Source organism: Actinomadura alba (assembly GCF_014323705.1).
GTDB classification, from domain to species: domain Bacteria; phylum Actinomycetota; class Actinomycetes; order Streptosporangiales; family Streptosporangiaceae; genus Actinomadura_C; species Actinomadura_C alba.
Genome location: NZ_JABVEC010000008.1, coordinates 1 through 228352 on the forward strand (window position 1 = coordinate 1; position 228352 = coordinate 228352).

Annotated in this window: 209 protein-coding genes, 2 tRNA genes and 4 pseudogenes (1 of these 215 cut by a window edge); 94 read left to right on the forward strand and 121 right to left on the reverse strand. The window is 69.0% G+C overall.

Annotated elements, in window-relative coordinates:
- Positions 1–107 precede the first annotated feature (107 nt).
- From HKK74_RS12560 to HKK74_RS12570, 3 genes are all read right to left on the reverse strand, one after another.
- The gene (locus HKK74_RS12560; protein WP_187243357.1) at positions 108–818 is read right to left on the reverse strand and encodes a type 1 glutamine amidotransferase; all 711 of its coding nucleotides are present in this window, start codon (positions 816–818) and stop codon (positions 108–110) included.
- Positions 808–2040: a Mur ligase family protein gene (locus HKK74_RS12565; protein WP_187243358.1), complete on the reverse strand. Its 1233-nt coding sequence runs from the start codon at positions 2038–2040 to the stop codon at positions 808–810. The genes HKK74_RS12560 and HKK74_RS12565 overlap by 11 nt, the downstream gene beginning before the upstream one ends.
- Before the next feature lie 104 nt (positions 2041–2144).
- Positions 2145–2795: a thermonuclease family protein gene (locus tag HKK74_RS12570; RefSeq protein WP_187243359.1), complete on the reverse strand. Its 651-nt coding sequence runs from the start codon at positions 2793–2795 to the stop codon at positions 2145–2147.
- 394 nt (positions 2796–3189) lie between these two features.
- Between HKK74_RS12570 and HKK74_RS12575 the strand changes: the two genes are divergently transcribed.
- A complete protein-coding gene (locus HKK74_RS12575; protein ID WP_187243360.1) occupies positions 3190–5031 on the forward strand; it encodes a hypothetical protein in 1842 nt (613 codons plus the stop codon).
- Between the two features lie 10 nt (positions 5032–5041).
- On the opposite strand, the gene HKK74_RS12580 is transcribed toward HKK74_RS12575, so the two are convergent.
- The 4 genes from HKK74_RS12580 to HKK74_RS12595 form a co-directional block, all read right to left on the reverse strand.
- Positions 5042–5356: a hypothetical protein gene (locus HKK74_RS12580; RefSeq protein ID WP_187243361.1), complete on the reverse strand. Its 315-nt coding sequence runs from the start codon at positions 5354–5356 to the stop codon at positions 5042–5044.
- Between the two features lie 386 nt (positions 5357–5742).
- Positions 5743–8658, reverse strand: coding sequence for an ATP-binding protein (locus tag HKK74_RS12585; protein ID WP_187243362.1), 2916 nt, complete (start codon positions 8656–8658; stop codon positions 5743–5745).
- A gap of 22 nt (positions 8659–8680) precedes the next feature.
- Complete coding sequence (locus HKK74_RS12590; protein WP_187243363.1) at positions 8681–8836, reverse strand: hypothetical protein; 156 nt, start codon at positions 8834–8836, stop codon at positions 8681–8683.
- A gap of 93 nt (positions 8837–8929) precedes the next feature.
- On the reverse strand, positions 8930–11218 hold the full coding sequence (locus HKK74_RS12595) for a coiled-coil domain-containing protein (RefSeq protein WP_187243364.1): 2289 nt from the start codon (positions 11216–11218) through the stop codon (positions 8930–8932).
- A 529-nt stretch (positions 11219–11747) separates the two neighbouring features.
- Here HKK74_RS12595 and HKK74_RS12600 point away from each other — a divergent pair.
- Positions 11748–12020 carry a hypothetical protein gene (locus tag HKK74_RS12600; protein WP_187243365.1) on the forward strand — a complete coding sequence of 91 codons (273 nt, stop codon included), beginning with the start codon at positions 11748–11750 and terminating at the stop codon, positions 12018–12020.
- Positions 12021–12126: 106 nt separating this feature from the next.
- Here HKK74_RS12600 and HKK74_RS12605 read toward each other — a convergent pair whose 3' ends face one another.
- The 7 genes from HKK74_RS12605 to eccD all read right to left on the reverse strand — a co-directional run bounded on the left by HKK74_RS12605 (position 12127) and on the right by eccD (position 19049).
- Positions 12127–13497, reverse strand: a complete 1371-nt coding sequence (locus HKK74_RS12605) for a S8 family serine peptidase (protein WP_246491504.1) — start codon at positions 13495–13497, stop codon at positions 12127–12129.
- A 93-nt stretch (positions 13498–13590) separates the two neighbouring features.
- Positions 13591–14751, reverse strand: coding sequence for a hypothetical protein (locus HKK74_RS12610; RefSeq protein ID WP_187243366.1), 1161 nt, complete (start codon positions 14749–14751; stop codon positions 13591–13593).
- A 27-nt stretch (positions 14752–14778) separates the two neighbouring features.
- Positions 14779–15195, reverse strand: a complete 417-nt coding sequence (locus HKK74_RS12615) for a hypothetical protein (protein WP_187243367.1) — start codon at positions 15193–15195, stop codon at positions 14779–14781.
- A 152-nt stretch (positions 15196–15347) separates the two neighbouring features.
- Positions 15348–15647 carry a WXG100 family type VII secretion target gene (locus HKK74_RS12620; RefSeq protein ID WP_187243368.1) on the reverse strand — a complete coding sequence of 100 codons (300 nt, stop codon included), beginning with the start codon at positions 15645–15647 and terminating at the stop codon, positions 15348–15350.
- 40 nt (positions 15648–15687) lie between these two features.
- Complete coding sequence (locus HKK74_RS12625) at positions 15688–16008, reverse strand: WXG100 family type VII secretion target (protein ID WP_187243369.1); 321 nt, start codon at positions 16006–16008, stop codon at positions 15688–15690.
- Positions 16009–16238: 230 nt separating this feature from the next.
- Positions 16239–17642, reverse strand: coding sequence for a type VII secretion protein EccB (gene eccB / locus HKK74_RS12630; RefSeq protein ID WP_187243370.1), 1404 nt, complete (start codon positions 17640–17642; stop codon positions 16239–16241).
- A 9-nt stretch (positions 17643–17651) separates the two neighbouring features.
- The gene (eccD, locus tag HKK74_RS12635) at positions 17652–19049 is read right to left on the reverse strand and encodes a type VII secretion integral membrane protein EccD (RefSeq protein WP_187243371.1); all 1398 of its coding nucleotides are present in this window, start codon (positions 19047–19049) and stop codon (positions 17652–17654) included.
- A gap of 128 nt (positions 19050–19177) precedes the next feature.
- On the opposite strand from eccD, the gene eccCa reads away from it, so the two are divergent.
- From eccCa to HKK74_RS12660, 5 genes are all read left to right on the forward strand, one after another.
- A complete protein-coding gene (gene eccCa / locus HKK74_RS12640; protein ID WP_187243372.1) occupies positions 19178–23140 on the forward strand; it encodes a type VII secretion protein EccCa in 3963 nt (1320 codons plus the stop codon).
- Positions 23141–23219: 79 nt separating this feature from the next.
- Positions 23220–24287, forward strand: coding sequence for a type VII secretion target (locus tag HKK74_RS12645; protein WP_187243373.1), 1068 nt, complete (start codon positions 23220–23222; stop codon positions 24285–24287).
- An 18-nt stretch (positions 24288–24305) separates the two neighbouring features.
- Positions 24306–24713, forward strand: a complete 408-nt coding sequence (locus HKK74_RS12650) for a YbaB/EbfC family nucleoid-associated protein (RefSeq protein ID WP_187243374.1) — start codon at positions 24306–24308, stop codon at positions 24711–24713.
- A 104-nt stretch (positions 24714–24817) separates the two neighbouring features.
- Positions 24818–25369 carry a hypothetical protein gene (locus HKK74_RS12655; RefSeq protein WP_187243375.1) on the forward strand — a complete coding sequence of 184 codons (552 nt, stop codon included), beginning with the start codon at positions 24818–24820 and terminating at the stop codon, positions 25367–25369.
- A 137-nt stretch (positions 25370–25506) separates the two neighbouring features.
- Positions 25507–26007: a hypothetical protein gene (locus tag HKK74_RS12660; RefSeq protein ID WP_187243376.1), complete on the forward strand. Its 501-nt coding sequence runs from the start codon at positions 25507–25509 to the stop codon at positions 26005–26007.
- Positions 26008–26064: 57 nt separating this feature from the next.
- On the opposite strand, the gene HKK74_RS12665 is transcribed toward HKK74_RS12660, so the two are convergent.
- The 3 genes from HKK74_RS12665 to HKK74_RS41380 form a co-directional block, all read right to left on the reverse strand.
- Entirely contained in the window at positions 26065–27195 is a 1131-nt protein-coding gene (locus HKK74_RS12665; RefSeq protein ID WP_187243377.1) for a hypothetical protein, read from the reverse strand.
- Complete coding sequence (locus HKK74_RS12670) at positions 27192–28409, reverse strand: S8 family serine peptidase (protein WP_187243378.1); 1218 nt, start codon at positions 28407–28409, stop codon at positions 27192–27194. The genes HKK74_RS12665 and HKK74_RS12670 overlap by 4 nt, the downstream gene beginning before the upstream one ends.
- An 80-nt stretch (positions 28410–28489) precedes the next feature.
- A complete protein-coding gene (locus HKK74_RS41380) occupies positions 28490–29773 on the reverse strand; it encodes a MinD/ParA family ATP-binding protein (protein ID WP_312881445.1) in 1284 nt (427 codons plus the stop codon).
- Positions 29774–30011: 238 nt separating this feature from the next.
- On the opposite strand from HKK74_RS41380, the gene HKK74_RS39815 reads away from it, so the two are divergent.
- On the forward strand, positions 30012–30320 hold the full coding sequence (locus HKK74_RS39815) for a hypothetical protein (RefSeq protein WP_246491543.1): 309 nt from the start codon (positions 30012–30014) through the stop codon (positions 30318–30320).
- Positions 30321–30567: 247 nt separating this feature from the next.
- Here HKK74_RS39815 and HKK74_RS12680 read toward each other — a convergent pair whose 3' ends face one another.
- From HKK74_RS12680 to HKK74_RS12715, 9 genes are all read right to left on the reverse strand, one after another.
- On the reverse strand, positions 30568–30876 hold the full coding sequence (locus HKK74_RS12680) for a DUF1416 domain-containing protein (RefSeq protein WP_187243379.1): 309 nt from the start codon (positions 30874–30876) through the stop codon (positions 30568–30570).
- Positions 30877–30928: 52 nt separating this feature from the next.
- Positions 30929–31768, reverse strand: coding sequence for a sulfurtransferase (locus HKK74_RS12685; RefSeq protein WP_187243380.1), 840 nt, complete (start codon positions 31766–31768; stop codon positions 30929–30931).
- Positions 31765–32202 carry a DUF4395 domain-containing protein gene (locus HKK74_RS12690; protein WP_187243381.1) on the reverse strand — a complete coding sequence of 146 codons (438 nt, stop codon included), beginning with the start codon at positions 32200–32202 and terminating at the stop codon, positions 31765–31767. The genes HKK74_RS12685 and HKK74_RS12690 overlap by 4 nt, the downstream gene beginning before the upstream one ends.
- A 111-nt stretch (positions 32203–32313) precedes the next feature.
- On the reverse strand, positions 32314–32379 hold the full coding sequence (locus HKK74_RS41835) for a putative leader peptide (protein ID WP_376771525.1): 66 nt from the start codon (positions 32377–32379) through the stop codon (positions 32314–32316).
- Positions 32380–32529: 150 nt separating this feature from the next.
- Positions 32530–32949: a TlpA family protein disulfide reductase gene (locus HKK74_RS12695; RefSeq protein WP_187243382.1), complete on the reverse strand. Its 420-nt coding sequence runs from the start codon at positions 32947–32949 to the stop codon at positions 32530–32532.
- Positions 32950–32979: 30 nt separating this feature from the next.
- Positions 32980–33684 (reverse strand): anti-sigma factor, encoded by a 705-nt coding sequence (locus tag HKK74_RS12700; RefSeq protein ID WP_187243383.1) that lies wholly within the window; start codon positions 33682–33684, stop codon positions 32980–32982.
- Complete coding sequence (locus tag HKK74_RS12705; protein WP_187243384.1) at positions 33681–34205, reverse strand: sigma-70 family RNA polymerase sigma factor; 525 nt, start codon at positions 34203–34205, stop codon at positions 33681–33683. The genes HKK74_RS12700 and HKK74_RS12705 overlap by 4 nt, the downstream gene beginning before the upstream one ends.
- Before the next feature lie 119 nt (positions 34206–34324).
- On the reverse strand, positions 34325–35026 hold the full coding sequence (locus HKK74_RS12710) for an LmeA family phospholipid-binding protein (RefSeq protein WP_187243385.1): 702 nt from the start codon (positions 35024–35026) through the stop codon (positions 34325–34327).
- A 134-nt stretch (positions 35027–35160) separates the two neighbouring features.
- Complete coding sequence (locus HKK74_RS12715) at positions 35161–35415, reverse strand: MoaD/ThiS family protein (RefSeq protein WP_187243555.1); 255 nt, start codon at positions 35413–35415, stop codon at positions 35161–35163.
- A 148-nt stretch (positions 35416–35563) separates the two neighbouring features.
- On the opposite strand from HKK74_RS12715, the gene HKK74_RS12720 reads away from it, so the two are divergent.
- From HKK74_RS12720 to pstB, 6 genes are all read left to right on the forward strand, one after another.
- On the forward strand, positions 35564–36277 hold the full coding sequence (locus tag HKK74_RS12720; protein WP_187243386.1) for a winged helix-turn-helix transcriptional regulator: 714 nt from the start codon (positions 35564–35566) through the stop codon (positions 36275–36277).
- Positions 36278–36337: 60 nt separating this feature from the next.
- Complete coding sequence (gene mshD / locus HKK74_RS12725; RefSeq protein WP_187243556.1) at positions 36338–37273, forward strand: mycothiol synthase; 936 nt, start codon at positions 36338–36340, stop codon at positions 37271–37273.
- Between the two features lie 145 nt (positions 37274–37418).
- Positions 37419–38528: a phosphate ABC transporter substrate-binding protein PstS gene (pstS, locus tag HKK74_RS12730; RefSeq protein WP_187243387.1), complete on the forward strand. Its 1110-nt coding sequence runs from the start codon at positions 37419–37421 to the stop codon at positions 38526–38528.
- Positions 38529–38598: 70 nt separating this feature from the next.
- On the forward strand, positions 38599–39585 hold the full coding sequence (pstC, locus tag HKK74_RS12735) for a phosphate ABC transporter permease subunit PstC (RefSeq protein ID WP_187243388.1): 987 nt from the start codon (positions 38599–38601) through the stop codon (positions 39583–39585).
- A 52-nt stretch (positions 39586–39637) separates the two neighbouring features.
- Entirely contained in the window at positions 39638–40537 is a 900-nt protein-coding gene (gene pstA, locus HKK74_RS12740) for a phosphate ABC transporter permease PstA (protein ID WP_187243389.1), read from the forward strand.
- Positions 40538–40586: 49 nt separating this feature from the next.
- Entirely contained in the window at positions 40587–41363 is a 777-nt protein-coding gene (pstB, locus tag HKK74_RS12745; protein WP_187243390.1) for a phosphate ABC transporter ATP-binding protein PstB, read from the forward strand.
- Between the two features lie 124 nt (positions 41364–41487).
- Here the strand turns inward: pstB and HKK74_RS12750 are convergent, their stop codons facing one another.
- Entirely contained in the window at positions 41488–42453 is a 966-nt protein-coding gene (locus HKK74_RS12750; RefSeq protein WP_281397757.1) for an inorganic phosphate transporter, read from the reverse strand.
- Positions 42454–42629: 176 nt separating this feature from the next.
- Complete coding sequence (locus HKK74_RS12755) at positions 42630–43247, reverse strand: DUF47 domain-containing protein (RefSeq protein ID WP_187243558.1); 618 nt, start codon at positions 43245–43247, stop codon at positions 42630–42632.
- Positions 43248–43570: 323 nt separating this feature from the next.
- Between HKK74_RS12755 and HKK74_RS12760 the strand changes: the two genes are divergently transcribed.
- Positions 43571–43768 (forward strand): heavy-metal-associated domain-containing protein, encoded by a 198-nt coding sequence (locus HKK74_RS12760; RefSeq protein ID WP_187243559.1) that lies wholly within the window; start codon positions 43571–43573, stop codon positions 43766–43768.
- Positions 43769–43856: 88 nt separating this feature from the next.
- Here the strand turns inward: HKK74_RS12760 and HKK74_RS12765 are convergent, their stop codons facing one another.
- The 3 genes from HKK74_RS12765 to HKK74_RS12775 all read right to left on the reverse strand — a co-directional run bounded on the left by HKK74_RS12765 (position 43857) and on the right by HKK74_RS12775 (position 49056).
- A complete protein-coding gene (locus HKK74_RS12765; protein ID WP_187243391.1) occupies positions 43857–44033 on the reverse strand; it encodes a hypothetical protein in 177 nt (58 codons plus the stop codon).
- A gap of 141 nt (positions 44034–44174) precedes the next feature.
- Positions 44175–48452 carry an AAA family ATPase gene (locus HKK74_RS41385; RefSeq protein WP_187243392.1) on the reverse strand — a complete coding sequence of 1426 codons (4278 nt, stop codon included), beginning with the start codon at positions 48450–48452 and terminating at the stop codon, positions 44175–44177.
- 70 nt (positions 48453–48522) lie between these two features.
- On the reverse strand, positions 48523–49056 hold the full coding sequence (locus tag HKK74_RS12775; RefSeq protein WP_187243393.1) for a gamma carbonic anhydrase family protein: 534 nt from the start codon (positions 49054–49056) through the stop codon (positions 48523–48525).
- Between the two features lie 178 nt (positions 49057–49234).
- Between HKK74_RS12775 and HKK74_RS12780 the strand changes: the two genes are divergently transcribed.
- Complete coding sequence (locus tag HKK74_RS12780) at positions 49235–50434, forward strand: DivIVA domain-containing protein (protein WP_187243394.1); 1200 nt, start codon at positions 49235–49237, stop codon at positions 50432–50434.
- 138 nt (positions 50435–50572) lie between these two features.
- Complete coding sequence (gene def, locus HKK74_RS12785) at positions 50573–51115, forward strand: peptide deformylase (RefSeq protein WP_187243395.1); 543 nt, start codon at positions 50573–50575, stop codon at positions 51113–51115.
- On the opposite strand, the gene arfB is transcribed toward def, so the two are convergent.
- A complete protein-coding gene (arfB, locus tag HKK74_RS12790; RefSeq protein WP_187243396.1) occupies positions 51109–51537 on the reverse strand; it encodes an alternative ribosome rescue aminoacyl-tRNA hydrolase ArfB in 429 nt (142 codons plus the stop codon). The genes def and arfB overlap by 7 nt on opposite strands.
- A 108-nt stretch (positions 51538–51645) precedes the next feature.
- Positions 51646–52605: a cation diffusion facilitator family transporter gene (locus tag HKK74_RS12795; protein WP_312881447.1), complete on the reverse strand. Its 960-nt coding sequence runs from the start codon at positions 52603–52605 to the stop codon at positions 51646–51648.
- Between HKK74_RS12795 and HKK74_RS39825 the strand changes: the two genes are divergently transcribed.
- On the forward strand, positions 52597–52779 hold the full coding sequence (locus HKK74_RS39825) for a hypothetical protein (protein ID WP_246491505.1): 183 nt from the start codon (positions 52597–52599) through the stop codon (positions 52777–52779). The two genes, HKK74_RS12795 and HKK74_RS39825, sit on opposite strands and share 9 nt — an antisense overlap.
- A gap of 194 nt (positions 52780–52973) precedes the next feature.
- Positions 52974–53801, forward strand: a complete 828-nt coding sequence (locus tag HKK74_RS12800) for an oxygenase MpaB family protein (RefSeq protein ID WP_187243398.1) — start codon at positions 52974–52976, stop codon at positions 53799–53801.
- A gap of 23 nt (positions 53802–53824) precedes the next feature.
- Here the strand turns inward: HKK74_RS12800 and HKK74_RS41390 are convergent, their stop codons facing one another.
- From HKK74_RS41390 to HKK74_RS12840, 8 genes are all read right to left on the reverse strand, one after another.
- Positions 53825–54637, reverse strand: a complete 813-nt coding sequence (locus tag HKK74_RS41390) for a S1C family serine protease (protein WP_312881448.1) — start codon at positions 54635–54637, stop codon at positions 53825–53827.
- A gap of 674 nt (positions 54638–55311) precedes the next feature.
- Positions 55312–56940: a sensor histidine kinase gene (locus HKK74_RS12810; protein WP_246491507.1), complete on the reverse strand. Its 1629-nt coding sequence runs from the start codon at positions 56938–56940 to the stop codon at positions 55312–55314.
- 8 nt (positions 56941–56948) lie between these two features.
- Positions 56949–57671, reverse strand: coding sequence for a response regulator transcription factor (locus HKK74_RS12815; RefSeq protein ID WP_187243561.1), 723 nt, complete (start codon positions 57669–57671; stop codon positions 56949–56951).
- A gap of 382 nt (positions 57672–58053) precedes the next feature.
- On the reverse strand, positions 58054–58818 hold the full coding sequence (locus HKK74_RS12820; protein ID WP_187243400.1) for a crotonase/enoyl-CoA hydratase family protein: 765 nt from the start codon (positions 58816–58818) through the stop codon (positions 58054–58056).
- Positions 58819–58828: 10 nt separating this feature from the next.
- Positions 58829–59602 carry an SDR family oxidoreductase gene (locus HKK74_RS12825; RefSeq protein ID WP_187243401.1) on the reverse strand — a complete coding sequence of 258 codons (774 nt, stop codon included), beginning with the start codon at positions 59600–59602 and terminating at the stop codon, positions 58829–58831.
- Positions 59603–59711: 109 nt separating this feature from the next.
- Positions 59712–60443, reverse strand: a complete 732-nt coding sequence (locus HKK74_RS12830; protein WP_187243402.1) for a metallophosphoesterase family protein — start codon at positions 60441–60443, stop codon at positions 59712–59714.
- Positions 60440–60688, reverse strand: a complete 249-nt coding sequence (locus HKK74_RS12835) for a BON domain-containing protein (RefSeq protein WP_187243403.1) — start codon at positions 60686–60688, stop codon at positions 60440–60442. Before HKK74_RS12835 ends, HKK74_RS12830 begins: the two co-directional genes overlap by 4 nt.
- Positions 60681–61229, reverse strand: a complete 549-nt coding sequence (locus tag HKK74_RS12840) for a nucleotidyltransferase family protein (protein WP_187243404.1) — start codon at positions 61227–61229, stop codon at positions 60681–60683. The genes HKK74_RS12835 and HKK74_RS12840 overlap by 8 nt, the downstream gene beginning before the upstream one ends.
- 191 nt (positions 61230–61420) lie before the next feature.
- Between HKK74_RS12840 and HKK74_RS12845 the strand changes: the two genes are divergently transcribed.
- The 3 genes from HKK74_RS12845 (at position 61421) to HKK74_RS12855 (ending at position 63789) form a co-directional block, all read left to right on the forward strand.
- Positions 61421–61714 carry a YiaA/YiaB family inner membrane protein gene (locus HKK74_RS12845; RefSeq protein WP_187243405.1) on the forward strand — a complete coding sequence of 98 codons (294 nt, stop codon included), beginning with the start codon at positions 61421–61423 and terminating at the stop codon, positions 61712–61714.
- A gap of 147 nt (positions 61715–61861) precedes the next feature.
- Positions 61862–63193 carry a sensor histidine kinase gene (locus tag HKK74_RS12850; protein WP_187243406.1) on the forward strand — a complete coding sequence of 444 codons (1332 nt, stop codon included), beginning with the start codon at positions 61862–61864 and terminating at the stop codon, positions 63191–63193.
- Positions 63145–63789: a LuxR C-terminal-related transcriptional regulator gene (locus tag HKK74_RS12855; protein WP_187243407.1), complete on the forward strand. Its 645-nt coding sequence runs from the start codon at positions 63145–63147 to the stop codon at positions 63787–63789. Before HKK74_RS12850 ends, HKK74_RS12855 begins: the two co-directional genes overlap by 49 nt.
- A 3-nt stretch (positions 63790–63792) precedes the next feature.
- Here HKK74_RS12855 and HKK74_RS12860 read toward each other — a convergent pair whose 3' ends face one another.
- The gene (locus HKK74_RS12860; protein ID WP_312881451.1) at positions 63793–65145 is read right to left on the reverse strand and encodes a DUF2786 domain-containing protein; all 1353 of its coding nucleotides are present in this window, start codon (positions 65143–65145) and stop codon (positions 63793–63795) included.
- A 185-nt stretch (positions 65146–65330) separates the two neighbouring features.
- On the opposite strand from HKK74_RS12860, the gene HKK74_RS12865 reads away from it, so the two are divergent.
- A complete protein-coding gene (locus tag HKK74_RS12865) occupies positions 65331–65864 on the forward strand; it encodes a hypothetical protein (protein ID WP_187243409.1) in 534 nt (177 codons plus the stop codon).
- Positions 65865–65969: 105 nt separating this feature from the next.
- On the opposite strand, the gene HKK74_RS12870 is transcribed toward HKK74_RS12865, so the two are convergent.
- Positions 65970–66893 (reverse strand): tetratricopeptide repeat protein, encoded by a 924-nt coding sequence (locus tag HKK74_RS12870; protein WP_187243410.1) that lies wholly within the window; start codon positions 66891–66893, stop codon positions 65970–65972.
- 110 nt (positions 66894–67003) lie between these two features.
- On the opposite strand from HKK74_RS12870, the gene HKK74_RS41840 reads away from it, so the two are divergent.
- The gene (locus HKK74_RS41840) at positions 67004–67336 is read left to right on the forward strand and encodes a winged helix-turn-helix domain-containing protein (protein WP_187243411.1); all 333 of its coding nucleotides are present in this window, start codon (positions 67004–67006) and stop codon (positions 67334–67336) included.
- 167 nt (positions 67337–67503) lie between these two features.
- Positions 67504–69153, forward strand: coding sequence for an HNH endonuclease signature motif containing protein (locus tag HKK74_RS12880; protein WP_187243412.1), 1650 nt, complete (start codon positions 67504–67506; stop codon positions 69151–69153).
- A gap of 175 nt (positions 69154–69328) precedes the next feature.
- On the opposite strand, the gene HKK74_RS12885 is transcribed toward HKK74_RS12880, so the two are convergent.
- Positions 69329–69607: a hypothetical protein gene (locus HKK74_RS12885; RefSeq protein ID WP_187243413.1), complete on the reverse strand. Its 279-nt coding sequence runs from the start codon at positions 69605–69607 to the stop codon at positions 69329–69331.
- Positions 69604–70056, reverse strand: coding sequence for an ATP-binding protein (locus tag HKK74_RS12890; protein WP_246491508.1), 453 nt, complete (start codon positions 70054–70056; stop codon positions 69604–69606). The genes HKK74_RS12885 and HKK74_RS12890 overlap by 4 nt, the downstream gene beginning before the upstream one ends.
- 150 nt (positions 70057–70206) lie before the next feature.
- On the opposite strand from HKK74_RS12890, the gene HKK74_RS12895 reads away from it, so the two are divergent.
- The 3 genes and pseudogenes from HKK74_RS12895 to HKK74_RS41845 form a co-directional block, all read left to right on the forward strand.
- Positions 70207–71061, forward strand: a complete 855-nt coding sequence (locus HKK74_RS12895) for a helix-turn-helix domain-containing protein (protein WP_187243414.1) — start codon at positions 70207–70209, stop codon at positions 71059–71061.
- 18 nt (positions 71062–71079) lie between these two features.
- Entirely contained in the window at positions 71080–71277 is a 198-nt protein-coding gene (locus HKK74_RS12900; RefSeq protein WP_187243415.1) for a DUF397 domain-containing protein, read from the forward strand.
- A gap of 710 nt (positions 71278–71987) precedes the next feature.
- Positions 71988–72152: pseudogene (locus tag HKK74_RS41845) on the forward strand (helix-turn-helix domain-containing protein); the annotation flags it as partial.
- A gap of 35 nt (positions 72153–72187) precedes the next feature.
- Here HKK74_RS41845 and HKK74_RS39835 read toward each other — a convergent pair.
- The 3 genes from HKK74_RS39835 to HKK74_RS12920 form a co-directional block, all read right to left on the reverse strand.
- Positions 72188–72922, reverse strand: a complete 735-nt coding sequence (locus tag HKK74_RS39835; RefSeq protein ID WP_187243416.1) for a PP2C family protein-serine/threonine phosphatase — start codon at positions 72920–72922, stop codon at positions 72188–72190.
- A gap of 469 nt (positions 72923–73391) precedes the next feature.
- Positions 73392–74297, reverse strand: a complete 906-nt coding sequence (locus HKK74_RS12915) for an SDR family NAD(P)-dependent oxidoreductase (protein ID WP_222722209.1) — start codon at positions 74295–74297, stop codon at positions 73392–73394.
- 23 nt (positions 74298–74320) lie between these two features.
- Positions 74321–76528: an MMPL family transporter gene (locus HKK74_RS12920; protein WP_187243417.1), complete on the reverse strand. Its 2208-nt coding sequence runs from the start codon at positions 76526–76528 to the stop codon at positions 74321–74323.
- A 104-nt stretch (positions 76529–76632) separates the two neighbouring features.
- On the opposite strand from HKK74_RS12920, the gene HKK74_RS12925 reads away from it, so the two are divergent.
- Complete coding sequence (locus HKK74_RS12925; RefSeq protein ID WP_187243418.1) at positions 76633–77205, forward strand: TetR/AcrR family transcriptional regulator; 573 nt, start codon at positions 76633–76635, stop codon at positions 77203–77205.
- Between the two features lie 191 nt (positions 77206–77396).
- Here HKK74_RS12925 and HKK74_RS12930 read toward each other — a convergent pair whose 3' ends face one another.
- On the reverse strand, positions 77397–79715 hold the full coding sequence (locus HKK74_RS12930) for an N-acetylmuramoyl-L-alanine amidase (RefSeq protein WP_187243419.1): 2319 nt from the start codon (positions 79713–79715) through the stop codon (positions 77397–77399).
- Positions 79716–80038: 323 nt separating this feature from the next.
- Here HKK74_RS12930 and HKK74_RS12935 point away from each other — a divergent pair, with 323 nt between their 5' ends.
- From HKK74_RS12935 to HKK74_RS12945, 3 genes are all read left to right on the forward strand, one after another.
- Complete coding sequence (locus HKK74_RS12935; protein ID WP_222722211.1) at positions 80039–80635, forward strand: RNA polymerase sigma factor; 597 nt, start codon at positions 80039–80041, stop codon at positions 80633–80635.
- Positions 80636–81466: 831 nt separating this feature from the next.
- On the forward strand, positions 81467–82489 hold the full coding sequence (locus HKK74_RS12940) for a DUF8094 domain-containing protein (RefSeq protein WP_187243421.1): 1023 nt from the start codon (positions 81467–81469) through the stop codon (positions 82487–82489).
- 91 nt (positions 82490–82580) lie between these two features.
- Entirely contained in the window at positions 82581–83147 is a 567-nt protein-coding gene (locus HKK74_RS12945) for a GNAT family N-acetyltransferase (protein WP_187243422.1), read from the forward strand.
- A gap of 157 nt (positions 83148–83304) precedes the next feature.
- Here the strand turns inward: HKK74_RS12945 and HKK74_RS12950 are convergent, their stop codons facing one another.
- Positions 83305–84174: a universal stress protein gene (locus HKK74_RS12950; RefSeq protein ID WP_187243423.1), complete on the reverse strand. Its 870-nt coding sequence runs from the start codon at positions 84172–84174 to the stop codon at positions 83305–83307.
- Between the two features lie 213 nt (positions 84175–84387).
- Between HKK74_RS12950 and HKK74_RS12955 the strand changes: the two genes are divergently transcribed.
- Both HKK74_RS12955 and HKK74_RS12960 read left to right on the forward strand, forming a co-directional pair.
- Positions 84388–85209 carry a P-loop nucleotide/nucleoside kinase family protein gene (locus HKK74_RS12955; protein WP_187243424.1) on the forward strand — a complete coding sequence of 274 codons (822 nt, stop codon included), beginning with the start codon at positions 84388–84390 and terminating at the stop codon, positions 85207–85209.
- Positions 85210–85537: 328 nt separating this feature from the next.
- Entirely contained in the window at positions 85538–87286 is a 1749-nt protein-coding gene (locus HKK74_RS12960; protein ID WP_187243425.1) for a hypothetical protein, read from the forward strand.
- A 21-nt stretch (positions 87287–87307) separates the two neighbouring features.
- Here the strand turns inward: HKK74_RS12960 and HKK74_RS12965 are convergent, their stop codons facing one another.
- Positions 87308–87448, reverse strand: a complete 141-nt coding sequence (locus HKK74_RS12965) for a hypothetical protein (protein WP_187243426.1) — start codon at positions 87446–87448, stop codon at positions 87308–87310.
- 200 nt (positions 87449–87648) lie between these two features.
- On the opposite strand from HKK74_RS12965, the gene HKK74_RS12970 reads away from it, so the two are divergent.
- Complete coding sequence (locus HKK74_RS12970; RefSeq protein ID WP_187243427.1) at positions 87649–87906, forward strand: GlsB/YeaQ/YmgE family stress response membrane protein; 258 nt, start codon at positions 87649–87651, stop codon at positions 87904–87906.
- Between the two features lie 114 nt (positions 87907–88020).
- Here HKK74_RS12970 and crcB read toward each other — a convergent pair whose 3' ends face one another.
- Positions 88021–88383, reverse strand: coding sequence for a fluoride efflux transporter CrcB (crcB, locus tag HKK74_RS12975; RefSeq protein ID WP_187243428.1), 363 nt, complete (start codon positions 88381–88383; stop codon positions 88021–88023).
- Positions 88380–88865 (reverse strand): fluoride efflux transporter FluC, encoded by a 486-nt coding sequence (locus HKK74_RS12980; protein WP_312881454.1) that lies wholly within the window; start codon positions 88863–88865, stop codon positions 88380–88382. The genes crcB and HKK74_RS12980 overlap by 4 nt, the downstream gene beginning before the upstream one ends.
- A gap of 302 nt (positions 88866–89167) precedes the next feature.
- Here HKK74_RS12980 and HKK74_RS12985 point away from each other — a divergent pair, with 302 nt between their 5' ends.
- From HKK74_RS12985 to HKK74_RS13000, 4 genes are all read left to right on the forward strand, one after another.
- The gene (locus tag HKK74_RS12985; protein ID WP_187243430.1) at positions 89168–91615 is read left to right on the forward strand and encodes a M14 family metallopeptidase; all 2448 of its coding nucleotides are present in this window, start codon (positions 89168–89170) and stop codon (positions 91613–91615) included.
- 186 nt (positions 91616–91801) lie between these two features.
- Positions 91802–92326, forward strand: coding sequence for a PadR family transcriptional regulator (locus tag HKK74_RS12990; RefSeq protein WP_187243431.1), 525 nt, complete (start codon positions 91802–91804; stop codon positions 92324–92326).
- Positions 92323–93045, forward strand: a complete 723-nt coding sequence (locus tag HKK74_RS12995; RefSeq protein WP_187243432.1) for an ABC transporter ATP-binding protein — start codon at positions 92323–92325, stop codon at positions 93043–93045. Before HKK74_RS12990 ends, HKK74_RS12995 begins: the two co-directional genes overlap by 4 nt.
- A complete protein-coding gene (locus HKK74_RS13000; RefSeq protein WP_187243433.1) occupies positions 93042–95312 on the forward strand; it encodes an FtsX-like permease family protein in 2271 nt (756 codons plus the stop codon). The genes HKK74_RS12995 and HKK74_RS13000 overlap by 4 nt, the downstream gene beginning before the upstream one ends.
- A gap of 15 nt (positions 95313–95327) precedes the next feature.
- Here HKK74_RS13000 and HKK74_RS13005 read toward each other — a convergent pair whose 3' ends face one another.
- Positions 95328–96161, reverse strand: coding sequence for a DUF1963 domain-containing protein (locus HKK74_RS13005; RefSeq protein WP_187243434.1), 834 nt, complete (start codon positions 96159–96161; stop codon positions 95328–95330).
- Between the two features lie 136 nt (positions 96162–96297).
- Here HKK74_RS13005 and HKK74_RS13010 point away from each other — a divergent pair, with 136 nt between their 5' ends.
- Entirely contained in the window at positions 96298–97047 is a 750-nt protein-coding gene (locus HKK74_RS13010) for a response regulator transcription factor (RefSeq protein ID WP_187243435.1), read from the forward strand.
- Entirely contained in the window at positions 97044–98453 is a 1410-nt protein-coding gene (locus HKK74_RS13015) for a sensor histidine kinase (RefSeq protein WP_312881456.1), read from the forward strand. Before HKK74_RS13010 ends, HKK74_RS13015 begins: the two co-directional genes overlap by 4 nt.
- A 573-nt stretch (positions 98454–99026) precedes the next feature.
- On the opposite strand, the gene HKK74_RS13020 is transcribed toward HKK74_RS13015, so the two are convergent.
- From HKK74_RS13020 to HKK74_RS13030, 3 genes are all read right to left on the reverse strand, one after another.
- On the reverse strand, positions 99027–100331 hold the full coding sequence (locus tag HKK74_RS13020) for an ABC transporter permease (RefSeq protein WP_187243436.1): 1305 nt from the start codon (positions 100329–100331) through the stop codon (positions 99027–99029).
- Positions 100332–100395: 64 nt separating this feature from the next.
- On the reverse strand, positions 100396–101145 hold the full coding sequence (locus tag HKK74_RS13025) for an ABC transporter ATP-binding protein (protein ID WP_187243437.1): 750 nt from the start codon (positions 101143–101145) through the stop codon (positions 100396–100398).
- Positions 101142–102356, reverse strand: a complete 1215-nt coding sequence (locus HKK74_RS13030) for an efflux RND transporter periplasmic adaptor subunit (RefSeq protein WP_187243438.1) — start codon at positions 102354–102356, stop codon at positions 101142–101144. Before HKK74_RS13030 ends, HKK74_RS13025 begins: the two co-directional genes overlap by 4 nt.
- 277 nt (positions 102357–102633) lie before the next feature.
- Here HKK74_RS13030 and HKK74_RS13035 point away from each other — a divergent pair, with 277 nt between their 5' ends.
- Entirely contained in the window at positions 102634–103842 is a 1209-nt protein-coding gene (locus HKK74_RS13035; protein ID WP_312881457.1) for a bifunctional glycosyltransferase family 2/GtrA family protein, read from the forward strand.
- Positions 103839–105989, forward strand: coding sequence for an ArnT family glycosyltransferase (locus HKK74_RS13040; protein ID WP_222722212.1), 2151 nt, complete (start codon positions 103839–103841; stop codon positions 105987–105989). The genes HKK74_RS13035 and HKK74_RS13040 overlap by 4 nt, the downstream gene beginning before the upstream one ends.
- 19 nt (positions 105990–106008) lie before the next feature.
- Here HKK74_RS13040 and HKK74_RS13045 read toward each other — a convergent pair whose 3' ends face one another.
- The gene (locus HKK74_RS13045) at positions 106009–106890 is read right to left on the reverse strand and encodes an NAD(P)-dependent oxidoreductase (protein ID WP_187243440.1); all 882 of its coding nucleotides are present in this window, start codon (positions 106888–106890) and stop codon (positions 106009–106011) included.
- 469 nt (positions 106891–107359) lie between these two features.
- Here HKK74_RS13045 and HKK74_RS13050 point away from each other — a divergent pair, with 469 nt between their 5' ends.
- Together HKK74_RS13050 and HKK74_RS13055 are read left to right on the forward strand one after the other, a co-directional pair.
- Positions 107360–108505: a ferredoxin reductase gene (locus tag HKK74_RS13050; RefSeq protein WP_312881459.1), complete on the forward strand. Its 1146-nt coding sequence runs from the start codon at positions 107360–107362 to the stop codon at positions 108503–108505.
- A gap of 13 nt (positions 108506–108518) precedes the next feature.
- A complete protein-coding gene (locus HKK74_RS13055) occupies positions 108519–109634 on the forward strand; it encodes a fatty acid desaturase family protein (RefSeq protein ID WP_187243442.1) in 1116 nt (371 codons plus the stop codon).
- Between the two features lie 75 nt (positions 109635–109709).
- On the opposite strand, the gene HKK74_RS13060 is transcribed toward HKK74_RS13055, so the two are convergent.
- Positions 109710–110108: an STAS domain-containing protein gene (locus HKK74_RS13060; protein WP_187243443.1), complete on the reverse strand. Its 399-nt coding sequence runs from the start codon at positions 110106–110108 to the stop codon at positions 109710–109712.
- A 666-nt stretch (positions 110109–110774) separates the two neighbouring features.
- The gene (locus tag HKK74_RS13065) at positions 110775–112247 is read right to left on the reverse strand and encodes a YibE/F family protein (protein ID WP_187243444.1); all 1473 of its coding nucleotides are present in this window, start codon (positions 112245–112247) and stop codon (positions 110775–110777) included.
- Positions 112248–112619: 372 nt separating this feature from the next.
- Between HKK74_RS13065 and HKK74_RS13070 the strand changes: the two genes are divergently transcribed.
- Entirely contained in the window at positions 112620–114080 is a 1461-nt protein-coding gene (locus HKK74_RS13070) for an FG-GAP-like repeat-containing protein (RefSeq protein ID WP_187243445.1), read from the forward strand.
- Positions 114081–114203: 123 nt separating this feature from the next.
- On the forward strand, positions 114204–115013 hold the full coding sequence (locus tag HKK74_RS13075; protein ID WP_187243446.1) for a TIGR03619 family F420-dependent LLM class oxidoreductase: 810 nt from the start codon (positions 114204–114206) through the stop codon (positions 115011–115013).
- Between the two features lie 23 nt (positions 115014–115036).
- Here HKK74_RS13075 and HKK74_RS13080 read toward each other — a convergent pair whose 3' ends face one another.
- The 7 genes from HKK74_RS13080 to HKK74_RS13110 form a co-directional block, all read right to left on the reverse strand.
- Positions 115037–115477, reverse strand: coding sequence for a hypothetical protein (locus tag HKK74_RS13080; RefSeq protein ID WP_187243447.1), 441 nt, complete (start codon positions 115475–115477; stop codon positions 115037–115039).
- Positions 115478–115587: 110 nt separating this feature from the next.
- Entirely contained in the window at positions 115588–116286 is a 699-nt protein-coding gene (locus HKK74_RS13085) for an aminoglycoside phosphotransferase/kinase family protein (protein WP_187243448.1), read from the reverse strand.
- Between the two features lie 85 nt (positions 116287–116371).
- Entirely contained in the window at positions 116372–117859 is a 1488-nt protein-coding gene (locus HKK74_RS13090) for an MFS transporter (RefSeq protein ID WP_246491509.1), read from the reverse strand.
- A gap of 29 nt (positions 117860–117888) precedes the next feature.
- Positions 117889–118251 (reverse strand): VOC family protein, encoded by a 363-nt coding sequence (locus HKK74_RS13095; RefSeq protein WP_187243449.1) that lies wholly within the window; start codon positions 118249–118251, stop codon positions 117889–117891.
- Positions 118252–118396: 145 nt separating this feature from the next.
- Positions 118397–119200 (reverse strand): ABC transporter permease, encoded by an 804-nt coding sequence (locus tag HKK74_RS13100; protein ID WP_187243450.1) that lies wholly within the window; start codon positions 119198–119200, stop codon positions 118397–118399.
- Complete coding sequence (locus tag HKK74_RS41395; protein ID WP_187243451.1) at positions 119197–120129, reverse strand: ABC transporter permease; 933 nt, start codon at positions 120127–120129, stop codon at positions 119197–119199. Before HKK74_RS41395 ends, HKK74_RS13100 begins: the two co-directional genes overlap by 4 nt.
- Before the next feature lie 4 nt (positions 120130–120133).
- The gene (locus tag HKK74_RS13110) at positions 120134–121732 is read right to left on the reverse strand and encodes an ABC transporter substrate-binding protein (RefSeq protein WP_187243452.1); all 1599 of its coding nucleotides are present in this window, start codon (positions 121730–121732) and stop codon (positions 120134–120136) included.
- Between the two features lie 323 nt (positions 121733–122055).
- Between HKK74_RS13110 and HKK74_RS13115 the strand changes: the two genes are divergently transcribed.
- Entirely contained in the window at positions 122056–122358 is a 303-nt protein-coding gene (locus HKK74_RS13115; RefSeq protein ID WP_187243453.1) for a hypothetical protein, read from the forward strand.
- A gap of 302 nt (positions 122359–122660) precedes the next feature.
- Positions 122661–124106: a sensor histidine kinase gene (locus HKK74_RS13120; RefSeq protein ID WP_187243454.1), complete on the forward strand. Its 1446-nt coding sequence runs from the start codon at positions 122661–122663 to the stop codon at positions 124104–124106.
- A gap of 119 nt (positions 124107–124225) precedes the next feature.
- Here HKK74_RS13120 and HKK74_RS13125 read toward each other — a convergent pair whose 3' ends face one another.
- The 7 genes from HKK74_RS13125 to dnaK form a co-directional block, all read right to left on the reverse strand.
- The gene (locus tag HKK74_RS13125; RefSeq protein ID WP_187243455.1) at positions 124226–125347 is read right to left on the reverse strand and encodes an LLM class flavin-dependent oxidoreductase; all 1122 of its coding nucleotides are present in this window, start codon (positions 125345–125347) and stop codon (positions 124226–124228) included.
- Between the two features lie 30 nt (positions 125348–125377).
- Positions 125378–126574 carry an LLM class flavin-dependent oxidoreductase gene (locus HKK74_RS13130; RefSeq protein ID WP_187243456.1) on the reverse strand — a complete coding sequence of 399 codons (1197 nt, stop codon included), beginning with the start codon at positions 126572–126574 and terminating at the stop codon, positions 125378–125380.
- Complete coding sequence (locus tag HKK74_RS13135; protein WP_187243457.1) at positions 126571–127941, reverse strand: NtaA/DmoA family FMN-dependent monooxygenase; 1371 nt, start codon at positions 127939–127941, stop codon at positions 126571–126573. The genes HKK74_RS13130 and HKK74_RS13135 overlap by 4 nt, the downstream gene beginning before the upstream one ends.
- Before the next feature lie 106 nt (positions 127942–128047).
- Positions 128048–130681, reverse strand: coding sequence for an ATP-dependent chaperone ClpB (gene clpB, locus HKK74_RS13140; protein WP_187243458.1), 2634 nt, complete (start codon positions 130679–130681; stop codon positions 128048–128050).
- Complete coding sequence (locus HKK74_RS13145) at positions 130672–131010, reverse strand: chaperone modulator CbpM (protein WP_187243459.1); 339 nt, start codon at positions 131008–131010, stop codon at positions 130672–130674. Before HKK74_RS13145 ends, clpB begins: the two co-directional genes overlap by 10 nt.
- The gene (locus HKK74_RS13150; RefSeq protein WP_187243460.1) at positions 131007–131999 is read right to left on the reverse strand and encodes a DnaJ C-terminal domain-containing protein; all 993 of its coding nucleotides are present in this window, start codon (positions 131997–131999) and stop codon (positions 131007–131009) included. The genes HKK74_RS13145 and HKK74_RS13150 overlap by 4 nt, the downstream gene beginning before the upstream one ends.
- 140 nt (positions 132000–132139) lie before the next feature.
- Positions 132140–134059 carry a molecular chaperone DnaK gene (gene dnaK / locus HKK74_RS13155; protein WP_187243461.1) on the reverse strand — a complete coding sequence of 640 codons (1920 nt, stop codon included), beginning with the start codon at positions 134057–134059 and terminating at the stop codon, positions 132140–132142.
- Positions 134060–134248: 189 nt separating this feature from the next.
- Between dnaK and HKK74_RS13160 the strand changes: the two genes are divergently transcribed.
- The gene (locus tag HKK74_RS13160; protein WP_187243462.1) at positions 134249–134800 is read left to right on the forward strand and encodes a nucleotide exchange factor GrpE; all 552 of its coding nucleotides are present in this window, start codon (positions 134249–134251) and stop codon (positions 134798–134800) included.
- 88 nt (positions 134801–134888) lie between these two features.
- Here HKK74_RS13160 and HKK74_RS13165 read toward each other — a convergent pair whose 3' ends face one another.
- Entirely contained in the window at positions 134889–136904 is a 2016-nt protein-coding gene (locus HKK74_RS13165; protein ID WP_187243463.1) for an erythromycin esterase family protein, read from the reverse strand.
- Between the two features lie 860 nt (positions 136905–137764).
- Between HKK74_RS13165 and HKK74_RS13170 the strand changes: the two genes are divergently transcribed.
- The 3 genes from HKK74_RS13170 (at position 137765) to HKK74_RS13180 (ending at position 140886) form a co-directional block, all read left to right on the forward strand.
- On the forward strand, positions 137765–138895 hold the full coding sequence (locus HKK74_RS13170) for a glutathione-independent formaldehyde dehydrogenase (RefSeq protein WP_187243464.1): 1131 nt from the start codon (positions 137765–137767) through the stop codon (positions 138893–138895).
- An 82-nt stretch (positions 138896–138977) separates the two neighbouring features.
- Positions 138978–139931, forward strand: a complete 954-nt coding sequence (locus HKK74_RS13175) for a S1C family serine protease (protein WP_187243465.1) — start codon at positions 138978–138980, stop codon at positions 139929–139931.
- Positions 139932–139989: 58 nt separating this feature from the next.
- Entirely contained in the window at positions 139990–140886 is an 897-nt protein-coding gene (locus HKK74_RS13180; protein ID WP_187243466.1) for a phosphotransferase family protein, read from the forward strand.
- Positions 140887–140894: 8 nt separating this feature from the next.
- Here HKK74_RS13180 and HKK74_RS13185 read toward each other — a convergent pair whose 3' ends face one another.
- Together HKK74_RS13185 and HKK74_RS13190 are read right to left on the reverse strand one after the other, a co-directional pair.
- Positions 140895–141113: a heavy-metal-associated domain-containing protein gene (locus tag HKK74_RS13185; RefSeq protein ID WP_187243467.1), complete on the reverse strand. Its 219-nt coding sequence runs from the start codon at positions 141111–141113 to the stop codon at positions 140895–140897.
- Between the two features lie 87 nt (positions 141114–141200).
- Complete coding sequence (locus HKK74_RS13190) at positions 141201–141644, reverse strand: STAS domain-containing protein (RefSeq protein ID WP_187243468.1); 444 nt, start codon at positions 141642–141644, stop codon at positions 141201–141203.
- 219 nt (positions 141645–141863) lie between these two features.
- Between HKK74_RS13190 and HKK74_RS13195 the strand changes: the two genes are divergently transcribed.
- The 4 genes from HKK74_RS13195 (at position 141864) to HKK74_RS13210 (ending at position 145029) form a co-directional block, all read left to right on the forward strand.
- On the forward strand, positions 141864–143102 hold the full coding sequence (locus HKK74_RS13195; protein WP_281397755.1) for an MFS transporter: 1239 nt from the start codon (positions 141864–141866) through the stop codon (positions 143100–143102).
- Positions 143103–143266: 164 nt separating this feature from the next.
- Entirely contained in the window at positions 143267–143830 is a 564-nt protein-coding gene (locus tag HKK74_RS13200) for an MFS transporter (protein ID WP_187243470.1), read from the forward strand.
- 60 nt (positions 143831–143890) lie between these two features.
- Positions 143891–144526, forward strand: coding sequence for an SCO family protein (locus HKK74_RS13205; RefSeq protein WP_187243471.1), 636 nt, complete (start codon positions 143891–143893; stop codon positions 144524–144526).
- Positions 144523–145029: a copper chaperone PCu(A)C gene (locus HKK74_RS13210; protein WP_187243472.1), complete on the forward strand. Its 507-nt coding sequence runs from the start codon at positions 144523–144525 to the stop codon at positions 145027–145029. The genes HKK74_RS13205 and HKK74_RS13210 overlap by 4 nt, the downstream gene beginning before the upstream one ends.
- Here the strand turns inward: HKK74_RS13210 and HKK74_RS13215 are convergent.
- The 5 genes from HKK74_RS13215 to HKK74_RS13235 form a co-directional block, all read right to left on the reverse strand.
- Positions 144983–146275 (reverse strand): MFS transporter, encoded by a 1293-nt coding sequence (locus tag HKK74_RS13215; RefSeq protein WP_187243567.1) that lies wholly within the window; start codon positions 146273–146275, stop codon positions 144983–144985. The two genes, HKK74_RS13210 and HKK74_RS13215, sit on opposite strands and share 47 nt — an antisense overlap.
- Before the next feature lie 49 nt (positions 146276–146324).
- Positions 146325–147326 carry an ABC transporter substrate-binding protein gene (locus HKK74_RS13220; protein ID WP_187243473.1) on the reverse strand — a complete coding sequence of 334 codons (1002 nt, stop codon included), beginning with the start codon at positions 147324–147326 and terminating at the stop codon, positions 146325–146327.
- A gap of 2 nt (positions 147327–147328) precedes the next feature.
- Positions 147329–148129, reverse strand: coding sequence for an ABC transporter ATP-binding protein (locus tag HKK74_RS13225; protein ID WP_187243474.1), 801 nt, complete (start codon positions 148127–148129; stop codon positions 147329–147331).
- Positions 148130–149389, reverse strand: coding sequence for a FecCD family ABC transporter permease (locus HKK74_RS13230; protein ID WP_376771524.1), 1260 nt, complete (start codon positions 149387–149389; stop codon positions 148130–148132). It abuts the gene before it with no gap.
- A gap of 221 nt (positions 149390–149610) precedes the next feature.
- Complete coding sequence (locus HKK74_RS13235) at positions 149611–150117, reverse strand: hypothetical protein (RefSeq protein WP_187243475.1); 507 nt, start codon at positions 150115–150117, stop codon at positions 149611–149613.
- Between the two features lie 235 nt (positions 150118–150352).
- Between HKK74_RS13235 and HKK74_RS13240 the strand changes: the two genes are divergently transcribed.
- Together HKK74_RS13240 and HKK74_RS13245 are read left to right on the forward strand one after the other, a co-directional pair.
- Positions 150353–150751: an ArsR/SmtB family transcription factor gene (locus HKK74_RS13240; RefSeq protein WP_187243476.1), complete on the forward strand. Its 399-nt coding sequence runs from the start codon at positions 150353–150355 to the stop codon at positions 150749–150751.
- Positions 150748–151491 carry a cation efflux transmembrane domain-containing protein gene (locus HKK74_RS13245; RefSeq protein WP_187243477.1) on the forward strand — a complete coding sequence of 248 codons (744 nt, stop codon included), beginning with the start codon at positions 150748–150750 and terminating at the stop codon, positions 151489–151491. Before HKK74_RS13240 ends, HKK74_RS13245 begins: the two co-directional genes overlap by 4 nt.
- A gap of 95 nt (positions 151492–151586) precedes the next feature.
- On the opposite strand, the gene HKK74_RS13250 is transcribed toward HKK74_RS13245, so the two are convergent.
- The gene (locus HKK74_RS13250) at positions 151587–152312 is read right to left on the reverse strand and encodes an oxygenase MpaB family protein (protein ID WP_187243478.1); all 726 of its coding nucleotides are present in this window, start codon (positions 152310–152312) and stop codon (positions 151587–151589) included.
- 298 nt (positions 152313–152610) lie between these two features.
- Here HKK74_RS13250 and HKK74_RS13255 point away from each other — a divergent pair, with 298 nt between their 5' ends.
- Entirely contained in the window at positions 152611–154125 is a 1515-nt protein-coding gene (locus HKK74_RS13255) for a DUF2201 family putative metallopeptidase (RefSeq protein WP_312881464.1), read from the forward strand.
- Complete coding sequence (locus tag HKK74_RS13260; protein ID WP_187243479.1) at positions 154122–156065, forward strand: ATP-binding protein; 1944 nt, start codon at positions 154122–154124, stop codon at positions 156063–156065. The genes HKK74_RS13255 and HKK74_RS13260 overlap by 4 nt, the downstream gene beginning before the upstream one ends.
- On the opposite strand, the gene HKK74_RS13265 is transcribed toward HKK74_RS13260, so the two are convergent.
- On the reverse strand, positions 156062–158032 hold the full coding sequence (locus HKK74_RS13265) for a hypothetical protein (protein WP_187243480.1): 1971 nt from the start codon (positions 158030–158032) through the stop codon (positions 156062–156064). The two genes, HKK74_RS13260 and HKK74_RS13265, sit on opposite strands and share 4 nt — an antisense overlap.
- Complete coding sequence (locus HKK74_RS13270) at positions 158029–158970, reverse strand: TIGR02996 domain-containing protein (protein WP_187243481.1); 942 nt, start codon at positions 158968–158970, stop codon at positions 158029–158031. The genes HKK74_RS13265 and HKK74_RS13270 overlap by 4 nt, the downstream gene beginning before the upstream one ends.
- 280 nt (positions 158971–159250) lie before the next feature.
- Here HKK74_RS13270 and HKK74_RS13275 point away from each other — a divergent pair, with 280 nt between their 5' ends.
- Both HKK74_RS13275 and HKK74_RS13280 read left to right on the forward strand, forming a co-directional pair.
- A complete protein-coding gene (locus HKK74_RS13275; RefSeq protein WP_187243482.1) occupies positions 159251–159793 on the forward strand; it encodes a hypothetical protein in 543 nt (180 codons plus the stop codon).
- Between the two features lie 196 nt (positions 159794–159989).
- The gene (locus HKK74_RS13280; protein WP_187243483.1) at positions 159990–161654 is read left to right on the forward strand and encodes a hypothetical protein; all 1665 of its coding nucleotides are present in this window, start codon (positions 159990–159992) and stop codon (positions 161652–161654) included.
- Positions 161655–161761: 107 nt separating this feature from the next.
- Here the strand turns inward: HKK74_RS13280 and HKK74_RS13285 are convergent, their stop codons facing one another.
- Positions 161762–163033: a DUF4132 domain-containing protein gene (locus tag HKK74_RS13285; protein WP_187243484.1), complete on the reverse strand. Its 1272-nt coding sequence runs from the start codon at positions 163031–163033 to the stop codon at positions 161762–161764.
- 164 nt (positions 163034–163197) lie between these two features.
- Between HKK74_RS13285 and HKK74_RS13290 the strand changes: the two genes are divergently transcribed.
- The 5 genes from HKK74_RS13290 (at position 163198) to HKK74_RS13310 (ending at position 170745) form a co-directional block, all read left to right on the forward strand.
- The gene (locus tag HKK74_RS13290) at positions 163198–164400 is read left to right on the forward strand and encodes a serine/threonine-protein kinase (protein WP_187243485.1); all 1203 of its coding nucleotides are present in this window, start codon (positions 163198–163200) and stop codon (positions 164398–164400) included.
- Between the two features lie 468 nt (positions 164401–164868).
- A complete protein-coding gene (locus tag HKK74_RS13295; RefSeq protein WP_187243486.1) occupies positions 164869–166320 on the forward strand; it encodes a glycosyltransferase family 2 protein in 1452 nt (483 codons plus the stop codon).
- A gap of 141 nt (positions 166321–166461) precedes the next feature.
- Positions 166462–167553 (forward strand): glycoside hydrolase family 113, encoded by a 1092-nt coding sequence (locus tag HKK74_RS13300; RefSeq protein WP_222722213.1) that lies wholly within the window; start codon positions 166462–166464, stop codon positions 167551–167553.
- Entirely contained in the window at positions 167546–168631 is a 1086-nt protein-coding gene (gene manB / locus HKK74_RS13305; protein WP_187243488.1) for a mannose-1-phosphate guanylyltransferase, read from the forward strand. The genes HKK74_RS13300 and manB overlap by 8 nt, the downstream gene beginning before the upstream one ends.
- A 272-nt stretch (positions 168632–168903) precedes the next feature.
- Positions 168904–170745: an acyltransferase family protein gene (locus HKK74_RS13310; RefSeq protein WP_222722214.1), complete on the forward strand. Its 1842-nt coding sequence runs from the start codon at positions 168904–168906 to the stop codon at positions 170743–170745.
- A 57-nt stretch (positions 170746–170802) separates the two neighbouring features.
- On the opposite strand, the gene HKK74_RS13315 is transcribed toward HKK74_RS13310, so the two are convergent.
- Both HKK74_RS13315 and HKK74_RS13320 read right to left on the reverse strand, forming a co-directional pair.
- Entirely contained in the window at positions 170803–172092 is a 1290-nt protein-coding gene (locus tag HKK74_RS13315) for a sensor histidine kinase (RefSeq protein WP_312881465.1), read from the reverse strand.
- A complete protein-coding gene (locus HKK74_RS13320; RefSeq protein ID WP_187243490.1) occupies positions 172089–172745 on the reverse strand; it encodes a response regulator transcription factor in 657 nt (218 codons plus the stop codon). Before HKK74_RS13320 ends, HKK74_RS13315 begins: the two co-directional genes overlap by 4 nt.
- Positions 172746–172980: 235 nt before the next feature.
- On the opposite strand from HKK74_RS13320, the gene HKK74_RS13325 reads away from it, so the two are divergent.
- From HKK74_RS13325 to HKK74_RS13340, 4 genes are all read left to right on the forward strand, one after another.
- Positions 172981–173526: a hypothetical protein gene (locus HKK74_RS13325; protein ID WP_187243491.1), complete on the forward strand. Its 546-nt coding sequence runs from the start codon at positions 172981–172983 to the stop codon at positions 173524–173526.
- Positions 173523–174671, forward strand: a complete 1149-nt coding sequence (locus HKK74_RS13330) for a peptidoglycan-binding protein (RefSeq protein ID WP_187243492.1) — start codon at positions 173523–173525, stop codon at positions 174669–174671. Before HKK74_RS13325 ends, HKK74_RS13330 begins: the two co-directional genes overlap by 4 nt.
- A complete protein-coding gene (locus HKK74_RS13335) occupies positions 174668–175360 on the forward strand; it encodes an ABC transporter ATP-binding protein (protein WP_187243493.1) in 693 nt (230 codons plus the stop codon). The genes HKK74_RS13330 and HKK74_RS13335 overlap by 4 nt, the downstream gene beginning before the upstream one ends.
- 107 nt (positions 175361–175467) lie before the next feature.
- Positions 175468–176643, forward strand: a complete 1176-nt coding sequence (locus HKK74_RS13340) for an ABC transporter permease (RefSeq protein ID WP_187243571.1) — start codon at positions 175468–175470, stop codon at positions 176641–176643.
- A gap of 28 nt (positions 176644–176671) precedes the next feature.
- Here HKK74_RS13340 and HKK74_RS13345 read toward each other — a convergent pair whose 3' ends face one another.
- From HKK74_RS13345 to HKK74_RS13355, 3 genes are all read right to left on the reverse strand, one after another.
- Positions 176672–177160, reverse strand: a complete 489-nt coding sequence (locus HKK74_RS13345) for a cupin domain-containing protein (protein WP_187243494.1) — start codon at positions 177158–177160, stop codon at positions 176672–176674.
- A 249-nt stretch (positions 177161–177409) separates the two neighbouring features.
- The gene (locus HKK74_RS13350) at positions 177410–177568 is read right to left on the reverse strand and encodes a hypothetical protein (RefSeq protein WP_187243495.1); all 159 of its coding nucleotides are present in this window, start codon (positions 177566–177568) and stop codon (positions 177410–177412) included.
- A gap of 112 nt (positions 177569–177680) precedes the next feature.
- Positions 177681–179261 (reverse strand): immunity 49 family protein, encoded by a 1581-nt coding sequence (locus tag HKK74_RS13355; RefSeq protein ID WP_187243496.1) that lies wholly within the window; start codon positions 179259–179261, stop codon positions 177681–177683.
- Positions 179262–179277: 16 nt separating this feature from the next.
- On the opposite strand from HKK74_RS13355, the gene HKK74_RS13360 reads away from it, so the two are divergent.
- Positions 179278–179643 (forward strand): HIT family protein, encoded by a 366-nt coding sequence (locus tag HKK74_RS13360; protein WP_187243497.1) that lies wholly within the window; start codon positions 179278–179280, stop codon positions 179641–179643.
- A gap of 77 nt (positions 179644–179720) precedes the next feature.
- On the opposite strand, the gene HKK74_RS13365 is transcribed toward HKK74_RS13360, so the two are convergent.
- Entirely contained in the window at positions 179721–180362 is a 642-nt protein-coding gene (locus tag HKK74_RS13365; RefSeq protein WP_187243498.1) for a dihydrofolate reductase family protein, read from the reverse strand.
- A gap of 329 nt (positions 180363–180691) precedes the next feature.
- On the opposite strand from HKK74_RS13365, the gene HKK74_RS13370 reads away from it, so the two are divergent.
- Together HKK74_RS13370 and HKK74_RS13375 are read left to right on the forward strand one after the other, a co-directional pair.
- Positions 180692–181024 carry a hypothetical protein gene (locus HKK74_RS13370; protein ID WP_187243499.1) on the forward strand — a complete coding sequence of 111 codons (333 nt, stop codon included), beginning with the start codon at positions 180692–180694 and terminating at the stop codon, positions 181022–181024.
- On the forward strand, positions 181014–181595 hold the full coding sequence (locus HKK74_RS13375) for a carboxymuconolactone decarboxylase family protein (protein ID WP_187243500.1): 582 nt from the start codon (positions 181014–181016) through the stop codon (positions 181593–181595). The genes HKK74_RS13370 and HKK74_RS13375 overlap by 11 nt, the downstream gene beginning before the upstream one ends.
- Before the next feature lie 22 nt (positions 181596–181617).
- Here HKK74_RS13375 and HKK74_RS13380 read toward each other — a convergent pair whose 3' ends face one another.
- From HKK74_RS13380 to HKK74_RS13400, 5 genes are all read right to left on the reverse strand, one after another.
- Positions 181618–183543, reverse strand: coding sequence for an ABC transporter ATP-binding protein (locus HKK74_RS13380; RefSeq protein ID WP_187243501.1), 1926 nt, complete (start codon positions 183541–183543; stop codon positions 181618–181620).
- Positions 183544–184557 (reverse strand): MvdC/MvdD family ATP grasp protein, encoded by a 1014-nt coding sequence (locus HKK74_RS13385; RefSeq protein WP_187243502.1) that lies wholly within the window; start codon positions 184555–184557, stop codon positions 183544–183546.
- 3 nt (positions 184558–184560) lie between these two features.
- The gene (locus HKK74_RS13390; RefSeq protein WP_187243503.1) at positions 184561–184866 is read right to left on the reverse strand and encodes a hypothetical protein; all 306 of its coding nucleotides are present in this window, start codon (positions 184864–184866) and stop codon (positions 184561–184563) included.
- A gap of 28 nt (positions 184867–184894) precedes the next feature.
- On the reverse strand, positions 184895–185200 hold the full coding sequence (locus tag HKK74_RS13395) for a hypothetical protein (protein ID WP_187243504.1): 306 nt from the start codon (positions 185198–185200) through the stop codon (positions 184895–184897).
- A 67-nt stretch (positions 185201–185267) separates the two neighbouring features.
- On the reverse strand, positions 185268–185513 hold the full coding sequence (locus HKK74_RS13400) for a hypothetical protein (RefSeq protein ID WP_187243505.1): 246 nt from the start codon (positions 185511–185513) through the stop codon (positions 185268–185270).
- Between the two features lie 231 nt (positions 185514–185744).
- On the opposite strand from HKK74_RS13400, the gene HKK74_RS13405 reads away from it, so the two are divergent.
- Complete coding sequence (locus HKK74_RS13405; protein WP_187243506.1) at positions 185745–186623, forward strand: metallophosphoesterase family protein; 879 nt, start codon at positions 185745–185747, stop codon at positions 186621–186623.
- 34 nt (positions 186624–186657) lie between these two features.
- Positions 186658–187038, forward strand: coding sequence for a protein-tyrosine phosphatase family protein (locus HKK74_RS41850; RefSeq protein WP_187243507.1), 381 nt, complete (start codon positions 186658–186660; stop codon positions 187036–187038).
- 62 nt (positions 187039–187100) lie between these two features.
- On the opposite strand, the pseudogene HKK74_RS41855 reads toward HKK74_RS41850, so the two are convergent.
- Positions 187101–187418: pseudogene (locus HKK74_RS41855) on the reverse strand (Mu transposase domain-containing protein); the annotation flags it as partial.
- A gap of 98 nt (positions 187419–187516) precedes the next feature.
- On the opposite strand from HKK74_RS41855, the pseudogene HKK74_RS41860 reads away from it, so the two are divergent.
- Positions 187517–187648, forward strand: a pseudogene (locus tag HKK74_RS41860) (transposase); the annotation flags it as partial.
- Positions 187649–188067: 419 nt separating this feature from the next.
- Here HKK74_RS41860 and HKK74_RS13420 read toward each other — a convergent pair.
- Positions 188068–189468: an NAD(P)/FAD-dependent oxidoreductase gene (locus tag HKK74_RS13420; RefSeq protein WP_222722216.1), complete on the reverse strand. Its 1401-nt coding sequence runs from the start codon at positions 189466–189468 to the stop codon at positions 188068–188070.
- A 750-nt stretch (positions 189469–190218) separates the two neighbouring features.
- Positions 190219–190401: a hypothetical protein gene (locus HKK74_RS13425; RefSeq protein ID WP_187243508.1), complete on the reverse strand. Its 183-nt coding sequence runs from the start codon at positions 190399–190401 to the stop codon at positions 190219–190221.
- Between the two features lie 180 nt (positions 190402–190581).
- Here HKK74_RS13425 and HKK74_RS13430 point away from each other — a divergent pair, with 180 nt between their 5' ends.
- Complete coding sequence (locus HKK74_RS13430; protein ID WP_187243509.1) at positions 190582–191571, forward strand: GntR family transcriptional regulator; 990 nt, start codon at positions 190582–190584, stop codon at positions 191569–191571.
- 1170 nt (positions 191572–192741) lie between these two features.
- Here HKK74_RS13430 and HKK74_RS13435 read toward each other — a convergent pair.
- From HKK74_RS13435 to HKK74_RS13450, 4 genes are all read right to left on the reverse strand, one after another.
- On the reverse strand, positions 192742–193842 hold the full coding sequence (locus HKK74_RS13435; protein WP_246491535.1) for a serine hydrolase domain-containing protein: 1101 nt from the start codon (positions 193840–193842) through the stop codon (positions 192742–192744).
- Between the two features lie 44 nt (positions 193843–193886).
- A complete protein-coding gene (locus HKK74_RS13440) occupies positions 193887–194120 on the reverse strand; it encodes a serine hydrolase domain-containing protein (RefSeq protein WP_187243511.1) in 234 nt (77 codons plus the stop codon).
- The gene (locus tag HKK74_RS13445) at positions 194117–194329 is read right to left on the reverse strand and encodes a hypothetical protein (RefSeq protein ID WP_187243512.1); all 213 of its coding nucleotides are present in this window, start codon (positions 194327–194329) and stop codon (positions 194117–194119) included. The genes HKK74_RS13440 and HKK74_RS13445 overlap by 4 nt, the downstream gene beginning before the upstream one ends.
- A gap of 234 nt (positions 194330–194563) precedes the next feature.
- Complete coding sequence (locus tag HKK74_RS13450; protein WP_187243513.1) at positions 194564–195694, reverse strand: serine hydrolase domain-containing protein; 1131 nt, start codon at positions 195692–195694, stop codon at positions 194564–194566.
- 157 nt (positions 195695–195851) lie between these two features.
- Here HKK74_RS13450 and HKK74_RS13455 point away from each other — a divergent pair, with 157 nt between their 5' ends.
- Positions 195852–196016, forward strand: coding sequence for a hypothetical protein (locus HKK74_RS13455; RefSeq protein ID WP_222722217.1), 165 nt, complete (start codon positions 195852–195854; stop codon positions 196014–196016).
- Positions 196017–196375: 359 nt separating this feature from the next.
- On the opposite strand, the gene HKK74_RS13460 is transcribed toward HKK74_RS13455, so the two are convergent.
- Both HKK74_RS13460 and HKK74_RS13465 read right to left on the reverse strand, forming a co-directional pair.
- A tRNA-Lys gene (locus tag HKK74_RS13460) sits at positions 196376–196451 on the reverse strand.
- Between the two features lie 286 nt (positions 196452–196737).
- On the reverse strand, positions 196738–197697 hold the full coding sequence (locus HKK74_RS13465) for a zinc-binding dehydrogenase (RefSeq protein ID WP_187243514.1): 960 nt from the start codon (positions 197695–197697) through the stop codon (positions 196738–196740).
- Between the two features lie 203 nt (positions 197698–197900).
- On the opposite strand from HKK74_RS13465, the gene HKK74_RS13470 reads away from it, so the two are divergent.
- From HKK74_RS13470 to HKK74_RS13480, 3 genes are all read left to right on the forward strand, one after another.
- Positions 197901–198458 carry a GNAT family N-acetyltransferase gene (locus HKK74_RS13470; protein ID WP_187243515.1) on the forward strand — a complete coding sequence of 186 codons (558 nt, stop codon included), beginning with the start codon at positions 197901–197903 and terminating at the stop codon, positions 198456–198458.
- 149 nt (positions 198459–198607) lie between these two features.
- Positions 198608–199219 carry an HD domain-containing protein gene (locus tag HKK74_RS13475; protein ID WP_187243516.1) on the forward strand — a complete coding sequence of 204 codons (612 nt, stop codon included), beginning with the start codon at positions 198608–198610 and terminating at the stop codon, positions 199217–199219.
- Between the two features lie 98 nt (positions 199220–199317).
- A complete protein-coding gene (locus HKK74_RS13480) occupies positions 199318–200019 on the forward strand; it encodes a dienelactone hydrolase family protein (RefSeq protein WP_187243517.1) in 702 nt (233 codons plus the stop codon).
- Positions 200020–200091: 72 nt separating this feature from the next.
- Here HKK74_RS13480 and HKK74_RS13485 read toward each other — a convergent pair whose 3' ends face one another.
- Positions 200092–200490 carry an RNA polymerase sigma factor gene (locus HKK74_RS13485; RefSeq protein WP_187243518.1) on the reverse strand — a complete coding sequence of 133 codons (399 nt, stop codon included), beginning with the start codon at positions 200488–200490 and terminating at the stop codon, positions 200092–200094.
- Positions 200491–200640: 150 nt separating this feature from the next.
- On the opposite strand from HKK74_RS13485, the gene HKK74_RS13490 reads away from it, so the two are divergent.
- From HKK74_RS13490 to HKK74_RS13500, 3 genes are all read left to right on the forward strand, one after another.
- Positions 200641–200871: a helix-turn-helix domain-containing protein gene (locus HKK74_RS13490; protein WP_187243519.1), complete on the forward strand. Its 231-nt coding sequence runs from the start codon at positions 200641–200643 to the stop codon at positions 200869–200871.
- A 3-nt stretch (positions 200872–200874) separates the two neighbouring features.
- Positions 200875–201432 carry a Clp protease N-terminal domain-containing protein gene (locus HKK74_RS41865; protein WP_187243520.1) on the forward strand — a complete coding sequence of 186 codons (558 nt, stop codon included), beginning with the start codon at positions 200875–200877 and terminating at the stop codon, positions 201430–201432.
- A 67-nt stretch (positions 201433–201499) separates the two neighbouring features.
- On the forward strand, positions 201500–202312 hold the full coding sequence (locus tag HKK74_RS13500; protein ID WP_187243521.1) for an aminoglycoside 3'-phosphotransferase: 813 nt from the start codon (positions 201500–201502) through the stop codon (positions 202310–202312).
- A gap of 90 nt (positions 202313–202402) precedes the next feature.
- Here HKK74_RS13500 and HKK74_RS13505 read toward each other — a convergent pair whose 3' ends face one another.
- From HKK74_RS13505 to HKK74_RS13520, 4 genes are all read right to left on the reverse strand, one after another.
- The gene (locus HKK74_RS13505) at positions 202403–203515 is read right to left on the reverse strand and encodes an SMI1/KNR4 family protein (protein WP_187243522.1); all 1113 of its coding nucleotides are present in this window, start codon (positions 203513–203515) and stop codon (positions 202403–202405) included.
- Between the two features lie 226 nt (positions 203516–203741).
- Positions 203742–204824 carry an NAD(P)H-dependent flavin oxidoreductase gene (locus HKK74_RS13510; protein WP_187243523.1) on the reverse strand — a complete coding sequence of 361 codons (1083 nt, stop codon included), beginning with the start codon at positions 204822–204824 and terminating at the stop codon, positions 203742–203744.
- Between the two features lie 853 nt (positions 204825–205677).
- A complete protein-coding gene (locus HKK74_RS13515) occupies positions 205678–205869 on the reverse strand; it encodes a DUF397 domain-containing protein (RefSeq protein ID WP_187243524.1) in 192 nt (63 codons plus the stop codon).
- On the reverse strand, positions 205866–206684 hold the full coding sequence (locus HKK74_RS13520; protein ID WP_187243525.1) for a helix-turn-helix domain-containing protein: 819 nt from the start codon (positions 206682–206684) through the stop codon (positions 205866–205868). Before HKK74_RS13520 ends, HKK74_RS13515 begins: the two co-directional genes overlap by 4 nt.
- A 127-nt stretch (positions 206685–206811) precedes the next feature.
- On the opposite strand from HKK74_RS13520, the gene HKK74_RS13525 reads away from it, so the two are divergent.
- Positions 206812–207210 carry an ATP-binding protein gene (locus HKK74_RS13525; protein ID WP_187243526.1) on the forward strand — a complete coding sequence of 133 codons (399 nt, stop codon included), beginning with the start codon at positions 206812–206814 and terminating at the stop codon, positions 207208–207210.
- A gap of 155 nt (positions 207211–207365) precedes the next feature.
- Here the strand turns inward: HKK74_RS13525 and HKK74_RS13530 are convergent, their stop codons facing one another.
- From HKK74_RS13530 to HKK74_RS13540, 3 genes are all read right to left on the reverse strand, one after another.
- Positions 207366–208517, reverse strand: coding sequence for an acyl-CoA dehydrogenase family protein (locus tag HKK74_RS13530; protein ID WP_187243527.1), 1152 nt, complete (start codon positions 208515–208517; stop codon positions 207366–207368).
- A gap of 199 nt (positions 208518–208716) precedes the next feature.
- A complete protein-coding gene (locus tag HKK74_RS13535) occupies positions 208717–210000 on the reverse strand; it encodes an MFS transporter (RefSeq protein WP_187243528.1) in 1284 nt (427 codons plus the stop codon).
- 114 nt (positions 210001–210114) lie between these two features.
- Positions 210115–210456 (reverse strand): metallopeptidase family protein, encoded by a 342-nt coding sequence (locus HKK74_RS13540; protein ID WP_312881466.1) that lies wholly within the window; start codon positions 210454–210456, stop codon positions 210115–210117.
- A gap of 10 nt (positions 210457–210466) precedes the next feature.
- Here HKK74_RS13540 and HKK74_RS13545 point away from each other — a divergent pair, with 10 nt between their 5' ends.
- Both HKK74_RS13545 and HKK74_RS13550 read left to right on the forward strand, forming a co-directional pair.
- A complete protein-coding gene (locus tag HKK74_RS13545; protein WP_312881467.1) occupies positions 210467–212152 on the forward strand; it encodes a metallophosphoesterase family protein in 1686 nt (561 codons plus the stop codon).
- 89 nt (positions 212153–212241) lie between these two features.
- Positions 212242–212314, forward strand: a tRNA-Glu gene (locus HKK74_RS13550).
- 53 nt (positions 212315–212367) lie between these two features.
- On the opposite strand, the gene HKK74_RS13555 is transcribed toward HKK74_RS13550, so the two are convergent.
- Both HKK74_RS13555 and HKK74_RS13560 read right to left on the reverse strand, forming a co-directional pair.
- Complete coding sequence (locus HKK74_RS13555) at positions 212368–212526, reverse strand: hypothetical protein (RefSeq protein ID WP_187243576.1); 159 nt, start codon at positions 212524–212526, stop codon at positions 212368–212370.
- Between the two features lie 268 nt (positions 212527–212794).
- Positions 212795–213334: a hypothetical protein gene (locus HKK74_RS13560; RefSeq protein WP_187243531.1), complete on the reverse strand. Its 540-nt coding sequence runs from the start codon at positions 213332–213334 to the stop codon at positions 212795–212797.
- A gap of 81 nt (positions 213335–213415) precedes the next feature.
- On the opposite strand from HKK74_RS13560, the gene HKK74_RS13565 reads away from it, so the two are divergent.
- Together HKK74_RS13565 and HKK74_RS13570 are read left to right on the forward strand one after the other, a co-directional pair.
- Positions 213416–213682 carry a hypothetical protein gene (locus HKK74_RS13565; protein WP_187243532.1) on the forward strand — a complete coding sequence of 89 codons (267 nt, stop codon included), beginning with the start codon at positions 213416–213418 and terminating at the stop codon, positions 213680–213682.
- A 205-nt stretch (positions 213683–213887) separates the two neighbouring features.
- The gene (locus tag HKK74_RS13570) at positions 213888–214754 is read left to right on the forward strand and encodes a hypothetical protein (RefSeq protein ID WP_187243533.1); all 867 of its coding nucleotides are present in this window, start codon (positions 213888–213890) and stop codon (positions 214752–214754) included.
- A 141-nt stretch (positions 214755–214895) separates the two neighbouring features.
- Here the strand turns inward: HKK74_RS13570 and HKK74_RS39850 are convergent.
- Positions 214896–215080, reverse strand: a pseudogene (locus HKK74_RS39850) (haloacid dehalogenase type II); the annotation flags it as partial.
- Between HKK74_RS39850 and HKK74_RS13575 the strand changes: the two are divergent.
- Together HKK74_RS13575 and HKK74_RS13580 are read left to right on the forward strand one after the other, a co-directional pair.
- Complete coding sequence (locus tag HKK74_RS13575) at positions 215042–215269, forward strand: hypothetical protein (protein WP_187243534.1); 228 nt, start codon at positions 215042–215044, stop codon at positions 215267–215269. The pseudogene HKK74_RS39850 and the gene HKK74_RS13575 sit on opposite strands and share 39 nt — an antisense overlap.
- Before the next feature lie 1073 nt (positions 215270–216342).
- On the forward strand, positions 216343–218538 hold the full coding sequence (locus HKK74_RS13580) for a PKD domain-containing protein (protein ID WP_187243535.1): 2196 nt from the start codon (positions 216343–216345) through the stop codon (positions 218536–218538).
- A 166-nt stretch (positions 218539–218704) separates the two neighbouring features.
- Here the strand turns inward: HKK74_RS13580 and HKK74_RS13585 are convergent, their stop codons facing one another.
- A complete protein-coding gene (locus HKK74_RS13585) occupies positions 218705–219595 on the reverse strand; it encodes an NAD(P)-dependent oxidoreductase (protein WP_187243536.1) in 891 nt (296 codons plus the stop codon).
- Positions 219588–220484, reverse strand: a complete 897-nt coding sequence (locus HKK74_RS13590) for an NAD(P)-dependent oxidoreductase (RefSeq protein ID WP_187243537.1) — start codon at positions 220482–220484, stop codon at positions 219588–219590. Before HKK74_RS13590 ends, HKK74_RS13585 begins: the two co-directional genes overlap by 8 nt.
- Before the next feature lie 153 nt (positions 220485–220637).
- Here HKK74_RS13590 and HKK74_RS13595 point away from each other — a divergent pair, with 153 nt between their 5' ends.
- The gene (locus tag HKK74_RS13595) at positions 220638–223832 is read left to right on the forward strand and encodes an AfsR/SARP family transcriptional regulator (RefSeq protein ID WP_187243538.1); all 3195 of its coding nucleotides are present in this window, start codon (positions 220638–220640) and stop codon (positions 223830–223832) included.
- 42 nt (positions 223833–223874) lie between these two features.
- Here HKK74_RS13595 and HKK74_RS13600 read toward each other — a convergent pair whose 3' ends face one another.
- Both HKK74_RS13600 and HKK74_RS13605 read right to left on the reverse strand, forming a co-directional pair.
- Entirely contained in the window at positions 223875–226859 is a 2985-nt protein-coding gene (locus tag HKK74_RS13600) for a WD40 repeat domain-containing protein (RefSeq protein ID WP_187243539.1), read from the reverse strand.
- A gap of 252 nt (positions 226860–227111) precedes the next feature.
- Positions 227112–228352, reverse strand: partial view of a discoidin domain-containing protein gene (locus HKK74_RS13605; RefSeq protein ID WP_222722219.1) — the end only. 3097 nt of this gene lie beyond the right edge of the window; the window shows 1241 of its 4338 coding nt (coding positions 3098–4338); its start codon lies off the right edge, out of view; it ends in the stop codon at positions 227112–227114.

Genomic DNA, 228352 nt, shown 5'->3' on the forward strand with positions numbered 1-228352 from the left:
CCCCGCGAACAACTGCATGATCACGACAGTAGGGGGCCGACGACGGGAAGGACGCCTCTACCTAGAAGACGCACTCCCGCGAACTACTGCGTGATCACGAGTCTGGGTCAGGTGAGCACGGAGTTGAGGCGTTCTTCGCGGAGCCGGCCGGCCCAGGAGTCGTCGATCGGCTGGAGCTCCTGACCGACCGCCCACCACAGCAGCAGGTCGGCCAGGGCCGGGTTGCGCACCAGCGCCGGACCGTGCATGTACGTGCCCACGGTGTGATCCCGGTAGGCGCCCTCGTAGCCGTCGCCGTTGCCGACGCCCACGACCGTCTTGGCCAGCGGCCTGACGCTGGGACCCAGGTGCGTGACGCCCTGATGGTTCTCGAAGCCGGTGATCTTGGGTATGCCGAGCGCGGAGTCGACCTCGCCCACGATCTCGCCCACCGCCCGGCGCTCGCCGCGCCCGCTGCGGATGTCGAGCAGCCCGATGCCCTCGACCGGCTGTCCTTCCTCGCCGCCGAACTCCGTGCCCAGCAGCTGGTAGCCCGCGCATACGGCGAAGATGACCGAGCCGTACTGCGCGGCGCGCGCCAGCCCGCCGTCGGCGCGCAGCCGCTGGGCGGCGAGGATCTGCGGCCGGTCCTCACCGCCGCCGAGCAGATAGATGTCACCGTCCACCGGGACGGCCTCGTCCGAGCGCACGTTCACGGTCTGCGTGGGGATGCCGCGCAGCGCGGCCCGGCGCTCGAGGACGATGCAGTTGCCCTGGTCGCCGTAGGTGCTGAGCAGGTCCGGGTAGATCCAGACGATCTTGATGCGGTCAGAGCGCACGGCCGTACCTCGTTCGGATGTCCTGGAAGGCGGTGTAGTTGGCGATCACATCGAGCCTGCCGGGGGGCACCGCCATCACGGCCTGTTCGATGTCGTCGATGACGACGAAGTCGACGGCGGCGGCCTCGAGGCGAGCCGCGAGGTCGAGGCGGCGCTCTCCGGTCGCCCAGACCGGGCGGCCGCGCAAGACCCGGTAGTCGACGTCCCACAGCCACGAGGTGTCGCGGCCGTCCGGGCCCTGCGCGTTGATCGACAACGCCACCGGCCCCGGTGCGGGCTCCAGCACGTCGAACGACTCCAGCCAGCCGGCGGGGTTCTTCGAGAGCAGCAGCCGGATCTGGCGGCCCTGGTACTCAACTGTGGTGTAGCGACCGGCGACCGACTTCACCTGGCCGAGGAGCGGCATCGCCGCATCGGGCTGGATGCCGAACTGTGCGACCACCGCAAGTGCCATCGCCCCGTTGGACCGGTTCGCCCGGCCCGGGAGCTGCAGCGACAGATCGTACGTCCGGCCGCCCGGAGCGGTGACCCGGCCGCCGTGCAGGATCCAGTCGGGCTTGGGCCTGGCGAACGGGCACTCACGGCAGGCCCACGCCGCACCGTCACGGTCGAGCGGCCCGCCGCACTCGGGGCAGCACCAGGAGTCATCACGCCAGTGCTGGCCGGCGGCCACCCACGTGACGCTCTTGGCGGTCGACGCTCCCCAGGTGACCAGCGGGTCGTCGCAGTTGGCCACGACATGAGTGTCGACACCCTCGAGGGCCTTGCGCCACTTGCCCGCGAGCTGCCAGATCTCGCCCGCGCGGTCCATCTGGTCGCGGCTCAGGTTCATCAGCAGAACGACGTTGGCGCCGGTCTCCCGGAGCACCATCGGAACGTATTTCTCGTCACATTCGAGCACGCCGTACCTCGCGCCCGGCGCGGCCGCCAACGCGGAAACGTGCCCGGTCGGCATGTTGGCGCCGAACGCGTTGGTCGCCACCTCGCCGAGCCCGCTCATCGCCGAGGCGATCAGCCGGGTCGTCGTCGTCTTGCCGTTGGTGGCGCTGACGAGGACGAGATTGCGGTCGCGGGCCAGGCGGGTGAGCAGCTCAGGGTCGAGGGCGAGCCCGATCCGCCCGCCGATCACCGAACCGTCGCCACGCCCGGCCAGCCGCGACATTCGTGAAGCCGTACGACCAAGCGCAACCGCGAGTTGCGCGCGCAGCGGAAGATCGCTCATGTGCTCCCGATCTTTGTCTGGATGCCGTCTGAGGGGTGGCACTCAGATACGGCGATAGGCCGACTCTAGTCGCTGGCCGTGCCGCTTCGCGGCAATGGCGGCAATCATCCGAATGCTCCGGCGCAGGCGAACGGACGGTCCGCCGGCGCGCGCCGGGCCGCCGCCTCCGCGGCCCGGAAGACGCCGGCGAAGCGATCGTTCGGCGGGATCACCAGCGCCCGGGCATGGCCACCACGGATCAACGCCGCGTTGACGAACGTACGGCGGGCGGTCCAGACGTAGAGCAGGCTGCGGCCGTACCGGTCGTGCCGCTCATGGTCGGCGATGACATAGAGCACCGCGCCCGGACGAACCAGGCGGGACAGCGCGCTGCGCGCCGCGCGCCCCGCGCAGCCCGGCCCGTCCGGCGCGACCGGTGGCCCGGCGCGGGGAAGCTCGGGCGCGTCGACGCCGAGCAGGCGTACGGAGATCGACCGGCCACCGACCCGAACGACCAGCGTGTCGCCGTCCACCACCCGCACCGCGCGTACTCGTACGGCGTCCGCGGATGGCGCGATCCTTGATCCACGGGTCGCGTCACCGCGTTGAAGCGGTACGCTGCGCCCGTGCGCACGGGCGTCCCGCCCGGCTTGAGCATCGGGTGCCGGCTCATCCGCCGTGCGCAGCGCCACCCATAAGAGGGCCACCGGTACCAGCGCCACGAACACGAGGGCGACGAGTACAAGGAGCGCCTTGACCCGCAACCGACCACTCACCCGCGTACCCTCGCACGGAGCACCGACAGTCCCAGGTGAGCCCGCCGACGCGTCGGTTCGCTGGGCGCGCGGGGTCCGCGACAATGCCAGGATCGGACAGCGAAGAGATTTGCCGGACAATCTGAACAGCAACCCCAAAACACACGCGACGCAGTAGTTTGTCAGGAAAAGCGGCGACAAGGCGAGGTCTGAGAACATGCAGTGCCCGACGTGCGGTAAGAACACGCCTGGGACGCTGAGCAGATGCGTTCGTTGCGATGCCCCGGTCACTCAGCGGCCCGCGGATGCTCCGGCACAGGAGCAGCCGACGCAGGCAGGCCCGTCTTCTGACGGCGCGCCGCCCGCGGGGCCGGCGCAGTCCGAGCCGTCCGGTGAGGCATGGCACCCGGCACCGTTGACCGAAACGGCCCACGGCGGGCCGGGCGGCCCGGCGGGCACCGGCGGGAGCGGCCCGCAGCCGTGGACGTCGGATTCCGCCGCGATCGACCGGTGGGCCTCGGAGTCTCCGCTGACCGGCGGTTCGCAGCCCTGGACTCCGTCCACGGAGGCGCAGCCGACGCCCTCGGGCACCCCGGCGCACGGCTCGCCCGAGCCGTGGCCGCAGCCTCCGGGTCCGGGACCGGCCTCGGGGAACGCGCCCGGCGCTTCTCCCGAACGGCAATGGTCACCGTCCCAGGAACCGGCCCCGGCGAACGCGCCCGCCGCCGAGGCATGGTCGCCCGGCGGGCCGAGCACGCAGTCGTGGACCCCTCAGTTCGAGTCGGCTCCCGCTCCCGCACCCAATGGCACCGGGCCGTGGGCCACGGCCGAGCCGCTGCCCGAGCCCCTCTCCGGTCAGGTGTCGTCCGCGTCGGCCGGCGGTCCACCGGCCATGGAGGCCGACCCGTGGTACTCGACGCCACCGCCTTCGGCGACGCGCCCCTCCGCGGACAACGGAGCCCACGGCACCCCGCAGGCGTGGGGGCCCGAACCCGAGCCGACGCCGTCCTGGTCCCAGAGCCCCGAGCCCTCGCCGTCCTGGTCCCAGAACCCCGAACCCTCTCCGTCCTGGGCGTCGGAGCCCGACGCGACACAGGCATGGTCCGTCCAGCAACCGGCCCAGCAGCCGACCGCGCAGCAACCACCGGCCGAGCCGTCGGATGCCACACAGGCCTGGTCCTCGCAGTACCCCGCCGGACAAGGCCCGCCGGCGCAGTCCCCGCAGTCCCCGGCGGCACAGTCGCCGGCGGCACAGTCCTGGACGCCGGACGCCAACGCCACGCAGGCATGGAGCGCCCAGCCGGCGCCGGACGGCCCCGGCTCTTGGTCCGGTGCCGGGGATCAGCAGGGGACGGGTCCGACCGAGTCCATCGTCCCGGACTCGTGGTTCGCCGGCCCCCGGGAGGCCCCGCCGCCACCCGAGGCCCCTGAACGCTGGACGCCGCAGCCCGAGCCGATGAACCAGGATCCGTGGGGCCATCAGCCCGAGCCGATGAACCAGGATCCGTGGGGCCGGCAGCCCCAGGCCGACGGAGCGCCGGCGTGGGGAGCGCAGACGCCCGGCGGCATGGCTCCCATGCCACATCACGACACGGCGATGCTCGCCCCGGGCTACCCACCGCACGACGGGCCCGGTCATCCCCAGGAGGGGCATCGAGATCGGGCGAGCAGGCCGCTCATCTTCGCGGTGGCCGGCCTCGTGGCGGTGGCCCTGGTCGCGGTGGCCTTCGTGATGTGGCCGAGCGGCGACAAGGACCCCGAGGGGCAGCGCACTCCGGCGGCCGTGCAGTCGACCGCGAAGGCCGCCGACCCGGCCGCCCGGCAACAGGCCACGGCGGTCAACTCGCTGCTGAACCAGAGTGCGGTGAGCCGGGGCGAACTCGGGCGCGCTCTCGCATCGGCGAAGAGGTGCAAAGGGCTTCCGGCGGCCATCGGCGGCATGCAGCGCGTCGCGCAACAGCGGCAGCAGCAGGTCGCCCGAGCACAGGCGCTGAAGGTCAACGCCCTGGCCAACGGCACCCAGTTGCGCGCCCACCTGGCCAAGTCGATTCAGCTGTCACTCGATGTCGACCGCGCCTACCTCGGCTGGGCCCAGCGCGCCCAGGGCTGCAAGGGCAGGCCCAAGGCGGACGCCAACTACCAGCGCGGCGGCCAGCTCTCGAACCAGGCCACCATCTCCAAGCAGCGCTTCGCCGCGCTGTGGTCACCGGTGGCGAAGGAGCAGCGCCTGCGCCCGCGCACGGCCAACCAGTTCTGAGCACCGCGGGTCAGGCGCGCAGATGGACGCCGAGCTGTCGTACGGCCTCGGCCAGCACGCCGACCGCGGTGACGCGCGACGCGAGCCGCCTCAGCGCGTCCGCGAGCCGCCCGTCATCGCGGTCGCGCTGGCCGGCCTCCTCGCGGATGTCCGCGAGATCCCGTCGTGCCTTCACCGGTTCCGCGAGCGAACCCGCATGCCGGCCGAGCAGCCGCTCGAGCCGGTCCAGCGCGTCGACGACCTCGGGAGAGGTTCCACCGAGGCGTGCCATCCGGCCTGGAACACCGGCTTCCACTATGTTCAGCCCTGGGCTTTCGCCTGCCATGGCGGCGCCTCCAACGGAACAGGAAACGTCACATCAAAATTGATCGATGAAGGTCGACAGAGAGCCGCGAAGACGATTGCCGGGCGGCCCGAAGACGCACGAAAGGAAAGCCGCCGGATGAGGCGGAACATTCTCACAGCCCGCCGTCTCGATCCGCGGACACGGCCCGCAGAGACGGCTGGACCGCAGGTGAGAGCTGTGAGACCTCGTCATCGAATCCCCCTGGGGATACCGAATCTCATACCGAAGCGCCTGTCTTCCCCAAATCATACGCCCGGCTGAAGTGCCGTATCGGAGAACTCTTGCTAAGGCTTCGAGCCGCTCGAGGTAAACAGCCGTCCATAATCCGGCGGGCAGCGAAGCCGGTAACACGGGAATGAGATTGTTCATGTTTCGGAAAACTGCGGTGCCTCGTCGGAATCGACGAAGCGTGCGGGCCAGCTGAGCACGGGTTCGAGCCACGAGCCGACCCGCATCGTCTCGGCGACATGGATCAGTTGCTCGTCGACGTCCAGCCCGATCGCCACCACCGCCACGTCCGCCGCGAATCCCTCGTGGTCGTCGTCACCGGCGATGGCCGTCCGGGCGAGCGGCCGATTGTGCTCCAGTTCGGGCGAGAGCGGGTGCCGCCGAAGCGCCCACAGCCGGTGGCCGAGCTTCGCGTCCGGCTGTTGCTTCATGCCGGGCAGCGCGTAGTCCATCGGCGGTGCCAGGGCGTGCTTGTCGGGGGCGCTGCCGCCGTACGGGAAGAGGCGGTCCATCTCGTGGAGCCACCGCACCTGCGGAATGACCCAGGTGCCGCCGGGCAGGGAACCCGCCAGGCCGTACGTTCCACCGAGCATCTGCTGACCGACCGAGGCGACGGTCGCGATGAGGTCCTCGGGCCGGTAGGCGACCCGCAACGCCCGCGCCCGCCGGGTCACACACCGCTCCAGCACGGTGGCGAGCACGCATTCGCGGAGCCGCGGGGTCAGCCGGGACCACCCGCGGCCGAGTTCGGACGGCACGGCCGGCAGCGGGCGGTTGACCACGTGCGCCAGCACCAGGACGTCGGCCCACACCCTCAGCCAGGCCCACTCGTACGCCCCGGCAAGCAGGTCGGCCTCCCGCAGCTCGTACAGCGTGCAGGCCCGTCCGGACCGGCACTCGCAGCCGCAGGCGGCGGAGCGGCGGCCGTCGATGGGCGGCGGCGGGCCGGTCCTCGTCTGCTCTCGCCCCTCTCCGAGCGGGATGAGAACGCGGAGCGGGCGGTCCATCCCGTCCGCGAACACCGCCGCGACACCGGGTCGCAGTGACACGACCTCGCGGGACTGGTCTTCGTCGAGGTTCATCGCCGCCCCGACCTGATGGCGGTCGTCGAACGCGGGGAGCCGATGCACGACCTTGAGGGCGGTGTTCTTGATGACGTCCGGTACGAGCTTGGCCGGGATCTGCTCGGCGACGACGATGCCCTCGCCGTACGCCCGGATCTCGGCGAGCATCCCGGCGAACAGCTCGACGGCGTGCGCGCTCGCCCGCTCCGACCCCCGGTTGCGCAACAGGCGGTGCGCCTCCTCGATGACGATGACGTGCCGCAGACCTCCGGGCGGCTTCACCGCGCCCTCGCGCTTGGCCCGCATCCGCAGATGCTCGACGATCCGGATGATCAGCGTGCCCATGAGGAACGCCTTGTCCTCGTCGTTGGCGACGTCCTCGATGGCGAGAACGACGTTGTCGCGAAGCAGTCCGCCGATGTCGGCGGCGTGACCGCCCTCGAAGAACCGGCCGGCTGAGCCGATGCGCAGCGACCGCAGCCGTACGTCCACGAAGCCCTTCATGTCGGCCATCAGCTCCCGGCCGTAGCCGACGTCGTCGACCACCTGCAACGCGGCGTACTGGAGCTGCTCCAGCGTGGGCACCGAGGGTTCGACGAGCGACCCGGGCACACCCGCGCCGGTGACGACGTCCCAGCCGTTGGCCTCGTAGACGCGCTGGAGCGCCTGGGACATGATCTGCGGAAACGGCTCCTCGGCGTCGAACGCGGCCTGGAAGAGGGCTCGGACCATGTCGATGTGCGCCTGGACCGGGTAGCCGGGCTCGGGGGCGAGCGGGTTCACCGAGACCGGAACGGCACTCGGGTCGGACGGGTTGATCACTGTGACCGGCGCGCCGAGATCCTCGATGCGGCCCGCCATCGCGGCGTACTCCGACTTCGCCGGCTCGATCGCGAGCCAGGGGATACCCGCGCGTGTCAGCTGTTCGAGCAGGTGGCGTACGGTCTGGGACTTGCCCGCGCCGGTGGCGCCGGTCACGAACACGTGCCGGTTGATGGTGGATCGGGGCACCGTGAACGTGCCGACCTGGCGGTCCTGCCCATCGAGGATGGTGCCGAGGGAGATCTGCGCGGAGGAGTCTCCTGCGGTCTCGGAGGTGACGTCGAAGTAGCCGGCCTCGAGCACCCGTAGCCCGGGTACCTCCAGTCGCGGCAGCCCGGCGAGGGCCGCGAGGGCGCCGGCCGTGGCCACGAACGGAAACTGGAACTCGTTCTCGGCCAGCGCGGACCTCTGCTGGGCGGTCGCCGGCAGCGCGACCGGGCTCAGCAGCTCGTCGAAGCGCAGGGAACCCTGACCCGACCGCAGCCGGTACGGATGGTGACTCACCTCCATGGAGCCGACGAGCACCGGAGCGATCTGTCCCAGCTCTGTCTCGCTGGCGGCCCCCGCGAGGACGCGCACGTTCCACAGCCCCGCCTCCCGGAAGGCGTCGAGCTCGGCGAGCCGCTGATCGGTGCGCTCGGTGACGAGCCGCCCCTGCTCCTCTTCCCTTCGCCGCTGCATCTGCAGGTCGTACTGCAGATCGTGGATCTCTTCATCGATCATGCGCTCGTCGCAGGGATCGGCGACCACGAACCAGCCGAACGGCCGCCCCATCAGGCTGACGAGCGTCGACTCGAACAGGCCGGGCCGGTCGCGATCGCCGCGATGCTGGACGAGGCGGGGCGCGAGCCTGCCCGGGCAGCGCGTCCACACCATGTGCTCGGCCTGGTGCAGCCACTCGTCTCCGATCGCCACACCACGCGCGCCGTTCGGGAAGAGCAGTCCCTGCTGCTCGGTGTCGCCCGGTGCGGGCGGACCCGCGTTGGTGATGAGCTCGAGCGGCGCGCCGCCGCCCCTCGACAGCCAGCCGACGACGAACGGGCGTCCCTGCTGCGCCGCGGACAGCGCCGCGGGAAGCACTGTGACGAAGTCCCACTCGGCGGAGGAGATCCGCTCGGGGGCGGGAATCGCCTGGATGCGGTACCACGGCCCGGCAAGCGCGGTCACGGAGGCTCCTTCCGGTCCGCGGTCACGGGACCGCGGGGCCGACTGTGTCGAGCCCGGCGTTCTCGGTACCGCGCTCACCGCAGCATCCTGACGCCTCGTTGGGCGCCCACGCCAGCGAGCGGTACGACTTGGCCGGTGCGGTCCAGCCCGCCGCCTTGGATGCGGTGGCCGGGTACATGTGGACGGGTGTCCCTGTACGGGATCTCAGTGGCGCCCGGAGTGGGGTCACGTCGCGCGAACGGCCGGGGCGGCGGCGAGATCAGCGGCGGGATCAGCGCTTCCCGCGGCGGAAGTCGAGGCGTTCCGGCGGCGGGCCGAGGTTCGGCGAAGGCTCGCCAGGAGTGCCGTCGACCTGCCCCTCATCCGGCCGGCCGGGGGCGGCCGCGTGCCTCCCGTTCGACGGCAACGGCGGAGCCGATCCCGGTGCCCGTGGCGTACCGCCGCGTGGCGCGGCGTGGCGGGCACGCGAACCGGACGGTCGAGAGGTCCCGGTCCGGGTCTCCCCGGCGTCCGACCGCTCGCGCCCCGTCGCCGGCTCGCCGGAGTCCTCGGCGTCCGTGACCCCCGCGGCGTCCGTGACCTCCGCGGCGTCCGTGACCTCGGCGGCCTCCGCGACCTCCGCCGGCCGCAGTGCCCCGGCCTCGGCCTGCTCGCGCAGGTACTCCTCGTACTCCACCCGGTGCGCGGTGGGCAGGGTCATGATCCCGGGGTTGGCGTCGACGAGCATGACCCGCCGCCCGTTCGCGGTGGCATGCGTGAACACCATCGCCGTGGGCGGCAGTTCCTGCATCTGGTGCTGCTCGATCAGCAGCTCGCGAGATCGCAGTCGTCCGTCCGGGTCCGCGGACGTCTCCGGACCGGCCGCCGCGTGCGCGCCCTCGGCCCCGGTCGTGCCCGTGACGCTACGTCCCCAGGGTGTGGAGGCGTTGATGCCGTGCACGAGCGCCTCGTCGTCCTCCGCCGGTTCCGGCAGCGGCGACCACGCCGGGTCGGTGAGCGCGTCGGTGTCACGGGTACGGGCATAGGCGACCGTGCTGGCGTACGGGCCGCCCTTGAACCCGGCGACCACCTCGCCGGCCGCGTCGGTGACCTCGGCGACCAGCAGGCGCCGCTCGGAACCGATGTGCTCGGCGGCGACGCGGGCATCGTCGGAGTTGCCCAGCCGCATGAAGCCGACCGCGGCGTGACCGCGGCCGAGACGCTCCCGTACATGCGCGGGAATGGAACGGTACATCAGTACCAGGCCGGTACCCGTGGTCTCGCAGGCATCGATGAGGCGGTCGAGGACGTCACCCCGGAGCTTCTCCGCTCCGCACAGGAACAGAGTGTGGTCCCAACCGTGGCCCGCCGGCGACTCGCGCAGCGCATGGGTGATGGCGGTCGCGACATAGGTGCCGAGAACGCGGTTGGTCAGGACGCCCGCGCGACGGTCCATCGACACCACGTGCAGGCGGGACGGCGGCAGACGTACGGGCTCGGTGCCGAGCACCTCGAGCTTGCGCAGCTGGGACTCCAGGGTCCAGGCGCGCTCGATCACGACCTGGTCGGCGGCGCCGCGACCGAACATCGTGGTGATCCGGGCGAGCTGGGCCTCGGTGATGAGCCCGAGCCGCAGATCGTCACGCGGGTCGCCGACCTGGGCGAGCGCCCGGAGCGCCGCCGTGAGCTGCCGGATCGAGGCGGTGCCGCCGAAGACCACCAGGATGCGTTCGAGTATCGCGTTGTCGAACGACAGGTCACGGGTGCTGCTCTGCTCCTCGCTGGCGCTGACCACCAGGGAGAGCACATCGGCCATCGCCTCGGGGCCGAGATCCTTGGTCAGGTCGAGGCGCGGCAGGTCGGCGGGCAGCACCCACACCAGCGGATCGTCGCCGCGGTCGCCGGCCAGGCGCAGCAGGTCGTGCGCCACCGCCCCCTCGGACAGGTCGAGCACGGTGACCTGGGCGCCGGCGGCGAGCCTCGCGGCACCCATCATCGTCACGGCGGCCGACCAGCCCGCGAGCGTCCCGCCGACCACGTCGACGCGATCGGCTCCCGGCGGCACGCTGACCGGGTACCACTCCTGCTGGTTCTCGTAGGCCTTCCGGCGCCGGTCCCACTCGCGATAGGCGCGCGCGTGCTCCTCGTGGGCGGCGTTGAGCTCGCGCTGGCGGGTCTCGCGCTGGCGCTCCAGCCTGGCCCGCTCCTCGCTCACGCGCGACCGCAGCGCCTTCTCGCTCTGGTAGACCCCGTACCCGGTGATGAGGACGATAACGGCGCAGGCGAGCAGGCCCACTCCGGCGAACGCCCAGTGCAGCAGGCCGGAAAGCCAGGCCAGGATGAAGATCAGGGCACCGATGCCCGCACCGGCGGCCGTGATCTTGAGGTGCCGGTTGAGCAGGTTCTCACCGTGTCGCTGCGTGGCCAGCCAGGTCTGGCTGATCCGCTCGGCCTCAGGTGGCTGCGGACGGCGCGGTGGCGGTCCGGGATCCGGGTGCACCTGCGCGTAGTGCCAGCCGACGTAGACGCGGTCCGCTTGCGTTAAACGCGTCGTCGCTGACCCGCTCGTCACGTCGGTCACGTTCAGGCCTCTGGGCAGTCGGAATCGTCCACGTACAGCCTAAGAAGGTTTCGTAGTATTCGTATGCACTTCACCGTAATCAATGCGTATACCTGACTAAGCGTAGCAATCCACGCAAGGTGGTCACTACGCGAACCTGAGCGAGGATTCGTTCGCGGCCCCACCGCGCGGCCGGCCTGATTTACCCGAGGCCCATTCTTTGCGGCGCGGCCCTAATGGCCGAAAACCACTAATCGGACACAACAGGGGCGGCGAGACCTCCGCCATCGCCATCGGGCAGAGGCGACGTGCCGGAACCCTCAGCGGCTCGCGGGACCGCCTGTCCGTCTCGGAAGCTCCAGCCCGGTCGCCGCGCCTCACACGGTCCCATCCCGTTCGACCACTGGGAAGCGCCGCCGGGTTCCCGCGACGGCCCGCAAGCACCCCTTCCGACACATGACCCCACAGGGTGATGAACTATGCACTACCTGTAACTAAAAGTCGGCACTCTGAAGAGAGCATCATCACCACGTCGCAGAGGAGAGCGCCGATGTCGATCGACACGCACACGAACCGGGAGACCCAGTCACTTGACGCGCTGGCGGTGCAGCTCAACGCGTTGGTCGGCGTGCACGCCGAGGTCTCCGTCCGCGACGGAGCGGCTCCGTTCCTCAAAGCGACCAACAGCACGACACCTCTGCTCACCGAACAGATCACCGTCACCGGCGAGCACTACCGATGGTCGTGGGGTGAACCGGTCGGCCCGGTGTCCGACCCGATGGCAGCGGCGGCCCAAGTCGTGAAAGTCATCCGCGACCGATAGCGCACCCAGATCGGGGCGCGGCGTCACGGCATTGGCGCGTGGGACGCCGCGCCCCTGAGGAAGCCGTCTACGACGTGGACACGGCCTTCCCTGGAGCCATCCGACACTATGGTCGGCGGTCAGGCGCATCCCATTGGTCGGGTGAGCCCGGGTTCGGCTGCTGCCGTGGGGGTGGCGCGCCTTGGGGCGGCGCACCCTCACGCGGGATGAACTGCGGGTGAGCCGCCGGTGGCGGTACGGGAGCCTGCCCGGGTGGTGGCGAGCGCACGCCCTCGTGCGGCGGTGGGTACGGACCTCCGGACGGCGGATATGGCCCGGGGTGTGGAAATCCGGCGGGGGCCGGGCGGCGACGGCTGCGGGTGGTGAAGAAGACGATGAGGGCGATGATGACCGCCGCCGGAATCAGCAGAATGGCCAAAGATCGCCAAGCGGTCGGGATACTGCTGTTGGACTTCGACCCCTCGGCGGCGCTCTCCTTCTTGTCACCGGCCCACTTGTCATAACCGGCGAAGACGGGGTTCGGCGAGTTCTTGGGCACCTTTTCGGTGAGCGCGCGATAGGGTCGGATCAGCCCGTATCCGGTCTGGTTGTCCTTGCCGGGCGCGCCCACATCACGGGCCGAGGCGATGATGCGCTGCACCACCTCACGAGCCGACATCTTCGGGAACTCCGACCGCACCAACGCCACCGCGGCCGAGGTCAGTGCCGTCGACGAGCTCGTGCCTCCCGAACTCGTGTGGAACTTCCCATCCATGAGAACGCTGCCGACTTCGGCGCCTGGAGCCGCGACCGTGACATAGGGCTGCCGCTGCGTCTGGGCCCAGGGTCTGAACTTATAGTCGACGGCCCCCACCGCGAGCACCCCCAGACAGTTCGCGGGGTACATCGACGCGTTCGTGGTCGCGCCATCGTTGCCCGCCCCCGCGACGACTACAGCGTCCCGTTCGAGCGCATATCCCACAGCGTCCTGCACGTCAGTGGGGCATGCACCGGGCTTTGCCTGCGAAAGGCTGATGACCTTGGCTTTATGGTCAGCCGCATACCGGATCGCCGATGCGGCTCCTACTAGACCCTTCGTCACAATGGGCAGAATCTTCACGCGCGGTGCCACACCGACGAAACCCGTACCCGTCCCCTGTGCGGCGATCAGTGACGCCATTCCAGTGCCGTGCCCCGGATACTCGGCATCATCCAGGTCGTTGCGGCCGTCGCCGCCTCCACCGGTGGCATTGGTGCCGGGCAGAACCACACCTGAAAGTTCCGGGATGCTGGCCTGAACTCCGGTATCGAGGACCGCGACCGTGACCCCCTGGCCTTGAGTGATCGGCCAGAGCCGGTCCTGGACCCCCCACGTCGTGAACCACCACTGCTGTTCGAGCGGCCTCGGGTAAGCCGATGCCCAGCCAGGCGATGACGTCGCCATCACCATGAGCACGGCCAGGGCCGCCCCGACCGGCGCTCGACTTCGCAATCGCATCGACATACCTCACCTATCCGTACTCAAAGTGATGCAGGTCTGGGCGCGATGGTACCCAGACCCGCATGCTCTCGGCCGATGAAACCGGCCGGTTCAGCCGATCACCGGTGGTGCCGCGTCGTCGTCAGCACCCCACACGTCCTCATCCTCGGTGAGCCAGGTCGTGCGCTCGCGCTCTTCGCCGTCACCACCTTGGCCGCCTCCGGCACCCATGGGCATTCCACCCATTCCCATGCCGCCCGCTCCGAGGCCGTTCTTGCCCAGTGCCCCCATGCCGGGGCCACCGAATGCACCAGGGCCGGCTCCCCCTGCTCCGACACCGCCACCCGGCAGTCCGCCGCCGGCACCGAGACCTCCGCCGACGCCACCGGGGCCGAGACCACCACCCCCGGGCATTCCGCCGCTGAGACCACCGCCGCCTGCGCCGCCGCCGACCCCGGCCAGGTCAGAGCCGCCACCACCGGGATAGCCACCACCACCGGGACCGTTCGGCAGGTCGCCGCCACCAGGACCGTTCGGCAGGTCGCCGCCGCCGGGACCCTTCGGGAAGTCGCCGCCGCCGGGACCCTTCGGGAAGTCGCCACCGCCGGGACCCTTCGGCAGGTCGCCACCGCCGGGACCCTTCGGCAGGTCGCCACCACCAGGACCGCCGGGCGGCTTGCCGGGCCCGCCGGGAGGCCTCTCACCCGGGCCGTAGGGACTGATATTGGTGTTGGGCATATCAGCCTGAATGCTCGCGGGGAAATTGCTGTTCGACTGGGCCGTCTGGCTCTGCAGCCGTTCCATCAATTCCCCGGCCTGCTGGTTTCTAGCGCCCAGTCCAGTGGCACCACCCAGCGCCATCCAGTCCGAGCTCCACCACGGGTCGTCCCTGACGTTGTCCTTCCAGCTCTGCTGCATTTGCGAGTGACTTGTCAGAGCATTGCCCGTGCGCTGGCTCTCCGTGTAGATCTCTTTGGCCTGCTCGTAGGCCTTCTGCATCTGGGTCATCGCCGCGACGGCATCTTTGCCGCCCCAATGCTCGGCCAGCCTCCTCGACTGGTCATAAATTAGCTCGACGGTATCTTCCATACGCTTGGACACAGCGGTGTACGCGGCACCTGCCTTCTGCACCGGCTCAGGTTGCATCCCATTGATGATCTGCTTGAGAGCGTCGTACTGATTCTCCCAGACCTTCAGGGAGTTCCAGCCACCGATGCCCGAACCATCGGTGTTTATATCTTCCGACCTGATGTCGCGGTTCTCTCGAGTCATCGTCTCCAGTCCTCTCCCGCGCGATGCCTAGGCGTACTGCGCACCTGAACTCGGCGGCCCGCCATTGCCCGCATTCCGCGCGGCATCGGTGTTGGCCCGCTCCGCTTCCCCGTGAGTAGAAGCCGAGCGATCAATGGCATTGATGAGACCCTCGTAGGCAGTGATGAATTCACCGTAGACCCTGGTGATCTGGTTATAGGCGTTCTTCGTGGTCTGAGAGAGACCTTGCGCCGCAGGGTAGTTACCGAGGTGTTCTTTTTCGACCCGCCCCTGGTCATCTGACTGCAGATCGTTCAAGGTGCCCGGCTTCCACGATTTGAGATCCTGCAGATCTTTCTCCAGCTCACCGTGGACGCTTCTGAGTATCCTGCGGTCGACCTGGATTTCCTGACCGGCCGAAGGCAGTTCTCTCGGAAACGTCCTAGGCTCGTTAGTCGGTGCCATGGCTCGATGCCTCCGTCGCTGTCACCATAATCATCCGTCATCTGGCTGGAGACCGAGCAGGCGCTCTGCGGTCTCACCTGTTGAAAAACATCACCGGGCCGGCGGGCCCTTTTGCTCCGCCGGACCCGGTGACCATGGTCTTGGTTCGACCGTCAGCCGCCCCAGATGCCCGTGTTGGCCTTCTCTGCCGCCTGGTAGTTGGCGCTGGAGTCGCCGATCGCGACACCGAGCTGCTGCACGATGTTCTGCATGTCCGCCGCGGACTTGTCCCACTTGGCCTTCGCCTGCCAGTAGAACTCCTGAGCGCCACCCTCCCAGCGGGAGAGGTTGCCCTTCAGCTTGCCCTCGAGGTCGGTGAGCTCGTCGCGCAGCGCGCGGGCGGCCATCGAGAAGTTCGCCTCGCCCGCGGTCAGGGCGCCGAAATTGGCCCTGGTGTAGTCGTCACCGCTCATCGTCTAATGTCCTCCGTCGTCGCGTCGATCAGGGGGTGGCTCAGGTCGTGCCGTTAAGCAGGGCCTGGACCTTGTTGACGGCCTCGTCCGCCAGCTGTTCCTTGGCCTCGTACGTGATCTTGGTGTCGGCGAGCTTCTGGTGCATCTCCTCGAGCTGCCGGAGCACGACCTTGAACTCCTCGTCGAACCTGCGGAACACCTTCTCGAAGGCCATCGACGCGTTGCCTTCCCAGCCGCGCCGCATCTCGCTCTTGTGACCTTCGAGCTGGATCTGCAAGCCCTTGATCACGCCCGCGGACGCATCGATGTCCTGAGCGGCCTTGGCCATTGCTTGCCTATCGACAGCGGACTGTTCTGACATCCGTCACCTCCCGTGACTACTGACTGATACGACCCTACGTTTGATCAGGGGAAAGGCGCGGGTCCGCCGCCGTGAGCCCCCGCTCCGCGACCACCACCTCACCATGCGTCCTCGTGACCCCTTAGGCGCAGACAAGATCGCTCTTCGCAAAGTCCTTTTTACTCTACGAGGTCAATAGAGATGTTGTCCATCTCTACCGGCTCTTTCGATATAAGTCCGACGTTCAACTGTCACCCGCCGTTCCCTGTGGCGGAGGCATTTGTTTGGAGTTGCTGGCCGGCGGCCTGGGCGTCGAGCGTCGGGCCCAGCGGGATGAGTCCCAAAACCTCGGCCGGCACGTTCGCGGCGTTCCCCGGTATCGCGTAGCCGAGCTTGGTCGCCTCCTCGGCCGACTTGAAAGCGAACCTGCGCCCCTCGGCCACCAGGAAGTACGTGCTGACCGCCGACGCCTTCCCCTCGCTGGGCACCAGGCCGGCCACCGCGGCACCGCCCGGCGGGAAGACGAACTGGTCGGCCCCGGTGGGAGCGACGCTCTGCGGTGGCGCGGGAAGCGTGCCGCCGATCCGCAACCGGCCTCCCGTGTTGCCGGACGCGTCCTCGTAGGCGGCGCACAACGGGCTCGTGTCGGTGTACGGGACGATCGACGGTGCCCGCGGTGGCAGCTCAGGGCTCGCGAGATTCCTGCTCGATGGGTTGGCGTTCGCCTTCGCCGAATCAGTGCGAATGGGGGTGATGTTCCCACCGCCGTACGCCTTCACGGTGTCCGGATCCGCGCGGAGCAGCTGCATCTGCAGTTCGCTGATCCTGGCCAGGCCGTCCTCGAGCAGGACGTACGCCGCACCGTTCTCGGTGGTGAAGATCTGACCGATTCTGGCCTGGCCGTTCGGGCCCTGCACGGCCTCTCCGCGCCTGGCAATCGGCGGCACCGCGTAGGCGGGGCCTTCCGGCAGCGCGTTGAGCCACTTGGCGGCGACCACGGGCTTGTTCTGCGTCATCGACGCGACGGCATAGTCGGGCACCTTGAACCGCTTGTTCTGCCACAACAGCCAGGCCTGGTTGTCCGCCATCACGACGGCCCCCTGCCCGTCACCGAGCGGCTGACCGCCGACCGATCGCCCGGCGACAAGCGTCACCACCGGGGTACTACCCGACACGCCCATCTCCACCGTGCGCACGCATACCGACCACGGGGTCTTTACCAGCCTCTTGGCGTCGGGCAGCGTGTCCGGGGCCCCGGAGATGCCGATCAGCGGTCCTCGCTCGAACTTGGTGAGCGAGTTGCGCGACACGGTGCGCCGGCTCTTCGCGTCGGCGCCGGCCAGCAGGCGCGCGGACACGTAGTTGGCCACCGGGCAGAGCTTTCCGTTCTCACACCAGACGTACCTGGCCCCGGTCTCCTTCTCGACGATGAGCATCCCGGCCTTCTGCAGCCCCGTGGCTCCACCGGGTCGCAGGATGCCCAGGATGCCGAAGACCGCCGCGATCAGCACGCCGACCATCACCCCGGAGAAGGTGGCGACGGCCAGCCGGCGCAGCGGCTGTTCCGGATGGTCCGGTTCGCCCATCATCAGGGCCTGCGAGGCCCGCTGGTTCATCAGCCGGTGGGCCTGCAGCAGGTCTTTTCGGGTCTGCATCTTCGGCCCCTAGCCACCCAGTCCGCGTACGTACGAGAACAGCCCGACCTCGCCGAGCGCCATGGGCACCAGGCTCAGCACCACGAGCAGGTCGATGATGTCGGCGGCCCGCGCCCAGAACGGTGACGGCCGGTTGTCGGGCAGCCAGAGGCTCACGCCCACCACGATGGCGGCCACGGCGAGCAGAGGTGCGAGCACCGCCATGAGGACGACGTTCTGAGATGCGCCGATCGAGCTCGCCACCGCCAGCACGCCGAGCCCCGCGATGCCCGGCACCATGAGCGCCAGCCGCTGGGCCCGGCCCCGGAAGATCCGCGACCGCAGCAGGAGGGCGACCGCGACCGTCGCGCTCATCGTGGGGCCGAGCCAGCCGTCCGAGAACGCCAGCGGCACCTGGGCGATGAAGCCCACCATGCCGAGCCCAAGGACGATGCCGGTCACGAACCGAGCGGCATGCGCCGTGCGGCGCAGCACCTGCTGACCGTCGACCATCATCGTGTCGCGCCGCAGGTCCTCGGCGCTCTCGGGTACGGGGGGCAGTGTCACCCGGGCGAGGCGGAACGCGATCGTCGGGGTCAGTGGCATCAGTGCGCTCGTGACCGTGACGGTCACCGCGGCGACTCCGGACGCCGAGACCCCATCGAAGATCACTGCCACCCCGGCGCCGATGGCGCCCATCAACGCGGCGAAGACCCCTCCGAGGAAGACCGGCAGGCCGTCGGAGATCCCGACGGCGGCGATCGTGGCGACCAGCACGACCACGGCGAATCCGGACAGTGCGTGGACGGCGCCCAACTCGGTGAGAGAAGTGTCTCGTGCGGGCGCCAGCAGTCCGGCGAGGAATGCGTGCGGTAGCGCGCAGAAGCCGAGCACCACACCGGCCTGGGTGTCTCCGGACGCGCGGGATATCCCGATGGCGGCGATCAGCGCGAGGAGGCTCAGTACGCCGGCGGCGACGGCCGGCAGGATCCACGAGGGCCCGGACAGCAACACGACCACGGCCGCGATCGCTGCGGCGGCGCCGGCCACGCCCAGTCCGTAGTTGCGCGTCCACTCGACCCGCCAGCGGTCCGGCCGGTCGTTGACGCCGGTCGCCACCACATCGGCGACATCGTCGAAGGACAGCTCCGGCAACTGCGCCATGGTCGGCCGGAGGTAGAGCATCTCGCCATCGCGCAGATTGGCCTGCGACGGCGTGACGCCTCCGTCGAATGGCGCCTCGTCGAGGCGCTGCAGCACCCACCCCCCGTGGGCGAGCCCAGCGTCGGCGAGGTTGTCGCCGGAGTAGTGCAGGATCGCCGGCCACAACTGGGCGAAGGGCACGTGGGCGGGGAGGGAGATGTCCACCCGTCGTTTCGGTCCAACGACCGTGACCCGGCACAACTCTGCCCCAGAAGTCGGGCTCACGTCACTCCTCACTAGGTTTGCTCAAGGCCTCGGGTTTCCCCCACGCGGTGGAAACCGTTACAACATAGACGTGCAGTCCATAGGATGACCATCTGGTTCATTGGATCGACCCGAAAGGGAGCCCGGCGGTGAGCACCGTTCTCGTTCGGCGCAAGGAGCGCAGAAAACCGCCTGAGCTGCCCCGCGGGGAGATCCTGCTGGAGTCCCCGCCGGAGCTGCCCGAAGTCGTGTCCGACGGCTTCCGGAACGTGATGACGTTCCTGCCGATGGCCGCCGGGGCCGGCGCGATGGTGTTCATGTTCATGAACCCGAACGCCAGCACCATGCAGATGGTCGCCGGCGGCATGTTCGCGGTATCGATGCTCGGCACGATGTTCAGCCAGGTCGGCCAGCGCGGCGGTGAGCGCAAGGTCAAGCTCAACGGCGCCCGGCGCGACTACCTGCGCTACCTCGGCCAGGTGCGCGCGAGGGTGCGCAAGGCCGCGAAGGCGCAGCGCGAGTCGCTGGAGTGGAACAACCCCAATCCGGCCAACCTGTGGTCCATCGTCATGAGCGCCCGGATCTGGGAGCGCCGCGCCAGCGACCCCGACTTCACGAACGTACGGATCGGCACCGGTTCACAGCGGCTCGCCGTACAACTCATCGCACCCGAGACCAAGCCGGTCGAGGATCTCGAGCCGATGACGGCCGGAGCGCTGCGCCGTTTCATGCGCAGTCACTCCACCGTGCCCGCGCTGCCGGTGGCCATCTCCCTGAAGTCGTTCGCGCGGGTGTACCCCGCCGGTGAGCCCGAGGCCGTGTACGGCATGGTGCGGGCGATGATCATGCAGATCGCCAGTTTCCACTCCCCCGACGACGTACGGATCACCGTCTGCGCTTCGCGGGAGCGGATGGCGTGGTGGCAGTGGGTGAAATGGCTGCCGCACGCGCTGCACCCCACGGAGCACGACGCCGCCGGGCAGGTCCGACTGCTGGCCCAGACCCTGTCGGAGCTCGAGGCCCTGCTCGGCGAAGAGATCAAGGACCGGCCCCGGTTCTCTCCGGGACTGTCCGCCGAGGACCTGCCGTACCACGTGGTGATCATGGACGGCGGCGCCGCGTCGTACGACTCCCAGATCGCCGGCGACGGCATCGAAGGCGTCTGCGTCATCGACCTGAACGGAACCGTGGCGCCCACGAGCGACGCCACGACGCTGCGGCTCCAGGTCGCCGCCGACAAGATCCAGATGCTCAAGCGGGACCGTACCGGCAAGGACGTGGCTACGCCGATCGGCAAGCCCGACCACGTCTCCATGGCACACGTGGAGTCGCTGGCCCGCCAGCTCGCACCCCTGCGGTCGAGCGCGGCGAGCACGACTGATGAAGAGGACGTCCTCTCGGGCACTATGACGCTCACGTCCCTGCTCGGTGTCGAGGACGTCTTCAACATCGACCCGGCCAAGGTGTGGCGTCAACGTGCACAGCGCAACCGCCTTCGGGTGCCGATCGGCATGGACGCCTCCGGCCGGCCGATCGACCTCGACATCAAGGAGTCCGCGCAGGGCGGCATGGGCCCGCACGGCCTGTGCATCGGAGCGACCGGATCCGGTAAGTCCGAGTTGCTGCGCACGCTGGTGCTCGGCCTGGCGATGACCCACTCGCCCGAGGTCCTCAACTTCGTACTCGTCGACTTCAAGGGCGGCGCCACCTTCCTCGGGATGGAGGGGCTGCGGCACGTTTCGGCGATCATCACGAACCTCGAGGACGAGCTGCCGCTGGTCGACCGTATGTACGACGCCCTGCACGGCGAGATGGTGCGCCGCCAGGAGTTCCTGCGGTCGTCCGGAAACTACGCCTCGCTGCGCGACTACGAGAAGGCGCGCATGGAGGGTGCGCCGCTGCAGCCGATGCCGACCCTGTTCCTCGTGCTCGACGAGTTCTCCGAGCTGCTGTCGGCCAAGCCCGAGTTCGCCGAGCTGTTCGTGATGATCGGCCGGTTGGGCCGGTCGCTCGGCGTGCACATCCTGCTCGCGTCGCAGCGCCTGGAAGAGGGCAAGCTGCGTGGCCTCGACACGCACCTGTCGTACCGAATCGGTCTGCGGACCTTCTCGGCGATGGAGTCCAGGACCGTGCTGGGCGTGCCGGACGCGTACGAGCTGCCGTCCGCTCCCGGCCACGGCTACATGAAGTTCGGCACCGAGGCGATGACCCGGTTCCGGGCCGGGTACGTCTCCGGCCCGGTCGAGGACGAGGCCCAGCCCGAGCAGCAGTCGGCGCAGATCGTGCAGCAGGTCGTGCCGTACGTGCCCGACTTCATCCGCCCGCACGTCATCGAACAGGCCGAGCAGGAGCAGCCGCAGGAGCAGCGCAGCTCGGAGTCGCTGTTCGACGTCGTCGTACGCCAGCTGGCCGGGCACGGGCCGACGCCGCACCAGATCTGGCTGCCGCCACTGGACGAGCCGCCCACGCTGAACGAGCTCCTGCCCCAGCTCTCGGTGAGCCCGCAGCATGGGTTGACCGCGGTCGGCTGGGAAGGGCGCGGGCGCTTGCACGCCATGGTCGGGATCGTGGACAAGCCGTTCGAGCAGCGGCGTGACCCGTACTGGCTGGATCTGTCCGGCGGCGCCGGGCACATCGGCATCGTCGGCGGCCCGCAGACCGGCAAGTCCACCATGCTGCGCACGCTGATCGCCTCGCTGGCGCTGCTGCACACGCCGGCCGAGGTGCAGTTCTACTGCCTCGACTTCGGTGGTGGCACGCTCTCCGCGATGTCCGACCTGCCGCACATCGGCGGCGTTGGTACCCGGCTCGACGCCGACCGGGTGCGCCGTACGGTCGCCGAGGTCTCGGTACTGCTGGAGCAGCGCGAGCGGGTGTTCACCGAGCGCGGCATCGACTCCATGGCCACCTACCGGCGGATGCGCGCCAACGGCGAGTTCGCCGGCGACGGGTACGGCGACGTGTTCCTGGTCGTGGACAACTGGCTGACGCTCCGCCAGGACTACGAGAACCTGGAGGGCACCATCACCCAGCTCGCCGCGCGCGGTCTGGGTTACGGCATCCACGTCGTGGCGTCGTCCAACAAGTGGTCCGAGATGCGCGCCAACGTCCGCGACCTGCTCGGCACCAAGCTGGAGCTGCGGCTCGGTGACGCCTATGAGTCCGAGGTCAACCGCAAGCTCGCACAGAACGTGCCCGAAGACCGGCCCGGCCGGGGCATCACGCGGGAGGGACTGCACTTCCTGACCGCGCTTCCCCGGATCGACGGTGAGAACTCGGCGCAGTCGATCTCCGATGGCGTGGGCAAGCTGGTGCACGCCCTGCGGGAGTCGTGGCGGGGACCGGTCGCACCCAAGGTGCGCATGCTGCCCGACCTGCTCCCGCTGAGCGCGCTCCCGCCAGCGGCGCAGACCGGCGCCCGGATCCCCATCGGCATCGACGAGTCGACGCTGTCCCCGGTGCTCCTCGACTTCACCACCGACCCACACTTCCTCGTGATCGGCGACACCGAATGCGGGAAGTCGAACCTGCTCAAGATGATCACCAACGGCATCATCGAGCGGAACACCCCCGACCAGGCACGCATCATCTTCCTCGACTACCGCCGCTCACTCTTGGACGTCGCCAACACCCCGCATCAGATCGGCTTCGCCGCCTCGTCCGCCGCCGCGCAGTCTCTGATCAAGGACATCCACGGCGCGATGGTCAGCCGGCTCCCACCGGCCGACCTCACCCCGGACCAGCTGCGGTCGAGGTCGTGGTGGACCGGGGCGGACCTGTACCTGATCATCGATGACTACGAGATGGTGGCGACGTCGGACAACCCGCTGCGCCAGATCGCCGAGTTGCTGCCGCAGGCCCGTGACATCGGCCTGCACGTCATCGTCTCCCGCGCCATGGGCGGCGCCAGCCGGGCCATGTTCGACCCCGTGATCCAGCGGATCAAGGAGATGGCCTCACCCGGCCTGATCATGTCCGGCAACAAGGACGAAGGCGTGCTGCTCGGCAACGTCAAGGCGCACGCACTGGCCCCGGGCCGCGGTTACTACGTCGAGCGCCGCAGCGGCACCCGCCTCATCCAGACCGCCTACGGCCAGACCTCTGAAACCTGACCTCAGATGCGATCTTGAAAGCTGGAATACCGCCGGCAATCTACTGACTGACCCGCCACCTAACACGGGAGTGATCCGCATGGCCCCAAACTTCACTGTCAAGCCTGCACACATGCGCTCAGCGGCAAAAGAGATGCGTGAAAACATCGCTCCTGCATACAAGCTCGGTGGCGAAAACATCACTAATGGCGGCAAGATCGATTCCCCGGGATTCGGCATTGCACTGAGCATGCTGTTCCTCCCCGCATATATACAGAAGCTCGACTTCCTCTCCAAGGACATGAGCGGCGCTCATGATGTCGTGAAGGAGATAGCCCAGCGCCTGGAAGCTGCCGCGACACAGTACGAGAAGGCAGAAAATCTCAACGTCTCAGGATTTCAAGGGACGCCGAATAGCCAGGCTAGCCTGTCGTCGGCAGGAGGCCAGGCGCTTGGGTCAAGTGGACTGCTCGAGGTGGCCGGCGCCGGCGGTGCGATGATAGGCACAGGAGTAATCCAGGCTGCATTCACGGCGATGGGAGCCGCAGGCGCCTTGTCCCCGGCATTCATCCCAGCAGTCATCGCAGCGGCACTGGCCATTCCCAACATCGAAGACATCCATAAAGCGGCGTCGAATCTGTCCCTGACCGGGGCGAGCATGGGATCGAAGCTGAATCCGGCGTACGAGAAGGCCGTTACCACCGCGACGATCGGTTGGGAGGGAGAAGGGAGGTCCGCTTATATAACGCTTAACCAAACGGTTAAGGGGCATATGGACCAAATCGGCAAGTACGTCGAGGCCTTGGGGGGAGGGCTCCGCACCCTCGAAGTCGCGCTGGCTGGATTCTGGCTCGCGATCTCAGCTTTCATCTTTCCCTACTTGACCTGGCTGATCGCCATGAGGATCGCGCAGGCGTTCCCTCTGACCGCCCCCGCTATCGAACCAATAATCGCTGCGGCAAGTACCGCAATTGCATCGGGCGTAACGACCATGATCGCAGGTATCATCGCTGTGGGAGGAGCGGTCGTCACCCTTGTAACAGCCCTGATGAAGGACGCCCTTGATCTCACCGCCATCCCCGATTCCGGCGCGGAGGGAACTCCGGACATGACAGAGTTCAAGGTAGGCCTGAATTTCAGCGTTCCCTCAGGTAATCTGGTCGACTGACGTCACGAAAGGTACCTTATGTCATTCGATGTACAACGCGCCATCGAGCAGATGAGCGAGCAGGCGAGCAAGCTCTCCACGGACCTGCAAAATCTCAGCGCCAAGGGTTCAGACGATCGAAAGTATGTCACTGTCACCTGTGGCATGGGTGGCCGTCTCATTGATATCGAGTTCGATCCGATGGCACGCCGTCTGGACACGCATGATCTTCGCGAGAGCATTCTTATTGCGTCCGAGCGCGCGACAACCGCCGTGCAAGAACAATTCGCCAACGAGACCAGTAAGCTGGCCGGACTGGCCAACGGTCTGGATTCAGAAGCCATTCAGGAAGCGCAGAAACAGGTATCCAAGTTCCAGAAGCTCATCGAAGAGCAGATGTCCGAGGTCGCGAAGATTAGATCATCAATTCCCCGAACCAGGCAATGACATACACAGAGTTGCGCTCGCGCCGTCTTTTGTGGCGCCTGTGTGCAACGATACTCCCGCGCACCGCGGCCCAGTACCAGTGGACGTGGAATTTTCCTCTGTTCATGACGGGCACGGTCGTGTTCGCTATCGCGGTCGTTTCAATCGGTAACCTTCTGGTCAGCTTCTGGACGGGAATATTTCTAGGGGTCGTCAGTATTTTCGCGATCCCCATTATTCGTCTTTGCATCACGGGATGCAGCATCAACTGGTGGGCCAGTGGCGCCGGGCATCCGGTGTTGGTGGTCCAAGACGGATGGATCTTCGGACGTCTCCGCCCAGTGTGGTCTGACGCCGCGAAGACGGTTAACGTCAACGACACCGATTGGTGGGATTTCAAAATCCGTGCCGATACCGTGACCGGCGTACGACTCCTGCACTCTGATCAGCCGCCTAAGGCGCATAAACTTGCGCTTGATCTGCCAGCTGACGTGCGATCCTCTATCCGCGACTCACTGATGGAATGCGGAATGGAGAAGTACGTCGAGCACATAGAAGAGCTGTGGGACACGCCGGCGATGTGGATGATCGGCGGCATGCAACCCATCCGCCGCAGATCGTCTGGGATACAAAAGATGCTGGCCGCACTCCAGGAGGCCGGCGCACCGACTTCCTGAGTTCAACTACGCCACTCCCCAAGCCCGGCTGTTTCCACCAACTGCCGGGCTTCCTCTATGTGTGATGAGTAACCGCCGCGTGGCCACTATGGCGGCACCTGCGATCCCGATCACCGCGAAAAGAAACCGGATGGAACTTGAGTAATCCAGAACTTGAATCAGTGCGGCTGGGGCGTTCAGCAGGTTTCGGGCGGCCTATCGTTCGTGCGCTGATCACGGCGACGTGTGCGGGCCTCCTCTTCGCCGGGCTGGGCGTGCTGGCCTTTGCCGAAGGCGCCGAAGGACTACTCGCCGCCGTGGGTTGGGTTCTTGTCACCTGTGGGCTGGGTTCTACTGTGATCGGCGGTCTTTTGCTGCTCATGTCGCGCAGAGAAGGCGGGCCCTCCGTACTCAGCGCCGACGGCATCGCAGCACCGGGGGGTATGAAGGACCAAGCCATTGGATGGCGCGATGTTGAACGCTGCGAGATTCGACTCGGCTCCGGGGGTGCCAGGTTGCTGGCCGCATGGGTGACGCCCGGAAGGACCAAGGAACCGAAGCAGATATGGCTGGGAGACGCCAGAGCCACTGGTGTCCCCGAGGAAGTTCTTCTCAGGCAGATCGATCAGTGGATTCGACAATCGGCTCGCAGACCATGAGCACCTGAGGGTGACCACGGTCTGCGCGCTGGAGGGTCGCATCATGCGCGCCCCATGTCAGAGGTCCAGCATGAGCTCCTGGACGATGATGAAGGCCACGACGAGCCTCCTCGCCTGCTCATCACAGCCCGCACCGAAGCGGATGGTCCAGGGCTCGTCCACAGCCTGGATCCGGCTGAGGGCCGCCTTGTGCACACCCTGTGGATTCACGACCTCGTAGTCGCTCTCGAAGGCCTCCGTGCTCGTGATCTCCGCAAGGGCCGATCCCGCTCCGTCCGTGACCGTGTACGTGGGGCGGGCCACTCCACGTGATCGCTCGATGGTGCCCACGGGCGCGCCGTCGGGCAGTGTGACCTCGATGTCGAAGTGCACGGCACCGCTCGATTTCTCCACGCTGAACAGCGGCTCACCGCCAGGCCCGGCAACGTCGAAGCGATGACGCGTCACTTCCGGATTGTGCGACAGAGCGCGGCTGATCCCCCGCACGGCAGGGACGTACGGTTCACCCACGGTCGCGAGCATCCGGCCATCCGCCGCGATCACCCGGTCCCGGTGGAATTCCAGCGATGTCCCCCCGAACAGCCCGCTCATCGGTTCCGTCGGAGAAGGCTCGAGTGCCTCCCGAGCAGGTGGATGTGCGCCTAGCTTCGACCCTGGGAGCACGGTCAGGAGACAGACGGCGAGCATCCGGTAGGTCTCGGAGATCTGGCCATTGAACCGCACCTGGTGAGGGCCGCCGCCCGGCTTGCGGTCCGCGGTCGCCGTCCGGGTACCGGCGCCATCGTCGAACGCGTGGGTGAGCTTCTTGGGGATATCGCCGTAGCGCACCTTCGTCGCGAAGGCCCCTTCGCCGAGGACCTCCCCACCCGCTGCCGTGAAGACGTACTTGACGCCCTTGGGCCCCGTGCGGAGGGCGGTGACGGTGCCGACATCATCGCCGACCTCGGTCCTGACGGTCAGGCGGAAGTTCGCCATGCCGAGGCCGCCCTCGTCGACCCGGCACAGGATCTCTCCGGCCTGGCCGAGGAGGTCGAAGGACCGTGCCCGGTGACGCCACAAGAACCAGCGAAACCATCCCCGGAAGAAGAGGACACGGGGCCGCCGAACGACGGCCACGACCTTTCCGCGTTCGTCCGTCACCACGTCCTTGCCCACGATCAGCGGTGACGTGGCGAGCGGAGCGCTCATCTCGGAGTCGGCTCCGTGGACCTGGCGGCTCCATTCCTGCGGCGGCTCATGGGGACGACCGCGCCGGCGACTCCGACCGCTATGGCGACGATGAGCGCTCCACCCGCCATGGAGAGGGCGAGGCCCCGGCCGAAGTGATCGACCTCCTGGGGCCGGTCAATGGAGACCTGTCGGACGGCCGGCTGCGCCGGCACTCCCCCGGTCGCCCCGGTTCCGCCGGTTCCCAGTACGGCGGTGACCGCGCGCAGGGGGTTCACCAGGCCGGCTCCGGTGCCCTTCACCGTGCCGCCGTCGGCGGTCCGCTCGATGCGGTCCTTGACCTGCGCGGCGGTGAGTTTCGGGTGGTAGGCCCGCACCAGCGCCGCGGTGCCCGCGACGTACGGCGCGGCGAAACTGGTTCCGCTCTCGTTGAAGTAGGCGCCCCTCGGCCAGGTGCTGATGATGTCCTTGCCCGGGCCCGTGATGGTCACGTGCGTCTCGCTGTTGGTGAAGTCCGCAAGGGTGCCGTCCGGGTTGGTCCCGCCCACGGACATCACACCGTCATAGTTGGCGGGATAGGCCTTTTGCGCCGTCTGGTTCTTGTCCTCGAGGTTGCCCGCGGCCGCGATGATCAGCACGTCCTTGCGCTGGGCGTACTCGACGGCCGCCTTCAAATCCTCAAAATTCGGGCTCTGCGAAGACAGGTTGATGATCTTCGCGCCCAGGTCGGTCGCGCGCCTGATGCCGTTCGCGACGAAGCGGGGGTCGTCGCCTCGACCGGTCACCGCCGTCTTGATGGAGATGATCGTGGCCTCGGGTGCCACGCCCACGAACGCGATGTTGTTCCTGCGCAGGTCCTCAGCCGCGATGATGCCGGCCACTCGCGTGCCATGGCCAAGGCAGTCCTGTGGCGTTCCGCTGTTGGTGGCGTCATAGGCCTTCACGCGGCCGCGCAACTGCGGGTGAGAGCCGTCGACGCCGCTGTCGAGCACGGCCACCTTGACGCCTCGGCCACGGGTCCGATTCCACGCGTCGATGAAGTTCAGTTTCTCCTGCGGCCATGGCGGTGTCGTCATCTCGCTCGCCGGGCTGCCCGTCTGCTGCAGCGCGCACGGCGCCGCCGCGAACCGCTGGGCTTGAGGCTGCGCCACCTGACCGGCCATCGCCGGTGGTGCCGAGCCGAGCGAGGCGAGCGCCAGGCTTCCCCCGATCGCCAACAGGCGTACTCCGCGCATCCACGTCTCCCGAACTGTGGTCCCGTCGCACGACTTTAGAGGATCCGCATGCCTATGGCAGCGAATGTCTTCTCACCGCATCATCCGATCGATGACCGGGCAAGGATTTCGGCGGCGATTCTGGTGGCGGCAACGCGACTTCCCTCGCTGATCCGCCTCATGTCGATGGCGGCGCCGGTGGCGAGTTGCCTGTCATAGGGCACGTGCACGACCGGCATACCGCCCGCGCTCAGCATCTGACGGGCGCGCTCCAGGTCGGAGTCGACGTGCGGCGAGTGCGTCACCAACGCGATGACCGTACGGGGCAGCAGCCCGCCGTACCCATTGCCGACCATCCATTCCAGGGTGCTCCTCGTGCTGAGCGCCCCGTCGGCGGTCCCCTGCGCCACGATGATCTGCCCGTGGACGCCGGTGAGGATGCCCCGCTGCAGCTCCCCGAGCCCGGCGCCGCAGTCGATGACGGCCGCGGAGAAGTACCGGGTCAGGTTGCCGATGCCGGCGCGGAAGGTGTCCAGTTCGAGGTCCGTGGACACCCGGCCCGCCGTGGTGGCGGGCAGCACCCACAGGGTCTCCGCCGCCCGACCGAGGTACGGACCCGCCTCCTCGAACGAGTTGAGCCGGACCCGGGCCAGGTCGTGCAGCGACCGTTCCGTACGCGCTCTCAGGCGCAGGGGGAGCGACCCGAGGCCGGAGTCGGCGTCGACCGCGAGCACCCGATCGCCGCGGTACTCGGCGATCAGCGCGGCGGTCAGCGCGGACACCGTGGTCTTGCCTGCACCACCGCGGATGCTCGTCACCGCGATCTGGCGGCAGGACGGGAGCGGCCGGCGGATCCAGTTGACCAGCTCGGCGAGCTGCCGTACGTCATGCGCCGCGGAGGCACCGACGGCCTTGCGCACCCCCTGGCCCATCCTGCGCATGAGCGGGTCGCCGTGCACGTTCTTGCGTACGAAGTCGTTCGTGTCGGGCGCCGCCTGCGGTGGCGCGTCGGCCGGCGGGTGCGGGTACGGAGCGGCAGGCGGGGCACCGGCCCCCTGCGCGGCGGGGTCCGCAGGATGCGGTGCCGCGGGATCCGCCGCTTGCGGTGCTCCTCCGTACTGTGCGGCCCCGTACTGTGCCGCGCCGTACGGTGCCGCTCCATACTGCGCCGCCCCATACTGCGGTGCCGGCTGATCAGACGACGGCTGAGAGCTCGGAGCCGTCTCGCTCGCCGCAGAGGACTCCGGAGACTGCGGCGATGACGGCGCGCCCCCGCCGGATCCGATGACCGAGCTGAACAGAGAGGCGTCCAGCTCGGAGGTCAGGAAGTTCCGATCCAACGCCTGCTGCGCCTGGGGCGGCTCAGCGGACGGCCAGCTCGACACGACCGGAGGCTCGGCCGGCTCCGGGGTGGGCGGGACCGGCGGCCGCTCGGCGGGCCCCTGTGGTTGCGGCCCGGTCGCGCCTCCGACAGACCATGGCGGCGCTTCGGGCTGTACGGACGGCGGCGGGGCGGGGTGGGCCGCCGCCTGGCCCAGATCGATGGGCGAGGGGTTCGGTACCGGCGTCGGCGCCGGAAAGGCGGGCGAGGGGTCCGGTCCCGGGGCCGGCGGTGGAGGAAAGGTGGGCGAGGGGTTCGTCACCTGTGCAGGCGAGGGAGTCGGTGCCGGCACAGGCGTCGGGGCCGGAGCCGGGGTCGGGATCGGAGCCGGGGTCGGGGCCGGGAAGGCGGGCGAGGGGGCATCGAACCCGGCCGCGGGGGCCTCGAACTGGGCCGGCGATACCGGTGAGGGAACGGCGGGTGCCGGCATCGCGGCCGCCTGCGGCGTGACCGGGCCGGCGGCGGGCGAGCCTGAAGCGGGTGAGCTGGGGGTCACCAACCCGGCACGGGCGACGCCGAGATCGCTCAGCACGGCGTGTTGCCAGTTGTAACCCGACATCATCCCCCTCCCACGAACCGCACGGCGGTACGGACGCTACGGTATCCAAGCCCCGGCATCTTGACGATCGCCGGGAACGCCGGAACCGATCCTCTGCGGCGCCGATCCGCGGCGCCCGCGCAGGACCGCCGGCCGACGAACGCACGGCCCCGCCACGCTCACGGCGAACGGGCCGGAACGCGGACGGGCCCTGACACCCGCTGCGGGTGGTCAGGGCCCGTCGTGCGATCGATGTGACGTCAGATGGCCACCTCGACGGCGGCCACCTCTCCGATCGCCGCTGTGATCGAGGAGTCGATGCTCACACCGCCGGGGGCGAGTACGCGGATGGTCCAGTCACCGGGAGCGGCGAAGAACCGGAAGATCCCCTCATCACTGGTGACGACCTCGCCGGTGAACTCGCCGGTCGAGTCCAGCAGACGTGCGTAGGCACCGGCCACCGGGACGTCGCCGCGAACGACCGTGCCCTGGATGACCGCCTCTCTCGCCAGATCGACCGTCGCCGGTAGATGCGCCGTCTGGGCGGGCGCTGCGCAGCCCTGGGTCATTGTTCTCTCCTTCTCCGCCGGGCGGCGGGTCTGTCCGCCGAGCCGACAGGTGTTACTTGGCTTCGCCGAGCTCGATGGGGACGCCGATCAGTGAGCCGTACTCGGTCCACGATCCGTCGTAGTTCTTCACGTCCGACAGGCCGAGCAGCTGGCTCAGCGCGAACCACGTGTGGGATGAGCGCTCACCGATCCGGCAGTAGGCGATGGTGGCCTTGCTCAGATCGACGCCGGCCTCGCCGTAGATCTCGCGAAGCTCCTCGTCGGACTTGAAGGTGCCGTCGTCGTTGGCCGCCTTGGACCACGGAATGCTGCGCGCGGTCGGGATGTGACCGCCTCGCTGTGCCTGCTCCTGCGGCAGGTGCGCCGGGGCGAGCAGTTTGCCGCTGAACTCGTCGGGCGAGCGCACGTCGACGAGGTTCTTGGTGCCGATCGCGTCGACGACCTCGTCGCGGAAGGCGCGGATGGCCAGGTCCTGCGGCTTGGCCTTGTAGTCGGTCGCGGGCCTCGACGGGACATCCTTGACCAGCTCGCGGGAGTCGAGCTCCCACTTCTTGCGGCCGCCGTCGAGAAGCTTCACGTTCTGGTGCCCGTACAACTTGAAATACCAGTACGCGTAGGCGGCGAACCAGTTGTTGTTGCCGCCGTAGAGGATCACCAGGTCGTCGTTGGCGATGCCCTTGCCGGAGAGCAGCTGCTCGAAACCGGTCTGGTCGACGAAGTCACGGCGGACGGGATCCTGCAGCTCCGTCTTCCAGTCGATCTTCACAGCGCCACGGATGTGGCCCTTGTCGTAGGCGCTTACGTCCTCATCGACCTCGACGAGGACCAGCCCCGGGTCGTCGAGATGGGTCTCAGCCCAATCGGCGTCCACGAGGACGTCGGAGCGACTCATGCGGGAACCTCCCTGTTGGAGCGTTTACTTGGAAAAACGCGGCGGATCAGCAGATACATCTCACAGCCGAGGCAGAACCCGAACGCCGCGTTCAGGAACGCCGCCCCCAGCGCGAGGGCGGTGGCGCCGGCGCCGAGCCACTCGAGTCCCAGCGCGTATCCCGCCACGCCCACGAGCGCGAAGGCGAGCCCCACGCCCTGGGCGAACCTGGGCGGAGCCTCGGCCTCGAGTTCCCGCGGTGGACCGATCCTGGGCCGTACGAGGGCCTTGTAGATCAGCCCGTACGGCGCGTGGCGCAGCCCCAGTACGGCTCCGACCGCGAACACCACGGCTTGGACGGCCAGCACCACCCAGCTGCCGGTCACCAGGACCGCGATCAGCACCACGGTGGTGAGAGCCGCACTGAATCGCTGTCCACGTGGGTCGACCTGCATGGGATCGCTCCTGAGGAAGATCGCTCCTAAAGTGAGCGGAGTGCGTGCGAGCTGTGGAGGCCGGGCCGGGAGAGAAACTCCTCGGGCGGCTCGACGAGCGGGCTCGATGCCTCAGACAGTGCGACAGAGCGAGGTCGCCACGCGGCAGAAATCGACCGCGCGGCGCTTCGTGAGCATCTGCTCTGTCCAGTGACGCACGGACCCGATGCTAGGTCCGTTTTCGTCCACTGTCACTTCTGTCTCGTGTTCCGAGATAGTGACGGTCTCGTTCACGCGGGCATTTCACCGCTTTCGGGTACCCGAGCCGGCACCCGATCGGGCGTCGGCTCAGGACCGGATCGCCTCTCCGAGCGCCGCGATGACCTCGGCCTTGCGGGGCTGCCCGGAGGCGCGCTGGACCACTCGGCCGGCCGCGTCGAGGACGAGGGAGGTCGGGGTGCGCACGACGTTGAGCCGCCGCACGAGATCGAGCCTGCTCTCAGCGTCGATCTCGATGTGGGTCACCCCGTCGACCATCCCGGCGACTTCGCCGAGTACGCGCCTGGTGGCCCGGCAGGGGGCACAGAACGCCGACGAGAACTGCACCAGGGTCGCCCGCGGCCCGAGCGGGGCGCCGAGATCGGCGGCGTCCAGTTCCACGGCATCCCCAGACGATGGTGGGCGGAGCGCACCGTCACGGCGCCGCCGGATCAGTCCGAACGCCGTGGCCACCACGAGGACCGCTGCCGCGACCAGTGCTCCCGTCATCGCCGTTCACAGTACCTCCTCACGCCGGGGTCACTGCGGCGGGGAGATCGTGAGCAGCATGCGGCCGTCGAGGGTCCGGATCTCGAAGCCCTTCAGCTGATCCCGCGTGATCATCGTTGAGCCGTAGAAGGTCGCGTAGCCCGAGTAGACGACCTGCCAGCCCCCGGCGATGTCCCGCCGGCCGTCCTTGCCCACCGCCATGATCTGGCACCGCGTGCCGGGCGGCGCGCCGTTCAACCGGATCGCCACCGCTGTGCCCCACGCCTTGCCGTCGATGCCGACCTGGGCCGACACGTGAGTCCGCGGATCCGTCGCGCTGACCTGCTCGGCGGCGACCGGAGGAGCCGAGGGCACCCCCGTGGGGGGCCGCACCTCGGCGCCGCCACTCCAGGCCAGCCCGCCGAGCACACCGATGACCAGGATGATCGCGGCGGCCGCGGCCTGCGGCGCCCAGCGCCGGATCCGGCCGTGCCGCCGCCCCGCGGCGGCCGCGATCAGCGCCTCGAGCGGCGGCTCCGGAGGCGCCGCCACCTGCGTGATCTGCGCTTCGTCGACCCGGCCGAGCAGTGCGGGCAGCGAGGCGAGGCCGGCCAGCTCGTCACGGCAGAAGGGGCAGGTGGTCAGGTGCGCCTCGACCACGCTGCGCTCCGCCGGATCGATCGCGCCCAGGACATAGACGCCGAGCGAGGTCCGTACCTCATCGCAACCGGGCGCCCGCCCCCACTCAGACCTCATGGCGCCAACCCCCGCTCCTCCAATGCGAGCTTCAGAGCACGCAGCGCGTAATAGGTCCGGGACTTCACGGTGCCCGGTGGGATGCCGAGCACCTTCGCCGTATCGGCCACCGAGCGACCGTGATAGTACGTCTCGACGATCACCGCGCGGTGCGACGGGCTCAGGTCGGCGAGCGCCTCCGCGACCGTCCAGGATTCGAGCGCCCGGTCGATGTCGTCCGAACCGGGCAGCGCGGCGAGCGTCGCCTGGCCGTCGTCGATCGGCAGGTGCCGTCCGCCCCTGGCGACCCGCGCCCGGTGCGCGTCCACCACGAGATTGCGCACCACGGTGAACAGCCACGGCCGTACCGGACGCTTGGCGAGCGCCTCGGGGTGCCGCCAGGCGCGCAGGAGCGTCTCCTGTACGACGTCCTCCGCCTGCTGGTGATCGCCGCCGGTCAGTCTCAGCGCATAGCCGAGGAGCGGCCCGCCGTGCTCGGCGTAAAGCGCGCGGAGTAGACGCTCGTCCGGGGATGTTCCCACGCTTGTGACACGTACACGGAGACGGTCTGGTTCACAAGGGGACCCACCGTGATCTGGACGGCCCGGGCCGATCGGCAGACCGACCGCAGGCGCGCGGCTGCCCGCCGACGGCTCGCCGGCTAGGACTTGGAGAGGTTCTCGAGCTTGACGTCGTCGACCGTGGCCGCGACTCGCAGACCCTGCGGGGTCACCTCGATGTCACTGAGCCGTGCCCCCATGGGGAGCAGATTCCGGGACGGGATGACGAACGTGTACCGCTCCCGCAGGGTCGCCAGCGGTATCCGCGCGCTGCCGCTGCTGACCGACTGCGGGGTCACCGCGATGCCCTGGGGGGTCGCCTTGATCGAGGCGACCAGGTCGCCGGACACCCGGACTCCGAGGAACGACCCGGCGACCCGAGCCTGCAGGTTGGACCCGCTCGCCGAGATGTCCCGCACGTCCCGGGGGGCGTACTTCTGTACGACCGAATAGGGCACGAGCGCCGAGGCCGTCGCGTTCCGTACGGCGATCTGGGAGCTGTTGCCGTTGACCACGTCGGCGAGCGGCGCCTGGACGCCGGTCAGCCGCAATGAGGCGTCGTTCACCGTGACGTTCTGCTCGGTCCAGTTTCCGAGGGTGACGTCGATCCGGTCGTACTCGCCACCGATGGCCTGGGTGAGGAACGGGAAGCCGTGGATGTCGACCTTCGGTCTGGCGTCGAGCCGGTACTGCGTGGCCACCTGCTTGGCGATCTCGTCCTCTGCCATGCGGACGCCCAGGCGATCGGCGACGATGACACCGCCGATCAGCAGCAGGAGGATCACGACCAGTACCTTGCGCATGTCACTCCTCATGCGGGAACAATCCGTCAGCGGCCCACCCTAGCGACGCCACCGACCGATCGAGTCACGCCGTGGATCGAGATTCACGCCGGTCGTCATACCAGTGAATGACCTCGCCAGATGAGCGGACGATCTCAGCCGCCCGCGAAGGGCGGCAGAACCTCCACGGTGCCGCCTTCGGGCAGCGCGACGCCCTCGTGGGCACGGGTGCCGACGGGATCGCCGTCGATCAGGAACGAACTCAGGGCGACCACCCGGCCGAAGTCCGCTCCGCGCCGCTCCCCGGCGGCTCGCAGCGCCTCGGCGAGCGTCGGCGCGTCGTACGGCTCCTCGCTCGTCCCCGCCGCTTCGCGGGCGGCCGCCCAGTACCTGATCGTGCCCTTGGCCATAGGCACAGGATCTCATTACGGCATCCGTAATGATCCGGACGTACCCGGCCATTGTGTGTACGGATCCCTCGGATATCCTCGTCACGAGGGATCCGGGCGATGAGGCCCCCGGGTCCTTGACGTCTTTTAGGGCTAGGAGGCGGGGCCCGTGAGTAGTCTGCTCCTACTCACCAACGCGTTGGAGCCCTCTGACGAGGTGCTTCCCGCACTGGGATTGTTGCTCCATTCGGTTCGAGTCGCGCCGGCGGAGGGGTCGGCGCTGATAGACGCACCCCCGGCGGACGTGGTCCTCGTCGACGCTCGTCGCGACCTCGTCCACGCCAAGGGGTTGTGCCGGTTGCTCCGGACGACCGGCCTGGACTGTCCGCTGCTCGCGATCGTGACGGAGGGCGGCCTCGCCGCTCTCAGCCCCGAATGGGGTCTGGACGACGTGCTCCTTCAGTCGGCCGGTCCCGCCGAGGTCGAGGCCAGGCTGCGGCTCGCCGTCGGCAGGGTGTCGGTCGGCGAGGCCGACGATGTGCCGGGAGAGATCCGCAGCGGAGACCTGACCATCGATGAGGCGACCTACACGGCGCGGCTGCGCGGGCGGGTCCTCGACCTCACCTTCAAGGAGTTCGAGCTGCTGAAGTACCTGGCGCAGCACCCTGGCCGGGTCTTCACGCGTGCCCAGCTCCTGCAAGAGGTGTGGGGATACGACTACTTCGGCGGCACTCGGACCGTCGACGTGCACGTACGGCGGCTGCGGGCCAAGCTCGGCGCGGAGTACGAGTCCTTGATCGGCACCGTGCGCAACGTCGGCTACCGGTTCGTGCCCGATCACCGTCCCCGGGAGTCCGAGGAAATGGTGCCCAGCCGCGCCTGATTTTGGAACGCTGCACCGGCCGACGGCTCGGGTGGGGGCTCGAATACGCTGGCGGGCGTGATGGAGTCGAACGCGAAGCCGGTCGTGATCGTACGGGAGAGGCCGTCGGCCGGTGAGATCGACGCCGCGAACGCGCTGATCGACGCGGCCACGGCGGCGGACGGCGTACGGCCGCTGTCCGACCAGTCGATGCTCCATCTGCGCCACGGAGGCGACGGGCGTGCGCTCAGCGTGCTGCTCTACGACTCCGAGGGCGCGCTGGCCGGTTACGGTCACCTCGAGCCGGGCGCGGAGCCGAGCGGTGAACTGGTGGTGCATCCGGCGCACCGCGGCCGGGGACACGGCCGCGAGCTCGCACTGGCGATGCTCGAGGCCGCGAAAGGGTCGCTGCGGGTGTGGGCGCACAGTGAGTCGCCCGCCGCGGCGGCGCTCGCCCGTTCGCTCGGCTTCGAGCGCGTCCGCGCCCTGTGGAAGATGCGACGTCCGCTCGCCGACCCGCTCCCCGAGCCCGTCGTGCCGGACGGCGTCCGGATCCGTACGTTCGCCGTCGGACACGACGAGGCCGCGTGGCTCGAGCTCAACCGGAGGGCGTTCGCGGACCATCCCGAGCAGGGCTCGCTCACGATGGACGATCTCGCCCGCAGGGAAGACGAGCCGTGGTTCGATCCGGCCGGGTTCTTCCTCGCCGAACGCGATGGCGCGCTCACCGGATTCCACTGGACCAAGGTGCACGACACCGGCACCGGTGAGGTCTACGTGCTCGGCGTCGCACCCGACGCCCAGGGCACCGGGCTCGGCCGGGCGCTCACCCTCGTCGGGCTCCGCCATCTGCGCTCGGCGGGGCTGTCCCACGTGATGCTGTACGTCGACGAGGCCAACCGGGGCGCCGTCCGCCTGTACGAATCATTGGGTTTCGACCGCTTTGACGTGGACGTCATGTACGGGCGCTCGGCTCGTTCACCTGATGGCAATCACAAGTCGGCGCATTCTTCGTAGCACTGACCTGGCCAGTTCATTCGCCGTTCATCTAGATCAGTCCGGATGGTCACCTCTCCTCCTTAACGTCACCTTCGACGGTGGCCCCACACCCTCGCTTTGACCAGGGGGATCACCGGCCCACCAACCAGGAGGAGAATCCCCCGTGAAGAACGGCAACCGGCTCGCCGCCCTCGGCGGCGTGGTCGTGGCGGGTGCACTCGCACTCTCCGCATGCGGGTCCGACGACAACGCAGGCTCGTCGACCAGCTCGGCTCCCGCCGCCGGCAGCATCGCCGACTGCGCCACCGGCACGGTGAACGCCGCCGGCTCGAGCGCGCAGAAGAACGCCATCAGCGAGTGGACGAAGGCATACAGCCAGGCCTGCTCCGGCGCCAACCTGAACTACAACCCGAGCGGTTCGGGCGCGGGCATCCAGGCGTTCACCCAGAACCAGGTCGCGTTCGCCGGCTCGGACTCTGCGCTCAAGCCCGAGGAAGTGGGCCCGGCCAAGGAGCGCTGCCAGGGCAACAACGCGCTCAACCTGCCGATGGTCGTCGGCCCGGTCGCGATCGTCTACAACGTGAACGGCGTGGACGACCTGAGCCTGTCGCCCAAGACGCTCGCGGGCATCTTCTCCGGCAAGATCACCAAGTGGAACGCTCCGGAGATCGCCAAGGAGAACTCGGGCGCCGAGCTGCCGGCCACCGCGATCAAGACGGTGCACCGCAGCGACGAGTCGGGCACCACCGACAACTTCACCAAGTTCCTCAAGGCGACCGCCGAGGACGTGTGGACGTACGAGCCCGACAAGAAGTGGAACGCCCCGGGCGGCCAGGGCGCGCCGAAGTCCGACGGCGTCACCACGGTCGTGAAGCAGTCCGACGGCGCGATCAGCTACGTCGAGCTGTCGTACGCGACCAACGCCAGCCTCAAGACCGCCAAGGTGGCCAACGGCTCCGGTGAGTTCGTCGCGCTGTCCCCCGAGAGCGCCTCCAAGGCCCTCGACGGCGCCGAGGTCGTCGGTACCGGCAACGACCTCGCGATGAAGATCGACTACGCCACCAAGACCGCGGGTGCCTACCCGATCGTCCTGGTGACCTACGAGATCGCCTGTGAGAAGGGGCTTCCCGCCGACCAGGCGAAGTTCGTGAAGTCCTTCCTCAACTACACCGCGAGCGACGCCGGCCAGAAGGTGCTGACCGACCTCGGCTACGCCCCGCTGCCGGCCGCGGTGGTGACCAAGGTTCGCAGCTCGGTCCAGGCCCTGTCCTGACCAGGAACGCCCTCAGCCCCGCCGCCGGTGATCCGGCGGCGGGGCAACCCTGGGTTTCGGAGGTAAACGCGTGACCAGCCAAACCGAGATCGGCGAGAAGGGCACTGCGGCGGCCGAGACCCGCCGGGCCGCCCGCGCCGCGAGCACCGGCCGGGCAGGGGACCGGGTGTTCGCCATCGCCACCCGAGGATCCGGCATCCTCGTGCTGGTGATCATGGCGGCGATCGCCGTCTTCCTCATCTGGAAGGCGCTTCCGGCACTGCGGTCCGACGAGGCCAACTTCGTCACATCGCAGGAGTGGAGCCCGGACTCGACACCGGCGCGGTTCGGCATCGCCCAACTGGCGTTCGGAACCGTGATCTCGTCGTTCCTCGCCCTGCTCATGGCCACGCCGGTGGCGATCGCGATCGCGCTGTTCATCTCGTTCTACGCACCTCGCAGGATCGCGGGCGGGCTCAGCTTCGTCATCGACCTGCTCGCCGCGGTGCCGAGCATCATCTACGGCCTCTGGGGCCTGCAGTTCTTCGTCACGAAGATGGACGACGTCGCGGTCTTCCTGAACGACAACGCGTCGTGGATCCCGCTCTTCGGAGGCGACAGCGTCGGTGGCCGGTCGATCCTCACGGCCTCGGTCGTCCTGGCGATCATGATCCTGCCGATCATCTCCTCGATCTCCCGCGAGGTCTTCCAGCAGGTGCCCCAGGCCAACATCGAGGCCGCTCTCGCTCTGGGCGCCACCCGCTGGGAAGTGATCCGGATGGCGGTGCTGCCGTTCGGCCGCTCCGGCATGGTGAGCGCCGCGATGCTCGGCCTCGGCCGGGCCCTCGGCGAGACCATCGCGGTCGCCATGGTGCTGTCCACGGCCTCCGGGATCACGCTGCACATCCTCAAGGAGGGCGGCAACACCTTCGCCGCCAACATCGCCAACACCTTCGCCGAGGCCGGCGCCAACGGCCGTGGCGCCCTCATCGCCTCCGGTCTCGTGCTGTTCATCATCACGCTGATCGTCAACATGGCGGCGCGGGCGATCGTGGCCCGGCGCAAGGAGTTCGTGTGATGAGCGAGCGGAGCGAAGAGCACGTCGCCACCATCGAGCAGGAGTTCGTCTGATGTCCCTAGCGAAGCACGGCTCCGCGCCGACGAGCCTGACCTCCGTGTCAATGGGCCGCAAGGTCAAGGATCGGCTCGTCCAGGTGCTGGTCTATCTGGCCTTCGCCCTCGCCGTCATCCCACTGGTCTCGGTGCTGTGGATGGTGATCAAGAACGGGATCGGCCGGTTCGACCTCGACTTCTTCTCGTTCTCGCAGAACGGCATCGGCCCCCGTGACGCCGGCGGCGGCGCCTACCACGCCATCATCGGCACCCTTGAGCAGGTGCTGCTGACCAGCGTCATGGCCGTGCCGCTCGGCATCCTCACGGCCGTCTACCTGGTGGAGTACGGGCAGGACCGCAGGCTGGCCCGCACCATCAGCTTCTTCGTCGACGTCATGACCGGCATCCCCTCGATCGTGGCCGGCCTGTTCATCCTCGCCTTCTGGCTGCTGCTGCTCGGCTTCAGCTTCTCCGGCTTCGCGGGAGCACTGGCGCTGGCGATCCTCATGCTGCCCACCGTCGTACGGTCGGCCGAGGAGATGCTCAAGCTCGTGCCCAACGAATTGCGCGAGGCGTCGTTCGCACTGGGCGTTCCCCGCTGGCGGACCGTCTGCTTCGTGGTGCTCCCGACGGCGCTCAGCGGCATCGTCAGCGGTGTCATGCTGGCCGTGGCCCGGGTCATGGGCGAGACCGCGCCGCTGCTGCTGCTGGTGTTCGTGACCAGCTCGATCAACATGAACCCGTTCAGCGGTCCGCAGATGGCGCTGCCGGTGTTCATCTGGGATCAGGCGGGCCAGCCCAATGACACGGCGATCGCGCGGGCCTGGACGGCCGCACTCACCCTGATCCTCATCATCATGGCGCTCAACCTGACGGCACGACTGATCGCGCGGCTGCGCAGGCCCGCCTCCCGTTGACCGACAGCGCGCTGAACAGCAAAGCCCCCCGATAGGAGTAACCAGCCCCATGGCCAAGCGGATCGAAGTCTCCGGCCTCCACGCCTACTACGGCCAGGTCCACGCCATCGAGGACATCTCAATGTCCGTTGAGCCGCGTTCGGTCACCGCCTTCATCGGCCCCTCCGGCTGCGGCAAGTCCACGTTCCTGCGCACGCTCAACCGCATGCACGAGGTCATCCCCGCCGCCCGGGTCGAGGGCAAGGTGCTCCTCGACAGCGAGGACCTGTACGGCTCGGAGGTCGACCCGGTGGCGGTGCGGCGCGTCGTGGGCATGGTCTTCCAGCGGCCGAACCCGTTCCCGACCATGTCCATCTACGACAACGTCGCCGCGGGGCTCAAGCTGAACGGCATGCGCGGCAAGAGCAGGCTCGACGAGGTCGTCGAGCGGTCGCTGCGCGGCGCGAACCTGTGGAACGAGGTCAAGGACCGGCTGAACCGGCCCGGTGCGGGCCTGTCGGGCGGGCAACAGCAGCGGCTGTGCATCGCTCGGGCGATCGCCGTCGAGCCGCAGGTGCTGCTGATGGACGAGCCATGCTCGGCGCTCGACCCGATCTCGACGCTGGCGATCGAAGACCTGATCGCCAAGCTCAAAGAGCACTACACCATCGTGATCGTCACGCACAACATGCAGCAGGCCGCCCGGGTCAGCGACCGGACCGCGTTCTTCAACATCGCCGGAACCGGCCAGCCCGGCCGCCTCATCGAGGTCGACGACACCAGCAAGATCTTCACCAACCCGGTGGAGAAGGCCACCGAGGACTACATCACCGGCCGCTTCGGCTGACGATGCGCCGGGCGACCCCGCGACCCCGCAACCCTGCGGCCCTGCCGCCCCGTCAGGGCGGCAGGGTGTGCTGTGTTCACGGCCCGAAACGCCGCCTGCACCGGCCGTGCGCCGGGCCCGGCCGTCAGGCTCCGAAGAAGTGAACGACGCCGTACGCGATGGCCGCCATCAGGCCCGCCATGGGGATCGTGAACACCCAGGCCATCACGATCCCACGGGCCACCCCCCAGCGGACGGCCGACAGCCGCTTCGTCGCCCCGACACCCATGATCGCCGAGGTGATCGTGTGCGTCGTGGAGATGGGAGCCTGCCAGATGAAGGCGGTCGAGTAGAGCACTCCCGAGGCCGTCAGCTCGGCGGCGAAGCCCTTCGGCGGATCGAGCTCGATGACCTTGCGGCCGAGCGTCCGCATGATCCGCCAGCCACCGGCGTAGGTGCCCGCCGACAGCGCCCCCGCGCAGACCAGCACGACCCACAGCGGCACACCGTCGCCTTCGGCGTGGTGACCGGTGGTGAGGAGCGCCAAGACGATGATGCCCATCGTCTTCTGGGCGTCCTGCAGTCCGTGCCCGAGCGCCATGGAGGCCGCGGAGAGCGACTGCGCGATGCGGAACCGGCGGCTCATCCGGCCCGGGTGGGACTTCCGGAAGATCCAGAGGATCGCCACCATCACCAGGTAGGCGGCGGCGAATCCGACCAGCGGTGAGACCACCATCGGGATGGCGACCTTGTCGACGACCTTGTCCCAGTTCACCGTGGAGGCCGAGGCCAGCCCGGCACCGACCGCCCCGCCGATCAGGGCGTGTGACGACGAGGACGGCAGGCCGTAATACCAGGTGATGAGGTTCCAGGTGATCGCTCCGAGTACGCCGGCCCCCACCACCGTCAGCCCGTGCAGGCCCGTCGGCGGTGTGATGACCTCACTGACGGTCTTGGCCACCTCGGTGCCGAGCAGGGCACCGAGCAGGTTCATCAGCGCCGCCATGATCAGCGCGACGCGGGGGGTGAGCGCACGGGTCGAGACCGACGTGGCTATCGCGTTGGCGGCGTCGTGGAACCCGTTGGTGTAGTCGAAGATCAGGGCGATCATGACGACCGCTATGAGCACCGCCGTCTCGGTACCGATCTCGCGGCCGAGGAGCCAGATGCTCACCAGCATCGCGAGGCCGACCGGCCCCCCGATCATCCCGAGGCGCCGGGCGAGGGAGGGCTGCGCCGGTGGCGGCGTCTCCTCGCGAACCTGCGGATCTCGCTGTTGAACGGTGCTCATGATTCCTTGACCGCGATGGTCTCAACGGTGTTGGCGACATGCTCGAAGGCGTCAGCGGCCTCTTCGAGCCGGTCGATCACTTCCTTGAGTTTCATCACGGTCAGGGCGTCGTACTCGCCGCTGAACAGGTGCGCCAAGAGCTTTCGGTAGACCTGGTCGCCCTGGTTCTCGAGCCGGTTGATCTCGATCCAGTACTCGTTGAGCTCCTTCATGGAGCGCAGCCTCGGCATCGCCTCGGCGGTCAGCTCCGCAGCACGCTCGAGCACATCGACCATCTTGATGATGTCCTTGGGAAACGTCTCGATCTTGTAGAGGACGACGAGGTCGGCCGCCTCCTCCATCTCGTCCATCACGTCGTCGAGCATCGACGCGAGGTTGTAGATGTCCTCCCGATCGAATGGCGTGATGAAGGTTTCGTTCAAACGACGCATGATGGCGTGAGTGCATTCGTCGCCCGCGTGTTCGCAGGCGCGCATCTTCTCCGCGACGGCCTCGCGGTCAGCGCCCTCGCTGATGAGTTCCACGAGCAATCTGGCCGCGGTGACCAGGTTGTTCGCCGAGTCCGCGAACATGCCGTAGAAGCTGTCCTCACGTGGTGTGAGACGCAAGCGCACGTCGTACTCCTGAGGTGCGGGAATGGTCCGCAGAGGATCGTAGGCGCTGTCAGACGTAAAGAACACCTTCACGTCGGCGTCGCCAGGACGTCCGTATCTTCTCACTCTATGGTCGCCCAGCAGCGCAGCGCCCACGCCATCAGGGGTGGGACGCCTCCGGCGGGCCCGCCCACCGGCCCGCCGCGCGTCGCCGAAGGCCCGCCGCGGCGCGGCCGGCAGTGCCTCCTCCCGCGGAACGGGCCATCCTCCGATGGGCGTCCGCCGGCGGGATAGGCTCGGGCGCACACCCGAGTTCGTACAGGAGAAGGCGCCCGTTGAGTGAGATGACATTCACAGTGCCGGCGATCAACTGTGCCCACTGCGTCGACGCCATCAGCGGTGAGGTCGGCCAGATCACCGGCGTGCGCGAGGTGGTCGTGGACGTCGATGCCAAACTGGTCACGGTGCGTGGCGACGGCCTGGACGACGCGGTGCTGCGGGCCGCCATCGACGAGGCCGGCTACGACGCGGAACCCGCCTGAAGGGGACGCTCCACGGAGGGGACCACGGCGGTGACGGGGAGGGGTACGGGGAGCGACTCGCACGTCGCCCCCCGCGGGCAACATCCTGCTAGGGCGTCAACTCGCGACGACTGGCTGCGGGACGCACCCCGAGGACCGAGTCGATCTCGGCGGTGGTCAGCGGCCGTTCGGCCTTCGCCACCGCGCTCAGGATCTCGGAGTAGAGCTCGATCTCGTCCAGCGCAACACGGTCGTGGACGCGCAGATCAAGATACTGCTGACGCACCGCGTCCACCTCCGTTCGTTCCCCACACCACTGATGAGATTACGCGTCACCCATCACGTGGCGCATGGCCCAAGAGGACCATTCCGTGGCCACTCTCCGAGGGGGTCTTCCCCGTCAGGAGAACCATATGCCTACGGAGAGTCACAGATATGGATCTTGATGGAGGCTGCCGAGCATGTGCTCCATCGTCGAGTCTGGGAGATCATGCGCCGTGAGCCGCGCGACGGTCGCGGCGTCGACGTTGACGCCGGCCAGCCGAGCGCCCTGCCGAGCCACGGTCTGTTCGAACAGGGCACGGACCGTACGGGCGTTCTCGAAGTCGTCCCGCTCGCGCATCCGCTGCAGCCGGGCGAGGAGTTCCACCCGCAGTTCCTCGTCGAGCATGTACAGATCTCGCTCGGCCTGCCGCTGGAAGAGCTGGACGAGCTGCCGGTCGGTCAGCGCCTCGAACTCCACGATGGTGCCGAACTCGACCCGCAGCCCTGGGTTGGCGGTGAGGAACGCGTCCATCTCGTCGGCGCGGCTGGTGCAGACGACCATGAACTTGTCGCGTCGCTCCTCCATGTACCGCAGGAGCTCGGCCACCACCCCCGGTGAACGGTCCAGCGAGTGGGCCTGCTGGATGAGCAGCACCCCGCCCATCGCCTGCTCGACCATGGCCGCCACCCTGGTCTCGGTGTCGACCGCGTCACGGCCGGCCAGGTGCACCGGCCGGCAGGCGACGATGTGCCCCGAATCCAGCAGGCCCAGCGCCGCGTAGACCCCGCCGAGCAGCCCCGCCACCGTCGCCTTCCCGGTGCCCGGCGCACCCAGGAAGATCAGGTGGCGGCTGGCGTTCCCGGACGGCAGGCCGTGGTGTGCCCGGTCGGCGGCCAGCCTCGCCTCGGCGACCAGGCTTTCGACGGTCTGTTTGACGTCGTTCAGGCCGGTCAACTCGTCGAGCCTGCTCAGGAAGGTGTCGACATCGCCCGGCGGCCGCAGGGCCGGCTCGATGGCCTCGGCCACCCCGGTGAAGTCCTCGGGGACCAGCGCCAGCCGATCCCGCGTGGCTCCGGCCCGGGTGACATGCCGCTGGCACGCCTGGTCGAGGTAGGTCTCCACCAGCCGCGCGTTCACCAGTTCCCCGGGCCCGCGCAGCCGCTCCAGGTCGGCGCCGACGACCTCCATCGCCTCGGCCCCGACCGTGACCCGCCGCTCGTCGGCCAGTACGTGCAGCAGCGTCAGCCGGCCGTCGAGCCGGGTGAGGTCGGGCAGCCGGAAGACACGGAAGGCCTCCACGAGCTCCGGGTGGTCGCGGGCCAGCCGCTGGTAGGCGCGCGGGGCACAGGTGGCGATCAGGGTGGTCCGGCTGAGCCGGTCCACCCGTACCCTGCGGACGGCCGCGATCGTCTCGGCCGGGTCCACGGCCTCCGCGATCGCCGCGTCGAACTCCTCGAACAGAAGCGCCGGGCCGCCCGGCTCGAGCACCACCTCGATCCGCTCCGGCGGGGCACCGCGCACGTCGTCGGCGTTGGCCGTACGGATGGCGCCGTCGCCGACCCCGGCGTCGGCCAGCGTGAGCGCGATCAGCCTGGCCAGCCGGCGTTGCCCCGTGTGCGGCGAGCCGACGAGGAGCACGCTGGGCGCGGACGCCACGGTCGACTCCGGATCGTTGAGCGCCCTGGCGGTGAGTCGCAGCTCCTCGAGGAGGACGGCCGCGTCCTCGTCACCGCAGACGAACGAGACGCCGAATCGCTCGATGACCGGTCGAGCCGTCTCGTCCGGCGGCGGGGCGATCTCATGGACGGGTTGCGCGGGTGCGGGCGTGTCCTCCAGGAACTCGAAGCTACCGATCATGGTCTCGGACATGATCCGTGTCCCTGGGGGCGGCGGCCTGACCGCCGGGGCCTCGTCCGGCACCGCCCGTACCTGCTCCTGCCGGTCGGGTGACGTCTCCTCCGGCCCGCCGAACACGCGCGTGCGCGGCGGCGCCCCGCCGCCGCCCGGCTGCGGCGGACCTTCGGCCGGGTGGCGGGCGACCGGATGGTCGAGCCGGGTCGCCTCGGGATCGGACCCCTCCGCATCCGGGCCGTACGGTTCGCCGGCGCCCGGGCCGGGGCCCGCGTACGGCCGCACCGGCGCGCCGTCCCCCGGGCCGTTCGGAGCACCGCCCGCACCGTCCCCGGGGGTGTACGCAGCACCGCCCCGGCCGGGCTCGGACCGAGAAGGTCCGTACGGTGGCGGGGATCCGGACTCGGCGGGCTCGTACCGGGCACCCGGGCCGGGCTCGTGCTGCGCGCCGGGGCCGGGCGGGTACCCGGGCGCACCCGGCGGGTCATGGTGCTCACCGGCGGCCTCGGGAGCATGGGGCGGCGACCACGCGTCGTCATGGTGCGGGCCCGGGAATGGGCTCCGGTGCGCCCCGGGACCGGGAGCGGCCGGCATCCCGAAAGCAGCGGGTCCCTCCGGATCGCCGGCCGGCCACTGCGGGCCCGCGCCCTCACCGAACGGTCGGCCGCCCGATCCGGGCCAGGCGGGCGCCGGCTCGCCGCCGGGGACACCGGGCGGCGGGGGCGGCCGCCCCGGACCCGGCCGCCGTGACTGCTCGGCCTGGTGGGGGGCGTCGTCGGCGGGGCCCTGCGCGGGCGGCTGAACATAGGGCAGTCCGGGCGCGCCGGGCAGATCGGGTGCGCCGAAGGGGCCGGCGGCCGGCGGAGTGCCGGACGGGCTCTGCCAGGGCGGGCCGGACGGGTTCTGCCAGGGCGGGTCCTGGTGGCCGGCGGCCGGCGGAGTGCCGGACGGGTTCTGCCAGGGCGGGTCCTGGTGCTGGGACTGGTGCTGGACCTGGTCCTGGGCCGAGGGCGTCCATGGCTGAGCCCAGGGCCCGCCGGGGGGTTGCACGCCCGGCTGCTGACCGGGCTGCGGAGGAGAGGCGCCGAGGCCCGCGTCCGGCGGGCCATGCTGCGGACGGTCCTGCTGGGCCGCACCGCCTGGAAGCCCCGGCGCCCCGTGCGCGAACCCCCCGCGCGCGGAGCCGGGCCCCGGCGTGCCGGATTCCTTCGCGACGGACGTGGCACGCTCGACCCCGATGAGCCCGGCGAGGATCGCGGTGGGCACCGGAAAGCCGCGCGGCCGCGCCGGGATCCCGTCGGCGAGCCGGCACCACGCGAGGTCCACGCCGTACATCGCGGCCAGGAGGATCTCGCTGCCGTCTCCGCCGCCGCCGCGCAGCAACTCCGGCAGTGCGGCGTCGGCCGGCCACAGCCGCCGGAGCGGATGACCGTTCTGGCTGAGCACCGCCTGGACGGTGTAGCGGATCTCGGGGTCCAGCCACGGGATGACCTTGTCGACCACGTTCTGCCGCACCACCGCGAGATCGGCGGCGATGAGGGCGGCGGCGACCAGGCGCGGCTCCATGTAGGCGGGTTCGGCCGAGTCGCCGGTGACCTGGGCGATCGCGTTCGCGAGCGTGTAGTAGGAGTGCCGGAAGTGGTCCCCCGGGGAGCTCTCCATCCGCAGCGCGGGCGCCAGATGGGGCGGGCAGCGGGTCAGCCACTGCTGGACGAGGGCCTGGTCTCCGTAGGGCAGCGCGCCGTAGTCGACGGTCGGGTTGTTCAGGGTCGAGCCGAGGATGGCCAGGAGGGCGTCCGCGCGGGCGCGGAAGCGTACGTCCTCGCGCAGCGTGCTGGCGATCGCCCACATCGTACGGAGGACCACGACGGCGGCGTCCACCCGGTCGGCGCGCAGCCGCTCGGAGTAGAGCCCGACCAGAGCCTCGAGCGGCGGCGGGGTCAGCCAGCGCGGGCCGTCGACCGTGGGCAGCGGCTTGGCTCGATAGGGCGACCAGAGGCCGAGCATCTGGTCGTCGAGCCGCGAGTCGAACACCGGCGCGGCCGCGCACCACAGCATGACGCCCCAGGCGAGGGCGACGGTGCTGGGCACTGACGTGGAGTACATCTTCCACCAGTGCGGGTAGTCCGCGGGCGGCAGCGCCGCGGCGGACTCGACGGTGGCCCGGATGCGGGCGGTGAGCTCGGCCGAGAGGTCGTGGCCGACGAAGGGCAGCGGTGTGGGGGCGTCGTAGCCGAAGTCGGGCCCGGCCGGCACCACGTGCGGCGGCAGGCCCGGGATCTGGCCGGGCTGGGCGGGGCGTCCGGACATGCGCGTGGCGATGGCCTGGGGCGGCGGGCAGAGGTACCACTGGCCGTCCGACGGGTGCCAGCGGTACCACCGGGCCCAGGCGCCGAACAGCCATGACGTGCCGTCGGGCAGCACGAGAACGCGCCCCGCGATCGCATGCTGACGCTGCTGCGGAGGTGCCGACGACCACCAGCCGGCGGTCACCATCGCATGTGTGTCGCGCTCCGCCGCCGTGAATGGATCCTGAGCCATCGGGGGGCTCTGCGGCGGCGCGCCGACGTAGCCCGGTCCCCACACCACGCCGTCATCGTAGTTGTCGGGCGGGTGGATCTCACGCCGGTCACGTGGCGGAAGGTACCGTGAAGCGGCATCAGTCCTGGTAGGACCGCCATTGTGCGGATCGGTGCCGCCGCGCCTTGTCCACATAACCGTCCGGCGTGTGCGCGAGCACGGCGCGGTCCGCGTCGTTCAGCTCGCGGACGACCTTCCCCGGGACGCCGGCCACGAGAACACCCGGCGGGATCCGCTTGCCCGGCCCGACCAAGGCACCCGCGGCGATCAGCGAGCCCGCGCCCACGTGGGCGCCGCCGAGCACGATGGCCCCGATGCCGATGAGCGAACCGGTCTCGACGTGCGCGCCGTGCACCATGGCCTTGTGCCCGAGGCTCACGCGGTCTTCGAGGATCGCCGGCTGGCCCGGATCGGAGTGCAGGCAGCAGAGATCCTGGATGTTGCACTCCTCGCCGACCACGATGACCTCGTCGTCACCGCGCAGCACGGATCCGTACCAGACGTTGGCCGCCCGGCCGAGCGTCACCTTGCCGACCACCACGGCGCCCGGCGCGATCCACGCGTCGGGGTGCACCACCGGCTCGTCGGGCCCGAGGGAACCCAGATAAGTCATGACCTTGATCGTACGGACCCGTTCGAGTGCGGGGCGATGGGCGGCATTTCGTTCCATTACGTGACTTGCCACGTCGCATGAGTAACGAAATCAGTGCCGGACCAGGCGTTCCGGTTGCGCGAATGGGGTGGATCGGACGAGAGTCGACTCTGACGTCCCTCCCAACCCCCTTAGGCTCATGAGCAACGAAACAGAGATCCTTCCGAACCTGCTCCGCGACGAGCAGTTCGAGATCGTGATGCGCGGCTACAACCGCCGTCAGGTCGAAGAGTTCATCGCCCGCAGCCAGAACCAGATCCGCGACCTCGAGACCCGGCTCGCCCGGGCGCTGGACGACGTCGAACGGACCCGCCGCGAGATGGCCGAGGTCCGCGAAGCGCGCAAACCCACCGGTGACGATCTGAGCGATCGCCTCCGGCAGATCATCAACCTCGCCGAGGACGAGGCCAGGGACAAGCTGGCCCAGGCCGAGGACACGGGTACCCAGATCCGCAAGGAGGCCGAGGCCGCGTCCAAGCGGATCATCGATGATGCCCGCGGCCACGCCGACAAGGACATGTCCGCGGCGCAGGACAAGGCCAACCAGATCCTGGGCGCCGCCAAGAAGGAATCCGAGAACGTTCTCTCCCAGGCCAAGCAAGAGGCCGAGCACACCGTGTCCAGTGCCCGGCTGGAGGCGGAGCGCACGCTCACGGCGGCCGAGCGCCGCTCCAGCGTGATCAACGAGGGCGCCACCCAGCGGCTCAACCAGCTGACGAGGAACCACTCGCAGGCGCTGCAGCGGCTGACCGAGATCAGCACGACCCTCAACACGCTGCTGAAGGCCGAAGACGCGGCGGGGCCACTCGAGAAGATGGTCGAGGACGCGGCTCGGCAGGCCCCGCGCAAGCAGGCGGCGGCTCCGATCGGCAAGCACGGCGCGGCTCCGGGGCCCAAGCACTCGCAGCCGGCGGCGCCCGCCCGGAAGACGCCCGCGCACCCGCCGGCGTCCGCCGGCGAACCGGCGGCACCCGCCCCGCGGCACAGCGCACCGCTGGCACCGACCCAGAGCAAGCCGCCGGTGCCGTCCACGCCGTCGGCACCGGCGAAGCCCTCGGTCCCGGCCACGTCAACCGGGGCACCAGGTGCACCGGGTGCACCGGCGCCGTCGGCTCCGTCCGGCGCTCCGGCCTCGCCGAGCACGGCCGAACCGTCCAACGCGCCCCGGCACGCCGCCCCTCCGGCACCGTCCACGCCGCCCGACATCTCCGGACCCGGCGGGCCCGGCGGACCCGCCGCACCGCCCATGCCGTCCGCCGAGCCGAAGACGCCCCACGCCGGCCCGGCCGGCCCGCCACAGGCTCCGCCCGCCGCCAAGCCGGCCGACGACACCGACTGAGCAGCGCTTCGGGCCGTACGCGCATCGACACGACGCCCCCACCTGAGTCCGCTCGGGAGGGGGCGTCGCGCGTTTCGGCATTGTGCGTTTCGGCGGCTTGATTCCGCATCCGGCACCCGCAGCCTTTAATGTCGGCGCATGGACACGCCGGGAAAGGGACGCGGGACCGTACGGCCGATCCGGATTCTCGGCGACCCGGTGCTGCGAACCGAATGCGACACCGTACGCTCGTTCGACGCCGACCTGGAACGCCTGATCGACGACATGTTCGTCTCGATGCACGCCGCCGAGGGAGTCGGCCTGGCCGCGAACCAGATCGGTGTCTCGCTGCGGGTGTTCGTGTACGACTGCGAGGACGACAAGGGCCGCCGCCACGTCGGGCACGTCGTCAACCCGGTGCTTGTGGCCGAGGAGGGTGAGACGCTCACCGCCGAGGAGGGCTGCCTGTCCGTGCCGGGGCTGCACTTTCCCACGCCGCGTGCGGCCCGTGCCGTCGTCGAGGGCGTCGACCGGACCGGCGAGCCGATCCGCGTCGAGGGCACCGGCTATTTCGCCCGCTGCCTTCTGCACGAGACCTACCACCTGAGCGGGAAGGTCTACCTCGACTTCCTGTCCGGCGACACGCGGCGCGAGGCTCTTCGCACGATTCGCTCGGCGGACTGGAGCCAGGTGGATCAGTAGTCGTGGCGGCGTGAGCGCAAGCGTTTGATCTCGGACCGGCGGTGCTTGCTCTCGAGCCGCCGCTCGCGCATCCCCCGGCTCGGCTTGGTCGGGCGGCGCTGCTTCGGCGGTGGCGCGGTCGCCTCGGTGAGCAGCGCGGCGAGCCGTATCTGCGCCGCCTCACGGTTGCGCAGCTGGGACCGGTGCTCCTCGGCGCGGATGGTGATGACGCCGTTGACGAGCCGGCCGGACAGCCTGGCCAGGGCACGCTGCTTGAGCGGGTCCGGGATCGACGGCGACCCGGCCAGATCGAAGGAGAGCTCCGCCGCCGTGGAACTGGTGTTGACGTGCTGCCCGCCCGGCCCCGACGACCTGGAGAAACGCCAGCCGAACTCGGTCGCCGGGATCACGACCGAGCCGCGCAGATGAATTGAGCCGGGCATTCCACCATTATCGCAACAGATTGTGGATCATGTCCTCCGAATTTCCGCGCGCACGTCCCCCGGCCGCCGAATGGCCCGGTGTGACGGCGGGCCGGTCCGCGGCGGGGCCTATCGATGGTGGGCGAGATCGGCATGGTGGTCGACGCCATGGCCGGTCTGCGGGTCGGCGTGCACCAGCGCGCCCGACAGCCGGGGGACGGCGTGGATGAGAGCGTGCTCGGCCTCGACAGCGACCCGGTGCGCCGCCACGATCGTGGAGTCGGGCCGGACTACGATCTCGCACTCCACGCGGAGCCGATGGCCGATCCACCGGATGCGCACGTCGCCCACGCCGAGCACGCCGTCGACGCCGCGCAGGACCTCCTCGGCCTGGTCGACCAGCCCCGGATCGACCGCGTCCATCAGGCGCCGGTACACCTCCCGGGCCGCCTGGCGCAGGACCATGACGATGACGACGGTGATGAGCAGGCCCACGACCGGGTCGGCCCAGTCGAGGCCGAGCGCCACCCCGGCCGCGCCCGCCAGCACGGCCAGCGAGGTGAATCCGTCGGTGCGGGCGTGCAGCCCGTCCGCCACCAGCGCGGCGGAGCCGATCCTGCGGCCCACCCGGATGCGATAGCGGGCGACCAGCTCGTTGCCGACGAAGCCCACCAGCGCCGCCGCGGCCACCGCCGTCAGGTGCGAGACCTCCTGCGGGTGCAGCAACCGGTGGATCGCCGAGTAGGCGGCCGCGACGCACGAGACCGCGATCGCGATCACGATCACCACTCCGGCCAGATCCTCGGCCCGCCCGTACCCGTAGGTGTAGCGGCGGTTCGGCGGGCGTCGGCCCAGCACGAACGCGATGGCCAGCGGTACGGAGGTCAGCGCGTCCGCGGCGTTGTGCAGGGTGTCGCCGAGCAGCGCCACCGATCCCGAGATCGCCACCACGACGGCCTGAACGACGGCGGTGGCCCCGAGCCCGGCCAGCGAGATCCACAGCGCCCGCATCCCGTCCGCGTCCGCCGACAGTGCCGCGTCGACCTTGTCCGCCGGGTCGTGCGAATGCGGGCGCAGCCCATGACGCACCCGCTGCCAGACCGTCGCGGCCCCGGCCGCGCGGCTGTGATCGTACTGGTCATCGTGCCCGTGTTCGTGCCCGTGTTCGTGCCCGTGAGCATGCCCATGAGCACGGCCGGGCCCGTGCTCATGACCGTGACCGTGCCCATGACCGCTCGTGTGCCGATGACCGTGACCGGGTGAACCGGGATCCAGCTGCGCACCGTCCATAACGCTCAGAATGAAACAGAATTCGCGCTGCAGCACCTCGACAACAACATGCCCTGAGCAGCTGCGAGGCCATCGCACGTGCGGGATCCTCGAAGGGCGGTCGGATCGGCTATGTGCCCACGGACACTACACTGGTAAACAAGCAAGTACTTACTTACACTGACCGCATGGGCAAAGGGATCTTTCAGCACGACGACCCGATCCACATGATCGCTCGCGAGGGCATCCTCATCGCCACCGGGGGCGCGGCATCGCTGCTGCAGACGGCGCACCCCGGAGTCGCCCAGGGCGTGTACGACCACAGTTACACGGCGCGGTACCCGTTGCGCCGGCTGGAGAACACGATGGGCTGGGTCTACGCCGTGGCGTGCGGAACCAGAGAGGAGGCCGAGCAGGTCAGCGCCATGGTCCGGCGGTTGCACGAAAGGGTGACCGGCCCCGGCTACCGGGCGACCGATCCCGAGTTGCAGGTCTGGGTCGCCGCGACGCTCTTCGCCGTGAGCGCGCAGGCCTACGAACTCGTCTTCCGGCACCGTTTCAGCGCGGCCGAACTCGAGGTCCACTACCAGCAGAGCAAGATCTTCGCGACGATCCTCGGCTGCCCGCCGGAGGCGTTGCCCGAGAGCTATCCAGACTTCCGGAAGTACTACGCCGAAATGCTCGGAACACTGCGGATCAGCGATGCCTCCAGGGCGATCGCGGAACAGGTCCTGCACCCCGCTCTGCCGAAAGCGTTCGAGCCCGGGCTCATGGCGATCCGGCTCATCACCGCCGGGCTGATGCCGGAACCGATCCGCGCGCAGTACGGGTGGACGTGGAACGCCGCACGGCAGGCGCGGTTCCGGCTGCTCATGGGCGTTCTCTCGTTCGTCTACCCGCGGCTGCCCCTCCGGATACGCACGCTGCCGCGCGACGTCTACCTCCACCGGACCCGCCGCATGCTCGCGAAGGCGCACCCTCCCCGCCGTAGGGTCTCCGTTCCCACCACCTCCTGAGCGGGTGAGGGTGGGGCGCCTCGTCAGGCCGAGCCGGTGCCGCCCGAGTCCTTGATGATGGCGTCGGCGGCCTTCTTCGCCGAGTTGATCGGGATGGCGAAGCCCACGCCGATGTTGCCCGAGCCCGCTCCGGTCGTCACGATGGCGGTGTTGATCCCGATCACCTGACCGGAGGCGTTCACGAGGGCGCCCCCGGAGTTGCCGGGGTTGATGGCGGCGTCGGTCTGGATGGCGTTCGGGATCGTGGCACTCTGCTGCTGGTCAGAACCCTGAGGGTCGAACGGGAAACCCCGCGGCTGCTGGCCACCGCTGTCGCCCTCGGTGATCGTACGACCGAGTGCGCTCACGATGCCGGATGTCACCGAACCGTCCAGGCCCAGCGGGCTGCCGAGCGCCAGCACCGAGTCGCCGACCGCCAGGCCACCGCTGTCGCCGAGCGTGGCAGGCTTCAGCCCCGATACCCCGGTGGCCTTGATGACCGCGATGTCGGTCGAGGGATCCTTGCCCAGGATCGTCGCGGGGGCCGACTTGCCGGCACTGAACTTCACCACCACCTGACTCGCTCCGTCGACGACGTGCGCGTTGGTGAGGATCACACCGTCGGATCGCAGGATCACCCCGGACCCGCCGGAGTCGCCCCTGGCCGAGCGTGCCGTGATGGAGACCACGGAGGGCTGAACGGCAGCAGCGATCTTGGCCACCGAGCCGGCCGACGCGCTCGACGCCCCACTCGCCACGGTGGGGCTGGCGAGCACCGGGTCCTGCCCGGTGAGCGCCACGGCGCCCACCGCGCCGGCGGCTCCGGCGCCGAGTGCGAGTGCCACCACTGCGCTCACCGCGAGTACCCTGCCGCGCCGCGTCCACTGCGCCCACGGTCCGGCCGGGCGCGAGGATCCCGGTGCGGTGCCGGGGACGCCGGAGAGCACCGGGCCGTACGGATACGCCGCGCCCGGCGCCGGCCCGTGCCCGGGCACCGGCCCGTACGCGGGCGGACCGCCGTGTCCGGGTGCACCGCCAGGTACGAACGCATCGCCGGGTCCGGGCGCACCGCCAGGTACGAACGCACCGCCAGGTACGAACGCATCGCCGGGTCCGGGCGTACCGCCGGGTCCGGGTGCACCGCCAGGTCCGGGTGCACCGCCGGGTACGAACGCATCGCCGGGTCCAGGTGCACCGCCAGGTACGAACGCACCGCCGGGTCCGGGCGCACCCCCGTACTCGGGCACGGGCACGGGCTCGCGCGCAGGCTCGGACTCGGGAGCCGAGCCGGATGTGAACGCAGCTTCGGACGCGGACACAGCTTCGGAGGCGAACGCCGCTTCGGGCGCGGACGCCGGCCGGGGGTCCGGTACGGGTGTGTGCGGCTGGATGTCGCCGTGCGGGAGGTCGGGAGTGGGTCCGGGGTCTTTCGCGTCCATGTCGATCCCTTCGTCGTCGCTTGAGATCCAGCGTCGTTCGGGGACCTGCACCGCCTCTGCAGCCTGGCTGAGAGTTTCCTGAATGCCGTCGGTCAGTCCGGGGCCAGCGGAAGGACGATGCGGAAGATCGCGCCCTCACCGGGCGCCGTCTCCAGCTCGATCAGGCCGCCATGCGCGCGGACCAGGGCCGCCACGATGGCCAGGCCGAGCCCGGTGCCGCCGTCTCCGCCGCGTGCCTGATCGGCCCGGTAGAACCGTTCGAAAACCCGCTCCGCCTGGTCGGTCGGCAGCCCCGGCCCCTCGTCGGCCACCTCACAGACGACCGCCCGAGGCGGCGCCTGCACGGGAGAACCGCCCGGCGCCGCGGAGACCGCCGCCGCGCCCGGGTTCGCCGCCGCCCAGGAATGGGGGTGCCGGGCCCACAGGCGGCCCTCCTCGCCGGGCTCGGCCGTTCTGAGCCGTACCTCGACGGGTGTGCCGGGCGGCGTGTGGGTGAGCGCGTTGGCCAGCAGGTTGCCGAGCACCTGGCGCAGCCGCGGCTCGTCGCCGAGGACCTGATAGGCGGCTCCCCCGCGTACCTCGAGTTCGAGAGGGCGGCCGGGGTCGAGTACCCGGGCCTCGCCGACGGCGTCGGCCGCCACCGCAAGCAGATCGACGGGCCGCCGGTCCAGCGGGCGCTCGAGGTCGAGCCGGGCGAGCAGCAGGAGATCGGAGACGAGCAGCCCCATCCGGGCCGCGGTGTCCTCGATGCGGCCGATCAGCCGGTCGAGCGCCTCGGGCGAGCGCGCGCCGCCCTGGCGGTAGAGCTCGGCGAATCCGCGGATGGCCGTGAGCGGCGTGCGCAGCTCATGGCCGGCGTCGGCGACGAACCTGCGCATCCGCTCCTCGGATCGCCGGGCGGTCGCCTCCGAGTCGGCGCGCGCCCGGAACGCCATCTCGATCTGGGCGAGCATGCTGTTGAGCGCCCGGCCGAGCCGGCCCACCTCGGTGCCCGGCGGATGCTCGGGCACCCTCCTCGCGAGCTGTCCGGACGCGATGGCCTGGGCGGTCTTCTCGATCTCGACGAGCGGGCGCATGCTGGTCGTCACGACCCAGATGCCGACGCCCGCCAGCACCAGGACGACGACCGCGCTGACGACGATGTCGAGACTGATCAGGCGGCCGATCGTACGGTCGATCTCGTCCATGCTCAGCGCGAGGATGAGGGTGCCGCCGTCTGGCAACCTGGTCACCAGCGCCCGCCAGCCGTGGACGGTGAAGGGATCGCCCGCGCGCGACGCGACGTCGGCGGGCAGCCTGGGTCCGCTCCGACCGTCCTGGGCCGCGGTGTCGGAGGTGATCTCGCCCTGGGCGTTCATGATCTGGGCGACGAACCCGGTCGGCACCCGCAGGTAGAGGGTGCCGTCCGGGGTCCGCGGCCCATCGCCGCGCACGACCTGTCCGGCCAGCTGGCTCTGGGCCGCCCGCAGTTGCCCGTCCGCCCGGTCGACGAGATAGCCGCGCATGACCGACACGCCCGCGACGCTCATGACGGTGAGCGCGAGCAGGAGGAGCAGGAGCAGCGCGGCGATGAGCTTCACGCGCAGCGGCATGCGGGCGAGCAGATCCCTGCGGGCCGTGTGCACGCCGGTGTTCGCGCCGGGGCCCATGCCCGTGCTCACGGCGGGGCCCATGCCCGTGTTCGCGCCGGGGCTGATACCGGTGTTCACGCCGGTGTTCATTCCGGTGCTCATGACGGGGGAAGCCGCAGCACGTAGCCCACACCGCGCAGAGTGTGGATGAGCCTGGGCTCGGAGTTGTCCACCTTGCGGCGCAGCGCCGACACGTAGGACTCGACGATGCCGGCGTCGCCCCGGAAGTCGTAGTTCCACACGTGGTCGAGGATCTGGGCCTTGGACACCACGCGACCGGAGTTGGCCATGAAGTAGCGCAGCAGCTTGAACTCGGTGGGCGACAGCTGGACCGGCCGGCCGGCCCGCCACACCTCGTGGCTGTCCTCGTCGAGCTCGATGTCGGCGAACGCCATCCGCGCCGAGGCCTCGACCCCGGTCTCCTGCGCCCGGCGCAGCACCGCCCGGATCCGGGCGATGACCTCTTCCAGGCTGAACGGCTTGGTGACGTAGTCGTCCCCGCCGATGGTCAGGCCGTGCACCCGGTCCTCGACCGAGTCGCGCGCGGTGAGGAAGAGCACGGGCGTGCGGGTGCCGCCGGATCGCAGGCGGCGCGCGACATCGAAGCCGTCCATGTCGGGCAGCATCACGTCGAGCACGATCAGGTCCGGCCGGTGCCGCTGCGCGGCCCGTACCCCTTCGCCGCCGTCGTCCGCGGTCATCACCTCGAAACCGGCGAAGCGAAGGCTCGCCGCGAGCAGTTCGCGGATGTTCGGCTCGTCCTCGACGACCAGGAGCCGGGCCTCCGGGTCCCGGCCATCCGGTGGCCGGCCGCCGGGCATGGTGCCCTCAGCCAATGGAGTCTCCCGTCCGTCCGCGGTCGCCGTGATGCGATCGTGCGGTGCCTGATGGCACGCCGCCTCCAGCATGCGGCATGAACCTGAGTGCCACCTGAACGCCGGCTGAGCGCCGGCCCAGAGGCCCCGAGGCCCCGAACGAAGGGGACGTGTCCGCCAAGTCGGGCCGCTTCCGGATCGGCAACGCGGATCGAAGCGTGTTCGGTGTCGGCATACGCACCACCGGGTCGGCTTGAAGTGGTGCGTCTGCCGACACCGAAGGCTGCGTACCCACGCCCACCATCGTGATCATGCAGTTGTTCACCGGCGGTGGACGGGCCCGCGCTGATGACGCGCGAACAACTACATGATCACGGGGAGGAGAGGACTACTCGCCCTTCCAGACGGGCTTGCGCTTCTCGGCGAACGCCGTCGCACCCTCGATCGCGTCCTTGGACGTGAACACCGGGTTGATGATGTCGCCCTGCTTCGCGAAGGCCTCGTCGCGCGACCAGTCGGCCGACTCGACGACGACCCGCTTGGTCGCGGCGAGGGCCAGCGGGGCGTTCTCGGCGAGCCGGGCGGCCAGCGCCCTCGCCTCGGCGAGTGCCTCACCGGGCTCGGTGACCCGGTTGACCAGGCCGAGCTCGGCCATCCGGGTCGCCGGGTAGTGGTCCCCGGTCAGGGTGATCTCCATCGCGATGTGGAAGGGGATCCGCTGCGGCAGCCGCAGCAGGCCGCCCGCGCCCGCGACCAGCCCGCGCTTGACCTCCGGGAGCCCGAACTTGGCGTCCGAAGAGGCGACGATCATGTCGCAGGACAACGCGATCTCACAGCCGCCTGCGAGCGCGTAGCCCTCGACCGCCGCGATCACCGGCTTGGCCGGGGGCTTCTCGACGATGCCGCCGAAGCCGCGGCCACCCGCCAGCGGATTCTCACCGGTCATGAACCCCTTGAGGTCCATGCCCGCGCAGAACGTGCCGCCGGCCCCGGTGATCACGATGACCGAGACGTCCTTGCGCTCGTCCAGCTCGTCGAGCGCTGACGCGACGCCCTGGGCGACGGCGCCGTTCACGGCGTTCCTGGCCTTCGGCCGGTTGATGGTGACGACGGCGACCCCGCCGTCCACTTCGACAAGGACTTCGTCGGACATGTTCAGCGCCTCACTTGGGCTGGAAGCGGATACCGCCGTCGAACCGGATGGTCTCACCGTTCATGTAGTCGTTCTCGATCAGCGCGCGCACCAGGTGGGCGAACTCGGAGGCCTGGCCCATGCGCTTGGGGAAGGGCACGGGCGCGGACAACTTCGCCTTGAAGGCGTCCGCGGCCTCGCCCTCACCGTAGATCGGGGTGTCGATGATGCCGGGGCAGATCGTGTTGACCCGTACGCCGATCGCGGCGAGGTCGCGCGCGGCGGGCAGGGTCATGCCGACGATGCCGCCCTTGGAGGCCGAGTAGGCGACCTGGCCCGTCTGACCTTCGAGGGCGGCCACGGACGCGGTGTTGACGACGACGCCGCGCAGGCCGTCAGCGTCCGCCGGCTCGGTCTTGGCGATCGCGGCGGCACCGATGCGCATGAGGTTGAAGGTGCCGATCAGGTTGACCTGGATGACCTTCTGGAAGCTCGCCAGGTCGTGGGGGGAGCCGTCCCGGCCCACGGTCCGCGACGCCCAGCCGATGCCGGCGCTGTTCACGATGACCCGCAGCGGGGCACCGGTGTCGACGGCGGCCTGGACCGCCGCCTCGACCTGGGTCTCGTCCGAGACGTCGGTCTTGACGAACACGCCGCCGACCTCGTCGGCGAGGGCCATGCCCTTGTCCTCGTTCAGATCGGCGACGACCACCTTGACGCCGGCCGCGGCGAGATCGCGGACGGTGGCCTCACCGAGGCCGCTCGCACCGCCGGATACGACGGCGGAGACTCCGTTCAGGTCCATTAGCAGCACCTTACTCGACAGAACCGAATGTGGTTCGGCTTATGCTATCCAGCCGTCACCTTACGGGGAACGGCGGCCCGGCCTGGCGGCACGGGCCCCTGGACCCCGGTCAGCGCCGCCCGCTCGCCTCGGACAGGCGGTAGACGGCGTAGGCCTGCTGGATCACCGGCAGTGCCACGTTGCGGACGCGCACTCCGCCCGGCGTGACACCTTTCTCGGTTCCCTTGTGCGCGTGACCGTGAACCGCGAGAGCGACGTCGGACTCGTCGATCGCCTCCGCCAGCAGGTAACTGCCGAGGAAGGGATAGATCTCCGGAGGCTCCCCGGCGAGCGTGTCCTTCACCGGTGAGTAGTGGGTGAGGCTGATGCGGACGTCGGCGTCGTCGAGCGACCTGAGCGAGTGGCGCAGCCGCGCGGCGAACGACTTGGTGTAGCCGACGAACGCCTTCATCTCGGGTTCGCCGAAGTCACTGGCGCAGCGGCCGGCGAAGCCGCCCCCGAAGCCCTTTCCCCCGGCCACGCCGACCCGGGTGCCGTCACAGTGCACGACCGTGCCGTTGCCCTCGAGCACCGTCACGCCCGCGTCGCGCAGGACCTCCGCGATCTCCAGCTCGGCGCCGGAGTGGTAGTCGTGGTTGCCGAGCACGGTGACCACCGGTACGCCGATGTCCCGCAGCTCGTCGGCGGCGATGCGTCCCTCGGCGACGGTGCCGTGCCTGGTCAGATCCCCCGCGACGAGGAGCAGGTCGGCCCGGTCGGCGATGCCGGTCAGGTGTTTCCGGTAGTGGCCTCGTACGTCCGATCCCACGTGGAGGTCCCCGACCGCGGCGACGCTGATCATGAGAGCGTCTCCTCTCCCTCCGGCTCGAGCACCGCGACCACGTGCACCTCGTTGCGGATCCGCCGGCCCGTGGCTATGTCACGCGCGATGGCCTCGACACGCTGCCGCTGCTGCGGGGTGGCGACCTCGCCGCGCAGATAGACGAGGTCGCCACGGATGTCGACGCGGATGCCCAGCTCATCGGCTTCGTCGGCCAGGCGGTCGTGGATGTGCGCCGCCAGGTACTGCGGTACGTCCTCACTCATCGGAGTCTCCTCTCCGCGTTTCGATGACGCCGAGCCGCCTCAGCAGCTCGATCAGGGCATAGGCGTACGGGGAGTGCGTCGTCTCCTTGGCGACCCGCGGCCAGTCGACCTGCTCGCGCAATGCCCGCAGCACCGGCAGGAAGTCGCTGAAATCACAGGTCGTCTCCGTGTACGCGAGCATCCGCATGATCACGAGATCGGTGGCCGTGAGCACCGGCATCGTGATCGCCGACACGGTGAGGGGCTCGGCGCGGCTCAGCAGGTCGATGTCGACGGGCCGGTCGGCGGGGCTGTAGATGAGATCGACGAGCCGGCCGTCGTCGTAGATCTTCTCCAGCCAGTCCTCCGGGCACTTCCGGTGCTCCATACCGATGGCCGTGAGCGCCGCGAGCGCCCCTGTGACGTCCTCCTCACGGAGCACGAAGTCGACGTCGTGCGTGGGTTCGGCGGCCCCCCGGGCGTACGCCGCGTACCCCCCGGCCAGGGCGAAGTCGATCCCGGCCTCCTTCAGCACGCTCGCGGCCCGTCTGAGCGTGACCATGAGTTCCGACACTTGCGGCGTCGACGACACAAGGCACTATTTCCCCCCGGTTCCCATACCATTCCGACTCCCCCGGGTTCCCACCGTTCCGGCCCGGCGCCGGGCCGGCTCGGGTGCTCAGCATGTGCGACCCAGGCGGATTGAGTACGCGTGCTCATGTACGGCCTGACCACGCGGCCGAAGATGGCGCCATGAGCACCCCCCAGCACCACACGAACACCACCACCGCCTTCTTCTTCCAGGCGGCCATCTCATTCGCCGTCTCGACGGTGGCGCTCGGGCTGGGCATCGCCTACCTGAGCGCCGACCCGTGGATGCGCGGCTTCCTCGCCCTGGGCACTCTGTACGTGATCACTTCGACGTTCACGCTGGCGAAATGTGTCCGGGACCGGCAGGAGGAGACCGAGGTCGTCAGCCGGGTCGACAAGGCCCGGCTCGACAAGCTGCTGGCCGAACACGATCCGTTCAAGGTCGACAACCTCTGACGGCCGGCACCGCGGGCCGGAATGCCACCACCGCCCGGCAGGGGGCCCGGGCGGTGGTAGACCTATCTCCACTGACGCGAATGCCGCCATCGCCCACAATGGGACGGACGGCGACCGCCACGGGGCCGGGAGAGGAGGCGATCCACCGTGACCGACGCGGATCTGCGAACGCCATCGCTCCGGCTCCCCGCCGGAAGCGGGCCCTGGCTGCGCTCGAGGCTCCGGCCGTCCTATCGCGGGCTGCTCATCGCCTTCTCGTCTCAGCTGCTCGCCATTCCACTGTTCGTCGTCGGCGTGCTGTCCATCGCCTACATGGGGCTCGGTATCGGAATCGCTGCGGTACCGCTCGTGATGAGCGGCGTCCGCGCCTACGCCGAGCTCCAACGGCGGTGCGCACGGGAGTGGTCGGGCGTCGACATTCCGTCCCCCTACCGGCCCCAGCCGGAATTCGCACGCGACCTGATCGGTCTCTGGCGGCGCTGCCGGTGGCTGCTCACCGACCCCGCGACGTGGCGCGACCTGCTCTGGCTGCTCCTCAATGCCCCGGTGGGCCTGGCCTTGGGGCTCCTGCCCGCCGGCCTGCTCGTGTACGCCCTCGAGGGCGTGCTCGTGGCACCGTGGCTCGGGCATGTCACCTGGTACGGCTATGGGGCGATCTGGCCGATCGACGGCCTGCTCGACTCGGTCCTGGTGATCGTTCAGGGTGCCATCCTCCTGCCGCTCGGGCTGGCCGCCGGCCCGTGGATCATCAAGGGCCACGCGCTGTTCACCCGGTGGCTGCTGGGCCCCACCCGGAAGGCGCAACTCGCCGTGCGGGTGCACCGCCTGACCGAGACCCGTTCCGACGCGGTCGACGCCTCGGCCGCCGAACTGCGCCGCATCGAACGCGACCTGCACGACGGCGCCCAGGCCCGCCTCGCCGCTCTCGGCATGAGCCTCGGCATGGCCGAGGACCTCCTCAAGACCGACCCCGAGGCGGCCCAGCAACTGCTCTTCGAGGCCCGTAAGGCCAGCGGCCAGGCCCTCGCCGAACTCCGCGACCTGGTCCGTGGCATCCATCCGCCCGTACTGGTCGAACGCGGTCTCGACGGTGCCGTCCGCGCCCTCGCCCTCAGCCTGCCGGTCCCGGTCGACGTCACCATCGAGCTGCCCGGCCGCCCACAGGCACCGGTGGAGTCGGCCGCCTACTTCGCCATCGCGGAGGCACTGGCCAATGTGGTCAAGCACAGCGAGGCGGCGCGGGCATTGGTACAGCTGCACCACGCCAAGGGCAGGCTGGTCATGCTGGTCGGCGACGACGGCATCGGTGGTGCCGACCCGGGCGGCGGCAGCGGCCTGCGCGGAATCGAGCGGCGGCTCGGCGCGTTCGATGGCACGATCGCAGTGACCAGTCCGCCCGGCGGACCTACAGCCGTCACCATGGAGCTTCCTTGCGAGTTGTCATCGCCGAAGATCTGGCCCTCCTCAGAGACGGGCTGATCCGGCTACTGACCGCCTATGAGTTCGAGGTCGTCGAGGCGGTCGACAACGGGCCGTCGCTGCTGCGGGCGCTGACCACCCACAAGCCCGATGTCGCCGTCGTGGACGTACGGCTTCCGCCGACATTCACCGACGAGGGGCTGCAGGCCGCGCTCGAGGCGCGCAAGCGGGTGCCGGGTCTGCCGGTGCTCGTCCTGTCACAGCACGTCGAACAGCTCTACGCCCGCGAACTGCTCTCCGACTCCCGCGGTGGCGTCGGCTATCTCCTCAAGGACCGGGTGATGGACGTCGGCCAGTTCGTCGAGGCGGTGCGCAGGGTGGCCGGCGGCGGCACCGCCCTGGACCCCGACGTCGTGTCCCAGTTGCTGGCCAGGCACGCCAGAGAGGAACCCCTCCAAGCGCTCACCCCCCGCGAGCGCGAGGTGCTCGGGCTGATGGCCGAGGGCCGCTCGAACGCCGCGATCGCGGGCAAGCTCTTCATCACCGAGAAGGCCATCAGCAAGCACACCAACAACATCTTCGGCAAGCTCGGCCTGCCACCGTCCGAGGACGACAACCGGCGGGTACTCGCCGTCATCGCCTATCTCAACGCCTGACCGTCACCGGCCCGCGTCGCCGGTCCCGGTGACCTCGTCACGTTCGTGCAGCTGGGCCAGGTCGGCCGCCGCCCGCCCGTGCAGCCACCCGTCACGGTCGCCGGCCGTGGTCACCGCCGAGCGGCCCAGCCTCGGGAACATCCTGCCGACGGCCTGATCGACCGCCTCCTCGCGCGCGGCGAGCGCCGGCAGCAGGTCCGTGCCCGGCGATTCCGCCGCCGCCTCGCGCTCGGCCGCCTCGGTGACCTCGCCCAGCCGCTCCCCGATCCGTTGGGCGTACGCGACCAGGAACGAACGGCGGAACGACCGGGTGCGGGGTCGTCCTCCGTCTCCTCGACGCGGCCCGGCGGCGACCATCGCGGCGGTCGCCTGCACCAGCAGTGAGGTGAACAGCAGCTCCACCGCGTCCAGGTCGGCGGGGAAGCCGAGCACCGTGCAGAAGCCGAGCCCGCGGTGCCACACCACCCGGCACCGGTTCGCCCGGGCGACGGCGTCGAGCAGCATCGTCTTCGGCGACTCGTAGGGGTCGTCCACGCCGACCCTGCGGCCGGCCGGCTCGTCGCCGCGGGCCCCGGCCCTGGCCCCGGCGGCCAGAAGCGCGTCGTCGATGCGGTGCCGGGCCATCAACTGCTGAGCCCGAGCCGACAGCGCCTCGGCCTCCTCGGGGAACTCGGTGGACTCCGCCTTGGCGAGCAGTGCCCGCACCCGGGCGAGCGTACGCTCGTCGTCCACCGCCCGCGCGGGGACGCCCGCCTCCGCACCGCCGGTCCCGGCCTCACCCGGCGGCGGGCACAGCCGAGGCAGCTCCGGCAGCGTGGCGAGCACGGCCAGCACGTCGAGCGCGGTGGCGATCGCCGCAGGGCGGTCGAGACCCCCGCGAGCGGGCCGCTCAGCCGGTTCGGCGTCGCCTCGGCCGGGCCACGTCCGTGCGCCGAGGGCGGCGAGTTGCGCCCGCCACCGCTCGTCGACGGCCGCCGCGGAGTAGCGGCGCATCTCCGCGGCGATCATGTCGGTGGCCATTCGCGCATGCCGGGCGCCATGCCGGCGGCGGACGATCCGTACGACGTCGGCGGGCTGCCAGCCGAGCCGCCAGGCGGCGGTGACCGCCAAGGTCTCACGGTGGGCCAGCGCATGATCGACCACCCTGGACCAGTCGGGTTCACCGGGCCGGTCCGACAGCTCCGCCGCACACCGTGCGAAGGCCGCGGGGTCGCCTCGCAGCCGGGCGCTGAGTGCTCCGGACAGCAGTCGGTCGGCCGCGGCCTGCGCCGTGCGCCCGGGCCCACCGGACGCCCGGCGATGCCGCCACCGCCCGCCCGTCCGCTCCGAGCCTCGCCGCCCGGCGCTGTCGTCCACGGTCCCCCACCCGAATCCCGGCGTGCTGATGGGGCCGCATACTGCCACAGGCGCGTTCGTCCGAGAGTGCGCCATCACGGTGCACTCATGAGATGGCGACCTGCGAATAGCGGTTTCACATGGCTTCGTCGTGATAGCCGCTATTCACCACAATCGGCGCTCAATGCCGCATACGCTGATCCATTGTGAGCAGTCAGGACCAGATAGCGACGTACCCGGTGTGGCAACGCGAAGTCCCGGCCGCCCGACCGGCCCGCCGCCGCGAGCCGCCCTCCCCGAAGCGAGCTCTCTATGCGCGTCTGGAGGAGCTCCGCTTCCGCAGTGGGGTCACCATGCTGGTCACCACGGCGGGTGTGCTGGCGCTCGTCGTCGGCGGGGTCGGGATCGCGCTGCACGACGGGGCCGGCGGGAGCGCTCAGGGACCGCGCATGGTGGGGGCCTCGACCGGTTCGTCACCGACCGCGTCTCCCCCGGCGCCATCGGCCTCGGCCGACCCGACCCGCGGCGAACGGGTCCCTCCGCTGGTGCCCGTGACGCCCGGGAAGGTCGCGCCTCCGCCGCGGTCGGTGGACGACCCGGCGACCCGGCCCGCGCCTCGGACGACCGAGCGGCCGGTACGGCGGGAGCGCCCCGAGTGGAGGCAGGGGCCGCACCAGCGCGACCGTGACCGGTCCGACCGGCGACGGTGGCGCGACCGGCCATGGTGGCGTCATCGGTGACACGACGGTCCGTCCGTCCGTCACGTCCGGCGGCGGGCCGGTCCGAACACCGGATCGGCCCGCGCCGACCGAGGAAAGAACGCCCTTCAACCCCGGGTACTGCAGCTACTCGCTGCCGCCGTGGAAACAGGTATGGCCGCCGATCCGGAGTGGGCGCCCCGGCGGAAGTGGCGACTCCAGCGGCTCGTGTACCGGGATGCCTGACCAGTCGATGCGCGATGGCTCGTCATCCGGCTCTTGTTGTATTCGAGCGTTCAGGTCGTACTCGGCGATGTGCCGCCCGGGTCGATGGATCTGCAGGACCAGTTCCGCGTCCTCATCGTCCAAATCGTCCTGTGTCAAATACGCGCTTAGCCTCTTATCGACGTGAGCACGCGCATCAGCGACAGACCTGAACAGCAGAGACTCGCTGTCCCAATCGTTATTGGAAATCCAGAAACAGCCGCGCAGCAGGGCGAACCCATGACGTCCGCAGCTCATCTCGTTCGGCGACGGCCGGCCGCTGGGCGCCGCGTCAAGGTACTCCAGACTGGACTGGGCACAACCGTCCCAAGGATCCCTGCGCATCGCCTCCTCGTATGCCGCGACGGCACCGTCGCGGTCACCCGACCAGGTGAGCGCATGTCCCAGGTACAACGGCACGAGGGGATCTTCGGGGTCGGCGTTCAGAGCCGCTCGCGCCGCCTGGACGGCCTGCTCCGCGAGCGGACGGCTCACACATTCCTCGTCATGCTCTTCCATCCCGTTAAGCAATGTGCCGTCGTCGTCATCGAAATCGCAATTCACGTTGAACAAAACGGCATGCCGCAGGGAAAACGTCGCGGCCATCGAGCGCAGGATGGCAATTGTGGCGGCGGCCTCCGCGTCGCCAGGAACCGCCTCTTCCTCGGCCTCATCGCAGAATTGCCGTGCAGTGGCCAGCAGCTCGGCATTCTCCCGCTCGCCGTCAAAATGCCTGAGCAAGAACTCACACTTGGCGAGTAGGTGACTCGCGCGTACCAACCCGGCGTCCAGATCTCGTTCAGCCATGAGGCGGCAGCCTACAGCCAGCGGTAAGAGCGCATTGGCCTCCAAGGGCCCGGGACGGGTCAGTGCCGGCTGACCGAGGCGCAACCGGAGGCGCTGAAAGACGAACTGGAATGGGGCCCGGCCACGCACGGCTGGACGACCAGCGCTGGACCCTGGCCCGGATCGCCGCGGTGATCAAAGAGCGGTTCGGGGTGGAGTACACGCTGCGCGGCACGTCCCTATCTGCAGCACCGGATCGACCGGTCGCCGCAGGTCCCCGCCATCGCGCGCCGTCGATCAAACGCCACCTCAAACGCACGCAGTACAGGCCCGGCCTCCTCGCTGCCACCGGCCTGCACCTGAACCGCCGCAACGTCAGGCTTTCAACCTCTGTAGCGGCCGGAGAACGGCCCCGGAGTCGTCTCGGCCAGCGGCATCGCAGAGCTCCAACGCCGTTTTCTTGAGAGAATTCCCATATAGCCGATTCCGATGTTTGGCGATCAAGAATGCAGCCCAATAAGAATGGCGTTCTGTTCGCTTATCACGGTTACATCTCGACCACATGTTCGCTACCATGTTCGAAGACTTGCTTTTGCCTATCGGGGATTGCGCGGGAGGGAGGTGTCTTCGGGTGGTCGGTGTCGAGGTCGATGAGTTGCCGGGCATTTCGGGGACGCTTCCCGGCCCGCGATTGGCCGGTGAGCTCGCCGAGCTACCGCTGGGCGGGTTGGATGAGCACGGTGTGGTGGAGGCGATGCGGGCGGCTCGTCGGTTGACCTCGTGGGCGGAGTCGTTGGAGCTCGCGGCGATCGCGGAGCTGGACCGGCGTCGTCAGGCCCAGGCGGATCGGTGCGGGGCATGGACGACGGTGGAGATGAGCCGGGCGCTGTGCGATGAGATCTCCGCTGCGCTGACGTTGTCGGGCACCGCCGCGGCGATTCAGCTGGGACTGGCGAGCATGCTGGAAGGTCCGCTGCTGGAAACCGGCCGGGCCCTTGCGGAAGGCCGCATCGACAGCAGGAAAGCGCGGGTGATCTGTGACGGTGTCCTCGGGATTGATCACGACATCGCCCGTAAGGTTGAGGCTCTGGTGTTGCCCGACGCGCTGCGGCTGACCGCCCGGCAGCTGGCGGTACGGGTCCGTAAAGCGGTCAAAGACGCCGACCCGGAGGCTTATGAGCGGCGTCGTAAGGCGACTGAGAAGGGCCGCCGGGTGGAGTTGTACGACAACCCCGACGGCACCGCCGATCTGACCGCCCGTGATCTGCCCGCCGAGGACGCCGACGCCGCCTACAACTACGTCAACGCACTCGCGAACGCGCTCAAGGCCGACGGAGACGAACGGCCCATCGACGCCATCCGCGCCGACGTCCTCCTGGAACTGCTGCGGGGCAGACACCCCGCAGACCTCTTCCCCACAGCCGCCGACCCCCAGCAGGGTCCACCCCCGCCTGCGGAAGCTACCCCCGCACCCGGGGACTCCGCACCCGAACCCAAGCCGGAACCCGAGGAGACCGCACCCGCAGACCCCGAGCCCGAGGACTCCGCACCCGGGGACTCCGCACCTGCGGACTCCGAACCCGGGGACACTGCACCCGGGGACTCCGGCACCTCGGCAGCCGCCCCGCAGGGAGCCGAGACCGAAGCGGCCGGGGAGCCGGCAGCCACGGCGGCTGAGACCGTCGCGTCTCAGCGGGCCATCGGCCGTCCCGGCCGCCCCGGCCGCACACGACGGACCGGTTCCGGGCGGCCCAGCGAAACCGACAACGACACCGGACGCGAAGAAGCCACCGGGCGCGAGGAGGCCGCCGCGATCGCCCGGGCGGCCCGCGACCAGCTGACCGACCTGCTCGGCCAGATCCGCCACCAGAACGGGCCCGGGGAGAGGCGGTTGCTGATCACCGAAGCCGCCCACCGCATCAAGGACGCGCTCTCCCCGCTCAAGATCCGCTGGTGCGCCCTGGCCGTCGACACAGGCGGCGACCCCGTCCACGGGCACGACGGCTACCGGCCACCTGCCGGAATGCGCCGCCTCATCCAAACCAGAGACGGCACCTGCACCTTCCCCACCTGCAACCGCCGCGCCACACAATGTGATCTGGATCATACGATTCCGTATCACAAAGGCGGGCCGACCTGCCCCTGCAACCTCGCCGCACTGTGTCGCGCCCACCATTTGTTGAAACAACATCCCGACTGGACCTTGATCCAGCTGTGGCCCGGTGTTCTGCTGTGGATCTCACCCACCGGCCACTGGTACCTCACCGACCCCAGCCCCTGACCGGCCACCGGGAACCAACCGCGAAATGCGGCAGGCTCACCAATGCGCACCCGGCCACCGCTCCCCGGTGGCCGGCTCGGGAGATGGCACCTTTGGGAGGGCACGGCGGTGCGGTGTTGGGGGTAGTGGGTCGCGATTGCGAACCGCCACCGCACCGCCGTGCCGGTCTGTGGGCTCACAGCCGAGACGCTGCACGGCCCTGGGCGATGACGAGTGCCGTGACCTCCGGGCGATCAGCCGACTGGAGGATGTACCGGCCATCCGCGAACCAGTGGAAGGTGCCTCGACGGCACCAGACGGTCAGCTCCACGGTCACCGAGAGGACCGAGATGCCACCGTCATGAGCCACGTACAGATGCCGGAACCCGTGGCCGCGCAGCGCCGTGGCCAGCCGATGGATCGCCTCACGAGGGCACGGCGGTACGGCGTCCAGCGGAAGGTGCCACGCGATCATGACGGCCGCCGGTGGAAGACCGCGGTGACCGTACGGCTCCGCTCAGTGCCGCACCAGCCCCACCACGTCGCAAGCGCGTCGGCGGTGAGCAGCCCGAAGCCGTGCTCAGCGAACCCGCCGTACCCGATTCGAGGCTCAGCCGGACCGCCCTGATCTGTCACGGCCAGCGCGACGCCGCACCTCCAGCGGCGCAGTTCCAGGACATACGCGCCGCCTACCGCACCACTACGCGTGTGCGTGAGGGCGTTGGCCACCAGTTCGCCGGCGACCTGCACCACGTCATCGACGTCTGCGAAGTCCGCGAGCAGGAACCGCACGAACGCACGGGCGTCGTGCGCCTGCTCCCGCACCCCGCGGAACGCCCTCCGCCACACCATCGGTGGCCGACGGCCGCGGACCGGACCGTCGAATATCGCCCCGGTCACGTCGATGACCTGGTTCGATGCCATGCCGAGCCCCTCTCTCGCCATGCGAACCGGCATGACGTAACGAGAGCGACCCACTACCCGCTGTACACATTGCACTACACGCAGGCACAATGGCAATCCACTCTTTGGTGATTTACCAAGATTCTTTGGCCGCCCAGCAGGAGAAGCCCCATGCCCCCCGGTTACAGCCCGACCCTGCGCAACCGCCGACTGCGCGCGCTATTGCGTCACCTCCGCGAACAACGTGGGATGACACTCGAACAGGCCGCCCGCCAAGTGGACTGGACAGGCGCAAAGCTCAGCCGGATCGAGACCGGCCAGCGGGGCGCGCACCCTAACGACGTGCGCGCGCTCACCGACGTGTACGAAGTGACCGGCGAGGAACGCGAGGCCCTGATCAGACTGGCGCGCGAGGCGCGGCAGCGCGGCTGGTGGCAGCCCTATGGAAGCGCATTGCCCTCCGGGTTCGAGACCTATGTCGGCCTGGAGTCCGAAGCATCCGGCATCTCCGCATACGCGCCAGAGCTGATTCCAGGGCTCATGCAGACCGAGGATTATGCCCGGGCCCAGATGAGAGCAGCTCCAGTTCCAGATTCCGACGAGGAGATCGACAAGCGCATCGCAGTACGCATAACCCGACAGGCGCGCCTTACCTCCGCGACGCCGCCTGAGCTCTGGGTCATCCTTAACGAAGCAGTGCTCCACCGACAAGTCGGCGGACCGGCCACACTACGCGCCCAGCATGAACGCATCATCGATCTGGCACAACAACCTACGATCACAGTCCAGATCCTGCCGTTCTCCTCAGGGGCACACCCGGCCACGCACGGAGCGTTCGTATCCTTGGGCTTCCCACAGCCCGAAGACGTGGACGTCGTGTACGTGGAGTACCTGACAGGACGTGCTTTCCTGGAAGCACCGGATGAGATCGCCCGCTATACGCTGGTCTTGAACCATCTGCGGGCGAGTGCGTTGAGTCCCGACGATTCACTCACCCTCATCCGGACACTGGCGCGCAAGCTCTAATGCAGGAGGAGAGCGGTCATGACATCCCTTGACCTGGCTGGCGCACAATGGCGAAAGAGCAGCTCCAGCGGCCATGACGGCGGAGAGTGTGTGGAACTGACCACCGTTGAAAAACTCATCGGTGTCCGTGATTCAAAGAACCCCACCGGGCCGATCTTGTTCTTTGAGCCCCAGGTGTGGGCGAGTTTTGTCGAACAGGTCAAGTCCAGCGGCTGACATCGGCCACCAGGCCGTACCGGCCAATGCCTGAGGATCACGGCGACCAACCCCCGTCCTTCGTCAAGGGCACAGAATGACCCGCCCGCGCCTCTTCCATGTACATGGCCAACAGGTTGCGGTTCTTACATGCCTCCGGCGGGGCTCCGGCTCCGGATGGCCGAAAAGCCCGCCGCCGCAAGGCCTGTCAGGGGTGAAGGTGGAAGTCTGGTGGAACGTATGCGCTATCTGCGCCCCCACTTGAGGAGCGTCCGGGTGACGGCGGGCACGTCCTCAGGACGCGCTCTAAGCAGCGCTACAAGGCCGAGCACGAACCAACCAGCGCAGAGCAAGACAACAAGGACAACAGACACGACAGACCGCCCTTCGAGACCGGTACCTGTCGCTGGCCCGATTCATGTTGCAGGAGCACCCATTGTGTGTGCGACTGCAACACCTGCAATGCGTTGTGCGCCGAGGCAGGAGCACGACACAAAACAGACGCCAGCTACAGCATTGAGCTTAGGGTTACACGCGCCGCAGCATGCGTCAATCGATCGCACGAAACAATTGCGGAACGGACGGCTCCGTTCGTGCTGTCGGTGTGAGGCCTCGGGACATGCTTAACCGTTCGTTCTCAGGCCACGGTTAACCGCCGCACGGCATGATTCCCGCCCGAAGCAGCGGTGGTGACGGGGTCCTCGGGGGCGGGTTTGGACCAGCAGGCGCTGGTGGAGTACCGGTATCGGGCGGTGCAGGAAGTCCTGAGCGGTTCACCGATCGGGGAGGTCGCGACCCGGTGCGGGACCTCACGGCAGTCGGTGCATACCTGGCGGGCGCGGTTCCAGCAGGGAGGTCTGCCGAACCTGGCCGACCGTTCGCGTCGGTCGAGGTCCAGCCGACTAGTCCGCTGGGAATGCCAGGCGCGTCTTCAGGTGCCCGGGAGCAATGCCCCGGCGGCGACCAGTGTCGGTGGGCCGAGCACGGGGGCGTCCGTGACGTCGGCGACGACACAGGTGATGTCCTCCTCGTGCCCGTTCCACCGGGCGAGATCGAGCAGGCGCGAGACCGCCGCGGCTGGATCGGGCTCGGTCAGGAGTACCTCGTAACGCTGCATGACGTCCGAATGAAAGGACAGCGCTTCGCAGCACAGCAGATAGCGGTCGCCGGGCCTGGCGTCGCGCGACATGATGTACGGCTTGTTGCCGGTGTCCGCGTTGAGCAGGGGACCGGTCGGCCGCACCATGCGCGGATCCATGCCGAGGACGCACGGCGGCCCTTCGTCCATGGTGATCTGGGAGAGCTCCGAGTCGCGCAGCATGTACGCCTGCGTGATCCCGAAGTCGACCAGGGCCAACCTGTCGCCCGCGCAGACCAGAGCGGTGAAGGCCGTCCCCATCCCCGCGAGTTCCCGGCGGCGACCGCACAACGCCCGTATCCGGTCCCGCGCCTGCTCCACCGCCTCCCGCACACTGGGGACGAGGGCGTCCGGCGGCATCTCGGTGTCACAGGCCCGGAGGGCGTCGATGACGAATGCCGCGGCGATCTCGCCGCCCACGCCCTCGCCGTCGGCGATCGCGAGCAGCCGCGCACCGGCATAGCCGGCGTCCTGGTTGATGCGGCGGCCTCTTCCGGTGTGCGAACCCGCGGCCGAGATGAACGTCATGTTGCGTATGACGCGCCGACCGTCATCAGAGATCAGGCCGGATCCGGCCCGGCCCTGCGTACGGCCCGGCGGCCGGCGACGCCGCGTGGATTCAGGGGGTACAGCCGCAGGTTCGGCGGTCGGCGGAGCCGGCCGGCCGGAGTCGCGGAGGTGTGGCGTCGGCCCTGGCACGGTCCTCGTCGGTGAGGACGGTCGCGGGTATCGGTATGACCGCTTCGAGGCCCGGTGTCGTGACCCCGCTGAAATCTCCCCACGGCCCGATCGACTCGCGCATCGCTCCCCCGTTCCGTGCCGGTGCCGTGTCCGCCCCCGGGCCGGCGCAGCGAGCATAGAGGAGACCGCGCGCTCCTTTCTCCTATGTGACGATTCGGCTCTCCTACGTGACGATTCGGCTGCCGTTCCATGACTCGCCTATGGCACCGGAGCGGGCGTCGACACTCCACCGGTCAGGGGATCGACCTTCCACCGGTCACAGGTAGGCCTCCACGAGGGCGTGCGAGCGCTCCCAGAGCGCCAGAGCGAGTTCCCGGTCGTCGGCCTGCGGATTGACCTTCGCGCCCCTGGTGAAACCGTCGTAGTAGGCGCCGTTTGCGCCCTCGATCTCGGGTGTGGTGGCGAGCCAGACCAGGGGCTCGGCGCCGCCCTCGTCGTTCAGCTGAAGCATGCGCAGTGGCGTGCGATTGATGACACGTACGGTCGGAGAACCGTCAGCGAAACGGGTCGGCGCACCCATGCGACGGATCGGCGCCCTCGTACCGCGCGGAGCGGGCTTGGGATGGAAGCAGACGGCATCGATGCCGGTCCCTTCGGTACGGCGGGCGAGCTCACGGGTGAACAGGACGTTCATCAGCTTGCTGGTGGCATAAGCGATCCAGCCGCCGCCGTAACGGCGCTTCTCCCATTCGAGGTCGTCCATGCGCAGCCTGCCGAACCGGTTGCCGAGGCTCGAGGTGGTGACGATCCGGACCCGGGCGTCTCGCGCGCTCGCCCGTAGCCTCGGCAACAGCAGCGTGGTGAGCAGGAAGGGCGCCAGGTGGTTGGCCTGGAAGGTCAGTTCGTGTCCGTCGGCGGTGACCTGGCGGGCGGCGACCAGTCCCCCGGCGTTGTTGGCCAGTACGTCGATGCGCGGGCAGCGTTCGAGCAGCGCGGCGGCCAGGTCTTTCACGTGTTCGAGGTGGGCGAAATCGGCGACCAACGGCTCGGTGCCGAGTTGCGCGGCCACGCGAGCGGTGCGTTCGGGTGAGCGCCCCACGGGCACCACGTCGGCACCGAGGTCGGCGAACCGCCGCGCGGCCACGGCTCCGATGCCCGAACTCGCACCCGTGATCACGACGGTCCGGCCGGTCATATCGGTCAGGACGTTCGGTTCTGTCATCGCGTACTCCTCTCGTACGGGCACTACACGGCCGCGGGTCGTGGCTCCTGCCGCTCCACGTCGTCCTCGACCGGCTCTTCGAGCGCACGGCCTTCCACGTCGATGTCGGGCAGTGCCCGGTCGAGCCAGCGGGGCAGCCACCACGCGCGGTGCCCCAGCAGGGTCAGCGCGGCGGGCACGATGGTCATCCGGACCACGAACGCGTCGAACAGGGTGGCGCCGGCCAGGGCGAAGCCGATGGACTTGACCAGCAGGTCCGGGGACAGGATGAAGCCGGAGAAGACCGCGGCCATGATGATCGCGGCGGCGGTGACCACCCGGGCGCTGTGGCCGAACCCGGTCACGATGGCGTTCGTCGGTTCGGCCCCGCGCACGTACGCCTCGCGCATCCGGGTGACGAGGAAGATCTGGTAGTCCATGGCCAGGCCGAACACGACGCCGATCAGGAAGATCGGCAGGGCACTGAGGATGGGCGCGGTCTGTGTCACGCCGAACAGGCCGGCCAGCCAGCCCCACTGGAAGACCGCGACCACCGCCCCGAACGTGGCGGCGATGCTGAGCAGGAAGCCGAGGGTCGCCTTGACCGGGATGAGCACGGACCGGAAGACGAGTGCCAGCAGGATGATGGCCAAGCCGACGACCAGGGCGAGGTAGGGCACCATCGCCTCGGCGAGCTTCTCGGACATGTCGATGTTCAGCGCCGTCAGGCCGGTCACGGCGACGCCCGCGCCGGTCGTGGCGCGCAGGCCGGCGCCTTGGTCGCGAATGTCGGCGACCAGGTCCGCGGTTTGCCGGCTGCTGGGTGCCCCGCGCGGCACCACGGTGAGGAGCGCGGTGTCGCCGGCCGGGTTGACGGCGGGCGGGGTGACCGCGGCGACCCCGGGGAGCCCCGAGACGGTGGCGGAGACCTGCCGGACGGCGCCTTGCGGGTCGCCGCTGCCGGCGGTGTCGACGACGAGGATGAGCGGGCCGTTGAAACCGGGGCCGAACCCCTCCGCGAGCAGGTCGTACGCCTTGCGCTGGGTCGAGTCCGGAGGGGCGATGCCGTCGTCCGGAAGGCCGAGGCGCAGACCCAGGGCGGGAACCGCGATGACCATCAGGCCGATCGCGGCCGCGGCGAGGGTGATGACCGGATGGCGGGTCACGAGCCGGGCCCACCGGCTCGGCCGAACCGGCGCGGCGCCACGGTCCTCCGGCACCTGGCCACGCGTGTCGGCGCGGCGCCTGCCGAGGACGCGCCCGCCCGCGAAGCCGATCAGCGCGGGCAGCAGGGTAAGCGCGATCAGTACCGCGACGATCACTGTGGCCGCGGCGGCCAGGCCGGCCTGTGTCAGGAAGGGGATGCCCACGACCCACAGGCCGGACAGGACGATGACGACGGTGAGCCCGGCGAAGACGACGGCCGACCCCGCAGTCCCGACGGCACGCCCGGCCGCCTCCCGCGCGTCGGGTGTACGGCTGAACTCGTACCGGTAGCGGATGAGGATGAACAGCGAGTAGTCGATCGCCACCGCGAGTCCGATCATGATCGCGAGGGTGACGATGGACGCGCTGAGGTCGACGAACCCGGTGGCCGCGATGATGCCGGTCAGGCTGACGGCGATTCCGAGCAGAGCCGTCAGCAGCGGCAGCCCGGCGGCGATCAATGAGCCGAAGGTGATCACTAGTACGACGGCGGCGACGCCGACACCGATGACCTCCTGCAGCCTCTGTTCGGAGGACGCCTCGATCGCGTCGCCACCGATCTCCACCGTCAGGCCCGCGTCGCGACCTGCACCTGCCGCCCGGGTCAGCCCGTCGCGGGCCTCTTCGCCCAGGTCGGCGGCCGCCACCCGGAAGGTGACCTGCGCGTAGCCGACCGTACCGGCCGGGTTGATCGCCCGAGCGGTGAAGGGGTCGGCCACACCGGCGACGTCGGGTACGGTCCGCAGCCCGGCGACGGCCTGCTCGATACCGGCCCTGAGCTCGGCCTCGGTCAGCCGCCGCCCGTCCGGTGCGGCGAACACCACCCTCGCGGTCGCGCCGTCGGCCGCGGCCTGCGGGAAGCGATCGTCGAGCATGTCGATCGCGCGCTGGGCCTCGGTGCCCGGCACCGACAGGCCGTTGGCGGTCGGCCCGGAGAGCGTCGCGGCGGCGACACCGGACACCACGAGCAGGCCCAGCCACAGAGCGGTCACCAACCGCCGGCGTCGATGGGCGAACCGGCCGAGCCGGTAGAGGTACTGGGCCACGAGCGAACTCCATCCTCGAACATGCCGACACCTGTGCGAGACACAATGTCTCATCACAGATTCACTGTGTCAACTAATGGCACGATGATGTAAAGTCGCTGGTGATGAGCAGGAGCGCAGCCCTCCGCGACCACGTGGCCGCCGGAATCCTCGACATCGCGGCCTCGGTCTTGGCCGAGCGCGGCGAGCAGGCGAACATGACCGAGATCGCCGAGGCGGCCGGCGTATCGCGGGCCACCCTGTACCGCTACTTCCCGAACCGCGAGGCGCTGCTGCGGGCGCTCCAGGAGACCGCGATCACAGACCTCACGGCACGCATCGCCGACGCCCGGCTCGACACGGTGCCGGCGGATGAGGCGATCGCCCGGTTGACCCGCGCGGTGATCGCCGCGACCAGCAAGTACCGCGCGCTGGCCCTGTTCGGCAAAACCCGCGAAGTCTCAGCGCGCTTCGATCACAACATCATCGAGCCGGCCCGCGCGGTGTTCCACCGTGGCGAGATCGAGGAAACGTTCCGGACCGACCTGCCGAACCAGACCCTGATCGAGCTCTATTTCGGTCTCGTGGAGGGCGCCGTGTCCCGGGTCATCCAGGGGCGACTGGGCGTCGAGCAGGCGAGCGCCGCCATCACAACGATCTTCCTCACCGGCGCGCTCCGCGACCCGGCACGTCGCTGACGGTCATCGGCCACCGCCCGTTGCTCGGGCGGTGGAGCGAGACCGCGTATCTGCCGCCTCCTCGTGCGGAGCGAGGATCCGACTCCGGAGCGGCCCCACCGCGTGGGTGGGGCCGCTCCTTATGGAGGCCGGGGACTGGGGCCGGGGTCCCCGGCGTGGGGCCGATTCAATGACGCCGATTCAGGTGTCGCCTATTTGACGTAGGCGATGCCGTCGGTGATGACGTTGGGGCGTCCAGAGGTCCCCGCTACGACGATCTTGATGGTGTGCTTGCCGCTGGTGCTCCAGTTCTTGGTCCAGATGATCTGGCGGTAGGCCGAGGAAGCGGCCCGGCTGTCGATGAAGGCGGTCTTGACACCGTCGACGTACACGTAGAAGGCACCGGTGTTGGTCGCTCGCTTGATGATGAGACCGGCTGAGCGGCCGGTGAAGGTGTAACTGGCGGTGGCACCCTTGCCGGAGGCGTAGTACGCCCTGCTGCCGAGGTAGTAGCTGTAGGTCGTCGTCTTCCAGGTGCCGGTGCGTACCGAACTGGACTCGTGGAGGATTGCGGTCGTTCGGGTCGCCGCCGAGCTCGCGGTGTTCCCGGCCGCGTCGGCCGCGGTCAGCGACCATGCCATGGAGGTGTTCATCTTGGCGTAGGCCGACCACGAGGTCGTCGTCGGCGTGAAGGTCGCCGCGGAGGGCGAGGTGGCCTTGACCGTCTGCAGCAGCCGGTTGTCGGTGGCCTTCCAGCCGAGCCGGACCGGTGTCGAGCCCCCTGTGCTGACCGAGCCGGTACGAATCGTGAGACCGGCCGGAGTGGTGAAGACCGGCGCTGTCGCGTCGGCGACCACCGGGTATGCGGGCGATGACACCGTGGTGCCCTTGATGTTGGTTGCGCGCAGCACGATGCTGTGGGAACCCGCGGCCAGGGTCACCTTCGCCGTGGTCGCCGTTCCGGTCGGCCTGGCGACGACCGTGCCGTCGACGACCACCTCGTAGCCGGACACGGCGGCCGGCTTCCAGCTGAGGGTCACCGTTCCCTTGGTGTAGTAGGTGGTGCCCACCTTGGTCGAGCCGCTGATCCCGGTGACGGCGACGGACGTGGCGGGGGTGGCCCACTGCTTGGCCTCGGTGCGGACGGTGCCGAGCTTGTCGTAGATCATTCTGCCGGGGCATACGGTGGCGAAGCCGTCGCGGTGCCCGGAGACGGTGTTGAAGGTGACCGCGGTGCCGGCCTTGAATTTGCCGTTGTCGATGGGGGTGGTCATCACGACCTTGCCGGTCGGGTCCCCGCCATGCAGGCCGAGCTTCCACGCGGCGACCTTGGCGACCGCGCTCAAGATCGCCTGCGTGGGTGCGAGGCCCACAGCTCCCGGTTTCGCAAGCTCCGCCGTACTGCTGTAGTCGCCGAGGACGGCCACCCCGGAGGAACCGGTGTTGAAGCCATAGGTCTGCGCGCCGATCACCGGCTTGTCGGCGCCTCCGGCACGGCCTTCGAAGATGGTGCCGCACTTGTCGACCAGGAAGTTGTAGCCGATGTCATTCCACCAGAGGCCTACTTCTTTGCCGTCTTTATCTAGGTAACCCACGTGGTAGAGCATGATCGACCGGATGATCTCGGCAGATTCACTACAGGTGTAGTCGTTCGTCTCTGCCGTGTGGTGGACGAACACCACCTTGGCCGACGGGGCGTACTCGGGGGGGTTCTTCACCAGGGTCTCGTCCGCGCCCCACTGGGCGCGGCTGACGATGGCCGGGCGCGGCGCCGTGCTGGTGGGAGCGGTCGCGGTGGGCGAGGCGCTCGGCGACGCGGATGCAGAGGGTGATGCCGGCGGCTCCGCGCTCGGCGAGGCGGACTGCGTCGGCGAGGCCGAGTCGGTGGGCGCCGGGCTGGTCGTTTCCGTCGCCGTCGCGCTCGCCGACGGGTCCGGAGGGGTCGGGTCGGTGGTGCTGACCGCTCCGGCCAGCGTCATCTGATCCGGCTGGTCTCCGGCTGCCTGCGGCGCCGGCTCGCGCCGCTCACCGCCGGGATCGACCAACTCGACGCGCAATCCCTGGGGAAGGGCGCCGCTCTTTCCGGCCACGCGGACCTGGACCCCGTTCGATGGGCCCACCCACAGCGGTTCCGAGCCGCCGCGCATCGGGCGGTCGGCGTGCGCACCAGGATCAGGGGCGGCGTCGTTGTTGGCCCCGATGGGCCGCCACGGCGACCATCTGCCGGCAGCCGCACTACGCGTACGGACCTGGACCGACCCGTCGAGGTCCGCACGGGCGTTGTCCCAGGTGACCCCGAGCAGACTGAACGGCTTCGTACGCGTGGGAGAGAGGCCCATGACCGGACGCTGCGCCGCCGTGTCCGACTCCGTGCTCGACATGGTGCGCAGCGCGAGCGTGTTCACCTGACCGGGACTGCGCCGCGACTCGGGCGAGGCCCCCGGAGAGCCGCCGTCGACGAGCACGTAGACCGCGGCACCGGCCAAGACCAGCCCGGCGGTGGACAGCGCGACCAGCACACGCCGTTTCATGACTCTCCGATCAACTGATGCGGCGCGGTACGACCGTGCCCGCCGAAGCCGGCCCTCCCGGGTGGACGGAGAGGGCGTGTTGCGAAAACAACTCCGAGTACTCCAGCGTCACGGCACTCGGTTTTGTCACATTAGCGGCAATCGTCACGTTGGGCACCGTTGGAATCTTCGGTCACGACTCCCCACGATTCCCACGATCGTCGAGTAACGTCACCATGCGCATCGGTCGTAGTAACGATCACGGTTGGAATGCTGGAGCCATGGGAGGGGATCGCACATGATCGAGCCCATCCCGGCTCACCGGCGCCCGGTGGGTGATCGTGTTGTCTGAGCGACGCGACGCCGAACTCGACGCCGTCCTGCGCGCGGCGCTGAACGGCGACGAGCACGCCTTCCGGATCGTGTTCCGCGATCTCAATCCGCGACTCATCCACTACCTGCGCGCATTGGTGGGCGCCGACGCCGAGGACGTGGCCGCGGAGGCGTGGAGTTCGATCGCGAGAGACCATCGATCGTTTCGAGGGGACTACGACAAGTTCCGCGGCTGGGCATCCGCCATTGCGAGGAATCGCGCGATCGACTTCCTGCGTCATCGACGGCGCCGCTCCGAGGTGCCCGCACCCGTCGAGGACATGATCGCTCTGGCCGGTCACGACCGTGAAGCCCAGGAGGCGCTCGACCGGGTCGTCACGGGTGACGCCGTGGAAATGATCACGGCGTTGCCGCGTCCCATGGCCGAGGCCGTGCTCCTGCGCGTGGCCATGGGCATGGACTCGAAGCAGGCGGGACGAGTGCTCGGCAAGAGCCCTGGAGCGGTCCGCACCGCGGCCTATCGCGGCCTTCGTGAGCTGGCCGAACGCCTGAAGGCCGAATCGGATACGGCAGAGGCGGAGCGGCCCTCGGTGAAGGAGAAGAGATGAGCGTCCGCCGCCGTAAGACGGATCGCCCTGAGATCGATCGCCGCGAGGCCGAGCGACTGCTCCGCGACGCCGCGTCCGGATCCGTGACCGATCCCGACCCGCTCGTACGCCTGCTCGCCACCGCGGCGGTTCCCCCGCCCGAGGGTGGGCCCTCGACCGGTGAAGAGAACGCCCTGGCCGCGTTCCGGACGGCACGCCGGACGCCGGCGGGCGCGATGGATCCGGTCAAGCCCGGACTCGCGCGGCTGCTCACCGTCAAGGGCGCCGCCGCCGTCTTCATGGCCACCACCATCGGCGGGGTGGCGCTGGCCGCCGGCACCGGACACCTACCGGACCGGCGACCGCATTCCCACCGTTCCCCGGTCACACCGGGTGAGACGCGGCCGGCCGGCACGCCGTCGAAGAGCACCGGCCCCACCACGGCGGCCACGCGACCCGCCCCGCCGCCGAGGCCGGTCGGTCTGTGCCGCGCGTACGAACTGAGCAGGCGCGGCGGCGAACGCGGCAAGGCGCTGAACGGCCCGGCGCTCGCCACCCTGACGAGGGCGGCGGGAGGCGAGAACAAGGTCGTCGGCTACTGCGCGAGACTGCTGCGGACCAAGCGTGGCGAAGGACCCGACGCGACACCGAAAGGCCAGGTCAGCAGGTCCCCGGCGAAACCGGATCCCCAGAAAGGGCGCTCCACCGGCAGGCCGGCGCACTCTCAGCATGACGATGCGGCGCCCGCCGGCTCAGCCCTGAGCGCAGACGCACTTGACAGCGTCCATAAGGTCGGCGATGCGAAGGGCCGGTCGTCTGACCAGGCCTTGTTCATCACGCTGAGGATTCATCTTGCGCAACTCGACCTGGCGCGTCGCGATACTGCTCGCCGCGCTGACGCCGGCCGCCGCCTGCGGCATCATCGAGGACCGCCGCCCCACGGCGGCCCGCTCCACTCCGCCACCTCCCCCACCGACTCCGGCGGTGACGCAGGCCGAGGCGAAGCGGGCGCTCGCCCTGTACGCGGCCCGCGTGAACAACGCGAACCGGCGGCTCTCCCCCAAGCTTGCCGCCCTCGCGGCGACCGGCTCGACCCTGCAGTTGCAGACCTCGAAGTACAAGATCTTCAAGGCGAACCGGTTGACGATCTCTCCGTACAAGTACGGCTCGGCGCTGGTCGCCGCACCGAAGTTCAGCGAGCACCCCCGGTGGTTCTTCGCCGCGCTCACCGACCGAGGGGGCAGTAAGCCGCTCAGGGACATCATCGTCCTCACGCAGGATCAGCCGGGTGCGCCGTGGCGAGCCGCCTACACTCCGCTGACGACGTCCCCCGCCACCGGCCCGCTCGCGGCGGGTGTGGACGTCGCCGACTTTCCCGACGTCGCTCCGCAGGACGACGCCTCACTGGTCCTGCCGCCGGCCCGGCTCTCGGGCGCTCTGGCCGATGTGCTGAACCGCGGGCCGCGCAGCGTCGACTACCGCTCACTCACCCTCGCGCCCTGGATCAAGACGAAGTACCGGAACCTCCGCGAGGACAAGACGGCCTTCCAGAGCAACGGCTGGACCGGCACCGCCGCCTACTCGAGTACGACGATGCCCACGTACGCCGTCCGCACCACATCGGGGGGCGCGCTCGTCTGGTCGGCCGTCGAGTTGAAGGAGACCTTCCGCCACACCCGCAGGGGTAACGGCATCACCTGGGAGCACAGTGAGTGGGGCGATCTGCTGCGGCCCTTCACCGGCGTTTCCACGGTGCAGAAGTCCCTCAACACCTTGGAGCGTGTCGAGGTTCTCGCCTATGTGCCGCCCAAGGGCAAGGGACGGATCCGATTTCTGGCGAACCGCTGGGCGCCCATCTCGATCCAGGGCCGCTGAGGCACGCGTCCGCCGAATCCCCACGAGTGCGCATCGGTGGTCACCCGGAACTGAATGCGATCGTGAAATGGCGTGTCGGTAGGCTGCCGGCATGCGCGGAGGCCGGGCTGCATCAACGCAGTCGATCCAGATCACGATATTGCCCACCAGCGCGGACACCGACCTGAACCTGCTGGACCGGATCACCGAGCTGGTCAACGAGGTCTACGCGGTGGCCGAGGCCGGATTGTGGGCGGACGGAGCCGCACGTACGACGGTGGACGAGGTCGCCGACCTGATCCGGGCCGGACAGATCGCGGTGGCCCGCCTGGACGGCCGGATCGTCGGCTGTGTGCGCGTTCAGCGCCTTGACCGGGACAAGGGCGAATTCGGAATGCTCGCCGCCGACCCCGGCCACCGCGGTGTCGGTATCGGCCGGGAACTGGTCCACTTCGCCGAGGAAAGGAGCCGGAAAGACGGGCTCATCACCATGCAACTCGAACTGCTGGTACCCCGGAATTGGACCCATCCGTCGAAAGAATTCCTGGCCGGCTGGTACAGCCGTATCGGTTATCGGCTGGTGCGCACCGGAACAATCGACGAAACCTATCCGGCGTTGGCTCCGCTGCTGGCGACGCCTTGCGACTTCACGATTTACCATAAAGACCTGAATGGCTGAACGCTGCCACATCGGGATGTCACGCGGGACGACCGGGCGGTGACCGGGGACGGCGCGCGTGCCGACGCATGAGGTACGCCAGGACGGCCGCGCCTGCGATCAGCGGGAGAGCCGGTGAGCCAGGTGGGCATCAGGCAGCGCGATACAGACAGGCCTTTCATGTCCGTGGCCGCACGACCGCCACGGGGCAGTGCGCGTGGTGGACGACTCCGTGCGCCACTGAACCGAGGTGTACGAGGCCGAGACGGGAGCGGCCGTGGGAACCGATCACAAGCAGGTCGGCGTGTTCGGAGGCGTCGACGAGAGCGGATGCGGGATGGCCGCGTACCGCTTTCTCGATGACCTCGACGTCCAGATATCGTTTGCGCCATGGTTCGAGTGTCTTTGTGAGGCTCCGCTGCGCGCTGCGTTCGATCGCCGTTTCATCGATCACGTAGTCGCCTGCGACCAGCGGTGTGGGTAAGTCCCACGCATAGACGATCGTCAGCCGGCCGGACCGTGTGCCGGCCGCGTCGAAAGCGTATTCCAGCGTCTCGACGGATACCTCGGGCAGATCGACGCCGACGGTGACGTCGCCGCCGGCCGCCGTATGGTCACCACGTACGATGACCACGGGTCCATGAGCGTGTCCGGCGACCCGCAGGCCCGTGGAGCCCAGCAGCAGGCTGGTGAATCCGCCCAGCCCCCGGTGGCCGAGCACGATCTCGAACGCGCGCCTGGACTGGTCACACAGCCCCGCCCCGCTCCCCTTCTCGATGAGCTCTGTCGTCACCTCTACCTCCGGCCGGCGTTCATGGGCCACGGTTTTGGCCTGCGCAAGGATCCTTAACCCCGCCTCGGTGAGGGACTCGCGCATCCCCGGCGGTGTGCCCAGTGGAGTGTCGAATACCCACTGTTCAATGGCGTGGACGATGCGCAATGGGCGCCGGCGACGGGCGGCGTCGTCCGCAGCCCACGCGACCGCCCGTTCGGCAGGCGCCGACCCGTCCGTGCCGACGACGATGGGAGCCGCGCTCGGATCTGACATGCTCTTCCTCCTTGTGTGACGTCGGCAGAGCCACTAGCGAAGGCCGATGCCATGGACCCGAGGTCGGTCATAGGACGAGCCTGGCCCGGAGGTTTCGGGCTGTCTGCTGGGCAAGGTCACCGGAAGACGGGACTTTCGGCCCGTATCCGGCTGCCATCGGACCCGATGCGCCGGCCCTCTGCGTTGCCGTGCGCACCGCCGCCGACGCGCTGTATGGACGAGCAGGCGGCCAGCGTCGCCGAGACGCACGCCGGGCTGGTCTTCTTCGTCGGAGACCGGGCGTACAAGCTGAAAAAGCCGGTGAACCTCGGCTTCCTCGACTTCTCCACCAGGGAGCGGTACTACGTCGCCTACCGGGCGTTCGTCCGCGTGAAAGTGGCCTGTCTGCGCTGGGAGCAGGGCGACACCGCGGCGGCGACCGAGGCCGGCCGGTACGCGGAGATCGCGCTGCGGCACCTCAACGCCGGCGCGGTGAGCCTCGTCCTCGTCGGTGGCCTGCCCGGTACCGGCAAGAGCGCGCTGAGCGAGGCTCTCGGCGACCGCCTTGGGTTCACGGTCCTGAGCAGCGACCGGGTGCGCAAGGAGCTCGCCGAGTTGCCCCCCGGCGTCGCCGCCGCCGCCCCCTACAGCACCGGAATCTACGACGACTCCTGGACCAAGCGGACCTACGCCGAGCTGCTCCGCCGCACCGAGCGGCTGCTGTCCTACGGCGAATCAGTGATCATCGACGCGTCGTGGACATCCGCCCGCTATCGGGCGGACGCTGCCAGGATCGCCGCCCACTCCGATCTGGTCTCTCTGATCTGCCGGACTCCCCTGGCTCACGAACGGCTGCGCACCCGCACGAGGGGCGTCTCCGACGCCGACCCGATGATCGCCGCCCGCATGGCCGAGGACGCCGATCCATGGCCGGACGCCATCGGAATCGACACCACCGGCCCGATCGATGACACGATCGAGCACGCCCTCAGCGCCGTCCGGCCGCACGGCGCCGACCACCCCTGGCGACGCAACCCACGGCTCTCCCCGGACTGAACGCACACCTCCCGCACCGGCCACCGCCTCTGGGAGTGCACGGCTATCTGGCGAATGCTCGGCGAGCCTGGCCGGAGGCGCGGCGACCGGAAGCGGCCTGCCGGCCGAAAGCGGTCACCGCTGAGATACGAATGGTCACCGAGCCGAGCCATTTCGCCGGGCCGGGAAATTAGCATGAGTCACCGGGGCTCCCAAAGGACTGATCGAGTATGCGGCTTGTGCACGGTGCTGGAACCGGGACCGTACCCCCCATCGTCGACAGTGCCCGCGCCGCCGCCACCGGGCGGGTCCGGCGGGCGACGCCGCGACCGGCCGACCGGCCACGCGGATGACCTCGGTGGTGTGGGGGCCGCGCTCCTCCACCAAACGCGACTCGTTCTGGCTGCTACCGCCGGTGCTGATCGGTGACCCGGTGCGGGTCCGCGCCTTCGACCGGATACCCGACCGCGGCTGGATCGACCCCGCGAGAGGCGTACCGCTGACCGTCGCCAACTTCCGGGACCGGGCCGAGGCGACCTTCGTACTGCCCAGCCCACCGCCCGCTGCCGTCGCCGTCGACATCGACCTGCGGCTGGAGGTCGACTCCGTTCGTGGCAGCGGCCTGCGGCTACGGCAGCTGTTCACGGTCGGTGCCACGGGGAGCCTGATGCCCTCCAGGTACGTCCGCCGCGACGTCACGGTCACCGTCGCACCCAACGCGGGCGTCACGATCGCCGACCGCCCGCCGGTGGAACTCGTCGGCAGGCACCCGCTGCTGACCGCGACCACGAACGAGATCCGGGTCGACGCGGAGTTCCTCGACGTCACCGAGCTGTGGTGGGAGTTGCGAGCCCGGCACCGTACCTCACCGCCGGCTCGACCTCGCGGTGACTGGTACGTCCACCCCGCGCTCGGCGGCCGGCCCGAGAGGTTGCGGATCCTCGCCGCCACGACGCCGGGCAAGGGGCCGATGCTCTGGATGACCTGGGCGTCGCGCGAGGCGGTGGCACCGGCCCAGAAGATCCAGCCGTTGATCTTTCTCATCGCGCCGGCGTGGCTGAACGGGGGCCTGGGGTTCAAACAGCAGTTGAGCGCGTCCGGGCTCACGGCCGCGGCCGCCGGCGGCGCACCGCTGCTCGCGGTCGGGCGCTTTCTGCTGTCGTCGGTGCCGTCGGCCCGGCTCGACGCGGTGCGCAAGGCGGCGCCGAGGCTCTCAGAGCAGGAACTGTGGCAGCTGGCGACGGACGTACTGCGCGCCACCGTGCCCGGCATGCCGGGCATGGCCAAGGGTGCCCTGTGGCCCGAGAAACTGCTCGAGACCGCCGCCGGCGGGGGTGCGACGGCACGGGCGGTGCTGCCCCTGCTGTCGGACATCGGGCACCGTCCGGCGGGGCACGAGGCCGCCGCCGACGACAGCGGCAAGCCGCTCCTGCTGGTGTATCCGGTCGGCGTCGACCCGTCGGAACCGTACGTGTCGGTCCAGCAGGCCGGGCTGGCCGAACGCATGAGCTCCCTGGTGGGCACCCTGTTCGGCGCGGGTGCTGTGGCGAGCGCGGCCACCGCCGCACCGGTCGCCGACGAGCTGATCCTGGCCGGCCACAGCAGCGGCAACATCGCCATGTGGGCGTCGCTGAGCAACAACGGGGCCGACATCGTCAAGTGCGTGGCGTTCGACGCCGCCGCCGAGGCGGTGCCCGAGTCGCACACCACCGAGATCGGAACCGGGGTGGCGCGGCGCAAGGGACGACCGGTCACCCTGGTCCTGGTGACGTCGCCGAACAGCTTCGGCTCCCAGAAGACGCTCACGGACCGGATGACCACGGTGGGGGCCGCGATGCGCGCCAACCCGGCCGCAAAGCTCGTCATGCTGCCCGCGAGACAGGACCAGGCGGAGTTCTGGGACCCGACGAAGGTCCGGCCCACCACGGCCCCGACGAAGAATCCGTTGCTGCGGTCGATGCTCGCGGGGTGGTCCGACGCCGAGGTCACCGGCGCGGCGCGCCAGCGCGGCTGGGGCTTCCTCTTCTTTCACGAGTTCGCGGCGTACGGCGGGCAGTCGCCCACCAGGACGTTCTTCCGGGAGGCACTCGACCTGTGAGGCCGGGGGCGGCGGCCGGGGTCAGGCCGCCGCGAAGCTCTCTTCGAACCAGCTGATGGTCCGGAGCAGGCCGTCCTGGCAGCTCACGCGAGGCCGCCAGCCGAGCAGACGGTCGGCGAGGGAGCCGTCCGCCCGGCGGAGGTCCGCGGGCACGAGTGTCATTTGCCTCGACAACTTCCTCACCGGCACTCCGGCAAACCTCGCCCATTCCCCTACCGGGTCATTCAGGGCATCCCTGGCAAGAGGTAATGGTCACACAGACGTACGTCACCGCTCGTCTGGTTTGTCGCCCCAATCGGCGGGCAAGCCGTTGCCAGCGGCCACAGAGCCCTCATCGGTAAGGAAACGAGAAGGGGAATATCGTGATCGGATTCATCGTCGCCGGCCTGATCATCGGGATTCTGGCGCGCCTGATCAAACCCGGCCGCCAGCACCTCGGGATCATCGCCACGCTGCTGCTGGGACTGGTGGGCTCGATCATCGGTGGGAGCATCGCGAGCATGCTGGGCACCGGCGACATCTTCGAGCTGAACGTGCTCGGCTTCATCGTCTCGGTGATCGCGGCGATCCTTCTGATCGGCGTTGCCGAAGGGCTCGCGGGCACGCGCGCCAAGCGATGACCTCGACCTGACGAAACGGGAGTCGCCGGCGATCTCGCCGCCTCGGGGTTCCGCGAACTCGCCGACTCCCTCGGATGCCGAACCGCATGATCGAGCCGACCGTACGGTCGCCGGTCACGTGGTGATGGCCTGAGCCAGCACCATGCCGCCGTAGGCGGCGCCGAGGCCACCGATGACGCTGCCCACGGCATTGAGCGCCGCGTGCAGGCGGGCATCGTCCTCGGCCAGCCGGAGCGTCTCGTAGCCGAAAGTGGAGTAGGTGGTGAGCGCCCCGCAGAATCCGGTACCGGCGAGCGCGATCATCCCGTCGCCGGCCGGCAACGCGATCAGGAAGCCCAGCAGCGCCGATCCGGTGACGTTGACGGTGAAGGTGCCCCAGGGGAACACGGAGTCGTGGCGGGCCTGCACCATCCGGTCGGCGAGGTATCGCAACGGAGCGCCCACGGCCGCGCCGAGGACGACGAGCAGGACGGTCACCGGGGCCGCTCCTCACGATGGCGCAGAAACCGGCGGGCCAGGTTGACGCCGGCGTACACCGCGAGCAGCGCGCCCCCCAGAGTGGCCGCCAGGTACGCCAGGCCGGTGGCGGGGGTGCCCCAGGCGATGGCCTGCTGGGTGTCGACGATGTAGGCCGAAAACGTGGTGAACCCGCCCAGTACCCCGACGCCCAGGAATGGCCGCACCAGCCGGTGCACCCGCCCCGCTTCGTTGATCGCCACCATGAGCACGCCGATGAGCAGGCACCCGGCCACGTTGATGACGAACGTCGCCCACGGGAATCCCCCGAGACGATGCGGGAAGGCCACCGTGAGCCCGTACCGGGCGAGGGTCCCGGCGACGCCACCGGCCGAGATGGCCGCCAGCACCGCCCACGGCGCGCGCCGAAGCTCGAAGCGCTGCTCGGGAACATGGAGATCCACGTCGGGATCTATCGGGTGACGAGTGATGTCATCGGACACGGGCTCTCCTACCGGCATGACGAAGTACCTGGTAGGGACCGTTGACGGAGCACGGCTCCGTGGGCATCCCCGCGATGGTGATCCGCACCGGCGGGGGCGGCGGGCCCCACCGCCGCGGCCCCGGGGTGCGGAGCCTCGATCCATGCTACTTCGGCCGCTCGGCGGTATTGCAGCGCGGCGGCAGCCGAAAAGCCTTGACTTTCACCTTGCGCGGAGACTACAAATTTCCACGTTTGCGCGATATCGGGGGGTATCTGGCGGTATGCGCCGGGGCGTCGCGCCCGCATGGCGAAAGGACCCTCATGAGGCTCACCCGCAAACCGGCCTGGCCGAAAGGGAGGGCGACCTGGCTCGCCCTTCCGCTGGCGCTGGTTCTGACCCCCGCGATGCTCGCCTCCAGCAGCGTGGCATCGCAGTCGAGCAATGTTCCGGCGGAGCGCCGGTCCACGTACGAGCAGAACGGCGTGGCGCTGATGCGGGTGATCGTGCCCGACCAGGCCGGGATCGACCGGTTGGAGCAGCTCGGGGTCGACCTGGCCGAGTACAGCCGGCCGGCCGACGGCGGCGTGGAGGTGCACGCCATCCTGAGCCCGCAGGAGTCCAAGGACCTGCGAGACAAGGGCGTCGACGTTCGTGACGCCATCGCCGACCAGACCGACGTGACGCAACTGCGGCAGGAGCGGAGCCAGAAGCTCAGCACGCTGGCGCAGCAGGCGCAGGGGGCCGACACGCTGACCCCGATGCGGGCCGAGTGGTTCACCAGCCTGCCCGACGACCAGAAGTTCCTCAGCGTCGAGGTGAAGACCAGCGACACCGCGGCGACCAACATCCTCACCGCCACGTGGGACAGCGGGCCGGGCACCGCACCCGGGTCGGGCGGAACCGCGACGATGTCACGGTTTACCGACGCGGGACAGTACATGTACCACCGGTTCAACACGCCGCTGCCGCTGACCTCGGCACCGAGCAAGCTCGAGATCACCAGCACCAGCGGCGGATCGATCACCGTCCCGGTGACCAAGTGGCTGGGCGAGCCGCGCAAGAAGCCGAGCCCCCACTACGTGTCCGACTTCGTCGACCACTACATGGACCCGACGGAGCTGTACCAGCGGATCGGGTCGCTGGCCAAGCAGTTCCCCAAGCTCACCCAACTGGTCGACCTGCCGAACAAGACCAACGGCTACCGGCGCGCCGCGCAGGCGCAGTTCGGCACCGCTGCGACGAGCACCCTGTACGTGAGCTCGAAGGCGTACGGCTCCGAGGGCGGCAATGGCATCTCGGTCGCGCTGACCGACCCCGGCACCGCCGGCGCGCCGCTCACCGTCGAGGTCAGCGGCAAGGCGGTCGTGGTCAAGCTGGCCACGAACTCCTCCGGAGCGGTCACGAGCACGGCCGCGCAGGTCGTGAGCGCGCTCAACGGGAACGCGGGAGCGGCCGGGCTGCTCAGCGCGAGCACGTACCGAGGCGACGCCGGTGCTGGCGTGGTCGCCGCGGCACCCGCGACCGCGCTGACCGACAGCCTCCAGGCCCCGGCGACCGTGGCGCGGCAGCCCTTCACGATGCAGGCGCTGCGCATCGGAAAGAATCGCGACGGCTCGAAGCCCGGCGTCTTCCTCTACTGCCAAGAGCACGCCCGCGAGTGGGTCACCCCGCTGACCTGCGTGGAGACCGCCGAGCGCCTGCTGCGCAACTACTCCCGTGATGCGACCACCCGCAAGCTCGTGGACGGCCTGGACATCTTCGTGCTGCCATCGGTCAACCCCGACGGCGGGCACTACAGCATGTACGACTTCAACATGCAGCGCAGGAACATGACCAACCACTGCGGCCCGGCCGACGCCGACCCCGCCCGCCGCAACTCGTGGGGCGTCGACCTGAACCGCAACTTCTCGGTGGGCTCGGCGTTCGACGGCTACACCGGGGCCTCCACGACCAACTGCCGCAGCGACACGTTCGCCGGCCCGAGCGAGCTCTCGGAGCCGGAGGCCAAGAACGAGGTCTGGATCACGCAGAAGTACCCCAACATCAAGTTCGCGATGAACACGCACTCCTACGGCGGCTACTTCATGTGGCCTCCGGGAGCGTACAAGTCCGCCGGCCGGGAGCTCCTGCCCTACGCCGACCTGGGCACCGAGACGTACTTCTGGGCCGCTTCCGACCACATCCTCAACGAGGTGCAGAAGTGGCGCGGCACGGCGATCTGGCCGGGGCGCACCGGCCCGGTGACCGACGTCCTCTACTCGGCGGCGGGCAACAGCGCGGATGAGCACTGGTACAGCCGCGGCATCATCGGCTGGGACTTCGAGGTCGGCGCGGACATCTACGACCCGGCGACCAAGCGGTTCAACGCCGTCGGTTTCCAGCCCGGCTTCGCCGAAGGTCACCAGGAGGCCATGGAGTTCGCCAACGGCCAGATCGGGATCCTCGAGGTCGCGCTGGCGTACTCCCAGGACAAGAAGACGCCGAAGTCCGAGCTGTCCGTCACCGCCCGGGACGCCGGCGCCACCAAGTTCACCATCACCGTGAACGAGCCGGCGACGGTCTACTACACCCTCGACGGCAGCCGGCCGACGCTGAGGTCGCCCAAGCTCAAGATGGCCGGGATGCGTGAGGGATCGGAGACGATCACCGTCGACCGTACGACCGAGGTGAAGTGGTTCTCGGTCGACATCGCGGGCAACGTCGAGAGCCGTTACAAGCCCGACGGCAGGGACAACGACTACCGCCGGGAGATCGTGCAAGTGCGCTGACGTAGTACGAGGTCCACATCGGTGGCCGCCGGTCCTCTCGGGCCGGCGGCCATCGCGCGTTCCGGCGCGCTCATGGCGCCCGAGAACGAGAACCGCGCCGGTTGGATATCGAGCCGACCAGGCGGTACGTCAACTAGATACTGAGTGTATAGACGCGAAGTATACGTTCAATGTAGGGTCTCGCCCATGAGTGTTCCCCTTACCCTGCTGGGCCTGCTCGAACGAGAGCCGAGCCATGGCTATGACCTCAAACGTGACTACGACGCCTTCTTCGGCCGCGGCAAGCCCCTCCCGTTCGGCCAGGTCTACGCCACCCTCGGCCGACTTGCCCGCGACGGAAAGGTGGTGGTGGGCGAGTCGGAGACCGGCGCGGGGCCCGAGCGCAAGCGCTACGTCATCACCGAGCAAGGGGCCACCGAGTTCGAGGCCTGGCTCGCCGAGCCGGTCGAAGCCCAACCGCACCTGCAGACGACACTGTTCGCCAAGGTGGTGCTGGCGCTGATGCTGGGGCGCGACGCGGAGCGCTACCTCGACGCCCAGCGTGCCGCGCATCTGCGGCGGATGCGCGAGCTGACCGAGATCAAGCGGACGGGTGGACTGGTCGACGCGCTCCTCGCCGACCACGGCCTGTTCCACCTCGAGTCGGATCTGCGGTGGATCGACCTGACCGCGGCCCGGCTCGACGCCCTGGCCGAGGCGGTGCGGTCATGAGCGGGCCGAACGTCCCCGCCGAAGCCGGTCCCCCGACCTCGCTGATCGAGGCACGTGACGTCGCCTTGTCCTTCGGTCGGACGCCCGCGCTCCGGGGGGCCCGCCTGTCGGTGGCCGCCGGCGAGATCCTGGCCATTATGGGCCCGAGCGGCTCCGGCAAGTCGACTCTGCTGCACTGCCTGGCCGGGATTCTGACACCGGACGCGGGCGAGATCTGGTTCGACGGCCGCCGGGTCGACACGATGGGCGAGACGGAACGCAGCACCCTGCGCCGGGACCGGTTCGGGTTCGTCTTCCAGTTCGGCCAGCTCGTCCCCGAGTTGACCGCCGAAGAGAACGTCGCGCTGCCGCTGCTGCTCGGCGGCAGCCGCCGTGCGGCGGCACTGAAGGAAGCCCGTACGTGGTTCGAGCGGCTCGGTCTGGACGGGCTGGAGGAGCGCCGGTCCGGAGAGCTGTCCGGGGGGCAGGCACAGCGGATCGCGCTCGCCCGCGGCCTGGTCGCGCACCCGGAGATCCTTTTTGCGGACGAGCCGACCGGGTCGCTCGACTCGCTCGCCGGAGAGCAGGTCATGGATCTGCTGGTCGCCGCCGCGCGCGAGCAAGGAACCACCGTCATCGTGGTCACCCATGAGCCCCGGGTGGCCGCCTACGCCGACCGCGAGGTCATCGTGCGCGACGGCAAGGTCAGCTCGTTCTCGGACGCCGGGGTGGGCGCGTGATCGACTTCGGCCTTCGCCTCACCCTGCGAGGCGGGAGGGAGGCGGCCGTCCGCCTCGTCGTCACCGCGGCCGCCGTGGCGCTGGGAGTCGGCCTGCTCCTGGTCACTCTGGCGGGCATCAACGGGGTCAACACGCAGAACGCCCGTTACGCATGGCTCAACTCGGGCGTTCCCGAGGCCATGGCGGCCGGTGCCGAGGCGTCGCCGGATCCGCTGTGGGGGACGCTCAGCGCCGACGTCCATGACGGTGCGAGGATCACCCGCGTCGACGTCGCCGCCACCGGACCCCGATCACCGGTTCCGCCGGGGATCCCGCGGCTGCCGGGCCCAGGACAGTACTATGCCTCGCCGGCTTTCGGCGCGCTGCTCCGGTCCGCGCCGGCCGCCGAACTCGGCGACCGCTACCCCGGCAGCCAGATCGGCACGATCGGCGCGCAGGCGCTCCCGGCCCCGGACTCTCTGATCATCATCGTCGGCCACTCCGCCGATGAGCTGTCGCGCGCACCCGGCGCGGCCCGGATCGCCGGCATCGCGACCAAGACGCCCGGCGAGTGTGCCCAGTGCCAAGTCGGCATCAACGCGAACGGCATGACCCTCGTCCTGTCCGTCACATCGGCCGCGCTGCTCTTCCCCGTGCTCATCTTCATCGGCACCGCGACACGGCTCGCCGCGGCTCGCCGAGAGCAGCGCTTCGCCGCCATGCGCCTGGTCGGTGCGACGCCCCGGCAGGTCTCGGTGGTCTCGGCCGTCGAGTCGACCGTGGCCGCCCTGGCGGGTACCGCCGTCGGGTTCGGCCTGTTCTTCCTGCTCCGGGTGCCGCTGGCGGCGGTCCCCTTCACCGGTGAGCGCTTCTACCCGAGCGACCTGTCGCTCGGACCGGTCGAGGTCCTGCTCGTCGCCATCGGCGTCCCGCTCGCGGCGGCCGTCGCGGCCCGGATCGCGCTGCGACGCGTGCGCATCTCCCCGCTCGGCGTGAGCCGGCGCGTCACTCCGCGTGCGCCCCGGGCCTACCGGCTGATCCCGCTCGTCGCCGGCATCGGCGAGCTCACCTATTTCGTCGGCAGGAGACCCGACACCACCAACGGCCAGACCTTGGCGTACCTCACCGGAATCCTCCTGATGATGGCGGGCCTGATCATCGCCGGACCGTGGCTGACCATGGTGGGCGCCCGGGCCATGGCCCGGCGTAGCAACCGTGCCGCGACGCTCATCGCCGCGCGGCGGCTGTCGGACGATCCGAAAGCCGGCTTCCGCGCCATCAGCGGGCTCGTCCTCGCCCTCTTCGTGACCAGTACGGCCATCGGGGTGATGACCACGTTCGTCGCCGAACGCGGTGTCTCGAGTGACAGTACGGTGGCCAGGACCACACTGGTGGCCGACTTCTCCCAGGGCTGGGCCGATGTCCCGGGTGTGCCCAAGGCCTCGATCGCCTCGATCCCGGACTCCGCCCTTGTCCGGCTACGCTCGATCGAAGGGGTCCGCAGTGTCACGGAGGTCCACACGAATCCGCTCGGCACGACGTTCTCGCTCGGCGGCCCCCGGCCGGTCGTGGCCGGGCTGGTGTCGTGCCGGCAGTTCGCGGGGTTGTCGGGTATCGGCCGCTGCGCCGACGGGGCCGAGGTGGCGTCGATCCCGCCGAGCTTCGTTTCCGGCTTGAGGGTCAATCCCTCCTGGAGCACCGCGACCTGGCCCGCTGCGGCCATCTCTGCCGAACGGCTCCAGAGCCTGCCGGTCCAGGAGATCGTCGTGGGCACGGACGGGTCGAAGTCGACGATCGAGCAGGTGCGAACCGCTCTCACGGTCGCCTTTCCCGGTCAGGAACCGCCCGTCACCGCCGCTGAGGGGCATGCGAGCTCGGATACCGAGAGGTTGTTCGACGCGTACCGGCAACTGGTCAACGTCGTGATCCTCGTCAGCCTGTTCATCGCCGGCTGCAGCCTGGCGGTGAGCGTGGTCGCCAGCCTGAACGACCGCAAGCGTCCCTTCAGCCTGTTGCGATTGACCGGCACTCACCTCGGCATGATGCGCCGCATCGTCGCCCTGGAGAGCGCGGCCCCGCTGCTCGTCAACGCCGTGGTGGCGATGGCGGCCGGGTTCCTCGCGGCCCAGCTCTTCCTGGAGTCACAGCTGGACTACTCACTTCGAGCACCGGGAGCCGAGTACTACATCACGGTGTTCGCCGGGCTCGCCGTCTCGCTCGGGGTCATCGTCTCCACCCTCCCGCTACTTAATCGGATCACCGGGCCCGAAACCGCCAGAAACGAATGACCGGAGGGGCCGCCGTTAGACGCCGTCGAAGTAGGTCCACGCCCCGCTCAGGTCACCGTCCCGGAGCGCCGTCACCGGGATCATGAAATGCAGCCACCCGCCCTCACTCCAGTTCCACAGCTCGTTGCTCGAAAGCTGGAGCAGGTGCCGGGACTCGGCCCGCTCCCCTTTCGCCGGCGACGGCCCGTTGGACAGCATGTTCGGCCAGCCGAAGGCCTGACCGGCCAGGAGCGTTCCCTCGATCGCGGAGTGCTCCTGCCAGACCGACCCGAACCGGTCCTGGATGAGCATGTTCGGGACATCCTCGTAGAGGGTGCCCGCGTGGTCGGGGCCGGGGTCGAGACGGCTGATGACGTCGTCCCAGGGATCCGGGAGGGTGACCATCGGTTCGGCGTACATCGGCACCGAGTCGAAGACCGCGGCCCCGGCCGGTGCCGGCACTTCGACGGCGCGCGCCGGGGCCGCCGCGAGCACTCCGCACAGGCGAGGGTCGTCGAGGTCGACCCTTCCGAAGACCTCCCAGGCGTCACCTGCCTCCGGATAGAGAAAGAAGAGGTTCAGCAGGCCGACCCCGCCGTGCGGCTCTTCGCCGAGCCACGGGCCGAGCGCCTCCATGTCGAGGACGGCGAACAGGCTCAGCGGAACGCCTTCGCACTCCGGCCACGCGGTGCCCGGCTCGAGCAGGGCGGGGCCGCCGAACCGGGAGCGGCCCGCAGCGGACTCTCCCTCGCCCACGGCGTCGACCATGAAGCCCGGCTTCGCCAGCACGGCGAGCTGGGACCCCACGTGCTCGCCCAGATGCTCGACACAGAGTTCCCGTACCACTGCGAGTTCCGCTTGATAGTCCATACGCCTCATCCCAGCATGACCGCGACCGTCGGTGGCGGTGAGAACCCGATCAACGGCTCGTTAGATTTCGATTAGATACCGACGTTTCCGCAGCTCAACGACCATCTCACGACGATCGCCCCATTAGCTTGGGTTCATGGAGACGCCGAAGACGGGCGGGCCGGCCGACGCGGAGCGGTCGGCCCGGGTGCTGGTGGTCGATGACGAGCCGGCGGTACGGGAGGCCCTGACCAGCAGTCTGGTCTTCGAGGGTTACGAGGTCGTGACGGCCGGCGACGGGGAGTCCGCGCTGGAGCGGGTCGAGGCCGACCGGCCGGACGTCGTCGTCCTCGATGTCCTGATGCCCAGAGTGGACGGGCTCACCGCCTGCCGCCGGCTTCGCGCACAGGGGTCGACCGTGCCCGTGCTGATGCTCACCGCCCGCGACATGGTGGGCGACCGCGTCACGGGGCTGGACGCGGGGGCCGACGACTATCTGGTCAAGCCGTTCGAGCTGGACGAGCTGCTGGCCCGCATGCGGGCGCTGCTGCGGCGCAGCGCGCTCACGGCGGGCCCCTCCGCCGACCCGGTCGAGGGGCAGGTGCTGGACTTCGCTGATCTGCGGATGAACACGCTCACCCGGGAGGTCACCCGGGCCGGCCGACCGGTCGGGCTCACCCGCACCGAGTACACCCTGTTGGAGATGCTGCTGCTGCACCCGCGGCAGGTGCTGACCAGGGAGCAGATCCTCGAGACCGTGTGGGGCTTCACGTTCGAGCCCGCCTCCAACTCCCTCGACGTGTACGTCATGTACCTGCGCCGGAAGACCGAGGCGGGCGGGCTGCCCCGGCTGATCCAGACCGTACGCGGCATCGGCTACGTCCTCCGCGAGGCGGCCGGACCGTGATCCGGCGGCTGACGCTACGGAGCCGGCTGACCATACTGACCGCCACGGCCGTCGCCGTCGCCGTCGCGGCCTGCGCCGGCGCCAGCTGGCTGCTCACCCGCAACGAGCTCTACCGGCAGATCGACCGGTCGCTGACCGAGATCCCGTTCGGGCGCCGCGAGCCGGCCGGATCCCCGCCCCGCCCGGACGGGAGCCTGCAGAACACTCTGCGGAACTGCAGTTCGGAACCGGCGGACCCCGTCCTGAGCCCGTTGCGCTTCACCGCGCAGGTGATCAAGCCGGATGGTACGTCCTGTGTCATGCCGGGCTCACCGCACGCGCTCGTCATCACCGACCACGACCGCGAGGTCGCGCGCGGCCTGCATGACGACGTGTTCCGCGACGGGGCCACGACCGACGGCATCCCCATGCGGGTGCTGACGCGCCCGATGCCGGACGGCACCACGGTCTCCATCGCGCTTCCGTTGAAGGAGGTCCAGAGATCACTCCGGAACCTCGCCCTCCTGCTCATCCCCGTCTCGTTGTTCGGGGTGCTCGGCGCCGCGTCGGCGGGGCTGCTCATCGCCAGGGCGGCGTTGCGGCCGGTGGACGAGTTGACAGGGGTGGTCGTGCACATCGCCCGTACCGAGGATCTCGACACCGTCATCCCGGTCTCCGGCAACGACGAGATCGCGCGGCTCGGCGGCTCGTTCAACACGATGACCCGGGCCCTCGCCGCCTCGCGGGACCGGCAGCGGGCGCTCATCGCCGACGCCGGCCACGAACTGCGCACACCGCTGACCAGCCTGCGCACCAACATCGATCTGCTGCTGCGCAGCGAGTCGACCGGCCGCGACCTGCCCGCCGAGACCAAGCACCGGCTACTGGTGAGCGTGAAGGCACAGCTCCATGAACTGTCCAGCCTGGTCGGCGATCTGCTCGAGCTCGCCCGGCCGGACCGCGGTGAGAGGGCGACCGAGGTCGTCGCCCTGCACCACGTGGTGGACCGTGCGGTCGGACGGGCCCGCCTGCGCGGTCTCGGCCTGCGCCTCGACGCCGCGGTGGAGCCATGGCACGTACACGGCGACGCGGGACAACTCGAGCGCGCCGTGATGAACCTGCTCGACAACGCGGTGAAGTTCAGCCCGCTAGGCGGCACCGTGGACGTGCGCCTGCGCGGGGGCGAGCTGACTGTACGAGATCAGGGTCCAGGCATCCCGGCCGAGGATCTGCCGCACGTCTTCGACCGGTTCTGGCGGTCACCGTCCGCACGCAGCCTGCCGGGTTCGGGGCTCGGACTGTCCATCGTCGCCCTCGTGGTCCGCGAAAGCGGGGGGAATGTCTCACTGGGGCCGGCCCCGGGCGGAGGCACCCTCGCCCGCGTACGGCTGCCCGGCGTGAGCGACGAAGTCCTCGCCTCCTCCTGACCGGTACGTCGGAGTCGCGTTCCCGCATCGAGTCGGATGCCCGACATGCATCGGGGGCCTGAGGCGTCTTCCACCCCAAGCCCCCGAACCGTCAAGTCCCCAAGCCCGTCAAGTCCCCGGCCCCGTCAACTCGCCGGGAATCACTGGCCGCCGCCGCCTCCACCGGCCGGGCCGCCCTGTGGCCTGAGCGAGGCGCACGCCTGGACCGCCTGGCGCTGTCCGTCCGACATCGACGGCCGGTCACTCGGCCGACCGCTCGGCCGACCGCTCGGCCGGCCGGAGGGCCGAGCGGTCGGCGTCCGTCCTTGACCGCCCGGACCGCCCGGACCGCCGGCCCGCGGCGTGACCCCGTGTTCCTGCAAGCACTGCTGGAAGGCATCGTTCGAGCCGCCACCTCCTTCATTGGATGCCCCGGTGGGGGCGACGCCGCCACCCGTACCGCTGTCGCCGCTCCCGCCTCCGCACGCGGCGGTGAACAGCAAGGCACCGGCGATGGCCATCGCACCGAGCAGGCGAGTCGATTTCGCCATGGCACTCATCACTTCTCCCTCAATGACATGGGGCATGGCTCGCTCATTCATGCCGGAGCGCCTCGATGGGACGCAGCTTGGCGGCACGGTTGGCGGGATAGCTGCCGAAGAACAGCCCGATCGCCACGGACACACCCAGTGCGAGCACGATCGACGACGGCACGATCACCGGCTTGACCCCGACGATGTTGAACATCGTGCCGATCAGTCCGGCCGCCACACCGAGGATGCCGCCGATCAGGCTCAGCATGGTCGCCTCGGCGACGAACTGACCGAGGATCGCCCCCTTGGGCGCGCCGATGGCCTTACGGATGCCGATCTCCCGGGTCCGTTCGGTGACCGTCACCAGCATGATGTTGGTGATGCCGATACCGCCCACCAGCAGGCTGATCGCCGCGACCGCGCCGAGCAGCACCGTGAAGGTCCGGTTCGACTCACTGACCGCCGACTGAATGCTGGCCTGGTTCATCACCTGGAAATCCGGTGCGGCCGAGCCGGTGATGTCGTGCCGCTGCCCGAGGACCCGGGTCACCTCGCTCTGCGCGGCGTCGACCACTTCGGAGGTCTTGGCCTCGACCACGATCTGATCCAGTCCGCCGTACCCGGTCAGCGTCTCCTGTACGGCGGAGAGCGGCGCGATCGCGATGCTGTCCGCATCCTGGAAACTGCTGGAGTCGGAGCCCGATTCCGTCAGCACCCCCGCGACGGTGAACTTGATGCCCCCGACACTGATCTGCCTGCCCACCGCGTCCACCCGGCCGAAGAGGGCGTCGGCGACGCTGCTGCCGATCACCAGCGTCTTGCGCCCTTCGGTCACGTCGTCGGTGGTGAACCGCGAACCACTCGCCACCACCTTGTTGGCGGCCTCGAAGTAGGTCGGGTACGTGCCGATGAACTGGTTGATCGTGGTGCTGCTCCCCGCGTACGTCGCCGTCGCGGCCTGAGACCTCGCCACCGGTGAAGCGCTCTTCACCGAGGGAGTGTTCGTGGGGTCGACCAGGGCCTTGGCGTCGGCGACCGTGAGGTCGTGCGCCTGGGTGCGCGGACCGGTGCCGGTGGACTGTTGCTGCCCACCGGCCGCCCGCCCGCCGAAGCCGCCACCACCGCCGCCGAAGCCGCCGAAGCCGCCGGCTCCGCCGCCGCCCGTGGTCGATTTGGTGATGGTCAGCGAGTTCGCGCCGAGCCGCTGGATGCTCTGTTGGATTTGCAGCGACGAACCGTTGCCGACGGCGACCAGCAAGATCACCGCGCCGACGCCGATCAGGATGCCGAGCGTCGTGAGGCCACTGCGCATCTTGTTCGCCGACAACCCGCGCAGGGCGAACCGCAGGATCTCTACTGCGCCCATGGCCGCCTCCTCGGTCCGGGCACCGTGCCGATTACCTTGATGGTCACCGTGCGTTCTCTCGCGCTCATCGGCCCGCTCCGTTCCCGGCCGCCGACAAGAGGCCGGGCGGCGGTCCTTCGACCGGGGCCTGCCGCCGGTCTTCGATGATCTGGCCGTCGACCAGCCTGATCACCCGCTTGGCATGGGCGGCCACTTCGTCCTCGTGGGTGATGATCACGATGGTGCGGCCGGCCATGGTGAGCCGGTCCAGGATGTTCAGCACGTCATGGGTCGACTTGGTGTCCAGGTTTCCGGTGGGCTCGTCGGCGAGCAGCAAGGCGGGGGCCGTGACCAGTGCGCGGGCGACCGCGACGCGCTGCTGCTGCCCGCCCGACAACTCGTTCGGCTCATGGCCGACCCGGTCGGCCAGCCCGACCTCCCCCAGCGCGGCCAGCGCGCGCTGCCGCCGCTCGGCTCTCTTCACTCCGCCGTAGGCAAGGGGCAGTTCCACATTGGTCAGCGCGCTCATTCGCGGGATCAGGTTGAACGACTGGAAGATGAAGCCGATCTTGCGGTTCCGCAGGGTCGCCAGGCTGCTCTCCTCCAGCGCGCCCACGTCGGTTCCGTCCAGGAGATACTGTCCGCTGCTGGGCACGTCCAGGCAGCCCACGATGTTCATCAGAGTCGACTTGCCCGAGCCGGACGCACCCATGATCGCCACATGGTCGCCCCGCTGGACTGTGAGCGTGACCCCTCGCAGGGCATGTACGGCCGTGTCACCATCGCCGTACACCTTGGCCACGGAGCGGATGTCCAGGACCGGTGCCGCGGTCATGGACGCCCTCCGCCGCCGGGGCCGCCACCGCCGAAGCCGCCGCCGCCCATGCCGCCGCCACCGGGCCGCGCCCCGCCACCACCGCCGGGAGCGCCACCGCCAGGTCCGCCGGGAGCGCCACCTCCGGGAGCCGTTCCGGTACCGCCGGTCGTGATGACCACCGTGTCGCCTTCGTTCAGCCCCGACTCGATCTCAGTGCCGGTGTCGCCCTTCACGCCGACCTGCACCGTCTTGACGACCTGCTTGCCGTTCTGCAGCACCGTGACGGTGCTCTGCCCGCCAGCGGTGCGCACTGCGGCCGTCGGTACGTACAGGACGTCGGTGGCTCTGGCGACGGCCACCTCGACGCTCGACGTCTGACCGAGCCGAAGCCCTGAGGGCTTCGTGGTGAGCGCGATGGTCACGTTGTACTGGACGACGTTGTTGGAGGTGGTCGGGGAGGTGTCGATCGCGGTGACCTTGCCGGTCGCGGTCACGCCGGTCAACGCGTCGAAGGAGACGTTCGCCTCCTGGCCGACCTTGAGCTTCGTCGTGTCGGACTCCGTGAAGGCTCCCTTCACCTGGAGCCTGGAGAGATCCGCCAGTTCGACGAAGCCGGTGCCGGCCCCGGTGGACGACGTATCGGACGAGGTGGACGATGAGGAGCCGCCCGTTCCACCTGAGGTGCCTGACGAACTCGTGCTCGATGAAGATCCACCGCCCGATCCACTGGAGGAACCGCCCGTGGTTCCGTTGACGGCGGTGACCGTGCCTGCGAACGGCGCCCTCAACACGGTGCCGTTGAGAGTCCGTACCGCCTTGTCGTAGGAGTTCTTGGCGTTGACATAGCTCGCGTACCCCTGGGCGGTCGAGGTGTTGTCGTCCGCGGCGTTCAGGCTCGCCAGCGCGGCCGACACGTCCTGTTCCGCCGCTGTCCGATCCAGCCTCGCGAGCACCTTTCCCTTCGTTACCTTGTCGCCGGCCTTGACGTAGAGATGGGTCACGGTTCCGGAGGCTTCGAAGTTGAGCGACTGTTTCTTGGAGCTTTCGACCGATCCGGACGCCGAGATCGACTGCTCCACCGTGCCCTGCATGACCTTCACGGTGCGCGTGGTGGCTCCCGTCGCGTCGCCGTCATCGGCCAGAGATACATAGGCGATGCCCACACCACCTGCCAACAGCACCACAAGAGCGCCGTTGAGCAGCAGCGTTCTGCGTTTGAGGGATTTCATGGCACCGAAGACTGGCGTCCCGTGCTTGGGCAATCGTGATGACCTGATGAAGGTTCCGTGAGATCCGCAGGCGACCAGCGGCCGGCCGCGGATCTCATCTGACTCTTAGGCGCGGATAACCGGGTTCCCACGATGCGTTGTGAACGTGGCGACCATGAACCGATCGTCACCATCCACATACGCCGACGGACCTCGAGGAGACCGTGAGCCGGACCATCTCCGGCATGGCGAGCCTGGGACCGTCGTCGGCGAGTGCCGGCGAAAGCTCGTCGAGGTCGTGATTCCCGTTCACAACGAGGAGCGTGTCCTCGCCGAGAGCGTCCGCCGGTTGCAGGCCTACCTGACCTCGACGTTTCCCTACGAGTTCCGCATCACGATCGCGGACAACGCCAGTACCGACCGTACGTGGGAGATCGCCGGCGACCTGGCGGAGACGCTGCCGGAGGTCCGAGCGGTGCACCTCGCCGAGAAGGGCCGCGGACGGGCGCTGCGCCATGTCTGGAGCGCCAGTGACGCTGACGTGGTCGCCTACATGGACGTCGACCTTTCCACGGATCTACTCGCATTCCTGCCGTTGGTCGCCCCATTGATCTCCGGACACAGCGATCTGGCGATCGGCACCCGGCTGTCGCGCGGTTCCACGGTGGCACGCGGGCCGAAGCGAGAGATCATCTCCCGTGCCTACAACCTGTTGCTGCGCACGACCCTGGCGGCGAGATTCTCCGACGCCCAGTGCGGATTCAAGGCGGCGCGCACCGTCATCGTGCAGCCGCTGCTGCCCGCGGTGAAGGACGAGTCGTGGTTCTTCGACACGGAGCTCCTGCTGCTGGCCGAGAGCAACGGGCTGCGCATCCACGAGATACCGGTGGACTGGGTCGACGACCCCGACAGCCGCGTCGACGTGCTGCGCACCGCACTTGACGACCTGCGCGGCATGTGGAGAGTGGGCGTGAGCATGCTGAAAGGCGGGAACGCGGCGCCGGTGCGTCCGCGATCCGCCGGCGCCAAGCCGGACCCGCCGCTCCCTGGGCTGAAGCGGCAGTTGCCGGTCTTCGCCGTCATCGGTGTGGTGAGCACCCTCGCCCAACTCACCCTCTACCTGGTGTTGCGCATGATGCTGGCGCCACCGCTCGTCGCCAACGCCCTCTCGCTGCTCATCACCGCGGTCGCCAACACCGCCGCCAATCGCCGGTTCACCTTTGGGGTCACCGGATCCGCCGGCGTACTACGACATCAGATCGAGGGCGGGATCGCGTTCCTCATCGGCTTGACGCTCAGCAGCGGCGGTCTCGTTCTGCTGCGTGTCCTCGCCCCCGACGCGTCCCACGCCGTCGAACTCAGCACCCTGATCGCCGCCAACGGACTGGCGACGCTGGTCCGTTTCCTGCTGCTGCGCGCTTGGGTGTTCCACCCACGGCGGGTACGGCCCGCGGGCACACCACCAGCCGCCCCTCGCAACGACCTGCTCCGGGAGCACACCAATTGATCACGGACACGGTTTCCCCGGCCCCGACCACCGACCGGCCGAAGGCCCGGTCCGGCGAGAGCCCGCACCATGGGCTTCTCCGGCGGGCCGTCCTGGGCCGTCCAGAAGACCCCCGCTGGGCCCGCCCGGTGCTGTGGGGCATCCTCGTGCTGGCCACCGCCCTCTACACCTGGAACCTGTCGGCCGGCGGAAACGCGAACTCCTACTACGCCGCCGCCGTCCTGTCGGCCACCAAGAGCTGGAAGGCGTTCTTCTTCGGATCCCTCGACGCCGGGTCGTTCATCACCATCGACAAACCGCCGATGGCCCTGTGGCTGATGGCCCTCTCCGGGCGGATTCTCGGGTTCGGTCCCTGGAGCATGCTGCTGCCGCAGGCCGCTGCCGGTGTCGCCGCCGTCGGTGTGCTCTACACCGCCGTACGGCGCCACCACGGGCATCTGTCCGCGACGATCTCGGCGTTGGTCATGGCGCTCAGCCCCATCACGGTGGCCATCAACCGCGACAACAACCCCGACCCGCTTCTCGTGCTGTTCTTGGTGCTCGCCGCATGGGCATGCCTGACCGCCATCCGGACCGGAGCCCTCCTGCCCCTGCTGGGCTCGGCGGTCGCGATCGGGTGCGCCTTCAACACCAAGATGCTGCAGGCCTACCTGGTGCTGCCCGTGTTCGCGCTCGGCTACCTGCTGTTCGCGCCTCCATCGTTCGCGCGGCGGTTCGCGCGACTGCTGCTCGCCGGAGCGGTCCTGGCCGTGTCCAGCTTCTGGTGGATGATCGTTGTCGACCTGATCCCTGCCGCAAGCCGGCCCTACGTCGGCGGGAGCCGAGACGGCACGGTATGGGACCTCGTCGTCGGCTACAACGGTCTCGGCCGCGTCTTCGGCGGTGAGGGTCCCACGTTCGATGGCGGCGGAGGCGGAGGTGCCTCCTTCGGAGGCGTGCCCGGAGCCGGGCGGCTGTTCAACGAGATCGTCGGCGGGCAGATCTCCTGGCTGCTGCCCTTCGCCGTGATCGCGCTGATCGCCGGTGTCGCGCTGCGCGGCCGCGCTCCCCGCACCGACGCCGTACGCGCGTCGCTGGCGCTGTGGGGCGGATGGCTCGCCGTGCACTACGCGGTCTTCAGCTTCGCACAGGGCACTTTCCACCCGTACTACGTGACGGCCATGTCGCCCGCCATCGCCGCGCTGGCCGGAGCGGGCGAGGTCATGCTCTTCGACGCCCACCGCCGGGTCGGCCGCCGGGCAGGGCGCCTGCCGCTCGCGCTGTCCTTCGCCCTGCCGTTCGGTCTCGCCGTGACAGGTGCGTGGTCCTTCGTGCTGCTGCGCCGTACGCCGTCGTGGAATCCGTGGCTCGGTCCGGTGGTCGTTGCGGTGACCAGCGTCGCCGTCGTGACGCTGATCGTCGCTCGTCTGGCGCCCCGGCTCCGTACCCGGGCCGCCGTCGTCGGTGTGAGCCTGGGCCTGGCCGCGGTGCTGGCCGGTCCGGGCGCGTACGCGGTGGCCGCCGCGCACAGCCGGGTCAACGGCGTCAACCCGCTAGCGGCCCCGGCCACCGGCGGCGGCCTCGGCGGACCGGGGGGCGGCCGGATGCCAGGATCGGGTGCGGCGGGCGCGGTTCGGCCGGGCGGATGGCAGGGCGGTGGCCCCCCCGAAGGCCGTCCACCGGGAGACGCGCCCCGTGGCGTGGGGATGCCGGGCGGGGGGCCGGCCGGCGGAGGGATGCGCGGCGGGCCTCCCGGGGAGACGGTCGACGCCGGTCTCATCTCGTACCTGCGGAAGAACGAGGGGAACGCCACGTGGCTGGTTGCGGTGAGCAGTGCCCAGTCCGCGAGCTCGATCATCCTCGAGACCGGGCGTCCGGTCATCGCCATGGGCGGCTTCACCGGTAGTGACCCCGCCATGACCGTCGAGAAACTACGCGGGTACGTGACAGCCGGCAAGCTCCGCTATGTCATGACCGGCGATCGGCGGCTCGGGAGGGGAGGCGACACCACGCTGACCACGTGGATAGAGGACAACTGCAAGGTCGTGCAGGCCTCCGAGTACGGCGGCAACGCCGGTGCCGCCTCCAGTGCCACGTCCGGGTCCACGTCCACCTTCCCGGACTCGGGACGAGGTCCCGGCCGGCAACAGCTCTACGACTGCGCGTGAATTGCCGGCCGATGGGAGGTCATGCCGACGGAGTCCTGATCGCCTCGATGACGCTCGCGAAACTGTCACTGCCGTGACCTGCGGCGATCGCTCGTTCAGTCAGAGCCTTGAGGAAGTTCGGCAGGTCCACACCGATGCCCTGAGCCCGGCTGGCATTGATGAGATGATCCATCGCCGCCGCGTTGATCTCGAGCGTCTCCTCGTCTCCCGGGTAGTGTCCGTCGTCGACTTGGCGCGCGTAGTCGGCCATGATCCCGGCCACGGCGGCGAGCCACTGAGCCGCGATCGGCGCGAACGCCATCGCCTTGACATCTTCGGTTCCGACCAGAGCGGCGCCGTGAAGGAAGCTACTCCATGTCGACCACGCCAGACCGCCCAGTGCCGCGTCGAAGAGCGAGGCCAGACCAGGATCGGTACCGACGTGTGTGGCTCCGCCCAAGAGCGAGAGCGTCGGCTCGTGGGCCTCGAAGACAACCGGCGACCCGCTGTAGAGGAGCATGGTCTCGAGTTGGCCGATATGACGGGGGTTGGCCATGATCGCCCCGTCGAGATAGTCCGCGCCGTGCTCTGCCGCCCACACCGCCGTCTCACGGGCCTCCTCCGGTGTGCCAGAGGTCAGGTTGACGATGGCCTTGCCGGAGAGGTCGTCGTCCAGTGAGCTGAGCAGTTTGCGCACGATCTCATTGACCGACACGCAGACGACCACCAGCGTGCTCGCCGAGACCGCGTCGGAGACCGTGGCCGCGTGGGTCGCACCGCGTGCGACGAGGTCGCCGGCCTTGCTCGCCGTACGGTTCCAGACGGTCGTCGGGTGACCGTTCTCCAGGAAGGCGCCGGCCAATGCCGTTCCCATCGGGCCCAAGCCGACGACCGACACGGTGCGGCGATCGTCGCCGGCCATCACAGCCGCACTCCATCGGTCTGCGGTCGGCCGGCGATGCCGATGACCGTTGAGATGGAATCGGTGGTGTCAATGCCGGCCGACAAGGCACCGAGATCGGTGACGCGGCGGGAACAGCGCTCGTGCAATTCGTACTCCGGTTCAGTTGGTCTTGTTTCCACTGGTCTTGCGACCGGATTGATTCTTGTGCACTGCTGACTCTGCCGGAAGACGGCACTTCAAAGTCATTCGGTATCTCCACGGTAACCATGCGCCCATGGTGGCGGTAACGCCTGCGGACTCCCGTCACTCAGAGCCCTTCATCCTCCTTTAATTTCCCCTTGAACAGATCTCTTCGTCGGGTATGTCGAGGCAAATGCGACGGTCACCGGTACCGGCGAGAGCGGTGTGGCGCTGCCGCCCACCGCCTCGGTCCCCGGATCCCGCACGATGCAGCATGTCACCCTCTCACCAGGGGTATCACCAGCCCGTGAACGCTCTGGGGGCCGTGCACGGACCGGCCGTGATGCGGCGGCTCGCGGGTGCCGCCCGGTGGCTCACCACGCCGTTGTTCCCGGACGATTACCTGAGTCTGGTGAACCCATTGTGGTCCGAAGCGGAGCTGTGCGGCCGGATCGAAGCCGTACGTCCCGAAACGGCGGACGCGGTGACAGTGGTCATCCGTCCCGGCGTCGGCTGGAAGCCGCACAGAGCGGGTCAGTGGGTGGGGATCGGCGTCGACATCGCCGGAGTGCGGCACTGGCGCACCTATTCGCTGTCGTCACCGCCCGGTCGCCCGGACGGGCGCGTCACGATCACCGTCAAGACGGTTCCGAACGGGCTCGTCTCCCGCCATCTCGCCCGGCGGACCACGCCCGGGACGGTCGTCGCACTCACCGGGCCGGCGGGCGAGTTCGTTCTCCCCGAGCCGCCACCGGCGCGCCTTCTCTTCTTGACCGCCGGCAGCGGCATCACGCCCGTGCGAGCCATGCTGTACGACCTCCTGACCGGGCCGCGCGCACACCAGGGCACCGCAGGTCGGAAGAACATCCGGCACTCGCCCGCCCACGGGACAGAACACCCCGGGTCACCCGATGTGGTGCTGGTCCATTCGGCGCCCACACCGGAACAAATGATCTTCGGTGCGGAACTCCGGCACCTGGCAGCCCGGTTTCCCAACCTGAGCCTTCATCAGCGGCATACCCGAATCGAGGGACGGCTGAGACCGGCCGATCTGACCGCCATCTGCCCTGACTGGGCCGAACGCCCGGCATGGGTCTGCGGTCCACGCGGACTGCTCCAGGAGGCCGCCGAACACTGGCCGGCCGATCGGCTGCACATCGAACATTTTCGCGCGGCGGCGCAGATGCGTGTCGGCGAGGGCGGGCGGGTCCGGTTCACCAGGAGTGGCCGGCAGATCGATGCCGACGAGAACACGTCCCTGCTAGCGGCCGGCGAGGACGCCGGTGTGCTCATGCCCAGTGGGTGCCGCATGGGCATCTGCCACGGCTGCGTGGTCCCGCTCGTCTCGGGCCGGGTTCGTGACCTACGCAGCGGCCAGGCTCACGGCGAGCCCGGCGATCTTATTCAGACCTGCGTTTCGGCGGCCGCCGGCCCTGTCGAGATCGAGCTGTGAGGGGAGTACGACCATGTCAACTGCGGCCTCTGCCCGTCTGGTCGACGCTGAGGAGTTCGGCCGTGAGCTGGACAGGATCCGCGACGAGGTGATCGCGAGCCTCGGGGAGGATGATGCCCGATATATCCGGAACCTCATCGCGACGCAGCGAAAGCTGGAGATCGGCGGCCGCGTCCTGCTCTCGGCATCATGGCTTCCGCCCGCATGGGCGGCCGGGACCGCGGCGCTGGCCATCGCGAAGATCCTGGAGAACATGGAGATCGGGCACAACGTCCTGCACGGGCAGTGGGACTGGATGCGCGATCCGAAGATCCACTCGACCACGTGGGAGTGGGACACGGCATCCCCCGCCGAGCAGTGGAAGCACTCCCACAACGTGATCCACCACACCTGGACCAACGTGCTCGGCAAGGACCGCGACATCGGTTACTCCGCGATGCGGGTCAGCCCGGAGCAGCGGTGGTATCCGGTCCATCTCTTCCAGCCGTTCTACAACGTGCTGCTGGCCCTGTTCTTCGAGTACGGCATCGCCATCTACGACCTGGAACTCGAGCGCATCCCGAGCGGAGAGAAGGATCTCCGCGAGGCCCTCACCCAACTGCGCACCGTCGCCGGCAAGATACGACGTCAGGTCATCAAGGACTACGTGGCGTTTCCGCTGATGGCAGGTCCCCTCTTCCTGCCCGTACTGCTCGGCAACCTCAGCGCGAACCTGACCCGCAACGTGTGGGCGCACGCCATCATCTTCTGCGGCCATTTCCCCGACGGCGCCGAGATGTTCACCGAGGACCGTGTCGACGGTGAGACCCGCGGGGAGTGGTACGTCCGCCAGTTGCTCGGCTCGTGCAATATCGACGGAGGCCGGCTCCTGCACCTCATGAGCGGCAATCTCAGCCATCAGATCGAACACCATCTGTTCCCTGATCTGCCGAGTAACCGGTACGGCGAGATCGCTCCGCGGGTCCGGGCCCTCTGCGAGCGATTCGGGCTTCCCTACAGCTCCGGCTCGCTCGCCCGGCAGACCGGTTCGGTGTGGAAACGCGTCCTGCGGCTCGCCCTGCCGGGCCCCGCGCGACATGCTGCGGAGAAGGCCGCTCCGCCGGTCAGCGGCCTTCAGAGCATCGGCTGAGGCCACCGGCGGCGTCTCGTCGTATCGATGCCGTTGCCGCTTCGGCGCTCTCGGCCGAGCCCGGCTCTCCGGCGCTCAGGCCAGGGTGCGCATGCGGCGGGCGCTGATGGCGGCGATGAGCGTGGCGTGGATGACCAGGCTCCGGTCGAGACCGGTGATTCGCAGGATCCGCCGGACCTGAGGTCCTGGGGCGGCCAGGCACATGGGGACGTGAAGGCGCCGGGCGCGACGTTGCACACCGATCAGCACGGCCAGTCCCGAGGCGTCGAGGAACGTCACCCCGGTGAGGTCGATGATGATCCGTCCGTGCCGCTCGGCCGTCGCGTCCAAGGCGAGGTTGAGGCGTTCCCGCAGAGCGGGCACCTCAGTGATGTCGATCTCTCCATGGAGTTCGACGATCTTCTGCTCGGCATGGGTGGGCGGCCTGGGATCGACTGCGCGGGCGGGAGGGTCGGCGGTCAGGCTGAGGTTCATGGTGAATCTCCGATTCTTCGGAAGGCGCGGCCGGCCGTGCTGTGACCCTGATGGGACTGAGCGATCGAGGGGCGGCCGCACGGCCGCGGGAGCTCACCGCGTCCGTGGCGTACGAGACGGCGTCAGCGTGGTTCGGGGACCGCGCAGCGCAACGCGGGATCAAGCGGAAGTCGCAACGGGTGGACCGGCCGTGCGAACCGGAAAGGCTTCGAATGATGGAGGTCGTCCGGCGTCATGCGCCGTGCCCGTCCCGGCCCGTGACAGCGACCGTATAGTGGATCACCGGGGATGACGTCGACTCTGCCATCAACGCTCGGGATGTCTCCGATACCTGCAACCTACCTCACGAGCGCACGATCGCAGTGCGCCACTCGCCGATCACGGACGGATACCGAACCCGCAGTGCGCCCGGTGGGGCGGGTGACCATGACACCCGTTGGATAGGAGCATCGAGCGGGGGTAGTGGCGTCGCATGAAGGTTCTATTGATCATTTTGGTCATTCTCATCGTGCTCTTCGTCATGTTCCGTATCACCGGTTCGTCCGGAGATCGACGCCGTTGGTATCGGCGCGGTGGCGGCACCGGCCTATGACCGCTGGACCCCGTCCGGCGGCCACAGGGGTGACCCACGGCGGACCGGCGCTGGTCGCGTGGGGCCGGCGAGGATCACGTGAACGGATCGGCGGGCGGGTGCGGCCAGCGCTGCGGTGGCCACCCGGGCTCCTCGGACCGAGGGGACGGCTGCCGATGGGGCTGCGGGGCCGCCGTGGCCGGGTCTTCGCCCGCCTCGGCACGGCGCGCCCGGTGCGAGGGCGCGGGTGGGCGACCGTGCCGTGGCGCCGCGCGCTTCCCCGGTTCAGCGGCGATCGCAGGTTCGGCGGCGAGGGTGCCGGACTCGGGGCCGGATGAGCCGCGTCGAGTGCGGGCCAGGGCGGAGAGCGCGGTGGTGATGGGGACGGCGGCGATGAGGCCCAGCGTGCCGGCGACACTGCGCACGATCTCCTGAGCGATGATCGGGCCGGTCACCACTTCGCTGAGCGGTTGCCGGCCGATGCTGAACAGCAGCAGCAGCGGAAGGGCCGCTCCGGCGTAGGCCAGGATGATGGTGTTGATGACCGAGGCGATGTGGGCGCGGCCTACCCGGGTGGCGGCGCGGTACAGCTGTCCGAAGCGGTAGGACGGGTTGGCGTGCGCGAGTTCGGCGACGGTGACCGACTGGGTGACGGTGACGTCGTCCAGCACTCCCAGTGAGCCGATGATGATGCTGGCCAGCAGTAGCCCCTGGAGGTTGATCTGGTGGCTGAGGCTCAGGTTGAGGGCGCTGTCGTCGGTGTTGCCGCTCAGGTGGGTCAGCCCGATGGCGGCCCAGGCCAGCAGCCCGGTCAGGCTGAGGCTGGCCAGGGTGCCGATGACGGCGATCGAGGTCGCCACGGTGAAGCCGTGGGTGAAGTAGAGGACCGCGAGCATGATCGTCGCGGCACAGACGATCGCGGCCGGCAGTGGTGGCTCGCCGGCCAGGATCGCCGGGATGAGGAATTTCAGCAGCAGTACGAAGGTGACCGCGAGACCGATCAGCGCGGTCACCCCTCTCCATCGACCGAAGGCGATGACGGCCAGCACGAACGCGGCGGCGATCAGCCACAGCGGGCTGGACCGGTTGTGATCGGACAACTGGTAGGAGTTGCCGTCGGGGCCGGTGCCGGAGCCGCCGTCGGGGGCGGCGGGCGTGCGGAGCAGGATCACCTTGTCGTCGACGGCGAACGTCTGGGTACCGGGACCGCTGGGCAGGACGGACGTGACGACCTGACCCGCGCCACCGCCGGAGGTCAGCCGGACCCGGGCATCGCCGCACTTCTGCGGATCGGTTCGCGGCGGTGCGCCGCCCGGCCCTTGCGCCGCGGCCGGTTCGCCCGGCCAGGCCGGCTGCTGGGGGCACGGCTTCAAATCGATACCGACGACGATGCCGTTGACCCTGGTCATCTCCGCCGCCGGTGCGGCGGCGGGCTCGGGCGCTTGCGGCCACATCCAGATCAGCCCGGCCAGCGTCGCCACCGCCAACGGCACGATGACGGCCAGCACCGCCCGCACCGTGCCCGGTGAACTTCGCACGGCCACGTGATGCCCATGGTCAGCACCCATGACCTGCCCCCTTCCGCATCGGTCGCGGCACGCGACGGGTCAGGGCGGCAGGCCGGGCGACCGGCGGCGAGGTAGACGGCACCGCTGCAGTATCCCCGTTCAGCGCGGTGCGAGAGACCGATCCACGCAGAGACCGGTCGATGACTGGGCGGAGGACCACGCCGTACCTCCCCACGTCACGAGGACAGCAGTCGAACCGCAGCGGCGCGCAGCATGACGGCAGAGATCCGGCAGCACAATCCAAGATTCTTCGTACGTCCATCTCGCGGATATGGACGTACGGGTTCAACGGCACGATCTCGCAGAGGGAAGAGGATGAGCAGGATCTCGAAGAGTTCCGGTGCGGCAGGGGCAGCGCGGCGACGACCGTTGATGCGGGGGGTAACGGCGATCGCGGTGCTCACCGGAGTCATGACGGCGGCACCTGCGCAGGCGGCCGGCGCGGCGAAACCCGGCGACTTCAACGGCGACGGCAGGGTCGATCTCACCGTCGGCGCGCCGGCCGCCGCGGTGAGTGGCGCGGACACCGGCGGCGTGGCGGTACTGAACGGCCTCCGCCCCCCGGGCACGTTGATCACGCAGGACACCGACGGCATCCCCGACACCGCCGAGAGCTACGACTACTTCGGCTGGGAGCTTGCGAGCGGGGACTTCGACGCGGACGGCTTCGCCGACCTGGCCGTGGGCACCCCCGATGAGGCCATCGACGGCGACGGCGACGGGAACGAGGAGGTCGGGGCCGGCTCCGTGACCATCGTGTACGGCTCGCCGTCCGGCCTTGTCCCCCAGCGCAGTCAGTTGTTCACGCAAGCGTCCCCTGGCGTGCCCGGTGATCCAGGGTGGAACGAGCGATTCGGCAACTCGCTCGTGACGGGGGACTTCAACGGTGATGGCAGGGCCGACCTCGCCGTCGGGTCGCCCAATGACCAGGACGGCCGTCAGTGGAGCGGATCGGTCACGATCCTGTTCGGTGGAGCGCAAGGGCTGTCCGGCACAGACGCGCAGCTCCTGGCCAATGAGGAGGACCCTTACGCGTACGACTACGGCATGCGGCTCGCGGCGGGCGACGTCGATGGCGACGGCACGACCGACCTCGCGCAGGTCGTCCGTACGAGTGCCGACGCGCGACTCGTCGGCTACCGGGGAGGCGGCGCCGGGCTCGACACGGCCGCACCGGTCCGTAAGGACCTGCCGGGTTTCTCGACGATGTTCGGCTCCATCGCGATGGGCGACCTGAACGGTGACGGCAGGGCGGATGTCGCCGTGGGCGACCCCGAATACTCGTCGGAATCCGGTGGCAAGGTAGCCGTGCTGTTGAGCCAGGGAGGCGCCTTCGCCGACCCGGCCCTCATCACCCAGGGCAGCCCGGGTGTGCCCGACACCAACGAGGCCGATGACCGTTTCGGGTGGTCGCTCGCCATGGGCGACGTCGACCGGGACGGCAGAGCGGATCTCGCCGTCGGCGCTCCCGGAGAGGACATCGATCCGGACACGGCGATCGCCGCGGGCGCGGTGACCGTGCTGCACGGCTCGGCCGCGGGCGTCGGCACCCGTCAAGCCACGTGGATCAACCAGGACACCCCCGGCATCCCCGACGAGGCGGAGACCGCCGACCTCTTCGGGCGCACCGTGCTGCTGGCCGATCACACCGGCGACGGCAGGGCCGACCTGGTCATCGGCGTCCCGGAGGAGACGATCGATGGGTTCACCTCGACCGGGCTGGTCACCGTACTCGACGGTGCCCGCACGACTCGGGCGTCCGCTCACGACCTGCGCCAGGCAGGGGTCGCCGATCCGACCTTCGCGAGGTTCGGCTCCTCGCTGCTCCGCTGACACGAGTCGGGCGTACGTCACGGTTCTGACTGAACCGGTGACGTACGCCCTCGTCGGCAGCTGCCGAGCTCGATGGCCCTAGCGGTTGACTCTCACATCGATGGCAGGGCTTACGGTTGCGGCATGGAGCTGCATGTCGTTCTGCCGGCCGAGTCACCCGCCATGGATCCGAGCCGCCTCACCGAGTTCGCCCGGCGCGCGGAGGACCTCGGTTACGAAGCAGTCTGGCTGCCGGACCACCCGTTGCCGCCGGAGGACTTCGGCCCGACATACGGCGGTGTGCACGATCCGCTGGTCGCGTTGTCCTACCTCGCCGCGGCCACCGACCGGATCCGGCTCGGCACGTCCGTGCTGATCCTGCCGCTGCGCGATCCGTTCGTGGTGGCCAAACAGGCCGCGACCCTCGATCGCCTCTCCGGCGGGCGCTTCACTCTCGGCGTCGGGATCGGCTGGGAGCGCCGCGAGTTCACCGCCCTGGGAGCCGACTTCGCCGCCCGCGCCGCGCGTACCGACGAGGCCATCCGGCTGATGCGGCACCTGTGGGAGACCGGGCGCGGGCCCTTCGACGGCGCGCACTACCGATTCAGTACCGGCGTGTTCGAGCCCCGGCCGGTGCACGTGCCCATCCTGGTCGGCGGAATGAGCGAGGCCGCCCTCGCACGCGCCGCCGAACTGGCCGACATCTGGCAGAGCGTGCCGACCACCCCCGAACATTTCACCGAGCTGGCCGCCACGCTACGGCGACTGGCCTCCCGCCCGATCGGCACGGGAGCCCGTGCCATGTGGAAGCGGGAATGGGAGAAGGACCCGGGACTCATGGCGGCGGAGCTCGCGGAATGGGAGGCCGCGGGCGCCGACCACCTCGCCGTGTGGTTCGGCGAACATGAGGAGACCGTCCACCGCATGACCGCGCTCGCGGCCGCGCGGGGCTGACCATCCTGAGGACTAGGCGGCCGTCACGCCTCCGGACGGACGGCTGCCGCGTCGTCACTCATCGCGGTGAATACGGTCAGGGTCGAAGCCACGGCCTCAATGTCCATCGGCCCGATCAGCCGAATCCAGGCCAGCTCGGGCAGCCCGTCATGACGCCGGACGCTGACGAGCCCTTCAGGCCACGGATGCGGACTTGCCGGGGCGTGAATCACCGAGACCTCATCGACGAAACAGCCCGAGGATTCGGGTGGTTTGCCGATCGACAGGTGATGGACGCCGGATAGCGAGATGGTGACGTCGGGCCACTCGGGGCCCTGCCTGAGCCCGATCTCCAACGCATCGTGGCCGTCAACGATGTCAAACGAGATCCGGTCGATGAAGTATCCCTCACACGACGCCAATATCTTGGCGGCGTTGCGACACACATTCTCGAAACGAGGGAGTCCGCTCGATTCCCTGGCCATGCCGCCGTCCCATCGGTGCTGGGTGATCTGTGATGCTGGCCAAGGGCATCGGTACCGGGTGGAACGGGTGGTGTGTCAGGAGGGTTCGGTCCGGCCTCGGTCGAGCAGGGCTACTCACGGCTCACCCCGCCAGAGCCCTGCGGGTGACGACGGGGCTCGTGGCCGCTCCTGGTGACCTCTTCGACACGCCGGTCGAACTCCTCCAACCGCTCGCGGATGCCGGATGCGTGGTCTGCGACCAGGGCTCTGGCGGGCTCGGCGAACGGCCCACCCCGCCAGGGCCGGTCCAGCTCCTCAAGGGCCTTCAGCAGCGGAACCCGTGTCGAAAGGTCCGGTTGGAGAACAGGGGTCGAGGCGGGAGATCTGCTGTGATGCAACTCGGCGAGCATGTCCACGACCAGGCCACGCTCGTGCGGCGTCAGCGTCTGACCGAAGTTCCCTGAGGTGGCGTCCACGAACGGGAAGACGCTCACGGCGTGCCGGCCGTCCACCCGGCGGAGTGTCTCCCCGTCGGCGGTGCGCAGCGGCGCCACGACGAAGTCGAGCGCCTCCTGATCGCGCAATGCCCACGCGGTGTCCATGGCCCGGTGCAGACCGGTGAAGGCGGCCTCCGGCCCGTCTCCGCAGTGACCCTTGTGCGCCAGGTCGGCGACGGTGACGAACGAATTCCGGCCACGGGAATCCACTGCGGTCCAATGATGATCGCCGAATCCCACCGGGGCGTACGCCAGAGAAACGGCCTCGATTCCCCACTCGTACAAGGAACGCCGCAATTCGGCTTCGTCGAAGTTCTCCGGTCGATCCCGCATACCGGTCAGGTTTCCATGGAGCCGCCGTTCTCTGCACGCGCTGCGGCGCCGATCTCAGTCATCCGCCTCTCGGCCACACCGTCGTTCAGCGGGTCTCCTCGACGATCTCGGCCGTCGGGTCCCGCAGTTCCGGGTTGACGCGCTCGAACAGCGTCATGATGAGCACTCCCCCGAGGATCATCAGCGCGGCCCCGATGCGGAAGGCCAGCACGTAGCCCGACGTCACCGCCACCTCGGCCGGCACGCCACGCTCCATCTCGTCATCGGCGTACCGGAGTGCCAGGGTCACGAGGACGGCGAGGCCGAGCGCGCCGCCGACCTGCTGCATGGTGGTCTGCACGCCCGATGCCAAGCCGGAGTCCTGGACGGTGACCCCGTGCAGCGCGGCCGTGGTCGCGGCCGGCATGGTGGCGCCGGCGAACACCCCGAACACGATCATTCCCGGCAGGATGCCGCCGACGTAGGAGGTGTCGGTGTCGACCATGCTCGTCAGCAGGAGGCCCACGCCGGCGCCGATGAAGCCGGCGGCGGTCACCGCTCTGACGCCGAGGCGCGGAGTCAACGCGGTGCCGATCCCGATGCCGGCCCCGATCCCGAACGCTAGGGGCAGGTACGCCAGCCCGGTCTGGAGCGTGGAGTAGCGCAACACGTGCTGCTCGAACAAGGTCAGCATGAAGGTGTACGAGATGAACGCCGCCATGAAGAACAGGGAGGCGACGTTGATGACCGACCTGGTCCGGTTGGCGAAGAACTCCAGCGGAACGAGCGGGTTCTTCGCACGACGCTCGACGACGAGCATCGCCAGGAGCAGGCAGACTCCGGCAAGGAGCGGAAGCAGCACCGTCGCGGACCCCCACGGATGCTCGGCGGCCTGCAGCAGCCCGTAGACGATGGCGATGAGACCGGCGGTCGAGGTGATCGCACCGGTGACATCGAGCCGGTGGTCCTCCTCCCGCACCATCCGGCTCTCGCCGACCATGCGCGGGAGGAGCAGAAAGACCACCAAGGCGACCGGCACGTTGATGAAGAAGATCCAGCGCCAGGACGTCAGATCGGTCAGGACACCGGAGATGACATAGCCCAGGGTCCCGCCGACCGCCACGAGCCCGCCCCAGATTCCGAGGGCCTTCGTCCGTTCCTTCGGGTCGGTGAACAGCAGGGCGATCAGGCCCAGCGACGCGGGCGCGGCGATCGCCTCGGCGGCGCCCTGACCGAACCGGCCCGCGACCATCATCCACGGGGCGACGGCGGCACCGCACACGACCGAGGACACCGCGAAGACGACCACACCGGTCAGCAACAGACGCCTGCGGCCGAAGACATCGGCCAACCGCCCGCCGAGGAGCAACAACCCTCCGGCCGTCAGCACGTAGCCGTTCACGACCCAGGTCAGGCCGGACTCCGAGAAGTCGAGGCCCTCCTGGATCAGCGGAAGTGCCACGTTCACGATGGTCATGTCCAGCAAGATCATGAACGACAGTCCGGAGAGCAGTGCGAGCGCCCACCATCGCCGTGGATCCGCCGGTGGAACGTCGGCGCTCTCCGAGGCCGTGCTCGAGTCGACCGTGGTCATGCTCGTCTCCTTGTGATCGATCTCGTACGTCAGGGGCTCAGCAGGCCGACGGGGTTGCCGTCAGGGTCGGTGAACACGGCCATCCGCCCCATGCCGGGCAGGGTCTGCGGCTCCAGGGTCCGGCTGCCGCCGAGCTCCTCGGCGCGCGCGAGCGCAGTGTCGACGTCGTCGACCTGGAAGTAGACGACGATCCCGGTGTAGGGGCTGCCGGGACCGGCCTGGCCGATCCCGCCCGCCGGCCGGTCGCCGTCCGCGCCCACCAGCGCGTAGGTCTCATCCAGTACGTTCACCGGCCAGCCGAACATCTCCTGGTAGAAGCGTCGCGCTCGGGGGGCGTCCGGAGAGGAGATGTCGAACCACGCGGGCGTATGTGGGTGTCCGGTCGATGTCATGGGAGTCCTCCTTGCAGGGGCGGTCGTGCCCGATCGAAGGAGAGACTCCGGCCGTGGGCCGGAATCATCGCTCGTGAGCGAAGTTTCTTCGCGGCCCGCTGACAGCCGACCGCCGGACCGCCGGCCGCGCACGTATCGGCGGCTGCTACGGACCTGACGCCGGGTCGCGGAGGCCATCGGTGACGAGCATGACGCTCAGGCCGGCCAGCGCGATCGCGATCGCCGGCACGACGACGAGCCGCGGCGAGGCGAGCAGGAGAGGGGTCGCTTCGCTGATCATGCCGCCCCAGTCGACGTGCGGCGGGGGGAGGCCGATGCCGAGGAAGCTCAGCGACGTGGCCGCGGTGAGTGATCTGGCGAAGTCGCCGGCGGCCACCGTGCAGGCCGGCCCGAGGACGTGCGGCGCGATGTCGTACCGCAGCAGTTGCGGGATCGAGGCGCCCATGGTCCGGCTGGCGAGCACGTAGTCGGTCATGGCGGTCCGGCGTACGACGGTGCGTACGACCGACGCGCAGCTCACCCAGCCCAGCGGCACCAACGCGATGAACAGCGTGGTGTATCCGGGCGGCAGGACGCCGGAGACGGCCAGTGCGAGGGTGAGCCCCGGCAACGCCAGTGCCATGGTCGAGGTCTGGCGCAGGATCCGGTCCGGCCAGCCGCCCGCCAGGCCCGCCACGGCACCGGTGACGGTCCCGATCACAGTGGTGGCGGCGGTGACGGCGAGCGCGAACAGCAGTGACGTACGTCCTGCGGCGGCCGTGCGCGTGAGCAGGTCGCGGCCGAGCTGGTCGGTTCCCAGCCAGTGACCCGGCCCCGGCGGCAGCAGCGCGTTCACCGGATCGGGCCGATAGGGATCGTGCGGGGAGACCAGCGGCAGGGCGAAACAGCCCAGCACGACGACTGTGAGCAGCGCCCCTCCGGCCGTCAACCCCGCCGTCGGGCGGGTCATCGGCTCTTGTCCCGCAGGCGCGGATCCACCAGGGCGACGCACACATCGGCCAGCACCAGGACGAGCAGGGTGGCCATCGCGGCGAAGAGCACGTACCCCTGCACCATCGGGATGTCACGCTGGCGGACCGCGGTGACCGCGAGCTGACCCACGCCGGGCCAGTTGAACAGGGTCTCGACGACGACCGCACCGCCCACCAGCTCGATGAGCGCCACCCCGGCGGCGCTGATCGCTCCGGGCGCCGCGGCGGGCAGAGCGTGCAAGACGATCGCCCGCCGGACCGTCAGACCCTTGGCACGGGCGAGCGCCATGAACGGGCTGCCGTCGACGGCCGCGAGCTCTGACCTCAGCAGCCGCATGAGCGGAGCCGCGGTGGCGACGCCGAGCGTGAGACCGGGCAGGATCACCCCGTCGGCCGTGGCGTCGCCGCCGGTGGGAAGGATCCGCAGTTCGACCGCCAATACGCTGACCAGCAGGATGCCGACGACGTAGGGCGGGACGGCCGCGATCGCCGACGTGAGGGCACGGGTGATCCGGCCGAGGGCGGTGTGCGGCCGGATCTGCGCGCGCACCGCCATCGGCACCGCGAGCGCGACCGCGATGAGGAATCCCGCGCCCGCCAAGCGGAGCGTGGCCGGCACCCGCGAAAGAATCTGAGCGGCCACCGGAGTTCCGTCGGCGTAGGACCGCCCGAAATCACCACGCAGCACGCCGTGGAGCCAGCCGAGGTACTGCACGGCCGCGGGCCGGTCGAGCCCGAGTTCGGCGCGCAGCGCGGCGACGCTCGCCTGAGTGGGCTGGATGCCGCCCCGGCGGAGGAGCTCCTCCGCCGGGTCACCCGGCGCCAGCGAGGTGAGTGAGAACGTCAGTACCGACACCACGAGCAGCGCGAAGGCCGCGCCGAGCGCCCGCGAGACGGCGAAGGTCACCTTCTCAGCTCGCCGGTGCGATCTTGGCCAAGTCCACCAGATAGCAGGCGTCCTGGGTCAAGCCGGTGAGGGCGTTGCTCGCCACCACCGGGTTGTCCTGATAGGCCACCGGAATCATCGGACGGTCGGTGGCCAGCAACCGCTGCACCTTCCGATACAGGTCGCGTCGTTCCGTCGTGTCGGTGCTGACGGCGGCCCGGTCGATGAGCCGGTCGAACTCCTCGCTGTCGTAACCGAGCCCACGCTGACGATTCCACTCGGCGTCCGAGCGCAGGAACCGCCGGAACAGGTAGTCGGCGTCGCCGTTCGGGACGCTGTAGGCGCTGAGGAAGATGTCGTAGTCGCCGGACTCCATCGTCGTCTTGGTCGCCTCGACGGCACTCACCCTGGCCGGCAGGCCGGCCTGGTCCAGGGCCGACCTCAGCACCTCGGCGATGTCGGTGTAGGGAAACTGGCCGGCCTCGGCCGAGGAGATCAGGATCGTGATCGGCCGGCTGGGGCGACCCACCTCGGAGACGAGCCGGCGGGCCCGTTCCGGGTCGTACGGGGTGCGTACGTTCGGGTCGGCCAGGTCACCGAAGACCGGTGACAGGAACGATGCTCCCGGCGTGGCCGTGCCCGCCAGAAGCCTCTTCGCGATCATCGTGCGGTCGATCGTGAGATCGACCGCCTCACGCAGCCTCGGGTCGGCGAAGGGTCCTCGAGAGGAGTTGAAGGTCAGATAGTGGGTGAGCACCGACGGAGTGCGCGTGACTCGAAAGCGCCTGTCGGCGGCGACCGCGCCGACCTGCCCGGTGAGCAGGGCCCCCTTGTCGATGAGGGCGTCGACCTCACCCGCCCGCAACGCCGCCACCCGGGCGTTGGCGTCGGGGATCGTCCTGACCACCACCTTCCCCAGCGCGGGCCGCTTCCCCCAGTAGTGGGGGTTCGCGATGAGCTCGACGCGTTGTCCCTTGGACGAGGAGACCAGCATGTACGGGCCGGTGCCCACCGGCTTTCCGGCGAAGCGGCCCGCTGCGTCGAACGCCGACGGCGCCTGGATCATGCTGAAGAAGTTCGCGAGCCGGGCCGGCAGGTCGGCCACCGGATCGGCGAGCTCGAACACCACCGCACCACCGTCGGCGCGTACCTCTTTCAACCTTCCGTAGGCGGACTCCATACCGGCGTCGAGGCTGAAGAACGGTGACTGCTTCGGCGCGATCCGCCGGAACCGTTCGATGTTCACGACCACCGCCTCGGCCGTCAGGGGGCTGCCGTCGCTGAACCGCACACCACCACGCAGCTGGAAGGTCCACACCCGGCCATCGGCCGACCGCTTCCAGGTGGTGGCGAGGGCGGGTGATGGTTTCAGCTCGGCGTCCAGCGTGACCAGTGGCTCCCAGACCTGCAGCGCCTGGTGGGTGAAGTACGGGTCATCCGGGCCGGCGAACAGGTCACGCGGCGCGGCGAGCGTCAGCTGCCCGCTCCGGGCCTGCGCAGAGTCCCCGGACCCGCCGGCACAGGCCGACAGCAAGCCGATCAGGCCTGCGACCAGCGGGATCGCACATCGTCTCCACCATGGGGTTCCGCTTCGGCCGGCGCTCGCGAATGACGACACAGACATCCCTCCCGAACGGTACACATGCGATCATCCCGCATCATCACCCCGAACGAAAACGATTGTCAATGTCAGAGCTCGGCCCACCGGGCGGCCCGGCGGAGTGATCCTCGCACCGCGTCCCGGTCACCCCTGCACGATCCGCGCCGGCCACCGAGAGGAGCCATGATCATGGTGCGGCGGGTGCAAATCCACGTCAAGATCGGCAATCAACCGATCAACTGAGTTGATTTCCTCGCTCAATCGATCTCGGATGTAGGTAAGTGATGCGGTCGGCTTTCCGCGGCCTAATCACCGGAATTCACCGTTATCTGCATTAAGGAATATTTATGGCCTTCCCGAAAGCGATCTCAGTTGCCCTTTCGACCGCGGCCCTGGCGGGATTCACCGCACTCGCGGCCGGCGCGGCGACTCCTGCGAACGCACAGACCACAGCAGCCTCATCGTGGCGATCCGGCACCGTCCTGCACTGCGACTGGCGTTTCGGCAACTGCCAGCAATGGGGCGCCTGGCAGCAGCCCGTGCAGCCATGGCAGCAGCCCGTGCAGGTCTGGCAACCGGTGCAGCGGCCCTGGTTCCACCACCATCACCACGGGTTCCACCACCATCACTATGGCCCCTGGGGCCGGTGACCACGCCCTCGACAGAGGCTCTCGGCCGCGCCGGGCCTACACACCGTTGACGTCACGGTGAGTGCCTGGGCCGCACGAACGGACAACTGCGAGATCATGGACTCCAGCCCGTGATCTCGCAGTTGTCCACGGCGGACGGCCCGGGCATAGGGGTTACCCCCCAACGGAAAAGTAGGGGTAACGTGAATTTTAATGACGTCCAGTTACGCGTGGTCATCATCGGTTCCGTCGCCGCAGGACGTTCCACTGCGGGATCCCACCGATTGCCGGGATGACCGCGCCGGGAGGGTTGGCATGTAGCCATGCCCGCATCCGCGCCGCGTACCCGGTTGCGTCCGCGGTTACGGTCCCTGCGGGGCCGGGTCACGGTTCTGGTGACGCTGTTGGCCACTGTGCTGTTCATACCCGCGGGAGTGGCCGCCGGTCTGCTCGCCCGCCACGCCCTGGTCAATGCCGCGTGGCGGCAGGTCCGGCAAGAGGCCGCCGTCGCAGCGGCGGACGTCCGCCGCGGAGAACTGGCGCGTGCGGTGATACCCCGGGTCAGCGGAGTCGACCTGATCCAGGTGGTCGGCCCCGGCCGGGTCGTGCTCGCGTCTTCGGCGGCCGCGCGTGGCCTCCCACCGTTGGCCGGGACCATGCCCACATCGCAGGACACCGTACGGGACGTGCAGGCCTGCGCCGCCCCACCGGCCGGGTGCATGCGCATCTCGGCGGTCAGGGTGCGGCCGACACCCGATTCACCCGTGGTGTACGCGGGCCGCCGTGTCCCCGGTCGGCTGTCCACCGGAATCTTCGACACGTTGTTCGCCGTGCAGGTCGTCGCATTGATCGGCTTGGCCGCCTGGGGGGCGTGGAAGGTCACCGGCCGGATGCTGCGACCGGTGGAGGCCATCCGGGCCGAACTCGCCGCCATCAACGTCAACGACCTCTCCACCCGGGTGCCCGAGCCCGCCGGGCAGAACGAGATCGCGCAGCTCGCCCGCACCATCAACGCGACGCTCAACCGGCTGGAGCAGGCCAAGGGCGGCATGGAGCGCATGCTCGATCAGCAACGGCGGTTCGCCTCCGACGCCTCACACGAGCTGCGCAACCCCATCGCCGGGCTGCGCCTCCTGCTGGAGGACACCCAGCTCGACCTCGAACGGAACGATCTGCCCGCCACGCTCGACCGGGCGCTGGAGGACATCGACCGGCTCCAAGCGATCACCACCGACCTGCTCCTGCTGGCACAGCTCCAGGCCGACCCGCCGACATCGGTACAGCGGATCGACCTGGCCCGGTTCGTCCGCACGGAGGTCTCCCGGCGAACCGATCGGCACCCCGTACAGCTCGACCTGCAACCCGGAGTAACGGTCGACGCCGTCCCCACCCACATCGGCAGGATCCTGGCCAACCTCCTCGACAACGCCCAGCGCCATGCCGAAACGACCGTGCGGGTCAACGTGCGGGCCAGCGGGCACGAGCAGCGGAACTCCGCCGAACTGGCCGTCAGCGACGACGGAACGGGAATCCCCGAAGCCGACCGCGAACGGGTCTTCGAGCGGTTCACCCGTCTGCGAGCCGCCAGACAACGCGACCCCCAGGGCACCGGGCTCGGGCTGGCCATCGCCCGTACCATCGCCCAAGCCCACAAGGGCACCCTGCACGTCGCAGACTCGCCCATCGGAGGAGCCTGCTTCATCCTGCGCCTGCCCAGCGCGCCGCAAAGCGCCGACGAGTGCAGTAACGACAGGGACGAGGCGCACTGAGGCGGCCTCGCCACGATCAGGCGGCTCCCCCATCAGGTTCAATGATCGATCAGCCGGATTTGGACCTGCCGTGCACCTGCGTGGCTACGATGAGCGCGGCCTTCGAGGTTCGCCGATGCTCACGCGCGGTTCCATTCCCCCGCCAGCAGCTCGTAGGAGCGAACGCGGTGAGCATGGTCGTGAGTGATCGTGGTGACCAGCAGTTCGTCGGCGCCAGTCACGCGCTGCAGCACCCGCAGCCCTTCCACGACGGTCTGTGGAGAGCCCACGAACTGCGTGTCGACACGGTCGGCGACCAACGCCCAGCCCTCATCACTCCATGCGTGGGCGGCGGCCTCTTCGGGCGCCGGGAACGGGATCGCCCTGAGACCGGATCGGATGCTGTGCACCCACAGCGGGTACGGGGCGGCCAGTTCGCGCGCATCGTCGTCACTGGGGGCGACGACCACGTCGGCCGAGACGACGACATAGGGCTCGTCCAGCACCCCCGAGGGTTTGAAGGCCGCACGGTAGGCGTCCACCGCTTCCAGAACGTTGGACGGGGCGACGTGGTAGTTCGCGGCGAACGGCAGCCCGCGTTCCCCGGCCACCCGGGCGCTCTCGCCGCCGCTGCTACCGAGGATCCACAGCTGGAGGTCGGCGCCCTCGCCGGGCGTCACATGGGCCCTGTGCCCGTCCGGAGAACGATAGGAGCCATCGAGCAGAGCGGAGATCTCCGCCACCTGTTCGGCGAAGTCCGGTGACTCGGCCCCCGGCTGCTGCAGCAGCTCGCCGAAGAGCGCGATCACCGGGCTCCCCGCCAACCTGCCGACGTCGAAGGGCTTGGGGATGAGCAAGCCGTCCACCACGGTGGCCTCGCGCTCCGGCGGCGCGGCCGCGCCGCGGGCGAACTCGGCGCGCCGCTGCCCGGAACGGCCGAGGCCGAGATCGATCCTGCCGGGGTACAGGGCATCGATGGTGCCGAACTGCTCGACGATCGCCAGCGGGGTCCAGTGCCCGGTCTGCACCGCGCCCGAGCCGACCCGGATCCGGCTGGTCGCGCGGGCCACCAGGGCGATCAGGATCTGCGGCGCGGCGCTGGCGACGCCGGGAGCGAGATGGTGCTCGGCGAGCCAGTAGCGGTGATAACCGAACTCCTCGGCCCGCCAGGCCAGGTCGAGGGTGTTGTGCAGCGCCTGGCGTGTTGTGCCGCCGGCGGGGATGGGTGCGAGATCGAGTACGGAGAGGGGGATCGCGGTCATGGCCGCCTTCCGGTCGATGCGGTGAAGATGTCATGACGTCGCCGGGTAGCGGCCGGCGGGCCGGGGCAGCCCGAGCAGGCCGCGCAACGTCACCGCCTCGTACTCCCTGCGGAAGGCCCCGCGGTCCTGTAGCTCGGGCACCAGGCCGTGGGTGATGCCGGTCAGGTCATAGGGGAGCACGCCGGGGCGCAGCCGGAAGCCGTCGAGACCGGATGCCCGCCAGTCCAGTAACAGGTCGGCCAGCTCGCCCGCGGTGCCGGTGAAGATCTCGGCGTCGGAGGTCAGTTCGGCACCGTCCAGCTGATCCAGCATCTCCTTACGCTCGGCGGCCACACTGGCCGTCTCGTCGAGGAGGACGACGAGGTCGGCGAAGATCTTGAGCGGCTCCCCCACCCGGCCGACCGCCGCCTCGGCATTCCGAACCCGGCCGACGATCATCGCGGTCTCGGTGCGGGAGCGCGGGGTCACATAGACGACATCGGCGCCGCGTGCCGCGAACTCGTACGGCTCGACATCGTGCGCCAGGGCGGTGATCAGCGGCTGCCCTTGCGGCGGGCGCGGCGTGATCGACGGCCCGCGCACGTTGAAGTGAGGGCCCTCGAAGTCGATGTAGTGCAGCTTGTCCCGGTCGATGAACCGGCCGGTCGAGACGTCCCGGATCTCGGCGTCGTCCTCCCAGCTGTCCCACAGTCGCCGGACGACCTCGACCGCATCGGCGGCCTCGCCGAAGAGCTCGCTGACGAACGCCTTCGCCGCCGGCGTGCCGATGTCCTCCCGGCTCAGCACCGGGAAAGTGCGGCGGCCGAAATGCGCGGCGTCGGCGGCGCGGCTGGAGATCTGCGGCCGCCAGCCGGCCCGTCCCCGGCTCACGTAGTCGAGGGAGGCGATGCCGATGGCGACGTGGAACGGTTCGGTATGTGTGGTGCTCGTGGTGGGAATCAGGCCGATACGCGAGGTCAGCGGGGCGAGCCGGGCGGCCAGCAGCACCGCGTCGAGTCGCCCGCGGACCTGGTCGACCCGGTCATCGGGGCCGTCGAACCGGGAGGACTGCGGGCCCAGCGCGTCCTCGAAGGTGACGAAGTCCAACCGGCCACGTTCGGCCTCGGTGACCAGCCCGGCCCAGTATCCGGCGGCGAAGAGGCGGGACGGCTGAGCGGCTGGATCGCACCACGCCGCCGGATGCCAGCCGGCGCCGTCCAGCGCCGCGGCGAGATGGATGTGGATCATGACGCCACCTCGCCGGCGCGGGGCATGGCCGCTGGGCCAGGGTGTGGGGCATCGAGACCGAGGTGGGCGCGGAGCGTCGAGCCGGCGTAGTCGCTGCGGAACACTCCCTTCTCCTGGAGCAGCGGCACCACGTGGTCCACCAGGTCGTCGAGCCCCCCGGGTGTCAGGTGCGGCACGAAGACAAAGCCGTCCGCCGCGTCGCTCTGCACGAATTCATCGATCTGGTCGGCCACCGTCCGAGCTGTGCCGACGAAGGTCTGCCGGCCGGTGACCTCGATGACCAGCTCGCGGATACTGAGCCCACGCTCTTCCGCCTGCGCCCGCCACTTCCGGGCGATGGCGCCGCGATCACCGCGGAACTGTGCCCGGCCCTTGGAGACTCCCTCGCCGAGGTCGGGCTCGATGTCGGGCAGGGGACCGTTCGGGTCATATGCGGAAAGGTCCCGCCCCCAGATCCCCTCAACATAAGTGATCGCGGTCTGGGGACTGACCTGCGCACGGCGGATCTCGACTGCGCGCTCCGCGGCCTCCTCTTCGGTGTCGCCCAAGACGTAGGTCACAGCAGGGAGGATCTTCAAGTCCTCCGGGCGGCGGCCGTACTTGGCCAGCCGGCCCTTGACGTCCTTGTAGAAGGCCCGGCCGTCCTCAAGCCGGCTGTGGCGGCTGAAGATGACGTCGGCGTCCGAAGCCGCGAACTCGCGGCCCTCCGCCGAGTCCCCGGCCTGGATGATCACCGGGTGACCCTGCGGACCACGCGGTGTGTTGAACCGTCCGGAGACGTCGAAGTGGCGGCCCTCATGGTGGAACTCACCGGCACCACGCCGTACGAACCGGCCGGTGACCGGATCGGCGGGAATGTCGTCGGCCGACCATGAGTCCCACAGCAGGCGCGCCACCTGGAGGAACTCGGCGGCGCGGGTGTAGCGGTCGGCCTCGTCAAGGAAGCCACCGCGTCGGAAGTTCTCGCCGGTGAACGCGTCATAGCTGGTCACCACGTTCCATGCGGCCCGGCCACCACTGAGATGGTCGAGCGTCGCCAACCGCCTGGCGACCTCGTAGGGCTCGTTGAAGGTGGAGTTGACCGTCGCGGCAAGCCCAAGGTGGGTGGTGACCCCCGCGAGGGCGGACAGCACGGTGAGCGACTCGGGCCGGCCGACCACGTCGAGATCGTGGATACCTCCCTTGAGCTCCCGCAGCCGAAGCCCTTCGGCGAGGAACAGGAAATCGAACCGGCCGCGTTCGGCCGTCTGCGCAAGGCTGACGAACGAGCCGAAATCGATCTGGCTCCCCGAGCGGGGATCCGACCACACGGTCGTGTTGTTGACACCGGGGAAATGCGCCGCGAGGTGCACCTGCTTGACGGGCATCAGGCGTGCTCCTTCAACTGCGCCGAAGCGAGGGCCACCAGCGAGAGGGCATGTCGACTTTCATAGTAGGAAAAATAGGTTTCATGTCAATGACTCTGACATTTCACTAGGCGGCCCGTACCCTGCGGGTCCGGTTGTCGAAGGTGACCCGCGGCTCGCCCTGTTCGACACCGATGTGGATCACCGCGTCGTCCTTGACCTCCCCGGACAGCAGGGCGCGCGCCACCCGCGTCTCGATCTCGCGGGCGATGTAGCGGCGCAGCGGGCGGGCACCGTAGACGGGATCGAAGCCCGCCTGTGCGATGAGCTTCCGCGCCTCCTGGGTCACCTCCAGGGTGATGCGGCGGTCGGCGAGCCGCGCCCGCAGGTCCCCGAACATCAGCTCGACGATCTGCTCGATCTCCGGCTGGGTCAGCGGCCGGAACATGACGGTCTCGTCGACGCGGTTGAGGAATTCCGGCCGGAAGCGCGACCGCAGTTCCGCCATGACCTGGTCGCGTGCCGACGGCTCGATCCGCCCGTCGCGCTGGACTCCTTCGAGGAGGTACTGCGAGCCGATGTTCGACGTCATGATGATCACGGTGTTGCGGAAGTCGACCGTACGGCCCTGCGCGTCGGTGAGACGTCCGTCGTCCAGGACCTGGAGCAGGGTGTTGAACACGTCGGTGTGCGCCTTCTCGATCTCGTCGAAGAGCACCACGGAGTACGGCTTGCGGCGCACCGCCTCGGTCAGCTGACCGCCCTCCTCGTAGCCGATATAGCCGGGCGGAGCGCCCACCAGCCGGCTGACGGTGTGCCGTTCCTGGTACTCGCTCATGTCGAGGCGGACCATGTTCTCCTCGGTGTCGAACAGCGCCTCGGCCAGCGACTTGGCCAGTTCGGTCTTGCCGACTCCGGTGGGCCCGAGGAAGATGAACGACCCGATCGGGCGCCGGGGGTTCTTGATGCCGGCCCGCGCCCTGATGATCGCGTCGGTCACGAGCCGTACGGCCTCGTCCTGTCCGATCACACGCTCGTGGAGCACTTCGTCGAGGCGCAGCAGCTTCTCCCGTTCGCCCTCCTTGAGGCGGCTGACCGGGATGCCGGTCCAGCGCGACACGATGGTGGATATCTCGTCTTCGGTGACGACTTCGCGCAGGAGCCGGTGGCCGCCCTGCTTGGCGGCGAGTCGCTCCTCCTCGGCCTTCAGCCGGCGCTCCAGGTCGGGGAGCCTGCCGTGCCTCAGCTCGGCCGCGCGGTTCAGGTCGTACTCCCGTTCGGCCCGTTCGGCCTCCTGGCGCAGTTGCTCGATCTCCTTGCGCAGCGCCTGGACCTGGCTGAGCGCGTGCCGCTCGGCCTCCCACTGGGCCCGCATGGCGTCGGCCTCGGCGCGCAGGTCGGCGAGCTCGGCGCGCAGTTCCTCGAGCCGCCGTCTGCTCGCCTCGTCGCTCTCCTTGGCGAGCGCCGCCTCCTCGATCTCCAGGCGGCGTACCCGCCGGGTCAGCTCGTCGAGCTCGGCGGGCATCGAGTCGATCTCGGTACGGAGCATCGCGCACGCCTCGTCGACGAGGTCGATCGCCTTGTCCGGCAGGAAGCGGTCGGAGATGTAGCGGTGGCTCAGCACGACCGCGGCCACGATGGCGCTGTCCTGGATCTTCACGCCGTGGAAGACCTCCAGGCGTTCCCGCAGCCCGCGCAGGATCGAGATGGCGTCCTCGACCGACGGCTCGTCGACCAGCACCGGCTGGAACCGCCGCTCGAGCGCGGCGTCCTTCTCGATGTGCTTGCGGTACTCCTGGACCGTCGTCGCGCCGATCAGGTGCAGCTCACCGCGGGCCAGCATCGGCTTCAGCATGTTGGAGGCGTCCATGGCCCCCTCGGTGGCGCCCGCGCCCACCACGGTGTGCACCTCGTCGACGAACAGCAGGATCCGGCCCTCGGAGGCGAGCACCTCGGTCAGCACCGCCTTGAGCCGCTCCTCGAACTCGCCGCGGTACTTCGCACCCGCGATGAGCGAGCCCATGTCCAGGCTGAAGATGGTCTTGTCCTTCAGTCCCTCGGGCACGTCCCCCCGGGCGATGCGCTGCGCAAGTCCCTCGGCGATGGCGGTCTTGCCCACGCCGGGATCACCGGTCAGCACCGGGTTGTTCTTGGTCCTGCGGGACAGGATCTGGACGACCCGGCGGATCTCGGCGTCGCGGCCGATGACGGGGTCGAGCCGGCCCGCCTCCGCTTCGGCGACCAGGTCGCGCCCGTACTTCTCCAGGGCCTCGTAGGTCACCTCCGGCATCGCCGAGGTCACCCGCTGGCTGCCGCGGACGGAGGTGAGCGCCCCGAGGAACCGGTCGCGGGTCAGCCCGTGCTCTTGCAGCAGGCGGCCCGCCGGGGTCTGCGGCCCCTCGTCCAAGAGCGCGATGAGGAGGTGTTCGACGGAGACGTAGTCGTCCCTGAGCCGCTTGGCCTCGCTCTCCGCGGCCTCCAGCAGCCGCGAGAGCCGCTGGGTCACCCGGATCTGCCCGGGTTCGACGCCGGGTCCGCTCACGCGTGGCCGCTTGGACAGCTGCTTCTCGAGTTCGTCGCGGAGCCGGTCCACGTCCGCTCCGGCGGCGGCCAGCAGTCGAGGTACCAGGCCGGCTTCCTGGTCCAGCAGCGCCATCAGCAAGTGTTCCCCGTCGACCTCGGTGTGCCCGAGGCGAAGGGCCTTGGTCTGCGCGTCGTGCAGGGCCTCCTGCGATTTCTGTGTCAACCGGTTCAGGTCCACGGTGAGCCTCCCGTGCGTCGAGAGCGGCGCCGCAGTGCCGCCTCAAGGTCGGCGATGCGGTCGAGCAGGTCGCACACGAGCCCGACGGCGGCGTAGTTGAGGGAGAATCCGGCACGCAACCGTTCGATCCGGGCAACCTCGGCCAGTTGCTCCGGGGCGAACCACAGTTGTCCGGCGGCGTCCCGGTCCGGCTCCAGCAGGCCGAGCGCCACCAGGCGCCGCACCAGATCGGGATGGAGCCCGGCCAGGTCGGCGAACGACTCCAGGTCCAGGCGCGGCGGCCCGACGAGCGAGTATCTGCGGGTCTTCGTCTTCGCCGGCGCTCTCATGGTCGCTGCCTCGGGTCGAAGTCGGAGGTGGCGGCGAGCTCCTCGAACAGGCGTCGCTCGTCTGGAGTCGGTTTCGGAGGCACCATGATCTTGACTTCGGCGTACAGATCGCCCGGGGTACCGCGCGGGTTCGGCAGGCCACGGCCGCGCAGCCGCAGGCGCCGTCCGCTCGTTGTGCCCGGCGGGACCTTCACCTTGGCCTCGCCTCCGGGGGTGTCGAGAGGAACGGTGGCGCCGAGCGCGGCCTCCCATGGCGTCACCGGCAGATCGACGTGGATGTTCCGCCCGTCCAGCCGGTATCTCGGGTGGGGGGCGATCCGCACGATGAGGTAGAGGTCGCCGGCGGGGGCGCCGTCGCTGCCGTGGCCGCCCTGACCGGCGAGCCGGATCCGCTGGCCGTCGGTGACGCCGGCCGGGATGTTGACGCCGAGGGTCCGGCGTCCCCCCAGCCCCTCGATGGTGATCCTGCGCTTCCCGCCGCGATAGGCCTCCTCGACGCCCAGCTCGATCTCGACCTCCTGGTCGGCGCCGGGGACCGGGCCCCATCCGCGTCCGGCCCGGCCGCCGAAGATGCCGCCGAGCAGTTCCTCGAGATCGATGTCCTCGCCCAGTCCGGCACCGAACCCGGCGGCTTCGGCTCCGCGCCACCTGCCGCCGCGGCCGGCCCCGGCTCCGGCGGCTCCGGCGGCTCCGGCGCCCGCGCGGGCCCGGCGACGGCCGGCACCGGCGCGCGCCCAGGTCTCCGGGTCCACGTCCTGCGGCACCTGCCGGAAGTCCGGCCCGAACGCGTCATACCGGCGGCGGGTCTCGGGATCGGACAGGACCGAGTAGGCCTCGGAGACGTCCTTGAAGCGGTCCTCGGCCGAAGGATCCTTGTTGACGTCCGGGTGATACTCGCGGGCGAGCTTGCGGTAGGCCCGCTGGATCTCCTCCTGGCTCGCGTTCCTGGACACGCCAAGAGTCCCGTAGAGGTCGTCGCCGGCAGGCATCAGTCCATCCTCATCGCCAACGTGACCGGTGCCGGGCGGGGCCGGGCGGAGCCGTGCCCGTGCGCCTCGGCGCAGCCGCGACGGAAACCGAGACCGCGGCCGGCGCCGGGTACGCGAAGAGGTACGTCGGCCATGCCGCATCAGTCCGTGGTGAAGTCGGCGTCGATGACGTCGTCGGTACCGGCCTGGGCGGGTCCCTGGGGACCGGCTCCGGGACCGGCTCCCGGCGGCGGCTGTTCGGGACCGGGAGTGGGGCCTTGCCGGCCCTGCCTCGCGGCCATGAGCGCGTGGTGCACCTGCTGGAGTTCGCCGGTGAGAGAGCGGATGCGGTCGAGCGGCGCCTCTTCCTTGACGGCCTGCCTGGCGTCGGCGATCAGCATGTCGGCGCGGGCCTTCTCATGGACGGGCGCTTGGCCCCCGAACTCGGCCAGGGCGCGTTCAACCTGGTAGGCGACCGTGTCGAGCTCGTTCCGGGCATCGATGACCTGGCGGTGGCGAGTGTCCTCGGTGCGGTGCTGCTCGGCGTCGTTGATCATCCGCTGGATTTCGCCCTGGTCGAGGTTGCTGCTCTCGCTGATGGTGATGTGCTGTTCGCGACCGGTCTGCTGATCCTTGGCCGTGACGTTGAGGATGCCGTTGGCGTCGATGTCGTACGTGACCTCGATCTGCGGCGTCCCACGAGGGGCCGGCGGGATCTCGTCGAGGCGGAAGCGGGCGAGTGTACGGTTGTCGGCGGCGCGCTCGCGTTCGCCCTGCAACACGACGACGTCGACGGCCGGCTGGTCGTCCTCGGCGGTGGAGAAGATCTCGGTGCGCCGCGCGGGGATGGTCGTGTTGCGTTCGATGACCTTGGTGGTGACGCCACCGAGGGTCTCGATGCCCAGCGACAGCGGCGTGACGTCCAGCAGGAGGACGTCCTTGATCTCGCCCTTGAGGACGGCCGACTGGATGGCGGCGCCGAGAGCGACGACCTCGTCGGGGTTGACGCTCATGTTGGGGTCCTTGCCGCCGGTGAGGCGCCGGACGAGACTCTGGACGGCGGGCATGCGGGTGGCGCCGCCGACGAGGATGACCTCGTCGATGTCGTCGGCGGTCACCTTGGCGTCGGCCATGGCCTGCTGCACCGGGCCCATGGTGCGTTCGAGCAGGTCGGCGGTGAGCTGCTCGAAGGTGGCGCGGCGCAGAGTGGTGTTGAGGTGCTTCGGGCCGCCGGCGTCGGCGGTGATGAACGGCAGGCTGATCTGCGTCTGGGTCACGCTGGAGAGCTCTACCTTGGCCTTCTCGGCCGCTTCGAACAGCCGTTGCAGGGCCTGCGGGTCCTGGCGGAGGTCGATGCCGGTGTCGCGCTTGAACTCCTCGGCGAGATGGTCGACGATGCGCCGGTCGAAGTCGTTGCCGCCGAGGTGGGTGTCGCCGCTGGTGGCCCGGACCTCGACGATGCCCTCGCCGACGGTGAGGATCGACACGTCGAAGGTGCCGCCCCCGAGGTCGTAGACGAGCACGGCCTCGTTCTCGCGCTTGTCGAGGCCGTAGGCGAGAGCGGCGGCGGTGGGCTCGTTGATGATGCGCAGCACCTCGAGGCCCGCGATGCGCCCGGCGTCCTTGGTGGCATGGCGCTGCGCGTCGTTGAAGTAGGCGGGGACGGTGATGACCGCTTCGTTGACCTTCTCCCCGAGCTGCCTGCCGGCGTCGTCGGCGAGCTTGCGCAGGATCTGCGCGGCGATCTCCTCGGGTGCGTAGAGCTTGCCGTCGATGTCGAACCGGACCGCCCCCTCGGGGCCGGGCACCACGTCGTAGGTCACCGTTTGAACCTCGGATTCGACCTCTTCGTAGCGGCGGCCGATGAACCGTTTGACCGCTGAGATCGTCCGCTTGGGATTCAGGATGGCCTGCCGCTTGGCCAACTGCCCGACGAGACGTTCCCCGGTGTCGGTGAACGCCACCACCGACGGCGTCGTCCGCTGCCCCTCCGCGTTCGGAATGACCTCGGGCTGACCGTTCTCGACCGTCGCGATCACCGAGTTGGTCGTGCCCAGATCGATTCCCACTGCCTTCGCCATCACGATCCCCCGAGCGCGAGTCGAAATCTCATCTCAACTCCATGCTCGGAGGCAGAGGGTGAGAGCGAATCACCCTTTTCGGGCGACACGCGGCAGGGTGGACACCAGGTGGGCGGGGTGCGAACGTGGGAGGGGGCCTTCGAAAACGACGACGTCATCGACGCCGATTTTCACCACGGACTGATGAGTATGAGCGATCAGGATGCGAGGCCGTCCGACTCAGCGGCCACCTCGCCACAGCGGGAACAGAACGCTCCACCCACGGCCGAGGACGAGGACACGGGTGTCGGGCAGGAGTCCGATCTGCAGGCGCGGATCGCGGAACTCGAGGACCTGCGCCTACGGGCGCTCGCCGACCTCGACAACTTCCGTAAACGCGTCGACAGAACGATGGCGCGTGTGGTGGCCGAAGAACGCGCCCAGGGCGCCTCGGAGTGGCTGCCGGTGCTCGACAACCTCGACCGCGCACTCTCGCATGCCGATCCCGATACCGATGATCCCCTCATCCAGGGCATCCGGGCCGTCCGCGATCAGGCCGTCGCCGTTCTCGCCCGGCTGGGCTTCCCTCGCCAGGACCGGGTGGGGGTGCCGTTCGATCCGGTTCATCACGAGGCGGTGAGCACCGTCAACGACCCCGGCAACCCAGAGGGAACGGTGGTCGAGATCGTCCGCCCCGGTTACGGCGACGACCACCGCCAGCTTCGCCCCGCGTCGGTCGTGGTGGCGACCAGGGACGACTGACTTCAGCGAGGCCGGCCGGCCCCGCAGACGAGCCGCGCGGCCGCCCCGGACGCGATGTCCATGTCTCCACCTCCAAGCCTGCGACGGGCTAAACGGCGAAGGGGTAGGTCTCGGGGGCCTCGCCGCGCTCCCACCTGGCGGTCCGCTCGAGGGGTTCGAGGGCTCGTGTCTCGTCGAGGTAGATCACGGCGTCGAACTCGTCGCCCGTACGGGCGTGCAGGTAGTGGCTCTGCCGCTCGGTCTCCGGCCGGTAGACGACTCCAATGGCCCGCTCGAGCCGCGCCGCGCGCAGCGCCTCGGCCGCCGGCGGGGCCAGGTCGAACCACAGGAGGAACTCCTTGCTGCCCACCTGATGGAGCAGCGCTTCCACGCTGTTCGGCAGAGCCGGCCGGACCACCCTGCGATCCGCGGGAGCGTCCCAGTCGTCGGCCGCGGTCACCGTGCCGGTGTAGGTGGTGAGGCCGATGAGGCGGCAGTTCCCGGGGTACCGTTCGCGGACGAGTTGCCCGACGTTGAACTGGCCCATCGCCCCGAACTCGGTCGCCCGCGCGTCGCCGAGGTGGGAGTTGTGCGCCCACACCACGATCTTCGCCGGCTCGCCCCGCAGCCGTCCAAGATGGGCGGCGAGTGCTTCCAGGGTGTCGACCATGTGGGAGTCCCGCATGTTCCAGGACGTCACCCTCCCGCCGAACATCGTCCGGTAGTACCGTTCCGCGGCCTGCACCGTGATGGCGTTCCGCTCCGCGTAGAACAGCTCGTCCTCGGCGAGGATCCCATCCCGTCTCGCATACTCCGGCGCGCGCCGCTGCAGGTCGACCAGTTGGGCGACCACCTCCCGCTCACGCGACTCGCCCGCACCGAACGCCGCCGCGAACGCGTACGACTGACCATCGTCGCCGCCGCCGACATGGTCGAAGCAGGAGTACCGCTCCCGGGCACGTGCCGCGGCCTCGGGGTCGACCCGCTCCAGGTAGGAGACCACCTCCTGCGCGGACCGCCGCAGGCCGTACAGGTCCAACCCGTAGAACCCCGCCTTCCGCGGCTCGTCGCCGACGCGGTCGTTGCGCTCGCGCAGCCAACCGACGAAGTCGAGCACGACACTGTTGCGCCACATCCAGGCCGGGAAGCGCTCGAAGCCGCGCAACGCCTCCTCGGCGGTCACGTCGTCGCTTCGACCGCGAACGTAGCGGTTGACCCGGTAGGCGTCCGGCCAGTCGGCGTCTACGGCCACGCCGCAGAAACCCCGCCTCTCGATCAGCCGCCGCGTCATCTCCGCCCGCGCCGCGTAGAACTCGTGAGTGCCGTGCGACGCCTCGCCGATCAGCACCATCCGCGCGTCTCCGACCAGGCCGAAAAGGGTCTCCTCAGGGGGAACGCCCTCGTCCACGAACGCCGCCGACATCCGGATGACCGCCACCTCCGACGACGGGCCCGCCTTGCCCGCCCCGCCGGTCGGCGCCCTCGCCGCCGCACGGAGCAGATCACGGACCTCCTCATCGGTGGTCTGCGTGAAGTCCCAGTACGACGCGCCGACGGCGAAGAACGGCGACGGGGTCATGGCGCACACCACTTCGTCGACCTCGAGCTCGAGCTCGGCACAGGTCGAACTCGGTGCGGCCGGGACCGCGACCACGATGCGAGCCGGTTCCAGCCGCCGTTGCGCCAGGACGGCGGCTCGCATGCTCGATCCGGTGGCCAGACCGTCGTCGACCAAGATGACCGTCTTGCCGGACACTTCGGGCATGGGGCGGCCCTCGCGGTAGGCCTCCTCCCGGCGCATCAGCTCACGGCTCTCCCGCTCGGCCACCTCGCGGATGGTCTCCGAGGAGATGTCCAAGCCTGCGACGACGTCCTCATTGAGCACGAGGACCCCACCACTGGCGATCGCACCCATGGCGAGCTCTTCACGCCCGGGGACTCCGAGTTTGCGCGCCAGGAACACGTCGAGCGGGGCGTCCAGGGCGGCTGCCACCTCATAGGCCACCGGTATCCCGCCGCGCGGCAACCCCAGTACCACGACGTCATCACGGTCGCGGTAATGCTCCAGGAGACCGGCCAGCCCCCGCCCCGCGTCACGGCGATCCCGAAAAACACGCTCTGACATGCTGTTCACCGCCGACCCTTCTAGAAGGAACATGCATCACATCAGCTGATCGAGCATGCCGTGCAGGTGAGCCGCCGCGACCTCGATGCCGGAGTAGTTCCGCTGTGCGGCGCGTACCTCCGCGGCGATGACGCCGCACCGGTGCACGTTCTCTAAATCCCCATAGGGAAACTTGTATCTGGACTTGCTGTCGATGGCGGTTAACGCAAGGCACCCACGCCGACCTTTAAAAAAGGAATCTACGACCCGCTTTGAACGGCGATTGCCGGTCCGACGTGGATCATGTCCGCAGCCCGACGGCGGACTGGAATGTCACTGGTAGGCCGCACAGGCCAGAAGCCCGTGGGTGCGATCGCTTCCCCTGCCTTTCCAGTTTTCCGGGTCAAGCCTACCCCTCTCCAGGTCGGAGCATCACCCCAGGCCGGCCGCCTTTCATCAGGTGTCGGCGCGCCTGACCGAGTGGCCCAAGCCGCGCCCGTACCGGCCGAAGGTGCCCTTGCCGGCGTGCCACCGTGCCGTCGGACGCTCTCCTCGTCGTCCACCGCCATCTGCCGGATGCCCGGTCAGCCTGCCTGGGAGGTTTCGCGAGGTGCTGTGGTGGGCAGGGCGGCTGCCGAGGGCACTCGTCACTCGTAAGGTCGGCCCTTCGGGGCGGGTGGCCTGGCGAATTCAACGCAACAGGCACGGCCTGGTGGCAGGCGCGGCGCAGTGCCCGCGGCACCGTACGCCGTCCGCCGCGACGGTGTTCGAGCCGAGACGGCGAATCAGAGAACTGAGGTTCCCGGCCTCCCTCGATGTCCCGTGATCATGATCATCTGGGACCCGATCCACCACCGTGCTCCGGCACCGAGGAGGACATGATGAAGGCCGTTGTGTACCACGGACCTCGCGACGTGAGAGTGGATCAGGTGCCTGATCCCAGCATCGAAGCGCCGTCCGACGCCATCGTCAGAATCACGACCACCAATATCTGCGGTTCCGACCTGCACATGTACGAGGGACGGACCAACATGGAGCCGGGCCGGGTGCTGGGGCACGAGAATCTCGGCGAGATCATCGAGACGGGCGACGCGGTCGAGCGTGTGCGCATCGGTGATCGGGTCTGTATGCCTTTCAACATCGGGTGTGGTTACTGCAAGAACTGTGAATGCGGCCGCACCGCGTACTGCCTCACGCACAACCCCGACGGTTTTGGCGCCGCCTACGGGTTCGCCGGCATGGGCCCCTACAACGGCGGACAGGCCGAGTACCTGCGCGTGCCGCACGCCGACTTCAACTGCCTGAGGCTTCCAGAGGGCCGGCAGAAGGAGACCGACTACGTGATGTGCGCGGACATCTTCCCCACCGGCTACCACGCCACCCAGCTCGCCGGCCTGGAGCCCGGTGAATCCGTCGTGATCTACGGCGCCGGACCCGTCGGCCTCATGGCCGCGTACTCAGCGGTCATCAAGGGCGCGGACAAGGTCATGGTCGTCGACCGGCACCCGGACCGGCTCCGGCTGGCCGAGGAGATCGGCGCCATCCCGATCGACGACGCCAAGGCCCCACCCGTCGAGCAGGTCCTCGACATCACCAAGGGCAGGGGCGCCGACCGAGGCTGCGAATGCGTGGGGTATCAGGCACATGACCCCGAAGGCACCGAACACCCCAACATGACCCTGAACAGTCTCGTGCGCTCGGTGCGTTCGACCGGCGTGTTCGGGGTGGTGGGCATCTTCATGCCGGAGGACCCCGGCGCACCCGACGATCTCTCCAAGCACGGCCAGATCGTGTTCGACTACGGCCTGTTCTGGGCCAAGGGGCAGGGCATGGGAACCGGCCAGTGCAACGTCAAGGCCTACAACCGCCACCTACGTGATCTGATCGCCGACGACAAGGCCCGGCCTTCGTTCGTGGTGTCCCACGAGCTGCCGCTCGACGAGGCCCCAGAGGGCTACCGGCATTTCGACGCACGCGATGAAGGGTGGACGAAGGTGGTCCTGCATCCCTGAGGTCCAGGCGCTCATCCGGGCCAGGGAAGACATCTTCAAGTTCGGGCGTTGCCATGTAATCCTGTAATCGGCAGGAGGTGCCATGGTCCCCGAGCCAATCGATTCCCAAGAGCCCCTCGACGCCTACTCGACAGTCGTCTCCACCGTCGCCCGTGAGCTGACCCCACGGGTGGCCGCCGTTCGCATCAGACACCGTGGCCGTGAGGGATCGGGCTCGGCGGTGGCCTTCACCGGCGACGGCTACCTGCTCACCAACGCTCACGTTGTGGGCGGCGCCCGCAGCGGGCAGGTCACCTTCGCCGACGGGACCGCCACTTCGTTCACCGTGGTCGGATCCGATCGGCTGTCGGACCTCGCGCTCGTGCGGGCCGATGGGACCACGCTCGAGCCCGCCACGCTCGGCGACAGCGACACGCTCGTGGTCGGCCAACTCGTCGTCGCGGTCGGCAACCCCCTCGGACTGGCGGGCTCGGTGACGGCCGGCGTGGTCAGCGCCCTCGGCCGGTCCCTGCCCACCCGCGACGGCGACGCCGTACAAATCATCGAGGACATCATCCAGACCGACGCGGCGCTCAATCCCGGCAACTCCGGTGGTGCGCTCGCCGACTCCCGTGGGCGGGTGATCGGCATCAACACCGCGGTGGCGGGAGTGGGACTCGGCTTGGCCGTGCCCATCAACACGACGACGCTCCGCATCATCGGGGCGCTCATGCGCGACGGCCGGGTACGGAGGGCCTACCTGGGGCTGGTCACCAATCCGGTGCCGGTCCCGGCCGGGCTTCGCGAACGGACCGGCCAAGACCAAGCGCTGCGAGTGGCCGAGGTCATGCAGGGCAGCCCCGCCGAACGCGCCGGGGTGCGCCGCGGCGATCTGGTGCTCACCGCGGCGGGCCGGCCGGTGACGGTGGCGCAGAGCCTGCAACGCCTGATGTTCGCAGAGGCGATCGGCAGACCCCTGCAGATCACCGTGCTGCGCAACGGTGCGATGGTCGACGTGATCGCGGAGCCGACAGAGCTCAGCAACCAGGCACGGTGACCTGGCGGCCGCCCGGTCCTATCGCCATTCGCCCTTTCGCGGAGGATAGGGTCCCGCCATGGAGGGTCGTCACGTACGCGGTATCGAGGAACAGGTGCGGGATGCCGTACGCACCGGCGTGCCGGACCTGCGGGTCGGTTCCGTCGCGCACATCGGTGAAGGCGTGGACAATCTCGCCTACGAGGTCAACGGCGAGCTGGTCGTCCGGTTCAGCAAAGAGCCCGACCCTGTACGCAGGGCCGAGCTGATCAGTGCCGAGGCCGAGCTGCTCGCCGCCATTGCGAAGATCTCGACGCTGCCCGTCCCGGAGCCGGTGTTCACCGATCCCGAGCGAGGCTGCTGGGCCTATCCCAAGCTCCCGGGCGTACCGCTGCTGGACCTGCCGCCCGCGCAGCGGCTCGTCCACGGACCGGCGGTCGCCGCCGCGCTCGGTTCCTTGCTGGCCGCTCTGCACGCGGTCCCGATCGAAGAGATGGCGCGGTTCGTCGGGCCGGACGAGGTACCGCCGGCCGAGTGGCGAGACGAGGCCGCCGAGAACTACGCGGCCGTCTTCAGCGAGATCCCGGCCGTACGGCGCACGCACGTGGAGGCGTTTCTCGCCGCCCCACCGCCGCCTGGGGCGGGCGCACTGGTGTTCTCCCACAACGACCTGGGAATCGAGCACGTCCTCGTCGCCCCGGCCACCGGGGCGATCACGGGCGTCATCGACTGGAGCGACGCCGCGCTGGTCGATCCCGCCTACGACTTCGGCCTCATCCACCGCGATCTCGGCCCGGCCGCCCTGGCCGCCGCCCTCAGCGGCTACCCGGTCGGCGACCCTGCGGCGCTTCGCGAGCGCGCGGTCTTCTACGCGCGGTGCACCCTCCTGGAGGACTTCGGCTACGGCCTCCAGACGGGTCTGACCGCCTACACCGCCAAGAGCCTGATGGCGCTGGAGTGGTTGTTCTCCGCATAGCGGGCCTATCACGCCTTCACTTCGTAACCGGCCTCTTCCACGGCGTCCCTCACCAGGGCGTCGTCGACGGGGGCGTCACCGATGACTGTCACCCGGCCGCTGGCCAGGTCCGCGTCCACGCCGGTCACCCCGGTGACCTGCCCGACCTCCCGCTTGACCGAGTCGACGCAGTGCGAGCAGGTCATCCCGGCGACGGTGTAAGTGGCGGTGTAGGTGGCGGAACTCATGATCTGCACTCCTCGCTATTACCCTGGGGGGGTATCGAATATCGCCAATCCTGCCACGCCACCACATAGGACGGCAACCCCTACCCCCTACCCGTTTAATCTCTCGTCGCGCGCATGGCGTACTGCGGCGTCGGGCGTTTTCTCATCAGGTGTCGCGGTGTCCGGGGACGGCTGGATCGGGAGGATGCGATCCAGGCCGGTGAGTTGAAGGAGCCTGGCCACCGGTGGGCTGGGCGCGGCAAGGCGGAGTGGAATGTCACGCAGTGTGGCGCGGCGTTGTGTGCCGATCAGTACGGCCAGCCCGCACGCGTCGCAGAACGACACCCCGGACAGGTCGACGACAAGCCGGCCTGTGCAGTGCTCGCACGTGCGGTAAAGGCCTTCTCGTAGCGCGGGTGCGGTGGCGATGTCGATGACGCCGCTCACCTTGACGACTGTGCAGGCATCCTGCGGTACGACCGACAGGCTCGCCTGTGCGTGATCCCAGCCGATGACCTGTTCGGCGGTGCCGTCGCCTTCCTTGAAGGTCATCACATACCCCCTGACCGGTTTTCGCCCTGTGCCCAGCCTCGCACCTCAAGCCCCCCAACCGTTCAGCAGGTAGGGGGAACTGGACGAGAGGTACCCGGTCCACGGGTGAGTGCGAGGGCGCCCCCGCCATCGACACCGACAATTTTTTGGTCAAGACCTTTCGAGTTGTCGGCGTGAGGAGCAACGTACGATTCGGGCGTCACTGGGAGGCACCACGAAATGCCAGTTGCGCACCGACTCTTCCTGGGTGGGCAATCGGCGTCTCTTCTCGGCGATGGTTTCGCGGTGCTGGCCGTGCCCCTGCTGGTTCTGCGTCTGACCCATGATCCGCTCGCCGCCGGGCTCGCGGCCGCACTGCGGGGGGTCGGGTACCTGCTGGTCGGGCTGCCGACGGGGCCGATCGTCGATCGGCTGAATCCCTGGACGGTGCTGGTCGCGATGGACGTGGTCCGCGCCGGCGTCTTCGTCGCGTTGTCCGTGCTGGCCTGGCTTGGGACGGTCCGGCTGTGGGTCATTCTCGCTCTGGCGTTTCTGGCCGGAGCGGCGACGGTCTTCTTCGATGCCGCGCTCGCCGTTGCGGTCAAGGATCTGTTCCGGAACGAGGGCCTGTTACGGGCCAACTCCGTGCTCGAGACGGCGGCCCAGACGTCCCTGGTGATCGGGCCCGTCATTGTTGGAATGCTCGCCGCCACTCTGGGGATCGCGAGCGCATTGCTGATCAACGCGGCGACCTTCGTCGTCTCGCTGTTGTCGCTGTCAGCGGTTACCCGCCGCGGCGACATGGTGCGGCCACACCGGCCGACCCGTCGTGGCGGCATGATCGGAGGACTCGGTACGGACTTCATGGAAGGACTGCGGTATCTCATCGCTTTCCGGCCGCTCTTGGTCCTCACCGTCATCCAGACCATGCTCAATCTGTGCCTGGCGGCCGACACTCTGATCATTTTCTTCGCCCGCGTCACCTTGGACCTGCCAATGCCACAGGTCAGCGCGGTGGTCGCCGGCGGTGGCATCGGCGGAATCGCAGGGGCGGTCATGGCGACCTGGCTCGCCGCCCGGATCCGGGCACTGCCGCTCATAGCGCTGGGCATCGCGGTCGCCGCCGTATCGCTGCTGGCCATGGGGGTCAGTACGTCGTGGTGGTCACTGCTGGTGGCCAATGGCGTGCAGGTCTGGGCTGTGATCGTGGTCAGTATCGTCAACCGAAGCACCCGCCAGGCCTGGGTTCCCCGCGACCTGCTCGGACGCGTCACCACCACGGGCCGGGCACTGTTCATCACGGCCACCCCGATCGGAACCGTCATCGCCGGAGCCACCACCAGGACGTTCGGCAACGACCCGCGCCCGGCATTCCTCGGAGCCGGCGCACTGATCGCCGTCATCATCGGTGTCGGATGGCTCGCCGCACTTCGCCGCTACGACGCAAGCGATACCCGGCCACAGAAGTCGATCACTTGAAGCGTCTTCTCGAGCTTTCCGCCGCCGGGTCGTGCCGCCGGCGCGGCAGTGCTGGAATCGATCTTGCGGAGGGCACCGCCTTGGCCTGATGGCAACCCCGATCGGGTGGCCTGGTGCAACGTGGCAGGATTGGCGTCATCGCCGTCTCCGCCCATCCCATCCTGATGCCCGCTCGGCCGGTCTTCCGGCTCGCGCGGGCGGTGGTCTTCGCCACGGTCTGCGTGGTCTTGGCCGCCGTCGGCCACATGGCCGCGGGACGGCCGGTGGCGCCAGGTTCGGCCGGGGTAGGTCTGGCGATCGTCGCGGGCGTCACTGTGCTGCTGGCGGGTCAGGAGCGCTCGTTCCCCACCATCGTGGGCGGCCTGCTGGGCGGTCAGTTCGTTCTGCACGCCCTGTTCGCGCAGGCCGGGGGTGGCGGACACCACCATGCCCCGGAGGTCTTGACCCATCCGGGCGGCGGGCGTCCGGCCATGACGCTCGCTCACGTGAGTGCCGCGTTGCTGACCGCGTGGTGGCTGCGCCGCGGCGAGGCCGTCCTGTGGACGCTGGCCCGCCGCATCGCAGCGGCCGTCGTCCGTCCGCTGGCCCTGCCCGGGGCACCGCACCCGGCGTCGCCCCGTCTGTCGGTGCCTCCTGAGGACCCACCGCTTCGCCGGCTGCTCGCTCCGCTGCGGCACGTCGTCATCCTCCGTGGCCCGCCCGCCGAGCTCTCCGCCCCGTACATCTAGCGTCCCTCTCCGCTGAGGAGAGGTGCGTTTCCCTGTCCTCGCTCCTGTGGAGAGTTCTGTATGCGTATGCCTTCACGGCTCGCCTGGTTCGGCATGGCGGTGGTGCTGTTCGGCACCGCGGCCTGTTCCGGCGAGCGGATGCCCAGAGCGGCATCGCCCACCCCGGTCTATTCGGCCACTCGGCTCCCGCCCTCGTTTCAGCTGCCCGACACCCGCCTGACCGCGATGGACGGCCGTCCCTACGACCTGCGCAAGCGCACGGCCGGCATGATCAGCATTCTGTTCTTCGGCTTCACACATTGCCCCGACATCTGCCCGACGACGATGGCCGACGTCTCCGGGGCGATGAAGCTGCTCACTCCCGCCGAGCGCGCCAAGGTGCGGGTGGTGTTCATCAGCGCGGATCCGGCGCGCGACACCCCCAAGGCGCTGAAGACCTTTCTCGGCAACTTCGACGCCTCGTTCGTCGGGCTCACCGGGCCGCTCAAGGCGGTCCACAAGGCGGCCGCGGACGTCAAGGTCTCGCTCAGCAGTCCTCCGGCTGATCCGACGGGCGACTACGTCGTCTCGCACGGCAGCCAGTTGCTCACCTTCGGGCCGGACGGCGGCGGCCGGCTGCTGTTCTCCTACGGTGCCGGCGCCGGGCCCATCGCCCGTGACCTGAAGACCCTCATCCAGAAGGAACACCTCGCGTGAACGGCCTCAAGCTCGGTGCCTTCGCACTCCTCTCGGCTCTCACCATGGCCGGTTTCACCGGTTGCTCGGATGACTCCCCCTCCACCGCCAAGACCGCCGTACGGTCTCCGGCCCCTGCCGGGCCGGGAGCCCGGACCGGCGTGTCGGTGACCGGCGCCGAGATCCGGGTACCGACCACCCCCGACGTGACGGCCGGCTATCTCACGATCACCAACACCGGCCCCGCGGACACGCTGACCGGGGTGTCGACCTCCGCAGCGGCCGTGGTCGAGATGCACCGCATGGTGATGAACGGCAACTCCATGACCATGAAGGCCATGGAGAACGTCGAGGTGCCCGCCAACAGCACGGTGAGGTTCGCCAAGGGCGAGATGCATCTCATGCTGATGAAGCCCAAGGCCCTCAAAGTCGGCCAGGAGGCAGGGCTCACCCTGCACTTCACCACCGCGGGCGACATCACCGTACCCGCCAAGATCGTCCCCGTGACGGGCGCGGCCCCATGACCTTGGGGGGCACGGCCTCGGCCGGCCGGCGATCGCGGAGGATCCCGACCAGCAGCGGCGGCAGGAGCGCGCACTGGGCGGCCACCGCGATCCAGAAGAGGGCTGCGTGTCCGGACTGCTCGCCCACCCGGTATCCCTGGCCTCCGACGATGCCGCTGATGAAGGCCCCGATCCCGGCCGCGAGCCGTTGCCGGCCGAACACCACGGCGGGTGGGCGCGGCGATCGGCCGAGCGCTTCGAGGTCGTTCTTGAGGAAGAGCACGATCTCGCCGAGGCTGATCAGCAGGGCTCCGGCCAAGATCGCGGGCCGGTTGCCGATGGCCAAGACCGCCATGCCTGCGCCCATCGCCGTGAATCCGAACCGCATCGCGCGGGAGTAGCGGAGCCCGGCGATCCAGTCCGACAGGACCGGCTGCATGAAGACAACGACGAGTGCGTAGATCGTGAGGACGAATCCGTAGTAGGCCGCCGAGGTCCGCGGTATGGCGTAGACCGCGAGGTAGTGCTGGAAGAACATGAACACGTACACGCTCAGCACGGTGACCGCGAACGGCAGGGCCGCGGCCCCAGCCGGCATCCGCTTCCGGCGGGGGGCCGGCGCGGCGCCGGCGTTGTCCTCGGGCCGGTCCGGGGCCTCGGCGGGGAGGATGGCGTGTCCGATGGTGACCGCCGCGAACAGCGCGGTGACCGCCGCGAACAAGCCCATGGAGGCGTTCAGGACGAAGGGGGCCGCCGCGAGAGGGCCCAGCGCGATCCCCGCGTTCAGCGCGGAGGTACTCGCCGACAGCAGCATCGGCCGCTGTGTCTCAGCGGTCCGGTGCACCAGGTAGGCCTTGTTGGCGGGCAGGTAGAGGGCCGCGCCGCAGGAGACCAGGAACAGGGCGATGACCGCGGCCACCGGCCAGCGCAGGCCGGGCAGGAAGGCCGCGAAGCCCACGGTGCGGATCATCAGGGCCACCAGCATGGTGCGCTGCAGCCCGATCCGCTCGGCGACGGCCGCGCCCACCACCCCGCCGGAGAACTGCACCAGCGAGGCGACCGCGAGCACCACACCGACGGTGCCGAGTCCCATGCCGAGCCGTTCGTGCAAGAGCACCGACATGAAGGGCAGCACCGCGAAGCTGCCCAGCGGGATGAGAAACGAGCTGACCAGCAGAAACCGTTGTGGACCGGTCAGCGCTCCAAGGCCGGACCGCAGCCGGCCCGCGCGCAGCGGCACGAGCCGGCCGAGAATCCGCCGGGACATCATCGCCTGCTGCCGGCCGAGACGACCGGCCGCCCGATGCCCACCCGGGTCATCGTCCGATCGACCGCAGGTACTTCCCGAGCGTCTCGGCGGCCTTGATGTTGCGGGGTCCGCTGACGGCGTCTCCGTAGGACAACACGAGGTAGTGCTCATTCTTGATCGCCGGGGCGGACTTCAGCTGCGGCAGGGACTCCAGGTAGGAGATCTTGTCCTTGACGGGCTGGTCGGCGTAGTCGATGATCACGATGACTTCGGGCTTGGCCTTGACCACGGGCTCCCATCCCACCGAGGTCCAGCCCTTGTCGAGGTCGCCGAAGACATTGGTCCCGCCGGCGACCGCGATGATGTCGGTGGGCGAGGCGTGCCGACCGGCGGTGTAGGGCTGGTCGGTACCGGAGTCGTACACGAAGACCTTGGCGGGGTCGCCCTGCGCGGGCCAGGTCTTCTTGACCGCGGCGACGCGGTTCTTGAGGTCGGTGATGACCTGCTCGGCCCGCGCCTGGACGCCGAAGATCTTGCCGAGGTTGTCCAGGTCGGTGTACAGGGCCTCCAGTGGAGGCACGTCGACGCTCTTGTCACCCTTTTCGAAGCAGGTTTCGGTCTGCAGGTAGCTGGAGACGCCGATCTGGCGGAGCAGGGCGGGTGTGATGCCGCGTTCTTCGCTGAAGCCGAAGTTCCATCCGGCCAGGACCCAGTCGGCCTTGGCCGCGATGACGATCTCTCGGGTGATCCGTTCGGTGCCGAGCCGCCGCACCTTGGTGTAGTCGTCTCGCCAGGGCGAGCCGGCGATGGAGGGGTCAGCCAGTTTGTTCATGACGTAGCCGCGCATCCGGGGGGCAAGTCCGAGGGAGAACATCTTCTCGGCGCCGCTGACGTCATAGGCCACCGGTCGCTGCGGGGTGGTGTAGGTGACGTCGGTGCCGCAGTTGGTGATGGTGACCGAGGCGGGCGCCTTGGCCGAGGGCTCCACCGAAGCGCCACAACCGATGGTCAACAGCCCGGTGGCCAGGACGCCGGCGACCAGGCGAGGTGAACGCGAGAAAGCGGCCATGGTCATGTTCCTTTCGAGGGGGTGATCGGGGTGAGGGTCGGGTCGAGGTGGAAGAGCAGCTGGGGCGCTCCGGTGTGCGGATGGTCGACGATCGTGACGTCGACGCCGAAGACGCGGCGGACGAGTTCGGGAGTGAGCACCTCGGCCGGCGTGCCGTCGGCGACCAGCGAGCCGGCGCTCAGTACCGCGATGCGGTTGCACACCGCGGCGGCCAGGTTGAGGTCGTGCAGTGCGACCAGCACGGTGAGTTGCGATCCGCGAAGGTAGGACAGCAGTTCGATCTGGTGGCGCACGTCCAGGTGGTTGGTGGGTTCGTCGAAGACCAGGACGCGGGGTTGCTGGACCAGGGCCCGGGCGATCAGGACCCGCTGGCGTTCCCCTCCGGACAGGGTCAGCACGCTGCGGTCGGCGAGGTGATCGATGTCCAGCCGACGCATCGCCTCCCTGCACAGGTCCTGTTCACGGCCGTTCAGGGGACGGTTGCCCCGAATGTGGGGGGCGCGGCCCAGTGCCACCAGTTCCTCGACGGTGAAGTCGAGGTCGGTATGGCTGTCCTGGGTCAGTGCCGCGATGACCTGGGCGCTGTCGCGCAGCTTGAGCGAAGCCAGGTCGGTGCCGTCGAACAGCACCGCGCCCGAGGTCGGGCACAGTGCCCGGTAGACGCACCGCAGTGCGGTCGACTTGCCGCTTCCGTTCGGGCCGACCAGCCCGACGACCTGTCCGGTCTCCACCTCCAGCCGCAACCGGTCGATGAGCGTACGGCCGGCGATCTCGACCGAGACATCCCGCAAGGACAACACCATTTACCGGCCTCCGAACAGGTATCCGCGGCGGCGCATCAGTGTGATGAACACCGGGACTCCGACCAGTGCCGTGATCACGCCCAGTGGCAGCTCCTCAGGCGGCACCAGGGTCCGCGCGAGCACGTCGACCCACACCAGAAAGCACGCCCCGGCCAGCGGGGCGATGACGAACACCCGGCGGTGAGTGGATCCGACCAGGATTCTGAGCATGTGCGGGAGGATGAGCCCGACGAAGGGGATCGCACCGCTGACGGCGACGATCAATCCGGTGGCGACGGCGGTGAGCAGGAACAGCCTGCGGCGCAGCGCCTGGGCGTCCACTCCGAGGCTGGCGGCGGTCTCATCGCCCATCGACAGCACGTCCAGGGCACGGCTGCTGCGCAACAGCACCACGATCGACACGACCACCGATACGGTCACCAGCGGCAGCGACTGCCACGACGCACCCCCGAGGCTGCCCAGCAACCAGAACAGCACCGTGCGGGCGGCTTGGGCGTTCGGCGACAGGAACACCAGCATGCTCATCACCGCCTGGAATCCGTACGTCAACGCCACCCCGGTCAAGAGCAGACGCAGCGGAGTGAGCCCGAGTGGCCCGCGCGCCGCGAGGTACACCAGCACCGTGGCGCCGAGCGCTCCCGCGAACGCCGCGGCCGAGATCGCGTACACGCCCAATCCGGCGAAGACCCCGAAGACGACGACGGCGGCGGCGCCCACCGACGCTCCTGAGGAGATACCGAGGACGAACGGGTCCGCGAGCGCGTTGCGCACCAGCGCCTGGATCGCGACTCCCACGACGCTGAGTCCCGCGCCGACGACCGCGGCCAGCAGCACCCGCGGCGTGCGCACATGCCAGACGATGGAGTATCCGGTGACGTCCTCCGCCTGGATGCTGCCGCCGGTGAGCGCGGCGATCAGGAAATGGACGACGTCTCCGGGCGGCACGACAGTGGGCCCCAAGGCGATCCCGGCCAACACCGAGAGCAGCAATGCCACGGACAGCGATACGACCGTCGTGGTCATCCGGCCACGGCCCCGCCGGCCGCCGCGAGCACCGTCCGGACTGGAGGCGGTGACCGGAGTGGAGCGGGCGGTATCAGGAAGTTCCCGGGTCACGGAGCGGTCCCCGCGGCGGCGGCCCAGGTACCGCAGACGATCGGCCGGCTCTTTGTTCTCTGCCGGGTTCTCACCCGGCTTGCGGTCGGAGGGGCGGATCTGGTCGGCATGCGAACTCCATCGGGTCTGATCCCGGCCGGGCATGGTGGCGTGAGTCGTGCCGTGCGTCACGGCATACGGGGCCGGGAATGGCCGAGCGTGGGGGGAAGGGCATCGGCGTGCGATCGGACGCATGATCAGCAGCCCGGCAGCACCTATGGGCGCGTCACGACAGCGAGCAGCCGTGAACCACCGGGATGAGGTCCGTCAGACCCGCATCACACGCCCATCGCGCGGGTCTCTCCGAGCACCTCGAACAGGCCGTCTCAGGCCGTGAGGCACTTCTTCGAGAGAGGAAGCCGCGCGGGCGGCCCGCGCCTGACCATGATGTGCCGCAGGACGCGGGAGTGCGGGGAGGGCGGCCGGCGCCATACCGGCGTCGACCACGTCAAAGTGCGTACCGGCTCCGGCGCCGGCCAGAGCAAGGGGCGCAGGACCCAGCCCGCCAGGCGGCGGACGAGGCCGCACAACCCGGCCTCGCCACACTCGAGCCACCACGCCGTCACGAGCCCGGCCACCGCGTGCATCAGCAGCATCGACAGGCCGGGGAAACCCCCGTGCCCGTCCATCGCGGACACCTGCCCGCCAGTGGCCACGTGAAGAAGAGGCTCCATCGCGGGCATCGGGGACAGCCACGACAGCAGCACATGCAAGACGACCTGGCAGACGCCCACGGCGGGCAAGATCGTCGCCACCGTGTGCTCACGCCCGGTCAGCGCCAGGGCGATCAGGAAGATCGCTACGAAGGCGACCAGCAGGGCCGGCCGATGCACTGACCCGCCTCCCCAGGCGTGCCCGGCAGCGCCCAGTACGCTGCACGCCGCGGAGAATCCCGCCGCGCGCACCCAGCGCACCGCCGATGACAGGCCCATAGCAGGTGAATCTTCCCAACGGCCGCACGTCTGAGGCAAGAGAGGTCCCTGTCCATTCACCAGGGTCCTTGTGCAGCCCGTGCGGCAGCTGGGCGAATACCCTTGACGGATCACATGATTGTCATATCATCGCGATATGGCGATTGATTCTGAGTGTGGATTGACTTCCCTGGATGGGCTGGCACCGGCGGCTGCGCTGTTCCACTCGTTGGCCGACCCGGTACGGCTCTCGATCGTGCAGCGGCTGGCGTGTGGCGAGGCCCGGGTGGTCGACCTGACCCGTGAGCTTGATCTGGCGCAGTCCACGGTCTCCAAGCACCTGGGCTGCCTGCGCGGTTGCAAGCTGGTGGACTACCGCGCCGAGGGCCGCCAGTCGTTCTATTTCATCGCCGCCCCCGAACTGCTGGACCTACTGCGCTCGGCCGAGCATCTGCTGACCGCCACCGACCGCGCGGTCGCGCTGTGCCCGACCTACGGCATCGGCTCCCCGGACGAGCAGACCACGCAGCGGGTAACCGGAACGGTGGCATCGTGACCACCACGCTGACCCTGGGGCCCTCGCCCGGCCGCCGGGCCGTGCTGGCCCGGCGGGTGCGGTGGCTGGTGGCCGCCACCATCACCTACAACCTCAGCGAGGCCGTCGTGGCGATCACCGCTGGGACGATCGCCTCATCGGGGGCGCTGGTTGCCTTCGGGCTGGACTCGGTGATCGAGGTGGCCTCGGCCGCCGCGATCGCCTGGCAGTTCTCCGCCCGCGACCCCACCGTCGTCGAGCAACGCGAGAAGCGGGCGCTGCGGATCATCGCGGTGTCGTTCTTCGCCCTGGCCGCCTACGTCACCGCCGACTCGGTGCGCACACTGCTCGGCTCCGGCGATGCAGAGCACTCCACTCCCGGGCTGGTCCTGGCCGCCCTGTCCCTGGCGATCATGCCCGCATTGTCGTACGCCCAGCGCCGCACGGGGCGGGAACTGAGGTCGGCCAGCGCGGTCGCCGACTCCAAACAGACACTGCTGTGCACCTACCTGTCAGCCGTGCTGCTGGTCGGCCTGGCGGTCAACAGCCTGCTCGGATGGGCATGGGCCGACCCGATCGCCGCACTGATCATCGCCGCTGTCGCCGTCAAGGAAGGCCGCGAAGCCTGGCTCGGGAACGCCTGCTGCGCCCTGCCCGCCGCAGCCGATGACACGGCCGGTGACGCGACCGCCCAGCGTGCCGACACAACAGAGAAATCGGCGTGCACATCGTGCGGGCCCGGCTGCGCCTGCTGCTCCTGACCGCGCGGCCCGGACCTCACTCCGCCCGCTCAACCTCCCCAGCCGTCAAGAAGAACGCCACGGCCGTCCGCATCGAAGAGCTCTCGTGGCCGCCCTCAGGAGCCACCCCGCCGGGAGCGTGCCCGAATCCGAAGCGCGTAAGTCACCAGAGCGCGAACCGGCGCGGGCGGGCAGCGTACTTCCAGGGCCGTGCGCAGTGGCTGGTCCAGCAGCGAAGCGGCCACCGCCGGAGCGAGCGCAGCCAAGGGGCCGGGCAGCCGGGCAGCCAGCAGGCCCCTGCTGGCAGCCTCCCAGAGCGCGCGACCCGCCTCGCTGGGCGCGAAGCAACGGCTCTCGAAGCCGCGCATCCAGCTTTCCACGTCGACCAGGTGACCGCCCGGGGGGTCGGGCAGGCCGAGGGCATCCGACAGGCCCAGATGGAAGGTGTACGCCGCGTCCCGTTCCTCACCCGTGACCGCCCGGTATCCGTGGCCGTCGATGAACCGCAGCGGGCACACAGTGAAACAGGCCAGGACATACTGCATCAGTTCAGGCGTGATTCCGGGCCGGTCGTGAACCCGGCGAAGCCCGTCGACGATCCTCCGCCCGCCGGCACTGTCCAGCCCTTGTCCGATCAGGGTGAACATGGCCGCCCCCGTCGCCTTGGCCCGACCGCGCGGCTCGGTGGTCATCCGGCCGGTGCCGTGCAGCACTCGGGCGATGTCCGGAATGCCGAAGGTCCGGACGAAGCCCAGGGTGAGCCCGACTCGGGACTCCTCCGGCATCGTCTCCAGGACGAGCCGTGCGTAGGCGCGGTAGGCGCCGTGCATCCCTGTGGTCATCCGGTCGCGGTGACGACGGTCAGCGCCTCGCCGGTCACAGGCGCATACAAATTGCGGACCCGAAACTCGATTGAGTAGCTCTTCCCAGATCTCGCCAACACTTTCCCTTTTGGACGACCCCGATCTCAGTGGAGTCACTGTCCGGAAGCTTCGGGGCACCTCGGACATGCCGTAGCGCAGGTAACAGCGCACCCCAATGATGATTGCCTCGGCGTATTTTGTCGCATCGGCCCGCTATCGTGCCTGCGGTCGGTACGGGACGGGTTACGACGGGGGCGCACCACATGCGGAAAGCGACGTGACAGACGAACTCGCCCCGATCAAGGGAAATCCCCGCCTGTCGGACCTGCGTCGTCTGCTGGCGGAGGAGCCGGCCGACCCGGAGGTGGTGGAGCAGGCCCGGCGACGCAAGGAGTCCGCACTGCTGGACTTCGGGGTCGGGCAGAGCGTGGTGGCGTCCTGGTTGTACGCCAAGTGCCACCACCACATTCCGACCATCGCGATCCCCACCGCCGCGGTGGTGGCCACCGGCGACGGCAGCTGCGCCCTGCTCTACAACCCGTACTTCTTCATGGAGCTGGACTTCGACGGGGTCAAGTTCGTGCTGTTCCACGAGGCCCGGCACCTGATGCACCGGCACCTCTACGTGGACGAGGATCTGCGTACCGACCCGGCGTTCACACTGGCCGCCGAGGTGGCCATCAACCACGTCGCCCTGCGCCGGCTGAAACAGTCCGGCCTGCCCACGATTCCGGTACGCGCTCGGTCCGACGACGGGGACGCCGATCCGACTGGCGGCGGTGGAAAGAGCAACGGGGCGCGAGAGCCGGTCGGCGTCGACCCGGGGCTGATCTACCAGGCGTACCGGGAAGATCTGCGGCGGCAGGGCCTGTCCCCGCTGCCGTACGACGAGTTCAGTTACACCGACCTCACGGTGTACGGCGAGTTGCGCCGGATGAAGGCGCTCAACGAGCCCGTTCCCGCGTACTGCATCCACCTGCAAGGTGACCCGGGCGATGATGACCGGGATGGCAACCGGAGCAACACGGCCGGTCGGTCGGGCGTCCCGATGGACGCCGAGACCGTGGAGCAGCTGGGTGGCGAGGTACTGCGCGAGGTGATGCAGGCCGCGCTGCGGGGGAATCCGGCGGCGCGCGGCGAGCTGCTCGACCTGGCCGACCGTACGGCCGACGGCGGGGAACGGCTGGACCGGCTGTGGGGCGGCCTGGGCCTGAACAAGCTGCGCGGCACCACCCCGAGAACCCGCCGGGTCGACTGGTGGCAGCGGTGGTTGACCGACGTGCTCGCCTCGAAGCTGGACGAGAGCGACCGGCTGATCTACCCGAAGAAGCACGGCGCGATAATGCTGGCGCTGGGCCACGACCCGATGCTGACCCGACGCGGACCGGAGCGGACGAAGGTGGTGCTCATCGCGCTCGACACGTCGGGATCGATGCCCGACTCCGTGGTCGACTGGCTGACCACCCTGGTCGGGCAGACCGACGGGGTGGAGAGCCACTGGCTCGGCTTCGACGGCGTCGTGGTGCCGTTCGTACCCGGGGAACGGGTGCTGGGCGGAGGCGGCACCAATTTCCAGAACGTCGTCGACTACGCCGAGGGCAGGCTCGAGGTGAACGGCAAGCGGTTCGAGGTGGAACCCGACGCGATCATCATGGCGACCGACGGGTACGCGCCCCACGTCACCCCCGCCGACCCCGACCGATGGATCTGGCTGATCACCGACAACGGCGATGACTGGCCGGAACGGCATCACCCCCCGATGGCCTGCCACCGGGTCACGCCCGAACGATGACCGAGGAGAAGAATTCAGTGGTGGCCGCTGCGGAACCGTCCCAGGTGGACCGAGAGACCACGCCGAGGGAAGGCCGATCCGGTCGAGGCGGGAAGCCGGTCGTGGGGCGGCAGTGGAAAGCCACCGCCACCTATCCGGACCCGCCGGAGAACGGCCCTACGGCGAAGCTCGAGAAGTTCATCGACGCGATGATCGCCACCGGCCAGACCGGGCAGATCTTCGGCGAGCACGGCATCGGCAAGACGTCCACGTTCGTGTCGTATGTGCCGAAGCGGTTTCCCGGCACCACGCTGGTGGTCATCCCCGCGGCCAACCTCACCCCGGACGACCTGCTGGTCAACGCCCCGGTACGCGACGATCGCAGCGGAGAGCTGGTGCTCCGCCAGCTCGTCATGCGGCAACTCGTCCCGGGCAAGCCGTTCGTCCTGCTCATCGACGACTCGTTGCAGGCCGGCAACACCGTGCAGTCGCAGCTCATGCAGATCGCCTGCAACTGGACCCTGGGCGAGTACGACCTGCGCGAGCTGGGCTGCGTCGGGGTGTTCCTCACCGACAACGAGTCGCTGGCCGAGACCAGCGTACGCCGGTCCGACCTGGCGATTCTGGATCGGATGGTCACCCTCCGGCTGACCGCGAACGACACCGCGTGGCGACTGGCGTTGGCCGAGCGGTATCCCGACTGGGATCTGCGTGAGGTGTTCCGGCAGTGGGCCTCCCTCAGCCCACCCCTGCGCTACCTCCTCTCGCCGCGCACGCTGCAGCACGTACTCGACTGCGCCCGCGCCGGGTTGCCGCCGGTCTGGGGACTGCCGTTGCAGAACGGCCGGCGGCTGGCGCTGATCGAGGAGCGGAAGGACGGTAAGCCGGGCCGGGACCGCACCACCGAAGTGCTCGACGGCATCGCCGCGGCGGTCGGGGCGAGCAACCCGGCCACCGTGGCCGACCCGGTCCGGCGCATCCTCCGGGCCGCGATGACCCACCGCTGGGCGGTCCTGCTGCAGGGGCCGCCAGGGTGCGGCAAGACGGAGATCACCAAGCAGATCGCCCGGGAGGAGACAGGCCGCGAACCTGTCTATTTCTCGCTGCCGGTGACCAACGTCGAGGACCTGTGCGTGCCAGTGCCCAGCCCGGACGGGTCGCTGGACGCCATGCTCGCCCGGTCGCTGCTCGACCCGGAGCCCAAGGTGCTGATCTGGGACGAGTACAACCGGCCGAAGGACAAGGCGACCTTCGCCAAGCTGATGGAGATCACCCAGGAGTGGACCCTCGCCGGACGCCCGATCCCGGGCCTGCGGGCGCAGGTGGCGTTGCAGAACCCGCCGTACCACCTGGGCCGCAAGTTGCTGGTCGCAAGCAACAACGTGGCCCAGGCCAGCCGGTTCACGGTCAGCTACGAGGTACACCCGGAGGACATCCCGGCCAACGAGTGGCTGATCTCGACGTACGGCGAGACGGCCGAGACGGTCCTGGAGTGGTGGAAGAACGACATCGACGACGAGGGCCGGGACTGGATCACCAAGCGCACCCTGGAGCGGCTGATCAAGCTGCACCAGGCGGACATGCCGTTGGAGTCGGGCCTGATCTACCTCGGCGACGGCGAGTACGCCCCGGTGCCGCTGTCCGGGCTGGAGGCCCGGCTGGCCGACCGGCCGAGCATCGGCCTGGTCGAGATCGCCAGGAACTGCTCGAGCTGGGAAGCCCGACTGTCGACCGCGGCCGAAACGACCGAGGAGGGCACCAACGACACCGACCTGGTCCACCAGGTGTTCTCCAACGCCGAGGTGTCCCAGCTGGAAAAGCATCTCGACGTGGTGGCCCGGCTGCTGCCGTACCTGCCGCCGAAGCTGCGGGCCACCTACCTGGTCGGGCAGACTCGGGAACGGCAACGCTTCTGGGTGGCCGCCCTGGCCCGGATGGCCGAACTGTCCACGCTCGGCTAAACAGGGGCCGGGGCGGTGGCGTCCTCGTCCTCGTCCTCGTCCTCGTCCTCGTCCTCTTCATCGTCGCATTCGCAATCGCATTCGCAGTCGCCGTCGCACACGCAGTCGTCCTCGTCGCAGTCGCAATCGCAGTCACAACCGCAATCGCAGACGTAGTCCTCCCAGTGCTCGTCGATGTCGTCCAGGTCGAACGGGAGGATCATCGGGACGGACACGGTGGACCGCTCGTGGTTCACCATCCAGGAGTTGCGGAAGAAGTCGAACTTCAGGTGGTAGCAGCCGGCGGACTCGGCGAACAGGATCGGCGGGACGAGGAAGTGCGCGACGTCGACGGTGGCCGCGGTGGCGACGTAGTTCTCGGCCGGGGGAAACGGGGGGCCACCCTGGCAGGAGGCGAAGTTCACCGGCGTCAGTGACTCCTTGCCGAGAACGTGGATGCGGTTGCCCTCAATGACGAACTTGTCCGGATCAAGAAGTACGTCCTCGCCGAGCATCAGGATCGGCGCAGGCAAGACGTCCGCCTTCGCGGAGTCCTGGGCGCGCGTGTAGTGCTCGATGATGTCGGCGTTGCGCGTGGTGTCGAAATTGGGGCCGAGTATGCCCCCGTCGCAGATCCCACAAGCACAGTCGGGCAGCTCACCGCTGTTGGGCTGCTCCGGCTCGGGGAAGAGCATGGATTTGTCGAACGGCGGGACGGCCGACCCGCCGCGCTTGTCCTGAAGGAAGGCGGGGATCCAGGCGGTGTCGTCGGCCTCGATCACCTCCGACTCACACAGGGCGCGGAAGGCGGTGTCGCCGAGCTTGCAGTTGAAGTAGTCCAGAAGCGTGATGGCGGCGCACTCGGCCGGCGTGAGTTCGTCGCTCTTGGCGAACCAGAAGTCATAGCCGTTCGCGACGAAATGCACGCCGTGGAACCGCTTGTGGACGAAAGGCTCGCGGGCGGCACCAGGGGCGAGGCCGTTCCAGTGCGCGGCGGCGACCTGGTTGAAGTAGGCGTCGGCGTGACGGGCGAGCTCGGGGGCGAAGACGCTCTCGCCGGTCAGGTAGCACGCCTTGCTGAACAGCGCGCCGATCTCGGGATCGTGCGTGACCTCTGGATCGGTGAAGACGAGTTCGGTGCGCAGGAAGACCTTGCGGCCGTCAAGGTAGGGCGCGCCCTCGTGCTCGTACCGCTGATCGAAGATCACACAGGTGAAGGGCCCGATCTTCTCGAGTGCGGCGCCTCCGACAAGGTCGAGGGCGGGCTCGGCCGAGCCCCCGGTGAGGTAGAGCAGGAGCGTGTAGCGGGAGACGTGCCGGCGGGCGGCATCGTAGTAGGGAGTGTCACGGTGGCGGTGGAAGCCGGCGTCGCCGGGCTCGAAACGGTTGCAGCGGAACACGGGGTTCACGTGCGAAAAGCGGTCGAGCAGCGACTCCGGCATCGCCTTGGCCACCGCTTCGGTGAGCGCCTCGGCGAGCAGTGCCGAGTGGAAGATGAAGCGCTCGCCGCCGCGCGAGCCGGAGTTGAGCGGCGGGACGTAGAGGTCCAGCGAGTCAAGATGCTCAAGGCGGGCGCGGGCATCGGCCGACAGCTCCAGCGAGAACGAGTACGCGTCCTTCGTGAGCTTCACGCGCTCGGTGAGCTCGAGCTCCAGCGGGGCGTCCGCGAACCGGTGGTCGAGCGGAAGGATGTTCTCGAACGTGCGGAACGACAGCTCGCGCGGGTCGACGAAGACGGCCGCCAGGTACGGCGCGGCCTCGCTGGGCCGGGCGAACAGCTCGCGCACGCCAGCGTCGATCCGCTCGGCATCGACGAAGCGCACCGCCTTGAACCGCGCCGTCGGATGCCAACTGATCGCGAGCCCGTCGACCGTCGCGGTGGGCTCGGTGTCGGTCGCCTCGACCAGGGCGCGGTATCGGTCGACCTCTTCGGCCGGGGCCCGGCCGGTCGACAGGTCGAAGAAACGATCGCGGAGCTCGACGCTCACACATTCCTCCAGTAGCTGCGTAGCGCGGGTGGGAGCCGGGGGGCGCACGCGAGCATCTTCGCGCCGGCGTCCCCGACGTCGGCGCGGTTGAGGAGTAGCCGCCTGAGCGAACCGATGAACGGCGCCTCGAGCAAGGCCTCCACTCCCTCCGCGCCGATCTCGTTGTATCGCAGGTCAAGCTCGGTCAGGTTCTCGAAGCGTCGCAGCGCGCGCATGCCCTCCGCGGCGAGCAGGTTCCGCTGGAGGTGCAGGCGGCGGACACCGCTGAAGCCGGGGGACGCCGCGAGAGCGGCCAGGCCGGCATCGCCGACGCGGCTGTACCGCAGGTCGAGCGCCTCGGTCCGCCCCATCGCGGTCGAAGCGCCGAAGTCCTTGGCATCGGACGCCTCGAAGCGAAAGTAAGTCGAGACGGCGAGTGCCTCGGCACCGATCGCGCCGATGCGCAGGTACGAGAGATCCAGCTCGACGAGCCGACCGAGGTTGAGCGTCGCGAGGACACCGGTGTCGATGGACGGGGACGGCGTCGGCTCCTCGGCCCCGTCGGGATCGCCGTCCCAGTAGGCCTCGTCGTCGTTGGCGGCCGGCGCGATCCGCAGCGCGGTCACGAAGGGCGCCCGCAGGGCCTGCTCGATCAGCACGGGCGCACTGTCGGACCATTCGACGGCGACCTTCGTGGCGAATCCGTACCGGCGCGCCAGGACGGTCGCCCCCGGTGGCAGCGCCGCGTCCCAGCTCTGCCGGTGCTCCTTCACGAGCGCGGCGATCTCGTGTTCCAGGGCCTCGCGATCGGTGGGGCGGGCGCGCGCGTGGCGCTGCTCAAGCCCGATCAGCGCGCCGCGAGCGTCGCCCTGCTCGGTGAGCCAGTCGCCGTAGACGCGCCACGAGGCGGGGTCGTCGGGCTGATCCCGCAACGTCTGTTCGAGGGCCGCAGCTTTCACCGAAAGATCGTAACAGCGGCGGTAGACGGCCACCCGCAGTTTTGTTAAAGACCCTGAAGCCTGGAAGAGCAGAGGTCATGCCTTGGCCGAGGAAATCTCCGGATGAGCTGAGTGAATGCGCGGTGAGAATGGTGTTCGAGTTGCACCGGGAGACGATTCGGTGTCGAGCCGGTCTGCGCGGCCTTGGGATTCGCGCCGTCCATCTCCCATACAGCGACGAAATGCGAGCGCGTGGCGGACAGTTCACCGGAGAAACCGGTAACCGGATCAAGGCGGAGATATGGACGACTTGCTGATTGAATTCTGTCGAAGCGGAACACTGGGCCCAGTGGCCTTGGGCATGTCCCCGTCCGACGTGGTCGAACGGATCGGGAAGCCCAGCAGGATCAAGAACGGGCAAGGTGACGATTGCTTCCAAAGGTACAGCTATTCTCCACTCGAACTCTCGATGAGATGTTTTGCCAGGGACGCCAAGATCCGGCATGGGGCCGGGCGTGACCTGGCACTTGCCTCCATCACGATCCAACTCAACGACGGCGGACCACTCATCCTCCCCGACGTCATCGCCCGCAGACCCATCACCGCCACTCCCCTGCAACTGGGAGACGCGCATCGCCTCCTCACTGACCGCGGCGTCGAAATGACCCGCGACCACGACCAGATGCTGATGCGGACCCTCGATGAGGCAAGCATCCACGTGGTCAGTGATGAGGACGGATTCGTACTGGAGATCTCCGCCAGATGGCGACCCCGGCCCGGCGACTGGTTCTACTCCGAGGAGAACGAAGCGGGCATCTGGGTGAGCGACACCTCCAGAACCTAAGCCCGAGGATGGGCCACCTCCCACCCTTGGGACCACCCGCTGCTGCGGAATGATCCTTGAGTGGCGGTGCTGTTCCCTGTGAGCGGCCGACGAAGTCACGGAGCAATCAAGTCAACCGGCAGGCCGGTTCAAGCGTCTTCCCTTCGCGTGAATGATCACGCGACTGCCGAGCATCGACCGCCCTACAGGTGAACAATTGCGACGTATCCCCCTGCTCATCGTGAGCGCGCTCTCCATCGCGTTCACGCTCATCGCCGCTCCCGTGGGCGCTCACGCCGAGATCGTGTCGTACGCCACCGGCGCGCACAACACCAAGGACCAGCCGGATGTCCTGAAGGTCTTCTTCAAAGGCGACACCGACATCAAGTCAGTCAAGGCCGTCCTCATGCCGGATCGGAACACCGACAAGCCCGTCATCGAGGTCACCGACTTCACAGTGAGCCGGAACGGTATCGATTCGGTGGCGTCGGCGACCGTTCGGCCCGGCTTCATGGACATCTTCCAGGTCAGCATCGAGGCCTATGACACCAAGGACAACAAACTCGACGTCGCCACCGGCTGGGGCAGCACCGGCTATCGGTTCGACTGGGTCATCTGGCCGGCCATCGAGTTGGCCGCGGACCCGGCCGCCCCGGATCGGGATCACCGCACCGTGACTCTGAGCGGCCGCGTCACCGGCCTCTGGCCCACCACCGGAGAGACAACACCGCTACCGGCGCGTCAACTGACCATCCTGCTCATGCAAGGCGAATCCTCCTCGCCGAGGGTCACGGCCACGACCGGGGAAGACGGCCGCTTCAGCACCACGATCCAGCCCGACAGGCGAAACCTGCGGGTCATGGCAACGACCAACTGGGATGCGGTCAACGAGCCGGACCTCGCATTGGCGTTCTCGGACACGGTGAACGTGAACGTCCGCCCGACACGGACCCGCATGTCGGCGACGGTCGACAAGACGCGAGTCCCGGCAGCCGCCACGGTGACCGTCACCGGCACCCTCGAGCGGCAGACTGGGGACGTCTGGGAGTCGATGGCCGGGCAGAAGGTCCTCGTCGACGCCTACGACTCCGATGGCGACCGGGTGCCCGACAAGGCCAACGGCGAGGCCACGACCGACGCCACAGGTCGCTTCTCCGCCACCGTCCAGGCCCGGTACACCCACGAGATCGAAGTCCTCTACAAGGCGCCGGACATCTTCTACGAGAACTCCTCGGCCAAGACCTCCCGCCTCACGGTTCCGCGCGAGACCAAGATCAGCTCTTTCAGCACATCCCTCAACCAGTACGCCGAGCTGTCGGTCAAAGGCAAGATCGACGTCGTGGGCGACACTTGGGGGGTGCGTAGCGGGACGCCGATTCTCATCGAGTACTCCGGGAACGGAAGGACGGGCTGGCGCCTGATCAAGACCCTCAAGACCTCGGGCTTCGGCGACTTCTCCGGAACCTTCTGGGCACCAGCCGCCGCGGGCTACTACCGGGCGCGGTACGTCGAGACCAATGACTACTACGCCTCGGTCAGCCCGGTGAAGTACGCGCGGCGGTACGAGACCCGCGTGGCTGGGCTCAACGCCTCACCTGAGCCGGTGCGCAAGGGACGCCCGGTCACGGTGACCGGCACCCTTCAGCACCGGAACTCTTCGACATCGTCCTGGACCGGGTTCCGCGGCCAGAAGGTCTCCGTCATCTTCCGCTTCTACGGAAAGAAGACGTGGTACCTCATGGCGAGCACGACCACCGACTCCCGGGGCCGGTTCACCAGGAGGATCAACGCCCCGGGCAGCGGCACGTGGACCATCGCCTACTACGGGGACAAGTACCACTTCTCCACGTCCCCGAACGGCGACTACGTCAGCGCACGCTGACCGCCGCAGGCGAAAAAAGGGGGGCCGTCCTCAGGCAGGGCGGCCCCCTTCTCGTTGCCAAGGGTGGAGGCGGCGCCGCCAGCCTTAGATGACCAGGGTGTCCTCGTTCACTTGGAGCCCTCCGTGATTTCGGTGAGGTCGGCGAGGATCTCGGAGGCGGTCACCGGGTCCAGCTCGCCGAGCGGACGCGCGTCACGGCTCCCGTAGTGGTGGTCGCTGGGCCCGTCCCCGAGCCAGATCTCGCGGAGGCGCTGCTCGGGGTCGTAGTCCACGATGCCCACCTGGATGCCGGGGTCGAGGTTGACGACCAGGTGGAGGCCGCCTGGCACGGGCCGGGAAATCCACCGTTCGGTGCCGTTGTCGAGGGGCTGACCGCGTTCCCAGCCGCGTCGCGTCAGGCCGAGGACCTTGCCGAACGGCACGCTCACGTCCTCGAAGCGGGCCAGCCGCACGGCCTCCCGCTCCTCCTCGGTCAGCCCGTACACCGCGCGTCGGAGCTGTGGGAACGGCTGGGTCAGCTCGTAGTCGGCGAACACCTCCGACCAGGCGTCCAGTGTCTCCCCCAGAGTCAGCGGATGCGCCAGGGCGATCACCGCCGTGGTGGAGGCCGGGGCCAGCGTCTCGTCCCCGACGTCGGCGAACGTGCGGTCCTCGGCCAGCCGGAACGGCACGCCGTCGCATGTCCACACCAGCCGCCGCGCGATGTGCCAGATCAGCGGGTGCCGCACGAACAGGTCGCCGAACTCCTCCAGCGTCCAGGTGCGGCCCGTGACCATCGCCTGTTCGAGCCGCTTGATCTGGTCGCCCGCGACCGTCCGCACGTTCTTCTTCAGCTCGCCGAATGCCCGGTAGGCATCGGGGGCGAGCCCGGAGTCGTCCTTCGCGCCCGGCTTGGGCAGGGCCTTGAGCCACTTGCCGTCCTCGTCGGTCACGTACGGCCTGAGCGCCTCGTCGAAGCCCACACGGAACCGGCGCGGCCCGTAGTCGAGCGTCATGCCCCCGTCGGCGTCGAGGTCGAAGGTCGGCACGAGCCGGTCGGCGAGCTGCTCACCGCTGAGGCCGAGCCCGTCGGCGACCACGTGCATCTTCCACTGCGCGTACTCCTTGAGGCCGGTGAACTTCGCCTTCCGCGCGATGGCGTCGAGCAGCATCAGCGCCGTCTCGGAGCCGATCAGCGCGAGGACGTCCACGCCCTTGACGGCCTTGTGGTGACCGTTCTCGCCCGGCCAGGCGCGGATGATCGGGGTGAGGCGGCGCGCGGCCTCGTCATCGCCGAGCGAGCCCAGCGTGGTGAGCGCCCACGCGTCGTCGGGACGTTCTCCGTGCTCCTGCCAGCGTTCGAACAGATCCAATCCAAAGGCCGCCAGATGCGACCGCACCCGGGTCACTCAGGCTTGACCAGTGCGTTTCCTCGGGTGCGCAGCGCACCGGCGCATACGCGGGTCACACCAATGCCATAGCTCCAGCACGGCGTCTTCAGGGCGGGGCAGGCCGCCTCCGTTATCGTGGTTCGCCGATGACGTTCATAACTGGCGAAACAACGGTGCTGGGCAACCGCTATCGACTGATCGAGCGCGTCGCCGCGGGCGGGCAGGGCGAAGTCTGGCGCGCGGAGGACACCGCGCTCGGCCGCCAGGTCGCAGTGAAGCTGTTGCGCGCGGAGTACGCCGACAGCGTGGAGTTCCGCGACCGATTCCACCGTGAAGCCCGGCATGCCGCTAGGTTGTCCCATCCAGGAGTGGCCCAGCTCTTCGACTATGACGACGGGACGAGCGATACGCCGCCCTACCTCGTCATGGAATACGTGGACGGTGAATCCCTGTCGGCGACGATCGCCCGGGACGCTCCGCTGAGCCCGGAGCATGTGTTGGACGTCCTCGCTGCGGTCGCGTCGGCGCTGGCCGTGGCGCATGCCGCCGGACTCGTGCACCGCGATATCAAGCCGGGAAACCTGCTGCTCGGCCGCGACGGGTCGATCAAGATCACCGACTTCGGGATCGCCCGGGCGGTGGACGCCATCCCGTTGACCCGGACCGGGACGCTGTTGGGCACGCCGCTGTACCTTGCGCCGGAGCAGGCCTCAGGCATGCAGGCCACAACCGCCAGCGACCTGTACGCCCTGGGCATCATCGCCTTCGAATCACTCACCGGTCGTCCTCCCTACCAAGGGCCCGCCGCTGCCGTGCTTCTCGCGCATCGCGATGCACCGCTCCCGACGCTGCCTGCGGCGGTACCGTCCGGGCTCCGTGACCTCGTGCTCTCGTTGACTGCCAAAAACCCGGCGATGCGACCGGCCGACGCAGCGGCCGTCGCCGACCGGGCCGCCCGATTGCGGGCAGAGCCCACGCCCGCGATCCCCGATCGGAGCAGGGCAGGCGGCCGGCCGACCGCATTCTCTGCCCCAACCGTGGTCGGTCACTCCTTCACACACGCGGAGCCGGCGGGACGGCCCGTACGAACCGCAACCCAGGTGCTGGCCCATCCCGCCGCCCAAGAGCCGCCACGGCTCCACCGAAGGCTTCCGCTCGTGCTCGGTGGACTTGCGATCGCCCTACTGGCCGCAGTGCTCGGCTCGCTGGCCCGGCCGTCAGCGCCAGCGCATCAGCCGACAGTGATCCAGAGCCAACCAGCCCCGACCACCTCCCACACACCCGAAAATGCCCTCCGTGAATCGCCCACCGTGCACCAAAAGCCGGTCCCACGCCCCAAAGGCCATCGCGCGAAGCCGCACAAACGTCGAAAATGAACGGCAGAGCGATCACCGAGCCCATCGCCGTTGAGCCCATGGCCGCTGAGATGGGGTAACCGGCCTCCAGCGTGCGCTAGCGCGCCCAGGCGCCGCCGACGCCGCCGCCCGTACCTCCTGCCTTCGGCGTCCTGTGGGCGGCGCTCCGACCAGTTCAGTCAACGGCTGTGACAAATCCGGCCACAGAGACGCTGTAAGTAATAGCGACGGAGCCTCGCCATCGCCCTCGCGTTACACGGTCGATGTGGGCGATATATCCGTCTATATAAGTTTTGCCTGCTATGTTACGGATGTTCGGCCAGCGAGTAGATGGAGCCGGGGGGCAGGGTGAGCTGAGCGACTGTTCGGGGTGGTGGGACTCAACCTGCACACGAGGGGCAGCAGGAGACCTGTCCGGCGCCCTTGGCCACCCCTGTAGGCGTCCTATCCGAGCCACCCCGCTCAACGTCGAGAAGGCCGAACCGCACGATGTCAACTACTGCTGCCGGGGGGCTCCACGCCCACTCCCGGAACACCACGAGGCTCGCCCAACGAACCTCCGCCTGGAAGCCGGGCATCTGGCCGTTCCTGATGCCGTTTCTGGTGCTGCTGGCTTTCGGGCTCTGGTCATACCAGCCCAGCAAGTCCCCGTTGAGCTGGGTGCTGACCCTCGTGTGGTCACTCCCGGTGATCGGTGTGCTCGTCGGCATTCAGGGCGCCCTGCTGATCCGGCGGCGCATCCGGGGCAGTTCGAAGATGGTGCCTCCCGCACCCGTCGAGAAGGACTTCTTGATCGTTTTGGTGCCGACGATCGGACGGCACGACACCTACCCGGCGCTGGAACGCTCTGTACTCTCCTACGTGGAGCATTTGCCGGAGTACTTCCCGTACATGAGAGTGGACGTCCTCACCGAGGAAGGGTGCGAGGCGGCCGCGGCGATCGACAGGCTCGGCATGTCCAGCCGGCTGATCCGCGTGGTGACCGTACCCAAGCCCTACCGGACGCCCAACGGCACCCGGTTCAAGGCCCGAGCCAACCACTACTCCCATGAGCTGCGGATCGCCGAGCGCGAAGCGCAAGACAACGTGTGGGTGCTGCACATGGACGACGACACCGGCGTGGGCCCGGACACGGCGGCCGCCCTGGCCCAGTTCATCAACCGCCAGCGCCGGGAACACCCCGACAAGGCCAAGCACATGGCGCAGGGCATCCTCACCTATCCGCGCGAGAACGCGGTCAACCTTTTCACCTGGCTCGCCGACGCCGTCCGGCCGGCAGACGACATCGCCCGGTTCCGCGCGCTCACCGGCATGGGTACGCCGGTCGCCGGTGTGCACGGTGAACTGCTGGTGCTCAGGGCATCCATCGAGGCCACCATCGGATGGGATTTCGGGCCCAAGGCGATCGTCGAGGACGCTCAGTTGGCCCTGACGTTCTGCCGTCGCTATCCAGGCCGCAGCGACTGGTTCAACGGTCGTTGCTACGGGGCTTCGCCGGCCACGGCCCGCGACTTCGTCAAGCAGCGCGAACGCTGGGCATGGGGGCTGGTCGCCCTGTGTTTCAACCGGACCATCCCACTGCGGTACCGCTGGTTCCTCGGCGTCTGCGTGGCGACCTGGATTCTGGGTCCGCTACAGCACATCGCGGCCGTCCTTTTCGTCGGCTGGCTCACCGGAGACCTGAACACCTCACCCGTGGCCCAGTCCGTCATCGTGCTGTGGTCTCTCAACTTCGCGTACGTCATCTGGACCTACTGGGAGGGGCTGCGGCTCAACGCGCTCGTTTCCCTCAACGGCAGGCGCAAGTGGTGGGAGCCGATGGCCGTGGTCGCCCTCATCCCGGTTTTCTCGGTTCTCGAAGGCCTCGGCGGTTTCAGAGGCTTCCTGAAGTTCGTGCGCCGCGAAGAGAACAAGTTCGTCGTGATCGCCAAGCCTGCCTAGCCGCCGGGAAGCAACCTACTGATGAAGCGTCGTTCCAAGCTGCCGCTGCTCGCGGCCCTGCCCGTCTTCGTCCTGACCGTCGTCATCGCGGCACCCCTGATACTCGGTAGCCACCCTGTGCGCTGGCAAAACGGCTCAGCGATGCCGCATCTCGTCGTCGGCGACCAGTCCAAGAAGGCCGACCCGGCCTCCACCTCGCCCACCAACACGCAGCCAACGGGGCGGGGTGTCCGCGTCGACCGAATATGGAAGCCCGGCATGCCCCAATGGGGCGTACAGACCTACTGGGAGGAGAATCGCAAGCAGTCGAACGCGTACATCGAGCGCAAGGCCGGAGAACTGGCCGACTACCTGATCGGCCTGCATGCCAACGCCGTCAGCATCTCCTTCCCCCTCTACACCGGCGGAATCACGTCGACGACGATCTCGCGCGGCGCCAAGACACCTTCCCCGCAGCGCATGGCGCGAGTGCTGCAGGTCTTCAATGATGCGGGACTGCGCACCACCATCCGGCCGATCATGGACGAGAAATCCCTCAACCCCCCCAGGGGCTGGCGCGGGAGCATCGAGCCGGCGAGCCGAGGCGCCTGGTTCGTGTCGTACTCGAGATTCCTCGCGCCCTATCTCCAAATGGCCCAGAAATCGAAGGTCACCACCGTTGTGGTCGGTACCGAACTCAACTCCATGGAGGGCGATCCCCACTGGAAATCGCTGGTCTCCAAGGCGGGGAAGATCTATTCAGGTGAGATCGCATACGACGCCAACTGGGACAACTACGTGGCAGGCCACGTCAACATGCCAGTGGATCATTTGGGTGTCGACGCCTACTTCCCGATCAAGGTACCGGACACCGCATCGGTCAACACCTTGGTCGCGGGTTGGAACACCTGGCTGGACAAGAAGAAACGCGGCCCTCTGCCCAAAATCGTCCTTTCCGAGGCGGGCATCGGGGCGATGAACGGCGCCTACCACGCGCCGGGTGACTTCTACACACGGCGGGCGGTGAACCCGAACGTCCAGGCCAACTGGTACACGGCGATCTGCAGGATCGTTCAGCAACGCAAGATGAGCGGCGTCTACTGGTGGTCCATCTACTTCGATGACGACCCCAACACCCCGCCCGACGACAGGGCTGCCTCCCGTCTCGACTTCGCGGGCCGTCCCCGAAGCGAAAAGGCCATCCGCACCTGCTTCACCTCCGACTACCCAGGACCCGGCACCCACAATGACTGAAGCCATCCTTCTCGTGGGCGGTCAGGGAACGCGACTGCGCCCCCTGACCAGCAACACCCCCAAGCCGCTGCTGCCCGTCGCGGGAGTTCCCTTCCTCACTCATCAGTTGAAGCGCGCCGCCGCCGCCGGGGTCACCCGCATCGTGCTCGCCACCTCCTACCTGCCCGAGCTCTTCGAAAAGGAGTACGGCGACGGCCAGAAGGTGGGAATCCGAATCGAGTACATCAGCGAGCCGCAGCCGCTTGGCACGGGAGGCGCGATCCGCAATGCCGCGGAACGCCTCGCATGCGGGCCCGACGAGCCGGTGCTGGTCTTCAATGGTGACATCCTCTCGGGCCTCGACATCGCGGGCCTGCGCGACGGGCACCGGTATTCGGGTGCCGACGTCACCTTGCATCTGACCCGGGTCGCGGATCCGCGCGCCTTCGGCCTCGTACCGACCGACGGAGACGGCCGGGTGCTGGACTTCCTCGAGAAGCCGGAGCATTCCGCGGACATCGTCACCGACCAGATCAACGCAGGCTGCTACGTCTTCACCCGTTCGGTCCTGGACCGAATTCCGGCCGGCCGGGTGGTCTCGGTGGAACGGGAGACGTTTCCCGGACTGCTTGCTTCGGGGGCGTACGTACGCGGCGTGGTGGACCACGGCTACTGGCTCGACCTGGGCACCCCCGCCGCCTTCATCCAGGGGTCGGCCGACCTGGTGCGCGGTCTGGTGGCCTCGCCGGCACTGCCCGGGCCACCGGGTGAGGCTCTGGTACTACCTGGTGCTTCAGTGCACCCGGGCGCCCAGATCAGCGGCGGCACGGTCATCGGTGAGGGCGCGCGGGTCGAGGATGGCGCCGTGGTCAAGGGCAGCGTGGTACTCGCGGGAGCACACATCGCCAAGGGCGCCCTGGTGCACAGCTCGGTCGTGGGGCGTCTCGCCGGCATCGGCCCTGGCACCACACTGGACGGCGTCGTCATAGGAGACGGCGCCGAGGTGGGAGCCGACAACGAACTAACTCCTGGCCTGCGGATCGACTGCCGAGTGGTGCTTCCCGCGCAGGGCGTACGAATCTCCGCGGCACGCGCATGAACCAGGGCTTCCCTTCACCAGACCTGTCTGACGCCTGATTCGGAGAGCGCCTCACCATGCGTGGCCAGCCACCGACCGACCACTGGGGCCCTGCACAACACTGGGGGCCCGCCGACGGCCACGGCCAGGGCCAGGGCCATGACCAGGGCCATGACCAGCGATACGGGTCAGCCCAACATCCGTACCAGCGGTCACAAGCAGTTCCGGCCCGGGAACCCCGGCCTGCCCCGGCGCCTCCTCAACGGGAGGAGAGGCCGACCGCTACTCGCGCCATGGCCCGGTACGCGGCCGTGGACGGTTTGCGTGGCATAGCAATCCTTTCGGTGCTGCTGTACCACACGAACTGGTTCAGGAACGGCCTCTTCGGCGTGGACGCCTTCTTCGTGCTATCCGGATTCCTGACCACCCTGCTGCTGATTCGCGAAGTGGAACGGAACGGCCGCATCCGAGTCGCGGCCTTCTACCGGCGCCGGTTCAAGCGGCTGATGCCAGGCCTGATGATCACCCTCGGTCTGGTCGTCGCCGTGGCATACGTCACCAGCCCCCTGAAAGAGGCCCGCAGCATCTCTGACCAGGCCCTCGGGTCGGTACTGCAGGTCGCCAACTGGGCCCAGATCGCTCGCGGCGACTCGTACTGGGACCACTTCGGGACGATCAGCCCGCTGTCGGCCATGTGGTCGCTCAGCATCACCGAGCAGTTCTATGTGGTCTGGCCACTCGTACTCGTAGTGGCCTTCGCATTGTTTCGCCGAGCGGTGCTACCCGTCGCCGTGCTGACCGTTCTGCTGTTCGCCGGATCCGCCGGCGTGGCTCCGTATCTATGGAATGGCAGCAACAGCGACTTCCTCTACCTGGCCACGCACACCCGAGCGGTGGCGTTCATGGCCGGTGCCGCCGCAGCCTTCGTGGTGTATCTGGCGCAGCGGCGTACGGCACGCCGTGGCAGGCAACCGAGCGGCGCCGTCACCGCACTGCTCACCGTGGTCGGCCTGAGCTCATTCGTCGGCATCGTCTTCTTCAGCGTCAAGGTCAGCACCTATCACGATGCGTGGCTGTACCAAGGGGGCTTGGCTCTCGTCGCGCTGCTGATAGGGGTGCTGACCGCGTCGCTGTGCATCGAGCGGGGGCCGCTGGTGAAGGCGTTGTCCCTCAAACCGCTGATGGAGATCGGCCAGATCTCCTACACCATTTATCTGTTGCATCTGCCGGTCTACTGGCTGCTGCTGATGGCGTGGCCCGACCTGAGACCGTGGGCGCTGTTCATCCTGGGGACCGGTCTCACCTGGCTGACATCGATGGTCATGCACTACTCGATCGAGCAGGTCCGGGTACGTGAGTGGCGCGCGTCCCGCGCGATACCGCTGTTCACGACGGTCGCCCTCGTGGTGGGCTTCAGCGCGTACTACCTCCCCGCCTACGTCGCGGATTCAATGCGTCCCGACGGGAAACCTCTGGTGCTCACGCTGGGCGACTCAATGGCGGAGGACTTCTCCACCGCCCTCAGCAAGCACGGGGACGGTTTCGCCGTGGCCGACGGCGGGCAAGGCGGTTGCGGCGTGATGTCGCCGGACAAGGTGCGCGACAAGGTCAACAAGGTCCTCGTCAACTGGGATGCCTGCCGTCGGTGGGAAACCTTCTGGAAAGACCAGCTAGAGAACTCCGGTCCGGACGCGGTCCTCATCCATGTCGGCTGGGACGCCGCCGAGCAGAACATCCGCGGCACCTGGCTTACCCCCTGTCACCCCGCCTACCGCACTCGCTATCTGAAACAATTGGCCACTGCCGTCGATCTCGTGCGCGAGGAAGCACCACAGGCGAAGATCCTGCTGATGAACGAGCGGCGCGAGAATGGCGCCATCAACGCGGACTGGGGCATCTGTTTCAACAAGGTGGTAGGCCAGTACGTCGCGAAGGCAACCCCAAATGTGCACCTCGTCGACCTGGACGCCTTCCTGTGCCCACACGGCAAGTGCCTGCAATACACGCCGACGGGCCAGCGACTCTACCCCGACGGCGACGGCGTACACCTCACCAACGCCGGTATGGGCTATGTGGAGCCCTGGCTGAAGAAGCAGATCTCCGCAGCGCTCGCCGGTACGGCACCGAAGAAATGACCAAAGATGGCGTCCGTTCCATGATCCAGTGGAGGCTTCGGGTGGTCGCTTTGTTCGTCATCTCTGTTCCGTCGTACTGTCGTGGGGGCAGCCGGGCAGGGTGATCGTCACTGCCAGGCCGCCGTCCTCGCGCGCGCGGGCGGTGACCTCGCCGTCGTGGGCGCGGGCGACGGAACGCACGATGGACAGGCCGAGTCCGGTGCCCTTGGCGGTGACCAGTCGGTCGGTGTCCAGCCGGCGGAACGGCTCGAAGAGCGCCGGGATCTCGTACGGCGGTACCACGGGACCGGAGTTGCTGACCACCAGCTCGACCCGGTCGTCGCCGTCGTCGCCGTCCCGGGTGCGGCTGGTGACCCGTACCCAGCCACCGTTTCCGATGTTGTGCCGGATCCCGTTCTCCACCAGGTTCTGCACCAGTCGTTCGAGGAGCAGCGCGTTGCCTGCGGTGGGCGCTTCGCCCGGCTCCTCGTACACGGTGATCCCGGCCTGTTTCGCCTCGAGGGCGGTCTGCGCTGCCACGTGGCCGACGACGTCGGCCAGGTCGACCGGCGCCCGTTCGGTGACCTCGTTCTCCGAGCGGGCCAGCAGCAGTAGGCCGGTGATGAGCCGCTCGTGCCGGGAGTTGATCTCCAGCAGGGTCTCGCCGAGCTGTTTGACGTCCTCAGAGGCCGACTTGCGGTGCATGGCCACCTCGACCAGTGCGCGGCCCAGGGTGAGGGGGGTACGCAGTTCGTGTGAGGCGTTGGCGACGAAGCGGCGTTGCCCGTCGAAGGACCGGTCAAGCCGCTCGATCATGATGTCGAAGGTTTCGGCGAGTTCCTTGACCTCGTCGTCGGGGCCGCGCAGGGCGATCCGCTCGTGCAGCTTCCGGTCGGCTGCCGGGGCCGCGGCGATCCGCCGGGCGGTGTCGGTGACCCGGTGCAGCGGGGCGAGCACCTGGCCGGCGATGAGCCAGCCGATGCCCGCCGCCGCGCCGCCGACCACGACGAGCGCGATCGCGCCCTGGGTGATGAGGGAGGTCGTCGCCGCGTCGTGGAGCCTGTCCCGCTGGTCGTTCATCCACCGCTGGAGTTCCTCGGGATCGGCACTGGTGGGCATTTCGCCGTCCCCGGTGTATGCGAACAGCTGCTTCTTCGTGGGTGCACCGGACTCCGTGGCGGAGGGGGTGGGCTCGGCGACCGTATCCGTAACGAGGACCCGCTGTCCGGGCCGGGTGAGCTGCTGGTTGAACAGCGTGTACGTGACGCCGAGCAGCACCATTCCGGCGACGAGGAACAGGCCGCCGAAGATCAGGGTCAGCCGGGCCCGCAGGGTGAGGCCGCGCGGCAGCGGCTTCCGCAGGCTCACGATATCCGGTACCCCACTCCCGTGATGGTCTCGACGACGGGCGGGTCGGCGAGCTTGCGGCGCAGTTTGAGGATGGTGAGCCGGACGGCACCGGTGAAGGGATCGGCGTGCTCGTCCCACGCCTTCTCCAGTAGCCGTTCGGCGGAGACCACGGCCCCGTCTGCGCGCAGCAGTTCGGCAAGCACGGCGAACTCCTTCTTCGATAGCGGGACATAGCGCCCGTCCCGGAACACCTCGCGGCGCGCCGGGTCCAAGGTGATGCCGGCGCGCCGCAGCACCGGCGGCGCGGCCGGACGGGAACGCCGCCCGAGCGCCAGAACGCGGGCGGCGAGCTCGGGGAAGGCGAAGGGCTTGGTGAGGTAGTCATCGGCGCCAAGGCTGAGGCCGGTGACACGGTCGGTGATCTCGGCCGCGGCGGTGAGCATCAGCACCCGCGCGGCCGACCCGGCCTCGACGAGTTCGCGGCAGACGTCGTCGCCGTGTACGGCGGGAAGGTCCCGGTCGAGAACGACCACGTCGTAGTCGTTGACGGTGACGCGCTCCAGCGCCGCTTCGCCGTCGTAGGCGAGGTCGACGGCGTGAGTCTCGTCACGCAGCCACTCCGCGATCGCGTCGGCGAGCAACGGCTCGTCCTCCACCACCAGCACCCGCATCCGTCCCGTTCCTTTCCCATGGGCGAGGACCGCTCCATCTCAGGCGCGGGGCAGCCTCACGGCCCATGGTGCCTATCACGGCGTTTCCTTTCCGTTAGCGATCGTCTTGACGGCCATCCGCCGGCCGGGGAACCGGGGAAGACCGGAGGGGAGAAACAGAGAGGAAACATGCGGTCGAGTTGCATCGCTTGCGTTCGGCCGGAACATCTCCGGCCCGTTACAGGGAGACGACACGATGCGACTGCGGACCCGCAGCGTTCTGGCGGCATTGCCGCTGGTGCTGACCCTTGCCCTCACCGCGTGCGGTTCGGACGACGACGGCGGCGGGGTGGCCACGGTGGACGGCGGCAAGACGAACGGCGGCGGCGCCGACGCCGCAGCGAGCCTGAACCCGGATGAGATGCGGGTGAAGTTCGCCGAGTGCATGCGAAAGAACGGCGTGGACATCCCGGATCCGGAGCCCGGCAAGCCCCAGATGCTTAAGTTCGACAAGAATTCGGGCGTCGACAGGGCGACGGTGGACAAGGCCATGAAGGCCTGCCAGCAGTACAACTCGATGGCGAACGCCGCCCCGGGGTCGGACCCACAGGCGGAGGAGAGGGGCCGCAAGTTCGCCGAGTGCATGCGCAAGAACGGCGTGGAGAAGTTCCCCGACCCCAAGCCGGGCCAGCGTGGGGTCCAGATCGGCCCCGAGGTGGGTGACGACCCGGACTTCCAGAATGCCCAGAAGCAGTGCCAGGAAATCCTCGCGGGCGGCTCGGGCGCCGGAGCGAAGCCGTGACGGACGAAGCCACCGTCGAGGACCGGGCGGACCCGGCGGACCGGGCACCCTTGGAGGAGAGGCGCCCACGCCGGCGAAAGCGCCGCGGCAAGCGGATCGCCGTCGCATTCGTCGTCGTGGCCGCGGGCGCCGCGGCCGCCGCCACGCTTGGCCTCGGCGGCGGCGGCTCAGCGGACGGCAAGAAGGCGAGCGCGCTGCCGCCGAAGACCGCCGAGGTGACCCGGCAGACGCTCAAGGACACCCAGACCGCCGACGGGGAGCTCGGCTTCGGCCTGGCGACCTCCGCTACCAGCCGGCTGCCCGGCACGCTCACCACCCTGCCCGACAGCGGCAGCACGATCACCCGCGGCCGCGCACTGTACGAGGTGGACGACAAACCGGTGATGCTGATGTACGGGCCGAAACCCGCGTACCGCGCCCTGAAGCCGGGCATTGAGGGTGCGGACGTACGCCAGCTCGAACGGAACCTCAAGGCGCTCGGGTACGACGGGTTCACCGAGGACGACGAGTACACCGAGGACACGGCCGAGGCCGTGCGGGAGTGGCAGGACGACAAGGGCCTTGAGGAGACCGGGGCGGTCGAGCTCGGGCGCGTGATGTTCGCTCCCGGCGCGATCCGTGTGGAGAGCCTTGAGGCGAGCGAGGGGGATCCGACGGCCCCCGGCCGCAAGGTGCTCTCTTACACCGGCACCGAAAAGGCCGTCACCGTGGAACTCGAGGCCACCGACCAGCGGCTGGCCAAGAAGGGCGCGGCCGTCGAGGTCACGCTCCCCGACGACAGCACCGTGAAGGGCAGGATCGACGAGGTCTCCACGGTGATCCAGCCGGGCAGCGGCCAGGATGCGGAACCGCAGACCAAGGTCGAGGTGGTCGTGGAGCTCAAGGACAAGAAGGCCCAGAAGGCCGCCGACGCCTACGCCCTGGCCTCGGTCGACGTCACCTTCACCGCCGGTACGCGCAAGGACGTGCTCACCGTGCCGGTCGCCGCGCTGCTGGCGCTACAGGAGGGGGGCTTCGGCGTGGAGGTCGTCAAGGGTGCCACGACGACGTACGTCCCGGTCACCACCGGCCTCTTCGCCGGCGGCCAGGTGGAGATATCCGGGAACGGGATCGCCGAGGGCACGACAGTGGGGATGCCGAAATGATCTTCCTGACCGACGTGACGAAGGTCTACCCAGGGGGCGTCACGGCGCTCGCCGGTGTCTCGCTGCACATCGGCGGCGGCGAACTCGTCGCCATCGTGGGCCCGTCCGGCTCCGGCAAGTCGACCATGCTCCACGTGCTCGGTACCCTCGATCGGCCCACCTCGGGCAGCGTGCACATCGACGGATACGACGTGGGCACGCTCTCCGACGCCAAACTGTCGGCGCTGCGGGCGAGCCGCATCGGCTTCGTCTTCCAGCAGTTCCACCTCGCAGCGGGCACTCCGGCGCTGGACAACGTGGCCGACGGGCTCCTGTACTCCGGACTGCGGTCCGGCGAGCGCCGCCGCCGCGCCGCAGCGGCGCTGGAGCGGGTCGGCCTCGGCCACCGCATGGACCACGAGCCGCACGAGTTGTCCGGCGGCGAGCGCCAGCGCGTCGCCATCGCGCGCGCCGTGGCGGGCGAACCCCCGCTGCTGCTCGCCGACGAGCCGACCGGCGCCCTCGATTCCGCCTCCGGGGCCGGTGTGATGCGCCTGCTGCGGGAGCTCCACGCCGCCGGCACCACCGTTGTGATCATCACGCACGACCGGGAGATCGCCGACGGCCTGCCCAGGCAGGTGCGGATGCGCGACGGCCGGGTAGTGGCCGACTCCCTGCAGCACGACGTCGCCGTGTCGGGGGTGAGCTGATGGCCACCCCCGACATCCGCAGCGGAGCGAGGAATGTCGGCGGAGCCGTTGCCAGGGGGTCTGGGGGGTCGTCCCCCCAGAGGAAAGACGTGCTGCGACCGGCCCGGATGTGGCCACGCGATGTGGTCAAGGTCGGCGCGGTGGGCCTGCGCACCCGCCCGATGCGGGCCTTCCTCTCCGCGCTGGGCATCGCCATCGGCATCGCCGCGATGGTCGCGGTCGTCGGCATCTCGTCCTCCTCCCGCGCCGAACTCGACCGCACCCTGGCGTCACTGGGCACCAACCTGCTCACCGTCTCACCCGGTACGACCCTGACCGGCGAGGCGGCCCAGCTGCCCACCGAGGCCGAGGCGATGGTGGGCCGGGTCGCGCCGGTGCACGCCGTGTCGGCCATCGGCCTCATCGACGGCGCGAAGGTGTACCGCAACAGCAAGATCCCCGAGGCCGAGACCAGCGGGATCGCGGCCTACGCCGCCCGCACCGACCTGCGCGAAGCCATCGGCGCGCAGGTCAGGAGCGGAACCTGGCTGAACGCCGCCACCGGCACGTACCCGGCGACGGTGCTCGGTGCGACCGCCGCGGAACGGCTCGGGATCGGCCACGCCGGCCCCGGCACCCAGGTGCTCATCGGCGGCGAGATGTTCACCGTGGTGGGCATCCTCGCCCCGGCCCCGCTCGCGCCCGAACTGGACACCGCGGCGCTGGTCGGCTGGCCGGCGGCGGAGTCCAGTCTGGCCTTCGACGGGCATCCGACCACCGTCTACACCCGCTCTGAGGACGCGAACGTCGAGCAGGTCCGCGCCGTGCTGGGTGCCACCGCCAACCCGGAGGCACCCAACGAGGTCGAGGTCTCCCGCCCCTCTGACGCGCTCGCCGCCAAGCAGGCCGCGGGCGAGGCGTTCACCGGGCTGCTCCTCGGTCTGGGCGCGGTGGCGCTGCTCGTAGGCGGCGTCGGGGTGGCCAACACCATGGTCATCTCGGTGCTGGAGCGGCGCTCTGAGATCGGCCTGCGCCGCTCGCTCGGCGCGACCCGCGGCCAGATCCGCACCCAGTTCCTTTCCGAGTCGCTGCTGCTCTCCGCCCTCGGCGGCGCGGGTGGCGCGCTGCTGGGCACCGCGGTCACCTCCGGTTACGCCCTCTACCAGGGCTGGCCGACCGTCGTACCGGCCTGGGCGGTGCTCGGCGGCGTCGGCGCGACCCTCGCCATCGGCGCCCTGGCCGGTCTCTACCCGGCGATCCGCGCCTCCCGCCTCTCCCCCACGGAGGCGCTCGCCACGCCGTAAGCCCAGGTCGGGGGGCGGAATGGGCCGCTTAGACCATGTACTGGTCGTGGCGGTGGTAGACGTCGGTCCATTCCGCCTCGCTGAGCTGCCGCCCGCTCGCCACGATCTCGGCCAGTTCCTCGAAGTAGGCCTCGCGGGGTGCGCCCGGGGCGAACAGGACCAGCATCGTGGCCGGTCCGTCCGAGTTGCGGAACGCGTGAATCCCTCCTGGGGGCACGAAGAGGAAGTCGCCAGAAGAGCCGCTGGCCCAGCGTTCACCGTTGTACAGGCTGACCGTCCCGCTCAGGACGAAAAAGGATTCGGAGAAGGTCTTGTGGAAGTGCGCTCCTCCCCCTGACGGCTCGGCACCCATCTCCCACCGGTAGAGCCCGTACTGGCCGCCGGTGCTCGCGCCGGTCGCCAAGTAGTGCACCCTCGTACGCCCGCCGATCGACAGGTCCGGCGCGGTGTCCGCAGTGCGGAGCCTGCCGGTGATCTCGCCCTTGTCACTTAGGTAGAGAGCGTCCGGATATGACATCCCGTTCCTCCTCGTTGGCTTAGAACTCCTATGGCTACAGGGGCAAAGTAGCGGTGAGCAATCTTGCGGACCGCGGATTGACCGCAAGAGCCGACTGCGCTCCAAAGCTGCGGTGTCGGCAGATCCAGACGATCCGCACGGTGAGTTGCGGCGTTCTGCATGGAGTGGGCCTCTCGACTGCGTCACAGGGGGAGGGACGGGCCGCCCCGGGTGTTCGTCACGGGTCAGGTGCGGGGTGGTCAGGAACCGTCAGCGTGCCTGGATGAGGTGGTCGAGGGTCCGGGCATCGCTGAGCATAGGCTCATCGAATTCCCAGGAGCCGGTACGGAAGGCGTCCACCACGCGGCTCAGGAAGATCGTCATGCTGTCGGCGGGGGGCACGCAGTGCACGCGTTGCCTCGTCGTCACGGACCGTGCCGTGCGTCACCGCGACCCGCGAATCCGCAGGGGCTCAGAATTCGAGCGTCGTTGCGCGCGCATCGTCGATTTTCCGCCGTTCGCTAACGTTAGGTCGCCGTGCTCAGCCGAACCGGGCGAAGTCTGAGGGTGTCCGGGTCCAAGAGCCATCGACGATCCGGGACGGCAGGTAGTCGGATTCGACCTCGATCGTCCATCCGCGGTCGTGGGCCGCGCAGGACAGGCCGAGTGCTTCGATCGCGATCAGGCCATCCATGTCGCCGTTCCGGTCACCGACCGAGAAGTATTGCCGGTAGCGGTCCAACGCCTCGGCCAACGTCCGGTTGAAGCCGTTCGGATCGTTCGCGAGTAGGCGGTCGAAGAGCAACAGGGGTGGCCTGAACAAGCAATCCCAGTGTGCGCCGTCTCCGATCATGGCCAATCCTGCATCCACGTGCGGGCGGGGGTCATCGCCGGACAGGTGGGTCCGCAACGCTCGCGCGAAGCGTGCGGTGACGTGCGGGTACGGGTTCTCTTGGAGTACCTCGTCGCTCACGCGGCTCAGGGCGTGGAGCGCATCGTCCGACCGGGTGGCCAGCGCCAGAGCGGCCGCCCTGGTGTAGGCCAGCGGTGTGGTGGCGCTGGTGGGGCCGTCCGCCGCCAGCGTTCCGGTCCGTCCGGCGAGGGTGATCTCCACCTGGGTTCCGCGCGGCACCGTGAGTTCGAACGCGGCGCATGCGGCTTGGCCGGCCATGACCAGGTCGGTCCATTGGCGAGGGTCGGCGGCGGCCGGGTCGGCGAGCGAGCGGAGAGCGGCGACCTGGAACCGGTCACGGGCGAAGTCCAGCCAGTCACCGCCCCACTCGAAGAGACGCTTGATGTCCTTGCGCGCGGCCTTGTCCCGCGAACGGATGTAGGCGTTGACGTTGTCCATGGTGAACGGTGGACGAGGGATCCGGGCCCCGGGCTCGGCCTCCTTGGGGCCGTTCCCGGTCACCAGACGGGCCGGAAGGTAACCGGACTCGACCTCGATGGTCACGCCGCTGTCGTGAGCGAGTGCCGCCAACGCCAGCGGGCCCCACGCGATCCGGTCACGGACGCACGTTCCCGCAAGTAGCCGGTACCGTTCGAGCGCCGCGCCCAACCGCTCGTTGAAGTCCGAGTGATCGTTCTGTACGAGTGAGCGGAGCAGGGCCGTCCTGCCATCCGTTGCCTCGACGGAGACGGTCCCTTGCGCGGCGAGACCGTGGGTGCTCGCCCACCGGGCAGCCAACGCACGGGCGTAGGCGGCCTCGGAACCTTCTGGTAGAAGGTGAACTGCCTTGTACAGCTTCAGTAGCGTGCGCTCGTTGCGAACGATCAACGCCAGGTGGAAGGCCTGAATCCAGGCAGCAGATAGGGGGCGTTCCCCAGCCTGGACCTCGATGCCGAGTCCGAGGCCGACGTAGTCGATCCAGGTGCGTGCCACCTCGCCCGCCGGGGTGTGCAGAGCGAATGAATGGTCGGCCGCCGTGTCCGCAGCGCTTCTCAGCGCGTCCCAGACATCGCGACTTTCGAATCGGGGGTCGTCGGTGAGGAAGCGGGCCGCGACGTAGTCCAGCAGCTTGTCGCTGATGAGCTGGATATGCTCCGGCAGTTCGAGCGTCTTCAACTGTTGGAGTTCTTCGGGGACGGCCAGCGCGGTGGCCAGTTCCGCATCACTCATCCTGGTTTCCGCGTGCATGGAGAGTAACGCTACTGTCGCCGCGTTCGCGCCGCTGCGTCCCCTCGCGCCAGGACATACGCTGGTCATCCCAACAGGTCACTACGCTGATATCTTCGACACGCCGCCCCGCCCGCTTGCCGACGTTATGGCCTTGGTCCAGCGCGTGGCCAAGGCGATGCGTATCACTTTGGGCGCCGGAGGCGTGAACGTCCTTCATGCCAGCGGCCCAGACTCGGAACAATCGGTTCCGCATCTGCACTTCCATGTGGTCCCGCGCTGGCAGGACGACGGATTCTCGACCTGGCCGGCCGGTCGGTCCCGTCACCGCATCGCCGCCGATTCGGTCGCGCAGCTGGCCGACGCGCTGAGATCACACGAGTAGCCGCGGGGGCAACGAGCACCGACCGAGCTCACCCGCCGGTACGGGTGCGGCGTGGTCGCCACCGATAGGGCCACTGTTCAGCTCGAACCGACGCCGCGGTCTTCGCGTCGCATGTCCCCGATGCCGGGGGTCCCCGCACCCAGGCCGTAACGCAGGAGCACAGCGCCTTTGGACGAGGCGACGGGCGGCTCGAGGAGCACCAGGTTGGCAGGCACGGTACCGCCGTCGAACACTTTCTTGCCGACGCCGAGCACGATGGGGAAGACCCACAGGTCGAGCCGGTCGAAGAGGCGCTCGTGCAGGAGGGTCTGCACCAGGTTCAGGCTTCCGATCACGTGGACGTGCTCATGCCTGCCACGCAGCTCGTGCACGGCGCTCACCAGGTCGGGTCCCAGCTGCGTCGAGCCCGTCCAGCCCAGATCCGGGTTGCCTCGCGAGGCGACGTACTTCGGGATGCTGTTGAACAGCGTGGCGATCCCGCCGTCGACGCCGTCGACCTGGTTCGGCCAGAACGCGGCGAAGATGTCGTAGGTCTTGCGGCCCAGCAGCAGAGCGTCCATGCCCTCCATTCCGGCACCGACGTGCCGGCCGACCGTCTCGTCGAACAAGGGCGCCTGCCATCCCCCGAACGGAAAGCCGTCGGGGTCCTCCTCGGGATCACCCGGCGCCTGGCCAACCAGGTCGAGCGTCGCGAACAGGTCGATGTGGATCGTGCCCATGGTGTCCTCCTCCTTGTGTGCCGGCACGACCTTAGACCGGCGTCCGGACAAAATTTGCTCACTGTGCGTCTGGTTTGGTCCTATTCGCTGACTCCGGCGGGCACGCCCCAATGATCATCATGGCGTCGGCGTCCGGGATGCAGGTGCCGGCGATCGCCCGGCTCGCTCAAGCGGTCGCATGAGACAACCGCCGGGAAAATATCCGCCTGGCCTGCGGGTACATCTCGTCGGTGGTTGGCTTTCTTCGGCTGCATGTCGGGGTCGGCGGCGTGCCGATCGTCTTATACAAGAGGGCAGATGGCCCAGCTGCAAAGGAGGCGGAGGGCGCCGTGCCGGATGAGGACAAGAAGCGAGCGCACCGAGCCCTGGTGGATCGCGTGCTGAACGGGGAGGGCAGGGCACCTGCGGAGCAGCGAGCGCGTGCCTTCGGCAACGACGGCCTCTCCCCGCCATTAGACGCGCTGATCGGCAAGGTCGCCGACAGGCCGGCGCAGGTCACCGAGGCGGACTTGGCTGCGGCGAAGGCGTCGGGCTGCACCGAGGACCAGCTTTTCGAACTGGTGATATGCGCCGCGGTCGGCCAGTCCGCCCGGCTGTATGAAGCCGGACTGGCGGCCCTGGCCGAAGCGACCGTCAAGGGGAGGCCGGATCATGCGACTTGACATCCTCAACCACGGTTACGGCCCCAGAACCAAGCTGCTGTTCGCGCTCATCCGGCTGTTCTCCGGGCACCCGGTACCGGACGCCGCCAAGCTGGTCTTCTACCGGCCCGATTTCTACGGTGCCCGGGCCAAGGCGTTCACCCACGAGGCGATGCGCGGACCGTCCGCCTGGTCGGTGGGCGACCGGGAGCTGATGGCGGCTTACGTGTCCAAGGTGAACGAGTCCGCGTTCTGCGTCGGCGCGCACACCGCGACCGCAAGGCAGGCGTACCAGGACGGGCCACGGGTCGCGGCGGTGCTGGCCGACCTGGAATCGGCCCCCGTCGCAGAGCCGCTGCGGGCAACGCTGCGGATGCTCGGCAAGCTGACCCGGGAGGGGAAGGTCGGCGCCGAGGACATGCGGGAAGTGCTGGCCGCCGGTGTCTCACCCCAGCAGGTCCAGGACGCGCTGGCGGTCTGCGCCGCCTTCAACACCACCGACCGGCTCGCCGACGCCTTCGGGTTCGAACTGCTCAGCCCCGAGGGCTTCGAGGCAGGAGCCAAGCACCTGCTCAAGCGGGGTTACCGGTAGCCCGCGCAGCGCACACCCGACATCACCCTGAGTCTCGAGGCTGAGGATCAAGGTAGCCCGCGGCTTGGAGGGTGAAGAGCTCGGCGTAGCGCCCTCCCGCGGACATCAGCTGGTCGTGCGTGCCGTGCTCGGCCACCCGGCCGCCATCGAGTACGTAAATGTGGTCGGCCATCCGTACGGTCGCGAAGCGGTGAGAGATGAGCAGCACCGTCCGCCCGGCCAGCAGGGTGCGCAGTTGCTCGAAGAGCAGGTGTTCGGCCCGAGCGTCGAGGGTGGCGGTGGGCTCGTCCAGAATGATGAACGGGGCCTCCCGGAAGAAGGCGCGCGCCAGGGCGACACGCTGCCACTGCCCGCCGGAAAGGTCGATGCCGCCGGCGAACTCGGGTCCCAGCAGCGACTCATATCCCTGGGACAGCGCGGCGAGGAGGTCGTGGGCACCGGCCGCCCTGGCCGCCCGCGTCACGGCGGCACGATCGTCGGCTCTCTCCCAGCGGCCCATCCCGACGTTGTCGGCGGCCGAGAGCAGGTAGCGCTGGAAGTCCTGGAACAGTACCGCGATCGAATGGCGCAGCCGATCCGGATCGGCTCCGGTCACATCGACGTCGTCGTACAGGATCCGCCCGGCCTGCGGCCGATAGAGGTGGGACAGCAGTTTTGCCAAGGTGGTCTTCCCCGAGCCGTTCTCACCGACCAGGGCGACGACCTGGCCGGCGCCGATCTCCATGCTGACATTCCGCAACGCCGGCTGCCGTCCCGACGGGTAGCGGAAAGTCAGGTTCTCGACCCTGAGCCGCCGGAAGCCGACCGGCTCCGGACGGGCCCGCGGGGACGGCGGTGACCTCGGGGCCTGCGGGGCCTTCCCGAGTTGCGGAAGCTTCGGCGGCTGCGGGGGCGGTGATGATCCGGGAGCCAACGCGACGAATCCCTGCAGATCCTGTAGGAACGGAGCCGCCTCGAAGAGCAGGTCGGTGCCTGCGGCGGCGGTACGCAGCCGTACGCCGAGCAACAGGACCGCCGTGGCGGCGGCACCGGCGTCGGCGACGGCCATCTCACCTGTCGCGGCCATTGCCAGCACCAGGCCCAGAACCGATCCCAGCGCGACGCCGCTGGTGAGGCGGGCCAGTATGGTGATCCGCAGCCGCCGCCGCGCGGTCACCCTGATCTCGGCCAGGCGCTCGTCGGTGCGCTGCTCCCACCGTGCTCGCAGGTAGCCGGCGAGGCCGAAGGCGCGGACCTCCTTCGCGGCACGGCGGGTGGTCAGGACGTCGAGCAGGTAGCTGCGTTCGCGTTCGGCGGGTGTGAGCCGAAACAGCGCATCGAAGAGCACCCGTCCGCTCCTGAGGCCCGCGAACCACAGCGGCACCCCTGCCAGGAGGGTGGCCGGGACCAGCAGGGGCTCGATGGCGGCCAGGGCGAGCGCGATCCCCGCGGTGCTCATGACCGCGCTGGTCAGCGCGCCGAGCCCCTGGGTGAGCTGGTGCGGGCGGATCCGGGCGCTCATCGAGGCGCGTTCCAGCCGGTTGTGGAACTCGGGGCGCTCGAACTGCTCCAGCTCGATGGTGCAGGCGACGTCCAGGACGCGTCCCAGGGCGTAGCGGTTCAGCTGCTCGCTGAGGACGTCGTCGCGGGAGGTCGCCACGGCGGTGGCGAGGCCGATGACGCCGAGCATGCCGAGGATCAGCGCGCCCTGTAGCAGCATTTCCACCAGTGGCGATCCGGCTCCCGCCACCAGGAGCTTGTCCAGCAGGTCACGGCCGCCGAGGATGGGCAACACCAGACCGAGTCCGCCGACCGCCTGCAGCGCTGTGATCAGGAGGAACTCACGGCGGGCCGCGGCCAAGGTGAGCTTGAGCGCGCCGCCCAGGAGCCCGGGGAGCCGCCGCATTTCGATCTGCGGCGGCTCCGTCAACTCGGCCGCGGTGACCGGCGAGAGCGCGGGATCGCTCATTCAGTAGCCGACCTGTTTCACCTCGCCGCGCTGGAAAGGTCCTCCCTCCATCAGGAGGTCGGATATGCAGTCGCTCATCGGTAGTTCCAGGTCATTCTGCATCCACATGAACTGGCCGGTTGGATTGGCCTCCAGGAAGACGTATTCACCATCCGGTGTGACGATGAAATCCAGTGCGCCATAGACGACCCCGAGCTCGTCCAACAATGCCTGTGTCTGCTTGACGATCTGCTCGGGAAGCGGCCGATAGTCGCCGTAGTGCATTTGATCCTGCGCGGCCCGCCAGTCGACCTGGGTCGCCTCATGGCCCTGCGAGTCGACCGTCACGGGGAAATAAGTGTTCCCGATGACGGTGAGTCGCACCTCGTACGCCTTTTCGATGTACTCCTGGAACTGGCACATCGTGTGGCGCACCCGGCCCAGATGCTCTTGGATCTCATCACCGACCACGGTGGTGAGCAATCCGGACGGAAAGGCGCCGGGATAGTGGATCACACCTCCGCTCAAGGATTTGTAGACCAGTTTCCCTTCATTGCCTTCCAGCACCCTGGCGACCTCGTCCGGGTCGTTGGTCAGCAGTGTCCGGGGAACCCGCATTCCGAACTTCTTCGCCATCGCGAGTTGGAACGGCTTGAGATCGGCGACCGCGTCGATATCGGGACGGTTGATCCACAGGCAGTCGGTCGCGCGGAGGATCCCGCCGACGCCGTGCAGCGCCTCGTAGCGGGCGAACTGCCGCTCAGACTCCCCCATCTCGTCACCGAACTCGAACGCGGTGGGCCGGCGATACCAGACGCCGGACATCGCGCTGAGGTCGAGCTCGCGGTCGCGGTGTCTGAGCACCTGCCGCCCGCCCGCGAAGTCGGAGGTGGTGAGGCTGAGCTCCTGTGGAAAGTAGCTGGTGTCGACCCGGACGACCCTTGCCCCTTTTGACTTCAGGCTCCGGACGACCGGGTCGACGGTGGGATCGAAGTCCTGTGTGAGTATCAGGACCTCAGGTGATCGTGCGGCCATGTATCAGGCGCAGATGTCGTCGAGGGTCTTGTCGAACGGCGGGCTGTAATACGTCTGGGTGTACGAGCTGTACCCGGCCGTGATGTCCCCCTCCGGGGCGACCCAGGTCTGGGATTCGGGATCGTAGTGACCGGCCTGGGGGTCAGGGCCGTCGACCCAGGCCGGATTCCACGGCTCGGCGTAGGCGTAGGCGAACGGCCGCTCGTCGCCCTCAGGTCCCGGTATCGCTGACGGGTCGATGTTGGCGTGGTCCGGTGACAGGAAGGGACGGCTGGTACGGAGCGGGGGCGGCGTGATCACGTTGGACATGGACTACCTTTCTCGCATCTTGCACCGACTACGGGGATTCCTTTTCTGATGTGGTTGGTTCGGTGATCCCAGTGAGCCCGGACACCTCGCCCGAGAAAGACCAGACCAGATGGGTCGCGTCGTAATGGCCGGCGGCCAGCCTCAGTTCGTTTTCCGGCTCGAACTCGGAGCCGATTTCGTACAGATATGCGAGCGGCGCCGCACGGCTCACCCTGGAGCGCGCACGCGACCGCGTCGGCTTGGCAGGAACGACGAGATAGCCGCCGTGCAACTCTGGACGGTCGAGCCGTAGAAACGTCGGCCAGCGATACGGTTCGGCTCCGCGTCCGATCACGCCTCCCGAAGATCAATGATCTTTCCTGGAAAACATGACACGGATCATGTATGCCTGTCAATGGCCATCAGTCGGGCAGGGTGGGCAGCGTCAGTCGTCCGTCCTGCCATTCGGGCCGGACGTAACCGCGGATCTCGACGCTCCGTTCAATGGCGGAGTGGTCGAGGATCTCGCGAACGGTGAGCGTGCTCGTGAGCCGGGCGGCCCCGGGGAAGAGAACCGCGCGGCCGGACCGCCCGTGCTCGGCAGCGGCTACGGCCGCTCCCTTGATGAGGTCGGCGGTGCCACGGCGTTCATCGCCGAGAACCGTCAACCTTCCAGGTCCCGGCCGACTCAGCACCATGGCCAAGCCCCGCGGCGGAGACTGGCTCGACGACGAGATGGCCGAGCTCAAGGCCTACGGCGTCGACATCCTGGTATGCGCCCTCACCAGTGCTGAACTCGGAGAATCAGGCCTTGCGAACGAACCACGAGCCGCACACGAGGCCGGGCTGTCTAAGGCCCATCGCACGACCAGCCCCAAAGTAGCGGTTAGGTTGGCGGGATGAGGATCTTGCATCTGTCCGATACGCACCTCGACCGTGCCGGCGGACCGGACGCCGACGGGGCTGACGGCACGGCGGCGCTTCGCCGCATGCTCGCCGACCTGGTCCATCTGCGCGACCTCGATGCTGTCGTCGTCACGGGGGATGTCGCGGACGACGGATCGCGCGAGGGGTACGCGCGGGCGCGCGAACTCCTGGGCGGCTACGCCCGGGAGTGGGGCGCGTCCGTGTTCTATGCGACCGGGAACCACGATGAACGGGCGGCGTTCACCGAGGTGCTCGGCTGCGGCCACGCACATCCCGATGCGGTGTGCGAGGGGCCCGACGGCGAGCGGGCCGCCGCGAGCACGATCGACGGCTGGCGCGTGGTCACCCTTGACTCCCTCGTGCCGGGCAAGGGCTACGGCCGGATCGGCCGGGCCCAGCTCGACTGGTTGCGCGAGGTATTGGTCACCCCCGCGCCGCGCGGCACGATCCTGGCCTTCCATCACCCGCCAGTCGCGCTGGATGTCGAGGTGCAGCGAGCGCTCGGGCTACAGAATGCCGACGAGTTGGCCGCGACGATCCGCGGAACCGACGTGCAGCTCATCCTCTGCGGCCACTTCCACCTCCAGATCCTGGGGCGCTTGGAGCAGGCGACGGTTTGGGTGACGCCCGGTGTCGTCAGCCGCATCGACCTGACCGCCCGTCCCGGCACCGAGCGCGCCGTGCACGGCCCTTCGGCCTCCCTCGTCCAGCTCGGCACGCCCGACGGACCGCTCATCCACACCCTCCATGCACGCGACCCCCGCGTGGGCGAGACTGTCTACGAAGCCGACGAGGACGAGATGCGCGAGGCCATCGAGAAACTCGGCCCCTCTCGGGTGAGTCTGAACTGAGAACCCGGCGCATCGAAGGTGACGTGCCGTCCGAGTGCAGGTCCGGGCGGCACGACCGTTACGTGTCGATCCAGAAACGTCACGCAGAGCTACTTTGGGGCTCATCGCTCCTTCCCGAGCGGGCCCCCCGTACTTCGTTCCCGTCCCGATCCCCGACCGCGACGTTCCCAATCTCGCGACCGTCCTGCCCACCATCCAGAGACTCTCCGCACGGCTACGCGACGGAAGTCATGTCGTCACGCACTGCCGCTTCGGTATCGGACGATCCTCGCTCCTCGCCGCAGCGCTCATGGTCCTGAACGCCGTCGATCCAGACACCGCATGGCACGGGCTCGAACAAGCCCGAGGCCTCGCGGTCCCCGACACCGCCGAACAACGAGACTGGCCCCTTAAGCTACTGCGCGAAACGCCTTGACAACTCGGGCTCAGATTCCACATAACCGGCGGATAGTCACCCAAATCGGTCTGCTTACCGCGCTGCTTGCGCGGATGCGTCTTGATCAGCTCGCCATGGATGAAGAACTGCACCATGGTGAACGTCGAGCGAGCATCGACACTCTTGCCGATATGCCGCCACGGGATGGAGTACAACACCCCATCCACGCGGGCGTGGATGTAGCGGTCGACGCGCGGGGTGAGCAGCAACCCGGTCTCGAACCTCGTCCGGCACCGGCCGCAGGAGTGTGTTGTGCCCGGTTGTCTGTGCCGGGATCGGGTCCGGTCGTATCCGTCGGATCTGACCGATTGAGCTTCTCCCCGGGGCCTGGACACCCTCGACAATGGATCTTGATCCATGGCGAGGGAGTTGTTGGTGGCACGTGTCCGTCGAAGTACGGAGATGAGTTCAGGCGCGACGCTGTGGCCCTGGCCCGAGAGGGGGCCCGGTCCGGTCGGTCGCGGCTGTCGCCCGCGAACTTGGCGTCAACCACGAGACGCTGCGGACCTGGGTCCGCGCACGCTGCTCACCCAGCCGCTTGACCACCGTCGTCCAGGCCATCCTCACCCTGCACCAGCAGGCAATCTGAAGGTGGAATCTCCTCACTGAGGACCGCGTGAACCCCGATCTGTGACTCCCAGTATGTCCAGTTCACGCCGAGGGCTCGCAAGCCCCGGTCGGCGGCGCCATACATCCGGGGGCTGGTCAGGGCTGCGGGCCCAGTCCGTCTTCCGCGATCTGGTAGGCCACGCCCGGCAACACGAGGCTCGGCCAGCCGCCACCGACTCTCACGACCGCCTCTCGGATCAACGAGGACACCGGGGCCGTGCATCACCATCAGCAGCGGCAGGAGTAGCCAAGTCCACGGTACTGGGACCGCGATGAACGTCAATCCTGCGCCCAGTGTCGTCAGTAGGACGAGCGCCCAGGGGGCGCGAATCCGACGCCAGTTCCTACGTCTGCTCATCGGGGCCAGGTCTGCCGGTCTCTGGTCGGGTCGTGCGCGGCCTACGGTGCGTCGTGTGCATGTAGTAGTTCTTCGAGTTTTGCGTTCTGCTGTCGCGCCGCAGCCAAGGCTTGTTGTTCGTAGGCGGCCCGTTCTGCCGGATCGTCGGGTATCGGTGGAGCGATGTTTGGTTGCAGCCGGGAAGTGCGCAGCCATGCGCCGATATCTTCGTTACCTGACCATCGCAACTGTTCGGAATTGGCGGAGAGTGTGAACCGTAGCCAATCCTTTTCAGTTCTCGGGTTTGGCGTGACGGGGCAGAGTTCGTTCTTCACGTCGTTATTCGGATAGGTTGCCTCCACGTACGCGATGAGGGCAGCGCTGAACACCGGTTGACATACTCGAACCGATTGCAGGGTAATCAGTCCATCTCGGAATATCGGGACGATGGGGAGTTGCCTGGCGGCGTCGGCGGTGCAGTCTACATGCAACACGCGTCTGCTGGTCGGTATGGCGCCACCGTCGAGTTCGATGCCTGTCTCGGTGATGCGTTTCACCCGACCGAGGCGAACGACATGTTCGATCTTGCGTAGCTGTTCCAGTTCGGCCGGCGAGACGGTCGCGCAGCGAAACGCCGTCGGCCGCTCGTGCGGGAAAATACTCAGCACGGCACCAACGGCGTTGAGCCGATCGAAGAGGTCGGGTATGGATTCGGCTCGCATGATGGCTTCGTGTTTGGCGGCGTAGTCTCTCGCGATGTCCTCGGCGCGACGGAGTGGGATCGGCTGCACGGTGGCCCGGTCGATGAGCCATGGCGCGCGGGGCATGATCCAGGTCAGGTCCGCGGGGGCGACGCCCTGTTCCAGCAGCCAGAGGCAGGCATCGATCCCGGTTTTGCCCGCGCCGACGATGACGTACCGGTCGAAGGGCTGCCGAATGGCCGGCAGCTCGTTTGGCGGTACCACGGGAACGCCGGTGGAGATCGGGAATTCTGGCGGTTGCATGGCCGGTACGGTCACGCCTTGATAGGTGGTGTCCACGATCTTCCGCCGTACGACCACCCGGTATTTGTCGCCGGAAGTTGTCAGGTGGAATCGGCCGTCACCGTCATATTCGGCCATGGGAAAGTACGATACTCGCCCCGATGGCAGGAACGTCTGCCGCATGACCTGGTCGAAATAGCTGCAGATCTCGCTTGCGCTGGCCAGTTCGTAGAGTCCGGCGTTCCAGCCGGTTTGGTCGATCGTGTCGTTGCCGAGCGGGCGGGAGTTCACGCCGTACATGGCCGACGGTTGATGTAGCCGCACATAAGGGTAGGCGACGGTCCAGTGTCCGCCTGGTTGGTGGTAGCGGTCGACCAGCACCACGGTCGCGTCCGATTCGGTCAGCAGCGTGTCCACGAAGGCCATCGCTGTCGCGCCCGCACCGATCACGAGGTAGTCGGTGTCGATCTCGGTCACCATCACGTGCTCCTGTTCTGTTCGCCAGCCACATCGTTGTTCGACAAACTCAAGATGAGAGTGGATATGGGAGTGCGCTCCTCTATCGAGAGGTTGCGCGAAGGACGCTTGCGGCGCCGCCGACCCGGCTCGATCAACCGGGCCGCCCGCCCGCCGGATGAGAACCTCCGCTACGTCTTCAAAGACGCCTCGTGCGACACGGGTCGCCGGGCGGCCGTGCCCGGCTCCGCGAGCCGGGCACGCGGCCTGTTCCGTCCGGTCCCGCAGCCCGGCGACGGTCGCCCAGCCCAGATGGGAGCGCCCACGCGGATACGAGCCGTGTCGTGCTGGACACTGGCCCGGAAGGTGCTCGATGTCTCTTGGAGAGTGGAGGGCAGGCTGCCGCGAGATCCGCTTCGCCGCCGCGAGCGGCTCACCAGGACTGGCACGGGCTTGAGGGGTCCGGGGAAGCCGTGATGGTGATTGACGCCGACCAGGACGATCCGCCGACCGGCACGATCCGCAGCAGTTCGAGGTGTGGCACCTGACCTGTCCGGTCTGTGGTGCGCTGCCCAGCACGACATGGGTGCGGGACGGTCGGGAATTGCGCAGGGTCCATCCGTCCCGTCGGCTTTCGCCGGCCGAACGCGATCGCCGAGCTGCCGACGGAGACGGCATCGTGCGGCTTCTCTGGCAACAGATCGCCGCTGGAGCTGGGCACGTCACCGCCCACCAGCCTTGGGAACGACAATCGGAAGGCGCGTTTGAAGCAGATCATCCGATCGTTGCGCCTAGATGGTGAGCTGCGCCGGCCGCCGCGAACAGCAGGGCGACGCTGGTGAGCCTGACCCCGTAGTACACCGACCGTCGCTCGAACAGGCCGAGTTTGGCAGTGCGCTTGGACAGTTGCGCGAAGTCGCTTCCGGTTCGCGCTACCGGGGGTTCGATGTCGTTCATGGCCGCCTCACCGAATGTGCGTACAGCGTAATAGCCTGATGCGTACAGTGTATTGGCACTCTTGATGTGGTTAAAACCACGGGGCGGAACCATCTGAGATAGTGTCCTAGGCCATTCATAATCGCTCTAGTACACTTAGGTAGAGTGAACGGCTGACGACGAGGATGATCAGGAGGCGCCATGCCGTCCGCAGCACGCCCGGATCCGCCGTACCTGCAGATCGCCGCGGAGATCCGCGGGAAGATCAGGGACGGCGAGCTTCGACCGGGTGAGCGGGTGCCTTCCATTCGGCAGATCGCTCAACGCTGGGGCGTCGCCGTCGCGACCGCGACGAGAGTTGTCACCACCCTTCAGGAGGAGGGGCTGGTGGAAGCGAAGGTCGGTTCTGGCACGGTCGTCAGCGCGCGTCCGGGCCGGCGACGGCCGGCAGGCCCGGCGACGGGTCAGGTGGCGCGGCGGCCGAAACGGCAGGACGATGCCGCAAAATGCACGCTGAACCGGGAGAGCATGCTCCGAACCGCCATCGCGATCGCCGACGTCGAGGGGCTCGACGCTGTGTCGATGCGGCGAGTGGCGGCTGGCCTGGGTGTTGGACCCATGTCGCTGTACCGCCACGTCTCGAACAAGGACGAACTGGTGATGCAGATGGCCGATGTGGTGTTCGGTGAACCGGAGCTACCGGTTCCCGGGCCCGCGGGGTGGCGAGACAAACTCGAACTGATCTCCCGCGAGCAGTGGGCGCTGTGCTGGCGACATCCCTGGCTGCCCAGGGCCGTTTCCTTCACCCGGCCCCTGTTCGTGCCCAACATGTTGGCGCACACCGAGTGGACCCTTCGTGCACTGGATGGGCTTGGGCTGTCCAGGGCGGCACGGATGCAGGAGGCGCTCACCTTGCACTCGCTGGTCGTCACGCTCGGGCTGTCCATGGCGGACGAGGTCGAGGCCGAGCAGGAGACCGGTACGACGCTCGCCCGCTGGTACGCGCAGCAGCGGGCGCGGACCGACGAGCTCTTCGCCGGTGGGAGGTTTCCCCTGCTGGCGGAGCTCCATGAGGACACGGTGCCTGACCTGGACGGGTTGTTCGAGTACAGCCTGGCACGGCATCTCGACGGCTTCGCCATACTTGTGGGAGAGCGCGTCCCGGCGCCGCAGGACGCGAACTCGGCTTAGTCACCCAAATCGCTTCGTCCGCCGCTCTCGAAGCACGATGCAGCTCGATCGGCCGGTCAATGCCGTCGCGGCGTCTACCGGAGCCGCCCAAGGCCGCGTGCGCGTCCCAGGGCTGCACTCTGTCCAGATGGTCCCAGGCCAGGCCGACGCTCAGATCGACGGCCTCGGCAAAGCTCCCAGCCGCCTGCAGTGCAATTGCTTGGGCGCTCCGCATACGATGGACATGAGGCATGAAACCCTCTGCGTGTAGCGCTTCGGCGAGCTTGGCGAATGCCTCCGGCGCACGCGTGTCGTTATCGCTAAAAAGGCTCCTCGCGGTGGCAAGCTCTCCATCGATTCCCAACGCCTTGAACGGGCTCCTGAGAACGGCATCCACGCTGATGACGTCAGACACCTTCCGAGACGATCGAACACTGCTGGTTCTCCCCCGAAGGCGCTTCAGGTAGCGGTTCACCATGTCGGCGTTGATCGTTCCTGCCTGAGGCCCGGCTGTCTGGGCGTAGGTCAGCAAGTCGTTGAAGACCTGCTGTGGTGTCAGCGACAGGGACTCAGCGATGGGTTTCAACATGTGCAAACTGCGGAGGTAGTCGTCACCTCCGTCCTCGACGGAAGAACACCAGACCTGAAGGCGACGCAGAAATGCGTGCGTCGTCTCCTCGATGCCGCCCAGATCGGGGGCGCCCCGGCCGAGCGCGAGCACGACCGCTTCTTTGACGTGATCCAGACGGGTACGGTAGCGCTCCTTAACCGCATGCTTCTCGATGGTCTCGAAGAACGGGCGACTGCCCAACCGGATTCGCCAGAGCCGTACCCCTAACACGGCAAACGAGGCTAATCATGCATCGCTACCGAACGTCGTCTCACGCCCAGAAGAACCGGAGATAACAGCCGCGCTCCCCTGGTTCGTGCTCCCACTGCTCCCGCCCGGAGCGGGGAGCATCGGGAGCACGCATGGTCCCTGAACTGTCCTGAACAGGCGTCAACGAGCGTCATCGGACGGCGCTGACCTGCGGCATCTCGAAAAAGCGCAGGTCAGCGGAGGTCGGCTTGACCTGGTCGGCGACCGTGATCACGGCCCGGGCGTGTCAGTGCTGCGCGACGCCTACCAGGCGGACGCGCCGAGGAGGGCTTCAAACCGTCGGGCCGGGCTTCAAACCGTGGGGTAGGGCTTCAAACCGTCGAGCAGAGGACGGCTTCGACGGTTTTGATCATCGCGGGGACGATGGCGTTATCGTCGGCGGTGCTCCGCGTGACGGAGATGGCGAACTGCTGCTGGCCGTCGGTAGAGGCGAAAGTCAGTGTGGTGAGGCCGGGCGCCGAGCCGCCGAGCATCTGGCCTTTCAACTTTCCTCCGCACAGGCCCGTGCCCTGCTGTCCGCTGCCACCGGTGAGGACCTCCTGCAGCGACGGCGGCAGCAGCCTGCCCTGGTTGAAGGCCCGCCGGAAGGCGCTGACGTCATGCGCGGTCGAGACGACGCCGCCGGCGCCGTTGCCCCAGCTGGCGTTGAAGCGGTGCACGTCGCGCAGGGTGCCGGTGGAGTCGGGGTAGTAGCCGTGCCCGTGCGGGCCCTTGATGCCCTCCGGGGGCTTGGTGACCTGGTAGGTCCCGGTCATGCCGAGCGGGCGGAAGAGACGCCGGTCCAGCTCACGGGCCAGGGTGTGCCCGGTCACCTTCTCGATGATCATACCGATGAGGGTGTAGTTGGTGTTGGAGTAGGTGTACGTCTCGCCCGGCTCGCCGGTGCGCGGCCAGCCCCGCGTCATCTTTACGATGTCGATGGGCCGGTAGTAGGTGGTGAAATCGAAGACGTCGAACGCCGGGGCGGTCGAGCCGCTCTGGTGGAACCAGTCGGGGATGCCGGAGGTGTGCTCGACCAGCTGCTGGACGGTGATCTCGTCGGCCCGTTCCACCAGCCCGTCCTCGGCCACCTCGGGCAGCAGGGCGGCGAGCTTGTCGTCCAGGCCGAGCCTGCCCTCCTCGACGAACTGGAGGAGCACGGTGGCCACCATCGTCTTGGACTGCGAGCCGATGCGGAAGCGGGAGTCCGCCGGGATCGTGCCGCCCTTGCCGTCGAGCAGCCGCGACCCCGCGGTGCCACGGCCGGCGGGCTTGCCGTCCACGTACGCGCCGCCGATGGCGCCCACGATGCCGGGAGTCTCGGCCAGAGTTTCCATCGCCTGTTGGACGTCTCCGATCGAGGTGGCACGGGCCGCGGTCGCGGGCGAGGCCGCGCCCAGCAGCAGGGCCGCCGCGGTGATGGCGCGGGCCATGGTCACGTGATGCACAGTAATGTCCCTTTCGAACGCGGATTGGATCAGGTGATGATCTGTCGTGCCGTCTCGACAATGGGCGCCACGGAGTTGTCGTAGTTGCCGAGGACCACCACCCAGTCCAGGTCCGGATAGGTGTCGAGGTGATTGGCGGCGCCTGCGGAGCTGCCCGAGTGGCCGACGACGTGCCGGCCGTTCACGATGGCGTCCATGAAGCCGTTGCCGTAGAACAACTGCCGGCGGGTGAGGCCCAGCTGTTCCGAAGACGGCGTGATCATCTTGCCGTCGGTGAGGAGGCGGCGTAGGCGGAGGTGAGCAGCGTGCCGTCGCGCAGAGCGCGCGCGAAGGCGAGCAGGTCGGCGGTATTGCAGTAGGCCCCGCGATGCGGGCCGCCGGCGAATGGGAAGTAGGGGCTGGCGGTGAAGTCGACCCGGGGGCCGGACGGCTGGGTGGCGTACGGGCGCGCGATCGTCCGGTCGGCCGTCACCTGCGTTTCACTCAGCCGAGGCTGCCCCGCCCTCGTAGGCTGAGCCAATCGTTTCACAGAACGCCACGGATCTTGGAGCCGCTCCGCTGCTGATGTGCGTGAAAAGCCCTCTCGGTCCTCCGGCGTCACAGAGCCATGCCGCGTATGTGCCACGCGCCGCGCATAGGTTCTCAATTCTCCAGCCGCACTTGGCGATCACGATCTGATCACGCTCGCCATGTGCGGCTGGAGTGATCATTTCGCGGGGCAGAACAGCGATTTGAGGGCGTTGGTGATGCGCGTCGGCGTGGTCCCGCGCTCGGCATCGTCCATGGCCAGTGTCAGGGACACGGCGAACTGCAGGCGGCCGTCGGAGGAGGTGAGGGTCGCGGCGGTGAAGCCGGGGGCGCTGCCTCCGCCCCCTGCGGCGAACTCGGGGTTGCCGGCGCATGGGCCGCCCCCAGGCGGCGCCGACTGGCCGGGCGGCGGGTCGGTGATCACTTTGGTCAGGGAAGCCGGCAGGAGCTTGCCCCGGCGGAAGGCGCGCTGGAAGGCGCTCACGTCGTGCGCGGTGGAGACCACGCCGCCGGCGCCGAGCATGGCGGTGACGTTGAGCTGGTCGACATCGCGCATCATGCCCGACTCGTCCGGGGCGTAGCCGTGCCCGTGCGGGCCCTTGATGCCCTCGGTCGCCTTTGTGGGCAGGTAGGTATCGCGCATTCCGAGCGGGGCGAAGAGCCTCCGCTTGAGCTCGGCAGCCAGTGACCTTCCGGCCAGTTTCTCGATGATCATGCCGAGCAGGATGTAGTTGGTGTTGGAGTAGTTGAAGGTCCCGACCTCCACCTGCCGGGAGTTCTTGCGCGAGGCCGCCAGCAGGTCGGTCGGGCGGTAGTTACGCGTGGGGTCCGAGGTGTCCGGGCCGATGTAGTCGGGGATGCCTGAGGTCAGCTGGATCAGGTTGCGTACCGTGATCTCGTCGGCCCGCTCGACCAGGTCCTTTTCCGCCACCTCCGGCAGGACCTCGCTGAGTTTGTCGTCCAGGCTCAGTTTGCCGTCCTTGACCAGTTGCAGGACCGCGGTGGCGGTCATGGTCTTGGTCTGCGAGCCGATCCGGTAGCGGGCGGTCGAGGGGATCACGCCGCCCTTGCCGTTGAGCAGGCGGGATCCGGCCGATCCCTTCCCGACCCGCTTGCCGTCCACGTACACTGCGCCGATGGCGCCCACCACGTGGCCCGTCTTCACCAAGTCTTCCATCGCCTTCTGCACGTCCCCGACCTTGATGCGGTCGGCTGATGTTGAGGCGGTGGCGGGCGTGGCCGGGCTCAAGACCAGCGCCGCGCACGCCAGCGAGGCGACGCTAGTGAATGTCGCTCGACGCAGAATCATGAAGTCTCTCTCTCCCAAGTCCGAATACTCGGCTGTCGAGCCACAAGTTCTAGCGAGGGCAGTGTTTCCTCGGCGTTAACCCCCAAGGCGCAACTCCGCCGCGCCGGTCCGTGGTGCCTCTCCCGCGACGGCGGGACGGGGTCGCGTCCGAGATGCGGTGGACAAGTGGCATGTCTACACCTTCATCGCCGACCGGCCCATCCGGTCGTTGAAGGACAAGATCCGAGCCCTGACGAACAGAACGTCGCAGCAGGACCCCAGGACCGTGCTGATCCGGCTCAACCAGATCATGCGCCGCTGGCGGCGCCGCCCTTACGCTTGACCTTGGCGCGACGGTTGCGCAGGTCGAGGTCGCCGACGTCGAGGGCGAGGACCTCTTCGGCCCGGGCCGGCCTGCGTCCAGGTGCGGGCGCAGGAATGCCGCAGCTTGATCAGAGCATCTGCTCCCCGCTCCGAACCGTCTGAGCCGAAAGGCCAACTGAACACCACCGCCGCGTCCGGCGCCGAATAACGGCCGGATGCGCGTGCGACCCTGCCGTGGCCGCGGAACCCAAGTGGTGAGAGCATGTCGCGGCCGCCGCGCCGTCCGACACCCGAAGCTCCGGCCCCAGGATGGCCCCATCTCGGCCCCAGGCATGATCCTCAACGCGTCTCGCCGAGCGCGTCTGAGCAGGTCAGACGTGGTGGGCCGCCTGGGACTCGAACCCAGAACCGACGGATTAAAAGTCCGGAGCTCTGCCAATTGAGCTAACGGCCCGCGGACAGCAGAATACCGAGATCGCGGACATGTTCGCACCGCAGTATCCGGCAGGTGATCGTAACAGTCGAGACGTGCCGCGGTACGGGCGGTGATGATCCGCGAGCCGGCCGAACCGGCCGCCCGTGGGGCGGCGCGTGCCCTGCTGAGCGCGTGGCCGATCCATCACCGATCACCTCCGCCCACGACCTCCTGTGCCCCGATGCAGCTCCTCCTCACGTGGGCCTGCCCCCCGCCCAGACCCCCGCGCCTCCGGCCGTACGACGACGCTCTCCCGCCGCCGGGATCATCCCCGTACTTCCAGCAGGGTCTTGCCCACTGTCGCCCGTGACTGGATGGCCTCATGCGCGTCGGCCGCCCGCTCCAGCGGGTACCGCTGGCCGATCACCGGGCGCAGCCGACCCGCTGCCGCCTCGGCCAGGGCGCTCCTGGTGAGGGCCCGCAGTTCCTCCGGCGTCCCTCCCGCCCCCCTCAGGATCGTCACCCCTCGCTCGGCGGCGGTCTCGTCGGAGATGGCCGCCCACTCGCCGCTCGCGAGCCCGTAACTCAGCATCCGTCCGCCCTTGTCCAGCAGTCCGAACGCCGCCGAGGCGATGGCGCCGCCGACGCCGTCGAAGACGACGTCCACCCCGCCGACGGCCTCACGCACGCGGTCCGGCCAGCCCGGATCGCGGTAGTCGACCGCCACGTCGGCGCCCAGGTCGCGCACCAGCTCGACCTTGCGCGGACCTCCGGCCGCCCCGATCACCGTGGCGCCGGCGGCCCGGGCGAGCTGGACCAGCAAGGTGCCCACGCCGCCGGCCGCCGCCTCGACCAGGACCCGGTCCCCGGCCCGCAACCCGGCCGCCCGCACCCGCGAGGTCGCCGTACGTCCGTCGGCCAGCAGCGCGACCGCGTCGGAAAGGTCGACGCCCTCCGGTACCCCGACGAGTGCGTCGGCACCCACCACCACACGCTCGGCGTAGCCGCCGGAGCCGCCGAGGCCGGCGATCACCCGCCTGCCGACCAGCCCCGTGTCCGCCTGCGCTCCGACGGAGGCGACCACTCCGCCGACGCCGTTGCCCAGGATCATCGGCAGCTCCACCTCGAAGGGCCCGCGACCACTCCGGATCTGGGTCTCGATGAAGGTGATGTTGGCGAACTCCACGTCGATCAGGGCCTGCCCGGGGCCGGCCACCGGCTCCGGCGTGTCCCGTGCGGCGAGCACCTCCGGCCCGCCGAACTTCGTCAGCCACACCGCTCTCATGACGCCCCTTCTCATTTCCGTCTCAGGTGATCAAAGCCTGCAACCTCAAGCAGGGTCGAGGTCAACCCGGCGCCCTGAAACGGCCCACGCCCGACGGCGCGGGCGAGGGCAAGGGAGCGCCCCGAGGCGTGCAGTGAAAGCGTCGACGCGAACAGGGAGATCCCGGTGCTGCGCACAGGTCCTTCCTGCGTACGATCGGGCCCGTGCTCAAACCTGACTATCCGTTGAAGACCGACCGGCTCATCCTGCGGCCCTTCGCCCCTTCCGACCTCGACGCCCTGTACGACCTCCAGTCCCGGCCGGAGGTGACGCGCTATCTCCTGTTCGACACCCGCGATCGCGACGCGGTCGAGGAGTCGCTCGAGCAGAAGACGCGAGCGGCGGCCCTCACCGAAGAGGGCGGCAACCTCTCCCTCGCCGTGGAACTCGCCGAGACCGGCCAGATGATCGGCGACGTCATCCTCTTCTGGCTGAGCCGTGAACGGCGGCAGGGCGAGGTGGGCTACATCTTCCACCCCGACCACGGCGGCAGGGGATACGCCACCGAGGCCGCGCGCGTGATGCTGCGCCTGGGCTTCGAGGACCTCGGCCTGCGGCGCATCATCGGCCGCATCGACGCGCGCAACACCGCGTCCGCCCGGGTCCTGGAACGCCTCGGCATGCGCCGCGAGGCGCACTTCGTCGAGAACGAGTTCGTGAAGGGTGAATGGGCCGACGAGGTCGTCTACGCGATGCTCGAACGGGAGTGGCGCGCCGGCTGACCCGGGAGCGATGGGCCCGCCGGCGCAGCGGTCCTCCCAGCACAGCCTGATCCTGCCGGCGCGGCCTGAGCCTCCCAGCACGGCCCGGCTCCTCCCAGCGCGGCCGATGCCGTCCCGTCGCGGTGATCACAGCGGCTAACGTTCCCGGCATGGTCTCCGCCGCCCTGAACCACGTGATGACCGATCCGAGCGAACCACCGCTGCGCCCGCTGCCTCCGCGCGTGTGCGCACTGCTGGAGACGCTCGCCGCCGCTCCGCGCCTGGCCGCCCACTTGCGCGCCGTGTACGACACCGCGTGCGAGCTGACCCTTGCGCTCGAACGGCACTACCCCGCGCTGTCGTACGACCGGGAGGCCGTGCTTTTCGGTGCGGCGACGCACGACATCGGGAAGACGATGCACCCTGCGGAGCTCTCCGGCCCCGGCACGGCCCACGAATGCGCGGGCTACGAGTTGCTCCGCAAGCACGCCGTCGAGGAGCACCTGGCACGATTCGCCCGTACCCACGCGACCTGGACGGCCCCGGACGTCACCGTCGAGGACCTCCTGGTCTCTCTGGCGGACAAGATCTGGAAGGGCAAGCGGGTCACCGAACTGGAGCAACTCGTCATCGGCCACCTCACCTCCGTATCCGGGCAGCAGCCCTGGGAGGCGTTCCTGACCCTCGACGACATCCTCGGCCACCTCGCGGCCGACGCCGACGCCCGCCTGGCCTTCCAGACGCGCCATGCTCTTCCCGGGCCCCGTCTCCCGCTGGACTGAGGGCGTACGTATCTCGGCGGCCGATGCGCGTGACGCGGTTCGTGAGAACCTTGGCGATCACAGCGGGCTTCGACGCCATTGAGACCAGGAGGTACGGAATGTCAGCTCGTGCGGAATCGGTAACGGTCGAGGCCGGAACGTTCGACATGCCGATATGGCTCCCCGAGAGCGGATCCGGACCGGGCATGCTGCTGATCCAGGAGATCTGGGGGGTCGGCCCGTACATCGTCGAGGTGGCCGAGGAGCTCGCCGCCCTGGGCTACGTGGTCGCGGCACCGGACCTCTTCTGGCGCGTGGAGCCGAACTACGTCGGCACCCACGACGAGGAGGGCCTGAAGCAGGCGATCGAGGTGTCCTCTCGCTTCGAGGTCGAGACGGGCGTCGCCGACCTGGCGGCGGCGGTGGACCACCTGGCCGGTCTGCCCGAGGTCTCGGCCGGAGTCGGGGCCCTCGGCTTCTGCCTGGGCGGGACGATGGCCTACCTGCTCGCCGCCCGGACCACGCTGGGCGCTGTCGTGTCCTTCTACGGCTCCGGGGTGCCCGACAGCCTGAACCTGCTGCCCGACATCGACTGCCCGGTGCAGTTCCACTTCGGCGGCTCCGACCCGTACATCCCCCGGGAGCAGGTCGCGCTGGTGGAGCAGGCGGTGTCCGGGCTCCCGAACGTGGAGATCCATGTGCAGGAGGACGGTGGCCACGCGTTTCACAACCGCCTGGCCCCGATGTTCCACCAGCCCGAGCCGGCCGCACGCGCGTGGGCGCTGACCGAGGCGTTCCTCGCCAAGAACCTACCGGTCTGAGAGCGCGGCTCTCCGGAGCCGCCACCGTCTCGGGTCACGACCTCACCGGCGGCGTACGGCCGAACCGGGCGTTCATCCGGCGTGCCGCCGCTCGACGAGTTCCCGCTTGCGGCGCAGCAGCGTGGTACGCCGCCGGTGGGCTCGTACGATCAGCACGGTGGCAGCAGTGATCATGGCCGCGCCGGTGGCGCAGGCGGCTGCGAGGGCGAGACCGGTACCTCGTGCGGCGACGACGCTCAACGTGACCGCGGTCGTCGTGACGGAGGCGACCAGGGCGAGCCAACCGGCGATCAACTTGGGCAGGCCGCGGATCCCGGCCAGCCATACCTCCTGGGTCACGTCGTCGGCGCTCTGCGCGTCGAGCATCCGCCGCGCATATCTCCACACCCGCACGTGCCAGGCGCGCACCAGTTCGGTGAACGCCGCGCGTTCGCCGAGCTGGCACCGCAGGACCAGCAACTCGTCGGTCATCGTCCGCTCCCGTTCTGCCGTCACCATGCAGAGTCGTGGAATCGAGCCGCTAGGTTCACGCGGCCGACCGAAGGCGGCCCGACCTGCCCTGACATCTTCGCCTGTCAACATCGGTTGACAATGCGAATGCTGTCAACCTATGTTGACAGCATGAACGAGGGAGTGCAGCTCGCGCAGGACGCGAGCAGCCGGGACCCGGCGGTCGGGCTACGGGCCGTCCGAGCACTGCGCGAACTCACGGAGCGGATGGAGTCGCTCCAGGTGAGCAACGCGCGTGAGCTCGGCTGGTCATGGCAGGAGATCGCGGCCGTCCTCGGCGTGAGCCGCCAGGCAGTCCACAAGAAGCACGCGCGCACGCGCGGTCTGAGAAGGGAGCGCTGAGAGATGTTCGAACGGTTCCACAAGGACGCCCGCCAGGTGGTCGTCGCGGCCCAGCAGGGGGCCCGGGACCTCGGGCACGACCGCATCGGCACAGTGCATCTGCTGCTCGGGCTCATCGAGGACGAGGGCGGCACCGCCGGCGGCGCGTTGCGCGAGCACGGCCTGCGAGCGGGCGACCTGCGAGAGCGCGTCCGCCGGGTCTCCTGGGCCGACCACGCCTCGGGCGCGATCGACGGAAACGCCCTCGCCAGCATCGGCATCGACCTCGACGAGGTCCGCCGGACCGTCGAGGCCACGTTCGGCGAGGGCGCGCTCGAGCGGGGCCGCGCGAAGAAGGGGCACATCCCGTTCACGCCCCAAGCCAAGAAGTGCCTCGAACTGTCACTGCGCTCCGCCATCGCGCTCAAGCACAAGGAGATCTCCAGCGGGCACATGCTCCTTGGGCTGCTCCGAGCGACCGGCGAGGACAACCTGGCGCTTCAGGTGCTGCGCGACGCCGAGGTGGATCTGGACGCCCTGCGCGACACCACGACCGCGCTGCTGCGGGCCGAGGCGGCTTGACCGCTCCGAGTGGCCCGGTCCTACGACCGGGCCACTGCGGCGCCGTTCGCTGGGAGGATCATGTCCCATGAGCCGTCCCGTCATCTCCGAGATCCCGACCGGCCCCGTGACCGTCCCCGACGTCGTCATGGCGCTCGCCGGCGGCGACACCGTCACTCCGGTGTGGCGCAACGAGCTCGGTGGCCTGACGTTCCGCATCGAGGGCGGGCGCGACGGCGCCAGGTACGCCAAGTGGGTCGCCGCAGGCACCCCGGAGATCGACCTCCCCGGCGAGGCGGAGCGCCTGGCCTGGGCGCAGCAATGGGCGACCGTCCCGCGAGTCATCGAGCACGGTACGGACGCCGACGGCGCATGGCTGGTCACGGCGGCGGTCCCCGGCCTCTCGGCGGTGACCCCTCAGTGGATCGCCGACCCGGCGACCGCTGCGGCCGCGATCGGCCGAGGGCTGCGCCTGCTCCACGACGCCCTGCCCGTGGACCGGTGCCCGTTCGACTGGAGCATCGATCGACGGCTCGCACGCGCCGACGAGCGCATCGCCGACGGAGAGGGACCGGCCGACCGATTCCCCGAACACCGGCACCTCGAGCTCGCGAAGGCCCGGGCGCGCATCGGCGAGCCGCCCGCGATCGACCGCCTCGTCGTCTGTCACGGGGACGCGTGCGTCCCCAACACCCTGCTGCACGACGACGGCGAGTTCGCCGCGCACGTCGACCTCGGTTCGCTCGGGCTGGCCGACCGGTGGGCCGACCTCGCGGTCGCGGCGTGGAGCACAGAGTGGAACTACGGCCCGGGGTACGACGGCGTCGTGTACGACGCGTACGGGATCACCCCGGACCCAGAGCGCATCGCCTATTACCGCCTGCTCTGGGACCTGGCGTGACCGGTTGAGCATGTAGGTCAGGTCGTTCCCTGCGCCGGCGAGTTCACGGGCGTACGCGTGGCCGAGATGAGGTGCTTGCCATCGCGGCTGTTACTCCCTGGCGCGTGGGCCCCAGATCGGCCATGCCCACTCGGCCGGATCGCCGAGTTCGAAGCTGGTCAGGCCAAACCCGTCGCCGTTGCGGGTGAGCTCGCCGACAAGGACTTCGGTGAGGGTGCCGTCGAATACGTCGGGTCCGCCGAAAGACACGTTCACGATGGGCCATTTGTCGGGGTCTGGGTTTGCGGTGTCCCAGCAAAGGATGTCCCGACCCTCGGTGCTCGCGCAGAACAGGAGAGGCAGACCTCCGGGATCGGGATGTACGGTGTAGTAATCCTGCGGATCGGCGTCTTCCGGTCTGTCGTCATCTTCACACCAGTTACGCAGGAGCGCGGTGTGCAGTTGGTGCATAGAGGCGAGATCAGCTGGTTCGGCGACGAATATGCCGTTGAGGGCGACGCGCGGCTTATACGCCTCATGGAGGCGCTTGTAATCGGTTGGCAGCCGGGTGACACCCAGATCGCGTTCGATCGCCTCCCAGTCGTAGGTGCGTGGCGTCCCGGGCCCGATGATGGTCAGGAGCTGCGCCAGCGGATCCCGGGTGGCCTCCTGGACGGGAACCGGGGCCAGAGCTGCGGCTGTGTGGCCGGCCCGGGTAAGGGCGCGCTCGCGTGGCACCGGCGGTAGGGACAGGACCGGCATGTCAAGGCGGCCGTCCAGCCACTCGGTGAGGAACTCCGCGGTGGTGATGTTGAGCTGCTGATCGCCATTACCGCTGACAACCAGCAGCCACCTGGCCGGGTCGCGGTGAATCGGCAGCCACCAACAGGTCTCTCCGCTGCTGAACACGCCCCACAGCCGCGCCTTCTCGTGCGGGGCGACGTGTCGTCGTTGTTCGGTTTCCAGATCGAAGCCGTCGAAACGCTCGGAACCGTTGCCGCAGCCGGGAGCGAGGAGCCGGAGGATCCCCGCGAGCGTTCCTGGCCCGGTCCGGGAGATCAGCGCGACGTAGTCGTCGGGAAAGGGGACGTCGGGGAACCGCGGCTCCCACCCCCGATCGTCTTCCGGGATGATCTGAATGGTCGCGGCCAGCGCCCGGCCGGCGTCCCGGAGGTCGGCCGCCGTGGGGGTGTTCGGCGGTTCGTCATCGATCTTCGACGTCATGAAGTACGCTCCGGCTGCGGGTAAAAGAGCACGAACAGACGACCCATATTTTAACGATCATGGTCAGTCGAATCGCCTGCATTACGTTCGGCAAGCTGTTGGCCGAGCAGAGCGGCGATGGCTTCCAGCGACATGCCGCGGTTGATCGCCTGGGTGGCGAGGATGTGCCTGAGCTGCTGTGGGGTGACCCGGCCGAGGCCGGCCCGATAACTCAGGGGCGCCGCGCTCAGCCGGACGCGGCCAGCCGGGCCACGGTCTCGGCCGCCGGGGCGTCGGTGGCGAGCCGGAAGGACGTGCCCGCCCACAGCGCCATGGCGCCGACGTCGCCCTGCTGCGCGGCGGCCCGGCGCAGCGGAGCGGTCAGGTTGTGCACATGCGGGTACGCGGCCGGTGCGTACGCGCTGTGCGCGGCCAGGAAGCGGTTGACCAGCCCGCGGGCCGGTCGGCCGCTGAAGGCCCGGGTCAGCGCCGTCACGGTGAACCGCGGATCGGCGAGCGCGTCCTTGTACACGCTGGTGGCGCCGCTCTCCGGTGCGCGCAGGAACGCGGTGCCGAGCTGAGCGGCTCCGGCACCGAGCGCGAGTACCTCGGCGACGTGTCCCGTGTGCCCGAGACCACCGGCGGCGATGAGCGGCCGGTCGATGACCTCGCGTACGGCCCGCAGCAGCGCGCGCAACCCCTCGGGGAACTCGCCGCCGCCGTCCGGCTCCCCCGGAGCGCGCGGGACGCCCGGGGCCCGGGGATCGGCGGGGTCGCGCAGCCGGGCGGTGTTGGCGAACGACCCCTGATGCGCGCCGGCCTCCGGCCCCTGTACGCACAGCACGTCGGCCGCCGACGCCGCCTCGGCCTCCGCCACCGAGGTCACGGTGACGATGACGAGGGTTCCGCGGTCACGAAGGGCGGCGACCAGCTCGTCGCCGGGGCGGCCGAAGGTGAAACCGACCACTGAGGGTGGGTCGGCCAGCAGGTCGGCGACCTTGGCGGCCCAGTCATCGTCGCCCCCGACCGGCTCCCCGAGCGCGACACCGAGCCGGTCGGCCTCGGGAACCAGCCGCTCCTGGTAGGCGGCGACGGCGGCCGTGTCCACAGGGTCGTCGGACGGCACGAACAGGTTGACGCCGAACGGCCGGGAGGTCAGTTCCCGCGTCTCGTCGATCTCTCGCCGCATCTGCGCGACGGTCTTGTAGCCGGCCGCGAGGAAGCCCAGACCCCCGGCGTTCGAGACGGCGGCCGCCAGGGCGGGCGTGGACGCTCCGCCGGCCATCGGCGCCTGCACGATCGGATGCTCAAAGAGTTCGGCGAAAGGCATGGTCAACTCACTCTTCCCTCCGCATCGACCCTACTTCGCACCGTGCTCGAGCAGTCGCTCGGACAAATAGGCCTCTGCATGACCGCCGCGAACACCGAGGCGTGTTCGGTGTCGGCGTATGCACGGCCTGGTCGGCCCCGGGTGGTGCGTATGCCGACAGTGAGCGCTGCTCGGTCATGGTTGACAGCACGTTCGGGCCGAAACGGGCAAACGGCGGGCGTCGACCACGGGTGAGCGCTTCTCTTGTGCGGGTGGAACGGGGAGGCGCCACCCGCGGTAGAGCGCTGCTCGAGTACGGGGGCGGAACGGGAAGGCGTCCGATAGTTGGGCGCTGCACGGGTGTGGGTTGGTCGGTGCGGGGGTGCCGTGGAAGCCTGAGTCGATCAAGGATCCGGGTACGCCCAGGTGCTCGAATCCTTGATCAACTGTGTGACGAGGTGTCCGCGAGGCCGCGAACAACTGCATGATCACGGCCGAGGTCGGCTCCAACGCCCAGCAGCGCCGTGATCATGCAGTTGTTCGCACGGCAGAGCCCACATCACTACGCCAAAGGGCCGGGGTCCTTCGTGTGCGGTCGCCGTACCGTCTGGGCGGTCGGAGAGAACGCGCGGGAAGGAGACGCTCATGCTGCCGGGGCCGAGCCGCACAAGCGCACGCGCCACAGGGCCGCCAGGGGCGCGAAACGCCACCGGGGCAGACGGTGGCTCCAGGCGGCGACGATCCTCCTTGCCCGGATCATGATCGCCGGGGCGGTGGCCAAGGCGAGCCTGGGCGGGCGACGCGGGAGAGCCTCGTCAAGCCGCGGGCCATGGTCACGGCCGCGCTGTGCAGGTGACCGCGCAGGAGGGCCTGGTCAGCCGTCGAAGCGGCCATCCCGCACACCGGCGACCAGCCCTCGCCACGCGGCCGGCGTCAGCGTCAGCCGGGGGCCTTCGGGGTTCTTGGAGTCGCGTACGGCCACGGCGCCGGGCAACGCGGCCACCTCGACGCACTCGCCGCCGGTGCCGTCGTCGGAGCGGCTGCTCTTGCGCCATTCGATGTTCACTGCAGGGCCTCCATGGCACTGGCGATCATCCGGTGCGACGAGTCTACGGGAAGCGCCCGTGACCGGATCTTGTCGTACCGGCGCCGCAGCCTGCGCAACTCGGCCTCGCCCTCTATCAACCGCCCACCGAGCTGAGCCTCGGCGTAGGCGATCTCGCCGTCGTCCAGGGTGAGGATCTGGAAGCCGCCCGTCATGCCCTCGTGGTAGCCCGTCGACGCGGGCACGATCTGGATGGTCACGTCGGGCAGCTCGCCCACCTTGAGCAGGTGGGCGAGCTGGTCGCGCATGACCGCCGCTCCGCCGAACGGACGGCTGATCGCCGCCTCGTCCAGCAGGACCCACAGGATCGGCGGGGGTGGACCATCGCGGTGCAGGATGGCCTGCCGCGCCAGCCGCGCGGCCACGAGGTCGCCAGGATCCTTGATCTCACCCGCGGCGAGCGCCGCGCGGGCGTACGGCTCGATCTGCAGCAGCCCGGGGATGAAGAACGTCTGAAAGACCTTGATCTCGATCGCGCGGTCCTCGTGCGCGACGTACTCCCTCAGCCAGTCGGACAGATGCTGGCGGCGGGCGTGCTCCCACAACAGCTGGAAGTGCCGGTCGGTGCCGAAGTACTCGTCGAGCTGCCGGGCGAACTCCGCGCCGGGCCGGCGGATCATGGTCTCGTAGTGGCTGATGTTGGCCCGCGGCGTGTAGAGCGCCTGCCCGAGCTGTTCCTGCCCGAGCCCGCGTTGTTCACGGTGTCTGCGCAGCTCATAGGCGAAGTAGGCCCACAGGCTCGACAGCGGGTCGGGCCTGGACGAGTTCCCCGACATGGCGCCTCCGTCCCGATACATGTGCGATGTACCGCCGGTCCGCGACCGAGCGTAGCCATATCAGTACACGCTGGTAACCGACTCCGGACGCAACTTCCAGCGAAAGTCGGAACTCATGGGGAACGGCATGACGCGGCCGTCCGTACCGCATCAGCGGGCGCGCTGCGCGATCACGCTCAGGGCCGCGGCGACCGCGGTCCCGGCCGCACGTGCCTACGTGCGGGTCACCTTGGAGACGTGGGGCGTCCACGGTCTCGCGGACAACGCGGAGACCGTGGTCAGCGAGCTCGTCACCAACGCGGTGCGCCATGCCCGCGACACCGTGACGCTCACGTGCTCACGGCCGGCCGCCGGCCGATTCGTCCTCGAGGTGTGGGACCCGTCCGCCGATCTGCCCGAGATGGGCGTCGCCGGGCCGCTCGACGTCCACGGCCGCGGGCTGGTCATCGTCGCGGCGCTGGCCGACGAATGGGGAGCCCACCACGTCGACGACGGCAAGGTCGTCTGGGCCGCCTTCGCCACCTGAACGCCTCCGGCCCGGGGTGATTCGCATCCATGCGACCCCCAAAAGCCCCGGGCCGGAGGTCCCAACCCCGGGACCACCACCCCCCTCCGCCGTGATCATGCAGTTGTTCGCGGCACGGGCGCGAACAACTGCATGATCACGGCGGGAAGGGGGGGTCAGCGGTAGGCGGATTCGCCGGTGATGGCCTCGCCGAGGACGAGGGTATGGATCTCTTGAGTCCCCTCGTAGGTCAGGACCGACTCAAGGTTGTTCATGTGGCGGATCACCGGATACTCCAGCGTGATGCCGTTGGCGCCGAGGACCGTACGGGCCTGCCGGGCCACGTCGAGCGCCGCCCGGACATTGGCGAGCTTGCCGAACGAGACCTGCTGCGGCGTCACCTGCCCGGCCTCCTTCAACCGGCCGATGTGCAGCGCCACGAGCCCGGCCCGGCCGAGTTCGACCTCCATCCAGGCCAGCTTCTCCTGAGTGAGCTGGAAGGCCCCGATGGGCCGGCCGAACTGTTCACGGCTCTTGGCGTACGACACCGCCGCCTCGTAACAGGACCGCCCGGCGCCGATGGCCCCCCAGATGATCCCGTACCTCGCCTCGGACAGGCAGCCGAGCGGCGCGCGCAGACCCGCGGCCTCGGGCAGCATCGCGTCGGCGGGCAGGCGTACGTCATCGAGGACCAGCTCAGAGGTGATCGAGGCCCGCAGCGAGAGCTTGCGGTGGATCTCCGAGGCGGTGAACCCCGGGGTGCCCGCGGGGACGAGGAATCCGCGGACGCCCTCGTCGGTCCGGGCCCACACGACCGCCACGTCCGCCACCGAGCCGTTCGTGATCCACATCTTGGTGCCGTGCAGGATCCAGTCGGAACCGTCCCGCCGCGCGCGGGTGAGCATCGACCCGGGATCGGAGCCGCGGTCGGGCTCGGTCAGCCCGAAGCAGCCGAGGGCCTCACCGGCCGCCATGCGCGGCAGCCACTCCCGCTTCTGCTCCTCCGACCCGTACTTGTGGATCGCGGTCATCGCGAGCGATCCCTGCACCGACACGAAGCTGCGCAGCCCTGAGTCGGCCGCCTCCAGCTCGCGGCACGCGATGCCGTACGCGACCGCGCCCGCACCGGCGCAGCCATACCCGGACAGGTGCATGCCGAGCAGGCCAAGCTTGCCCAGCTCGGGGGCCAGCTCGCGCACGGGGAAGATGCCGCGCTCGAACCAGTCGGCGACCTGCGGCTCCACCCGGGAGGCGGCGAACTCCCGCGCGGTGTCTCTGATCATCCGCTCTTCGTCGGTGAACTGATCGTCGATGCGCAGCAGGTCCATGGCACTCCAGGTCCTCTCGTCCCAGCCGGAAACCCAGCGTACGTCCGCCGCCGTACCGGACCCTAGAGCGGCCGACGATCAAGGATCGTGGCACCCAGGGGTGCTGCGATCCTTGATCGTCATCGTCATGGTCGGCGTTCTCGCCTTACCTCGCCTCACCTCGCCTCACCGACGGCGCGGGATGCGGGTGCGGCTCCGGTCAGCCGACGGCGACCTCGGGTTCCGCCTCGTCCGGCTTGTTGGTGGAGGCGAGGACCTCACCCCTCACCTGGGTCCAGGTCAGGGTGAGAATGCTCGCGGCCGACAGGCCCGCCACCCCGGCCAAGGCGACCACGGCCTCGGGGCCGAGCACCTGGGCGGCGGCACCGGCGAGCAGGATGCCCAGGCCCTGACCGGCCAGGATGCCCGACTGCGCCAGTCCGAACGCCTGCCCGCGCCCGGACGGCGGCACGGCCGCCACGAAGGCGGCGTTGGCCGCGAGCTGGTAGGCGCTTCCGGCCCCGGACAGCGCCCAGAGGATCAGCACCCCCCACAGCGGCGGATGCAGGCCCGAACCGATCAACGGCGCGCAGGCGAGCATCGACAGCCAGCCCATGGAGCGGATGCGGTCCGACGGCCGGACGAACCGGCTGAACAGGAACACCCCGATGATCATGCCGACGGGCATCGCCGACATGAGGAGGCCGACCACGACCGGGCTGCCGCCGAAGGTGTTGGCGTAGGGCGCAGCGAGGCCCTCGGGGATGATGTAGAACCCGCACAGCCACGCGAACGACACCAGCGCGCGCAGGGTCGGATCGCCGAACACCAGCCGGGCCCCGTCGCGGGTGTTGCGCCACAGCGAGATCGACTCGTCGGTGCCGTCACCGGCCGGCGCCGGACGGCGCTCGACGCCCGCCAGCAGGATCACCGCCGACACCGCGAACGTGATGGCGTCGATCGCGAGGGCCTGCTGGGTGCCGAGCGTGGCGACTATCGCCCCGCCGACAAGGAAGCCGATCACCTGGGTGGTCTGGTGCGTGATGTTGTTGATGGCGGTGCCGGCGACGTACTTGTCACCTTTCAGGATGTCGGGGAGCAGGGCGGCCCGGGCGGCCGTGAACGGCGCGCCCAGCAGCACGCTGAGGAACACGAGTGCGCACAGCGCCGGGAACGGCATGCTCTTGAGCGCCATCAACCCGAGCAGCCCGGCACGCAGCACGTCGCAGACGATCATGACCGTACGGCGCGGGAACAGGTCGGCCAGGCCCGACAGGATCGGCCCGCCGACGATGGGCGGCAGGTACGTCAGCGCATAGGTGACGGCGGTCAGCAGCGCCGAGCCGGTGCGGTAGTAGACGAGGACGGCGAGGGCGACCTGGGCGAGCTGGTCACCGATGCCCGAAAGCGCCGAAGCAGCCCACAGCGCGCGGAACTCACCTACGGCGAACACCTCGCGGTAGGTCGCCCGTTCCTCCGGCGGTCGCCGATGCCTTCCGGCCACATCTGCTCCCACTCCACATCCGCCCCGTGCCGAGCGGCTACCACACAATAACTCACGCTGCGTGGCAGTTATGTGACCTACCGTACCCAATTGCGGGCGGGATTGGCGGTTTGATCACCAACCGAGTTCGTGGAGTCGCTCATCGTCGATGCCGAAGTGGTGCGCGATCTCGTGGACGACCGTGATCCGGACCTCGTCCACGACGTCTTCGAAGGTGTCGCAGATACGTAGAATCTCGCGACGGTATATCGAGATGTGATCGGGCAGGACGGCTCCGTACCAGTCGCCGCGATCAGTCAGGGGTACACCGTGGTACAGGCCGAGCAGTCCCGGCTCGGGGGCGTCGTCCTCGACGAGGATCACCACGTTGTTCATGACCTCGGCGAGGTCGGATGGGATCGTGTCAAGGGCTTCGGCCACTAGGTCCTCGAACGCGTCACGAGATAGCTCGATCACAACTGCCATTGTGCGTGAGACGGGAGACGATGTGGTCATCGCAAGTGCCAGGGAACGACTTTCCGACGTGAGCCGCATCCGCGGCCCGGGCCGCGACACGCGGTCCGGAAGGTCACTGCGGATCCTGGCCGTGATCGTGGTGGGGCTCGGCGGCGGCCTCATCGGGATCCTGCTGGGCGGCCGGGTCGAGACTCCCGTCGGCCCGGTGAACGTCGCGATGTCCGTACACCCCTCGTGGAACGGCGGCACGACCGTCGACGTGCCGCCGCTCGGCACACTGCGGATGGACAGCCACTGGGGACCGCTGCGGCTCCGGGCACAGGTCGCCGAGATCCGCTCCGACGACGCGCGCCAGCTCATCGAGGACCCCGCGGCGATCGACGGCCTCACCGAGACGATCGGCGGCGAGGTACGGCACGGCGTCATCGTGCTCGCCGTACGGGCGCTCGCCTTCGCGTTGGTCTTCGGGGCGCTGGCCGGGCTCCTGGTCTTCCGGTCCTGGCGGGTGGCCCTGGTCACGGCGACGACCGCGCTGGTGGGCTTCGCGATGGTCGGCGGGCTCGCCGTGGTGACCTTCAACCCACAGTCGGTGGTCGAGCCGCGCTACACGGGCCTGCTGACCAGCGCGCCACAGGTCGTCGGCGACGCGAGGTCGATCGCGAGGCGGTTCTCGGAGTACCGGGGACAACTCGCCCGCCTGGTCGGCAACGTCTCCCGCCTGTACGCGGCGACCTCGACACTGCCCACGTACGAACCCGACCCGACGACGATCCGGGTGCTGCACGTCTCCGACATCCACCTCAACCCGGTGGCGTGGAGCGTGATCGGCTCGATCAGCAAGCAGTTCCAGGTACAGATGATCATCGATACCGGGGACCTGACCGACCACGGGAGCAAGCCCGAGGAGAAGTTCCTCGACGAGATCGAGAAGCTCAAGCTGCCGTACGTCTTCATCCGCGGCAACCACGACTCGCGGGCGACCGAGCGGGCGGTGGGCAAGCAGAAGAACGCTGTGGTCCTGGACGGGCAGATGAAGGACATCGGGGGGCTGCGCGTCTACGGCGCCGGAGACTCGCGCTTCACCCCCGACAAGAGCACCCGGGACGACAACGTGGGCGCGGCGGCGATGACGGCCGAGGGACAGCGGCTCGCCCAGGGGCTGCGCGGTACGGGGCTCAGGCCGGATATCGCGCTCCTGCACGATCCCAGCGTGGGCCAGGCCTTCGACGGGGCGACGCCGCTGGTGCTGTCCGGCCACACGCACCAGCGGTCGACCAAGCTGCTCCCGTCCGGCACCCGCCTGTTCGTCCAGGGCTCGACCGGCGGCGCCGGGCTTCGCGGCCTCGAAGGCGAACAGCCCACCCCGATCGAGCTGTCGATCCTCTACTTCGACCGGACGACCCACCGGCTGCAGGGCTGGGACGACTTCCGGCTCGGCGGGCTGGGCCAGACCTCGGCGCAGATCGAGCGCAAGCTCGAGCCTCAGCCCGACCGGCAGATCAAGCCACCGGTGCCGCAGAGCCCCTCGGTGACGCCCGGGTCTCCGTCCGGCACCCCCGGGTCTCCGTCCGAGACTCCCGGATCGCCGGCCGGCACCCCGGAGCCCGAGCCGTCCGCCCCGAGGGCACTGCCGGTGGCTCCGGCACCGGCGCTCCTGCTGCCGATCCCCTGGGTCGTCGCGCGGCGGCGAGGATGAGGGCCACAGGGGGATTCGTTTTAGTGTCGGGGGCGCTTGTCCCCTATGCTTGGCAAGTCCGGTGACGACCACAGGTCGCCACTGCAGCCGCCCCCATCGTCTAGCGGCCTAGGACGCCGCCCTTTCAAGGCGGTAGCACGGGTTCGAATCCCGTTGGGGGCACATCCCACATAGGCCCAGATCAGAGACATAATCTCTGTCTGGGCCTCGTCCGTTCAGGACGCGTTCTTGCGCTTCCGTGCCCGTTGCGTGCCCGATCGGCTCTTGCCCGTCTTCTTCAGTTCCGCCTTGGTCATCGCGCTGAGCGTGTCCGCGATCTCCTGGTGACGCTCCTGCGTGGCGTGCAGATAGATCACGGCCGCTCTGACCGCCATCACCGGGTCCGCGCCGCCGCCACCGATTCACCACCGCAGGCCCGCCGGCCAACTCGCATCGCTCGCCCCTACGGGATGCCTACGGCATTGGACGGCAGCCCCGCTCCCCATCGCGCCGGGTTGCGGTTCGTACATGCCTCCGGCGGGGGCACTCAGGCTCCGGGATGGCCGACCAAGCCCACTGTCGCAAGGTCTGTCAGGGGTCAAGGTGGAAGCCTGGTCATCCCGTCAGGAGGAGCTGTGGCGTAGGCGTGCCCGAAAAGAGCGATCAGGCCGTAATCTCCAGGAACATCGCCTGTAGTTCGCGAGTCGCGGCCTGGAGATCGTGCCAGTCGGGATCCGTGACGGCATCCTCCCAGAACACGTACATCTGGCCCGACCGCGTCCAGACCAGAAGGTCGACGATCTGTGAAAACGTCGACGGGGCGAAACGTGGGATGAGGTCGTCCTCAACGATCGTGCGCAGTTCGCGACCCGCCACCAGGCCCAGCCAGGTCGCCGCAGCGCTTGCTGACTGGCCAATCACGTGCAGCTCTGGGTCCTGGTCTTCGACCACGCTCATCTCTGTCAGATGGTCGTAGATCGCATCGGCGTCAACCGGCTCCCCATCGGCGGCCCGACGGATCCCTTGCACCGCCTCCGAAGTCGAAAGCGCCGGCTCGTCGCAGAAGTCCGCCTCCTGCTGCTCCAGGCGTTCGAGCAGGGGGGCGATTAGCCCGTAAAGGCGGGCGAGTTGTTCGCCCGGAGGCAGATCATCAGCGAACTCATCGATGGATCTAAGGAGGTCGGGGTACGTCGTATCCGTCATGCGAGCCTGAATAGCATGCGCGGCTGACATCTCTTTAACCAAGATCGAACTTGACCCACCCCGAGTTCGTGGTGGGTCATTTTGTTAGCTTTCGCGTCGGTTCATGGTGAACAGTCCGGGTTCTGGTTCGGTGAGGATGTCTCGGCCGACCAGGCGCTTGAGCTTGGCGCGGGTTCGATTCCCGTCACCCACTCCACCACGAAGGCCCAGGTCAGGGACATGATCCCCAAGGGCGGGGCCAGCGCGGAGATCACGCCGCCGACCCGGCCGGGGGATCAGGAAGGCGAGATCGCGCAGCTGGCGGCGGCCGACAAGCTGACCGACCGGGTGCTGTGCGCCGACCGCTGAGGCGCGGTGGGGCGCGGAAATGCCCCAAATGTCGGGAGAAGGCTCATGCAAGCGTGGATCGCTTAACGATCTCGTGTTTCTCTCCCCGAAGGGGCGCGTTGTATTCGGGTTTCGTTGTCACCGTAGATCATGCACTATGTTCCCGGGTCGGCTTCCGCGCACATATTCGGGAAGTCGGCGGTGACGCCCGCCCGAGGAGCTTTCTGTGACAGGTCCCGCTCGTCCGCCGTGGGGACAAGGTGGACAACGGCCGCCCCCCATCCCGCCGCAGTACCCGCCTCCGCAGTACCCGCCGCCACAATGGCAGCCGGGGCCCCAGCCGCCCCCGCGTCCACCGACGCGCGCGGGACGGATTCTCCGGAGGCTGAACCCGTTCCTGGCCGCGCGGGCCGCGTTCCGGCCCTCCCGGCCGGGCCTGATCGTCGATTCGCGCGTCCGGAGGCTGCAGGTCGCCCGTGCCTGGGCGGGCATCGTGGTGACGCTCGCCGTGGCCGTGGTCTACAGCGCCGCCGCTCCCAAGGAGCTGGCGAGTGAGCGGTTCAATGACGCCTGGACCAACGTCCTGATTCTCACCTGCGCTCTGCCGCTGGTCGTAGGTGCCTTCATCCTGGTCGCCCGGCCGCCGAACCGGGGCGTGTTCGCGCGCCGGATCCGCTACCCGCTGATCGCGGTTGGGGCGATATTCTGCTCCATGTTCACCTTCGTGCTCGCGGCCGTGCCCGATCTCGAAGGTCTGCGCGAAGCGGTCGGGCCGGTCGTTCTGATCCCCGGTGGCGTGATCTTGTTCCTCTGGATGCTCCCCTTCGCGATCTACGGCATCGTCCTGTCGCTGACCAACGTGTTCCGGACGGCCGACATCCACGAGGTGGTGCCGCCCCTGGTGAGCGTTTCGGCGTCCTGGGTAATGGCCCTGGTCAACCTGTTCACCGACGCCTACAAGGAAGTGCCGGGCATCTTGGCCGTGGCGCTGCTCCTGGGGGCGCCACTGACGGTATCCACGCTCGCCCACTACGAGCTTCGCAGACTGCGCCGCCTGCACGGCATCACGTTGCGCAACACGCTGTTGCGCTGACTCCATGCCGCCGGTGGCCCCGGCCGCGCCCCACCGAGGGCACGGCCGGGGCGGCCTGTCATGCCTTGTCGGCGTCCAGCTTGCCGGCCGGCCGATACCCGCCTCGCTGCAGGGCAGCCCTTCCTGTCCGGAGCGAGATGGCTAGCGGTCGAGAATCGCAGCCACAAGATCGGCGAGGCTGGCGGTGTGGTAGTCGAATGTGTCGGTGGCAAGAGGTGGGTCTCCGACCGGCCGTTGGCATAGGCCGTGCGCAGTCCCAGTACTTGTGCGCCCCGGAGGTCCCATGCGTGAGCGGCGACCATGAGAACGCGCTCCGGTGCACCACCGCCGGCGTGGCCGCCCTCGTCGCCGTCGCCGCCACGCACACCGCCGCCCAACCCGAACCCGGCTCGACCACCGCGCTTCTGGCCGGCTACCGCCTCGGATTGCTCGTGAGCGCGGGCATCGCCGCCGGCGCACTCGGCATGCTCGCCTTCGGCCGCCGAGCCCGGAACGCCATCCCCTCCCCGGGATAAGTGGCCGCGACCACCGAGCACCGAGCACCGAGCACCGATGAGTTCGCCCCGGTCGCGATGTTGCACTATCGCAACTGACGATCGACAAGGAAGATGTCGCGAACATCTTATGAAAGGCACGCATCAAAGAAATCGACTCCGAAAGGCACATATATGAACCCGGACGCTCTGGGAGCCTGCTTCGGCGAAGCCCAGAAAGAGCTCTCTGAAAAGGCACCGGTCGGTGGACGCACCATTCCTGTCTCGCCGGCCCGGTGCAGCGAGACGACAGCATCACCCTGGGCGAATACGACAGCGCTGAGATATGGCTCACCCCATGGTCTCCCGAGATCCAATCGAACCGCTCGAACTCTGACGAGGTCCGCGCCACACCGGGTCGATCAGAATCACCCACGCTGGCGTTGTCACATCTCCAGTTCGAGGCCCTGCTGTCGGCCGCACATGCGTCGGTCAACCCGAACGACTTCGCCTTGATCGCAAGGCTCGGCGTGCTCGGCGCCGCGGATCTTCAAGGCCACCAGGACCGACATCAACGACCTGGGCACGGAACACAGTCACCGGTCCTGCGCATGGTCGGCACGGGAGCCCGGAGGTTCCGGGGCCGCTCTGACCCAGATGGGCGGTACGCGGCTCGCTGTCGCTGAGGGCTCTCAGTCTGGAATTGCGGCGCGCGCTGGCCGGATCCGGCCAATATCGAGGTGGTCGAGGTGGAGTTTTCCACGTTGGCGCACTTCATGGCTGCGAGCCGGTGAGGGGTCTTTGAGTCGGCCTAAAACGGGAGATTAGGGCACTAGCCCCTTATCGGTAACGGAATGTACATTCCAGCCGGAACGCCCAGGAGCCCGAGGTTGGGTCTCCACCCATGGACATCCAGGTCATTGGGACCTGGATGCCGGTGTGCGGGCGTGCCTAGGAAGGAATCCTTGATGGTGGGCAGAGCACGAGCATTGCTGATTGCGATGGTCGTGGTGGCCTCCGTATTCGCGGTACCGCGAATCGCGCAGGCCGGGGTATACGAACAAGCACCCAGCGTCACGTGTCACTCGCAGACTCAGCCGCGATTCGCCGAGGAGATGACCGACCTCATGCGGATCGCGACGAACGTCGGGACGGTCACCCGTCCCAATGGCCCGCAACCGCCGGGCATCGCCTTCTACGATCACGTCACCCGCACCGAGTGCTACACCCCGACGAACAGGCTCTACAAGACCGCCAGTGTGGTCAAAGCCTCGATCCTCGGAGCGCTGCTGCAAAGGCCCCAGGAGCTCAGCGCCGGCGAACGCGAGCTTGTCGAAAAGGTGTTCACCGACCGGTTCGCCAGCACTGATGCCGCGGGCGAGTTGTGGAAGATCCTGGACTGCGGCAAGGACGACACCGGCTCGGTGCGGCCGTGCAGGGCAATGTGGGACTTCTGGGCGGCCGCTGGGATGACCGACACGTCCGCCTCCGACACAGGCGCGTTCGGCGAGACTTCAACCACCGCGCGGGACCAGGTCAAGCTGCTCAAACTGTTCACCGGCCATGACGACGGCGTCATCAACCGTGAGCGCCGTGCCTACGCGCTCGACCTGATGAAGCGGGCCGAACCCCGGTTCGGCGTCCCCTCGTTCGCTCCGCCGGGGACGGTGCAGCGACTCAAGGTTGGCTACGCCAATCTCAACGATGGTGACTACGCCTTCCGGGTCCACTCCATCGGTCAGATCGAGGGCGGCCCGCAGGCGTACAACTACCTGATGGCGATCCTCACTGATCAAAATGATGAGGTGAACATTCCGGGTTGGCCCTACGACTGGCCGTACAACGGCGAACAGCGGGTCAACGACATCAGCGAACAGCTCAACTGCGGGGTCCGCGAACTGAACGGCGACGGCTCCTGCTGGAGCTTCAAGAAGGAGGAGTGCTCCGTCTCCCCGCCGGAACAGCACTGCAGTACCGTCCATCCGCTCCGGTCCCACCGCAGCCAGCATTGGGTTCGGGTGTCGATGCCCAACCTTCTCGGGACGACGGTGCATTGGCGACTCAAGGACGCGGCCAACGGTGTGATCGTTGATGAGGGCGATGCCGTCGGTGGGCCGGACTGCGTCTGCGAAAAGACGGTGTACGGGCTGTACGGCAGCTACATCCTGTTGGTGGACAGGGATGTCGCCAACCCGCACCCATTGGGCGGGACCATCCTCAATTACACCGGCGACCCGGAGCCCGGCGCCAACCAGCCGCCGGTGGTGTACGCGGGACCCGACGTCAGCGGTGATGAAGGCTCGCCCATTGCGGTTCATGGCTTCGCGAACGATGACGACGGCATGCCGCAGGTGAACTGGTCGGTCCAGCCCGGGGAAGGCGTCGACCCCGGCGGGTCGTGCACCGTCATCGACCCGAGTGCGCCGATCACACAGCTGACCTGCAACGACGACGGCACGTTCGTGCTCACCATGTCAGCCAACGACGGCAGGCACGGGGCGGTCACCGACACGGCGCTCGTGCACGTGAAGAACGTCGCCCCGATACTCGGCGGCACTGCCCGTGCGGCATCGGCCGAAGACACACCAGGGATACAGACGCCTCGTCCTTGGCAGGCGTTCGAGGTGGGCACCCCGGTGCAGATGACGGCCAACTTCACCGACCCCGGCAGTAACGACACCCACGTCTGCGCGGCCGAATGGGACGACGGCACGTCGGATTCCGTCACCTCCACGGGCCACTCGTGCACCATCACGCATACCTTCGATGAGCCGGGCATGTACACGATCAAGGCGAAGGTGACCGACGACGACGGCGGCACCATCGACAAGAGCGTGCTCGTGGTCGTCTACGACCCCGACGGGGGGTTCGCGACCAGCGGAGCTCAACTCGATTCACCGGTAGGCGCGCTGGCGTCGGCCCCTGGGGCAGGCGGGAAGTTGAGCGTCCAGGCCAACCCTGCCTACAAGCCCGGTGACACCGGGCCTATCCCGGGCAGTGGCAAGGTGCAGGCTCGACTGGACGGCACCGACTTCTCGTTCGCCGCGACCGACCTGCAGTGGCTGGTCGTCGCGCCAGACGAGCAGGTGGCCGTCAAGGGCACCGGCACCGTCAACGGCGAGGCCGGCTTCGGGTTCGTGCTCTACGGCTACGACGATCCCGACAAGCTCCGCCTCGTGGTGTGGTCCACAACCGACGGCGAGAACCCCGGTGGGAAGGTGCTCTACGACAACCGCAGAGGCGCCGACTATGACCTGGACCTGGCGGAACCCCAGGCCCTGACGGGAGGCTCCTTCCAAGCGCACCTATGACCTGCCTGGCTTAGGCACGGCTTCCCGACGACCGGACGAGCGGTGGCGGCACGACCCACTGGGCCGTGCCGCCACCCACTGGTTACGACGCTTGAACGAACGTGCGCCACGGCGGAGTCACCTCTCGACAGAACCGCACGTTGCCCAGCCGACCCACGCTCTGCGTTCATCGCTCCGCAGTGCCTCGTGATCTCAGCAGCTCGAACACGCTGGAGAAGCTGTCCCGCCCGTGGCCGTCGGCTGACCGCCTGTCGAGCAGGGCCTTCAGCGGTTCATGGACGTCGGTGGCGATATCGCTGGCTCTGCTGAGCTGGATGAGGCTGTCGACCCCGGCCCGGTTCAGGTCGACCGTGGAGACCCCATCCGCATACGCCGCTGATCCCGCCTCGCGCGCCAGCTCGGGCAGGAACCCGGCCATCCCGTGGAGCCATCGGGCCGCCAGCGGGGCGAACATTTCAGGGGTGGTACCCACCGAGCCGAGCAGTGCCGCGGCATGCAGAAACCCGGTGAGGGCAGCGTATCCGGTGCCCAGCAGGGCCAGGTCGTGGACTTCCGCAGAACCGGCGTCCGTGCCGAAGTAGTGTGCCGGCGCCATCACTTCCAGCTCGCGTCGGTAAGTGGTGAAGGCACGCTGGGATCCGCTGTAGAGGAAGAAGGCCTCCGGGGTGGCGACGGTCTCGGGGAGGGCCATCATGGCGCCGTCGAGGTAGTCGGCGCCGTGTCCGGCGGCCCAGGCGGCCAGCTCACGGGCGTGGTCGGGGGTGCTGTTGGCAAGGTTCACCAGGGTACGGCCCTGCAACGCGGAGGCGGTGGGTCCGAGGGCCTGCCGTACCGCGTCGTGGTCGAGGAGCGGGGCGATCACCAGTTGGCCGGCCGCGACCGCCTCGGTGGTGGTTGTCGCGCGGATGGCGCCCTGTGCGACGAGTGCGTCGGCTTTGGCGGCGGTGCGGTTCCATACGGTGGTCGGGTAACCGGCGTTGAGGAACGCGGAGGCAATCGGGGCGCCCATCCGGCCGAGACCGAGAACCGTGACGTGTGGCTTCGTCTGCTCAGGCATTCCGCTCGCCCTTCGTGATCGTCTCGATGACGCTGGCGATGCCGCTGGAGCCGTGTCCGGTGGTCGCCGCCCGATCCAGCAGGTTCCCGATCAGCTCCGGCACGTCGGTGCCGATACCGCGGGCCCTGCTGGTGTCCAGGAGGTGCTCCATCGCTGCCGCGTGCACCTCCACGGTGCCGTCGTCGTCCGGGAAGCGGCCGCCCTCGATCTGGCGGGCGTGGCCTGCCATCAGCGAGGTGACGAACGGCATGTGCCCCGTCGCCACCGCCGCGAAGGCGGCCGGGGCGACGCCTGCCGTGCCCACCAGTGCGACGGCGTGGTAAAAGCCCGCCAGCGCCCCCCAGGCCAAACCGAACAGCGCCGTGTCGTACACCGGGGCCAGCGCCGGATCGGCGCCGAGGTGCACGGAGTTGCCCAGGCTCGCCAACACCACCCGGTGGGTTGCGAAGGCCTTCGGGGAGCCGCTGAAGACGAACAGCGCCTCGGGCCGCCCGACAAGCCGTGTGCCGCTCATGGCAGCGCCGTCGAGGTAGTCGGCGCCGTGCCCGGCCGCCCAGTCGGCACTCCGGACGGCATCCTCCGGAGTGCCGGAGGTCAGGTTTACCAGCGCCCGGCCGGGCAGGCGCTTCGCCACCGGCTCGAGCAGGTCGCTTACGGTTGGGTAGTCCGGCAGGCAGACCACGACCAGGGGACTCGCGGCGACCGCCTCTTCCACGGTCGCCGCACGGACGGCGCCCTGGGCGACGAGTGCGTCGGCCTTCGCGGCGGAGCGGTTCCATACGGTCGTGGCATGGCCGGCGACGAGGAAAGCCTGGGCGAGCCGGGTCCCCATCTGCCCCAGGCCGAGCACCGACACCGTGGACCGCTCGTGGTTCTCGTTCTCCGACATGAGGTGACTCCTGGTTCCTTGTTCCTTCGGCTGACTTCACCGGACGGTTCGTTCGGTGTGCCCTCACCGTGCCGGGCGGCGCTGGCGGGACTCTGTCGAGCCGCTGTCGGTCGCCGGACGGCCGCTGGCGGTCCGACCGATTACCGTGCAGCCATGTACTTCTCCGTGCTCGGCCCGCTCACCGCCCGGACGACTGCCGGACACGCGGTCGACGTCCCCGAAGCGAAGGTGCGCGCACTGCTTGCCGCTCTGCTCGTCCACGTGGGGCATACGGTCTCGGCCGACCGGCTCGTGGACGATCTATGGGGCGATCGGCTGCCCGCAAACCCGGCCGGTGCCCTGCAGACGAAGGTCTCGCGGCTACGCCGTGCCCTGGCGCGGGCCGAACCCGGGGCCGAGACGCTGGTGGAGTCGAGGCCCCCGGGATATCTGCTGCGTATCGGCCCCGGGGATATGGACTCCCACCGGTTCACCGACCTGACCGCTACCGCGTACGGCGCCGAGGACCCGCGCTCCAGGGCGGACCTGCTGACCGAAGCGCTGGCGCTGTGGACGGGGGAAGCCTTCGCCGACCTGGGCGATCTGGAGTTTCTGCGCACCGCGGCCGGACGCCTTGAAGAGCAGCGCCTCACCGCCCTGGAAGCACTCGCCGAGGCCCGCCTCGAACTGGGCGAACACCACACGCTGGTCGGGGAGTTGGGTGAGCTGGCGGTCCGCCACCCACTGCGGGAGCGGCTGCGCGCCGTCCAACTCCGGGCGCTGTACCGGGCCGGACGGCAGTCCGAAGCACTGGCCGCCTATGCCGAGCTGCGGAAGCAACTGGCCGACGAGCTCGGCGTGAACCCCGGGCCGGAACTGACCGCCCTCCACCAGGCGATCCTCGAACACGATGCGGCCCTTGAGGCGGCCCCTGCCTCCCGAAAGCCCCCGGCCCCCCGACAGAAGAGGTATGGCGACCTGGCGGCTCCGCTCACCGACCTGATCGGCAGGAAGAAGGCGGTGTCCGCGATAGGTGAACTGCTCACCACTCACCGGCTGGTGACGCTGACGGGCCCCGGCGGGGTCGGCAAGACCCGCCTCGCGGAGGAGGTCGCCGGACAGGCGGCCGGTGCCTATCCCGACGGCGTCCGGATGGTCGGCCTCGCCGGATCCACCGAGGTGGCCGAGCAACTGAGCGCCGCCCTGGGCGTACGGGAAGAGGGAGCAGTGGGACTGGAGGACGCGCTGCGGTCAAGGCGGCTCCTGCTGATCCTCGACAACTGCGAGCACGTCATCGACTCGGCAGCCGACGTCGTGCGCCGGATCCTGGCCGCCGCGCCCGGGCTGAGCGTCCTGGCCACCAGCAGGGAACCTCTCGGCCTGGCCGGAGAGGTGGTGTGGGCCGCGCCGCCACTGTCGCAAGCCGACGCTGAGCAGCTGTTCGCCGTACGCGCCGCGGCCGCCGCGCCCGGATTCGTCGTCACCGAGCACAACGCGGAGGCCGTCGCGACGATCTGCCGCCGCCTCGACCGCATACCTCTGGCCCTGGAACTGGCCGCCACCCGGGTCCGTGCACTGGGAGTGCACGAGCTGTCCGCCCGCCTTGACGACAGGTTCCGTCTCCTTGCCGGCGGCCACCGCGGCGTGCCACCGCGCCAGCGGACCCTCCGGGCGGTGATCGACTGGAGCTGGGAGCTGCTCACCGACGACGAGCGGAAGCTCCTGCGCGGCCTGGCGGCCTTCGCCGACGGCTGCACCCTCGAAACGGCCGAGGCGGTGTGCCGCGGCGATGGCCAGGACGTCCTCGACCCGCTGATCCGCCTTGTGGACCGCTCGCTCGTCACCGTGGCCGACGGCCGTCGCTACCGGCTGCCAGAATCGATAGCGGCCTACGCCCTTGAACGCCTGGCGGAGGCAGGCGAGTCCGAGGCCCTCCACCTACGCCACCACGCCTACTACACCGAACTGGCCGAACAGGCCGCGGCCCAACTCCACGGCCCTGAGCAGCAGACCTGGCTGACCCGCCTCGACCACGAAAGCGCCAACCTGCGCATGGCCCTGAAACGCGCCGTGCAGCGGAAGGACGCGACCGGGGCCCTGCGCATAGCGCTCGCCTCGACCTGGTACTGGTTCCTACGCGGCCGACTGAGCGAGGCCCGGCGATCGCTGGACGAAACCCTGCACATCACCGGCGACGCCCACGCGATCCTCCGTTCCCAAGCCGCCCTCTGGTACGCCGGATTCACCCTGCTGGCCGGGGAGGGACGGAACGACACGGTCCATCCGCCCGAGGTGACGGTCGACGGCCGAGCCGGTGGCGCACGTGCCGCATGGTTCCTCGGCTACGCCTCGCTCAGCGCGGGTGAAGACCTGGCCCACAGCGAGACTCTGGTGGACCGTGCCCTGACCGACTTCCGTACAGCCGGCGACCGCTGGGGAATCGCCGCGGCACAGAGCACCCGGGCCACCCAGGCCCTGCTGCGGGGCGACCTCACCGCACTGCGCCAGAGTGCCGAGGACGGCCACGCGCTCTTCGAAGAACTCGGCGATCGCTGGGGACGGTTGCAGACTACCTATCCATTGGCAGCACTGGCCGCGATCACCGGCGACTACACGCACGCCGCACGACTGCACCAGGATGGTCTCCGCCTGGCCGAGGAACTGGGCTTCTGGACAGACGCCGCCGACCGGCTCACCGGGCTGGGCAGGGTCGCCCTCCTGACCGGTGACTTCCCTCAGGCCACCAAGCTCCACCGCAAGGCGATGGCCCTGGCCGCCGAACACGGCTACGCGGCGGGCGAGATCCACGCCGAAATCGGCCTCGCCCTCGGAGCCCGGCGCGGGGGCGACTTCGACCTCGCCGAGAAGCACCTCCGCAGAACCCTCGCATGGCATCGCGAAGTCGACTTCGGCCCCGGCCCCGCACTTCTCCTTGCCGAACTCGGCTTCCTCGCCGAACAACGCGGCGACGCACCCGCGGCCCTCTCCCTGCACCACCAAGGCCTCGCCGTCGCCCGTGACAGCGGCGATCCCCGGGCCCTCGCCCTCGCTCACGAGGGCCTCGCCGGGGCATACGCCCTCGCGGGTCAACCCGTGCAGGCCGCCCGCCTCCTGGGCACAGCCACCCGGGCGCGGGAATCCTCCGGCGCCCCGCTCCCGGAGGCCGAGCGCGGCGATGTCGAGCGCATCACGGCCAAGGTCCTCTCGACGCTGGGCACAGAGATGTTCGCTGCTGAGTTCTCCGCCGGCGTCGACGACAATCCCAACGTAGGACGCCACGGCGGGGGGACGAGTAGGAGCAATGCTCAAGACCTGTGGATCGGCCTCGGGTCGGGCGCGAAGGGCGTACCTTCCCGAGTGATCGATTGAAGGTCACCGAGTAGGCCGGCGTTGCACCGCCGGCTGGGAAGGCTAGAACGGAGGCCGGTTGAAACCGGTGTAGAGGAGCCAGATCGCGCCGAACGCCGACGAGGGACGGTCGTTGAAGTCGCCGCGCTCCGGCAGCAGTTCCAGGAGGTCGAGGACGGCGGTGATGTGCCCGCACTCCGCGGCGCTCTCGATCAGCTGCTCGATCGGGTGCTCGCGCTGCGAGTGCGGTATGCCCTGGATCCCGGCGTAGCGCCTGGCCAGTTCCCGGACGTCCTGATCGGTCGGCGTCGGGGGCCGGAATGGCGGCGTGCCCCGGCGGGCCAGCTCGACGAGCTCGTCGCCGATCGCCCAGTTGTGGTTGCCCCAGGTCTCCATCAGGTCGGCGCGTCCATGCTCGGCAAGGACCGTCAGCACCTCGTACGGGACGTCCCAGCCGGGCAGGCTCTGGAACTCACGGGCCAGGTCGAGGCGGCCGGTGCGCAGCAGGAACACCAGCCACTCCGCCTCCGAGAAGAAGCTGCCGCTCGGATGCCCGGCGCGGTCGTCCAGGAGGGCGCGTACGAGGTCGTCGCGTCCGCACTCCAGCATCGAGTGCATGACGGCGACGTGGTCTTGCCACGCGTTGGGCTCGATGGTGATGGACGCGCGGGCGTGCTGGAACCACTGCTCGGCGGTGCCCGTCTCGCCCAGCGCCTGGCAGGCCGCGCCGAACGAGGCTGACCTGTCGGCCTCGAACATCTTCTGGTCCACCGAGGGGGACAGCGACTGGGCGAGGGAGAACGCGGTGCGGGCGGAACGGGTGTCCCCGGCCCGGGCGAGGATCACGGCGACGTCGGATGCCGCGGCGAGGCGGTCCGCCGGTTCGGGGATGTCACCGACCAGGATCATCGCTGCCTCGGGCTCGCCGTGCCGGGCGCGCAGCCGGGCGGCGGCCCGCAGGTGATCGCCGATGTGGGAGCCCCAGCTGTACCGGTCGAGGTCGGCGAGCGAACCACGCGCCGCCTCGAACAGGTCGTCCACGCTCGCGGTGTTCGGAGGCGGCCACTCCGCGGGCTCATCGCCGTCCATCTCCTCCACCTCCTCGCGGTACTCGCGGAGGAGTTCGCCGTCCTCGGAGTCCAGGACGTCGGCGGCGGTGAGGGCGTCGGGCAAAACGCGAAGCTCACCCCAGCGCACCGGCCAGGCGTGGCGCCGCCCGACGCCCCAGGCGAGGAGGGAGTCCAGCTCGTCCTCGCTGCCCTCCGGAGCGATCACGGCGTCGGGCTGGAGGGTCATCGCCCAGTTGTCCTCATCGAGGGCGAAGACCTGCCCCTCGAACTTCTCGACGAGCTCGCCCTCCACCGGACGCGGGCCCGGCGGGACGTACAGGGAGTAGAAGTCGCCGATGACCTTGCCGGTCTCGACCTTGACGAACTGCATGACCACGTCGTCGAGCAGCACCAGCGTGTCGTCCGCGCCCCAGTACACGGTGTCGGCGCCCCCGGCGAGCACGCTCTGGAGCAGCCGGGGGTTCGCCGGGTCGGCGAACGACCAGATCTCGGCGGACCCCTCGATGTTCAGGAAGGCGGCCCGTTCCCCGCCCGGAGCCCAGGCCCAGGCGTTGTGGTCACCCTCCCGGTCCCCCCACCCCGAATGCGGAACCTGGGCGCTGAAGACCAGGCGGTCGTCGTCGAAGACGTGGACGCCTCCCGTCTCGGCGGTGCCCGTGGGAGGTGTCAGGACGGCGAGCCGGTTGATGACGCGGCCGGGCGCCCAGTGCAGCGAGACGGGCTTGCCGAGCGCGAAGGGGCCGCAGCGGATCCGCCCGGTGGACGCGTCGCGCAGGAACAGGCCGCGGCGAGTGACGGCGGCGACGAGACTGCCGTCCGGGCTGAGCCGGGCGAACTTGCCGGGCGCGTACCAGACGACCTCGCGCGTCCTGGCGTCCACGCTGATGGCGTTGGCCCCGAACAGCCGGGTGCCGTCGGGCGACCACACCGGGTCATCGATCCACTGCCCGACCTTCCATTCGCCGTCGCCGTCGTCGCGCTGGGCGAAGTCGTCCCGCACGGCCTCGGGTAGTCGGCGCGCCATCAGGTACGGGTGGTCGGTCTCCACGTGGTTGGGCAGCCACCTCAGGCGGCCGCGATCCAGCGGGACGATGCAGCCCTGGAGCCCGCCGTCGCCGTTGGTGCCGCAGTGGAAGTAGACGCTGCGCCCGTCGGGAGAGAGCGCGAACTCCGACGGGCGGGAGTTGCCGTCCGACACGTCGATCGTGGCGAGCCGCTCACCGTCGAAGGTCCAGACCCCCACCATGTTCGTGCAGTGGGCCATGGCGATGCGGGACGAGTCGGCCGACCACTGGATCGTGCGCTGATAGCCGGGCCATCCGATTCCGCCCTCGATGCGGCGCACGGTGTTGACGCACCGTCCGGTCGCGACCTCCCAGATCTGCAGGACGCCACCCGCGTCGTAGTCGTCGCCGACCCAGCTACCGGTGGCCAAGTAGCGGCCGTCCGGGCTCATCGCGTGGGCAATGATCTCCGTGTCGTGGCCGTACGGTTGCAGGAGCCTCGCCACACCGGCGTCGATCAGCCGCCGGGTGGCCAGCCGGTGAGCGTCGGTCACGCCCTCAGCGCGCTCCAGCTCGGCCAGCCGGGCACGCAGCGGCGGGACGTCGCGTTCGGGTGTGAAGGCCGACCAGTCGGCCCCGTCCAAGAGCGCGTACACCGCGCCAGAGCCCTGCGCCCCTGCCAACTCCGAAGCCGGCAGGAACGGCCGAGGAGGCGCCGCGGCCGGAGGAGCGACGCTTTCTTCCCGCTCCAGCATGCCGATCAGTGCGTCTTCATCGAGGTACGGCGTGCGGAGCATCGCGTCGGTGCGGGGAATGGGCCCCCGTTCACCGGGGGCGAGAAAGATGAGGTCGGTCTCCTCGGTCACCTCGTCCGCCAACCGCACGCCGAGCGCCTGAAGCCGCCGTATCGCCGACTCCCTCTCGATCTCCCAGAAGTCCCCGTACAGCACGACCGTGCGCCCCCGCAGCTTCATGATCAACGTACCTTACCGGCGGGAGCCGACATCGCCCGCGCAATGCGGAAGTCCATGACATTCTCGGTCGCTGGCCGACATATCCGGTACCTACTCGGCGGCCTCTTACACGAATACGCCCAGGTCGCATGAGGTGACACATCATTCGGCACCCACACGCCCGGCGGCGGGGTCCGGTTCAATTGAGACGACCAGCCATGAGCACGCTCCTGGCTGGTCGTCTCTCCTTGTGCTCACCCAGAGCAGAAGCGGCTAGCCGCCCGTGATCACGAAGCCGGAACCCGGTTGGATGACGATGTTGCCGTCAGCCGAGTTGGTGATGGTCACGTTGGTCAGCGTGGCGCTCCCTCGAGCACCGCTCATGGCCAGAATGCCGGCACCGTTGTTGGACTTGTCGATCTTGACATTGCTGACCACGACGCCCGGCATGTTGCCGCCGCCGGTCTTGAACTGGATGCCGTCGTACGTCGAGTCGTAGATGTCGGTGTCCCGGATGGTGACGCCGGTGATGTCCCTGCTCGCCGCGAACAGCGTGATGGCCCCGAACTCCTGGTCCTCGTTCCAGAAGACGCCGCCGCCACGGTGGATCGCGTTGTTGGCGATCAGGGTCGTTCCCGAGAACGGCAGGGGGTCGTGGTCGGTCGCCAGCATGATGCCGGGGTAGTTCATCGTGTCGTAGACCAGGTTGTTCTCAATCGTGTTGCCGTAGCCGCCGTAGATCGCGATGCCGGTGGCCCGCCAGGGCAGCTGGATCGTGTTGTTGACGAAGTGGTTGTCGTGGGCGATGTCCACCGACGTGTCCTTGACGTACCGGTTGGCCCAGACCGCCAGGGAGTCGTCGCCGGTGGTGCGGAACGAGGAGTTGAACACCTTGGAGTTCCGCGTGCCGTTAGTGAAGTTGATGCCGTCGGCGTAGGTGTCGCGGATGCGCATGCCGCTGAACTGCAGCCCGTCGGCCGGGCCCCACAGCGCCGGGATGTTGTCGTAGTCACGACCCACCCAGACGCCCACGTTGGCGTGCTCGATCCAGACATTGGTGATCTTGGTGCCCTCGCCGAATCGGCCGTTCAGGCCGACACCGCCCTCGTCGTTGCCGTCGCCGCCGCGGATCCGGCCGGAGCCGAAGATGGCGATGTCGGAGATCTGGGTGTTCTTGTCGATGTCGAAGCCGAAGTTGCCCTCGTGCGGGTGGTTGATGCCGCCGGCGTCCTGCGGCTCGGTCAGGGTGTAGAGCTGGGAGTACCACATTCCCGCGCCCTTGATCGTGACGTTGCTGATGCCCACCTGGTTGTACTGACCCCGGTTCAGCGGGTCGTCGGTGAGGATCTTCTGCTCCTGCCGCCACTGGCCCGGGGGAATCCAGACGCAGCTGATGACACCGTTCTGGTCGTCGGTCACGGCCCGCTGGATGGCGGTCGTGTCGTCGAGCCCGTCGTCCGGCACCGCACCGTAGGCCGTGATCGAGGTGCAGTCCGCCGGCTTGGCCGCCGGGG

Excerpts from the sequence above, each read along its gene's own strand:
- HKK74_RS12565 (WP_187243358.1), bottom strand. The coding sequence starts at position 2,040 with ATGAGCGATCTTCCGCTGCGCGCGCAACTCGCGGTTGCGCTTGGTCGT.
- HKK74_RS12580 (WP_187243361.1), bottom strand. The coding sequence starts at position 5,356 with ATGGCAGGCGAAAGCCCAGGGCTGAACATAGTGGAAGCCGGTGTTCCA.
- HKK74_RS12590 (WP_187243363.1), bottom strand. The coding sequence starts at position 8,836 with ATGTACCCGGCCACCGCATCCAAGGCGGCGGGCTGGACCGCACCGGCC.
- HKK74_RS12600 (WP_187243365.1), top strand. The coding sequence starts at position 11,748 with ATGTCGATCGACACGCACACGAACCGGGAGACCCAGTCACTTGACGCG.
- HKK74_RS12605 (WP_246491504.1), bottom strand. The coding sequence starts at position 13,497 with ATGCGATTGCGAAGTCGAGCGCCGGTCGGGGCGGCCCTGGCCGTGCTC.
- HKK74_RS12610 (WP_187243366.1), bottom strand. The coding sequence starts at position 14,751 with ATGACTCGAGAGAACCGCGACATCAGGTCGGAAGATATAAACACCGAT.
- HKK74_RS12615 (WP_187243367.1), bottom strand. The coding sequence starts at position 15,195 with ATGGCACCGACTAACGAGCCTAGGACGTTTCCGAGAGAACTGCCTTCG.
- HKK74_RS12620 (WP_187243368.1), bottom strand. The coding sequence starts at position 15,647 with ATGAGCGGTGACGACTACACCAGGGCCAATTTCGGCGCCCTGACCGCG.
- HKK74_RS12625 (WP_187243369.1), bottom strand. The coding sequence starts at position 16,008 with ATGTCAGAACAGTCCGCTGTCGATAGGCAAGCAATGGCCAAGGCCGCT.
- eccB (WP_187243370.1), bottom strand. The coding sequence starts at position 17,642 with ATGCAGACCCGAAAAGACCTGCTGCAGGCCCACCGGCTGATGAACCAG.
- HKK74_RS12645 (WP_187243373.1), top strand. The coding sequence starts at position 23,220 with ATGGCCCCAAACTTCACTGTCAAGCCTGCACACATGCGCTCAGCGGCA.
- HKK74_RS12650 (WP_187243374.1), top strand. The coding sequence starts at position 24,306 with ATGTCATTCGATGTACAACGCGCCATCGAGCAGATGAGCGAGCAGGCG.
- HKK74_RS12655 (WP_187243375.1), top strand. The coding sequence starts at position 24,818 with ATGACGGGCACGGTCGTGTTCGCTATCGCGGTCGTTTCAATCGGTAAC.
- HKK74_RS12665 (WP_187243377.1), bottom strand. The coding sequence starts at position 27,195 with ATGAGCGCTCCGCTCGCCACGTCACCGCTGATCGTGGGCAAGGACGTG.
- HKK74_RS12670 (WP_187243378.1), bottom strand. The coding sequence starts at position 28,409 with ATGCGCGGAGTACGCCTGTTGGCGATCGGGGGAAGCCTGGCGCTCGCC.
- HKK74_RS12680 (WP_187243379.1), bottom strand. The coding sequence starts at position 30,876 with ATGACCCAGGGCTGCGCAGCGCCCGCCCAGACGGCGCATCTACCGGCG.
- HKK74_RS12685 (WP_187243380.1), bottom strand. The coding sequence starts at position 31,768 with ATGAGTCGCTCCGACGTCCTCGTGGACGCCGATTGGGCTGAGACCCAT.
- HKK74_RS12690 (WP_187243381.1), bottom strand. The coding sequence starts at position 32,202 with ATGCAGGTCGACCCACGTGGACAGCGATTCAGTGCGGCTCTCACCACC.
- HKK74_RS12695 (WP_187243382.1), bottom strand. The coding sequence starts at position 32,949 with ATGACGGGAGCACTGGTCGCGGCAGCGGTCCTCGTGGTGGCCACGGCG.
- HKK74_RS12700 (WP_187243383.1), bottom strand. The coding sequence starts at position 33,684 with ATGAGGTCTGAGTGGGGGCGGGCGCCCGGTTGCGATGAGGTACGGACC.
- HKK74_RS12710 (WP_187243385.1), bottom strand. The coding sequence starts at position 35,026 with ATGCGCAAGGTACTGGTCGTGATCCTCCTGCTGCTGATCGGCGGTGTC.
- HKK74_RS12715 (WP_187243555.1), bottom strand. The coding sequence starts at position 35,415 with ATGGCCAAGGGCACGATCAGGTACTGGGCGGCCGCCCGCGAAGCGGCG.
- mshD (WP_187243556.1), top strand. The coding sequence starts at position 36,338 with ATGGAGTCGAACGCGAAGCCGGTCGTGATCGTACGGGAGAGGCCGTCG.
- pstA (WP_187243389.1), top strand. The coding sequence starts at position 39,638 with ATGTCCCTAGCGAAGCACGGCTCCGCGCCGACGAGCCTGACCTCCGTG.
- pstB (WP_187243390.1), top strand. The coding sequence starts at position 40,587 with ATGGCCAAGCGGATCGAAGTCTCCGGCCTCCACGCCTACTACGGCCAG.
- HKK74_RS12750 (WP_281397757.1), bottom strand. The coding sequence starts at position 42,453 with ATGATCGCCCTGATCTTCGACTACACCAACGGGTTCCACGACGCCGCC.
- HKK74_RS12760 (WP_187243559.1), top strand. The coding sequence starts at position 43,571 with ATGACATTCACAGTGCCGGCGATCAACTGTGCCCACTGCGTCGACGCC.
- HKK74_RS12775 (WP_187243393.1), bottom strand. The coding sequence starts at position 49,056 with ATGACTTATCTGGGTTCCCTCGGGCCCGACGAGCCGGTGGTGCACCCC.
- HKK74_RS12780 (WP_187243394.1), top strand. The coding sequence starts at position 49,235 with ATGAGCAACGAAACAGAGATCCTTCCGAACCTGCTCCGCGACGAGCAG.
- def (WP_187243395.1), top strand. The coding sequence starts at position 50,573 with ATGGACACGCCGGGAAAGGGACGCGGGACCGTACGGCCGATCCGGATT.
- arfB (WP_187243396.1), bottom strand. The coding sequence starts at position 51,537 with ATGCCCGGCTCAATTCATCTGCGCGGCTCGGTCGTGATCCCGGCGACC.
- HKK74_RS39825 (WP_246491505.1), top strand. The coding sequence starts at position 52,597 with ATGACGCACCCGCTGCCAGACCGTCGCGGCCCCGGCCGCGCGGCTGTG.
- HKK74_RS12800 (WP_187243398.1), top strand. The coding sequence starts at position 52,974 with ATGGGCAAAGGGATCTTTCAGCACGACGACCCGATCCACATGATCGCT.
- HKK74_RS12810 (WP_246491507.1), bottom strand. The coding sequence starts at position 56,940 with ATGAACACCGGCGTGAACACCGGTATCAGCCCCGGCGCGAACACGGGC.
- HKK74_RS12815 (WP_187243561.1), bottom strand. The coding sequence starts at position 57,671 with ATGCCCGGCGGCCGGCCACCGGATGGCCGGGACCCGGAGGCCCGGCTC.
- HKK74_RS12820 (WP_187243400.1), bottom strand. The coding sequence starts at position 58,818 with ATGTCCGACGAAGTCCTTGTCGAAGTGGACGGCGGGGTCGCCGTCGTC.
- HKK74_RS12825 (WP_187243401.1), bottom strand. The coding sequence starts at position 59,602 with ATGGACCTGAACGGAGTCTCCGCCGTCGTATCCGGCGGTGCGAGCGGC.
- HKK74_RS12830 (WP_187243402.1), bottom strand. The coding sequence starts at position 60,443 with ATGATCAGCGTCGCCGCGGTCGGGGACCTCCACGTGGGATCGGACGTA.
- HKK74_RS12835 (WP_187243403.1), bottom strand. The coding sequence starts at position 60,688 with ATGAGTGAGGACGTACCGCAGTACCTGGCGGCGCACATCCACGACCGC.
- HKK74_RS12840 (WP_187243404.1), bottom strand. The coding sequence starts at position 61,229 with ATGGTCACGCTCAGACGGGCCGCGAGCGTGCTGAAGGAGGCCGGGATC.
- HKK74_RS12845 (WP_187243405.1), top strand. The coding sequence starts at position 61,421 with ATGAGCACCCCCCAGCACCACACGAACACCACCACCGCCTTCTTCTTC.
- HKK74_RS12870 (WP_187243410.1), bottom strand. The coding sequence starts at position 66,893 with ATGGCTGAACGAGATCTGGACGCCGGGTTGGTACGCGCGAGTCACCTA.
- HKK74_RS41840 (WP_187243411.1), top strand. The coding sequence starts at position 67,004 with ATGGGGCCCGGCCACGCACGGCTGGACGACCAGCGCTGGACCCTGGCC.
- HKK74_RS12885 (WP_187243413.1), bottom strand. The coding sequence starts at position 69,607 with ATGATCGCGTGGCACCTTCCGCTGGACGCCGTACCGCCGTGCCCTCGT.
- HKK74_RS12890 (WP_246491508.1), bottom strand. The coding sequence starts at position 70,056 with ATGGCATCGAACCAGGTCATCGACGTGACCGGGGCGATATTCGACGGT.
- HKK74_RS12895 (WP_187243414.1), top strand. The coding sequence starts at position 70,207 with ATGCCCCCCGGTTACAGCCCGACCCTGCGCAACCGCCGACTGCGCGCG.
- HKK74_RS12900 (WP_187243415.1), top strand. The coding sequence starts at position 71,080 with ATGACATCCCTTGACCTGGCTGGCGCACAATGGCGAAAGAGCAGCTCC.
- HKK74_RS39835 (WP_187243416.1), bottom strand. The coding sequence starts at position 72,922 with ATGACGTTCATCTCGGCCGCGGGTTCGCACACCGGAAGAGGCCGCCGC.
- HKK74_RS12915 (WP_222722209.1), bottom strand. The coding sequence starts at position 74,297 with ATGACAGAACCGAACGTCCTGACCGATATGACCGGCCGGACCGTCGTG.
- HKK74_RS12925 (WP_187243418.1), top strand. The coding sequence starts at position 76,633 with ATGAGCAGGAGCGCAGCCCTCCGCGACCACGTGGCCGCCGGAATCCTC.
- HKK74_RS12930 (WP_187243419.1), bottom strand. The coding sequence starts at position 79,715 with ATGAAACGGCGTGTGCTGGTCGCGCTGTCCACCGCCGGGCTGGTCTTG.
- HKK74_RS12945 (WP_187243422.1), top strand. The coding sequence starts at position 82,581 with ATGCGCGGAGGCCGGGCTGCATCAACGCAGTCGATCCAGATCACGATA.
- HKK74_RS12950 (WP_187243423.1), bottom strand. The coding sequence starts at position 84,174 with ATGTCAGATCCGAGCGCGGCTCCCATCGTCGTCGGCACGGACGGGTCG.
- HKK74_RS12955 (WP_187243424.1), top strand. The coding sequence starts at position 84,388 with ATGGACGAGCAGGCGGCCAGCGTCGCCGAGACGCACGCCGGGCTGGTC.
- HKK74_RS12960 (WP_187243425.1), top strand. The coding sequence starts at position 85,538 with ATGACCTCGGTGGTGTGGGGGCCGCGCTCCTCCACCAAACGCGACTCG.
- HKK74_RS12965 (WP_187243426.1), bottom strand. The coding sequence starts at position 87,448 with ATGACACTCGTGCCCGCGGACCTCCGCCGGGCGGACGGCTCCCTCGCC.
- HKK74_RS12985 (WP_187243430.1), top strand. The coding sequence starts at position 89,168 with ATGAGGCTCACCCGCAAACCGGCCTGGCCGAAAGGGAGGGCGACCTGG.
- HKK74_RS12990 (WP_187243431.1), top strand. The coding sequence starts at position 91,802 with ATGAGTGTTCCCCTTACCCTGCTGGGCCTGCTCGAACGAGAGCCGAGC.
- HKK74_RS12995 (WP_187243432.1), top strand. The coding sequence starts at position 92,323 with ATGAGCGGGCCGAACGTCCCCGCCGAAGCCGGTCCCCCGACCTCGCTG.
- HKK74_RS13005 (WP_187243434.1), bottom strand. The coding sequence starts at position 96,161 with ATGGACTATCAAGCGGAACTCGCAGTGGTACGGGAACTCTGTGTCGAG.
- HKK74_RS13010 (WP_187243435.1), top strand. The coding sequence starts at position 96,298 with ATGGAGACGCCGAAGACGGGCGGGCCGGCCGACGCGGAGCGGTCGGCC.
- HKK74_RS13020 (WP_187243436.1), bottom strand. The coding sequence starts at position 100,331 with ATGGGCGCAGTAGAGATCCTGCGGTTCGCCCTGCGCGGGTTGTCGGCG.
- HKK74_RS13025 (WP_187243437.1), bottom strand. The coding sequence starts at position 101,145 with ATGACCGCGGCACCGGTCCTGGACATCCGCTCCGTGGCCAAGGTGTAC.
- HKK74_RS13030 (WP_187243438.1), bottom strand. The coding sequence starts at position 102,356 with ATGAAATCCCTCAAACGCAGAACGCTGCTGCTCAACGGCGCTCTTGTG.
- HKK74_RS13045 (WP_187243440.1), bottom strand. The coding sequence starts at position 106,890 with ATGGCCGGCGACGATCGCCGCACCGTGTCGGTCGTCGGCTTGGGCCCG.
- HKK74_RS13055 (WP_187243442.1), top strand. The coding sequence starts at position 108,519 with ATGTCAACTGCGGCCTCTGCCCGTCTGGTCGACGCTGAGGAGTTCGGC.
- HKK74_RS13060 (WP_187243443.1), bottom strand. The coding sequence starts at position 110,108 with ATGAACCTCAGCCTGACCGCCGACCCTCCCGCCCGCGCAGTCGATCCC.
- HKK74_RS13065 (WP_187243444.1), bottom strand. The coding sequence starts at position 112,247 with ATGGGTGCTGACCATGGGCATCACGTGGCCGTGCGAAGTTCACCGGGC.
- HKK74_RS13070 (WP_187243445.1), top strand. The coding sequence starts at position 112,620 with ATGCGGGGGGTAACGGCGATCGCGGTGCTCACCGGAGTCATGACGGCG.
- HKK74_RS13075 (WP_187243446.1), top strand. The coding sequence starts at position 114,204 with ATGGAGCTGCATGTCGTTCTGCCGGCCGAGTCACCCGCCATGGATCCG.
- HKK74_RS13080 (WP_187243447.1), bottom strand. The coding sequence starts at position 115,477 with ATGGCCAGGGAATCGAGCGGACTCCCTCGTTTCGAGAATGTGTGTCGC.
- HKK74_RS13085 (WP_187243448.1), bottom strand. The coding sequence starts at position 116,286 with ATGCGGGATCGACCGGAGAACTTCGACGAAGCCGAATTGCGGCGTTCC.
- HKK74_RS13090 (WP_246491509.1), bottom strand. The coding sequence starts at position 117,859 with ATGACCACGGTCGACTCGAGCACGGCCTCGGAGAGCGCCGACGTTCCA.
- HKK74_RS13095 (WP_187243449.1), bottom strand. The coding sequence starts at position 118,251 with ATGACATCGACCGGACACCCACATACGCCCGCGTGGTTCGACATCTCC.
- HKK74_RS13100 (WP_187243450.1), bottom strand. The coding sequence starts at position 119,200 with ATGACCCGCCCGACGGCGGGGTTGACGGCCGGAGGGGCGCTGCTCACA.
- HKK74_RS13110 (WP_187243452.1), bottom strand. The coding sequence starts at position 121,732 with ATGTCTGTGTCGTCATTCGCGAGCGCCGGCCGAAGCGGAACCCCATGG.
- HKK74_RS13115 (WP_187243453.1), top strand. The coding sequence starts at position 122,056 with ATGGCCTTCCCGAAAGCGATCTCAGTTGCCCTTTCGACCGCGGCCCTG.
- HKK74_RS13120 (WP_187243454.1), top strand. The coding sequence starts at position 122,661 with ATGCCCGCATCCGCGCCGCGTACCCGGTTGCGTCCGCGGTTACGGTCC.
- HKK74_RS13125 (WP_187243455.1), bottom strand. The coding sequence starts at position 125,347 with ATGACCGCGATCCCCCTCTCCGTACTCGATCTCGCACCCATCCCCGCC.
- HKK74_RS13130 (WP_187243456.1), bottom strand. The coding sequence starts at position 126,574 with ATGATCCACATCCATCTCGCCGCGGCGCTGGACGGCGCCGGCTGGCAT.
- HKK74_RS13135 (WP_187243457.1), bottom strand. The coding sequence starts at position 127,941 with ATGCCCGTCAAGCAGGTGCACCTCGCGGCGCATTTCCCCGGTGTCAAC.
- HKK74_RS13145 (WP_187243459.1), bottom strand. The coding sequence starts at position 131,010 with ATGAGAGCGCCGGCGAAGACGAAGACCCGCAGATACTCGCTCGTCGGG.
- HKK74_RS13150 (WP_187243460.1), bottom strand. The coding sequence starts at position 131,999 with ATGCCTGCCGGCGACGACCTCTACGGGACTCTTGGCGTGTCCAGGAAC.
- dnaK (WP_187243461.1), bottom strand. The coding sequence starts at position 134,059 with ATGGCGAAGGCAGTGGGAATCGATCTGGGCACGACCAACTCGGTGATC.
- HKK74_RS13160 (WP_187243462.1), top strand. The coding sequence starts at position 134,249 with ATGAGCGATCAGGATGCGAGGCCGTCCGACTCAGCGGCCACCTCGCCA.
- HKK74_RS13165 (WP_187243463.1), bottom strand. The coding sequence starts at position 136,904 with ATGTCAGAGCGTGTTTTTCGGGATCGCCGTGACGCGGGGCGGGGGCTG.
- HKK74_RS13170 (WP_187243464.1), top strand. The coding sequence starts at position 137,765 with ATGAAGGCCGTTGTGTACCACGGACCTCGCGACGTGAGAGTGGATCAG.
- HKK74_RS13175 (WP_187243465.1), top strand. The coding sequence starts at position 138,978 with ATGGTCCCCGAGCCAATCGATTCCCAAGAGCCCCTCGACGCCTACTCG.
- HKK74_RS13180 (WP_187243466.1), top strand. The coding sequence starts at position 139,990 with ATGGAGGGTCGTCACGTACGCGGTATCGAGGAACAGGTGCGGGATGCC.
- HKK74_RS13185 (WP_187243467.1), bottom strand. The coding sequence starts at position 141,113 with ATGAGTTCCGCCACCTACACCGCCACTTACACCGTCGCCGGGATGACC.
- HKK74_RS13190 (WP_187243468.1), bottom strand. The coding sequence starts at position 141,644 with ATGACCTTCAAGGAAGGCGACGGCACCGCCGAACAGGTCATCGGCTGG.
- HKK74_RS13195 (WP_281397755.1), top strand. The coding sequence starts at position 141,864 with ATGCCAGTTGCGCACCGACTCTTCCTGGGTGGGCAATCGGCGTCTCTT.
- HKK74_RS13200 (WP_187243470.1), top strand. The coding sequence starts at position 143,267 with ATGCCCGCTCGGCCGGTCTTCCGGCTCGCGCGGGCGGTGGTCTTCGCC.
- HKK74_RS13205 (WP_187243471.1), top strand. The coding sequence starts at position 143,891 with ATGCGTATGCCTTCACGGCTCGCCTGGTTCGGCATGGCGGTGGTGCTG.
- HKK74_RS13215 (WP_187243567.1), bottom strand. The coding sequence starts at position 146,275 with ATGTCCCGGCGGATTCTCGGCCGGCTCGTGCCGCTGCGCGCGGGCCGG.
- HKK74_RS13220 (WP_187243473.1), bottom strand. The coding sequence starts at position 147,326 with ATGGCCGCTTTCTCGCGTTCACCTCGCCTGGTCGCCGGCGTCCTGGCC.
- HKK74_RS13225 (WP_187243474.1), bottom strand. The coding sequence starts at position 148,129 with ATGGTGTTGTCCTTGCGGGATGTCTCGGTCGAGATCGCCGGCCGTACG.
- HKK74_RS13230 (WP_376771524.1), bottom strand. The coding sequence starts at position 149,389 with ATGCCCGGCCGGGATCAGACCCGATGGAGTTCGCATGCCGACCAGATC.
- HKK74_RS13240 (WP_187243476.1), top strand. The coding sequence starts at position 150,353 with ATGGCGATTGATTCTGAGTGTGGATTGACTTCCCTGGATGGGCTGGCA.
- HKK74_RS13250 (WP_187243478.1), bottom strand. The coding sequence starts at position 152,312 with ATGACCACAGGGATGCACGGCGCCTACCGCGCCTACGCACGGCTCGTC.
- HKK74_RS13260 (WP_187243479.1), top strand. The coding sequence starts at position 154,122 with ATGACCGAGGAGAAGAATTCAGTGGTGGCCGCTGCGGAACCGTCCCAG.
- HKK74_RS13275 (WP_187243482.1), top strand. The coding sequence starts at position 159,251 with ATGGACGACTTGCTGATTGAATTCTGTCGAAGCGGAACACTGGGCCCA.
- HKK74_RS13295 (WP_187243486.1), top strand. The coding sequence starts at position 164,869 with ATGTCAACTACTGCTGCCGGGGGGCTCCACGCCCACTCCCGGAACACC.
- HKK74_RS13300 (WP_222722213.1), top strand. The coding sequence starts at position 166,462 with ATGCCGCATCTCGTCGTCGGCGACCAGTCCAAGAAGGCCGACCCGGCC.
- manB (WP_187243488.1), top strand. The coding sequence starts at position 167,546 with ATGACTGAAGCCATCCTTCTCGTGGGCGGTCAGGGAACGCGACTGCGC.
- HKK74_RS13310 (WP_222722214.1), top strand. The coding sequence starts at position 168,904 with ATGGCCCGGTACGCGGCCGTGGACGGTTTGCGTGGCATAGCAATCCTT.
- HKK74_RS13320 (WP_187243490.1), bottom strand. The coding sequence starts at position 172,745 with ATGCGGGTGCTGGTGGTGGAGGACGAGCCGTTGCTCGCCGACGCGATC.
- HKK74_RS13325 (WP_187243491.1), top strand. The coding sequence starts at position 172,981 with ATGCGACTGCGGACCCGCAGCGTTCTGGCGGCATTGCCGCTGGTGCTG.
- HKK74_RS13335 (WP_187243493.1), top strand. The coding sequence starts at position 174,668 with ATGATCTTCCTGACCGACGTGACGAAGGTCTACCCAGGGGGCGTCACG.
- HKK74_RS13340 (WP_187243571.1), top strand. The coding sequence starts at position 175,468 with ATGTGGCCACGCGATGTGGTCAAGGTCGGCGCGGTGGGCCTGCGCACC.
- HKK74_RS13345 (WP_187243494.1), bottom strand. The coding sequence starts at position 177,160 with ATGTCATATCCGGACGCTCTCTACCTAAGTGACAAGGGCGAGATCACC.
- HKK74_RS13355 (WP_187243496.1), bottom strand. The coding sequence starts at position 179,261 with ATGAGTGATGCGGAACTGGCCACCGCGCTGGCCGTCCCCGAAGAACTC.
- HKK74_RS13360 (WP_187243497.1), top strand. The coding sequence starts at position 179,278 with ATGGAGAGTAACGCTACTGTCGCCGCGTTCGCGCCGCTGCGTCCCCTC.
- HKK74_RS13365 (WP_187243498.1), bottom strand. The coding sequence starts at position 180,362 with ATGGGCACGATCCACATCGACCTGTTCGCGACGCTCGACCTGGTTGGC.
- HKK74_RS13375 (WP_187243500.1), top strand. The coding sequence starts at position 181,014 with ATGCGACTTGACATCCTCAACCACGGTTACGGCCCCAGAACCAAGCTG.
- HKK74_RS13380 (WP_187243501.1), bottom strand. The coding sequence starts at position 183,543 with ATGAGCGATCCCGCGCTCTCGCCGGTCACCGCGGCCGAGTTGACGGAG.
- HKK74_RS13385 (WP_187243502.1), bottom strand. The coding sequence starts at position 184,557 with ATGGCCGCACGATCACCTGAGGTCCTGATACTCACACAGGACTTCGAT.
- HKK74_RS13390 (WP_187243503.1), bottom strand. The coding sequence starts at position 184,866 with ATGTCCAACGTGATCACGCCGCCCCCGCTCCGTACCAGCCGTCCCTTC.
- HKK74_RS13405 (WP_187243506.1), top strand. The coding sequence starts at position 185,745 with ATGAGGATCTTGCATCTGTCCGATACGCACCTCGACCGTGCCGGCGGA.
- HKK74_RS13420 (WP_222722216.1), bottom strand. The coding sequence starts at position 189,468 with ATGGTGACCGAGATCGACACCGACTACCTCGTGATCGGTGCGGGCGCG.
- HKK74_RS13425 (WP_187243508.1), bottom strand. The coding sequence starts at position 190,401 with ATGAACGACATCGAACCCCCGGTAGCGCGAACCGGAAGCGACTTCGCG.
- HKK74_RS13430 (WP_187243509.1), top strand. The coding sequence starts at position 190,582 with ATGCCGTCCGCAGCACGCCCGGATCCGCCGTACCTGCAGATCGCCGCG.
- HKK74_RS13435 (WP_246491535.1), bottom strand. The coding sequence starts at position 193,842 with ATGGCCCGCGCCATCACCGCGGCGGCCCTGCTGCTGGGCGCGGCCTCG.
- HKK74_RS13440 (WP_187243511.1), bottom strand. The coding sequence starts at position 194,120 with ATGATCACGCCGTCTTCGGAACAGCTGGGCCTCACCCGCCGGCAGTTG.
- HKK74_RS13450 (WP_187243513.1), bottom strand. The coding sequence starts at position 195,694 with ATGATTCTGCGTCGAGCGACATTCACTAGCGTCGCCTCGCTGGCGTGC.
- HKK74_RS13465 (WP_187243514.1), bottom strand. The coding sequence starts at position 197,697 with ATGAGAGCGGTGTGGCTGACGAAGTTCGGCGGGCCGGAGGTGCTCGCC.
- HKK74_RS13475 (WP_187243516.1), top strand. The coding sequence starts at position 198,608 with ATGGTCTCCGCCGCCCTGAACCACGTGATGACCGATCCGAGCGAACCA.
- HKK74_RS13480 (WP_187243517.1), top strand. The coding sequence starts at position 199,318 with ATGTCAGCTCGTGCGGAATCGGTAACGGTCGAGGCCGGAACGTTCGAC.
- HKK74_RS13485 (WP_187243518.1), bottom strand. The coding sequence starts at position 200,490 with ATGACCGACGAGTTGCTGGTCCTGCGGTGCCAGCTCGGCGAACGCGCG.
- HKK74_RS13490 (WP_187243519.1), top strand. The coding sequence starts at position 200,641 with ATGAACGAGGGAGTGCAGCTCGCGCAGGACGCGAGCAGCCGGGACCCG.
- HKK74_RS41865 (WP_187243520.1), top strand. The coding sequence starts at position 200,875 with ATGTTCGAACGGTTCCACAAGGACGCCCGCCAGGTGGTCGTCGCGGCC.
- HKK74_RS13500 (WP_187243521.1), top strand. The coding sequence starts at position 201,500 with ATGAGCCGTCCCGTCATCTCCGAGATCCCGACCGGCCCCGTGACCGTC.
- HKK74_RS13505 (WP_187243522.1), bottom strand. The coding sequence starts at position 203,515 with ATGACGTCGAAGATCGATGACGAACCGCCGAACACCCCCACGGCGGCC.
- HKK74_RS13510 (WP_187243523.1), bottom strand. The coding sequence starts at position 204,824 with ATGCCTTTCGCCGAACTCTTTGAGCATCCGATCGTGCAGGCGCCGATG.
- HKK74_RS13520 (WP_187243525.1), bottom strand. The coding sequence starts at position 206,684 with ATGTCGGGGAACTCGTCCAGGCCCGACCCGCTGTCGAGCCTGTGGGCC.
- HKK74_RS13525 (WP_187243526.1), top strand. The coding sequence starts at position 206,812 with ATGACGCGGCCGTCCGTACCGCATCAGCGGGCGCGCTGCGCGATCACG.
- HKK74_RS13530 (WP_187243527.1), bottom strand. The coding sequence starts at position 208,517 with ATGGACCTGCTGCGCATCGACGATCAGTTCACCGACGAAGAGCGGATG.
- HKK74_RS13555 (WP_187243576.1), bottom strand. The coding sequence starts at position 212,526 with ATGGCGGTCAGAGCGGCCGTGATCTATCTGCACGCCACGCAGGAGCGT.
- HKK74_RS13560 (WP_187243531.1), bottom strand. The coding sequence starts at position 213,334 with ATGACGGATACGACGTACCCCGACCTCCTTAGATCCATCGATGAGTTC.
- HKK74_RS13580 (WP_187243535.1), top strand. The coding sequence starts at position 216,343 with ATGACCGACCTCATGCGGATCGCGACGAACGTCGGGACGGTCACCCGT.
- HKK74_RS13585 (WP_187243536.1), bottom strand. The coding sequence starts at position 219,595 with ATGCCTGAGCAGACGAAGCCACACGTCACGGTTCTCGGTCTCGGCCGG.
- HKK74_RS13590 (WP_187243537.1), bottom strand. The coding sequence starts at position 220,484 with ATGTCGGAGAACGAGAACCACGAGCGGTCCACGGTGTCGGTGCTCGGC.
- HKK74_RS13595 (WP_187243538.1), top strand. The coding sequence starts at position 220,638 with ATGTACTTCTCCGTGCTCGGCCCGCTCACCGCCCGGACGACTGCCGGA.
- HKK74_RS13600 (WP_187243539.1), bottom strand. The coding sequence starts at position 226,859 with ATGAAGCTGCGGGGGCGCACGGTCGTGCTGTACGGGGACTTCTGGGAG.